Annotated in this window: 188 protein-coding genes, 2 pseudogenes and 1 riboswitch (2 of these 191 cut by a window edge); of the genes and pseudogenes, 93 read left to right on the forward strand and 97 right to left on the reverse strand. The window is 67.6% G+C overall.

The window, feature by feature from the left end:
- Positions 1 to 1357, forward strand: partial view of a CYTH and CHAD domain-containing protein gene (locus NED98_RS01385; protein WP_265311591.1) — the 3' portion only. 125 nt of this gene lie to the left of the window's left edge; only the last 1357 of its 1482 coding nucleotides appear in the window; its start codon lies off the left edge, out of view; it ends in the stop codon at positions 1355 to 1357.
- Here NED98_RS01385 and NED98_RS01390 read toward each other — a convergent pair.
- The 5 genes from NED98_RS01390 to NED98_RS01410 form a co-directional block, all read right to left on the reverse strand.
- Positions 1339 to 1935: an FMN-dependent NADH-azoreductase gene (locus NED98_RS01390; protein WP_265311592.1), complete on the reverse strand. Its 597-nt coding sequence runs from the start codon at positions 1933 to 1935 to the stop codon at positions 1339 to 1341. The genes NED98_RS01385 and NED98_RS01390 overlap by 19 nt on opposite strands.
- Positions 1936 to 2027: 92 nt before the next feature.
- On the reverse strand, positions 2028 to 3578 hold the full coding sequence (locus tag NED98_RS01395; RefSeq protein WP_265311593.1) for an ArnT family glycosyltransferase: 1551 nt from the start codon (positions 3576 to 3578) through the stop codon (positions 2028 to 2030).
- Entirely contained in the window at positions 3575 to 4213 is a 639-nt protein-coding gene (locus NED98_RS01400; protein ID WP_265311594.1) for a class I SAM-dependent methyltransferase, read from the reverse strand. The genes NED98_RS01395 and NED98_RS01400 overlap by 4 nt, the downstream gene beginning before the upstream one ends.
- The gene (locus NED98_RS01405) at positions 4210 to 5250 is read right to left on the reverse strand and encodes a glycosyltransferase (protein ID WP_209547768.1); all 1041 of its coding nucleotides are present in this window, start codon (positions 5248 to 5250) and stop codon (positions 4210 to 4212) included. Before NED98_RS01405 ends, NED98_RS01400 begins: the two co-directional genes overlap by 4 nt.
- A 90-nt stretch (positions 5251 to 5340) precedes the next feature.
- Positions 5341 to 6138, reverse strand: coding sequence for a class I SAM-dependent methyltransferase (locus tag NED98_RS01410; protein WP_265311595.1), 798 nt, complete (start codon positions 6136 to 6138; stop codon positions 5341 to 5343).
- A gap of 138 nt (positions 6139 to 6276) precedes the next feature.
- Between NED98_RS01410 and NED98_RS01415 the strand changes: the two genes are divergently transcribed.
- The 9 genes from NED98_RS01415 to NED98_RS01455 all read left to right on the forward strand — a co-directional run bounded on the left by NED98_RS01415 (position 6277) and on the right by NED98_RS01455 (position 17143).
- Entirely contained in the window at positions 6277 to 6483 is a 207-nt protein-coding gene (locus tag NED98_RS01415; protein ID WP_265311596.1) for a ParD-like family protein, read from the forward strand.
- A gap of 1 nt (position 6484) precedes the next feature.
- A complete protein-coding gene (gene map / locus NED98_RS01420; RefSeq protein WP_265311597.1) occupies positions 6485 to 7267 on the forward strand; it encodes a type I methionyl aminopeptidase in 783 nt (260 codons plus the stop codon).
- 40 nt (positions 7268 to 7307) lie between these two features.
- Positions 7308 to 8312 carry a DNA topoisomerase IB gene (locus NED98_RS01425; protein ID WP_265311598.1) on the forward strand — a complete coding sequence of 335 codons (1005 nt, stop codon included), beginning with the start codon at positions 7308 to 7310 and terminating at the stop codon, positions 8310 to 8312.
- A 175-nt stretch (positions 8313 to 8487) separates the two neighbouring features.
- Positions 8488 to 9651, forward strand: a complete 1164-nt coding sequence (locus tag NED98_RS01430; protein WP_432423280.1) for an aminotransferase — start codon at positions 8488 to 8490, stop codon at positions 9649 to 9651.
- 118 nt (positions 9652 to 9769) lie between these two features.
- Positions 9770 to 10378, forward strand: coding sequence for a TetR/AcrR family transcriptional regulator (locus NED98_RS01435; protein ID WP_265267243.1), 609 nt, complete (start codon positions 9770 to 9772; stop codon positions 10376 to 10378).
- Between the two features lie 355 nt (positions 10379 to 10733).
- Entirely contained in the window at positions 10734 to 11144 is a 411-nt protein-coding gene (locus NED98_RS01440; protein WP_179514497.1) for a hypothetical protein, read from the forward strand.
- Position 11145: 1 nt separating this feature from the next.
- The gene (locus NED98_RS01445; RefSeq protein WP_265311600.1) at positions 11146 to 12420 is read left to right on the forward strand and encodes an efflux RND transporter periplasmic adaptor subunit; all 1275 of its coding nucleotides are present in this window, start codon (positions 11146 to 11148) and stop codon (positions 12418 to 12420) included.
- 98 nt (positions 12421 to 12518) lie between these two features.
- Complete coding sequence (locus tag NED98_RS01450; protein WP_265311601.1) at positions 12519 to 15695, forward strand: efflux RND transporter permease subunit; 3177 nt, start codon at positions 12519 to 12521, stop codon at positions 15693 to 15695.
- Positions 15696 to 15709: 14 nt separating this feature from the next.
- Positions 15710 to 17143, forward strand: coding sequence for an efflux transporter outer membrane subunit (locus NED98_RS01455; RefSeq protein ID WP_265311602.1), 1434 nt, complete (start codon positions 15710 to 15712; stop codon positions 17141 to 17143).
- 64 nt (positions 17144 to 17207) lie between these two features.
- On the opposite strand, the gene NED98_RS01460 is transcribed toward NED98_RS01455, so the two are convergent.
- On the reverse strand, positions 17208 to 17357 hold the full coding sequence (locus tag NED98_RS01460) for a hypothetical protein (protein WP_179514493.1): 150 nt from the start codon (positions 17355 to 17357) through the stop codon (positions 17208 to 17210).
- Positions 17358 to 17408: 51 nt separating this feature from the next.
- Between NED98_RS01460 and NED98_RS01465 the strand changes: the two genes are divergently transcribed.
- Positions 17409 to 18011, forward strand: coding sequence for a HutD/Ves family protein (locus NED98_RS01465; protein ID WP_265311603.1), 603 nt, complete (start codon positions 17409 to 17411; stop codon positions 18009 to 18011).
- Between the two features lie 28 nt (positions 18012 to 18039).
- Complete coding sequence (locus NED98_RS01470) at positions 18040 to 18492, forward strand: hypothetical protein (protein ID WP_265311604.1); 453 nt, start codon at positions 18040 to 18042, stop codon at positions 18490 to 18492.
- Positions 18493 to 18606: 114 nt separating this feature from the next.
- On the opposite strand, the gene NED98_RS01475 is transcribed toward NED98_RS01470, so the two are convergent.
- Positions 18607 to 19431, reverse strand: coding sequence for an aldo/keto reductase (locus tag NED98_RS01475; RefSeq protein WP_265311605.1), 825 nt, complete (start codon positions 19429 to 19431; stop codon positions 18607 to 18609).
- A gap of 115 nt (positions 19432 to 19546) precedes the next feature.
- Between NED98_RS01475 and NED98_RS01480 the strand changes: the two genes are divergently transcribed.
- Positions 19547 to 20467, forward strand: coding sequence for a LysR family transcriptional regulator (locus tag NED98_RS01480; RefSeq protein WP_265311606.1), 921 nt, complete (start codon positions 19547 to 19549; stop codon positions 20465 to 20467).
- 94 nt (positions 20468 to 20561) lie between these two features.
- Here NED98_RS01480 and NED98_RS01485 read toward each other — a convergent pair whose 3' ends face one another.
- Positions 20562 to 21221: a hypothetical protein gene (locus NED98_RS01485; protein ID WP_265311607.1), complete on the reverse strand. Its 660-nt coding sequence runs from the start codon at positions 21219 to 21221 to the stop codon at positions 20562 to 20564.
- 562 nt (positions 21222 to 21783) lie between these two features.
- Between NED98_RS01485 and NED98_RS01490 the strand changes: the two genes are divergently transcribed.
- From NED98_RS01490 to NED98_RS01505, 4 genes are all read left to right on the forward strand, one after another.
- The gene (locus NED98_RS01490) at positions 21784 to 22407 is read left to right on the forward strand and encodes a PEPxxWA-CTERM sorting domain-containing protein (RefSeq protein WP_265311608.1); all 624 of its coding nucleotides are present in this window, start codon (positions 21784 to 21786) and stop codon (positions 22405 to 22407) included.
- A gap of 127 nt (positions 22408 to 22534) precedes the next feature.
- Positions 22535 to 23041, forward strand: a complete 507-nt coding sequence (locus NED98_RS01495) for a helix-turn-helix domain-containing protein (RefSeq protein ID WP_265311609.1) — start codon at positions 22535 to 22537, stop codon at positions 23039 to 23041.
- Complete coding sequence (locus NED98_RS01500; protein ID WP_265311610.1) at positions 23038 to 23442, forward strand: VOC family protein; 405 nt, start codon at positions 23038 to 23040, stop codon at positions 23440 to 23442. Before NED98_RS01495 ends, NED98_RS01500 begins: the two co-directional genes overlap by 4 nt.
- 51 nt (positions 23443 to 23493) lie before the next feature.
- Entirely contained in the window at positions 23494 to 23700 is a 207-nt protein-coding gene (locus tag NED98_RS01505) for a hypothetical protein (RefSeq protein ID WP_265311611.1), read from the forward strand.
- Between the two features lie 42 nt (positions 23701 to 23742).
- Here NED98_RS01505 and NED98_RS01510 read toward each other — a convergent pair whose 3' ends face one another.
- Positions 23743 to 25572 (reverse strand): DUF885 domain-containing protein, encoded by a 1830-nt coding sequence (locus tag NED98_RS01510; protein ID WP_265311612.1) that lies wholly within the window; start codon positions 25570 to 25572, stop codon positions 23743 to 23745.
- 154 nt (positions 25573 to 25726) lie between these two features.
- Here NED98_RS01510 and NED98_RS01515 point away from each other — a divergent pair, with 154 nt between their 5' ends.
- The 6 genes from NED98_RS01515 (at position 25727) to NED98_RS01540 (ending at position 31122) form a co-directional block, all read left to right on the forward strand.
- Positions 25727 to 26116 carry a four-helix bundle copper-binding protein gene (locus NED98_RS01515; RefSeq protein WP_179514483.1) on the forward strand — a complete coding sequence of 130 codons (390 nt, stop codon included), beginning with the start codon at positions 25727 to 25729 and terminating at the stop codon, positions 26114 to 26116.
- 171 nt (positions 26117 to 26287) lie between these two features.
- Entirely contained in the window at positions 26288 to 26722 is a 435-nt protein-coding gene (locus tag NED98_RS01520; RefSeq protein WP_265311613.1) for a CBS domain-containing protein, read from the forward strand.
- 48 nt (positions 26723 to 26770) lie between these two features.
- Positions 26771 to 27376: a DUF4142 domain-containing protein gene (locus NED98_RS01525; protein WP_265311614.1), complete on the forward strand. Its 606-nt coding sequence runs from the start codon at positions 26771 to 26773 to the stop codon at positions 27374 to 27376.
- A gap of 187 nt (positions 27377 to 27563) precedes the next feature.
- Positions 27564 to 28514, forward strand: coding sequence for a PAS domain-containing protein (locus NED98_RS01530; protein WP_265311615.1), 951 nt, complete (start codon positions 27564 to 27566; stop codon positions 28512 to 28514).
- A gap of 97 nt (positions 28515 to 28611) precedes the next feature.
- Positions 28612 to 30594, forward strand: a complete 1983-nt coding sequence (locus NED98_RS01535) for a protein-L-isoaspartate(D-aspartate) O-methyltransferase (RefSeq protein ID WP_265311616.1) — start codon at positions 28612 to 28614, stop codon at positions 30592 to 30594.
- A 135-nt stretch (positions 30595 to 30729) separates the two neighbouring features.
- Positions 30730 to 31122, forward strand: coding sequence for a PRC-barrel domain-containing protein (locus tag NED98_RS01540; protein ID WP_265267262.1), 393 nt, complete (start codon positions 30730 to 30732; stop codon positions 31120 to 31122).
- Between the two features lie 3 nt (positions 31123 to 31125).
- Here the strand turns inward: NED98_RS01540 and NED98_RS01545 are convergent, their stop codons facing one another.
- Positions 31126 to 31872, reverse strand: coding sequence for a S8/S53 family peptidase (locus NED98_RS01545; RefSeq protein ID WP_265311617.1), 747 nt, complete (start codon positions 31870 to 31872; stop codon positions 31126 to 31128).
- A 131-nt stretch (positions 31873 to 32003) separates the two neighbouring features.
- On the opposite strand from NED98_RS01545, the gene NED98_RS01550 reads away from it, so the two are divergent.
- The 3 genes from NED98_RS01550 to NED98_RS01560 all read left to right on the forward strand — a co-directional run bounded on the left by NED98_RS01550 (position 32004) and on the right by NED98_RS01560 (position 34366).
- Positions 32004 to 32210, forward strand: coding sequence for a hypothetical protein (locus tag NED98_RS01550; protein ID WP_265311618.1), 207 nt, complete (start codon positions 32004 to 32006; stop codon positions 32208 to 32210).
- Positions 32211 to 32318: 108 nt separating this feature from the next.
- Complete coding sequence (locus tag NED98_RS01555) at positions 32319 to 33611, forward strand: L,D-transpeptidase scaffold domain-containing protein (protein ID WP_265311619.1); 1293 nt, start codon at positions 32319 to 32321, stop codon at positions 33609 to 33611.
- Positions 33608 to 34366 carry a DUF427 domain-containing protein gene (locus tag NED98_RS01560; RefSeq protein ID WP_265311620.1) on the forward strand — a complete coding sequence of 253 codons (759 nt, stop codon included), beginning with the start codon at positions 33608 to 33610 and terminating at the stop codon, positions 34364 to 34366. The genes NED98_RS01555 and NED98_RS01560 overlap by 4 nt, the downstream gene beginning before the upstream one ends.
- 12 nt (positions 34367 to 34378) lie before the next feature.
- Here NED98_RS01560 and NED98_RS01565 read toward each other — a convergent pair whose 3' ends face one another.
- Positions 34379 to 34606: a DUF2795 domain-containing protein gene (locus NED98_RS01565; RefSeq protein ID WP_265311621.1), complete on the reverse strand. Its 228-nt coding sequence runs from the start codon at positions 34604 to 34606 to the stop codon at positions 34379 to 34381.
- 54 nt (positions 34607 to 34660) lie between these two features.
- Entirely contained in the window at positions 34661 to 35326 is a 666-nt protein-coding gene (locus tag NED98_RS01570; protein WP_265311622.1) for a hypothetical protein, read from the reverse strand.
- Positions 35327 to 35715: 389 nt separating this feature from the next.
- Between NED98_RS01570 and NED98_RS01575 the strand changes: the two genes are divergently transcribed.
- Positions 35716 to 36516, forward strand: a complete 801-nt coding sequence (locus NED98_RS01575) for a Crp/Fnr family transcriptional regulator (RefSeq protein ID WP_265311623.1) — start codon at positions 35716 to 35718, stop codon at positions 36514 to 36516.
- Here the strand turns inward: NED98_RS01575 and NED98_RS01580 are convergent.
- Together NED98_RS01580 and NED98_RS01585 are read right to left on the reverse strand one after the other, a co-directional pair.
- Entirely contained in the window at positions 36513 to 37058 is a 546-nt protein-coding gene (locus NED98_RS01580) for a c-type cytochrome (RefSeq protein ID WP_265311624.1), read from the reverse strand. The genes NED98_RS01575 and NED98_RS01580 overlap by 4 nt on opposite strands.
- 7 nt (positions 37059 to 37065) lie before the next feature.
- Positions 37066 to 37458, reverse strand: a complete 393-nt coding sequence (locus tag NED98_RS01585; protein WP_265311625.1) for a c-type cytochrome — start codon at positions 37456 to 37458, stop codon at positions 37066 to 37068.
- 238 nt (positions 37459 to 37696) lie between these two features.
- On the opposite strand from NED98_RS01585, the gene NED98_RS01590 reads away from it, so the two are divergent.
- Complete coding sequence (locus NED98_RS01590; protein WP_265311626.1) at positions 37697 to 39481, forward strand: thiamine pyrophosphate-requiring protein; 1785 nt, start codon at positions 37697 to 37699, stop codon at positions 39479 to 39481.
- 4 nt (positions 39482 to 39485) lie between these two features.
- Here the strand turns inward: NED98_RS01590 and NED98_RS01595 are convergent, their stop codons facing one another.
- The 12 genes from NED98_RS01595 to NED98_RS01650 all read right to left on the reverse strand — a co-directional run bounded on the left by NED98_RS01595 (position 39486) and on the right by NED98_RS01650 (position 47388).
- The gene (locus tag NED98_RS01595; protein ID WP_265311627.1) at positions 39486 to 39611 is read right to left on the reverse strand and encodes a hypothetical protein; all 126 of its coding nucleotides are present in this window, start codon (positions 39609 to 39611) and stop codon (positions 39486 to 39488) included.
- Entirely contained in the window at positions 39608 to 40090 is a 483-nt protein-coding gene (locus tag NED98_RS01600; protein WP_265311628.1) for an aminoacyl-tRNA deacylase, read from the reverse strand. The genes NED98_RS01595 and NED98_RS01600 overlap by 4 nt, the downstream gene beginning before the upstream one ends.
- A 50-nt stretch (positions 40091 to 40140) precedes the next feature.
- Positions 40141 to 40335 (reverse strand): hypothetical protein, encoded by a 195-nt coding sequence (locus NED98_RS01605; RefSeq protein ID WP_265311629.1) that lies wholly within the window; start codon positions 40333 to 40335, stop codon positions 40141 to 40143.
- A 247-nt stretch (positions 40336 to 40582) separates the two neighbouring features.
- The gene (locus NED98_RS01610; RefSeq protein WP_265311630.1) at positions 40583 to 40921 is read right to left on the reverse strand and encodes a c-type cytochrome; all 339 of its coding nucleotides are present in this window, start codon (positions 40919 to 40921) and stop codon (positions 40583 to 40585) included.
- Positions 40909 to 41271 (reverse strand): hypothetical protein, encoded by a 363-nt coding sequence (locus tag NED98_RS01615; RefSeq protein WP_265311631.1) that lies wholly within the window; start codon positions 41269 to 41271, stop codon positions 40909 to 40911. Before NED98_RS01615 ends, NED98_RS01610 begins: the two co-directional genes overlap by 13 nt.
- A complete protein-coding gene (locus NED98_RS01620) occupies positions 41268 to 41879 on the reverse strand; it encodes a cytochrome c oxidase subunit 3 (protein ID WP_265311632.1) in 612 nt (203 codons plus the stop codon). The genes NED98_RS01615 and NED98_RS01620 overlap by 4 nt, the downstream gene beginning before the upstream one ends.
- Positions 41872 to 43812 (reverse strand): cytochrome c oxidase subunit I, encoded by a 1941-nt coding sequence (gene ctaD / locus NED98_RS01625; RefSeq protein ID WP_265311633.1) that lies wholly within the window; start codon positions 43810 to 43812, stop codon positions 41872 to 41874. Before ctaD ends, NED98_RS01620 begins: the two co-directional genes overlap by 8 nt.
- Positions 43809 to 44759: a cytochrome c oxidase subunit II gene (gene coxB / locus NED98_RS01630; protein ID WP_265311634.1), complete on the reverse strand. Its 951-nt coding sequence runs from the start codon at positions 44757 to 44759 to the stop codon at positions 43809 to 43811. The genes ctaD and coxB overlap by 4 nt, the downstream gene beginning before the upstream one ends.
- A complete protein-coding gene (locus tag NED98_RS01635; protein ID WP_265311635.1) occupies positions 44756 to 45490 on the reverse strand; it encodes a cytochrome c oxidase assembly protein in 735 nt (244 codons plus the stop codon). The genes coxB and NED98_RS01635 overlap by 4 nt, the downstream gene beginning before the upstream one ends.
- A 14-nt stretch (positions 45491 to 45504) precedes the next feature.
- Complete coding sequence (locus NED98_RS01640; protein ID WP_265311636.1) at positions 45505 to 45957, reverse strand: GlcG/HbpS family heme-binding protein; 453 nt, start codon at positions 45955 to 45957, stop codon at positions 45505 to 45507.
- Between the two features lie 200 nt (positions 45958 to 46157).
- Positions 46158 to 46772, reverse strand: a complete 615-nt coding sequence (locus NED98_RS01645; protein ID WP_265311637.1) for a DUF4142 domain-containing protein — start codon at positions 46770 to 46772, stop codon at positions 46158 to 46160.
- A 1-nt stretch (position 46773) separates the two neighbouring features.
- Positions 46774 to 47388 carry a CBS domain-containing protein gene (locus NED98_RS01650; RefSeq protein ID WP_265267265.1) on the reverse strand — a complete coding sequence of 205 codons (615 nt, stop codon included), beginning with the start codon at positions 47386 to 47388 and terminating at the stop codon, positions 46774 to 46776.
- A 186-nt stretch (positions 47389 to 47574) separates the two neighbouring features.
- Between NED98_RS01650 and NED98_RS01655 the strand changes: the two genes are divergently transcribed.
- The 3 genes from NED98_RS01655 (at position 47575) to ligD (ending at position 52172) form a co-directional block, all read left to right on the forward strand.
- Positions 47575 to 48801, forward strand: coding sequence for an NADH-quinone oxidoreductase subunit D (locus tag NED98_RS01655; RefSeq protein WP_265311638.1), 1227 nt, complete (start codon positions 47575 to 47577; stop codon positions 48799 to 48801).
- Between the two features lie 61 nt (positions 48802 to 48862).
- Positions 48863 to 49732, forward strand: a complete 870-nt coding sequence (ku, locus tag NED98_RS01660) for a non-homologous end joining protein Ku (RefSeq protein WP_265311639.1) — start codon at positions 48863 to 48865, stop codon at positions 49730 to 49732.
- Between the two features lies 1 nt (position 49733).
- Entirely contained in the window at positions 49734 to 52172 is a 2439-nt protein-coding gene (gene ligD / locus NED98_RS01665; protein WP_265311640.1) for a DNA ligase D, read from the forward strand.
- Positions 52173 to 52191: 19 nt separating this feature from the next.
- Here ligD and amaB read toward each other — a convergent pair whose 3' ends face one another.
- A complete protein-coding gene (gene amaB, locus NED98_RS01670; RefSeq protein ID WP_432423284.1) occupies positions 52192 to 54081 on the reverse strand; it encodes an L-piperidine-6-carboxylate dehydrogenase in 1890 nt (629 codons plus the stop codon).
- Between the two features lie 18 nt (positions 54082 to 54099).
- Here amaB and NED98_RS23360 point away from each other — a divergent pair.
- Together NED98_RS23360 and NED98_RS01675 are read left to right on the forward strand one after the other, a co-directional pair.
- Positions 54100 to 54237 (forward strand): annotated as a pseudogene (locus tag NED98_RS23360) (LysR family transcriptional regulator); the annotation flags it as partial.
- Between the two features lie 39 nt (positions 54238 to 54276).
- A complete protein-coding gene (locus NED98_RS01675) occupies positions 54277 to 54978 on the forward strand; it encodes a LysR substrate-binding domain-containing protein (protein ID WP_265311642.1) in 702 nt (233 codons plus the stop codon).
- A 37-nt stretch (positions 54979 to 55015) separates the two neighbouring features.
- Here NED98_RS01675 and NED98_RS01680 read toward each other — a convergent pair whose 3' ends face one another.
- The 3 genes from NED98_RS01680 to NED98_RS01690 are packed head-to-tail and all read right to left on the reverse strand — an operon-like array spanning position 55016 to position 56774.
- Positions 55016 to 55312, reverse strand: coding sequence for a plasmid stabilization protein (locus NED98_RS01680; protein WP_179514472.1), 297 nt, complete (start codon positions 55310 to 55312; stop codon positions 55016 to 55018).
- A 23-nt stretch (positions 55313 to 55335) separates the two neighbouring features.
- Positions 55336 to 56223: an SDR family oxidoreductase gene (locus tag NED98_RS01685; RefSeq protein WP_265311643.1), complete on the reverse strand. Its 888-nt coding sequence runs from the start codon at positions 56221 to 56223 to the stop codon at positions 55336 to 55338.
- A gap of 32 nt (positions 56224 to 56255) precedes the next feature.
- Positions 56256 to 56774, reverse strand: coding sequence for a YciE/YciF ferroxidase family protein (locus tag NED98_RS01690; RefSeq protein ID WP_265311644.1), 519 nt, complete (start codon positions 56772 to 56774; stop codon positions 56256 to 56258).
- Positions 56775 to 56941: 167 nt separating this feature from the next.
- Between NED98_RS01690 and NED98_RS01695 the strand changes: the two genes are divergently transcribed.
- Entirely contained in the window at positions 56942 to 57892 is a 951-nt protein-coding gene (locus NED98_RS01695; RefSeq protein WP_265311645.1) for a cation diffusion facilitator family transporter, read from the forward strand.
- Between the two features lie 6 nt (positions 57893 to 57898).
- On the opposite strand, the gene NED98_RS01700 is transcribed toward NED98_RS01695, so the two are convergent.
- Positions 57899 to 58705 carry a Crp/Fnr family transcriptional regulator gene (locus NED98_RS01700; protein WP_265311646.1) on the reverse strand — a complete coding sequence of 269 codons (807 nt, stop codon included), beginning with the start codon at positions 58703 to 58705 and terminating at the stop codon, positions 57899 to 57901.
- A 414-nt stretch (positions 58706 to 59119) separates the two neighbouring features.
- Here NED98_RS01700 and NED98_RS01705 point away from each other — a divergent pair, with 414 nt between their 5' ends.
- Positions 59120 to 60454, forward strand: a complete 1335-nt coding sequence (locus tag NED98_RS01705) for a hemerythrin domain-containing protein (protein WP_265311647.1) — start codon at positions 59120 to 59122, stop codon at positions 60452 to 60454.
- 151 nt (positions 60455 to 60605) lie between these two features.
- On the forward strand, positions 60606 to 61202 hold the full coding sequence (locus tag NED98_RS01710; RefSeq protein WP_265311648.1) for a UdgX family uracil-DNA binding protein: 597 nt from the start codon (positions 60606 to 60608) through the stop codon (positions 61200 to 61202).
- Positions 61203 to 61225: 23 nt separating this feature from the next.
- Here NED98_RS01710 and NED98_RS01715 read toward each other — a convergent pair whose 3' ends face one another.
- The 7 genes from NED98_RS01715 to NED98_RS01745 form a co-directional block, all read right to left on the reverse strand.
- Entirely contained in the window at positions 61226 to 61735 is a 510-nt protein-coding gene (locus tag NED98_RS01715) for a DUF421 domain-containing protein (RefSeq protein WP_265311649.1), read from the reverse strand.
- 4 nt (positions 61736 to 61739) lie between these two features.
- Positions 61740 to 62990, reverse strand: a complete 1251-nt coding sequence (locus NED98_RS01720; RefSeq protein ID WP_265311650.1) for an Nramp family divalent metal transporter — start codon at positions 62988 to 62990, stop codon at positions 61740 to 61742.
- A 153-nt stretch (positions 62991 to 63143) separates the two neighbouring features.
- On the reverse strand, positions 63144 to 65690 hold the full coding sequence (locus tag NED98_RS01725) for a TonB-dependent receptor (protein ID WP_265311651.1): 2547 nt from the start codon (positions 65688 to 65690) through the stop codon (positions 63144 to 63146).
- Positions 65691 to 65867: 177 nt separating this feature from the next.
- The gene (locus NED98_RS01730) at positions 65868 to 66350 is read right to left on the reverse strand and encodes a hypothetical protein (RefSeq protein WP_265267283.1); all 483 of its coding nucleotides are present in this window, start codon (positions 66348 to 66350) and stop codon (positions 65868 to 65870) included.
- A gap of 361 nt (positions 66351 to 66711) precedes the next feature.
- A complete protein-coding gene (locus tag NED98_RS01735) occupies positions 66712 to 69924 on the reverse strand; it encodes a TonB-dependent receptor (RefSeq protein ID WP_265311652.1) in 3213 nt (1070 codons plus the stop codon).
- Positions 69925 to 70020: 96 nt separating this feature from the next.
- On the reverse strand, positions 70021 to 71043 hold the full coding sequence (locus NED98_RS01740) for a FecR family protein (RefSeq protein WP_265311653.1): 1023 nt from the start codon (positions 71041 to 71043) through the stop codon (positions 70021 to 70023).
- The gene (locus NED98_RS01745) at positions 71040 to 71615 is read right to left on the reverse strand and encodes an RNA polymerase sigma factor (protein ID WP_265311654.1); all 576 of its coding nucleotides are present in this window, start codon (positions 71613 to 71615) and stop codon (positions 71040 to 71042) included. The genes NED98_RS01740 and NED98_RS01745 overlap by 4 nt, the downstream gene beginning before the upstream one ends.
- Before the next feature lie 141 nt (positions 71616 to 71756).
- Between NED98_RS01745 and NED98_RS01750 the strand changes: the two genes are divergently transcribed.
- Entirely contained in the window at positions 71757 to 72554 is a 798-nt protein-coding gene (locus NED98_RS01750; protein WP_265311655.1) for a crotonase/enoyl-CoA hydratase family protein, read from the forward strand.
- Positions 72547 to 73347: an enoyl-CoA hydratase-related protein gene (locus NED98_RS01755; RefSeq protein WP_265311656.1), complete on the forward strand. Its 801-nt coding sequence runs from the start codon at positions 72547 to 72549 to the stop codon at positions 73345 to 73347. Before NED98_RS01750 ends, NED98_RS01755 begins: the two co-directional genes overlap by 8 nt.
- A 116-nt stretch (positions 73348 to 73463) precedes the next feature.
- Here NED98_RS01755 and NED98_RS01760 read toward each other — a convergent pair whose 3' ends face one another.
- From NED98_RS01760 to NED98_RS01770, 3 genes are all read right to left on the reverse strand, one after another.
- Positions 73464 to 74321, reverse strand: coding sequence for an SMP-30/gluconolactonase/LRE family protein (locus NED98_RS01760; protein WP_265311657.1), 858 nt, complete (start codon positions 74319 to 74321; stop codon positions 73464 to 73466).
- Positions 74322 to 74480: 159 nt separating this feature from the next.
- The gene (locus NED98_RS01765; RefSeq protein WP_265311658.1) at positions 74481 to 76280 is read right to left on the reverse strand and encodes an IlvD/Edd family dehydratase; all 1800 of its coding nucleotides are present in this window, start codon (positions 76278 to 76280) and stop codon (positions 74481 to 74483) included.
- A gap of 16 nt (positions 76281 to 76296) precedes the next feature.
- Positions 76297 to 77442 (reverse strand): aldose epimerase family protein, encoded by a 1146-nt coding sequence (locus NED98_RS01770; RefSeq protein ID WP_265311659.1) that lies wholly within the window; start codon positions 77440 to 77442, stop codon positions 76297 to 76299.
- A gap of 117 nt (positions 77443 to 77559) precedes the next feature.
- On the opposite strand from NED98_RS01770, the gene NED98_RS01775 reads away from it, so the two are divergent.
- On the forward strand, positions 77560 to 78855 hold the full coding sequence (locus tag NED98_RS01775) for a sugar MFS transporter (protein ID WP_265311660.1): 1296 nt from the start codon (positions 77560 to 77562) through the stop codon (positions 78853 to 78855).
- Between the two features lie 50 nt (positions 78856 to 78905).
- Here the strand turns inward: NED98_RS01775 and NED98_RS01780 are convergent, their stop codons facing one another.
- Positions 78906 to 79688 (reverse strand): FadR/GntR family transcriptional regulator, encoded by a 783-nt coding sequence (locus tag NED98_RS01780; RefSeq protein ID WP_265311661.1) that lies wholly within the window; start codon positions 79686 to 79688, stop codon positions 78906 to 78908.
- 101 nt (positions 79689 to 79789) lie between these two features.
- Between NED98_RS01780 and NED98_RS01785 the strand changes: the two genes are divergently transcribed.
- The 7 genes and pseudogenes from NED98_RS01785 (at position 79790) to NED98_RS01815 (ending at position 89998) form a co-directional block, all read left to right on the forward strand.
- A complete protein-coding gene (locus NED98_RS01785) occupies positions 79790 to 81322 on the forward strand; it encodes an aldehyde dehydrogenase (NADP(+)) (protein ID WP_265311662.1) in 1533 nt (510 codons plus the stop codon).
- Between the two features lie 60 nt (positions 81323 to 81382).
- Positions 81383 to 82369 carry an AraD1 family protein gene (gene araD1, locus NED98_RS01790; RefSeq protein WP_265311663.1) on the forward strand — a complete coding sequence of 329 codons (987 nt, stop codon included), beginning with the start codon at positions 81383 to 81385 and terminating at the stop codon, positions 82367 to 82369.
- Positions 82370 to 82372: 3 nt separating this feature from the next.
- Positions 82373 to 83299: a Gfo/Idh/MocA family protein gene (locus NED98_RS01795; protein WP_265311664.1), complete on the forward strand. Its 927-nt coding sequence runs from the start codon at positions 82373 to 82375 to the stop codon at positions 83297 to 83299.
- A 13-nt stretch (positions 83300 to 83312) separates the two neighbouring features.
- Complete coding sequence (locus tag NED98_RS01800) at positions 83313 to 84866, forward strand: alpha-N-arabinofuranosidase (RefSeq protein ID WP_265311665.1); 1554 nt, start codon at positions 83313 to 83315, stop codon at positions 84864 to 84866.
- Positions 84863 to 85849, forward strand: coding sequence for an arabinan endo-1,5-alpha-L-arabinosidase (locus NED98_RS01805; RefSeq protein ID WP_265311666.1), 987 nt, complete (start codon positions 84863 to 84865; stop codon positions 85847 to 85849). Before NED98_RS01800 ends, NED98_RS01805 begins: the two co-directional genes overlap by 4 nt.
- A 4-nt stretch (positions 85850 to 85853) precedes the next feature.
- Positions 85854 to 86885 (forward strand): annotated as a pseudogene (locus NED98_RS01810) (glycoside hydrolase family 43 protein); the annotation flags it as partial.
- A gap of 302 nt (positions 86886 to 87187) precedes the next feature.
- Positions 87188 to 89998 carry a TonB-dependent receptor gene (locus tag NED98_RS01815; RefSeq protein ID WP_265311667.1) on the forward strand — a complete coding sequence of 937 codons (2811 nt, stop codon included), beginning with the start codon at positions 87188 to 87190 and terminating at the stop codon, positions 89996 to 89998.
- Positions 89999 to 90089: 91 nt separating this feature from the next.
- Here NED98_RS01815 and NED98_RS01820 read toward each other — a convergent pair whose 3' ends face one another.
- Positions 90090 to 90365 carry a hypothetical protein gene (locus NED98_RS01820; protein WP_265311668.1) on the reverse strand — a complete coding sequence of 92 codons (276 nt, stop codon included), beginning with the start codon at positions 90363 to 90365 and terminating at the stop codon, positions 90090 to 90092.
- A 257-nt stretch (positions 90366 to 90622) separates the two neighbouring features.
- Positions 90623 to 91528, reverse strand: a complete 906-nt coding sequence (locus NED98_RS01825; protein ID WP_265311669.1) for an AraC family transcriptional regulator — start codon at positions 91526 to 91528, stop codon at positions 90623 to 90625.
- 107 nt (positions 91529 to 91635) lie between these two features.
- Here NED98_RS01825 and NED98_RS01830 point away from each other — a divergent pair, with 107 nt between their 5' ends.
- Positions 91636 to 92526, forward strand: a complete 891-nt coding sequence (locus NED98_RS01830; protein WP_265311670.1) for an SDR family oxidoreductase — start codon at positions 91636 to 91638, stop codon at positions 92524 to 92526.
- Here NED98_RS01830 and NED98_RS01835 read toward each other — a convergent pair.
- The 3 genes from NED98_RS01835 to NED98_RS01845 all read right to left on the reverse strand — a co-directional run bounded on the left by NED98_RS01835 (position 92508) and on the right by NED98_RS01845 (position 94871).
- The gene (locus NED98_RS01835; protein ID WP_265311671.1) at positions 92508 to 93683 is read right to left on the reverse strand and encodes an MFS transporter; all 1176 of its coding nucleotides are present in this window, start codon (positions 93681 to 93683) and stop codon (positions 92508 to 92510) included. The two genes, NED98_RS01830 and NED98_RS01835, sit on opposite strands and share 19 nt — an antisense overlap.
- An 80-nt stretch (positions 93684 to 93763) precedes the next feature.
- A complete protein-coding gene (locus tag NED98_RS01840) occupies positions 93764 to 94279 on the reverse strand; it encodes a helix-turn-helix domain-containing protein (protein WP_265311672.1) in 516 nt (171 codons plus the stop codon).
- Positions 94280 to 94385: 106 nt separating this feature from the next.
- Positions 94386 to 94871 carry a MarR family winged helix-turn-helix transcriptional regulator gene (locus NED98_RS01845; protein WP_265311673.1) on the reverse strand — a complete coding sequence of 162 codons (486 nt, stop codon included), beginning with the start codon at positions 94869 to 94871 and terminating at the stop codon, positions 94386 to 94388.
- Positions 94872 to 94948: 77 nt separating this feature from the next.
- Between NED98_RS01845 and NED98_RS01850 the strand changes: the two genes are divergently transcribed.
- Positions 94949 to 96106 (forward strand): serine hydrolase domain-containing protein, encoded by a 1158-nt coding sequence (locus NED98_RS01850; RefSeq protein ID WP_265311674.1) that lies wholly within the window; start codon positions 94949 to 94951, stop codon positions 96104 to 96106.
- 7 nt (positions 96107 to 96113) lie between these two features.
- On the opposite strand, the gene mdoH is transcribed toward NED98_RS01850, so the two are convergent.
- From mdoH to NED98_RS01880, 6 genes are all read right to left on the reverse strand, one after another.
- Positions 96114 to 98378, reverse strand: coding sequence for a glucans biosynthesis glucosyltransferase MdoH (gene mdoH / locus NED98_RS01855; RefSeq protein WP_265311675.1), 2265 nt, complete (start codon positions 98376 to 98378; stop codon positions 96114 to 96116).
- Positions 98379 to 99491, reverse strand: coding sequence for a polysaccharide biosynthesis/export family protein (locus tag NED98_RS01860; protein WP_265311676.1), 1113 nt, complete (start codon positions 99489 to 99491; stop codon positions 98379 to 98381).
- On the reverse strand, positions 99488 to 100666 hold the full coding sequence (locus NED98_RS01865) for a KpsE/RkpR family capsule polysaccharide export protein (RefSeq protein ID WP_265311677.1): 1179 nt from the start codon (positions 100664 to 100666) through the stop codon (positions 99488 to 99490). Before NED98_RS01865 ends, NED98_RS01860 begins: the two co-directional genes overlap by 4 nt.
- A gap of 61 nt (positions 100667 to 100727) precedes the next feature.
- The gene (locus NED98_RS01870; RefSeq protein ID WP_265311678.1) at positions 100728 to 103118 is read right to left on the reverse strand and encodes a TonB-dependent receptor; all 2391 of its coding nucleotides are present in this window, start codon (positions 103116 to 103118) and stop codon (positions 100728 to 100730) included.
- Positions 103115 to 104074, reverse strand: a complete 960-nt coding sequence (locus tag NED98_RS01875; protein WP_265311679.1) for a FecR family protein — start codon at positions 104072 to 104074, stop codon at positions 103115 to 103117. The genes NED98_RS01870 and NED98_RS01875 overlap by 4 nt, the downstream gene beginning before the upstream one ends.
- A 30-nt stretch (positions 104075 to 104104) precedes the next feature.
- Positions 104105 to 104617 carry an RNA polymerase sigma factor gene (locus NED98_RS01880; protein WP_265311680.1) on the reverse strand — a complete coding sequence of 171 codons (513 nt, stop codon included), beginning with the start codon at positions 104615 to 104617 and terminating at the stop codon, positions 104105 to 104107.
- A gap of 218 nt (positions 104618 to 104835) precedes the next feature.
- Here NED98_RS01880 and NED98_RS01885 point away from each other — a divergent pair, with 218 nt between their 5' ends.
- Both NED98_RS01885 and NED98_RS01890 read left to right on the forward strand, forming a co-directional pair.
- Positions 104836 to 106440 (forward strand): inorganic phosphate transporter, encoded by a 1605-nt coding sequence (locus NED98_RS01885; RefSeq protein WP_265311681.1) that lies wholly within the window; start codon positions 104836 to 104838, stop codon positions 106438 to 106440.
- A gap of 3 nt (positions 106441 to 106443) precedes the next feature.
- Positions 106444 to 107463, forward strand: a complete 1020-nt coding sequence (locus NED98_RS01890) for a CorA family divalent cation transporter (protein ID WP_265311682.1) — start codon at positions 106444 to 106446, stop codon at positions 107461 to 107463.
- Positions 107464 to 107466: 3 nt separating this feature from the next.
- Here NED98_RS01890 and ppk2 read toward each other — a convergent pair whose 3' ends face one another.
- Complete coding sequence (gene ppk2, locus NED98_RS01895) at positions 107467 to 108390, reverse strand: polyphosphate kinase 2 (RefSeq protein ID WP_265311683.1); 924 nt, start codon at positions 108388 to 108390, stop codon at positions 107467 to 107469.
- Between the two features lie 169 nt (positions 108391 to 108559).
- Entirely contained in the window at positions 108560 to 109018 is a 459-nt protein-coding gene (soxR, locus tag NED98_RS01900) for a redox-sensitive transcriptional activator SoxR (protein WP_265311684.1), read from the reverse strand.
- 266 nt (positions 109019 to 109284) lie between these two features.
- Here soxR and NED98_RS01905 point away from each other — a divergent pair, with 266 nt between their 5' ends.
- From NED98_RS01905 to NED98_RS01925, 5 genes are all read left to right on the forward strand, one after another.
- Entirely contained in the window at positions 109285 to 110418 is a 1134-nt protein-coding gene (locus NED98_RS01905) for an efflux RND transporter periplasmic adaptor subunit (protein WP_265311685.1), read from the forward strand.
- 1 nt (position 110419) lies between these two features.
- Positions 110420 to 113497, forward strand: coding sequence for an efflux RND transporter permease subunit (locus tag NED98_RS01910; protein WP_265311686.1), 3078 nt, complete (start codon positions 110420 to 110422; stop codon positions 113495 to 113497).
- Entirely contained in the window at positions 113490 to 114884 is a 1395-nt protein-coding gene (locus NED98_RS01915) for an efflux transporter outer membrane subunit (RefSeq protein WP_265311687.1), read from the forward strand. The genes NED98_RS01910 and NED98_RS01915 overlap by 8 nt, the downstream gene beginning before the upstream one ends.
- 502 nt (positions 114885 to 115386) lie before the next feature.
- The gene (locus NED98_RS01920) at positions 115387 to 116100 is read left to right on the forward strand and encodes a hypothetical protein (protein WP_265311688.1); all 714 of its coding nucleotides are present in this window, start codon (positions 115387 to 115389) and stop codon (positions 116098 to 116100) included.
- A 95-nt stretch (positions 116101 to 116195) separates the two neighbouring features.
- Complete coding sequence (locus tag NED98_RS01925) at positions 116196 to 117500, forward strand: Hsp70 family protein (protein ID WP_265311689.1); 1305 nt, start codon at positions 116196 to 116198, stop codon at positions 117498 to 117500.
- Between the two features lie 4 nt (positions 117501 to 117504).
- Here the strand turns inward: NED98_RS01925 and NED98_RS01930 are convergent, their stop codons facing one another.
- Complete coding sequence (locus NED98_RS01930; RefSeq protein WP_265311690.1) at positions 117505 to 118632, reverse strand: dipeptidase; 1128 nt, start codon at positions 118630 to 118632, stop codon at positions 117505 to 117507.
- Positions 118633 to 118822: 190 nt separating this feature from the next.
- Between NED98_RS01930 and alkB the strand changes: the two genes are divergently transcribed.
- Positions 118823 to 119473 (forward strand): DNA oxidative demethylase AlkB, encoded by a 651-nt coding sequence (alkB, locus tag NED98_RS01935; protein ID WP_265311691.1) that lies wholly within the window; start codon positions 118823 to 118825, stop codon positions 119471 to 119473.
- Here the strand turns inward: alkB and NED98_RS01940 are convergent.
- From NED98_RS01940 to NED98_RS01950, 3 genes are all read right to left on the reverse strand, one after another.
- Positions 119450 to 119764, reverse strand: a complete 315-nt coding sequence (locus NED98_RS01940; protein WP_265311692.1) for a DUF805 domain-containing protein — start codon at positions 119762 to 119764, stop codon at positions 119450 to 119452. The genes alkB and NED98_RS01940 overlap by 24 nt on opposite strands.
- A complete protein-coding gene (locus NED98_RS01945) occupies positions 119761 to 120219 on the reverse strand; it encodes a hypothetical protein (protein ID WP_265311693.1) in 459 nt (152 codons plus the stop codon). Before NED98_RS01945 ends, NED98_RS01940 begins: the two co-directional genes overlap by 4 nt.
- A gap of 165 nt (positions 120220 to 120384) precedes the next feature.
- Positions 120385 to 121104, reverse strand: a complete 720-nt coding sequence (locus tag NED98_RS01950; RefSeq protein ID WP_265311694.1) for an outer membrane protein — start codon at positions 121102 to 121104, stop codon at positions 120385 to 120387.
- Positions 121105 to 121357: 253 nt separating this feature from the next.
- On the opposite strand from NED98_RS01950, the gene NED98_RS01955 reads away from it, so the two are divergent.
- From NED98_RS01955 to NED98_RS01965, 3 genes are all read left to right on the forward strand, one after another.
- Positions 121358 to 121876: an RNA polymerase sigma factor gene (locus NED98_RS01955; protein WP_265311695.1), complete on the forward strand. Its 519-nt coding sequence runs from the start codon at positions 121358 to 121360 to the stop codon at positions 121874 to 121876.
- An 88-nt stretch (positions 121877 to 121964) separates the two neighbouring features.
- Entirely contained in the window at positions 121965 to 122930 is a 966-nt protein-coding gene (locus tag NED98_RS01960) for a FecR family protein (protein WP_265311696.1), read from the forward strand.
- 99 nt (positions 122931 to 123029) lie between these two features.
- Positions 123030 to 125432, forward strand: a complete 2403-nt coding sequence (locus tag NED98_RS01965; protein WP_265311697.1) for a TonB-dependent receptor — start codon at positions 123030 to 123032, stop codon at positions 125430 to 125432.
- Between the two features lie 196 nt (positions 125433 to 125628).
- Here NED98_RS01965 and NED98_RS01970 read toward each other — a convergent pair whose 3' ends face one another.
- Positions 125629 to 126405: an AraC family transcriptional regulator gene (locus tag NED98_RS01970; protein WP_265311698.1), complete on the reverse strand. Its 777-nt coding sequence runs from the start codon at positions 126403 to 126405 to the stop codon at positions 125629 to 125631.
- Positions 126406 to 126498: 93 nt separating this feature from the next.
- On the opposite strand from NED98_RS01970, the gene NED98_RS01975 reads away from it, so the two are divergent.
- From NED98_RS01975 to NED98_RS01990, 4 genes are all read left to right on the forward strand, one after another.
- On the forward strand, positions 126499 to 127986 hold the full coding sequence (locus tag NED98_RS01975) for an efflux transporter outer membrane subunit (RefSeq protein ID WP_265311699.1): 1488 nt from the start codon (positions 126499 to 126501) through the stop codon (positions 127984 to 127986).
- Between the two features lie 7 nt (positions 127987 to 127993).
- Positions 127994 to 129103 (forward strand): HlyD family secretion protein, encoded by a 1110-nt coding sequence (locus NED98_RS01980; protein ID WP_265311700.1) that lies wholly within the window; start codon positions 127994 to 127996, stop codon positions 129101 to 129103.
- The gene (locus NED98_RS01985; protein ID WP_265311701.1) at positions 129100 to 130680 is read left to right on the forward strand and encodes a DHA2 family efflux MFS transporter permease subunit; all 1581 of its coding nucleotides are present in this window, start codon (positions 129100 to 129102) and stop codon (positions 130678 to 130680) included. Before NED98_RS01980 ends, NED98_RS01985 begins: the two co-directional genes overlap by 4 nt.
- Positions 130681 to 130787: 107 nt before the next feature.
- The gene (locus NED98_RS01990) at positions 130788 to 131648 is read left to right on the forward strand and encodes a DMT family transporter (RefSeq protein WP_179514419.1); all 861 of its coding nucleotides are present in this window, start codon (positions 130788 to 130790) and stop codon (positions 131646 to 131648) included.
- A 7-nt stretch (positions 131649 to 131655) separates the two neighbouring features.
- Here NED98_RS01990 and NED98_RS01995 read toward each other — a convergent pair whose 3' ends face one another.
- Complete coding sequence (locus NED98_RS01995; RefSeq protein ID WP_265311702.1) at positions 131656 to 132579, reverse strand: tetratricopeptide repeat protein; 924 nt, start codon at positions 132577 to 132579, stop codon at positions 131656 to 131658.
- A 141-nt stretch (positions 132580 to 132720) separates the two neighbouring features.
- Between NED98_RS01995 and NED98_RS02000 the strand changes: the two genes are divergently transcribed.
- The 4 genes from NED98_RS02000 to NED98_RS02015 are packed head-to-tail and all read left to right on the forward strand — an operon-like array spanning position 132721 to position 138808.
- Positions 132721 to 135246 (forward strand): cyclic nucleotide-binding domain-containing protein, encoded by a 2526-nt coding sequence (locus NED98_RS02000; protein ID WP_265311703.1) that lies wholly within the window; start codon positions 132721 to 132723, stop codon positions 135244 to 135246.
- The gene (locus NED98_RS02005) at positions 135246 to 136130 is read left to right on the forward strand and encodes a hypothetical protein (RefSeq protein WP_265311704.1); all 885 of its coding nucleotides are present in this window, start codon (positions 135246 to 135248) and stop codon (positions 136128 to 136130) included. The genes NED98_RS02000 and NED98_RS02005 overlap by 1 nt, the downstream gene beginning before the upstream one ends.
- Positions 136131 to 136134: 4 nt before the next feature.
- The gene (locus NED98_RS02010; protein WP_265311705.1) at positions 136135 to 137946 is read left to right on the forward strand and encodes a cytochrome c3 family protein; all 1812 of its coding nucleotides are present in this window, start codon (positions 136135 to 136137) and stop codon (positions 137944 to 137946) included.
- Between the two features lie 13 nt (positions 137947 to 137959).
- Entirely contained in the window at positions 137960 to 138808 is an 849-nt protein-coding gene (locus tag NED98_RS02015) for a phosphodiesterase (protein WP_265311706.1), read from the forward strand.
- A gap of 20 nt (positions 138809 to 138828) precedes the next feature.
- On the opposite strand, the gene NED98_RS02020 is transcribed toward NED98_RS02015, so the two are convergent.
- The 5 genes from NED98_RS02020 to leuC form a co-directional block, all read right to left on the reverse strand.
- Positions 138829 to 139191, reverse strand: a complete 363-nt coding sequence (locus NED98_RS02020) for a hypothetical protein (RefSeq protein ID WP_265311707.1) — start codon at positions 139189 to 139191, stop codon at positions 138829 to 138831.
- 194 nt (positions 139192 to 139385) lie between these two features.
- Complete coding sequence (gene dctA / locus NED98_RS02025; RefSeq protein ID WP_265311708.1) at positions 139386 to 140675, reverse strand: C4-dicarboxylate transporter DctA; 1290 nt, start codon at positions 140673 to 140675, stop codon at positions 139386 to 139388.
- 102 nt (positions 140676 to 140777) lie between these two features.
- Positions 140778 to 141689, reverse strand: a complete 912-nt coding sequence (locus NED98_RS02030) for an alpha/beta fold hydrolase (protein WP_265311709.1) — start codon at positions 141687 to 141689, stop codon at positions 140778 to 140780.
- Positions 141689 to 142297, reverse strand: coding sequence for a 3-isopropylmalate dehydratase small subunit (leuD, locus tag NED98_RS02035; RefSeq protein ID WP_265311710.1), 609 nt, complete (start codon positions 142295 to 142297; stop codon positions 141689 to 141691). The genes NED98_RS02030 and leuD overlap by 1 nt, the downstream gene beginning before the upstream one ends.
- Positions 142294 to 143724 carry a 3-isopropylmalate dehydratase large subunit gene (gene leuC / locus NED98_RS02040; protein WP_265311711.1) on the reverse strand — a complete coding sequence of 477 codons (1431 nt, stop codon included), beginning with the start codon at positions 143722 to 143724 and terminating at the stop codon, positions 142294 to 142296. The genes leuD and leuC overlap by 4 nt, the downstream gene beginning before the upstream one ends.
- 102 nt (positions 143725 to 143826) lie before the next feature.
- Here leuC and NED98_RS02045 point away from each other — a divergent pair, with 102 nt between their 5' ends.
- Complete coding sequence (locus NED98_RS02045) at positions 143827 to 144741, forward strand: LysR substrate-binding domain-containing protein (protein WP_265311712.1); 915 nt, start codon at positions 143827 to 143829, stop codon at positions 144739 to 144741.
- Between the two features lie 67 nt (positions 144742 to 144808).
- Here the strand turns inward: NED98_RS02045 and NED98_RS02050 are convergent, their stop codons facing one another.
- Positions 144809 to 146896, reverse strand: a complete 2088-nt coding sequence (locus NED98_RS02050) for a S9 family peptidase (RefSeq protein WP_265311713.1) — start codon at positions 146894 to 146896, stop codon at positions 144809 to 144811.
- Between the two features lie 477 nt (positions 146897 to 147373).
- Here NED98_RS02050 and NED98_RS02055 point away from each other — a divergent pair, with 477 nt between their 5' ends.
- From NED98_RS02055 to NED98_RS02070, 4 genes are all read left to right on the forward strand, one after another.
- Complete coding sequence (locus tag NED98_RS02055) at positions 147374 to 149641, forward strand: TonB-dependent receptor (protein ID WP_265311714.1); 2268 nt, start codon at positions 147374 to 147376, stop codon at positions 149639 to 149641.
- Between the two features lie 28 nt (positions 149642 to 149669).
- Positions 149670 to 152093, forward strand: a complete 2424-nt coding sequence (locus NED98_RS02060) for a penicillin acylase family protein (protein WP_265311715.1) — start codon at positions 149670 to 149672, stop codon at positions 152091 to 152093.
- A 67-nt stretch (positions 152094 to 152160) separates the two neighbouring features.
- Positions 152161 to 153051 (forward strand): LysR family transcriptional regulator, encoded by an 891-nt coding sequence (locus NED98_RS02065; protein ID WP_265311716.1) that lies wholly within the window; start codon positions 152161 to 152163, stop codon positions 153049 to 153051.
- A 187-nt stretch (positions 153052 to 153238) separates the two neighbouring features.
- Positions 153239 to 153838, forward strand: a complete 600-nt coding sequence (locus tag NED98_RS02070) for an HAD family hydrolase (RefSeq protein WP_265311717.1) — start codon at positions 153239 to 153241, stop codon at positions 153836 to 153838.
- Between the two features lie 28 nt (positions 153839 to 153866).
- Here the strand turns inward: NED98_RS02070 and NED98_RS02075 are convergent, their stop codons facing one another.
- The 9 genes from NED98_RS02075 to NED98_RS02115 all read right to left on the reverse strand — a co-directional run bounded on the left by NED98_RS02075 (position 153867) and on the right by NED98_RS02115 (position 177415).
- Positions 153867 to 157844, reverse strand: coding sequence for an LVIVD repeat-containing protein (locus tag NED98_RS02075; RefSeq protein ID WP_265311718.1), 3978 nt, complete (start codon positions 157842 to 157844; stop codon positions 153867 to 153869).
- Entirely contained in the window at positions 157844 to 159646 is a 1803-nt protein-coding gene (locus tag NED98_RS02080; protein WP_265311719.1) for a hypothetical protein, read from the reverse strand. Before NED98_RS02080 ends, NED98_RS02075 begins: the two co-directional genes overlap by 1 nt.
- 2 nt (positions 159647 to 159648) lie before the next feature.
- Positions 159649 to 161595, reverse strand: a complete 1947-nt coding sequence (locus tag NED98_RS02085) for a heme-binding protein (protein WP_265311720.1) — start codon at positions 161593 to 161595, stop codon at positions 159649 to 159651.
- Positions 161592 to 162983 carry a cytochrome c family protein gene (locus tag NED98_RS02090; RefSeq protein WP_265311721.1) on the reverse strand — a complete coding sequence of 464 codons (1392 nt, stop codon included), beginning with the start codon at positions 162981 to 162983 and terminating at the stop codon, positions 161592 to 161594. Before NED98_RS02090 ends, NED98_RS02085 begins: the two co-directional genes overlap by 4 nt.
- A 108-nt stretch (positions 162984 to 163091) precedes the next feature.
- Positions 163092 to 169553, reverse strand: a complete 6462-nt coding sequence (locus tag NED98_RS02095) for a histidine kinase (RefSeq protein ID WP_265311722.1) — start codon at positions 169551 to 169553, stop codon at positions 163092 to 163094.
- A complete protein-coding gene (locus tag NED98_RS02100) occupies positions 169550 to 171343 on the reverse strand; it encodes a ShlB/FhaC/HecB family hemolysin secretion/activation protein (protein ID WP_265311723.1) in 1794 nt (597 codons plus the stop codon). Before NED98_RS02100 ends, NED98_RS02095 begins: the two co-directional genes overlap by 4 nt.
- A gap of 185 nt (positions 171344 to 171528) precedes the next feature.
- Positions 171529 to 172266: a hypothetical protein gene (locus NED98_RS02105; protein ID WP_265311724.1), complete on the reverse strand. Its 738-nt coding sequence runs from the start codon at positions 172264 to 172266 to the stop codon at positions 171529 to 171531.
- Complete coding sequence (locus NED98_RS02110; RefSeq protein ID WP_265311725.1) at positions 172253 to 174283, reverse strand: adenylate/guanylate cyclase domain-containing protein; 2031 nt, start codon at positions 174281 to 174283, stop codon at positions 172253 to 172255. Before NED98_RS02110 ends, NED98_RS02105 begins: the two co-directional genes overlap by 14 nt.
- Positions 174284 to 174289: 6 nt before the next feature.
- Positions 174290 to 177415 carry a CHAT domain-containing protein gene (locus NED98_RS02115; protein WP_265311726.1) on the reverse strand — a complete coding sequence of 1042 codons (3126 nt, stop codon included), beginning with the start codon at positions 177413 to 177415 and terminating at the stop codon, positions 174290 to 174292.
- A gap of 477 nt (positions 177416 to 177892) precedes the next feature.
- On the opposite strand from NED98_RS02115, the gene NED98_RS02120 reads away from it, so the two are divergent.
- The 5 genes from NED98_RS02120 (at position 177893) to NED98_RS02140 (ending at position 184541) form a co-directional block, all read left to right on the forward strand.
- Positions 177893 to 178252, forward strand: a complete 360-nt coding sequence (locus tag NED98_RS02120; protein ID WP_265311727.1) for a hypothetical protein — start codon at positions 177893 to 177895, stop codon at positions 178250 to 178252.
- A gap of 88 nt (positions 178253 to 178340) precedes the next feature.
- Positions 178341 to 179582, forward strand: a complete 1242-nt coding sequence (locus NED98_RS02125; protein ID WP_265311728.1) for a TolC family protein — start codon at positions 178341 to 178343, stop codon at positions 179580 to 179582.
- Positions 179579 to 181036 carry an efflux RND transporter periplasmic adaptor subunit gene (locus NED98_RS02130; RefSeq protein ID WP_265311729.1) on the forward strand — a complete coding sequence of 486 codons (1458 nt, stop codon included), beginning with the start codon at positions 179579 to 179581 and terminating at the stop codon, positions 181034 to 181036. The genes NED98_RS02125 and NED98_RS02130 overlap by 4 nt, the downstream gene beginning before the upstream one ends.
- The gene (locus NED98_RS02135; protein WP_265311730.1) at positions 181033 to 184173 is read left to right on the forward strand and encodes an efflux RND transporter permease subunit; all 3141 of its coding nucleotides are present in this window, start codon (positions 181033 to 181035) and stop codon (positions 184171 to 184173) included. The genes NED98_RS02130 and NED98_RS02135 overlap by 4 nt, the downstream gene beginning before the upstream one ends.
- Entirely contained in the window at positions 184170 to 184541 is a 372-nt protein-coding gene (locus NED98_RS02140; protein ID WP_265311731.1) for a copper-binding protein, read from the forward strand. Before NED98_RS02135 ends, NED98_RS02140 begins: the two co-directional genes overlap by 4 nt.
- A 48-nt stretch (positions 184542 to 184589) precedes the next feature.
- Here the strand turns inward: NED98_RS02140 and NED98_RS02145 are convergent, their stop codons facing one another.
- Entirely contained in the window at positions 184590 to 186842 is a 2253-nt protein-coding gene (locus NED98_RS02145) for a transferrin receptor-like dimerization domain-containing protein (protein WP_265311732.1), read from the reverse strand.
- A gap of 253 nt (positions 186843 to 187095) precedes the next feature.
- Positions 187096 to 187659, reverse strand: a complete 564-nt coding sequence (locus tag NED98_RS02150) for a sugar O-acetyltransferase (protein WP_265311733.1) — start codon at positions 187657 to 187659, stop codon at positions 187096 to 187098.
- 303 nt (positions 187660 to 187962) lie between these two features.
- Between NED98_RS02150 and NED98_RS02155 the strand changes: the two genes are divergently transcribed.
- From NED98_RS02155 to NED98_RS02165, 3 genes are read left to right on the forward strand one after another with little or no spacing between them, the layout of a single operon-like run.
- Positions 187963 to 189177: a pilus assembly protein TadG-related protein gene (locus NED98_RS02155; protein WP_265311734.1), complete on the forward strand. Its 1215-nt coding sequence runs from the start codon at positions 187963 to 187965 to the stop codon at positions 189175 to 189177.
- On the forward strand, positions 189174 to 189632 hold the full coding sequence (locus NED98_RS02160; RefSeq protein ID WP_265311735.1) for a TadE/TadG family type IV pilus assembly protein: 459 nt from the start codon (positions 189174 to 189176) through the stop codon (positions 189630 to 189632). The genes NED98_RS02155 and NED98_RS02160 overlap by 4 nt, the downstream gene beginning before the upstream one ends.
- Positions 189629 to 190027: a TadE/TadG family type IV pilus assembly protein gene (locus NED98_RS02165; protein WP_265311736.1), complete on the forward strand. Its 399-nt coding sequence runs from the start codon at positions 189629 to 189631 to the stop codon at positions 190025 to 190027. The genes NED98_RS02160 and NED98_RS02165 overlap by 4 nt, the downstream gene beginning before the upstream one ends.
- 58 nt (positions 190028 to 190085) lie before the next feature.
- On the opposite strand, the gene NED98_RS02170 is transcribed toward NED98_RS02165, so the two are convergent.
- The 3 genes from NED98_RS02170 to NED98_RS02180 are packed head-to-tail and all read right to left on the reverse strand — an operon-like array spanning position 190086 to position 192887.
- Positions 190086 to 191033, reverse strand: a complete 948-nt coding sequence (locus NED98_RS02170) for an alpha/beta hydrolase (protein ID WP_265311737.1) — start codon at positions 191031 to 191033, stop codon at positions 190086 to 190088.
- 22 nt (positions 191034 to 191055) lie between these two features.
- Positions 191056 to 192462, reverse strand: coding sequence for an FAD-binding oxidoreductase (locus tag NED98_RS02175; RefSeq protein ID WP_265311738.1), 1407 nt, complete (start codon positions 192460 to 192462; stop codon positions 191056 to 191058).
- Positions 192462 to 192887, reverse strand: a complete 426-nt coding sequence (locus tag NED98_RS02180; RefSeq protein WP_265311739.1) for an SgcJ/EcaC family oxidoreductase — start codon at positions 192885 to 192887, stop codon at positions 192462 to 192464. The genes NED98_RS02175 and NED98_RS02180 overlap by 1 nt, the downstream gene beginning before the upstream one ends.
- A gap of 465 nt (positions 192888 to 193352) precedes the next feature.
- On the opposite strand from NED98_RS02180, the gene NED98_RS02185 reads away from it, so the two are divergent.
- The 3 genes from NED98_RS02185 to NED98_RS02195 all read left to right on the forward strand — a co-directional run bounded on the left by NED98_RS02185 (position 193353) and on the right by NED98_RS02195 (position 196889).
- The gene (locus NED98_RS02185; RefSeq protein WP_265311740.1) at positions 193353 to 194468 is read left to right on the forward strand and encodes a replication initiation protein; all 1116 of its coding nucleotides are present in this window, start codon (positions 193353 to 193355) and stop codon (positions 194466 to 194468) included.
- A 155-nt stretch (positions 194469 to 194623) separates the two neighbouring features.
- The gene (locus NED98_RS02190) at positions 194624 to 195826 is read left to right on the forward strand and encodes an AAA family ATPase (RefSeq protein WP_265311741.1); all 1203 of its coding nucleotides are present in this window, start codon (positions 194624 to 194626) and stop codon (positions 195824 to 195826) included.
- A gap of 46 nt (positions 195827 to 195872) precedes the next feature.
- On the forward strand, positions 195873 to 196889 hold the full coding sequence (locus tag NED98_RS02195; RefSeq protein WP_265311742.1) for a ParB/RepB/Spo0J family partition protein: 1017 nt from the start codon (positions 195873 to 195875) through the stop codon (positions 196887 to 196889).
- Positions 196890 to 196891: 2 nt separating this feature from the next.
- On the opposite strand, the gene NED98_RS02200 is transcribed toward NED98_RS02195, so the two are convergent.
- The 4 genes from NED98_RS02200 to NED98_RS02215 form a co-directional block, all read right to left on the reverse strand.
- On the reverse strand, positions 196892 to 197728 hold the full coding sequence (locus NED98_RS02200) for a hypothetical protein (protein WP_265311743.1): 837 nt from the start codon (positions 197726 to 197728) through the stop codon (positions 196892 to 196894).
- Positions 197729 to 197994: 266 nt separating this feature from the next.
- Positions 197995 to 199608 (reverse strand): ShlB/FhaC/HecB family hemolysin secretion/activation protein, encoded by a 1614-nt coding sequence (locus NED98_RS02205; protein ID WP_265311744.1) that lies wholly within the window; start codon positions 199606 to 199608, stop codon positions 197995 to 197997.
- Positions 199609 to 199693: 85 nt separating this feature from the next.
- Positions 199694 to 200896: a hypothetical protein gene (locus tag NED98_RS02210; protein WP_265311745.1), complete on the reverse strand. Its 1203-nt coding sequence runs from the start codon at positions 200894 to 200896 to the stop codon at positions 199694 to 199696.
- Between the two features lie 469 nt (positions 200897 to 201365).
- On the reverse strand, positions 201366 to 202577 hold the full coding sequence (locus NED98_RS02215; RefSeq protein WP_265311746.1) for an MFS transporter: 1212 nt from the start codon (positions 202575 to 202577) through the stop codon (positions 201366 to 201368).
- Between the two features lie 90 nt (positions 202578 to 202667).
- Between NED98_RS02215 and NED98_RS02220 the strand changes: the two genes are divergently transcribed.
- Positions 202668 to 203432 (forward strand): AraC family transcriptional regulator, encoded by a 765-nt coding sequence (locus tag NED98_RS02220; RefSeq protein WP_265311747.1) that lies wholly within the window; start codon positions 202668 to 202670, stop codon positions 203430 to 203432.
- A gap of 130 nt (positions 203433 to 203562) precedes the next feature.
- Here the strand turns inward: NED98_RS02220 and NED98_RS02225 are convergent, their stop codons facing one another.
- From NED98_RS02225 to NED98_RS02235, 3 genes are all read right to left on the reverse strand, one after another.
- The gene (locus NED98_RS02225; RefSeq protein ID WP_265311748.1) at positions 203563 to 205596 is read right to left on the reverse strand and encodes a TonB-dependent receptor plug domain-containing protein; all 2034 of its coding nucleotides are present in this window, start codon (positions 205594 to 205596) and stop codon (positions 203563 to 203565) included.
- Between the two features lie 187 nt (positions 205597 to 205783).
- Positions 205784 to 205986, reverse strand: a riboswitch (cobalamin riboswitch).
- A 58-nt stretch (positions 205987 to 206044) separates the two neighbouring features.
- Positions 206045 to 207187, reverse strand: a complete 1143-nt coding sequence (locus NED98_RS02230; protein WP_265311749.1) for a serine hydrolase domain-containing protein — start codon at positions 207185 to 207187, stop codon at positions 206045 to 206047.
- Positions 207188 to 207251: 64 nt separating this feature from the next.
- Positions 207252 to 208085 (reverse strand): isocitrate lyase/PEP mutase family protein, encoded by an 834-nt coding sequence (locus NED98_RS02235; protein WP_265311750.1) that lies wholly within the window; start codon positions 208083 to 208085, stop codon positions 207252 to 207254.
- A gap of 157 nt (positions 208086 to 208242) precedes the next feature.
- On the opposite strand from NED98_RS02235, the gene NED98_RS02240 reads away from it, so the two are divergent.
- Entirely contained in the window at positions 208243 to 210444 is a 2202-nt protein-coding gene (locus NED98_RS02240; RefSeq protein WP_265311751.1) for a TonB-dependent receptor, read from the forward strand.
- A gap of 9 nt (positions 210445 to 210453) precedes the next feature.
- Positions 210454 to 212262, forward strand: coding sequence for a CocE/NonD family hydrolase (locus tag NED98_RS02245; RefSeq protein WP_265311752.1), 1809 nt, complete (start codon positions 210454 to 210456; stop codon positions 212260 to 212262).
- A gap of 27 nt (positions 212263 to 212289) precedes the next feature.
- Here the strand turns inward: NED98_RS02245 and NED98_RS02250 are convergent, their stop codons facing one another.
- Genes NED98_RS02250 through NED98_RS02260 form a run of 3 tightly spaced genes read right to left on the reverse strand, consistent with a single transcriptional unit; the run spans position 212290 to position 215686 of the window.
- Positions 212290 to 213903, reverse strand: coding sequence for a class I adenylate-forming enzyme family protein (locus tag NED98_RS02250; RefSeq protein WP_265311753.1), 1614 nt, complete (start codon positions 213901 to 213903; stop codon positions 212290 to 212292).
- Positions 213900 to 215225 (reverse strand): MFS transporter, encoded by a 1326-nt coding sequence (locus tag NED98_RS02255; RefSeq protein WP_265311754.1) that lies wholly within the window; start codon positions 215223 to 215225, stop codon positions 213900 to 213902. Before NED98_RS02255 ends, NED98_RS02250 begins: the two co-directional genes overlap by 4 nt.
- Positions 215222 to 215686, reverse strand: a complete 465-nt coding sequence (locus NED98_RS02260) for a MaoC/PaaZ C-terminal domain-containing protein (RefSeq protein ID WP_265311755.1) — start codon at positions 215684 to 215686, stop codon at positions 215222 to 215224. The genes NED98_RS02255 and NED98_RS02260 overlap by 4 nt, the downstream gene beginning before the upstream one ends.
- 92 nt (positions 215687 to 215778) lie before the next feature.
- Between NED98_RS02260 and NED98_RS02265 the strand changes: the two genes are divergently transcribed.
- The gene (locus NED98_RS02265) at positions 215779 to 216567 is read left to right on the forward strand and encodes a TetR/AcrR family transcriptional regulator (protein ID WP_265311756.1); all 789 of its coding nucleotides are present in this window, start codon (positions 215779 to 215781) and stop codon (positions 216565 to 216567) included.
- A 14-nt stretch (positions 216568 to 216581) separates the two neighbouring features.
- Here NED98_RS02265 and NED98_RS02270 read toward each other — a convergent pair whose 3' ends face one another.
- Positions 216582 to 217022, reverse strand: a complete 441-nt coding sequence (locus tag NED98_RS02270; protein ID WP_265311757.1) for an MAPEG family protein — start codon at positions 217020 to 217022, stop codon at positions 216582 to 216584.
- A 404-nt stretch (positions 217023 to 217426) separates the two neighbouring features.
- On the opposite strand from NED98_RS02270, the gene NED98_RS02275 reads away from it, so the two are divergent.
- A complete protein-coding gene (locus NED98_RS02275) occupies positions 217427 to 219589 on the forward strand; it encodes a TonB-dependent receptor (RefSeq protein ID WP_265311758.1) in 2163 nt (720 codons plus the stop codon).
- A 5-nt stretch (positions 219590 to 219594) separates the two neighbouring features.
- Complete coding sequence (locus NED98_RS02280; RefSeq protein WP_265311934.1) at positions 219595 to 220653, forward strand: PepSY-associated TM helix domain-containing protein; 1059 nt, start codon at positions 219595 to 219597, stop codon at positions 220651 to 220653.
- Here NED98_RS02280 and NED98_RS02285 read toward each other — a convergent pair.
- From NED98_RS02285 to NED98_RS02300, 4 genes are all read right to left on the reverse strand, one after another.
- Positions 220640 to 222103 carry a cobyric acid synthase gene (locus NED98_RS02285; RefSeq protein WP_265311759.1) on the reverse strand — a complete coding sequence of 488 codons (1464 nt, stop codon included), beginning with the start codon at positions 222101 to 222103 and terminating at the stop codon, positions 220640 to 220642. The two genes, NED98_RS02280 and NED98_RS02285, sit on opposite strands and share 14 nt — an antisense overlap.
- Before the next feature lie 49 nt (positions 222104 to 222152).
- Positions 222153 to 223445 carry a spinster family MFS transporter gene (locus NED98_RS02290; RefSeq protein WP_265311760.1) on the reverse strand — a complete coding sequence of 431 codons (1293 nt, stop codon included), beginning with the start codon at positions 223443 to 223445 and terminating at the stop codon, positions 222153 to 222155.
- 105 nt (positions 223446 to 223550) lie between these two features.
- Positions 223551 to 224489 carry an adenosylcobinamide-phosphate synthase CbiB gene (gene cbiB, locus NED98_RS02295; RefSeq protein ID WP_265311761.1) on the reverse strand — a complete coding sequence of 313 codons (939 nt, stop codon included), beginning with the start codon at positions 224487 to 224489 and terminating at the stop codon, positions 223551 to 223553.
- The gene (locus NED98_RS02300; RefSeq protein ID WP_265311762.1) at positions 224482 to 225486 is read right to left on the reverse strand and encodes an aminotransferase class I/II-fold pyridoxal phosphate-dependent enzyme; all 1005 of its coding nucleotides are present in this window, start codon (positions 225484 to 225486) and stop codon (positions 224482 to 224484) included. The genes cbiB and NED98_RS02300 overlap by 8 nt, the downstream gene beginning before the upstream one ends.
- A gap of 30 nt (positions 225487 to 225516) precedes the next feature.
- Between NED98_RS02300 and cobU the strand changes: the two genes are divergently transcribed.
- Both cobU and NED98_RS02310 read left to right on the forward strand, forming a co-directional pair.
- Positions 225517 to 226041 (forward strand): bifunctional adenosylcobinamide kinase/adenosylcobinamide-phosphate guanylyltransferase, encoded by a 525-nt coding sequence (cobU, locus tag NED98_RS02305; RefSeq protein ID WP_265311763.1) that lies wholly within the window; start codon positions 225517 to 225519, stop codon positions 226039 to 226041.
- A 70-nt stretch (positions 226042 to 226111) separates the two neighbouring features.
- On the forward strand, positions 226112 to 227749 hold the full coding sequence (locus tag NED98_RS02310) for an FAD-dependent oxidoreductase (RefSeq protein WP_265311764.1): 1638 nt from the start codon (positions 226112 to 226114) through the stop codon (positions 227747 to 227749).
- An 83-nt stretch (positions 227750 to 227832) separates the two neighbouring features.
- Here NED98_RS02310 and NED98_RS02315 read toward each other — a convergent pair whose 3' ends face one another.
- Positions 227833 to 228750, reverse strand: coding sequence for a diacylglycerol/lipid kinase family protein (locus NED98_RS02315; protein WP_265311765.1), 918 nt, complete (start codon positions 228748 to 228750; stop codon positions 227833 to 227835).
- Between the two features lie 200 nt (positions 228751 to 228950).
- On the opposite strand from NED98_RS02315, the gene NED98_RS02320 reads away from it, so the two are divergent.
- Together NED98_RS02320 and NED98_RS02325 are read left to right on the forward strand one after the other, a co-directional pair.
- Positions 228951 to 230360: a circularly permuted type 2 ATP-grasp protein gene (locus NED98_RS02320; protein ID WP_265311766.1), complete on the forward strand. Its 1410-nt coding sequence runs from the start codon at positions 228951 to 228953 to the stop codon at positions 230358 to 230360.
- Between the two features lies 1 nt (position 230361).
- A protein-coding gene (locus tag NED98_RS02325; RefSeq protein ID WP_265311767.1) for an alpha-E domain-containing protein crosses the window boundary here: on the forward strand, positions 230362 to 230686 show its start. It continues 611 nt past the right edge of the window; 325 of the gene's 936 nt are visible here — the first part of the coding sequence; it begins with the start codon at positions 230362 to 230364; its stop codon lies beyond the right edge, outside the window.

A 230686-nucleotide genomic window follows, 5' to 3' on the forward strand; every position in this document is an offset into this window, starting at 1 on the left:
CACCCCCGGCGGCGACATGCGCAATGCGGGCTGCGCGCTGCGGATCCGGCAACAGGGCGAGGCGCGGGTTCAGACGATCAAGGCCGCGAAGGACAAGGCCACCGGGCTGTTCACCCGCACCGAATGGTCGCGCGCGGTGACGGGCGACCGGCCAGTGCTCGACGCGACGAGCGGCCCGTTCGGCCCTGCGCTGCGCGCGATCGGGGTCGATCGGCTGACGCCGCAGATCGTCAGCGATTTCCACCGCACCCACGGGCTGATCGGTCGCGACGGCGGCGAGATCGAATGGGCGGTCGACGACGGCGCGATCCGCGCCGGCGGCAGCGTCGCGCCGCTGTGCGAGATCGAGCTGGAGCTGCGGCGCGGACCGCCCGGGCTGCTGTTCGACCTTGCGCATCGCATCGCGGATCGCCTTCCGGTCCGCATCGCGGTGATCTCCAAGGCCGAGCGCGGCTATCGGTTGCTCGATCAGACCGCCGGCTCTCCGGCGCGTGCCGAGCCGGTCGCGCTCGATCGCGGTGCGACGGTCGCGGCGGCGTTTCCAGCAATCGCGCATGCCTGCCTGCGCCAGTTCCGGCTCAACGAACCGTTGGTGCTGGCGGCAGGCGAGGCCGAGCCGGTGCATCAGGCACGCGTCGCTTTGCGGCGGCTGCGCACCGCCTTGTGGCTGCACAGGCCGCTGTTCGCTGGCGATCCGCAGGCCGCGTCGCTCGATACCGAGCTGCGCTGGCTGACCGCGCGGCTCGGCGAGGTGCGCAATCTCGACGCCTTGATCCCGCGCGCCGATCCCGATCTCGGCGAACGGCTGCGCGCGGCGCGCGAGCAGGCGCTCGCGGCACTGCAGGCCGATCTCGCGTCAGCGCGCGCGCGGCTGGCGATGATCCAGGTCGTCGAGTGGCTCACCGTCGGCGCCTGGCGAACCCAGCCGCAAGACCCCGCGCTTCTCGCGGAGACGATCGTGCCGTTCGCCGCCGACGCGCTCGATGCGCTGCGCAAGCGGCTCAAGCGGCGCGGGAAGAGGCTGGCCGGGCTCGGGTCGAAGAAGCGCCACAAGGTGCGGATCACCGCGAAGAAGCTGCGCTACGCGTCCGAATTCTTCGCCATGCTCTTTCCCTCGCCAAAGGCCGCGCGGCGGCAGGCGGCGTTCCGCGACGCGGTGTCGGCGCTGCAGGATTGCCTGGGCGAGCTCAACGACCTCGACCTCGAACGGCGGGTGCTGGAACGCGTCGGCATTGATCCCGGCAAACGGCACCTGCATCGGAAGCGCCGCGCCAAGCTGCTGCGGCATGCGGAACATGCTTATGACGAGCTGATCGCGGCGAAACGCTTCTGGCGCGGTCAGGCGATCTCGGCATAGGCCGCGGCGAGCGCACGGCGGCGCGGTTCCTCGCCGGTCGCGAGCCCCTCGGCGCGGACGAAACGCACGTCGGTGATGCCGAAAAGGTTGAAGATCGCGCGGAGGTAATGCTCCTGGTGATCGAATGGCGCGAGCGCGGAAGCGCCGGTGTAGATCCCGCCGCGCGACGAGGCGACGATGATGCGCTTGCCCCCCGCCAATCCTTGCGGGCCGTGTTCGGTAAAGCGAAAGGTCCGGCCCACCACCGCCAGCCGGTCGATCCACGCCTTGAGCTGGCTCGGGATGCCGAAGTTATACATCGGCGCGCCGATTACGACGATATCGGCGGCGAGAAACGCATCGAGCGCGGCATCGCCCACCGCCGCATCTTCGGCAAGCGCGGCGCTTTCGGCAATCCCGCCCTGCCATAAGGCGACATGCGCGCCGGTGAGATGGCCGATCGGATCGGCCGCAAGATCGAGACGGGCGACCTCGAGACCGGGAAAAGCCGCACGCTCCGCGGCGACGATCGCTTCGGAAAGCTGGCGGCTCACCGAGGCCGGTCCGAGGATACTTGAGTCGACATGCAGAAGGTTCATCGCCCGGCTCCGTTGAGGGTTCCGGCGACATGACGAGCGGGCGCCGCTGTTTGTGACAATCGCGCGCGGTTTATTTGGGCGCGAGCGGCGCGTCACCGCGCCGGCAGGTGCATGACGAGATTGCCGACCATTTCCTTGCGCGGATAAGCGGCGTCGATCGCATCGGCGACGCGGCGGTTGTAGCGCGTGTCGTAGAGGGCCGAACCGCGATCACCGCGCGTCAGGAAGAAGCCGAAATCGCCGCGCCGCACCATCCGGGCGAATCCCGCCTCGTCATAGAGGTTGCCGTGCGCGAGTTCGGCCGCGATGGCCGGCTCATATTCCACCGGACGTCCGGCGCGGATCAGCAGCACCATATCGTCGCTGATCACCGGCCGGGGCGAAGCCGCAATCCGGGCGACCACCGCCGCCAGGCGTTGCTTCTCGCCCGGATCGATGTCGCGCGGCGACGGGACATAAGTGGCCATCAACGGCGCGAGGACCAGCAAGGCGAGCAGCAGCGGCGACGGCGGCGCGACGCCGCGCTCCGCAGCGCGCACGATCGGCAACGCTCCCAGCCCCACGAATATCGCGATCCCGCATGACCAGATGATCAGATAATTGTCGCTCGCGCCCGATTTCAGCGTCAGCGGCAGCAGCGCGGCGTTCACCGCCGCGAACAGCATCAGCATCAGCAATGCGGCGAGGCTGTCGTCCTGCGCCACCCGGGCGCGGAGCGTCTCCGCCTGCGCGTCGGTCAGGCGCCGCCAGGCGTGGACCATCGCGACCGCGGCGATCGCCAGCAGCAGCGCCTGCAACAGCAGCGCGCCGACCAGCCACCGCCACTGCGACAGATCGAGCCGGTTGATATTGTACAGGAGGATATGACGCAGGAACCCGCCGTCGCTCGCCACGAAGAGCATCGCCAGCGCGCTCAGCCCCAGCGCGGCGCAGCAGCCGAGCAGCACAAAGGCCGATTTCGGCCGGACGAACCATAGCCCGACCAGCGCCGCGAGCGGCGCGGCGATATTGGTCTGCTTGGTATAGATCGCCAGCACGAAGACTAGCGCGGCGGCGGGCACCAGCGCCGGCCGGGTGATCGCACGGACGCTCAGCGCCAGCCCGGCCAGCGTCAGCGCGCAGCCCAGCATGTCGACGCGCATCACCATCGACCATGTGATGATCGCCGGGAAGGCCGGGAGCGACAATGCGCCGATCGCCGCCGCCGCGGCGCGGGCGAAGCGGGTCTCGCTCCTGGAAATGGCCGATCGTATCAGCAGCGCGATGAGCGCCATCGACGCGACGGTCGACAGCAGCGACACCAGACGGCCGGCGATCAGCTGGTCCAGCCCGAACAACCCGGCCATTGCGGCCGTCGTCAGATGATAGACCGGCGGGTAATGATAGACGATCGCGGGATAGGTGCCGAGCGGGCCATAGCCCGTGCCCGCGACGATATTCCGCATCTGTTGCCAGACGATGCCCTCGCCATAATCGAGATCATAGGCATAATGCAGCGCGGACCACGCCATCGCCAGCCATCTGCCCGTATCGACCAGCAGCAGGAGGGCGACGAGCACCAGCCCGCCCCTCAGGACCAGGCCGAAGCCGCCCGCGCCGCGCTGCGCCACCGGCGCGGCGGCGCCGTCGGACGCCGCGTTCATGCCGCCGGCCTTGCGACGACCAGCATCTGCTTGCCCATCGGCTTGATCGGCGATCGGAGATAGGCCGCGACGAGAATGGGCCAGGTCGGCAGCCGCGACTTGACCGTCAGCGGCAGAAAGCGCGGCCGGACCTCGACGATCTCCCAGCCGTGCGCGCGCAGCAGATCGGCGAGGCTGATGTGCGAATAGACCGCAACATGCGTGTAATCGTCGAAATATTCGCGATAGGCGTAGCGATAATTGGGCTGGAGGATCGTCAGCGTCCCGCCGGGGGCGAGCGTGCGCGCGATTTCCGCCAGCGTCGCGACGAACACGTCCTGCGGAAGATGTTCGAACAGATTGGAGGCGAAGGCGAAATCGACCGCACCGTCGGCGATCGCGCGCAGATCGCTGACCGGGCCGACGATCGCCTCAACGCCGGTGTCGACATGATCGGCGATGCCGGGCCATTGATCGACCACGATGCGCCGGCGCGCGACGACATTGTTGATGAAATCGCCATAGCCCGCGCCGAGATCGAGCACGCAGGCGTCGGCGGCGATGCGCCGGCGAAAGAAATACCGCCACAACGCCGCCCAGACACCGCCGCGGCGCGCGTCGAGCGCGAGGCGCGAGCCGTGATAGTCGCCGCTCATGCGTAGCGTTTCCAATCCGACACCAATCCGACGATCATCCGCCAGCCGACCACCAGCCCGCGCCAATTGTCGACATTGCCGCCCTTGCTGAATCCGATCCGCGGATGGAAGGTGATCGGGCATTCGAGCAGCACGAGATCCTGATACAGAGCGGTATCGAGCAGATGCGCGTTGAACTCCAGATTCACCGCGGGGTTGAGATGCGGCAGCAACCGGATCAGCGCGTCGCGGCGACACAATTTATAGGTCGTCCCCATATCGGTGATCGTGCCGCGCCCGAGATGCTTCGCCTCGAGCAGCTTGCCGACGAAGATATTGCCGTAATACATGAAGACGCTGAGCTGGGTCAGATATTGGCGCAGCGGCTCGACCGTCCGCGTGCCGTTGACGATATCGGCGTGCGGGGCATAAGCGAGCAGCTTCTCAATATCATAGGCGCGGAACGTGCTGTCGCCTTCGCACAGAACGACGAATTCGGTATCCTCGAACCGCACCGCCTCGCTCAGGCAGCGGAACACGCAGCGGCCGTAGCCGGGCGCGGTTTCGTTGAAGGTGATCGCGCCCGCCGCCTCGGCGCGCTCGAACGTCCGGTCGCTGCTGTTGTTGCTGACCACGATAACGCGCTCGACCAGCGGATGGAGCAGGAAATCCTCGACCGCGCCGGCGATGCTTTCCTCGTCATTATACGCCGTCAAGGCGACGGTGACGCGCCGGCGCTGCACCGGCGTGAAGCGAACCGGCACGTTCGGCTTCTTGTGCTTGTGCATGTACAGCAGATCGAACAGCGACAGCGTGATGCCGATCATGATCGGGACGCCGCTATACCAGACCAGCGCCTCGGCCACCGGATCGAGCAGCTTGTGCAGGTTGAGCAGGTAGCGCGGGAAGACCAGCAACACGCCGGTCAGGTACATGGCCAGCCCGAGGACGAAGCACAGCACGCCGTAGAGCAGCAACGGTTTCTGGAACGGGTGCTGGTCTGAACCCAATGCCGGAAATCGTTTCGCCATCGTCGTCGTCCCCCGCGCGCCGGCCATCGCCCGAGCCCGCACCTGCGCGATACGGCGGAATGGTTAACGCTTTACTCAAGGGGCTGCCCGGATCCGGCCGGATCCGGGCGCATCGCCTCAGCGCGGCTTGACGAATTTGAGCGTCATGCGATCGCTCTCGCCGATCGCCGCATAGCGCGCGCGATCCTTGTCCTTTTCGGCATAGGTCGGCGGCAGGGTCCAGACCCCGCCCGGATAATCGTGCGTGTCCTTCGGATTGGCGTTGACCTTGCTTTCGCCGACCAGCTTGAAGCCCGCCTTGGTGGCATAAGCGACCACCGAGGATTGCTTCATATAGCCGCTCTTGCCCTCTTCGACCCCCGTCTGATCCTCGGGCAGACGGTGCTCCTCGACTCCGAGCACCCCGCCCGGCTTGAGCATCGCGAACATCTGGTCGAACGCCGCCTGGGTCTGATCGGTCGCGCCGAACCGCCAATTGTGGACGTTGCGGAAGGTGAGGACGACATCGGCGCTGCCGTCCGGTACGCGCGGCTGCCCGTCGACGGCGGGGAAGATCGCGTGGCGCAGCCCCTTATAGGCCGCCGGATGCGCCGCGGCGAGCGAGCGCACCCCGGCAAGCCCCTTGTCGCTCGCGGCGGCGGCGTAAAGCACGCCTTGCTTGAGCACATAAGGCGCGAGCACCTCGGTATACCAGCCGCCCGACGGCCAGATCTCGACCACGGTATCGGTCGGCTTCACCCCGAAGAACGCCAGCGTTTCGGCCGGGTGGCGATAGCGATCGCGCGCGACATTGGCGGGCGTGCGGCTCGGCGCCTTCACCGCCGCGAGCAGCGCGGGCGACGGCGCAGGATCGCGCGCGATCGTCGCGGCGGGCAGCAGCGCCAGTGCAATCGGAGCAAAAACAAGCGCACGCATAGATCGTCTCTCCCGGGTGTTTGCGCAGGCTTAGCCGGTCCGCGCGCCGCCCGTCCAGATGCGCGCATCCGATTGACGGGTGAGCATACGAATCATATACGTTACGTATATCAATCATATCCCCCTGAAGGAGTCCCGATGGGCATCGTGAAAATCGACGACGAACTGCACGAGGAAGCGCGGCGCGCCAGCACCGTGATGTGCCGATCGATCAACGCCCAGGCCGAATTCTGGATGAAGATCGGCATGCTGGCCGAAGCCAATCCCACGCTGTCGTTCAACCGGATCGTCGAGATGCAATTCGCCGCGGCCGATGTGCGGCTGACCCGGGCGGTGGCCGCCTGACATGATCAAGACCGCCGACGAGCTGGCGCTGATGCGCATATCGGGCAAATTGCTCGCCTCGGTGTTCGAGATGCTCGACCGGCAGCAGTTCGCGGGCATGTCGACGCTGGCGGTCAACGATCTGGTCGATCGCTTCATCACCGACGATCTCGGCGCGCGGCCGGCGAGCAAGGGGCAATATGGCTTCGAATATGTGCTGAACTGCTCGATCAACAACGTCGTCTGCCACGGCGTGCCCGACGCGCGGCAGATCATCCGCGACGGCGATATCATCAACCTCGACATCACGCTCGAGAAGAACGGCTTCATCGCGGATTCGAGCAAGACCTATATCGTCGGCAATGCCCCGCCCGCGGCGCGACGGCTGGTGCAGATCGCGCAGGAGGCGATGTGGAAGGGGATCGCGCAGGTCCGCCCCGGCGCGCGGCTGGGCGATATCGGCGCCGCGATCGAGCGCCACGCCAAGAAGAACGGCTATTCGATCGTCCGCGATTATTGCGGCCACGGCATCGGCCGCGAGATGCACGAGGAGCCGCAGGTGCTCAATTTCGGCCGCCCCGGCACCGGCGCCGAACTGCGCGAGGGGATGGTCTTCACGATCGAGCCGATGGTCAACCAGGGGACGCGCAAGGTTTCGACCGAGGATGACGGCTGGACGGTGGTGACCGACGACGGCAAGCTTTCCGCGCAATTCGAACATACCGTCGCGGTCACGCGAACCGGGGTCGAGGTCCTGACGCTGCGCCGCGACGAAGCCCCGACAAGCCGGCGTCGGCCGCGCTAGGCCGGAACCCGCGCCGGGCCCCGCGCATTGGGCCGCCGCGATGACTGCGCGAAAAATCGTCTTCAGCGATGACGCTGCACCCGGGATCACCCGGCGAAAGGTCGGCCGGCACTGGGACTATTGGGACGCCGACGGCCAGCGCATCACCGATCGCGACGAGATCGACCGGCTCAATGCGATCGCGTTGCCCCCCGCTTATACGCGCGCCTGGTTCTGCCCGCACCCCGGCGGACATATCCAGGCGGTCGGCTGGGATGCGAAGGGCCGCAAGCAATATCGTTACCACCCCGATTTCCGCGCCGCGCAGGAGATCGCCAAATACGATCGCTGCGCCGAATTCGGCGCCGCGCTGCCGCTGATCCGGAAGCGCGTCGCCACGGATCTTGCGAAACGCTCGATGACCCGCGAGCGCGCGGTGGCGGCGGTGGTGCGGCTGCTCGACCAGACGCATATCCGCGTCGGCAACGAGGCTTATGCCAAGGCCAATCGCAGCTTCGGCGCGACCACCTTGCGCAAGCGCCACGCGCGCACCTCGGGCGCGACCGTCCGGCTGCGCTTTCGCGGCAAGGGCGGGGTCGAGCGCGAATGCGCGCTGACCGATCGCGCGCTGGCGCGATTCGTCCGCGCGTGCCACGATCTCGACGACCAGCATCTGTTCGCGTGGCTCGACGATGCGGGCGATGCGCACCCCGTCACCTCGACCGACGTCAACGATTATATCCGCGCCGCGACCGGCGAGGATTTCACCGCCAAGCATTTCCGCACCTGGGCGGCGAGCGTCGTCGCGTTCGAGGCGCTGGCCACCGCCGACCACGATCTGAGCCTCAGGGCGATGCTCGAACCGGTGACGCAGCAACTGGGCAATACTCCCGCGATCGCCCGCAAATCCTATGTCCACCCCGCGCTGATCGAGCTGACCCGCAACGGGCAGGCGGCATTTCGCAAGACGGTGCGGATGCCGCGCAAGACGCGCTGGCTGAGCCGGGTCGAGCGCGGGCTGATCGCGTTTCTGGAGCGCGGCGCGTCATCGATGAGCTGCGCCTGATCATTTTTCGTCATGCCGGACTTGATCCGGCATCCAGAGCCATAGGCGACCGCTCTTTGCGGTTCTGAATGCCAGGTTGAGCCCGGCGTGACGGGGAAAGCACGGAATCGGAAATCACCTTGGGCGAAACGCAATAGGCCGATAAGCACCAACCTCCCCAATGAGGATCAACCGCGTGAACCCTGTCTATGCCGCGATGGCGACGACCATTTTCGAGGAGATGTCGGGGCTGGCGCGCGAGACCGGGGCGATCAATCTCGGCCAGGGTTTTCCAGACAGCATCGGGCCGGAGGAAGTGCTGCGCGCGGCGGCGGAGGCGGTGCTGGCGGGGCCGAACCAATATCCTCCGTCCGCCGGGATGCCCGTGCTGCGCGCGGCGGTGGCGGATTATTACCGGCGGTTCCAGTCGCTCGACATCGCGGCCAGCGACGTGCTCGTCACCTCGGGCGCGACCGAGGCGATCGCCGCCTCGCTGCTCGCGGTGATCTCCCCCGGCGACGAGGTTATCCTGATCGAGCCGATGTACGATGCCTATCGCCCGCTGGTCGAGCGCGCCGGGGGCGTGGCGCGCGCGGTGACCCTGCGCCCGCCCGAATGGCGGCTGCCGATCGACGAGCTCGCCGCGGCGATCGGCCCGCGCACCCGCGCGATCGTGCTCAACAACCCCAACAACCCCACCGGGCGCGTCTTCGCGCGCGATGAGCTCGCCGCGCTCGCCGCATTGTGCGTCGCGCACGATCTGGTGGTGATCTCGGACGAGGTGTGGGAGGCGGTGGTGTTCGACGACGCGGCGCACGTGCCGATGATCGCACTTCCCGGGATGGCCGACCGCGCGGTCAAGATCGGGTCGGCGGGCAAGATTTTCGGCCTCACCGGGTGGAAAGTGGGGTTCGTCATCGCCGGCCCGCGGCTGCTCCAGCCGATTTCGCGCGCGCATCAGTTCCTTACCTTCACTACCCCGCCCAATCTGCAGATCGCGGTCGCGCACGGCCTCGGCCTCAACGACGCCTTCTTCAGCGACGCGCGCGCGGCGCTCGAACGCTCGCGCGACCATCTCGCCACCCGGCTGGCGGCGGCGGGGTTCACCGTGTTGCCGAGCCAGGGGACCTATTTCCTGACCGTCGATCTCGCGGCGTCGGGGGTGAACGGCGACGATACGACCCTCGCGCGCCGCATGTTGCACGAAGCCGGGGTCGCGAGCATCCCGCTTTCGTCTTTCTATATGAACCCGGCCCCGGCAGGGCTGATCCGCTTGTGCTTCGCCAAGCCCGACGAAATGCTCGACGAAGCCGCCACACGACTCGGAAAATGGCTTGCCGATCAGCGGCCTGGCGATTGAGGTCCGGATCGCCTCCGCGGCGACGGGCGGATGCTTGTAAACTTTCTGCAACATAACCGCCGCATATCGCGCGCAACCACTGGACTCCTGCGGCCCCAAGCATTACGTACCGGTCGTTATGGAAACGCTTGCCGCTCCGCCCAAAGGCCGTCCGCGCGAATTTTGCGTCGACGAGGCCTTGGCTGCTGCGCTCCGGGTCTTCTGGAGCAAGGGTTATGAAGGCGCGTCGCTCAGCGATCTGACCGAGGCGATGGGGATCACCCGCCCCAGCCTTTACGCCGCCTTCGGCAACAAGGAGGCGTTGTTCCGCAAGGCGCTCGATCTCTATGAGGCCGAGAAGCTCGATTATATCGGCAAGTCGCTCGCCGAGCCGACCGCGCGCAAGGTCGCCGAACATCTGCTGCGCGGCAGCCTCGCCAATCAATGCAGCAGCTGCGAACCGCACGGCTGCCTCGGCGTGATCAGCTCGGTCGCGTGCGGGCAGGATGCCGAATGCATCAGGCTCGAGGTGCTCGAGCGCGGCAAGGTCGCCAAGCGCGCGCTGGTCGAACGGATGGAACGCGCCAAGGCCGAAGGCGATCTTCCCGCCGATACCGATATCGAAGGGCTCACCAGCCTGTTGCTCGCGATCAATCAGGGCATGGCGGTGCAGGCGGGCGCCGGCGCGACGCGCGCCGAGCTTGAGCGGATGATCGAGACCGGGCTTGCGCTATGGCCGTCCAAGTGAAGCTATCGGCCTGACAGAATTAATTTTATCGGTCGGTACAGAAAGCGGTTGACGACCCCCGGCCCGATTTCTATACTGCGTGGTATAGAAGATGGAAGACTCTCCTTCAGGGGAGCCCTCTCTCCCAGCGAAGGGGAAGCATCATGTGTCGCCGAAATCATAAAGAGGGGGTTGGCGCGGAGCGCTAAGCGCCTGCAGCCACCCATATAATTCATAACAGAACAACACCGGCGGGCATTTGCCCGCCGAGTGGGGGCGTTCGCGCCCGTTCGCCATCGCCAGAAACCGCCGCCGCGCCGCCCGCGCGGTGAGCGACGGCGCTCGCCCGCCGTCATCAGCACAAGGGAGACAGATCATGGCCTATGTCGCTTTCGCCGAAACCCCCGATGCCCTCGGCACGACGGTCGGCCTGTATCGCGCTGCGCCGCCGGCGGCGGCCCCCACCCCCGCCTTTTCCGCGCTGGAATGGTCGGTGGTGGCGATCGCCGAACGCGACGGGCTGGCCTCGCTGCGCGAGCCGGGCCGCATCGCGGTCGCGCTCGGCACCCTGTTCGGCGAGCCGCGCCCCAAGCCGCGGCTCGCCGACCCCCGGCTCGAAGCGCTGCGCCGGATGGCCGTGCTGAGCTGGCATTTCGGCTACACCGTGCCGGGCGAGGACGTCCGCGATTTCCTCGCCGCCGGTTTCTCCAATGATCATTACGAGCTGCTCGTCGACAGCATCAGCGTCGCCCAGGCCCGCGCTCGTCGTAATCGAAAGCATCAGTAACATGACCAAATTCACCCCGATCTCGGCGGACGATATCCGCCGCGCCACCCCGCTTCGCGTCGGTGGCCGCCCGCTGTGGCAAAAGCTGAGCCTCGCCGCGCTGCCCGTCGTCATCATCGGCGCGGGCGTCGGCTATCTCAATCGCGAGACCCCTGCCGCCGCGGCGCTGCCCACCCCCACCGTGACCGTCGCCACCCCGCTGGCCCGCGAGGTCAACGAATGGGACGATTATGTCGGTCGGTTCGAACCGAGCCGCAGCGTCGAGGTGCGCCCGCGCGTCTCGGGCGCGGTCACCGCGATCCATTTCACCGATGGCGCGATCGTCCAGAAGGGCCAGTTGCTCTTCACGATCGATCCGCGCCCGTTCACCGCGTCGCTCGCCGAGGCGCGCGCGGGGGTCGCGTCGGCGGCCAGCGATCTGGCGCTGGCGGAGGCCGATCTCGGCCGCGCCAACCGCCTGCTCGCCGACGATGCGGTGTCGAAGAGCGACATCGATCGGCTCACCGCACGGGTCCGCGCGGCGAAGGCCGCGCTCGCCGCAGCGCAGGCGCGGGTCCACAGCCGCGCGCTCGATGTCGAGTTCACCCAGGTCCGCGCGCCGATCACCGGGCGGATTTCCGATCGCAAGGTCGATCCGGGCAATATCGTCTCGGCGGCCGACGGCGGCGGCACGTTGCTCACCTCGATCAACGCGCTCGACCCGATCTATTTCACCTTCGACAGCTCGGAAGCCCTGTACCTCAAGGGCAAGCGCGACCGGCAGGCGAACCAGGGCCAGCCGCAGCAGGTCGAGATCAAGCTGCAGGACGAGGCGGCCTATAAGTGGAAGGGCCACGTCGATTTCATCGACAACGGCCTCAACGCGCATTCGGGAACGATCCGCGGCCGCGCGGTGATCGCCAATCCCGATTACTTCCTCGCCCCCGGCATGTTCGGCAACATGCGGCTGACCGACGGCGGCACGACACGTGCGCTGCTGATCCCCGATGCCGCGGTGCGCACCGATCAGGCGCGCAAGGTGGTGATGGTGGTCGGCAAGGACGGCGTGGTCGTCGAACGACAGATCGAGGCCGGTCCGCTGGTCGCCGGGCTCCGCACCGTCCGCGGGGGGATCGCCCCGACCGACCGCGTGATCGTCCAGGGCCTGCAGTTCGCCAGGGCCGGTGCCAAGGTCAACGTCCGGCCGACGGTGATCAGGCCCGATGCCGCGCCCGCCACTGCGGTGCCGGAGATCGACAAGCCGGCCGCCTCGCAAGCGACCTTCGCCGCGCAATAACATCAGGGCAACCGTCGCGCCCCCTCGCGACTCCCCCCGCTCCCGGCACCCATGCCGGGGGCGAACGGGGCGGGCTTGCCCGAACAAGGCACAGAACCATGCGTTTCAGCCATTTCTTCATCAACCGCCCGATCTTCGCGGGCGTGATCGCGATCATCATCACGATCGTCGGCGCCTTCGCCTATTTCGGGCTGGCCGTGTCGCAATATCCCGATGTCGTCCCGCCGACCGTCACCGTCAGCGCCAATTACCCCGGCGCCTCGGCGGAGACCGTCGCGGATACTGTCGCCGCACCGATCGAACAGCAGATCAACGGCGTCGACAACATGCTCTACCAGTCGTCGCAATCGACCGGCGACGGTCGGCTGACGATCACCGTCACCTTCAAGCTCGGCACCAACCTCGATACCGCGCAGGTGCTGGTGCAGAACCGCGTCGCGCTCGCCGAGCCGAGCCTGCCGGAAGAGGTGCGCCGTCAGGGCGTCGTCGTCCGCAAGACATCGCCGTCGTGGCTGATGGCGGTCAACGTACTGTCGCCGGACAATTCGCTGAGCCGCAGCTATGTCTCCAATTACGCGCTGACCCAGCTCAAGGACCGGCTGACCCGAGTCGACGGGATCGGTGATGTCCAGGTGTTCGGCGCGCGCGATTTCGCGATGCGGGTGTGGATCGATCCCGGCCGCGCCGCCGGGCTCGGGCTCACCGCCGGCGAGATCGTCGATGCGCTGCGCCAGCAGAATGTGCAGGTCGCGGCGGGCACCGTGGGCCAGCCGCCGTTCAACACCGGCGCCGCGCAGCAGCTCAACGTCGAGACGCAGGGCCGCTTCAAGACCGCCGACGAATTCGCCAATATCATCATCCGCACCGACAAGTCCGGGGCGATCACCCGCCTGCGCGACGTCGCCCGCGTCGAGCTCGGCGCCGAGGATTATGGCGTTAACGCCTATCTCTCGGGGCAGGATTCGATCATCATGGGGATCACCCAGCGGCCGGGCACCAACGCGCTCGCCGCCGCGGAGGGGATCAAGGCGCAGCTCAAGGATGCCGCGAAGAGCTTCCCCAAGGGGCTCGAATATCGGATCATCTGGAACCCGACCGAGTTCATCAGCGAATCGATGCACGCGGTGCAGGAGACACTGCTCGAAGCGATCGTGCTCGTCGTGATCGTCATCCTCGTCTTCCTGCAGAGCTGGCGCGCGGCGATCATTCCGGTGATCGCGATCCCCGTCTCGCTGATCGGCACCTTCGCGGTGCTCGCGGCGCTCGGCTATTCGCTCAACGCCTTGTCGATGTTCGGGCTGGTGCTCGCGATCGGCATCGTCGTCGACGACGCGATCGTCGTGGTCGAGAATGTCGAGCGCAACCTCGAACACGGTCTCAGCCCCAAGGAAGCGGCGCACCGCTCGATGGACGAAGTGTCCGCCGCGCTGGTCGCGATCGTGCTGGTGTTGTGCGCGGTGTTCGTGCCGACCACCTTCCTCACCGGGATCACCGGGGAATTCTATCGCCAGTTCGCGGTGACGATCGCCACCGCAACGGTGATCTCGCTGCTGATGTCGCTCACTCTGTCGCCCGCGCTCGCCGCTCGGCTGCTCCGCCCGCGTGCGGCGGAAGCCCCTGCGTCGGGGTGGCGCCGGCCGCTCTATCTGGCGGGCGAGCGCTTCAACCGCGGGTTCGACCGGCTGAGCGAATGGTATGGCCGCATCACCGCGGCGATCGCGGGCGCGCCGAAAAAGGCGCTCGCGACCTATGCCGCGCTGATCGTCGCCACCGGCGCGATCTTCTGGGCGACCCCCGCCGGGTTCGTGCCGGCGCAGGACCAGGGCTATGCGCTCGCCGCGATCCAATTGCCCCCGGGCAGCTCGCTCGCGCGGACCGACGCCACGCTCAAGAAGATGGTCAAGAAGTTGCTCGAAGTGCCGGGCACGCAGGCGGCGGTGATGTTCGCCGGGTTCGACGGCGCATCGGGAACGCAGGCATCGAATGCCGGCGCGGCCTATATCACCTTCAAGCCGTTCGAGGAGCGTTCGCGCACCGGGCGGACCGAACAGGCGATCGAGAACGACATGCGCAAGGCGGTCGCCGATATCGACGAGGCCTTGGTGTTCGTGATCCCGCCGCCCGTCATCCAGGGCATCGGCAACGGCGGCGGCTATCGCGTGATCGTCCAGGATCGCAGCGCCGCGGGTTATCAGGCGCTGGAGCAAGCCGCCGGGCAGTTGATCGGCGACGCGCAGAAGCAGAAGGATCTCGCCAACGTCTTCACGCTCTACAATACCGCGACCCCCCGCGTGTATGCCGATATCGATCGCGCCAAGGCCGATATGCTCGGCGTGCCGCCGTCGCGAGTGTTCGAGGCGCTGCAGGTTTATCTCGGCTCGTCCTACGTCAACGACTTCAACCTGCTCGGGCGCACTTTCCGCGTCACCGCGCAGGCCGAGGCCGATGCGCGCAGCGATCCGAGCGACATCGCGCAGCTCAAGACGCGCTCGAACACCGGCGAGATGGTACCGATCGGCGCGGTCGCGACCTTCTCCGATCGCACCGGCCCGTATCGCGTGACCCGCTATAACCTGTTCCCCGCGGTCGAGATCGACGGGGAGACCTCGCCGGGCCATTCGACCGGGCAGGCGATCTCGACGATCGAGAAGATCGCGAGCACGCTGCCGGGCGGCTTCGCAACCGAATGGACCGGGATCGCCTATCAGCAGAAGGCCGCGGGCAATATCGCCGCGCTGATCTTCGCGCTGTCGGTGGTGTTCGTGTTCCTCGTGCTCGCGGCGCAGTTCGAAAGCCTGATCCTGCCGCTGGCGATCATCCTGATCGTGCCGATGACGCTCCTCGCCGCGATGGCGGGGGTCAACGTCCGCGGAATGGACAATAATATCCTGACGCAGATCGGCCTTATCGTGCTCATCGCGCTCGCCGCGAAGAATGCGATCCTGATCGTCGAATTCGCCAAACAGGCCGAGGACCGCGGGGCGACCGCGCTCCACGCGGCGATCGAGGCGGCACGGGCGCGGCTCCGGCCGATCCTGATGACCAGCTTCGCGTTCATCCTCGGCGTGCTGCCGCTGGTGATCGCCTCCGGCCCCGGCTGGGAGCTGCGTCAGGCGCTCGGCACCGCGGTGTTCTTCGGGATGATCGGCGTCACCGGCTTCGGGCTGATCTTCACCCCCACCTTCTATGTCGTCAGCCGCGCGCTCGGCGACCGGCTGGGGCGGCATCGTCCGCGCCCGTCGGCCTTCGACGCCGCGCAGCAGCCGGCCGAATAAGAAAGGAGCAAATCATGCTTCGCACATTACTCGCCGCCGCTTCGGCGCTGACCCTCGCCGCCTGCGCCACCGGCCCCGATTACAAGCCGCCGGTCGAATCGGCGGCGGCGGCCGGCGGGTTCGTCGCCGTGCATTCGCCCGCGATCGAGGCCAATGCCCCGGTCGCGGGGAAATGGTGGCGGCTCTATGACGATCCGGTGCTCGACGGCCTGATCGCCGACGCGCTCAGCGCCAATACCGACGTGCGCGTCGCAGTCGCGCGGCTTGCCAGGGCGCGCGCGTCGCTACGTGAGGTAAAGACCGATCGGCTGCCCAATGTCGGGGTGAGCGCGGGGGCGACCTATGGCCGGCTTCCCGCCACCCAACGCGCGCCAGGCGCGCAGCGCGAGGATTGGTCGATCGATACCGGCGCGAGCCTGTCCTATGAGGTCGATCTGTTCGGCCGGGTAAGCCGTGGGGTCGAGGCGGCACGCGGCGACGTGGATGCCGCGCGCTTCGATGCCGATGCGGTGCGCGTCTCGGTCGCCGCCGAGACCGCGCGCGCCTATGCCGATGCGGCGAGCGCGGCTGAGCGGCTCGACGTCGCCAATCGCATCGTCGCATTGCTCGATCGCTCGCTCAGGGTGACCGGGCGCCGCGCCGAGGTGGGGCTGACCACCCGGCTCGATACCGCGCGGATCGCGGCGCTGCGCAACCAGCGCCAGGCCGAGGTGCCGGCGATCGCCGCCGAGCGCGATGCGGCGCTGTTCCGCCTCGCCACCCTCACCGGCCGCGCGCCCGCCGATCTTCCCCCGGCGGCGGGGATGCGCACCGCGACCTTGCGGCTCTCAACCCCGATCCCGGTCGGCGACGGCGCGCAATTGCTCGCGCGGCGTCCCGACGTGCGCGCCGCCGAGCGCCGGCTCGCCGCCGCCACCGCACGGATCGGGGTCGCGACCGCCGATCTCTATCCGCGCATCCAGCTCGGCGCGTCGATCGGCTCTACGGGTCCGAATATCGCCGATCTGTTCGGCGCGGCGCCGCTACGCTGGCTGCTCGGGCCGCTGATCAGCTGGTCGCTGACCGGGCATGAGCGCGCCCGCGCGCGGGTCGCCGGGGCGGAGGCGGATACGCAAGCCGCGCTCGCGACGTTCGACGGCACAGTGCTGACCTCGCTGCGCGAAACCGAGACCGCGCTCTCGACCTATGCGCATGCGCTCGACCGCCGCACCGCGCTGCAGGCCGCGCGCGACGAGGCAGAGGTCGCGGCACGCATCACCCGCGCGCAGCAGCGCGAAGGACAGATCGACAGCCTCGCCTTACTCGACGCCGAACGCACCGCGGCCGAGACCCAGGCGGAACTGGCGCTGATCGACGCGCAGATTGCCGATGCGCAGATCGACCTGTTCAAGGCGCTCGGCGGCGGCTGGGAGGATGCGCCGAAGGTGCAGACGGCCTCGAAGAACTAGCAACGACGTCACCCCGGCCTTGTGCCGGGGTGACCGAGTGGTGGGCGCTACCTGCCCACCCTCCTCAATGACGTTTGAAATATTGCACCTCGCGCTCGTGCTTTTCCGCCGCGGCGCGGGTGTCGAACGTGCCGAGGTTGCGGCGTTTGCCGGTTTTCTCGTCCAGCTTTCGCGAATAGAGCCGGTATTCGCCCGATTTGAGCTTGCGGATCATGGCATCACCTCAAATGTGATAGGACGATCCCGTTCCGAAAAGGTTGCCTTGATGATCGAAGCCCAGTTCCTGCCCGCCGCGCAACGCGCGGCGACGCCGTGGAAGAACGGCGGCGGCAGCACCGCGGAGGTGGTCGCCTTTCCGCCCGGCGCCGATTTCACGTCCTTCCTGTGGCGGCTCAGCATCGCCGAAGTGGCAACCGCCGGGCCGTTTTCGCATTTCGCGGGGATCGATCGCACGCTTGCGGTGATCTCGGGCGAGCTGGCGCTGACGATCGACGGCGCCGCGCCGGTCACGCTCGACGCGCGATCGGCACCACTCCCTTTCGCGGGCGAGGCGCCGGTGGTCGGCACCCCGCTTGGCGGCGCGGTGATGGACCTCAACGCAATGGTCCGGCGCGGCGATTATGCGGCGGAGATGCGCGGGCTGTCGGGCGACGAGATGCTCGAAAGCGCGGGCGATACGCTCGTCGTCGTCGCGCTGGGGCCGCTGACCTTGTCGCACGGCGGCGAGACGCGGCAGCTCGAACGGCTCGACGCTTTCGCCTGCGCGACGGGGGCGATCCGGATCGATGCGCCGGGCGCGGCGCGCTGCGGGCTGGCGGTGCGCTTTATCCGCCAAAAAGAGGAACCCGGCGCACGCACAAGCGGTTGAATCGCATCAAGATGCAAGGAGGCATCCGATGCGTATCCTTCCGATGCTGATCGCCGGGGCGATGCTCGCCGGCGCTGCGCCGGTTATCGCGCAGGACACCCAGTCACAGGACCCCAACGCCCCGCATACCCCGCTTCCCTATGATCGCGGCTATGACAAGGACAGCCCGCGCACCGAAGCGATCGACGCGCAGAGCCGCCCGGCGGTCCAGGCCGCCAATCGCGCGGCGCTCGCCGGCGCCGCCGCGCAATCCGCGGTGCACGAAGCGGATTCGGCGCAATATCAGGCCGATCTCGCCGCCTATCGCCAGGCGATGATCGCGCATCACCGCGAAGTGGTGCGCGACCGGATACGCTATGCGCGGCAGGAGCGTGCCTATGCCGATGCGATGGCCGACTGGCGGCTGCAGGTGATCGCCTGCAAGCAGGGCAAGACCGCGGCGTGCAACGCGCCGACGCCCAATCCCGAGGATTATCGCTAGGCGCCGCACACCGCAGGCCGCCGGGCGGTCTCGGTCGCGTTGCGGAAGTTGAACGCGCTGACGTTGATCGACGAGGCGATATGTTGAGCGTCGACGTTCACGATCGCCGCTCCCTCAGACGTCCCACGCCGGCGCGAGGCCGCTCGGGTTGACGATCCGGCCGTCGGGACGCGCAAGCCCGGCGATCAGCGCCATGTCCTTGGCATCGAGCGCGAAATCGAAGATCGCGATATTCTCCTTCACGCGCGCCGGGTTGGCGGTCTTGGACAAAGCGATATGGCCCTGCTCGATCAGCCAGCGCAGCCCGACCTGCGCGGCGGTCTTGCCATATTTGCTGCCGATCGCGTGCAGCACCGCATCCTGCGGCACCGCGCCGTCGGCCATGCCGTAATAAGCCGTCAGCGCGACGCCCTGCGCCTTGGCGGCAGCGGCGAGCGCATGTTGCGGCAGATAGGGGTGGAGCTCGACCTGATCGGTGACGATCGGCGCGGTGGAGCGCGCGATAGATTCGTGGAGCTGCGCGATATTCTGGTTGCTGACGCCGACGAAGCGCGTTTTGCCCGCGGCCTGCACCGCATCGAGCAGCTCGATCTGCGCCGCGATCGGCACCTTGTTGCCCGGCCAGTGGAGCAGCAGCAGATCGACGCGATCGACCCGCAGCTTGTCGAGGCTTTCGCCGACCGAGGCGGCGAAACGATCCGCGCTGTAATTGTCGACCCACACTTTGGTGGTGAGGAACAGCTCGTCGCGCCGCGCCCCGGCAGCGGCGAGCGCGGTGCCGAGCGCGGCTTCATTGTCGTAGATTTGCGCGGTATCGAAATGGCGGAACCCCGCCTCCAGCGCCGCGGGGATGACGCGCGCAACCTCTTCGTCCGACATGCGGAACACCCCGAAACCGAGCGCGGGGATCGCCGCGCCGTGAGCGGAAACCGTCTGCATCGTAAAACTCCTTGGCACTATCCAGATCTTGCCGGTGAAATAATTCCCCCGAAGGCGCTTGATAATCGCACCGATCGTCGCTTCATCTGTGAACCGAAATCACAGGCGAACGGCGATGGACAACCGTGCAGGCGAAATGCAGGTGTTCCTGCGCGTGGTGGAAGCGGGCAGTTTCTCCGAAGCCGCGCGGCTGTTGCGCATGACCCCTTCGACCGTCAGCAAATTGGTCTCGCGGATCGAGGCGCGCCTGGGCGTGCGGCTGGTCGAACGCTCGACCCGCCGGCTGTCGCTCACCGCCGAAGGGCAGGTCTATTACGAACGCAGCCAGGCTTTGCTCCACGAACTCGACGAGGTCGAACGCGAATTGTCGCACGGCGCCGCGACGACCGGCGGGACGGTGCGGGTCAATATCTCGGTCGCCTTGGGAACGCTCGGGCTCGAACCCTTGCTGCCGGGTTTCTGGCGTGAATATCCCAATATCGTCGTCGATCTGTCGCTGTCGGACGAGATCGTCGATCTCTATCTCGATCGTACCGACATCGCCTTCCGCGTCGGGCCGCTGCCGGATTCGGGGATGATCGCGCGGCGGCTGGGCACCGCCTATCGCAAGATCGTCGCTGCGCCCGCCTATCTCGAACGCTACGGCGTGCCGCGCACGGTCGACGATCTCGCGCAGCACAATTGCCTCGGGTTCAACTTTCGCCGCGCCGCGCCGGTATGGCCGGTCAGCGTGAGCGGGCGGATCGTCGATCGCGCGGTGAAGGGCGCGCTGCTCGCCAATAACGGCGAGACGGTGCGGCGGATGGCGCTGGCCGGGGTCGGGCTGGCGCGCATGGGGGATTATCACGTCCGCGCCGATCTCGCCGCGGGCCGGCTGGTCGAGGTGCTCGCCGGGGTGATCGAGCCCGATCAGGAAGAGGTTCACGCGGTCTTCCTCGGCGGGATGCATATGCCGCAACGCGTGCGGGTGTTCCTCGATCATGTCGCGCCGCGGCTCCAGCGCTTTCTCGGCGGCGAGGCCGGAACGATCGAATGAACGCAGCCAGGCATCACTGTGCCTGGCTGCGTCGTTCGTTCGGGCGGGACGGCGGCCCTGCCTGGCCCTCAGGCCGGCCGCCGCCTCGTCGCGATCAGCGATTGATCGTCGTCGTGGTCTTTTCGGTGACGACCGCCGGGCGGGCGCGATGCACGGTGCGATGAACCGTCCGGTGGACGACCCGCGGCGCGACCGCTGCGGTGCGCGTCGTCTCGGTCGTTACCGATGTCGCCGGCTGCTGCGCCGAGGCGCGCGCCGCCGCCGCATCGGCCGCCGCCGCAGAAGCCGCCTGTTCGGCGCTCGCCGCGCGCGCATTGGCGGCATCGGCGCGTTGCTGTGCATCGGCCGCCTGATCCTGCGCGGCCGCGGCCTGATCGCGCGCGCCGGCGACCTGCGCCTGCGCAGCCATCGCGGCATCCGCCTGCGCCGCGGCATTGCTCTCGCGCCGCTCGCGCTGCGCCACGCCGATCGCGGTATCGGCGATATGCGACGCGCTATGCGCCGCCTCGATCGCCGCATCCTTGTGGCCGGCGCGCAACTGGTCCTGCGCGGACCGCAGCGCGGCCATCGCGTCCGCGCTCATCCGCGGCACCTCGCCGCGTGCATCCATCGCATTGAGCGCGTCAATCTTGCCTTGCGCCTCCGCGACGGCCGCTTTCGCACGATCACCCTTGCCTTCGGCAGCCGCCGGGCTGGCCGAAAGCATCGAAAGCGCCGCCAGCGTGGCGGCGTGGATCATCAATACGTTACGCATGATCAACTCCTCCAACGCCCCCTGGGGCCATACGATTCAACGAACGCTCGATTTGCGTTGTTCCGGCGATCATGCCCGCGAACCGGCGCTCCGCACGGCTCGTCGCATGCTGGCACCGTCGGCGGGACGAGCCGAATGCGCGACGAATTATTTTTACCAGCGGGCGGAACATTGGGCGATGAGGACCGTTGATTGTACCTGCTCGATCGAAAGATCCGCAGATTGAAGGTCTCGATCACACCGAAAGGTGCCGAAAGAACCTTCATGGAGCCCCGCCGCTGAAAAGCGACGGGGCTTATTGCTGGCGGCGCTGCGTCGCGAGCCCTGTTATCCTTTCCAGACTATATCCCGCGGCTACAGGATTTTCCGTAGACACGATATCGAATAATGTCGCGACTATTGGCGATAAAAGGCGACTTATCCTAGATCAGCCCGAAAATCGGGCCATCGCGCCCTCGCGTTATTCCATCGAATAGGCGGTGGACCGACTCCATCTTCCCCCTCTACCCCCGCGACATCGAACGAGAACCGAGCCTTCTCTAGGATCGCAGGGAGACTTTCGATGAGTAAATTGCTTTTTTCCGTAGCGGCGCTCGCCGCGATCGGCGTAGCGGCGCCGGCATCGGCGGCGGTGACCGTTTGCAGCGGTGGCGGATGTGCCCCGCAGCCGCATTCGAACGTACAGGTGACCGGCGGCCAGACCGGGTCGACCGTCAGCGGGACGCTCAACAACGCGCCCGGCACGGTCGAATTCACGTCCGCCCAGTCGCTCGCCACCCAGGGCCAGCGTGTCGCGGCGGCGACGGGCGGCCTCACCGATCCGCTCGACATCAGCTTCACCGGCGGGCTGATCAACGCGCTCGAGTTCAATCTCAACGCGCTGACCGGCGGCACCGTGTCATTCTCGTTCAGCGGCGGCGACAGCAACGGCGTCACCACCGGTCCGCTCGCGCTGCGTGCGAACGGATCGAATTTCTTCAACGTCGGCGGCGGTTCGTTCGACCGGATTTCGATTTCATTCGGTGACAATGCCTCGCTGCAGGATATTCGTCAGGTCCGGCTTGCGATCGCCGGCGCGGTCGGCGACGTCCCCGAGCCCGCGACCTGGGCGCTGATGATCCTCGGTTTCGGCGCGGTCGCCGGGACGATGCGGCGCCGCCGCACCAGGATCGCCTTCGCCGCATAATCCCGAAATACCGACCCGCGAGGCAAACTCATTTCTGCCGGGGCAACGACCCTTGCCCCGGCAGAAACTTTGTCGTTTGCGACGCGCTTGCGGACCACCGGCACGCCGGGCATCATCCGCCCGCGTCATGTGCTCCGCCCGATCCAAGCCCGATACCGTCGATCGCGAAGTCAAGCTGCTTCGTCGCCTGCTGCGGGCGAAGGACCGGATCGACGCCGCCCCGCACGAGGAATGGCCGGTCGCGCGACTGGCGCAGGTGAGCGGCACCTCGCCGGCGCATTTCGCGCGATCGTTCCGCGACGCCTTCGGGATTCCGCCGCACCGCTATCTGCTCGCCCGCCGCGTCGAACGCGCCGCGGCGCTGCTGCGCGATACCGATCTGCCGATCACCGACATCGCCTTCCAGACCGGCTGGACCAGCCTGGGCACCTTCGGCCGCACTTTTCGCGATATCACCGGCGAGAGCCCCGGCGCGTTGCGCCAGCGGACGAAGGCCGCGCCCGGCGATCTGGCGCAAGTGCCGCATTGCTTCGTCAGCGCGGCGCATCGGCCCGACCTCAAAATGGCAGTTTCGGAGAAGCGCCGGCGCGAGAACGGCGATACGACCCCCGCGACCGAAACGGAGGTTCCATGACACAAAGTGTTCAAGTCGCTGGCATTTACGTCCACGATCAGGACGAGGCGCTGCAATTCTACGTCGATCGGCTCGGCTTTCGCGTCCATACCGACGCGCGCAACGGCGATTATCGCTGGCTGACGGTTCAGCGCCCCGATCAGCCCGATTTTCAGCTCGGGCTGTTCCGCCCGCAGCCGCCGACGGTCGACGATGCGACCGCGCAGGAATTGCTCAAGGCGGTCGCCAAGGGCGCGATGCCACCGCTCGTGCTGGTCGTTGCCGATTGCCGGGCGGCCTATGCGGCGATGCAGGCGCGCGGAGTCGAGTTCACCCAGGAACCGATCGCGCGCTACGGCTCGGTCGATGCGAGCTTCCGCGATCCTTCCGGCAACGGCTGGAAGCTGGTCCAGTCGCGCTGACGCGCGCGATGTGCCGCATCCCATCCTGGCTGCTCTTGACCGGAGGCCGTTATGACCCTGCACCATTGGATCCGCCAGACGCACCGCTGGCTGGGGATCTTCTTCACGCTGACCGTGCTCGCCAATTTCGTCGCGATGCCGTTCGGCCCGACACCGCCGGCGATCACTTATGCGCCGTTGGCCCCGCTCGCGCTGCTGCTGGCGAGCGGGCTGTACATGTTCTTCCGCCCCTATCTGCGAAAGGCTGAACGATCGTGAAGCGACGGCCGGGCGCGGATCGTGCGCCCGGCCGTCACCGCGTCATTTACGCGCGGCGATCCACGCGTCGACCTTGCGCTCGAGGATCGACAGCGGGAGCGAGCCCGAGCCGATCAGCAGATCGTGGAACGACTTGATGTCGAACTTCGCGCCCAGCTCGCTTTCGGCCTTGCGGCGCAATTCCATGATCTTGAGCATGCCGATCTTATAGCCGGTGGCCTGCGCCGGCAGCGTGATATAGCGCCGCACCTCCGACCGCGCCTGATCGGGCGAGGCGCGCCCCGACGCGACCATATAGGCAACCGCCTGATCCTCGGTCCAACCCTTGGCGTGGATCCCGGTATCGACCACCAGCCGCGCCGCGCGGAACAATTCCGCCTCGAGCCGCATGAAATCGCTCGCGACATCGGGGTAAGCGCCCATTTCCTTGCACAGGGCCTCGGCATAAAGCGCCCACCCCTCGCCGAACGCGACATAGCGCGTCGACTGGCGGAATTTCGGCCCGGCAGTCTGGCGGACCTGGATATCGCCCTGCATGACATGGCCGGGAACGCCCTCGTGGCACATCAGGTCGATCGTGGCATCGGGGGCGGGATCGCCGGTGTCGCCGAGCAGATGGACATAGACTCGCCCCGGCCGCGCGCCGTCGCGGCTCGGCCCGGCGGCATGCGCCGCGCCGCCCGCGACCTCGCTGAACGACGGCTCGCGCACCACCTCCATGCGGTATTCGGGCAGCGTGCCGAAATATTTGGGCAGCAAGGTGCGGTTGCGCGCGATCGCCGCATTGGCGTTGCGCAGATAGTCGGCGCGCAGCGCGTCGGTCCACGGCTGCGGCGGGTTACGCTTCTCGCGATCGGCATAATAAGCCACGCGGTCCGCGAAACCCGCCTGCCGCGCGAGCGCGTCCTGCTCGCCCTCGATCCTTTTGACCTCGCTCAGCCCGATCTGATGGATTTGCTCGGCGGTGAGATCGGTGGTGGTGTTGAGCTTGAGCGCCGCGGCATACCAATCCGCCCCGCCCGGCAGCGATCCGGCGCCGACGCGGCCGCTCGGCGCGGTCGGCAGGTCGCTCTCGGCCCAGGCGATGACGCGTTCATAGGCAGGCTTGATCGACAGCAAGGCCGCGCGCGCATCGGCGAGCAACGCCTCGGCCTCGGCCGCGCTGACCTTCCCCGCCTTCTGGAGTTTGCCGACCTTGGCCTCGGCATCCGCCCACAAGGGCGACGCGGGGCCATTGTCGAACGGCGCGCCGGTGACGATCGCGCGGCTGCCCGCGATCACGCGCTCGATCTGGAATTTGGGCGCGCGAATGCCCTTGCCGTCGGACACGCGGCTCTGCGCGATCGCTTCGTCGAGCACCGCCGGCATCGCGCGCAGCCGCGCCGCATAGCCGCGCATATCGGCGGCATCCTGCACATTATGCGTGTTGATCAGGAAATCGGGCAGTCGCGAATGGACCGAATAAAGGAACGAATAGAAGGGCGGCGCATAATTGCGGAAACGATAGCCGAGCTCGGCGCGATCGAGTTCGAGCGCCCAGATATCGTAATTGGTCTGCGCATCGGGCGACAGCTTGGCGCGATCGAACCGCGCCTTCATCCGCGCGACGCTGGCGCGACGCCATTCGAGCCGGCGCAGCGCCGCGGCGTCGCTGATATCGTCGAGCCGGTCGATCCCGTCCTTCATGCCGAGCTGGGTCGCGAGCTGCGGTCGATCGCGGAACTCTTCGGCGAATTCGCCGTCGAGGAAAGCGTAGAGCCGCGCGTCCTCGCTTGCGCTCGTCGCCGCCGGTGTGGCGGGCTGGGTGGCGGCGGGCAAAGGTGCGGCGAGCGCAAGCGCCGCCGCGGCGGACAGCCAGAGTGATTTGAGCATGTATATCCTCCCTTTCCCAAGGCCTTACCTTCCTAACCTGGGTGTGGAAAGGCCCACGTGCCGCGGGTGGACCCTGCGCTTCGGATAATCGTTGAGACAGGTGCCGGGGCAGCAGCGGGCGGGCAATCGATCCGTCATTGAGAAGGAACCGGACATGTCGATCCACCGCATGATCGCGCTGCATCCGCAGGTCGGCGACGATTTCAACGAAACCCTCGCCACCGCCGCGCGACACGCGATGTTCTGCGCGGAGATGTGCGCGAGCTGCGCCGACGCCTGTATCGCCGAGCCGATGGACATGTCGCAATGCATCCGCTCGTGCCTCGACTGTTCCGACGTCTGCACCGCCACCGCGCAGCTCGCGGTGCGGCGCACCGGGCACAATCCCGAGGCGTTGCGCGCATTGCTCGATACATGCGCGCGGGTGTGCGAGCTTTGCGCCGAGGAATGCGAACGGCACGAACATGGCCATTGCCAGCTATGCGCCGAAATGTGCCGCGAATGCATGCAGGATTGCCGCGCAGCAATACCGACGGTGAATTGAAGCAGCACCGGCCCCGAGTTACGGCAGATTAGCACTTCGGCTATTCTAACCTATTAACCTAGGTTTGTTATCGCCGGATATTTCATATTTGCGCAGCATTTCTCGCCGGCGAAGGAACTCTGCCGCCCGCCGAGAGTCTCGATTCCACCTTTAACCAAGGGAGAGCGAGCGATGCGGGTCCGCGAATGCATGACCACCGACGTCCAGGTAATCACGCCAGACAATACGCTGCAATCGGCGGCGCAGATCATGGCCGATATCGATGCGGGCTTTCTGCCGGTTGCCGATCACGACCGCCTCGTCGGCGTCATCACCGACCGCGACATCGCGATCCGCGGGGTCGCCGCCGGGCACCCGCCCGATTCCAGCATTCGCGACGTGATGAGCGACAGCGTGAAATATTGCTTCGACGATGACGATCTGGACGACGTGCTCGAGAATATGGGCGATATCCAGCTTCATCGTCTCGCGGTGATCAATCGCGACAAGCGGCTCGTCGGCGTGATCACGATCGGCGATTGCGCAGGCGGGGGCGAGACGGCCCGCGCCGGCGAGGCGCTCGGCGATATCGTGCGGCCCGGCGCCCGCACTTCCCAAATGGTCTGACGGGGGGCGCGACCCAACGCGTTCTCCTCCCAATTCAGGATATTTCCCATGAAAACGATGCACAAACCCCTTGTCGCCGCCTTGCTGATCGTCGGCCTCGCCGGCTGCAACAAGAACAATGCGAACGAACCCGCCGGGGCCGCCAACGAAACGGGCAGCGCGCTGTCCGATTTCGGCAATAGCGCGGCCAATGCGGCCGGCGCGGCGGCCGATATCGTCACCCCGACCCCGAACGGGCAGGAATTCGCCGACAAGGCGGCGAAGAGCGACGCGTTCGAAATCGCCGCAGGAAAGCTTGCCGCGACCAACGGCGCCTCCCCCAAGGTCAAGGCATTCGCCGCCGAGATGATCAAGGCGCACACCGCATCGACCGACAAGATCAAGGCCGCGGCGCACAAGGCGACCGCCGCGATCACCCCCGATCCGACCTTGACCGAGGATCAGAAGGAAAAGCTCGACAAGCTGGGCAAGCTCACCGGTGCCGAGTTCGACCGCGAATATCTGTCGGGCCAGGTCGAGGCGCATGAAGACGCGCTGTCGCTGATGCGCGATTACGCCAAGCATGGCGATGTCCCCTCGCTCAAGGCGGCGGCGGGCGAGATCGCGCCGATCGTCCAGAAGCATCTCGACGAGGTCAAGGCATTGAAAGGCTAACCGCGCGCCGCGAGCGCCCGATCGAGGCAGGTTGGTTCACCTGCCTCGAAATCGCGGTAGACAAAGGACAATAGAGCGATGATCCGCTGCAATCGGATCGACAGCCGGGGCAACGCCGGTTAACATAGCGCAATTGTCCCATATCGAGACGATCCATATATGCCATCTCCGACAAGGGGAACGACAGGTGGCTGATCCGATTGGAGCGTTTGCCGATGGGCATGACGCGCTGCTTTCCGCGCTGCTCGATCAATCGCACGAATGCATCCAGTTTCTCGACGGCGACGGCCGGATCCTGTTCGTCAACCGCGAAGGCGCGCGCGCGATGGAATTGAGCGCGCCGCACGATCTGATCGGCGCATCCTGGATCGATCGCTGGCCCGAGGAAGCACGGGGGGCGGCGCACGATGCTCTGCAATCGGTGCGCCGCGGCACTGCGGCGCGCTTCTCGGCAACGCGCCCCGGCCCGCACGGCGAACAGCGCTGGTGGGAAGTCACCGCGACCCCGATCGACGGCAACCACGCCGCCGCCTGCCTGATCATCGCGCGCGACATCACCGCTGAATCGATCGAGCGCCAGCGCGTCGCGACGATCAGCGCCGAAATGCGCCACCGATTGCGCAACGCGATGACCACCGCGGCGGGGATCGTGACGATCGCGGCGCGATCGCATCCCGAATGCCAGTCGTTCGCGCGCGATATCAACGAGCGGCTGGCGATGGTCGCCGCGGTGCAGGACCTGCTGCTCGATCCCGCGCGCGACAAGAGCTTCGCCGAGATCGTCCCGCTGCTGACCAGCGCCTACGGCGGCGCCAAGGTGATCCGGTTCGGCACGCTCCCCGATGTGCTGCTCGGCGACGGCGCGATGCAGGCGCTTGCGCTGACCTTCGGCGAACTGGCCACCAACAGCCTCAAATATGGCGCGTTGAAGAACGGACGCTCGGTCGAGGTGAACGGCGCGGTCGAGGGCGATCTGCTGCGCCTCATCTGGCGCGAACCCACCGTGTTCGGCACGCCGCGCGAGGGCGGCCAGGGGCTCGAGCTGATCGATCGGCTGATCCGGGCGTCAGGCGGCAATGTCGTGCGCGAGACGGACGATGGCCATTTCACGCTCCATCTCGTGCTGCCGTGCAAATGACCCGCGGCGCCTGATCCGGTCGCCGGCGGAAGGCGCGCGCGGCGCAGCGAATTGCCGCCTGATGCGTTGATCGAGCATCGTCCCGTGGAGGGAAGCGATGCCCACGACAGCCACCAGCCGAAACTTCATGGTCGACAGCCAGATCGCCGCGCGCGGCATCGCGGACGAGGCAGTGCTCGACGCGATGCGCGAGGTGCCGCGCGAACGCTTCGTCCCCGCCCCGCTCGCCGAATTCGCTTATGAGGATACGCCGCTGCCGATCGAGGCGGGGCAGACCATTTCGCAGCCCTATATCGTCGCGCGTATGATCGAGGCCGCGCAGATCGGCGCCGGCGATCATGTGCTCGAGATCGGCGCGGGCTCGGGCTATGCCGCGGCGATCCTCAGCCGGATCGCGGGGCAGGTCCATGCGATCGAGCGCCACGCCGAACTCGCCGCGCTCGCGCGTGAACGAATGACGGCGCTGGATTATCGCAATGTCGAGATCCGCGTCGGCGACGGCACCGCGGGCTGGCCCGAACAAGCGCCGTTCGATGCGATCCTCGTCGCCGCCGGCGGCCCGACGCTTCCCCCGCCGCTGTGCCGCCAGCTCAAGATCGGCGGACGGCTGGTCATGCCGGTCGGCGATTCCGCGCGCCAGCGGCTGATCCGCGTGACGCGGTGCGGCGCCGATGATTTCGCCGAGGAGGATCTGGGCGACGTCCAGTTCGTGCCGCTGATCGGCGCTTATGGCTGGGCGCTCGACAAGGGCAGCGACGCCTTGGTCGAGCAACCTGCGAAACCCGCGCTCGCCGACCTCATCCGCGATGCGGCCGAGCCGCTGCCCGAGATCGACGATCCCGCATTCGGCGCGGCATTCGATCGCTATGCCGACGCGCGCATCGTGCTGATCGGCGAGGCGAGCCACGGCACCTCCGAATTCTATCGCGCCCGCGCCGCGATCACCAAATGGCTGATCGAGCGGCACGGCTTCACGATCGTCGCGGTGGAGGCCGATTGGCCCGACGCAGCCGCACTCGATCGTCATGTCCGCCACAAGCCGGCGCAGCCCGCGGCGGGCCCGGCGTTCCGGCGTTTCCCGACCTGGATGTGGCGCAACACCGATGTCGACGCCTTCATCGCCTGGCTCCGCGCGTATAACGCCGGGCTGCCGACCGAGCGAATGGCGGGATTCTACGGGCTCGATCTCTACAATATGAGCGGGTCGATCCGCGCGGTGATCGACTATCTCGATCGCGTCGATCCGGCTTCGGCGGCGATCGCGCGCGAACGTTACGGCTGCCTCACGCCGTGGGGCGCCGACCCGGCGGCATATGGTCGGATGGCGCTCGACGAAGGCTTTGCGCGGTGCGAGGAAGCGGTGGTGACGATGCTGCGCGATCTGTTCGCCAAGCAAGACGCCTATCTGGCCGGCGATCCCGACGCTTTCCTCGACGCGGCGCAAAATGCGCGGCTGATCGCCAATGCCGAAAATTACTATCGCGTGATGTATCACGGCGCGGCGGAGAGCTGGAACCTGCGCGACACGCATATGTTCGACACGCTCGAACTGCTGCTCGCCGCCAAGGGGCCTGACGCCAAGGCAGTGGTCTGGGCGCACAACAGCCATATCGGCGATGCGCGCTTCACCGAAATGGGGCAGGCGCGCGGCGAGCTCAACATCGGCCAATTGTGCCGCGAGCATCACGGCGAGGCGGCGCGGCTGATCGGGCTCGGCACGCATCGCGGCACCGTCGCCGCGGCGCGCGACTGGGACGCGCCGATGGAGATCAAGACGGTCAATCCGTCGCGCCCCGACAGCTATGAGCGGCAATGCCACGACAGCGGGGTCGCGCGCTTCCTGCTCGATCTGCGCGAGGGCACGCATCCCGCGCTCGACGAGCAACTGACGACGCCGCGGCTCGAACGCTTCATCGGGGTAATCTACCGCCCGGATACCGAGCGCTGGAGCCATTATTCGTCCGCGATCCTGCCGCGCCAGTTCGATGCCTGGCTGTGGTTCGACACCACCAGCGCGGTGACCCCGCTGCCCACGACACCGCGCCCCGGCGCCGAGGAAACCTATCCCTTCGGTGTCTGATCGGCTTTGCGCCCCCCTGCACCGCGCGCGCGACGAACCGCGGCACGGGAAATGCGACGATCCCGGAACGGCGCCCCGCTCCCATTGGTTGAATAGACCTGAGCTTTTCATTGCGAACATCTGGGAGATGCGATCATGAACCTGTCGACCCCCGCCAGCACCCTCGATCAGCCCGCGCACCCGCTGGTCCTGTCGAGCCGCGTGCTCAAGGAACCGGTCTATAACCTCGCGGGCACCAAGATCGGGCATGTCAGCGACCTGTCGATCGAGAAGACCAGCGGCCGGGTGATCTATGCGATCATGTCGTTCGGCGGCTTCCTCGGCATCGGCGAGAAATTCCATCCGGTGCCGTGGTCGGTGCTGCAATATGATATCGAGCGCGACGGCTTCGTCGTCCCGCTCGACGAGGCGGTGCTCAAGGATGCGCCAAGCTACAGCGCCGAAGAGCTGCGGTCGCTGGGCGGCGAAGATTATCGCGAGGCGCTGCTCGGCTATTACAGCCGTTACGGCATGGGGCCTTATTGGTAAGCCTCACGTCGCCGAACGGGCGAGCCCGGCAATCCGCGCGCTTTCGCGCGGTGCCGCGAACGACGTGCCGGTGCCGCGGGTGGATCGGCCGTCAGCGGCGGCCGTCGGCACGTCGACCCCGCGCTGCCAGGTGTAGCGATAGCCCGCGATCTGCCGATCGGGGCGGTTGCTATGCTGCCACACCTTCCCGCGTCCGTCGGTCGCGCCGACCAGCACCGCCATCGGATAGCCCGCGCGCGCAGCGTCGAGATTGCCGGGGTGATCGCGGCCGTCGTTGCCCGCGGCGAGGACGATCGGGATCCGCTTCGCCGCGGCCTCGCGGATCGCCGCCGCGATCGCCGGGTCCGACGGCATCGCGAGCGAAATATTGATTACATCGACCCCCAGCCGCGTCGCGGTGCGGATCGCCTCGGCGATCGGCGCCGATTGCGGCTGGCACGGCGGACTGATCCCGGGCGGGCAGCCGCGCGGGTCATCGATCCGCAGCGAGATCAGCCGCACCTCGCGATGCGCAGCGCGCGACAGGATCGTCGCAACCATCGTGCCGTGATCGTACCGCGGCGCGAACGACGGCCGCGCCGGCACAGTCGCGAGATCATATTCCGCCTCGAGCAGCGGCCCGAGCTCGGGTGTTCGCGCGATGCCGCTGTCGATGACGGCAATTCTGGGAACGCCCGACTCATGAGGAATCGAGGCCGCGCGATCGGCTGGACTGCAGAGAAGCGACGCCGCCAGCGATATCGGCAGCATCAATCCATATTTGTTCTTCAGCAATTCTTGTAACGTAGCTCAATTTCGCTGAAGAACGCGCGCATCTCGCGGAACGCCGGTTACGAACGCCCGTTCTATGCCCTCCCCAGCGGACCTAAGGAGGCTGATATATGTTGTCGAAAATCGTAATTGCCAGTGGCTTGGGCTTGCTCGCCCTCGGCGGCATCGCCATGGCGCAGGACGTCGCGAACAATTCGTCGCAGGCGAACAACACCAGCATGGACAATGGCTATAGCACGAGCAACAGCTCGAGCTACAACGGCACCAGCGGATCATCCTATTCGAACACGAACACCCGTACCGGGGAACGAGGCTGATCCGTGAAAGGTGGCGCGTCCGCGGCCCGACCGTTGGGCGGACGCGCCATACTTCGCAATTGGGGGGCACCCGCCGCGGCTTTCTGCGTCTCCGCGGCGGCGATGGGGGTGACGACGCACCAGATCGACCCCGCCGCGATCGCAGCGCGCGGTGCGGTCCTGCTTCCAGGACCTAAACGCGCGCTGAAACAGGCGCTTGCGCAGTCCGACGATACGGCGGTCGCGGACATTTACCGACAGCGCGGCTACCAACCTTTATGGACCGACGCTCAAGGGATTGACGCGACGGGAAAGGCGCTGCTCGTCATCCTGCGCGGCGCGGCAGCGGATGGGCTCGATCCGCGCCGTTATGCGGTTCCGGCGCGATTGGAGGGCGGAGAGGACGCCGCCGCGTCGCGGGCACGGCTCGATCTCGCGCTCACCCACGCCTTTCTCGCTTATGTCCGCGACCTGCATCGCCCCGCCGCAGCCGATGCGATGGCCTATACCGATCCGGCGCTGTCCCCCGATCGCGAATGGCATCGCGTCGCCGGGCTGCTCGGATCACGACCGAGCCCGATCCCCGCGCTCGGCGAGGCGTTGCGCATGCACCCGCTCTACCGCACGCTGCGCGCTTCGCTCGCCGCGACCAGAAGCGCGGCAGCGCCCGACGCGAAACGTGAAGCGCTGCTCCTCGCCAATATGGATCGCCTCCGCGCGCTCCCCGCCGATCCGGGCGTACGATATATTCTGGTCGACACCGCCTCGGCGCAATTATGGATGATCGACCACGGCCGCCCCGCGGGCAGCATGCGCGTGGTGGTCGGCAAGCAAAGATTGCCGACGCCGGCGCTTGCCGGGGTGATGCGGTATGCGGTGCGCAACCCTTATTGGAACGTTCCGCCCGATCTGGTGCGTGAGCGCGGCCGGCGCGCGCTCGCCCAAGGCCCGGGGTTTCTCGCCGCCGAGCGGATCGAATTGCTCTCGTCCTGGGCGGAAAGCGCGCAGGTCCTGCCCCCTGCCGAGGTCGATTGGCGCGCGGTCGCCGACGGGCAGCAGGATCTGCGGATGCGGCAATTGCCCGGCGCAGGGAATATGATGGGATCGATCAAATTCGCGCTTCCCAACCCGCTCGGCATCTACCTCCATGATACGCCCGACAAGGATCTGTTCCGCGGCAGCGATCGTCGCCGCAGCTCGGGTTGCGTCAGGGTCGAAGATGCCGACCGGCTGGCGCGCTGGCTGTTCGACGGGCGGGTGCCGCCCGCGAGCGGCGCAAGCGAGCAGCGGATCGAGCTTCCCACGGCGGTGCCGGTCTTCATCATCTATCTGACCGCGCTTCCCGTCGATGGCACAATCGCCATCTATCCCGACAGCTATCGCCGCGACCCCGCCGTCCCCGTCCGAAGGAGAACCGTATGACCGATCCGCATTTTACGATCGAGCCCAGCGCCAAACGGGTCCGCGCGACGATCGGCGACATCGTGCTGGCGGATTCGATTGCGACCTGGCTGCTGATCGAAGGCTATGCCCCGGTCTATTATTTTCCGCGCGATGACGTGCGCACCGATCTGCTCCGCTCGAGCGGCAGGCGCACCGACAGCGCGGGGCGCGGGACCGCCGATTGGTGGTCGGTCGAAACGCCGGCCAGCGTGCGCGACGACGTGGCGTGGTGTTTCGCGCAGCCCGAACCCGATGCCGAACTGCTCGCCGATCATATCGCGTTCGATTGGGACAAGATCGATCATTGGTTCGAGGAAGACGAGGAAATCTTCGGCCATCCGCGCGATCCGCATCATCGCGTCGACGTTCGCGCGAGCAGCCGGCGGGTCGATGTCTCGCTTGCCGGCGAAACGATCGCCAGCACGACGCATGGGCTGTTCCTGTTCGAAACCGGGTTGCCGCCACGGTGCTACATCCCACCCGAAGACGTGCGATCGGATCTGCTCAGCCCCTCGCCGACCACCAGCATCTGCCCTTACAAGGGCAATGCCTCCTATTGGCACCTGCGCATCGGCCAACATGTGATCGAGGATGCCGTCTGGTCGTATCGCGATCCATTACCCGAATGCCCGCGGATCAGGAATTATTACTGCTTCTACGACGAGAAGGTCGACCGGATCGAGGTCGAGCGGCCGACACCGCTCACGCCCGGACCGGCGGCCGGGCGTCATTGACGAACCTTCGGGTCAATCGCCGCCGCGCGCCGTGCGCGCCGCTTCGCCATAGGCCGCCATGACATCGGCCATCGATTCATAATCGTCGTCGGGCAGGCTGAGAATCACGTCCATCACATCGGGGTCCGCGCCATTGTCCTCGGCCTGCAGCCTGAGATCGCGGCGTGTCGCGGGGAAGTCGATCCCCTTGAGATATTTGCTCACATTGGCGGGCGAATGGCCGCCCAATCCTCTCGTCATGACGAAAGCTCCCAAAAGAAACGGAGCGCCCCGAGGGAGCGCTCCGTCATCCTGTCAGTCGTAGCGACCCCGGCCCGAGCGGCCTTCGTAGCGGCGGCCGTCGCCACGCCCGCGCTCGTCGGGTTCGTCGAGATCGTGCCGCGCGCGCATCGCGCGCTCATGGCGGATCTCGCCGCCGCGACGCCCGATCTCGGAGTGACCCTCATAGTCGCCAAAATAGCCGCCCTGGCCGACATTTTCGGCATGGCCATATTCGTCGCGCGGCGCGTTCATCGCGCGCTCGTGACGGACCTGCCCGCCGCGGCGCCCGATCTCCGAATGACCTTCATAGTCGCCGAAATAGCCGCCCTGACCGACATCTTCCGAATGACCATATTCGTCGCGCGGCGCGCGCATCGCGCGCTCGTGACGGATCTGTCCACCGCGACGCCCGATCTCCGAGTGGCCTTCATAGTCGCCGAAATAGCCGCCCTGACCGACGTCCTCCGACCGGCCATATTCGTCACGCGGTGCGCGCATCGCGCGTTCGTGGCGGATCTGGCCACCGCGACGCCCGATGTCGGCATGGCCTTCGTAGTCGCCGAAATAGCCACCTTGCCCGACATTTTCCGCATAGCGGCCGCGTCCATCCCGACCGCGTTCGTAACGATCATCGTCTTCGTAGCGGCTCGGACGGCCGCGATATTCGCTTCGACTTTCCCGATACATTTCACGTTGCATAGCTGCCTCCTGCGACTGCCTTAATCCAACATTTTCAGGGACTGTATCGAACGTGCCTCGATAACAATTGATCCGGCAGATTCAGCGGTATCTAATCCGGTTTATGGCATTCGCATCCGAACAAGCTGATATTCAATTCTTGACATTACCTATGATACCAAACCCAAGAATCCATATAATATTTACACGAAATAGTTGATTACCGATACTGACCGACCTTTTCCTCATTACTTCCCCGGCACGAGGTGGGGGCGGATCGTGCGGGGGTGCACCGCCGGGCGTGAAAAGCGAACCCTTCGTCGGTTTCGCCGGCGGGTTGCGACGAACCGATGCGGCGCAAGCTGCGCGCTGCCCGTTGTCGCGCTTTCCCCCACGTGCAGGAGCACATCATGCACGACACCTTCGGCCTCATCGCCGAGCCTGCTGCCGCCAAAGCCGATCCGCGCGGCGCGGTCGCGCTGGCCGGCGTCGCCCTCGATCATCGCCGCGCCAACAGCTATCTCGCCCGCCCCGGCGATCGCATGAAGCATATCTTCCTGCTGATCGACGGCTGGGCGGCGCGCTATCGCCTGCTCAGCGACGGGCGCCGCCAGATCACCGCGCTGTTCCTTCCCGGCGACCTGTGCGATCTCGCCTGGCGCGACGGCGGCAAGGACGGCGGCAGGGCGGTGCAGCATGTCATCGCGATCACCGCGATCCGCGCGCTACGCATCGAGCTCGGCACCTTCGAGCGCCAGATCGAATGCGATCCCGGCGCGCGCACGATCGTCGACCATGAGGCGCATCTGCTCGCCGAGGCGCAATGCGAATGGCTCGTCTCATTGGGGCGGCGCAGCGCGGTCGAGCGGCTCGCGCATCTGTTCTGCGAACTGGTCGAGCGGATCGGCGCGGTCAATGCCGGGGGCATCGGGCGGTGCGAGATGCCGCTCACCCAGACCGACATGGCCGATATCACCGGGCTCACCCCGGTCCATGTCAACCGCACCCTCCAGCAGATGCGCCGCTCCGGGCTGATCGAGCTCAAGTCACGCCAGCTCAAGCTGCGCGATTTCGCCAGGATCAAGAAGATCGCCTTCTTCCGGTCCAGCGCCGACAACCCGCCGCTCAAGAACAATCTCTCCGGCGCGCTGCGGTTGTTCCAGGGATTCCCCGCGGCGCAATCGCGGCTCGCCCAGGTGATGTCGGGCTAGCGCCGGCGAGCAGCCGCGGCGCGGCGGAGTTGCGCGAATTGATCGGGGGTCATCATCGGCATCGCCTCGATCAGCGCGACGATCTGCGCGATCTCGCGATCGGACGATATCTCGCCCCAGGCAGGCATGCCGGTCATCTTCACCCCGTCGTGGATCAGCGCGTAGAGCTCGGCGTGCGACCAGCGCGCCGAGGCGTCGACCAGATAGGGCGGGGTCGGCAGCATCGCGCTCACCCAATATGCCCGCGCGATCCCCGGGCCGCCGTGGCAGGCGATACACCGTTGCTCGTAAAGCGCCGCGCCCGCGAGCAATGTCGCGCGATCGAGCGGCAAGCGCGGCACCTCGCGGCGCGCATGGCGGCGCACCGAGCTCAGCATCGTGCGGTGGATCGCCCAGGCGAGCAGCTTGGAATGCGGCTGATCGGCGCCGACGCGAAAGGCGATGCCCGAAAGGAACAAGGCGGCGACCAGCAGCGCGACCACGCCACAGGTCATCACCCCCAGAAACCACCCGGCCACGATCGGTCGGAGAGGCGGCCGCATCACCGGCTCAATGCCGCCCGAGATAGGCGACGATGCCCTGGATCTCGCGATCGCCGAGCGCCTCCTGGGGCATCATATTGCCCGGCACCACCGTGCGTGGTGCCTTGAGATAGCGCGCAAGATTTACAGGAGTATTTGGCAGCACCCCTGCGATCATCCGCCGGCGCGCATAATCGACCAACGGCGGCCCGACCCTGCCGTCGGCGCCCTGGATCCCCGAAATCCGGTGACACGATCCGCACGCATGCTGGGTCAGCGCGATCTGCCCGAGACGCACGAAGGAGACCGCGCGATCCTGTTCGCGCGACGGATGGCAGGCAGCGACCGGAATCGCCAGCGCGACGAGCCACGCCGCGCCGCCGCGGCGATGCGCGGTCCCAAGGGCCGGTCTTTCCGTCATCGTCCTGACGGTGCGGCGGCCGCCGGGGCGTCTTGGCGCGCACGCATATCTGCCTCCTGCATCGGTCAACGCAGGAGCGAGGGCGCGGGTTTCTCGGCACCGTCGCTTCGTCCGCGCGATGCCGACGCCCGCCGCAAATCGCCACGTGGCGGGGATAGCCGCGCGCGCCGGTTCGTTCTGACCGATGACAAGGCGGCGCGACGCGCGCGCCGCGCTACCCGAAACGCGGAGGAACGATATGGCGCGGATGACCAGCGACTTTTTCGTCGAGCGGCTCAAAAGCTGGGGCGTCCGCCGAATCTACGGCTATCCCGGCGACGGCATCAACGGCGTGCTCGGCGCGCTCCAGCGGGTGGAGAAGGACGGCGCCGGAATCGAATTCATCCAGGTGCGGCACGAGGAGATGGCCGCATTCATGGCCGCGGCGCATGCCAAATTCACCGGCGAACTCGGTGTCTGCCTTTCGACCGGCGGGCCGGGCGCGACGCATCTCGTCACCGGGCTCTACGACGCGAGGCTCGATCACGTGCCGGTGCTCGCGATCGCCGGACAGGCGGAGACGACCGTGCGCGGTGCGAGCTATCAGCAGGAACTCAACCTCGACCGGCTGTTCGCCGACGTCGCGGGCTATGTCCAGGAAGTCGCCGCCCCGGCGCAGGCGCGCCACGTGACCGATCGCGCGATCCGCATCGCGATCGCGCGCAACCAGGTGTGCGCGATCATCCTGCCGAAGGACGTGCAGGATTCGCCCTATGAGGAACCGCGGCAACAACATGGCTTCACCCGCTCCGGGCCGGGCTATGCCAAACCTTCGGTCGTGCCGCAGCCGGCCGACCTGCAGCGCGCCGCCGACATCCTCAACGCCGGCGAAAAGGTCGCGATCCTGATCGGCGCCGGCGCGCGCGGCGCCGCCGGCGAGGTGATCGAGATCGCCGACCGCGTCGGCGCCGGGGTCGCCAAGGCCTTGCTCGGCAAGGACGTGCTGCCCGACGATCTGCCGTTCGTCACCGGCGCGATCGGGCTGATCGGCACCAAGCCCTCGTCCGACATGATGCGCGATTGCGATACATTGCTGCTGATCGGCACCGGTTTTCCCTGGGCGGAGTTTCTGCCCAAGGACGGGCAGGCGCGCGCGGTGCAGATCGATATCGACCCGGCGATGCTCGGATTGCGCTATCCGGTCGAGGTCAATCTTCATGGCGACGCAGCCGAGACGCTGCGCGCCTTGCTGCCGCTGATCGAGCGCAAGGCGGACACCGCGTGGCGCGAGACGATCGAGCAGGGCGTCGGCAAATGGTGGGAAACGCTCAGGGAGCGCGCGATGGCCGAGGCGCATCCGGTCAACCCGCAACGCGTGGTGTGGGAAATGTCGCCGCATCTGCCCGCCGATGCGATCGTCACCTCGGATTCGGGTTCATGCGCCAATTGGTATGCGCGCGACTATCGCGTGAAGGCGGGGCAACGCGCGTCGCTGTCGGGCGGGCTGGCCTCGATGGGGGCGGCGGTGCCCTATGCGATCGCGGCGAAATTCGCTTTCCCCGATCGCCCGGTGGTGGCGCTGGTCGGCGATGGCGCGATGCAGATGAACAATATGGCCGAGCTGATCACGGTGCAGAAATATTGGCGCCAGTGGCGCGACCCGCGCTTCATCGTCTGCGTGTTCAACAACGGCGATCTCAACGAAGTGACGTGGGAACAGCGCGTGATGGAGGGAAATCCGCGCTTTGCCGCCAGCCAGGCGCTGCCCAACGTGCCCTATGCCGAATTCGCCGAGCTGATCGGGCTGGCCGGGCTCCACGTCGATCGCCCCGCGGCGCTTGACACCGCATGGCGTACCGCGCTCGAGGCGGAGCGGCCGACAGTGATCGAGGTGATGACCGATCCCAATGTCGCGCCCTTCCCGCCCCATCTGACGCTGGCGCAGGCCAAGGCGTTCATGAGCTCGCTCGCCAAGGGCGATCGCAGCACGGGGCAGATCCTTGCCGATACCGCCCGCCAATTGGTGATGGAAATCACCGGATAGGTGGTCAGCGCGAGCGCGCGAAACCGATGACGACCGCGAGCAGCATGAACGCGATCAGTTCCGCCGCGAGCGTGAGGCGCTGGCGGCGGTTTCGCGAGACGATCTTCCGTCGCGCCTGATCGGGGGTCATTCCATATCCGCCCAGCGTTCGCTGAACCGGCCGTGCAGCGCCGATCGGGTCAGCCGGGCGAATTCGCCGCGGTCGACATGGATCAGCGACCGATGATCGCCGGCCTCGAAATAGACGTCGGGCTGGTCCCACAAGCTGTCGTCGATGATCATCGGGATGCCGTAACCGACCCCCAGCGGCGGCACCGCGCCGACCGCGCAATCATAGAATACCTCCGCCAGTTCCTGCTCGTCCGCCAGCCGCGGCTTGCCGCCCGGCTCGTGGCGAAATTCTTCCAAGTCCACGCGGCGGTCGGACGGGAGGACCGCGAGCAGATATTCGTCGGGCGTATCGAGCAATACCGCCTTGGCGACCTGCTGCGGCGGGATCCGGCACAGCGTGGCGCTCTGCATCGCCGAAACGCTCGGGGGATGTTCCACCAGCGTATAATCGACGTCGAATATATCGAGATATTGGCGGAGCTTGGGTGCAATCGTCATCGAAACGTCTCCTTCGAGCACGTCCCCCTTTCGGGCGTTACCTTAGCCGATCACACCCCTTGCTTTAAATAATATAGATTGAATCCAACGAAGATCATCAAGGCGATCATCGCAATGATGACGAAGGCGGCGGTAAAGCCCCGCCTCATTCGACGCCTTCTGCGATTGTCATGCTGAATCATCGTTGCACCTCGATCGCGGAATAACGCGTCGATCGCCGAACTTCTCCAGCCAATATATTTCATAAACATATATTTACTTTGGATCGCCGCGCGGAACGGAGCGCGCGCGGCGGCAGTTGCCGGGAAATCGTCGCGATCGGAGTTCGCAGATCATGCGCGGGTATCTGCTCGGCCTTGTCGGCATTGCCGCATTACTATCGGCCTGCAACCGGGCGGATCGCGCCGCGGAAATCGCGGGGCCGGGCAATCAGGCGGGAATGGAGTCGATCGGCGACAATAAGAGCGCCGCGACGCCGCAATCTCCGTCCGATCAAGGCTCGTCCAGCGTCGCGAGATAATCGGCGATCGCATCGGCCTGCGCCGGGGTGAGCCCCATATCGGGCATCGCGCCGCCCGGTTGGACCGCCTGCGGGTGAAGCAGGAAATGCCGCATATTGGCCGGGGTGTTGGGCAATCGCCCGGCCAGCGTCGTGCGCCGCGCGATCCCGGCGAGCGGCGGCCCGACCTGCCCGCGTGCGATCGCGACGCCGGGAACGGTGTGGCAAGCGGCGCATTGCGCGGCGATCAGCGCCCTGGGCGCGGCATGGCGGTCCGCGTGGCGGTCGCAGGCTACAAGCAGCGTCAGCGCCAGCAGGATCAGCCGAGGCATTGTGGCACCAGCAGAAAGGCGACCAGCGTGATCAATGTCGCCAGCGCGAAGCCGGCGCCGAGGCACGTTCCCCACAATCCCATGAAGCGGGTGCGTTCCTCCGTCGCATCGCCACGCGCCGCGGCAAATCGGCGCCACGACATGACGCCGGCGAGCGCGGCGGCGAGCGCACACGTCACCAGCAGCGCGATCGCCGCGGCGTAGGTCCAGCGATAGCCGGGGAGCGGCGCGAGGCGCCGTTCGGTCTCGGGAAAGCACGGCCAGCTCGTCATCATCGCGCCGACGCACAATTGCACCAGCCAGGCGATCGGCCCCGTACAGAGCAATAGCGACGCGCGCAGCCCGCTCATCGCGCGAAGCCGAGATAGGGGGTGAGGTAATAAGTCGCGAAGACCAACAGCCACACCGCATCGACGAAATGCCAGTAGAGCACCCCCGCCGACACGACGATCCGTCGCCGCGGCGAGAAGAAATCGAGTGCGACCCACAAGGCGAGCATCGCAAGGATCACCAGCCCCGCGACGACATGCGCCATATGGAATCCGGTGGTGGTGAAATAGAGCGCGGCATAGCTCGACGTGCCGAGGCGATAGGGTTTGATCGACCATTCATAGACCTGCACCGCCGCAAATCCCGCGCCCATCACGAACGCGCCGATCAGCCCGGTCAGCGCCTCCGCGCGACGGCCGCGCTCGACGCCCTTCTCGCCGATCCACGCCACGAGGCTGGAACTCAACAACAGCAAGGTGTTGGGAAGCGCGGGCCACAGCTTCGGCGCCGGTTCGAGCAGCCAACCGGGGCGAGCGCTCGCTGCGGCATAGAAATAGGCAAACAGCAGATAGGCGAACAGCGCCGCTTCGCTCGCGATCAGCGCTCCGACCCCCCATTGCCCCAGCCCGCGGCGCCCGACCGGACCGACCGGCAGCGGACCGGGCGCGGCGGGCATCGCGTCAGCCATGCGCCGGCTCGCGTTCGAGCAATCGGCGTTGCGGCCATAGCCACAGGATCAGCGCGCCGAGCACGAGCAGCGCCCCCAGCGCGATCGCGAGCCACAGCTTGAGCAGCAGCGCGACGAACAATATCCCCAGCGCCACCGCGAGCAGCAGCGGCGCCCAGCTGTCGCACGGCATCTCGACGATCCGATCGGGGATCGCGTCGAGCGGGGTGGTGGTGACCGTCTCCTTCCCGGTATCGAGCATCATGCCGCGCGTGATCGTGCTCCGCGGGGTGTTTTCGTCGAGCGCCTCCTCCCACAAGGGATGACGCGACGCGATCGTCGGGATCACCGCGAAATTATACGGCGCCGGCGGCGACGGCAGCGCCCATTCGAGCGTCGACCCACCCCACGGATCGGCCGGCGCGAGCGCCCCCGCGCGCCAGCTTTTGGCGACATTGACGAAGAACAAAAGCACCCCGATTGCGAAGGCGAAGCTGCCGATCGTCGTGATCATGTTGAGCGCCGACCAGCCCATCTCCGCGGGATAGGTCCACACTCGGCGCGGCATCCCGAACAGCCCGATCAGATGCATCGGCAGGAAACCGAGGTTGAAGCCGAGGAACATCGTCCAGAAGTTCCAGCGCCCGAGCCGCTCGTCCATCATCCGGCCGGTCAATTTGGGAAACCAGAAATAGGTCGCGCCGACGACGGGGAAGACGTTGATCCCGATCAGCACATAATGGAGATGCGCGACGACGAAATACGTGTCGGTGAGCTGCCAGTCGACCGGGACGCTCGCGGTCATGAACCCCGAAACCCCACCGATCACGAACAGCAGGATCATCGCGGCGAAGAACAGGAAGGCGGTCGATCTCACCGGCCGCCCGGTCCAGATCGTCGCCAGCCAGGCGAAGACCGCGACCGCGCTGGGCACCGTGATGACGATCGACGCGCCCGAAAAGAAGCTCAGCGACAGCCCCGGCAGCCCGGTCGCGAACATATGATGCACCCACACCCCGAAGCCGAGGATCATCGTCGCGACGGTGGAAAGCGCGACCAGCGAATAGCCGACCAGCGGGCGGCGGCAGAATACCGGCAGCCCGTCCGATACCATCCCCATCGCCGGAAGGACGATCGCATAGACCCAGGGGTGACCGAACAGCCAGAACAGATGCTGCCACAGCAACGGCTGCCCGCCCCCCGCCGGCCGGAAGAAGCTGGTGCCGAATTGCCGATCGAGCCACAACAGGAAGAAAGCGAGGCTCACCGCGGGCACCACGACCAGATTGGCGACGCTTGCGGTCAGCGTCCCCCAGATCAGGATCGGCAACCGGTCGATCGACATGCCGGGCGCGCGCATCTTGAACGCGGTGACGACGAAATTGGCGGCGCCGACCGCAGTGGAGATGCCGAGCAGCACCATCCCCAAAGCATAGAAATCCTGGTTGAGCCCGGGATTATACTGGCGTTCTGCATAAGGGACGTAGTTGAACCAGCCGTCATTGGGGCCGTTGCCGGTGAGAAAGCCGGTGTAGAGGAACAGAGCGGCGGCGAGATAGACCCAGTAACTGAACGCGTTGAGCCGCGGAAAAGCCATGTCGCGCGCGCCGAGCAGCAGCGGCCAGAGATAGTTGGAGAAGCCCGACAGGACGGGGGACGAATAAAGGAAGATCATCGTCATCCCGTGCATCGAGAAGAAGATGTTGAACTGCTCGGGGGTCATCAGCCTGAGGTCGGGGCCGGCGAGCTGGAGCCGGATCGCCAGCGCCTCGACCCCGCCCAGCGCGAGTAGGACGAAGGCGGTAACGATGTAGCGGATGCCAATCTCCTTGTGGTCGACGGTGGTGAACCAGCCCTTCCACCCCGGCGTGGTCGCCCAGATCGCGTGAAGCCGCGCGCGCAATTCGGGGGTGTCGTCGTCGATCGCGGGGACACGCAGCGCCGCGGGGGTCATTTGAGTGTGACCAGATAGGCGAGCATATCGCCGAGCTGCTGCCCGGTGAGCTGCTGATCGGGCATCAACGCGCCGGGCTTGCTCGTCTGCGGCGCCCGCACCCAGCCGGCGAGGCTGCCGCGCGTATTGGGCAGCGTGCCAGCGGCGATCAGCCGGCGGCTCATCAGATGCGTGAGATCGGGGGCGGTCGACCCCGCCGCCCTGGCGCCGCGCACCGCGTGGCACGAGGCGCAGTGGGATTGGAAAACGCGCGCGCCGCGCTGCGCAGCGTCGCTCGACGGGGGCGGCGCGGTCTGCAGCTGCGCGCGGCGCCATCGTTCGAACGCCGCGGGTGGCTCGGCGACCACCTCGAACGCCATCTTGGCATGTTCGAGCCCGCAGAATTCGGCGCATTGCCCGCGGTAGCGGCCGGGCACGTCGGCCGCGAGCCAGGTGAGGTTGGTCTGGCCGGGGATCGCGTCGGTCTTACCCGAGAGCTGCGGTACCCAGAAACTGTGGATCACGTCGCCGCCGTGGAGCCGCACCAGCACCCGCGCGCCGGTGGCGATATGGATTTCGTTGGCGGTGACGAAACGGTCGGCAGGATCGCGCGCGTCATAGCGCACTTCCCACCAATATTGCCGCGGGGTCACGTCGAGCACCAGCGCCGGCGATCGCGGTGGCCCGGCGACGCGGCCGAGCGCGGCCATCGTCCACACCAAGGTGACGATAAGCGGCAGCGCGCTCAGCACGAGTCCCCATTTGATCCACGCCAGTCCGTGATCGTCGCCCGCGACGATCGCCGTCGGAAGCGCGCGGCCACGCGGGTGCACGATCGCCGCGAGCAGCAACACCGCGACCACCATGCCGACGATCACCGACACCGCGAGCACGAACCAGGTGAGCGGGACGATCGCCGCCGCGCGCTCGCCCGCGCTGGTGAGATAGCCGAGCGGCGGCGCGCTCATGCCGCGGCGCGGTCCATCGCGCGCCACGTCGCGGCGAGCGAGCGCAGCGCCACCCACAGGAACAACAGGCACCCCGGCACCCACATCACCACCCCGCCGAGCTGCTGGTCGGCGAGCGGGGTCAGCCCCCAGGCCGTGGTGGTGAGATAATGCGGGCGGTACATCGGCCATGATGCGAGCGCGATCACCGCGCCGAGTAGCCCCATCTGCATCGACGCCACGACCCCGGCGGCCAGCGCCGACGGGCCGTGCTGGCGCAGCAACGCGGCCCATAACCAGATTCCGGTGCCGAACAGCGAGAGATGCATCAGCCAATAAGTCACCGGCGAGGCAAAGGTCGCCGCATAAGGCGCGGGCATGTGCCAGAACCACAAGGTGAGGAAGAATGTGACGCTCGCGCCCCACAAGCTCGCCGGGCGCCGCAACGCCGGCCGATCGGGCAAGGCGCCGGCGATCAGCGGCGCGGCGGCGAGCAGCAGGATCATATGCTGTGCGACCCGCGCCGAGAACAGCGCCACCGAGAGCGCGCACAGTGGCGAGACCAAAGCGGCGGCGGCGATGGCCCAGCCAGCAGCGGCCGGCGCGACCGGGCGCGCGGCGCGGCGGTTAGCGACGATATGGAACGCGGCCAGCGCGAACAGCGCAGCGATCAGGACCGGATCGAGGTTGAACCGCCCGATCAGCGCGCCGGGAAGCGGCGGGGCGCCGCAATAGGACAGGCCCGGTGGCACGGCGCGGCCCGCGCTCAGGCCGGCACGTAATCGGCGTGGCGCGACCGCTCCTCCTCGAACGCCGCGAGCGCGGCATCGACCACCGCCTGATCCTGATCGGCCGTGCCGCCACTCGATCCGATCGCCCCGACCACCGCGTCGCCGAGCTTCACCGGCGCGCCGCCGCCGAGGATGACGATGCGGCCGTCATGGGTGTTCTGCACCCCGAACAGCGGCTTGCCCGGCGCGGCGAGCCGCGCGAGATCCTGCGTCGGCATGTCGAAGGCGCGCGCGGCGAATGCCTTGTGGATCGCGATATCGATCGCGCCGATCCACGCCCCGTCCATCCGCGCAAAAACGAGCAGATTGCCGCCGGCGTCGACCACCGCGATGGCCGACGGCACCTGAATCTGCGCTGCCTTGGCCTCCGCGGCCATCACCAGCCGGCGCGCGTCGCCGAGCGAAAGCGTATCGATGGTCATCACCATAGGGGCTCTCCTGTCAGCCCCCACCAACGCTTTGTCGCTGGCGCCAGATCCGCAGGGGTTGCGGGATTCTGGCGGTTTTAATTTAGGTTAGGACATCGCTGGCGCTGGCATCCCCCCTCCTTGTGCTCCCGCCTTCGCGGGGACACAAAGGGGCTCCACCGTCGCCCACGTTATGGCAAATAGCCGAGCGTCGATCCGACCTAACGGATCGCCGCGCGGCGCGCCGCGTCGAGCGCCTTGGCGTGCTGGAGATGTCGGCGGACCACCGGCGCGATCGCCGCCGCCGCGGCCTTGAGCGGCGCGACATCGCCGTGCCGCGCATAATCCTTCATCAGCGACAGCGCGCGCTCATGCGCATCGATTTGCCCCGTCAGATAATCGCGATCGAAGTCCGCGCCCCTGCGCCGCCCGAGCTCGGCGAGCTTTTCCATCTGCTCGTTGGTCAGCTTCGGATCGGGGCTAATCGCTGGGGTCGCGCGCGCCGCGGCCGCCTTGATCGTCGCGGCCGAGCGGGTGTGCGCCGCGATCATCTCGCGCGCGAACGCCTTGAGCCTGGCCGACGCGGCATTGGCCCCGGCCAGCTTCGCCGCGGCGATTTCGAAGGCGTCGCTGCGCGCGGCGGTATCGGCGAAATCCTGCCCGTTGGGGGTCCGCGCCAGCGCGTCCTTCATCGAATCCGCCGCATTGACCGCGCTGTTGCCGATGCTGGCGAGCACCGCCGCGGTGGCGTTGCTGGTGTCGTCGGTATTTTCCGCGACGCGCTGGTGGCAACCGACGAGCGCGAGCAGCGCGACCGGCAAAAGCGCCGCCCGCATGCTATACGGCCTGCGAATGAAGCGCGCTCGGCCGCGCGATCTCGCACAATACCTTGCCGGCGCGCGCCATATCGCCGTTGCCGGCAACGTCACTGAGCGAAAGGATGCCGACCAGCCTTTTGTCACGATCGACCACCGGCAGACGGCGGATCTGCATATCGGCCATATTGGCGAGCACGTCGCCGATATCGTCATCCTCGAAGCAATAGAGCACTTCGCTGCTCATCACCGCGCGGACCTTGGCATTGGGCTGAAGGCTCATGCCCACGCCGCGGATCGCGATGTCGCGATCGGTGACCATCCCGACCAGCCGGTCGTCGAGCGCCACCGGCAGAACCCCGGCATCGATCGTCGCCATCAGCACCGCGGCTTCCTCGATCGTTTCGTCGGGATCGATCAGCCGCACCTCGCGGGTCATGCAATCGCGCACCTGCATCTCGATACTCCTCGCCGGTTCGCCCTCGGTCTCATGCGCGCGCGCGGCGTAGCGCCGCGCCAGATCGCGGTGCGCGGCATGCGCCTCGTCGCCGTCGGCATGCGCCGCGGCCGCGCGCTCGTCCGCCTCGCGCCGCTGCAGATAGGCGTGCTCGCCTTCGCGATTGCGATCGATAGTCATGGGTCACCTGTCTCCCCGTGACGCATTGGCCTGCAGCAACGCTACGAATGACCGCCGACGGCGGTTTCAACGCCCCGCGCGGCGATGTGACGAGCCGAGCCCTCCGCCCGACCGGACGCATCTCGCCACCGAACCAACCCGCGCGCCACGGGTTGGTTGTCGATCGGGCCGCGGAGCGAGGATGCGATGGCCGACGACATCACGATCGATGCGATTCACGCCGCCGAGACGCCGGGCGATATCGCGATCCACAATTACACGCTCAATTTCGGGCCGCAGCACCCTTCGGCGCACGGCGTGCTGCGGCTGGTGATGGAGCTCGACGGCGAGGTGATCGAGCGGATCGATCCGCATATCGGGCTGCTCCACCGCGGCACCGAGAAACTGATCGAGTACAAGACCTATCTTCAGGCGCTGCCCTATCTCGACCGGCTCGATTACGTCTCCCCGCTCAACCAGGAGCACAGCTTCGTCCTCGCGATCGAGAAACTGCTCGACTTGGCGGTGCCGCCGCGCGGGCAATATCTGCGCGTGCTTTTCGCCGAACTGGCGCGAATTTCCAATCACCTGCTCGCGGTGGGCAGCCATATCTTCGACGTCGGCGCGATGACCCCCAATCTGTGGATGTTCGACCTGCGCGAGGATTGCGTCAATTTCCAGGAGCGCGTGTCGGGTGCCCGGATGCACGCCAATTGGTTCCGCCCCGGCGGGGTGCGTTATGACGCGCCGCCGAAATTGCTCGACGATATCGGCGTCTGGCTCGACACGCGGCTGCCGCGCTTGTTCGAGGATGCGTTGGCGCTGGTCGCGGACAATCGCATCTTCAAGGAACGCAATGTCGATATCGGCGTGGTCGGGCGCGACGATGCGATCGCCTGGGGCTTTTCGGGACCGATGCTGCGTGCCTCCGGCGTGCCGTGGGATTTGCGCAAGGCGCAGCCCTATGACGTCTATGCCGCGATGGAATTCGACGAGCCGGTGGGGAGCCGGGGCGATTGCTATGACCGGATGATGGTGCGCGCCGAGGAAATCCGCCAATCGGCGCGGATCGTGCGGCAATGCCTCGACGCGCTGCCCGGCGGCCCGATCGCGAGCGACGACCGCAAGGTCGTCCCGCCGCGGCGCCTCACGATGAAAAGCTCGATGGAGGCGCTGATCCATCATTTCAAACTCTATACCGAGGGATTTCACGTCCCCGCCGGCGAGGTCTATGTCGCGACCGAGAGCCCGAAGGGCGAGTTCGGCGTTTATCTGATCGCCGACGGCTCGAACCAGCCGTATCGCTGCAAGATCCGCCCCACCGGGTTCAGCCATCTGCAGGCGGTGGATTTCATGTCACGCGGGCATATGCTGGCCGACATCACCGCGATCCTCGGCTCGCTCGATATCGTGTTCGGCGAGATCGATCGCTGAGGGAACCGTTCGGCCCCGCGCGGGATTGATCATCGATCCTTCACCAAGCGGAGGCAAGCCGATGCCCGCGCGCGCTTATTGGCAGGGCCAGATCCGTCTGGCGCTCGTTTCGATCCCGGTGGAAATCTATTCCGCCACCAAGAGCGGCGCGGCGATCTCGTTCCGCCAGATCCACGAGCCCTCGGGCAAGCGCATCCATTATGAGAAAGTGGTCGACGGCATCGGCCCGGTCGACCCCGACGAGATCATGAAGGGGTTCGAGATCGCCAAGGGCGATTATGTCCTGCTCGACGAGGAGGAAATCGCCGGGGTCAAGCTGGAGAGCAAGCGCACGCTCGAGCTGACCCAGTTCGTCGATCTCGCCGATGTCGACGCGATCTATTACGACCGGCCTTATTATGTCGTCCCCGCCGACGATCTGGCCGACGAGGCGTTCATCGTGCTGCGCGAGGCGCTGCGCCGCGCGAAGAAGGTCGGGCTTGGCCAGCTCGCGCTGCGCGGGCGCGAATATGTCGTCGCGCTGAAGCCGTGCGGGCGCGGGATGGTGCTGGAAACGCTGCGCTATGCCGACGAGGTCAACAAGGCCGCGGGCTATTTCCGCGACATTCCCGATGCCAAGCCCGACGAGGATCTGCTCGATCTCGCCACCACGTTGATCGAGAAGAAATCGGGCAAGTTCGATGCGTCCGAATTCCACGATCGCTATGTCGACGCGCTGCGCGAGCTGATCGACCGCAAGCTCAAGTCGAAGACCGGCAAGGTCAGCCTCGACCTGGAGGAGGAACGCGCCCCGGCGCGTGGATCGAACGTGATCGATCTGATGGCGGCGCTCAAGAAGTCGCTCGACCGCCCCGCCGCGCCCGCCGCCAAATCCGCAACCTCGGCCGCCAAGACGAAGAAGCCGGCCGCACCGCGCCGCAAGCGAGCATGACATGGCCAAGGCCGATCCGCTCGAAACCTATAACCGCAAACGCGATTTCTCGAAGACACGCGAACCCAAGGGGACGCGCGCCGCCGAAAGCGGTAATCTGTTCGTCGTCCAGAAGCATGACGCGACCCGGCTGCACTGGGATTTCCGGCTCGAAATGGACGGCGTGCTCAAAAGCTGGGCGGTAACGCGCGGGCCGAGCCTCGATCCCGAGGACAAGCGCCTCGCGGTGCGCACCGAGGATCACCCGATGTCCTATGCGCGGTTCGAAGGGACGATCCCCAAGGGCCAATATGGCGGCGGCACCGTGATGCTGTGGGACGAAGGGACATGGGAGCCGGTCGGCGGCAAGGATCCGTCGAAGACGATCGAGCAAGGCCATCTCCACTTCACCCTCCACGGCGCGCGGATGAAGGGCGAGTGGCTGCTGGTGCGGATGAAGCCGCGGCCCGGCGAGAAGGGCGAAAACTGGCTGCTGCGCAAGGTCGAGGATCAATATGCCGGCGCGTCGGGCGAGCTGGTCGACCGCGCGCTGACCAGCGTATCGAGCGGGCGAACGATGCTGCAGATCGCCGACGGCGCGGCGCCGCGCAAGACAAGCGGCAAGTTGCGCAAAAAAGCCGCGCTCCCCGCGTTTCGCGATGTCCAGCTCGCCACCCTGGTCGATCATGTCCCGACCGGGGCGGGGTGGCTCCACGAGGTCAAATATGACGGCTATCGCGCACTGATCGCAGTCGCCGGGAAAGAGGCGCGCGCCTTTACCCGCCACGGGCTCGACTGGTCGGATCGCTTCGCGCCGATCGTGACGGCCTTCGCCGATCTCGGCCTCGCATCGGCGCTGATCGACGGCGAGGTGGTGGCGTTCGATCAAGACGGGCGGCCGAGCTTCTCCGCGCTGCAGGCCGCGCTCAAGGACGGCGGCGCGCTGCATTATTTCGCCTTCGACCTGCTCGAAGAAGCGGGCGAGGATCTGACGCCGCTCGGCAATGCCGCGCGCAAGGAACGGCTCGCCGCGCTGCTCGCGGGCGCCGAAGCGCCGATCCATTATGCCGAGCATCTCGCCGCGGGCGGGGAGAAGCTGTTCGCGCAATTATGTCGCGAGGGATATGAAGGCGTCGTCTCGAAACGCGCCGACGCGCGCTATCGCGGCACCCGCACGCACGATTGGCTCAAGACCAAATGCACCCGGCGGCAGGAATTCGTCATCATCGGCCATCTCGAGAGCGACCGGCCGGGGCGCGACCTGCGCAGCCTTGCGCTCGGGCTCTACGAGGGCGACACGCTGCGTTATGCAGGCCGGGTCGGCACCGGCTTCGACGCCGATACGCGCGACTTGCTGCTCGCCAAGCTCAAGCCGCTTGCGCGCAAGACCGCCCCGACCGAGGTGCCGCGCGCCGCATCGCGCGGGGTGCGCTGGGTCGAGCCGAAGCTCGTCGCCGAAGTGGCGTTCGCCGAATTCACCGCCGATCACGTCATCCGCCACGCAAGCTTCATCGGACTGCGTGAAGACAAGGAAGCGCAGGAGATCGTGCCCGAAACCCCCGCCAGCGCCCCCACCGATACGGTCCCCGACGCCGCGCCGTTCGGCATCACGATCACCCACCCCGATCGCGTGATCTATCCCAAGAGTGGCACCACCAAGGGCGAGCTCGCGGCTTATTATGCGCAGCTCGCCGAGCCGATGCTGCAATGGCTCGCGGACCGCCCGGTCAGCCTGGTGCGCTGCCCGCAAGGGCGCGGCAAGCAATGCTTTTTCCAGAAGCACGATTCAGGCGCGTTCGGCGACAAGGTCGATCATGTCGCGATCCGCGAGAAGAAGGGCGGGGTCGAGGATTATCTGGTCGTCAACGACGAGGTCGGGCTGCTCACCTGCGTCCAGATGAACACGATCGAATTCCACGGCTGGGGCGCGCGCGCCAGCGATGTCGAACACCCCGATCGGATGATCTTCGATCTCGATCCCGAGGAAGGGCTCGATTTCGCCGAGGTGCGCCGCGCCGCGGTGCAATTGCGCGACCTGCTTGGCGAAATGGGGCTGGCGAGCTTTGCGATGGCGAGCGGCGGCAAGGGGGTGCATGTCGTCGTCCCGCTCGACGCGACCGCCGACTGGCCGGCGGTGAAGGATTTCGCGAGCCGGTTCGCCCGTGCGGTCGCCGAGGCGCATCCCAAGCGCTTCACCGCCAATATGCGCAAGATCGAGCGGCGCAACCGCATCTTCCTCGATTGGCTGCGCAACGAGCGCGGCGCGACCGCGGTGCTGCCTTATTCGGCGCGCGCGCGCGATGCCGCGACGGTCGCCGCGCCGATTACCTGGGCCGAGCTCGACGTGCTGAGCGACGCGCGGCCGTTTACGATCGTCGATGCGGCGCGGCTGATCGACCGCGCCGGCAGCCGCGACCTGAGCGACTGGGGTATCGCCCGGCAGCAGCTTCCGGCGCTGTGAAGAGAGGCAGATGCCCGGGCTACAGGTCGAAACGTATCCCCTGCGCGAGCGGCAGGCTGCGCGAATAATTGATCGTCGAGGTCTGGCGCCGCATATAGCCCTTCCACGCATCCGAACCGGACTCGCGGCCACCCCCGGTTTCCTTCTCGCCGCCGAACGCCCCGCCGATCTCGGCACCCGACGGGCCGATGTTCACATTGGCGATTCCGCAATCCGATCCCGCCGCAGAGAGGAATTCCTCCGCCTCGCGGACGTCATTGGTGAAGATGCAGGACGAAAGCCCCTGGGGAACATCGTTCTGCAGCGCGATCGCCTCTTCGAACCGGTCGTAACGCATCGCGTAAAGGATCGGCGCAAAGGTCTCGCGGCACACGATCGCGGTCTGGCCGGGCATTTCGACCAGCGCCGGGCGGACGTAGAAAGCATCGGGATAGCGATCGCCCTCCACGCGCTCGCCGCCGTAGACGGTTCCGCCTTCCGCAACCGCCTGCGCCAGCGCGCCCTGCATGGCGTCGAACGACGCTTTTTCGAAGAGCGGCCCCATATAAGTCGCCTCGTCGAGCGGATCGCCGATCGCGACCGCGTCGATCACCGCCTTCAGCCGCGTGACGAGACGATCGTAAACCTCGCGGTGGGCGACCAGCCGGCGCAAGGTGGTGCAGCGCTGACCCGACGTACCGATCGCCGAGAAGGCGATCGCGCGAACCGCGAGTTCCAGATCCGCGCTCGGCGCGACGATCATCGCGGCATTGCCGCCGAGCTCCAGGATCGGCCGGGCAAACCGGCGCGCCAAACGCTCGCTGACCGCGCGTCCCATGCGCGTGGATCCTGTCGCGGACATGATCGCGACGCGTTCGTGGTCGCTCAGCACCTCGCCGATCGCCGCGCCGCCGATCACCACCTGGAGCAGGTCATCGGGCGCGTCACCGAAGCGCGCGAGCGCCCGGTCGCACAGGCGCTGCACCGCCAATGCGGTCAGCGGCGTCTTCTCCGAAGGCTTCCAGACCACCGAATTCCCGCAAACGAGCGCCAGCGCCGCGTTCCACGCCCAGACGGCAACGGGAAAATTGAACGCGCTGATGACGGCGCAGACGCCCATCGGATGCCATGTCTCGCGCATCGCATGGCCCGGCCGCTCCGATGCGATAGTCAGGCCGTAGAGCTGGCGCGAAAGCCCGACCGCAAAGTCGCAGATGTCGATCATCTCCTGGACTTCGCCGAGCGCCTCCTGGCGGATCTTGCCCATTTCGAGCGAGACGAGCGCGCCGAGATCGGCCTTCGCGGCGCGCAGCTCCTCCCCGAGCAGACGCACGAGCTCGCCGCGGCGTGGCGCCGGCACATTGCGCCAGGCCAGAAAAGCGCGGTGCGCGCCGTCGACCGCGGCCGCCGCCTGCACGCCCGTATGCGCTTCGACCGAGGCGATGCGGTCCCCGGTGATCGGCGTGAAAACCGGCATGCCGCCGGGAACATTCGCGTGTTCGGAGAGATCGCATGCCGCGAGAATCCCCGCAAATCTCCGATCCCTCTCATTCGGCGGCAGATCGATCTCCCCCGTCAACGTCGACGCTTGAGGGTGCAGCGGGTCGGATATGGACATGGGTCGAGCTTTCCAGTGAGGGATTGCGTTATCGGTTTCGGATCGCGCGTGCGATATCCTGTGGCTCGGCCGTTGCCGGCAGCGGCGCGAGCGCGAAGGAATATTCGGTAATCGCGTGGGGACATCGGCGTACTCCGCCGACAATAGGCCGTGGCAGCGCGGAAGAAACTGATTTAAGCGCATCACCTCTTGAGAATTATCGATGAGGAACCGAGCAGCGATCGGAAGCACTTGCGCACTGCTGCGCTGAACGATCGGATGCAGCCGGCCGCTTGCCGCCGCGCCGGGCCGGGCCTGATCGCCGGGGGGCATAGGATCATGTTTCAAAGAATGGGGGTCCACCTCCCGTCGATCACGGCGCTTCTCGCGTTCGAATCGGTCGCGCGTCTCAAGAGCGTAACGGCCGCCGCGCGCGAACTCTGCCGGACGCAGAGCGCGATCAGCCGCCAGATATCGACGCTCGAGGAACAGCTCGGCGTCCGGCTCTTCAACCGCGTCAAGCAGCAGTTGCTGCTGACCGACCAGGGCGCGCGCTATCACCGCGATGTCTGCCGGATCCTGGAGGATCTTTACGAATGCACCGTCTCGCTGTCACCGCAGCGCAAGACGAGGCGCTCGCTCTGCCTCAGCGTCGGGGCGAGCTTCAGCGACCGCTGGCTGATCCAACGCTTGCCGGGATTCGGCGCGCTCCACCCGGACATCGACATCAGCATGTCGATCGCGCGGACCTTGAGTGATCTGGAGATGGAGCGGGTCGACATCCTGATCGGCACCCGCCTCGAATCCGGCATCGAGACCAGAAACGAGCCGTTGATCACCGAGCGGCTCGTCCTTGTCGGGCTGCCCGGGCGGTTCTCCGTGCTCGACGAGCATACCCCGATCGTGCAGCACGCGCTTCGCAAAGGCGATTGGCCGCGATATCTCGCGGCACGGCACGGCGGCAAAGCCCCGTTGTTCGGCAGCCTGGCGCTCGATCGTTTCAGTGCGATCATCCACGCGGTCGTGATGGGATCGGGGATAGCGCTCGTGCCCGATTTCATGGTCCGGACCGAGCTGGAGGATCGAACGCTGCAGCAACTCGATCCCGAGCCGTTTCTGACGGGCTTCACCTACGATCTTTCGTTCCCGACCAAGCGCAGTCGAAACAAGGCGGTGGATGATTTTGTCACATGGATTCGCGAGCAGGCCGCGCCTTTCGAGCCCGACTAACGGCGCAGTGAATCAATAACCGACGCGAAAAGGCCTGCTAACCGTTCCCGCGCCGCCGGCGGGTCTCCCACCCCTTCTTCGCGGCGGCGGAACGCGTGGCGTGCGACTGGCTGCTTCCGCCGATATGCCCGCCGCGCCGCGCGCTTTCGTGATTCTCCTTCTTGCCGCGCCCCGAGCCCGATTTCTTGCCGCCGCCGGTCTGTTTGTTGACCGTCGCCCAGGCGCGCCGCTCGGCTTCTTCGTGGCCGACGCCGCGATCCTCATAGCCTTCCTCGATATGCTCGGCCTGGCGCTTCTGCTTGCCGGTATAGCTGGATTTGTCGCCGCGGGGCATCGACCCTCTCCTCTGCTGAAATGCTATGCCACCCCGGTGCCGCCGTCGGCGCCGAAGATGCTGCCGGTGGTGAAGCTGTTGCCCGGCTCGGCCAGCGCCACATAGAGCCCGGCGAGTTCGGCGGGCTGGCCGGCGCGGCCGAGCGGGGTGTTCTGCCCAAACTTGCGCACCCCGCCTTCGAGCTGGCCGCCCGAAATCTGCAGCGCGGTCCACACCGGCCCTGGCGCGACCGCGTTGACGCGGATTCCGCGCTGCGCGAGCTGCTTCGCGAGCCCCTTGGTGAAGATCTCGATCGCGCCCTTGGACGCGGCGTAATCGAGCATCTCCCCGCTCGGGTTGAAGCTGTTGACGCTGGCGGTATTGATGATCGCCGATTCCCGCGGCATCGATCCAACCGCGCGTTTGGCGATCCAGAACATCGCATAGAGGTTGGTCTTCATCGTGCGATCGAATTGCTCGTGCGAGATGTCCTCGATCGTCTTCTGCGCTTGCTGATAGCCCGCGTTGAGGACGAGCAGATCGAGCCCGCCGAGCCGCTCGCGCGCATCGTCGACCAGTTGCGCGCAGAAATCGGGGTCGGTGAGATCGCCGGGCAGCAGCGTCAGATCGCGTCCCTCGCGCGCGAAAAGCGCGTGGAGATCGTCGGCATCGGGTTGTTCGCGCGGGTGGAAGTTGATCGCGACCTTCGCACCCTCGCGCGCAAAGGCGATCGCCGCCGCGCGGCCGATCCCGGAATCGCCCCCGGTCACCAGCGCGTGGCGGCCGGCGAGCCGGCCGGTGCCAACATAGCTCGCCTCGCCGCAATCCGGGACGGGCTCCATCTCGCGCTGGAGCCCGGGCCATTCCTGCCGCTGCTCGGCGAAGTCGCCGCTGCGATAGCGCCCGATCGGATCGATGAGTTTCTCGCTCACGGCGGCGACCTCCTTTGCTGCGCCGGCGGGCGTCAAATCGCCGCGACGCGATCGGCGCGCGCGTTGGCGAAGGTCTCGGCGAGATCGGACAATTTCTCGTCGGTCGAGCGCTCTTCCTCGAGCGTCGCCTCGAGCAGCGGGACCACCTCGTCGCGCCCGAGCTCGCGCGCCCAGGCGATCAGCGTGCCGTAGCGCGTGATCTCATAATGTTCGACCGCCTGCGCCGATGCGATCAGCGCGGCATCGAGCACGCTCTTGTCCTCGATATCCCCGGCGACCTCATTGGCCTCTTTGATGATGCCGTCGATCGCGGGGCAATCGACCGCCTTGGCCTTTTGATCGAGCAGCTCGAACGCGCGCTCCAGCCTTGCGATCTGCCCGCGGGTTTCCTCGAGATGCTGCTCGAACCCGGCACGCAGCGAATCATCGGTCGCCTTGTCGATCATCTTGGGCAGTGCCTTGGTGATCTGGTTCTCGGCGTAATAGATGTCCTGCAGCGTGTGGATGAAAAGATCATGCAACGTCTCGATGTCCTTGCTGAACAGTCCCACGTTCTTTCTCCTCGGGCTCGAAATATAGGGTTCTCGAAAAACCCGCGGCACGGGGATGCGCTGCATCGCGCGCAAGGATTTGATGGTAACATAGATTAGCGGCGAACCCGCCCGCCGCGCCGTGCGTTGAACCCGTTCGTCCGACGGTCAGACAAGGTGCCCCGCCGATGCCGCACGAACGCAGCGGAAATCTGGTTCTCTACGGCGCGCTCGGCGCCAATGTCGGGATCGCGGTCGCCAAGTTCGTCGCGTCGGCGATCACCGGCTCGTCGTCGATGCTGACCGAGGGGGTGCATTCGCTGGTCGACAGCGCCAATCAGATGCTGCTGCTCTACGGCCAAAAGCGCGCGCGGCGGCCGCCCGATGCGGCGCATCCCTTCGGCTATGGCCGCGAGCTCTATTTCTGGGCGTTCATCGTCGCGATCCTGATCTTCGCCGGGGGCGCGGGGCTGTCGGTCTACGAAGGGCTGGATCATGTGAGGCACCCGGAGCCGCTGCGCGATCCGACCGTCGCTTATGTCGTGCTGGTGGTCGGCGCGGCGTTGGAGGGCGCCTCCTGGGCGATTGCGGTGCGCGCGTTCGACAGCGGTCGCCGCGGCCGGCGCTGGTGGGAATCGATCCGCCAGTCGAAGGATCCGGCGAATTTCATCGTGCTGTTCGAAGACAGCGCCGCGCTGATCGGGCTGGCGCTGGCGGGCGCGGGGATCTGGGCGAGCCACCATTATGGCGATCCGCGGCTCGACGGCATCGCCTCGATCGCGATCGGGCTGGTGCTGGCGGGGGTGGCGATGCTGCTCGCGCGCGAGGCGAAGGGGCTGCTGATCGGCGAAAGCGCCGACGCGACGATCATCGCTACGGTGTGGCGCCTGCTCGACGCGCAACCCGGGATCACCGCGGTCAATCATGTGCGAACGGTGCACACGTCGCCCGACGCGGTGTTCGTCGCGATCAGCGCCGATTTCGCCGACGATCTGCCGATGGGCAAAGCGGAATTGCTGATCGAGGCGCTCGAGACGAAGATGAAGGCCGCGCTTCCCGAACTGACCTCGATCTATATCCGCCCCGAACGACGCCAGGACGCGCTGATCCAGCGCCGTCCGGTCGAGGCGGAGGGATAGCTGGGCTCAGGCGTGCGCCAGCCTGCCGTGCGTCGGCACCGCACCGGCGCCGGGGATGTTCTGGAAGACCTTGAGCGCCTCCGGGAGATTGTTCTTGAGCGGCGGGTTGTCGGCACTGGACCGGAAGAAGGCGATCTTCTTGATCCTGGCGAAATCGCGCAGCTTGAGCTGGCGTGACTTGAGCTCGATCAGCCCGGAGCGGCGCATCTGCTGGAGGGTGCGGTTGACATGGACCGGGGTGAGCCCGGTGATATCGGCCATGTCGGTCTGGGTGAGCGGCATCTCGCAGCGCCCGATGCCCCCGGCATTGACCGCGCCGATGCGCTCGACCAGTTCGCAGAACAGATGCGCGAGCCGCTCGACCGCGCTGCGCCGCCCCAATGAGACGAGCCATTCGCATTGCGCCTCGGCGAGCAGATGCGCCTCATGGTCGACGATCGTGCGCGCGCCGGGATCGCATTCGATCTGGCGCTCGAAGGTGCCGAACTCGATGCGTAGCGCGCGGATCGCGGTGATTGCGATGACATGCTGCACCGCCCTGCCGCCGTCCTTGCCGCCGTCGCGCCAGGCGAGATCGCACAGGTCGCCGGGAAGGAACAGCGCGGTGATCTGGCGGCGCCCGTCGCTGAGCAGGCGATAGCGCGCCGCCCAGCCGTCGATCAGCAGGAAGATATGCTTCATGCGATCGCCGGGGCGGGCGAGATAGCTGTTGGCGCGGCGATGATCGAGGGCGACGCCGGCCAGCGCGACCGCGCCGCGCGGATCGGCTTTGGCGGCAGCAGGCTCGGCGATGAGGCCGAAGGTGTCGTGCATGATGTGCTCCTGCACGTGGGGGAAAGCGCGACAACGGGCAGCGCGCAGCTTGCGCCGCATCGGTTCGTCGCAACCCGCCGGCGAAACCGACGAAGGGTTCGCTTTTCGCGCCCGGCGGTGCACCCCCGCACGATCCGCCCCCACCTCGTGCCGGGGAAGTAATGAGACAAATATCGACAAATGAATCGTCACATCATGATTTGAGTGACGCCATATTATTCCTGATGTTAATATATCAAGTTACTCCGATCATATGCACACAACTTCCAAATGTTCAAAATCGCTATACGAGATTAGTTATTACGGAATAACAGCGTCGCATCGAAGAATAGTGGCGGAACACACCCCCGTTCATCTCATTTTAGAAGGCGTGACCGCGTGGCCACGCTTTTCGGAATGCGATGGAGAACGATAATGGCCGATGAAACCGCCAAAGGCGGCGACGAGACCCCGCCGGAGAATCAAGGCGGCAAGACGACCGGAGAGGATAAGGCGAAGGGCCGCGCCGCGCAGACGGCCCCGCAGGCGGCGGCGAAACAGGGCAAGGCCGGCACCAAGACCGATGCGGTCGAACTGCTCAAGCAGGATCATCGCAAGGTCCAGGCGTTGTTCGACAAATTCGACAAGGCACGCAATGCCAACGAGAAAAAGCGCCTGGTCGCCCAGATCATTTCCGAGTTTCTGACGCATTCGCTGCTCGAGGAGCGGATCTTCTATCCCGCCTGCCGCGAGCGGATCGATGACGACGAGCTCGACGAGGCGCAGGTCGAGCATGACGGCGCCAAACAATTGATCGAGGAGCTGCGCGGCGCATCGCCCAGCGACCCTTATTACGACGCCAAGGTGACGGTGCTCGGCGAATATATCCGCCACCACGTCGCCGAAGAGGAGCGACCCAAGGACGGCATTTTCGCCGCCGCGGTCGCCGCAGGCGTCGATACCGAAACACTCGGCGAAGAGATCGAGGCGCGTCGGGAGGAGTTCCGTCAGCAGGCCGAGCGATATCCGCCCGACATGCCGTCGGTGGGGAAAACCTACAAGGAGCAGACTATGCCACAGCGTGAATATAGCCGATCCTCGAGCCGTTATGCCGATGACGACGACGATCGGCGCGGGAGCAACGCCCGCTATCAGGAGCGCGACCAATATGGCCGCTTCACCAGCGACGACGATCGCGGCGGATCGCGAGGCGGCGGCGGATCGCGCGGCAATGATCGCGATCGCGACGAGGAAGGCCGCTTCACCTCGTCACGCGGCGGCGATGGCCGGAGCGGCGGCTATCGCGCGAGCGGTGGCGGCGGACGCTATCGCGACGACGACGACGATCGCCGCGGCGGCGGTCACGGCGGCTGGTTCGGCGACTCGCGCGGCCATGCCGAGGCGGCGCGGCGCGGCTGGGACGAACGCGAAGGCCGGGGACGCGACGATGACGACCGGCGCTATGCCAGTTCGTCGCGCTCGGGCGGCGGCGCGCGCTATCGTGACGACGACGATGGCCGCGGGCGCGGCCACGGCGGTTGGTTCGGCGATCCCGAAGGCCATTCCGAAGCGTCGCGGCGCGGCTGGGACGAACGCGAAGGCCGCGGGCGTTATCGCGACGACGATGACGACGATCGCTATTCCGGCCGTTCGAGCGCGCGCTATCGCGACGACGACGACGATCGCCGCGGCTCGCGCGGGCACGGCGGCTGGTTCGGCGACTCGCGCGGCCATTCGGAAGCGGCGCGGCGCGGCTGGGAGAATCGCTGAGCCGATCGAGCGGCGGCACACACCGCGATCGCCGCGTCGGTGAAGGGCGCGGCGGGGTCGAACCGACCCCGCCGCGTTTCGCGCGAGACCCTTCCGCCGGATCGATGCGTTTTTTCCGCAAGCCTATCGTTCAACGCCCGTGGACCTTGGCATGACCGAGCGACATTTCGCCTCGCTGCCCGCGCTCTATCGCAGCGAGGAAGCCGATGAAGCGTTGCGCGCGCCGGGTTTCAGCGCGGTCTTCGTTCGCGGCGAGGGAAAGGTCGGTGCCCCGCTGATGCTGATCGGCGAACAGCCCGGCAATCAGGAGGACCTCAGCGGGCGCCCGTTCGTCGGCCCCGCCGGGCGCCTGCTCGATCAGTGCCTGGCGGGGATCGGCGTCGATCGCGCGACCACCTTCGTCACCAATGCGGTCAAACGCTTCAAATTCACGTTGCGCGGCAAGCGCCGGCTCCACCAGACGCCCAATGCGGGCGATATCGCGCGCTATCGCTGGTGGCTGAAGGAAGAGGTGCGGCTGGTGCATCCGACGGTGGTGGTGGCGCTCGGCCGCACCGCGCTGCGCGCGCTCGACGGCGCCTCGCTCAAATCCGATCGCGGCACGCTACTCTCATGGGAGGAGCGGACGTTGCTGCCGACGATCCACCCGAGCTATCTGCTGCGGCTGCGCGACCAGCGCGACGACGAAGAGGCCCGTTTCCGCGAGGATCTGCGCACCGCGGCGCGCGCCGCCGGCCTGGTGGACTAGCCACACCCCGTCCGGCCCCGGCGCTACGCCGGCGGGCGGGTCGGATGCGTTTTGCGGATGATGCTGATCTTCCCGCCGCGCTCCATCGTGGCGAGCGCGACCTCGTTGAGATGCGCGACCTGTTCCATCCGCATCCCTTCGATCAGATCCTCCTTGCTGATGCCGTGCCGCAACATGGTCTTGCCGTCGATCTCGCCGTCGCGGACCAGCACCGCCGGGCGCCCCTTGACGAACAGCGCCAACCAGTTCGACCGTACCGTCGCCAGCGCCACCAGCCGGTGGAGGATGACCAGCACGAGCGTCGCCGCGAGCGTTCCCTCGAAGGGGGCCTTGCCGGTCATCGCGCGGCTGATGTTCGATCCCACGACGAGCGCGACGATCAGGTCGAGCGCGCTGAGGTTCGAGAAGGTGCGCCGCCCCGCGATGCGGATGCACAATATGCCGTAGAGAAACAGGATCACCGCGCGCGCGCAGAATTGCGCGATCGTCGCCGATCCGTCGTCGGGACCGATGATATGATGCAGCCAGGTCATCCGATCACCCCGGCATCGCGATCATCGCGATCGCCGCGACCCCCATCACCGCCGTCGCCAGCCAGCCGAAGAATTTGAGCGAACGCGGGGCCGTGAAATGCCCCATGATGCGCCGCTCCGAAACCACCAGCATCAGCCCGACGAGGATCGGCACCGCCGCGACGCCATTGATCACCGCGCTCCAGAACAGCGCCTTCATCGGGCTGATCGGCGACCAGTCGATCGCGACGCCGAGCAACATGCCGAGCGTGATCACCGAATAGAAAGCGATCGCGCGGCTCGGCTTGCGCTCGAGGCTCGCGCGCCACCCGCCGACCTCGCACACCGCATAGCCCGACGATCCGGCGAGCACCGGGACGGCGAGCAGCCCGGTGCCGACGATCCCCAGGCTGAACGTGACGAAGGCGAGGCTGCCGGCGAGCGGCTTGAGCGCCTGTGCCGCATCCGCCGCGCTCTGGATGTCGGTCTTGCCCGCGGCATGCAATGTCGTCGCGGTGCCGAGGATGATCGCGAGCGCGACGATATTCGACACCGCCATCCCCACGATCGTGTCCCAGCGGATCCGCTTGAGCGCATCGCGCGCCTGCGACGCTTCCTCGGTCAGCGGCTCGCGCTCCTCGTCCTGCTCCAGCTCCTCCACTTCCTGCGCCGCCTGCCAGAAGAAGAGATAGGGGCTGATCGTGGTGCCGAAGATCGCGACGATCGCAATCAGCGCGCCGTGCCCCGCGATCGTCGGAACGACCAGCCCGCGCACCGCCGCCGCCCAATCGACCTTCACCACCAGCAGCAGCGCGACATAAGCAAGCAGCACGAGGGTAAGCCATTTCAGATAATGCGAATAACGGTGATACGGCACGTAGAGCTGGAGCAGCAGCGACAGCAGCGCGAGCCCCACGGTAAAGGCGTGTTTGCCGCCGCCGACCACGAGCGCGGAGGCTTCGCCCATTGCGGCGAGATCGGCGCCGATGTTGATCGTATTGGCGACGAACAGCAATGCGACGAGCGCGATCACCAACCAGCGCGGCATCACCTCCTTGAGGCTGCGCGCCAGCCCGTCGCCGGTGACCCGCCCGACGCGCGCGCTCGCCAGCTGCACCGCCACCATCAGCGGATAAGCGAGCGTCATCGTCCACATCAGCCCGGTGCCGAATTGCGCGCCGGCCTGCGAATAAGTGGCGATACCGCTCGGATCATCGTCAGCGGCGCCGGTGACCAAGCCGGGGCCAATCCATTTGAGACGATCCGCCAGACTCATCCGCTCTCCTTTCGCGCGATGCCGCTGCCAGCAGCCCAATCGGGCGGCGGGCCGGGCTAACAACGCCCAAGATCGGATTTGGTCGATTCCGTCCGCTTGCTTTAGAATTAATCCTTCTGTTTCTATAGCTTATGAATCGCCGCGAGCGCCAAGTCAGAACCGCTTGCGCACCGTCACCTGCATGACTCGGCCGAGCGGATCGACCTCGTCGCGGCTAAACCCCGGCAGCGGCCCGCCGTCGGCCGATCGGACGCGGCGATAGCTGTTGAGCAGGTTCGACACGCTCAGCGAGGCCTTCACGCCCTTGGCGAGCGCATTGTCCTTGAGACCCGGAAAAAGCGCATCGGGATCGATGAAGGCTGAGACGCTCACCACGATCGGCGGGGTCACGCGATAGGCGCCGTTCGTATCGTCCACGCCTTGGTTGATTCGTGTCGGGCTGCTCCACGCCACCCCGAAATCCGCGCCGGCCCCGCGCAGCCCGGCCGAGAATTGTACGTTCACCTCGTGGCGGGACGCGCCGGTGCCGCCGCCCAGCCGGTCGATGACGGGGATGCCCGGGCGGATCAGCATCTCGCTTTTCAAATGCCAATTGTGATTGAGCGAGACGGTGAATTGCAACGGATTGGCGGCGGCCGCGGCGGCCTGGCCCGCGGGGGGGTGACCGCCGCCCGAAAAACGCACGACGATGCTCGAGAAAAGGCTGGAATCGGTATCGTGCGCGATATTGATCGCACGCGCATCGACCGCGATCAGCCGCCCCGCCGCATCGCGCGTCACCCTCTCGGGAAACGCCGCCTCGATCGCCGGCGACAGTTCGGGAAATCCGGCATTGCCGCCTTTCGCCACCGTCTGCCGATAATTGACGTTGAGCATCAGCAGCTGCTGCCCGAGCGGCTGGACCATTGCCGACAAGGTAAGCGTGCGTCGGCTGCCGCGTTGTAGCGCCGGATTCCCCCCGGTGACCCAGATCGGCTCCGCCACCTCCTGTCGCGCATAATCGAAGACGCGCATGATCGTCCGCGTCAGCGGCGCATCGAGCTGGTCGAACGACGGCGCGGTCCCGGCATATTCATAGACCGCGCCGAACTGGGCCGCCTGTATCGGCGACCAGTTCACCCCCCCGCCGAGGCGCGCTTGCGAACTGGTCCGCGTCATCATCTGCCCGCCGAGCCACATATTGACGCTCAGATCGCCGAGCGGCGGCAGCGTCGAACCGCCGCGACGCAAGAGCGGCGCGTTAAGCGACATCTGGCCGTTGACCTGCCTGAACGAAACGTCGGTGGGCGCGATCGCGCTGCCGCTATTGTCGCTCTGTCGCGCATGCGTCCGCGCCTGACTCGCGTCGGCAGCGAGGCTCCAGCTGAGCGGTCCGGCCGGCAGATCGACGATATTCTTCTGGAGGTTGAGCCGGGCGCTCAGCGTGTCGCCGCTCGATCGGCTGCGCGTGGCGAGCAACAGGCTCTTGTCCCACGGGCCGTAGGGGTTGAACCGCGGATCGCGTGCGTCGATCAATTGCCCGATCTTCGCAAGGTCGACCCCGCCTTCAAGCAGATTGTCCATCCAGTTGCGCAGATAGGACAGCGCGACGGTGGCCTGCCACCCGCTCACCGCCCCTGTCACGGTCAAAGAACCGCTGAGCGACTTCGCGTCGTTGAAGGTGCGCAGCGCACGCGCCCCGTCGAACGGGCGAGTGAGCAGCACATCGTCGGCGAATGGCGACCAGCGGCTGCCGGCCGGAATGACGAACGCGGCCATCGGAAGCCCGCGAAGCCCCTCCATCTTGCTGCTATTGGCGCTGATCCCCAGCGTGACGGAAAAATCGCCGACCGGGCGGGTAACGCCGGCGTCGAGCGCGATCGTGCGGCGCGACGGCTGCAGCGTATCGAAGGCATTGGGATCGAGCGGAGTCATCCGGCCCGCCGTGCCGACGAAATCGCCGATCGCGGGCGTGCCCGATCGCGCCTGAGGGGGGATCGCCGCGACGGTGACGATCTTTCCCGCGGCATCGCTAAGCCGTGGGTCGATTTCGCCGCCGTCGACGCCGGCGACATAACCGTCGCCGTCGAAGCTGCCCGCAGGGCGCGATATCCTTCTGGCATTTTTGAACAAGGCGCTGTCATGGCCGAACCGCGCCTGGACGTTCCAGCGCGTATCCCCCGCGATCGCCACCCGCCCCACCGCGACAGTGCCGCCATATTGGCCGCCGGCCGTCGCCCAATTGACCCCGGTATCGATAGTCAGGCTGGAAAACTTCGGCTTGAGGACAAGGTTGACCACCCGTTTGCCGGCCGGCGCGGCATAGACCGCCGACGCCTGCGGCTTCAGCACCTCGAGCCGCGACAGGGCTTCGGCCGGATAGGCGAGAACCGAGCGATCGAACCCCGCGGGATGACCGTTGATCAGGATGACCGGATCGCCACCGCCGTTGCCGATCACCGGCGCGAGGCGGGTCAGCAGATCCTCGATACTATCGGCGCCGCGCGCGCCGATCTGATTTTCGTCGAATTCGGTTTCCGCACCGACCTTCGCTTCGCCGCGCCGCCGCGCGGTGACGACGACATCAGGCGGCTCGCCCGATCGGGTCGCCGGCGTTTCGACCGGAAGCTCGGCGCCCGCGCCGATCCGGGCGCCAGCATCGCGCGGGTGGCAGAGCACACCCAGCAAAGGCAGCGTCAATAATGCCCTGAGCGCACGCACGTTGCGATATCCGGCTGACAATCCTACCCTGATCTTCCGGAGATGAGCCGTGATTCACGGCTTGAGCACCGCGCCGCTGCCACGACGCGGTGCAAAAGATCCGGACGGGAGCGGATGTTCCGACCGGCAGACCGCCGGTCGGAGCATCCGCCAAGCCGCCGGCTGGCGGCGTTACGATCAGGACGTCACATGGACGGTCGCGCTCGTCAGATTCGCCGCGACATTGCACGCGCCGATCGCGCCGCTCACCGCCAGCGTCGCCCCGCCCGGCGGCGTAGCGCGGTTGGTGATCGTAACGGTGATCGGCGCGCTCTGCGTGCAGGTAACGACGCCGCCGACGCGGACGACGAGGCCGGTCAGCTCCGCAGTCCCGCTGCCGTTGCCCGCCGGGTTATAGGTCTTCATCGTATAGACCGCGCCGCTGTCGATCGTGATCAGCGGGCAGATCCCGGCACCGGTATTGCTGCCGCCGGTGATCGTCCCGCCGGTTCCGCCGGCATTGGTATTGGCGTTGAGCGTCAGCGTACACGGCGCGCCGTTCAGCGACGCCGGGCCGGAGGCGACGAACGCGACGCCGGCCGGCGCGACATGTTGCGCAAAGGCCGGGGCCGAAGCACCCAGCGCGAGCGCAACCGCAGAGATTGTTGCGAGCAGTTTCACAGCATTTTCTCCTAATTAACGGTGGAATACCCACCTTCGTTGAGCGTCCGTCGATCATCTGTCGGCGAGCGCTATCACTCCATTTCACCGGAGAGATTCCGTAAGCGAGAAAAGCGATTCGTCTTTAGGAGATATTATGAACTTAAATCGGGAATTACAATATCTTGAGCCTGATAATGAGCGTCAATACCGAATTAATACTCATTACCCCTCGGAGATTTCTCGCCATTTCGGACGATATACTGGATCATGATCTCAGATATACTTGCCAATACTTCAAGCACGAAAACCGTCAGCCGACGAGCGGCTGACGGTCCAGTTTCAGCCCGGGAGGGTGGGGCTGGTTCGTGCGGGAGAAATCTCAGAATCTCTTCATTGCACTGAACCCGAAAATACGTGGATCTAGCGTAAAGACGTTGGTGGTCAGCCCACTGTCGTCGCTATTGACGAAGGCGTCGGTGATCGGCGTGTTGTTGAACAGATTCTTGATATAGAATTGAAAGGTCACCCCGTCGGCCGGGCGATCGAGCGTGATCGTGAGATTGGCATTGTCCCATGCCTTCAGCCGATCAATCGCGGTGTTGTACACGCGCGCCCAGCTCTTCCCCTGGCGATAATAGTCGCCGCGGAACGTCAGCGCCCAGCCGTTGATCGGCACCGTATATTGCGCGCCGAGATTGACCGTCCAATGCGGCGAATTGGGCAATTCCTTGCCGCCGAGATCGGCGTAGAAGCCGCGGCCCTGATTGGGCGCGTCGGTCGCCGGATCGTAATTGACCCCGAACAGGAGCGGCAGGATTCCGTTTGAATAACTCCCGACATAAGAGCCGCCGCACAACGGGCTGAGATAGGCGAGCGCATTGGCGTCGCTGTAGAAGGGGCTGTTGACGATCGTGCTCACCACCGCCTTGGGCGCGATGCAACTCGATGCCAATTGGATCCACGGCTTGACCACCTCCCAATCAGCATTGCCCTGGGTGCGGTTCATCACGTCGATCGACTTCATGCCATTGGCGATCCGCGTGCCGAGATAGCCAAGGTTGCCGTTGAGGCGCAGTCGCGAGGTCGGGCGCCACGCCAGTTCGAGCTCCGCCCCCCAGGCCTTGGCATTGAAATTCTCGTTAAGCGCCATTCGATCGACGATCTGCGAGACCTGATAGTCGGTATAGTCGTAGAGAAAGGCATCGGCGTTGAGCGTCAGCCTGCCGCCGGCGAAAGTATTCTTCATGCCGATCTCAAAGGCGTTGACGCTTTCCGGGCGGAATGTCGACGCCTGGGGAAAGAATTGGAGATATTGCGGATTAGCGTCGATCCCCGGCGGATTGGCACCACCGCCCTTATAGCCGCGCGCATAGGAGGCATAGATCAACGTATCGTCGGTAAAGCTCAGCCGCGGCGTCCAGTCGATCACGAACCGGCCGGTGACCCGCCCCCATTTCTGCACGATATCGGGCGAGACCCGATAGCCCCGGTTGATGAAGCCGCCGCCCAGCACGCCCGGCGCCAGCAGGAGCTGGCTGTTGATCGGGGTCGCGGTCTTCTTGTCGTCGGTATAGCGCAGCCCGGCGGTGATCTTCAGCGTATCGCTCAGCTTCAGGTAAAGCTCCCCGAAAGCGGCGAGCGACCGCGTCGTGGCGAGGTTGCGCGAGCGGAAATAATTGTGCCCGTCGCCGTTGATCCGATTGAGCGGATTGGGATCGACATAGACGCAATTGTCCGGCACCGGCGCGGCCGAGCAATCGACGAAGCCGGTATTGAGCGGCCCCCTGGCGATCGCGCTGAACAGATTGTTGAAGACGAAATAGTCTTCGTCGACCTTGAAATACAGGTAATTGGCGCCGACGCTGAAATTGACCGGCCCGGAAAAGGACGATTGCAGGCGGAATTCCTGATACCATTGGTGGCTGCGCGACCGCACCTGATCCACCGCCAGCGCGCCGGTCGACGGGCCGAGCTGCGGGTCGGTCAGCACGCCGCCCGGGGTGATCCCGTTGGTCACAGGCTCGCCGAATATATCGACGACCCCATTTGAATCGTTGAATATCGCACCGGTGCTGAAGCGATTGTAATCCTGGGTCGAATTATAATAATCGCGCGAGAACGCGGTCTGCGAATAGAATTTGAGCGACGGATTGATCTCGAATTCGGCGTTCAACTGCACGACATCGTTCTTCGCGCGAAAGGTCGGATCATATTGCGTCGCGATCTCGCGAAGATTGCGCGACTGGACGATATTGCCATAGGGATCGCGCGCGGGATTGATCAGCGGCACGGTCGAGAAATCGACCGGATTGAAGCCGAGGTTCACCAGCGACGCGACGGCGTTCACATAAGGCAGCGAAAAGCCGTTGGGCGCGCCATAAGCGCCGGCATCGTAGAGCGAGCCGGCCTTGCACCCCTGGCTGAGCTGGCCGCGCGTCAGCAGCAGGTTGCTGATATCGGTGCCGCCGATCGTGCTCGGCCCGGGATCGGTGTGGCATAGCTGCTTGCCGGTGCGCGAGCGATCGTCGTCTTCGCTGAAATGCTCCCAGGCGGCGGTCACGCGAAATCGGCTGCTCGGTTCCCAAGTCGCGGTCACGCGCGTCGACCACAGGTCGCGCCCATTAACGCTCCGATTGGTCACGGTGTTGAAATCATAACCGTTGCGGCTGGTCCACGCACCCGCCACGCGCACCGCCAGCGTATCGGAGAGCGGCGCGTTGAGCATCCCGCTCGCGCGCATGCTGCCGTAATTGCCCGATTCGAGCTTGACGTTGCCGGCGAATTTGTCGGTCTTAGCGAAGACCGGGATCATGTTGACGACCCCAGCGGTGGCGTTGCGGCCATAGAGCGTGCCCTGCGGCCCGCGCAGCACCTCGACCCGCTCGACGTCGAAATATTCCTGCTCGAACAGCCGGTTGCGGATCAACGGCGTGTTGTTGAAGCTGATCGCCACCGCGGGATCGGAGGTGACCGACAGCGCCTTGGTGCCGATGCCGCGGATCGAGAAATTGTAGCTCGCGAAATTGGTCTTGGAGAAAGTGACGTTGGGCACCGCCCGCATCAGTTCGGACCCGCCCTCGATCTTATATTCGTCGAGCGACTTATTGGTGAAGGCGGACACCGCGACCGGGACGGTCTGGATCGATTCCTCGCGCTTCTGCGCGGTGACGATGATGTCGTTCGAAAAATCCTGCGCCGGGCGCGCCTCGCCGCCTTCCGGCGCATTGATCGGGCGAGCGCCGGCGTCGGGCGCCGGCGCCGCCTGGCTGGTGGCGCGCGCGGGGCGGATGATCAACACGCCGGACTGGCCGGTCACCACCGCGAGCCCCGAATTGCCGAGCAGCCGCGACAGCGCTTCGCTGGGGCGGAAGGTGCCGATCAGCGCGGCGTTGCGCTTGCCCTTGAGCGTCGCGCGATCGAAGACGATCTGGCGGCGCGAGATCTCTGCAAAGGCCTGCAGCGCGCTGGCGAGATCCTGCGCGGGAATATTGAAATGGACGCTTTGCTCCTCCGCGAACGCCGTGCCCGGATGCGCGGTAATCGCGACTGTGGCGGTCGCCAGCAACAGGCAGACGCGCAGCGACTTCTGCATCCCCATTCCTCCCCTCGTTATCGCGGCCAGGCATTTCCTGCTGGCCTGCGAGGTAATACGGATGAGGGAGCAAACCTCTCACTTCATGAACGAAATTTATTTGGCGGCGGCTTTGAAGCGCAGAATGATCTGCCCCTGCTCCTCGCGCGCGACGATCGGATAGAGCGCGGTGACGCCCTCGATGAACGCCGCCGTATCGCGGCTGTTGAACACCCCGCTGACGGTCAGATCGGCGAGCCGCGGGTCGTCGACAACGATCGTCCGCTGCGCGTCGCGGTTCATCCGCTCGACCGCAAGCGAAAGCGGCTGGCCGTCGAAATGCACCATCCCGGTTTCCCACGACAGCGATTGCGGCGCGTTCAGTGCGGCGATCTGGATCGCGTCGCGCGTCGTCGGCGCGACCAGCTCGCGCCCCGGGACGAGACCGCTGTTGCCGGTCGAGCGCGGCACGAGCACCGCGGGGGGGCCGCTGTCGGGCTGCGCCATCACCTCGACCCGCCCCTCGTAAAGCACCACGCGGACCTGCCGCGACAGCAGTTCGACGCTGAACGACGTTCCGGTCGCGACCGTCAGGCGATTGCGCGCAAGCACGCTGAACGGCCGCAACGCGTCATGCGCGACATCGAATTTCGCGCGTCCGGCCAGAAGCTTGAGCCGCCGGCTTTTGCGATCCATTTCGACATCGACACGGGTCGAGCCGTCGAGCGTCAGCCGCGATCCGTCCTCGAGCTGGACGATGCGGCGTTCCCCTGCCCCGGTGCTGTACGACGCCGGCCGATCGCGCAGGAAATAGCCGACCAGCCCCAGGGCCAGCACCAGACACGCGGCCATCGCCGCCCATCGCCGCCAATCGAAGGTTCGCGACCAGCGGCGCGCATTGGCCTGGCGCAGTTCCTCCACCGCTTCCGCGCGATAGCGGATCATTTCCGGGCTGTCGGCGACTTCGCCCGCGCCGTGCCAGATGATCGCCGCCTCTTCGAGCAATGTGATATGCGCGGGATCCTCCGCCAGCCACGCCTCGAACGCCGCCTGGTCGCCGAGGTCCATCGTGCCCGCGAGCCGCTGGCACCAGATCGCCGCCTGTTCGTGGGCGCTGATCGGGGGCACCGGCCGGGTCATTGCGCCAGCCCCCGCGCGCGCGTCATCAAATGCGACATCGCGCGCGCGACATGTTTCTCGACCGCGCTGGGGGAAATCCCGAAACTCTCGGCAATCACCTTCTTCTCGATATTTTCGATGCGATAGAGGATGAAGATCGCGCGCGTCCGGGTCGGCAGGTCGCCGAGCGATCGCAGCAGCTGCGTCATGATGCTCTTCCCGGCGGCGATGCGCTCGGGATCGAGAAAGTCGACGCTCTGGCCGTAGAGCTGCCGCACCGCATCGGCCTGATCGGATCGCACCTTGCCGTGGCGCGCGCGATCGCGCAGCAGATTGGCGGCGACCTGGAAGATATAGCCGGAATGGAGGCCGGTCTGGCGCGCATCGCCGCCGAACAGGCGCGCGAACGTCTCCTGCGTCAGATCCTCGGCTTCGGCGCGGTCGTGGACACGCTTGAGGAAGAACGAAAGCAGCGCCGGCCGCCAGCGCCGGACCTCAACGTCAACCTCCAGGCTCCGTTCACTCAGCAGGACCCGATACCCCGATTTCCAGCATTTCGTAACGTAATACGTATGACGCGGGCCAGCGCACACTTTTCGACCGACGAATTCTCACCGCGCGCGCCAGTGCGGCCGGACTCGCCCCGCAGCGAATTTAGGTCGATTGACAGATTTGCTCTCGCTCGCCCATGCTTCCCGCGCCGCCGGAGGCTGAAGGACAGGAGCGAAAAGCGCATGAGCGACGGGGCGACGATGCTCGAATTCATGAAGGCCGAGCGCGACGGTGAGGTGCTGATCGTCACGCTCAACCGCCCGGACAAGCGCAACGCGCTGTCGGCGGCGTTCATCGAGGAAATCTACGATCTTTTCGAATGGATCCGGCGCAGCGACGAGGTTCGCGCGGTGGTGGTCCGTGCCGAGGGAGGGCATTTCTGCGCCGGGCTCGACCTGATCGAGCATCATCTCGAACGGCGCAGCGCGAGCGACTTCATGGCGATCTGCCGCCGCTGGCACGCCGCCTTCGACGCGATCCAGCATTGCGGCAAGCCGGTGATCGGCGCGCTCAACGGCGCGGTGGTCGGCGGCGGGCTCGAACTGGCGGGCGCCTTTCATATCCGCGTCGCCGATGCGACGACCTATTTCGCGCTCCCCGAGGGGCAGCGCGGCATCTTCACCGGCGGCGGGGCGACGGTGCGCGTCGCGCGGCTGGTCGGCGAGGCGCGGATGATCGACATGATGCTCACCGGGCGCACCTATGCCGGCGACGAAGCGGTCGCGGTCGGGCTGTGCCAATATCATGTCGCGGGAAGCAGCGTCGACAAGGCGATCGAGATCGCGCGCAAGGCGGCGCAGAACCCGCCCTTATCGAACTTTGCCATCACCTCGGGGATCGCGCATATCGGCAATATGCCGTCCGCCGATGCCTATTTCGCCGAGGCGTTCATCGCCGGGATCACCAATACCCAGCCGGCGTCGAAGGATCGGCTCGAAGCCTTCATGAACAAGACCGCCGCGCGGGTGCGGCATGAGTGACGCCGACACGCCGCCGGTGCTGCTCGACGAACGCGGCGCGGTCGCGCGCGTCACACTCAACCGGCCGCGTGCGGGCAACGCCCTCGCACTGCCGCTGATCGAGGCGCTGACCGCCGCCTTCGCCGCGCTCGCGCCGCGCGAGGATATCAAGGTGATCGTGGTCGCCGGCGCGGGCGGGCGGATCTTCTGCGCCGGGCATGATCTGGGCGAGTTACGCAGGGCGCTCGACCGCGAAACGCCCGACGAAACCTATCTCGCGCGCGATTTCGCCGCGCTCACCGCGCTGATGCAGGCGATCATGGCGCAGCCGCAGATCGTCATCGCCGAGATCGAAGGAGTCGCCACCGCGGCGGGGTGCGAGCTGGCCGCGGCCTGCGATCTCGCGCTTGCCGCGAGCAATGCGCGGTTCGCGGTGCCGGGGGTCAATATCGGCTTCTGGTGCCATACCCCGCAGGTCCAGCTGGTCCGCGCAGTTGGCGCCAAACAGGCGATGATGATGCTGGCGACCGGGCGGCTGTTCCCCGCGACGCATGCGCTGGAGATCGGGCTGGTCAACGCGCTTTATCCGCCGGAGGAGCTGGCGGGGGCAGTCGAAGCGCTCGCCGGCGAGATCGCGGCCAAGCCGGCATCGGTGCTGCGGCAGGGCAAGGCTTCGTTCAACCGCATCGCCGGGCGCGGCATCGCCGAGGCCTATGCGATCGCGCGCGAGGCGGCGCAGGCGCATATCCTCCACCCCGATGCGAAGGAGGGGATCACCGCCTTCACCGAAAAGCGCGACCCGCGCTGGATTTAGCCTCCCACCGTTCGCCCTGAGCTTGTCGAAGGGCTGCCCTCCTTGCGTGGAAGAAAAGTGCAGGGCTTCGACAAGCTCAGCCCGAACGGGGAGAGGGTATCAGCGCCTTCTACGCCTCAGTCGCAATAGAGGCCCGGGCTCACCCCGCGCACGCCGGGAAACACCTCGAACAGCGCCCCGTCGGCCTCCCTGGCATCGAGCCCGATCGTCGCCGAGGTGACGAACATGCGATCGAGCCCCGCGCCCGCGAAGGCGATGTTGGTGATCTGCCGCGCAGGCAAGGCGATCGTCCGATCGAGCGTGCCGTCCGGCGCGAAGCGGCTGATCCGCCCGCCGCCCCAATGCGCGATCCACAGATAGCCCTCGGCGTCGACCGTCATCCCGTCCGGATAGCCGTCCGCCTCGGCGAAGCGGATGAAGGGATGCTTTCCTTCCAACGCCCCGCCCTCGCCGAGCGCGAAGCGGAAGACCGTCCGCCGCGCGGTATCGCTATGATAGACCCACGCACCGCCGGGCGCGAAGGCCGGGCCGTTGGGCACACGATACCCCGCGTCCATCCGCTCGCAGCGAAAGCCGGGGCCGAGCCGGTAGAGCGCGCCGCAATCCTGCTCCTCCGCCATGTCCATCGTGCCGCACCAGATATTGCCCGCGGCATCGGCCTTGCCGTCGTTCATCCGGCTGCCGGGGAGATGCGGCTCGGGATCGTGGATCGGGCGGATCGCGAAGGGATCGAGCGTCAGCTCGGCGAAACCGCTCTGGACGCCGACGATGAATCCGCCGCGCTCGCGCTCGACGATCCACCCGGTCGGCTCGGGCATCGCCCAGCGCTCGATCCGCCCGTCGGCGAGCGACAGGCGGTTGAGCGCGGGCGCGAGAATATCGACCCAGAAGACCGCATTCTCGCGCGCCGACCATAAGGTGCCTTCGCCGAGGACATCGCGCGTCTCGCGCGGCACGATCCGCCAGTCGCTCATCGCCGATTCCTGGTCCGGGCCATGTAATCTCTCTCCCGTCACCCCGGCCTTGAGCCGGGGTCCATTGTGTCTCAGGCCCCGCAGCCAGAGCCCCTTGCCCTGCGCTTGCCGCCCGATGGACCCCGGCTCAAGGCCGGGGTGACGGGGTAAGCGCCTGCCTCAGTGATTATCCCGCGGTAGCCCGGCGGTCTGCGCGATCCGCTGGTATTTTTCCGCGCCTTCGAGGATCGCGCCCGTCTCCATCTGGCCGACGATGCCGCGCTGGATCTCCTGCCACGGGGTCTGCGAGGCGGGATAGGCATAGCCGCCCGCCGCCGCCAGGGCACGCCGCCGCTCGGCGAGCTCCGCGTCGGAGATCAGCACGTCGGCGGTCCCCTTCGCCAGATCGATCCGCACGCGATCGCCGGTGCGGATCAGCGCGAGCCCACCCATCGCCGCCGCCTCGGGCGAGGCGTTGAGGATCGACGGGCTGCCCGACGTGCCCGACTGGCGGCCGTCACCGATGCACGGCAGCGCGTGGATGCCCTCGCGGATCAGATAGGCCGGCGGGCGCATGTTGACGACTTCCGCCGCCCCCGGATAGCCGATCGGCCCCGCGCCGCGCATGAACATCAGCGTCTCGGCGGTGATGCCGAGCGCGGGATCGTCGATGCGATGGTGATAATCCTCCGGCCCGTCGAAGACGACCGCGGGGCCCTCGAACGCATCGGGATCGTCGGGGTTGGAGAGGTAACGCGCGCGGAATTCGTCGGAGATCACGCTGGTCTTCATGATCGCGGAATCGAACAGATTGCCGCGCAGCACGATGAACCCGGCGTCCTCCTTGATCGGCCGTTCGAACGGGCGGATGACCTTTTCGTCCTCGATCGCCACGTCGCGGCAATTCTCGCCGATCGTCCGGCCGTTGGCGGTGACCGCATGTTCGTGGATCAGCCCCTGCCGGATGAGCTGCGCCACCACCGCGGGGACGCCGCCGGCGCGATAATAATCCTCGCCGAGATACTCGCCCGCCGGCTGGAGATTGACCAGCAGCGGCACCTTATGCCCCTTCTCCTGCCAGGTATCGATCGGCAGATCGACCCCGACATGCCGCGCGATCGCGGCGAGGTGGATCGGCGCGTTGGTCGAGCCGCCGATCGCCGAATTGACGACGATCGCATTCTCGAACGCCTCGCGCGTCAGGATGTCGGACGGCTTCAGATCCTCCGCCACCATCTCCACGATGCGTTTGCCGGTGTGATAGGCGACCTCCTGCCGATCGCGATACGGCGCCGGGATCGCCGCCTGGCCGGGCAGCGACATGCCGAGCGCCTCGGCGAGCGAATTCATCGTCGTCGCGGTGCCCATCGTGTTGCAATAGCCGGTCGAGGGCGCCGAGCTGGCGACGAGGCGGATGAATTCCTTATCGTCGATCTGCCCCGCGGCGAGCATCTCGCGCGCCTTCCACACGATCGTCCCCGATCCGGTGCGCTCGCCCTTGTGCCAGCCGTTGAGCATCGGGCCGACCGACAAGGCGATCGCCGGGATGTTCACGGTCGCGGCGGCCATCAGGCACGCCGGCGTGGTCTTGTCGCAGCCGACCGTCAGCACCGCCGCGTCGAGCGGATAGCCGTAGAGCAATTCGACCAGCCCGAGATAGGAAAGGTTGCGATCGAGCCCCGCGGTCGGGCGCTTCCCCGTCTCCTGGATCGGATGGACCGGAAATTCGATCGCGATCCCGCCCGCTTCGCGAATGCCCTCGCGCACGCGCTCGGCGAGCACCAGATGATGCCGGTTGCACGGGCTGAGATCGCTCCCGGTCTGCGCGATGCCGATGATCGGCTTGCCCGAGCGCAATTCCTCGAGGCTGAGACCGAAGTTCAGATAGCGCTCCAGATAGAGCGCGGTCATGTCGATATTGGCAGGATTGTCGAACCAGGCGCGCGAGCGCAGCTTATCGGTCGGCTTAGGCGTGGTCATATCTGGTCCTTGGGGATCAGCCGATCGTCGACAGACGGAAGATCATGCGGTGGTGATAGGGATGCGCGGGGTCGACCCGCGCCGATCCGAACGCCTGCTGGTTGGGCGTATCGGGGAACTTCTGCGGTTCGAGCGCGATGCCGTCACCCATGCGATAGAGATGGCCCGATTTGCCGATCAGCGTGCCGTCGAGGAAGTTGCCGGTATAGACCTGCACCCCGGGCTGATCGCTCCACACCTCCAGCGCGCGGCCAGAGGCGGGGTCTTCGAGCCGCGCGGCAAGCTTGGGCTCCTTGGTCGCGCCGGCATCGAGCACGAAATTGTGATCGAACCCGCGCCCCGCGACGATCTGCGCGTCGCGGCCATCGCGCAGCCCGTCCTCGATGATCTTGCCGCGGGTGAAATCGAACACCGTGCCCGCGACCGGCTTCAGCTCGCCGGTCGGGATCAACGCGGCGTTGACCGGGGTATAGCGGCTCGCCGGGATCGTCAGGCGATGCCCGTTGATGCCGCCCGGCGCGCCCTCGCCCGCAAGGTTGAAGATCGCATGATTGGTGAGGTTGACGATCGTCGGCGCGTCGGTGGTCGCGTCATAATCGATCGTCAGGTCGCCGGCATCGTCGAGCATATAGGTCGCGGTGACCTTGAGCGTGCCGGGATAGCCCTGATCGCCCGCCGGGCTGGTCAGCGCGAAGGTGACGCTCGCCTTGGCGCCGCTCTTCACCGCGACGACGCGCCAGTTGAGCTTGTCGAACCCCTTGGTCCCGCCGTGGAGCGAATTGGCCTTGTCGTTCTGCGCGAGCTGATAGCTTTTGCCGTCGAGCGTAAAGCGGCCGCCGGCGATGCGATTGGCATAGCGACCGACGCTCGCCCCCCAATAATTGGGGTGATCGGCATAGCGCTGGATATCGTCATAGCCGAGCTCGACATCGGCGAGCTTGCCCGCGCGATCGGGCATCATCAATTGCTGCAAGGTCGCGCCGAAGCTGATGATCCGCGCCGAGATGCCGCGCGCATTCGACAGCGTCACCGCCTCGACAATCGTCCCGTCGGCCAGCTTGCCCGCCGTCTCGCGTTTCGCCTCCGCCGCCTGGGCCGAGGTGCCCGCCAGCAGCATCGCGATCGCCAGCGCCATCGCGCCCCCGCGCATCACTCCCCGCATCAACCCGTTCCTTCTATAGCGCACGCGCCCGTTGACGCCTGCTCGCGGTTTATATAGTCCGACAAATGAAAGCGGAGCAAGCCACTGTTTGATGGCCTTGCGCTCAGGGAGAGTGAGATGGCCGTAGCGCCCAGCACGACAGTGATCCCCAGCGAGGCGCCGGCATCGGCGCGGACCAATTACGCCCCGGCGCTGACCCTGCTCGCCAGCCTGTTCTTCATGTGGGGCTTCATCACCGTCATCAACAACACCTTGCTGCCGCATCTGCGCGCGGTGTTCGACCTGAGCTACACCCAGACGACGCTGATCGAATCGGTGTGGTTCATCGCCTATTTCGTCGCCTCGATCCCTTCGGCGAAGCTGATCGAGCGGATCGGCTATCAGAAGTCACTCGTCACCGGATTGCTGATCATGGCGGCGGGGTCGCTCGGGATGATGCTCGCCGCGAGCATTCCGAGCTATGGCGTCACGCTCGTCATGCTGTTCGTCATCGCCAGCGGCATCACCTTGCTGCAGGTCGCGGCCAACCCCTATGTCGCGGTGGTCGGCAAGCCCGAGACCGCCTCGTCGCGGCTCAATCTGGTGCAGGCGATGAATTCGGCCGGGACGATGCTCGCGCCGATGTTCGGCGCCTATCTCATCCTCGGCCGGTCGAAGAGCGGCACCGCCGAGGCGGGCGCGGTGATCAGCCAGGCCGATCGCCTCGCCGACGCGCATTCGGTGATCCTGCCTTATGGCCTTGTCGCGGCGGTGCTGGTGGTGCTGGCGATCGTCATCGCGCGCTTCCCGTTGCCGGCGATGGGCAATGCCACCAGCCGCGTCGCCAAGGAGGAGCGCCGCCAGCATTCGCTGTGGAAGCACCGCAACCTCGTGTTCGGCGTGCCGGCGATCTTCATCTATCTGATCGCCGAGATCGGCGTCGCCAATCTGTTCGTCAATTTCGTCAGCCAGCCGCAGATCGCCAACCTCACGCATGAGGCGGCGGGGCGTTACCTCACCTTCCTGTGGGGCGGGATGATGGTCGGGCGATTCGTCGGCTCGGCGATCATGCAGCGGGTGCGCGCCGAGACGGTGCTCGCCGCGGTATCGGTCGGCGCGTTCGTGGTGATGATGATCACCGTCTTCGCGCACGGCCCGGTCGCGATGTGGTCGCTGATCCTCGTCGGGCTGTTCCATTCGATCATGTTCCCGACGATCTTCACGCTCGGGATCAAGGGATTGGGCCCGCTGACCGAGGAAGGCTCGGGGCTGCTGATCATGGCGATCGCGGGCGGGGCGTTGGTGATCGTCCAGGGGTGGCTGGCCGACCGCTTCGGCCTGCAATGGTCGTTCCTGCTCACCGCCGCATGCGAGCTCTATATCCTGTTCTATGCGCTGTGGGGGGCGAAACCGACGGGTCAGGTGGAGGGATAACGCCTCTTCTTCCTCCCCTCCCTGGTGAAGGGAGGGGAGGAGCGTTCGCCTCAGGCGCCCTCCCCGCTTTCCGCCCCCGGCATCACGCTGCGCGTATCCTCGAGCGCGAGATCGACCAGCACGCGCATCGCCGCGCTCGCCGCATCGCCGTCACCCGCGAGGATCGCGTCATAGACCTTGGCGTGATCGGGAATCGGGTTACGCGGCAAAGCGCGGGCGCGTTGCTTATATTGCGTCGTCCAATGCACCGCCGCGCCGATGCTCGCGCTGAGCATCTTGATCGCGTCGTTGCGCGTCGCCTGGAGGATCGCGTCGTGGAAATCGCGGTCGGCGGCACGCCCGGCGTCGGTCGCCAGCGTATGCCGGCGCATTCCGGCGAGCGCCTCCTTCATCTTGCGCAGATCCTCGCGATCGCGCCGCTCCGCCGCGAAGCGCGCCGCGGCGGGCTCGACCACTGCGCGCAACTCGAACAGGTCGCGGATCAACTGCATGTCGGGCTCGCCGGCAAAGGCCCAGGCGAGCACATCGGGATCGAGCAGCCGCCAGCGTTCGCGCGGCAGCACCTTGGTCCCCGCCTTGGGCCGGCTTTCGACCAGCCCCTTCGCCGCCAGCACCTGCACCGCCTCGCGATAGGCGCCGCGCGACACGTCGAGCGCCTCGGAAAATTCGACCTCGCTCGACAGCACGTCGCCCGGCGCATATTCGCCCGAGAGGATCGCGACCCCGAGCTTATAGGCGATCGCGCCGTGCAGCCGCCGCCCCGTCCCGCGTGGCTGGCGCTGCGCCCCCGGCTCGGCGGCGCCGTCGTGATGTGCGTCCGGTAAGTCTTTCATCAGCCCTCTCATTCTCAGCCGTAGCGTCCATCGCGGGCAAGTGGAACACCGATTGCGTTTCTCCCGACACCGTAATAAGTAGGAGTAATAAGGAGAAGCCCATGAATGCGCAAATCGCCCAATTCCATTCGATCGACGCGCGGACGGGCGAAGCGTCGCAAGCGTTCGACGCGCATGGCATCGACGATGTCGCCGCCGCCTGCGCCGCCGCCGACGCCGCATTCGAGGCCTATCGCCACACCGGGCGCGAGGAGCGCGCGGCCTTTCTCGAACGGATCGGCGCCGAGATCATCGCGATCGGCGACACGTTGATCGAGACCGCGATGCGCGAAAGCGGGCTGCCGCGCGCGCGACTCGAGGGCGAGCGCGGGCGCACCGTCGGCCAGCTCAAGATGTTCGCCGATGTCGTGCGGCGCGGCGAGTGGCTGGGGGTGCGCATCGACCCCGCGCTGCCCGATCGCCAGCCGCTGCCGCGCCCGGACCTGCGCTTGCGGATGATCCCGCTCGGCCCGGTCGCGGTGTTCGGCGCGTCGAATTTTCCGCTCGCTTTCTCGACCGCCGGCGGCGACACCGCCGCCGCGCTCGCCGCCGGTTGCCCGGTGGTGGTGAAGGGTCATCCCGCCCATCCGGCGACCGGCGCGCTGGTCGCCGATGCGATCCGCCGCGCGGTCGAAGCGTCGGGGCTGCCGGCGGGGGTGTTCCAGCATCTCGTCGGGCCGGGCAACGAACTCGGCAGCGCCCTGGTGCAGGACCCGCGGATCACGGCGGTCGGCTTCACCGGCTCGCGCGTCGGCGGGCTCGCACTGCTGCGGCTGGCGCAGAACCGCCCGGTGCCGATCCCGGTCTATGCCGAAATGTCGAGCGTCAACCCGGTCGTGCTGCTGCCGCATGCGCTGGCGTCCCATGGCGCGGCCTTGGGCAGCGCGTTCGTCGCCTCGCTGACGATGGGCGCGGGGCAATTCTGCACCAACCCCGGGCTCGTGCTGGCGATCGAGGGCGACGGACTCGACGCCTTCGTCGCGGCAGCAGCGGGCGCGGTGCAGGAGAGCGCGGCGAGCACGATGCTCACCCCTGCGATCCACGCCGCCTATGACAAGGGCGTCGCGGCGCTCGCGCAGCACGATCGCGTCGAAACGGTCGCGCGCGGCTGCGCCGCAACCGCGCCCCATGACGGCGCCGCCGCCCTCTTCGCCACCACCGCCGACGCCTATCTCGCCGATGCGGCGCTGGGGCACGAGGTGTTCGGCGCCGCATCGGTGCTGGTGCGCTGCCGCGACGAGGCTGAACTGGCGCGCGTGCTCGCCGCCGCCGAAGGCCAGCTTACCGCGACGCTCCAGATGGATGCCGAGGACGAAGCGCTCGCCGCGCGGCTGCTGCCGATCCTCGAGCGCAAGGCCGGGCGGATCCTCGCCAACGGCTGGCCCACCGGCGTGGAAGTGACGCATGCGATGGTCCACGGCGGCCCCTATCCCGCGACGTCGGACAGCCGCACCACCTCTGTCGGCAGCCTTGCGATCGACCGCTTCCTGCGGCCGGTTTCCTATCAGAACCTCAGCCAGTCGGTGCTTCCCGCCGACCTGCGCGATGCCGGCGCCGCGGACCTGCCGCGGTTGATCGACGGCAAGCGCGCCTGACCTTGCCATGACATGCGCCGCCCCGGTGAGGGCGGCGCGCGCGATTAGGAGAGTGATTTCGTGACCCTACGCTTGTTGCAGCATCGCGACGCCAGCGGCGCGCGCGCGGTGATCGCCGCGACCGATGACCGTGCCGCCTTCGTCAACAATGTCGAGACGATCCGCGCGCTGGCGCTGCAGGCGATCGCCGCCGGCACCGATCTCGCCGGCGCGATCGCCGCCAACGGCACCGGCGCCGCGGTCGATATCGCCACCGAATATGCCGCGGGGCATATCATCGCGCCGATCGATCATGCCGATCCCGCTCATCTGATCCTCGCCGGCACCGGGCTCACCCATCTCGGCTCGGCCGAGGGGCGCGACAAGATGCACCGCGACGCAGCAGCCGCGCAGACCGATTCGATGCGGATGTTCCTCGAAGGGGTCGAGGGCGGCAAGCCCGCGGCAGGCGCGATCGGGCAGCAGCCCGAATGGTTCTACAAGGGCGACGGCTCGCAGCTCGTCGCGCCGGGCGAGGCGCTGACGATGCCGAGCTTCGCGCAGGACGGCGGCGAGGAACCCGAGCTCGCCGGCATCTATATCATCGGGCCGGACGGCACCCCGTTCCGCCTCGGCCTGGCGCTCGCCAACGAGTTCAGCGATCATGTGACCGAGCGGCACAATTATCTGTGGCTCGCGCATTCCAAGCTGCGCCAAGCCGCGCTCGGCCCCGAGCTTCTGGTCGGCGATCTTCCCGATCATGTCGAGGGCAGCTGCCGCATCCGCCGCGACGGCGCGATCCTGTGGGAGAAGCCGTTCCTGTCGGGCGAGGCGAACATGTCGCACAGTTTCGCCAATCTCGAACATCATCATTTCAAATACGATCTGTTCCGCCGTCCGGGCGATATCCACGTCCATTTCTTCGGCACCGCCACCCTCTCCTTCACCGACATGATCCGCACGCGCGAAGGCGATGTGTTCGAGATCGAGGCGCGGCCCTTCACCCTGCCGCTGCGCAACCCCCTCGCCCGCGCCGCGGAACGGCCGGTCGCGGTCAAGGCGCTCTGAGCGATGGAGCCGACCCGCATCGCCCTTGTCGGGATGGGCAAGATCGCGCGCGACCAGCATCTCCCGGCGATCGCCGGCGATGCCGGTTTCAGCCTCGCCGCCACCGTCAGCCCGCACGATCGCGGGATCGACGGCATCCCGCATCTCGACAGCCTTGACGATCTGCTCGCCAACGGGCCGGCGGTCGATGCGGTCGCGCTCTGTACCCCGCCGCAGGTCCGCTACGATCTCGCCACGCTGGCGCTGAAGCGCGGCATCCACGTCTTCCTCGAGAAACCCCCCGGCGCGACGCTGGCCGAGGTCGATGTGCTGCAGGAGCGCGCGCGCAAGACCGGATCGACGCTGTTCGCCGCCTGGCATTCGCGCTTCGCCGCCGGGGTCGCCCCGGCGCGCGCCTGGCTCGCCGACCGGCATGTCAGCAAGGTCGAGATCGTGTGGCGCGAGGATGTCCGCGTATGGCATCCGGGGCAGGCGTGGATCTGGGAACCGGGCGGGCTCGGGGTGTTCGATCCGGGGATCAACGCTTTGTCGATCGCGACGCATATCCTGCCGCGCCCGTTCTTCCTCCGCTCGGGGACGCTCGAACTGCCCGCGAACCGCGCCGCGCCGATCGCCGCGCAATTGCTATTCTGTGACGCCGCGGGCGCGCCGATCTCGATGGACCTCGATTGGCGCCAGACCGGCCCGCAAAGCTGGGACATCACGATCGAGACCGACGCGGGCACCTGCAAGCTGACCCGCGGCGGATCGGTGCTGACGCTGCCGAGCGGCACCGAGCATAGCGAGGATCGCGAATATGCCGGGCTCTACGCGCGCTTCGCGACGCTGATCCGCACCGGGCGCAGCGATGTCGATACCGGGCCGCTCAAGCTCGTCGCCGACGCCTTCCTCCGCGCGCGGCGCGAGACCGTCGAAGCATTCGTCGAATAAAAGGGAAAAACCAATGAAGGTCTGGAAGGCGATCGCCGCCACCTTGCTGCTGTCGACCGCCGCGATCGGCACCGCGCAGACGACCCCCGATGCCCCGGCGCGCGCGACGCTCCACGCCGATACGCCGGGCGCGACCTATGATCGCCGCATCTTCACCCAGTTCGCCGAGCATCTCGGCCACGGCATTTACGGCGGGCTGTGGGTCGGGCCGAAGTCGAAGATCCCCAATACGCGCGGCTTCCGCAACGATGTCGTCGCAGCGCTGAAGGAGATCGGCGTGCCGGTGGTGCGCTGGCCCGGCGGGTGTTTCGCCGACGAATATCACTGGCGCGAAGGGATCGGGCCGCAGGCCAAGCGCCCGGTCAAGATCAACACCCATTGGGGCGGCGTCACCGAGCCCAACAGCGTCGGCACGCATGAGTTCATGGAGCTGATGAGCCAGCTCGGCGCCGAGCCCTATATCGCGGGCAATGTCGGCGACGGCACCCCGCGCGAAATGGCCGAGTGGGTCGAATATATGACCGCGCCCGCCGGCAGCCTCGCCGACGAGCGCGCCGCGAACGGCCACAAGGCGCCGTGGGCGGTGCCCTATTTCGGGGTGGGCAACGAATTATGGGGCTGCGGCGGCAATATGCGCGCCGAATTCGCCGCCGACGAGACGCGGCGTTATGCGACCTTCATCAAGGCGCCGGCGGGAACCAAGATCCTCAAGATCGCCTCGGGCGCCAATGTCGACGATTACACCTGGACCGAGACGATGATGCGCGTCGCGGGCGAGCAGGTCGACGGGCTGTCGCTGCATTATTACACGATCCCGGGGGGCTGGCCGCCCAAGGCCTCGGCGGTCGATTTCGACGAGACGGGCTGGGCCGAGACGCTCTCCGAAGCCAATCGGATGGACGAGCTGATCAAGCGCCACAGCGCGATCATGGACCGTTACGACCCCAAGAAGCGCGTGTTCCTCGCGGTCGACGAATGGGGCACCTGGTATGCCGGCGATCCGGGGACCAACCCCGGCTTCCTGCGCCAGCAGAACAGCCTGCGCGACGCGTTGGTCGCGGCGATCCACCTCAACATCTTCGCCCGCCACGCCGATCGCGTGCGGATGAGCGCGATCGCGCAGATGGTCAACGTACTCCAGGCGATGATCCTGACCGACGACGCGAAGATGGTCCGCACCCCGACCTATTGGGTGTTCGCGATGTACAAGCCCTATATGGACGCGACGGTGCTGCCGATCGACATCGCCTCGCCCGGCTATGGCGCAGGCAAATGGTCGATGCCGGCGGTGAGCGGCTCGGCGGTGCGCGACAAGGCGGGGAAGGTGCATGTCGGGCTCGCCAATGCCGATCCGCACCGCGCGATCACCGTCGAGATCAAGCTCGACGGGGTCAATGCCGCGACGGCGAGCGGCCGCGTGCTGACCGCGGCGCAGATGAATGCGCACAATGATTTCGCCGCGCCCGATGCGGTGAAGCCGGCGGCATTCGGTGACGCGCGCATCGCCGGCGACACGCTCACCGTCACGCTGCCGGCCAAGTCGGTGGTGATGCTCGATCTGCAATGAAACGCGGGCTGGTCCTGTCGGCCGCGCTGGCGCTCGCCGCGCCCGCCGCCGCGCAATCGCTTAACGCGCGGCTGGCGGGCGATCTCGTGCCGACCCACGATCCGGTGATCGCGCGCGAGGGCGACACCTATTACGTGTTCGGCACCGGGCTCGATTCACGCAGCTCGACCGATCTCGTCCATTGGCAGGCGGGGCCGAAGCTGATCGAGCATCTCCCCGATTGGGCGACCAAATTGATCCCCGGCGCGCAGGGCGCCTGGGCACCTGACATCAGCCGGGTCGACGGGCGCTGGCGGCTCTATTATTCGGTCTCGACCTTCGGCTCGAACCGTTCGGCGATCGGCCTCGCCACCAGCCCCACGCTCGATCCCAGGGCGCCCGGCTATGGCTGGCGCGACGAGGGGCTGGTGCTGCAATCGACCCCCGCGAGCGATTACAATGCGATCGACCCCAATTTCGTGATCGATGCCGAGGGGCGCCACTGGCTGACCTTTGGCAGCTTCTGGAGCGGGATCAAGCTCGTCCGGCTGAACTCCGCGACCGGCAAGCCGCTCGACCCCGCCGCCGCCCCGATCGGCATCGCGCGGCGGCCGGCCCCGGCCGGTGCGCCCGCCCCGATCGAGGCGCCGTTCATTCTGCGCCACGGCGGCTGGTATTGGCTGTTCGCCTCTTACGATTATTGCTGCAAGGGCGCGAACAGCACTTATTACACCGTGGTGAGCCGCGCCAAGGCGATCACCGGCCCTTATCTCGGCAAGGACGGCAGCGCGATGCTGCAGGGCGGCGGCACGATCTTCCTGCGCGCCGATCTGACCGAGAAACAGCGCTTCCGCGGCCCCGGCCATCCCGGCTTCCTGCATGACAAGGACGGCGCCGATTATGTCGTCTACCACGCCTATGACCGTGAGAACAAAGGCGCCCCGACGCTGAGGATCGCCCCGATCCGCTGGGGTGCGGACGGCTGGCCCGTAGCAGAGGATTGATCGCATGATGTCGCTTACCCGCCGTGGTTTCATCGGCGCCACCGCCGCGCTTGCCGCTTTGCCCGCCGCCGCCGCGCGGCGCCCGGCCGCCCCTGCGATCGTCAATCCCTTGGTCCGCCAGCGCGCCGATGCGCAGGTGTTCCGCCACAGCGACGGCGATTATTACATGACCGGCTCGGTCCCGGAATATGACCGGCTGGTGCTGCGCCGTTCGCCCACCCTCGCCGGGCTCGCCACCGCCGAGGAGCGCGTGCTGTGGCGGCATCTTTCGAGTGGGCCGATGTCGGGGTTCATCTGGGCGCCCGAGCTGCATTTGGTCGACGGTCGCTGGACGATGTATTTCGCCGCGGGGCCGAGCGGCGGCGGCGAGGATGTGTTCCGCATCCGCACCTTCGCGCTTCAGTGCGACGGCGCCGATGCGATGACGGGCCAATGGTCGGTGCTCGGCCAGCTCCAGACCGAATGGGATACGTTCACGCTCGATTCGACCTCGTTCGTCCACCGCGGCCGGCGCTATCTCGCCTGGGCGCAGCGCGAACCGGGGATCGAGACCAATTCCAACCTCTATCTCGCCCCGCTCGCCACCCCGCTGACGCTCGCCGCCAAGCCGGCGCGGCTCTCGGTGCCGACGCTCGACTGGGAGATTCAGGGCTTCAAGGTCAATGAGGCGCCCGCGCTGCTGGCGCGCAACGGCCGGCTGTTCATGACCTATTCGGCGAGCGCGACCGACGCGCGTTACTGCATGGGGATGCTCACCTGCCGCGACGATGCCGACATCATGGACCCGGCCAATTGGGCCAAATCGCCGGTGCCGGTGTTCAAATCCTCGCCCGAGCACAAGGTGTGGGGGCCGGGGCACAACAGCTTCACCACCGACGAGCGCGGGCGCGACATTCTGGTCTATCACGCGCGCGATTACGAGAAGATCGAGGGCGATCCGCTGTTCGACCCCAATCGCCACACCCGCGCCCAGCCGATCGATTATCGCGCCGACGGGACGCCCGATTTCGGCGCGCCGGTGGCGAACGGGGTGCTGCGCTGGTAGTGATCGCCCGCGTTCCTTCCCGCCGTTCGGGCTGAGCTTGTCGAAGCCCTGCCGCTTTCTTCCGGCGAAGAAAGACAGCCCTTCGACAAGCTCAGGGCGAACGGAGCGTGGGCGAGCCCGATCAGCCCGCATCTCACCTGTGGCCGTGCAGCCACGCTTCTCTCCTACTCCGAGTTATTTATCGCGATTCCACGCTGGAGTCGCTTGACCTCCCTCGTCCGCGGTGCCAATGCGCGATTCCAATTTGTCGGACTAATAGCCGCGAACGAACGGCATTCTCTGGGGAGGTCTCCATGAATCGCAAGCCCATTATCCTCGGGTCGGTTTCCCTGCTCTCGCTGCTGCTGGCGGGCCCGGCGCTGGCGCAGACCGCCGCGGCGGACACCGATACGACGGCCGGCGACGATATCGTCGTCACCGGGGTGCGCGCCTCGATTGTCGGCGCGCTCAATGTCCGCAAGCAGTCGACCCAGATCGTCGATTCGATCGTCGCCGAAGACGTCGGCAAGCTGCCCGACAACAATGTCGTCGAGGCGCTGCAGCGCGTCACCGGTGTCCAGGTGACCGATCGCGGCAATGGCGAGGCGGGGACGATCTCGATCCGCGGGCTGCCCGATCCCGTGACGACCCTGAACGGGCGCAACATCTTCACCGCGGCGGGCCAGTCCTTCGCGCTGCAGGACGTTTCGGCGAACCTGATCAAGTCGGTCGACATCTACAAGACCCGCGCCGCCGACCAGCTCGAGACCGGGCTCGCCGGCCAGGTCGACATCAAGACGCGCCGTCCGTTCGATTTCAACGGCTTCGCCATCTCGGCGCTGGCGCGTGGCGTCTATAACGAACAGTCCGACAAGATCGACCCCAACGCCGCATTGCTGATCAGCGATCGCTGGACCACCGGGATCGGCGACATCGGCCTGCTCGTCAACGGCAGCTACAACAAGAGCCGCTACCGCACACAGAGCGTGACCGCGGGCGCATTCGTGCCGTTCGCGACCGAAAACCCGCCCGCCGGCTCGGGCTTCACCCCGCTGCAGCGGATCTTCGGCGGTTGGCCGGTCGGCACCAATGCCGGCCTGCCCACCGCGCCGGGTTCGACGCTCAATATCAACGGCGTCGACGTGCCTTATTATCTGTCGCGCGACGCGGTGTTCAGCACCGACCTGTACGGCGAACGCGAGCGGCCGTCGGTCAATGTCGCGCTGCAATGGGCGCCGAACAGCAGCTCGGTCTATACCGCCGAATTCTATTATTCGGGCTTCCGCGGCAAGACCTACAACGATCTGATGTTCAGCTTCGTCGACTGGTGGGGCAATCTCGGCAACAATCCCGGATCGACGATCCAGCTCTATCCGGGCACCAATATCGTCAAGTCACGCCAGGTCGGCAATGTCGCGGGCTTCAACAGCGGCGATTACGCGACCAATCGCACCGACAGCTTCGTCTATGCCTTGAACGGCAAATGGGACGTGGGCGACGGGCGCGGCAAGATCGTCGCCGATCTCGCCTATCAGACGAGCAAGAACCGCCAGACCTTCTTCGCGATGCGCACCTATCGCCCCGGGCTCGACGTCGATGTCGATTTCAACGCCGGCGGCGGCATCCCGTCGTACAAATTCGCCAACAGCGGCGTGCTCACCGATCCGGGCCAATGGACGCTCGGCGAATTGTACGACAACGCCAATCGCGACACCGGCAGCGCCGCGACCTTCACGCTCGACGGCGACTATAATTGGGACAGCGGCTTCCTGCGCCGCATCAAGGCGGGGATCCGCTACGATGCGCGCAAGGCCGACAGCTGGGTGCGCACGCAGGATGCCGGCATTCCGCTGAGCAACGGCGCGCCGATCCCGCTCACCGCGCTCGGCGCGTCGGGCGCCTTCACCAACAGCGGCTTCTTCGACGGGCTCGCCAGCGTCCCGACGAGCTGGGTCACCGCCAACACCCGCAACCTGTGGGGCGAGGCGGATACGATCCGCTCGCAATACGGGCTCGCCACCTCGAACGATCTGTTCCTCACCCACGTCTTCGCGGTCGATGAGAATACCATGTCGGCCTATATCATGGCCGACGGCGAGCTGACCGTGTTCGGCCGCCCGCTCAAGCTTGAGGCCGGGGTGCGCTATACCACCGTCTCGACGCATTTCTCGTTCACCGACCGCTATGCCGAAAACCCCACCCCGACCGCATCGGCCAATCATTCGGACCGGTTCCTGCCGAGCTTCACCGCGCGCTACGATTTGACCGACCGGCTCCATCTGCGGTTCAATTACGGCGAGACATTGCGTCGCCCGAACTTCAGCGACCTCAACCCCAATTACAATCTGACCGGCGATCTCACCGGCACCGGCAACGGCAGCGGGTCGGCGGGCAACCCCAATCTGCGCCCGACCGTCTCGCGCAATTACGACCTCGCGCTCGAATGGTATTTCGATCGCAGCAGCGCGATCTATGCCACCGGCTTCATCCGCGACGTCGACGGGCTGGTCGTGACACTGCCGTCGCGGCGCTATATCCCGAACAACGGGATTACCGCCGGCCCGACCGACTATTTCATCATCAACAGCCCGGTGAATGCGTCGAAGGGCGTGCTCAAGGGCGTCGAGCTCGGGCTCACCTATTTCCCGACCTATCTGCCGGGGCCGCTCAACGGGCTGGGCTTCGTCGGCAGCCTCACCCTGCTCGATTCGCATCAGAATATCCCCGAAGCGGATTCGGCCACCGGGCAGATCGTCGGCGAGAGCACCGCGCCCTTCTTCGGGGTATCGAACGTCTCGTACAATGCGACCTTGGCTTATGATCACGGCCCGATCGGCGCGCGGCTGTCGTACATCTGGCGCAAGGGCTTCATCCAGAGCAAGGAAGCCGCGCTGTTCGCCAATCCGATCGACATCTGGCGCAAGGCCGAGCGGAGCCTGGATTTCCAGCTGACCTATTCGGTCACCAAGGATCTCGGCGTGACCTTCGACGCGGTGAACCTCACCAAATCGAAGCAGCAGAATTATTATCGCTACGAGAATGTCGGCAATGCGACCGAATATAATCTCGGCACCACCTTGCTCCCGCGGACCTTCGCAGTCGGGGTGCGCTACACCTTCAAATGATCCCCGTCGGCCCGGTCGCTTTCCCCTCCCCGAGACCGGGTCGCTTCGGCGGACGCCGCACGCCACATTCCACGCCTGGCGGCGGCGTCCGCTAATTTTTGTCGGACGACGCGGGCATCGTGCGCGGTTTCGGCTTGATGCGGATCGCGAGCCGCAGCGGGAGCAGCATCTTCTCGGGCGGCGATTGCGCCAAGGTCAGCCCGACCAGCAGCGTCTGGAGGTCGTCATTGGCCGGATGCTGCGCGAAAGGCGCGTGCTCGATCCGCGTGATACGGCCGTTGGCGTCGATCCAGAAAGCGACCTTGAGCGTGATGCCCTCTTGGGGATTCGCGCCGGGCAATCGCGCGATATCGTTGGTCAGCCGCATCGCGGCGGGGGTCGTCGCCGATCAGCCGCGCGCGCACCGCCTCCGACACGATCCCGGCATAGGCGATCCACGCCGGCGGCGCGGCATCGGGCGAAATCGATTGCGGCGACACCGCGCCGGCCGGGCCGGACGCTACACCCAGCGCGGCGGCGAGCCCGGAAACGAAGCGGCGGAACGAACGGCGGCGATGCGGATCGGTCATGACGCGGCCCCTGGATGACCAATGACGCTATCGTGACACTCCCCGACGCGCCGCCTTATTCCGCCGCGGATCGCGCCGCATGCCGCCGTGGCGTTGCGCCCATCACGCGCTTGAAGGCGGTGTTGAACGCGCTCTCCGATTCATACCCCAGCGCGCGCGCGACCGCGCCAACGCGTTCGCCGCGCGACAGGCTGCGCCCGGCGAGCAGCATCCGCCACCGCGTGAGATAGTCGATCGGCCCGTCGCCGACCAATTGCCGGAAGCGCGCCGCGAAACTGGAGCGCGACATCCCGACCTCGGCCGCCAGCATCGCCACCGTCCAGCGCCGCGCCGGCTCGCGGTGGATCGCCGCGATCGCCGCCCCGATATGACGATCGCCCAGCGCGAACAGCCACCCCACCCCCTTGCCGGTATCGAGGTGAAGCCGCAGCGCCTGGACGAGGATCATATAGGCAAGCTGCTGGACGATCAGGAAACTGCCCGGCCGCGGGTCGCTCAGTTCCTGCCGCATCCGTTCGAACGCCCAGCGCAGCGTGGCGCGATCGGTTTCGCTTTGCAGATGAACGATCGGCGGCAGCATCCCGAGCAGCATCGCCGCCTGTTGCCCGGCGAGCGTGAAATGCCCGCCGATGATCGTCGCCCCGCCGCCGCCGTTGATCGTCGCCAGCGTGCCGTCGCCGCGCCCCGGCAGATGGCGCCGCCAGTCATCGGGCGGCAAGGCGAGGTCGCTGGCGACGCGGAACGGCAACCCGCGCGGCAGCAGGAAGCAATCGCCGGCTTTGAGGAACACGGGGTCACCCCCGCCCTCTACCGCGAGCCACGCCTCGCCCGCGGTCACCGCATAGCATTTGATCCCGTCATGCGCGCCGAAACGGATCGACCAGTCGCCACCGACATCGAACCCGCCGACGCGATAGCTTTGCGGCTCAAGCAGCGAAATGACGTCGGACAAAGGGTCCATTCCGGACGATCTCCAAGAAAGTGTGGACGATAGCGCATGGATCGTCCGGATACCATTTCCCATCTCCGGCGCGGGGCCGACCGGCCTCGCGCAATCAGGAGCATCATATGCGTATCTTCGTAACGGGGGCGAGCGGCTATGTCGGATCGGCGGCGGTGAAGGACATGGTGGCCGCGGGGCATGAGGTGATCGGCCTCGCGCGATCCGATGCCAGCGCGGCGGCGGTGCGCGCGCTGGGCGCCGAGCCGCTCCGCGGCGATCTGACCGATCTGGACAGCCTGCGCCGCGGCGCCGAACGCGCCGATGCAGTGGCGCATCTCGCCTTCAATCACGATTTCAGCACCTTCGCCGAGAACGGCCGGGTCGATGCGGCGGCGATCGCTGCAATGGGCGAGGCGCTGACCGGGACCGACAAGCCGATCGTGACGACATCGGGCACCGGCATGGTGGCGCAGGGCCAGCTCGCCACCGAGGATATGGTGCGCCCCGACACCGCGGATATGCCGCGTGTGTCCGAACAAGCGACGCGCAAGCTGCTCGACAAGGGCATCCGCGCGATGGTCGTACGGCTGCCGCAGGTCAACGGCCCGCACAATCACGGTTTCGTCCCGATCCTGATCCAGATCGCGCGCGCCAAAGGCTATGCCGCCTACGTCGGCGACGGCGCGAACCGCTGGCCGGCGTGCCATCGCGACGATGCCGCGCGCGTCTATCGGCTGGCGATCGAGAAAGGGCGCGCCGGGCGCAATTATCATGCGGTGGCCGAGGAAGGATTGGCGATGCGCGACCTGATGGAGGTGATCGCGCAGGGACTGGGGGTGCCGCTGCGCGCGATCGCACCCGACGAAGCGGCGGACTATTTCGGCTGGTTCGCGATGTTCGCGCAGATGGACAATCCCTCGTCGAGCGCGATCACCCGCGCCGAACTCGGCTGGCACCCGACCGGGCCGACCACCTTCGAGGATATGCGCAACGAAGATTATTTCGGCGCGGCATAACCGATCGGCAGGCGCGCCGCGCCCGCCCCGATCGTCTCGGCGAGGACGAACGCCGCGAGCATCGCGATCAGCAACAGGCTCGCGGCGACGCCCAGCCCGCTCCACCCCGACCAGCCGACGATCAGCCCGCCGAGCGGCGGCCCGATCAGCGCGCCGCCGGCGCCGAATTGCGTGATCAGGCCGTTGGCGGTGGCGATCCGCGGGTCGTCCGGCATGGTGGCGCCGGCCAGTTGCGGCAGCCGGGCGAAGACGATCGGCGGGACGAGGCCGCTCACCGTCACCGCAAGCACCGCAAGCGCCGCGCGGGTCAGGAGAGCGAGACCGTCGATCCGGTAAAGCGCCAGAACGAACGGCACCGTCGCGAGCAGCGAGACCGCGGCGATCGTCGCGCTGCGGCGCGCGCTCATGCGGTCGTTCCGCATCACCAGCATCGCGACCCCGGTGGCGGGCAGCACGCCGAGCGAGGCGCAGGCGGCGGACAGCGCGGACTGGCTCATCGTCGCCCCGGCCCGCTCGATCAGGAAGCTCGGCAAAAGCATCGTCAGCGCGCTGATGAAGATCGTGTAGAGCCCGAAGCCGAAGGTCGATGCCCAGGCGGCGGGCGCGGGCAATCTGATCGCGTGGATCGCCGAGTCGGCAATGCGGAAGCGCGCGACCAGCACGCCGCTCGCGACGATGAGCGAAACCCAGACCAGCGCGGTCCCCCGGATGCTGGTCACGGTCAAAAGGAATCCGCTGACCGCCGCCCCCGCCGCGATCCCGACCGGAACGAACGTGCTCCACAGCGCCAGCGCGCGCGGGCGGATCGCGTCGCTGGCGGTCGCAGCGATCGCGGTCGGCGCGGCGATCACCACGAAGAGATAACCGATGCCCTCCGCCGCGCGCGCGACGAACAATGTGGTCGCGCCCGTCGCGATTGCCTCGACCAGGCCGGTGCCCGCCAGAATGGCGAGCCCGAGCAGCAGGAAGCGATGAACGCTGACCCGAGCGAGCGCGAGGCCGGCGACGAAGCCGAACAAGGCTCCACCCACTTCGAGCAGCGAGATGAGCCAGCCGGCCTGCGAAAGCGTGAGCCCCAGCGTCGTCCGCATCAGCGGCGCGACGACCGCCATCCGCGCGAATTGCGCCGCCGCGAGAACGCCGATCAGCCAGAGCATGATGATAGAGGGCCATTGTCGGGTCACGCGCCGCGGCTAGCGGCGATGCCGCGCGCGGGCCACGAATAAAAGATACGCGCTCAGGCGAGCGTCGTCGTGATCCGGCCGATCAGCCCGTCCGCCAGCGGCACGGTCTCCCATTGCATCAGGCTGGGCAGGACCGGCACCTCGTCGCTGCCGTTATGCCCGGTCGAAAAGCGCAGTCGCTGGAAGGGCCGCTCATACCAGCCGCGGCGCGCGAGGCTTTCCTCCGCCGCGATGATCTCCGCGCTGGCGAACCGCCAGAGCGATCGGCCCAGCAACGCATCCCCTGCCCCGCCCCATTGCGCTTTGCGCGCCGGCGACGCCGCAAGCAGGCGATGCGTGGTATCGCACACCAGATGGACGGGGAGCGTCGAGGTTTCGATGAGCCGCCTGAGCGCGGCGTCGCCGTCATTGTCGGCGCGCGCCGCGATCATCGCGACGATCCGGTCGCGATGCGCCGCCTCCGGCTCGTGCGCGCCGCTTTCCCAGCGCGAGACGGTCGCCTGCGTGACCTCGAGCAGGTCGGCGACATGGCTTTGCTTCACCCCGTTCAGCCGCCGGTAGCGGCGCAAGGCTCTTCCCACGGGCAGGTCGTGAATCACCGTCCAACCATAGGATGTTTCATCCTTCGGCGCCAAGCGCGGAACGATGCGGTCGTCGGCACCGGCACAGCGGAGATTACGTCATCGCGTCGTAGATCCGCTCGCGCAGCGAGCGGCGGGAGAGCGCCTCGTCCAATCGATCGAGCGCGGCCGTGACGCCGCCGGCCTCCTGATCGAGCGCCGACGCCGCATCGTCGAACGCGCGCCAGAGCGAACCCAGTCGATCGACGAGCGCCTGGCCTTGCGGCGATAAGGCAAGAACACGGCGGCGGCCGTCGCTGCCGTCGGTGACGACATGGATATGCCCGGCCGCCTCGAGCGAGCGGCGGGTTTCGCTGACCGAGGCGTGGCTGATGCCCAGCGCATCGGCGAGCGCGCCGACCGCCATCGGGCCGTTTCGCGCAAGCTGATCGACCACGCCGAACCAGCGCTGCTCGAATGCGACGCCCGCCGCGGCATAGACCCGTGCCGCATCGGCATCGATCGCGGCGCTCAGCCGCCTCAGCCGGGCGCCGAGCGCGGCGCCGCCCATTTTCGCGGGATAGTCATTCGCTTCCTTCATTCACTTCTCCTGTTCTCATCCGCCGCGAATTAATGTAGGCGCCTACACATATTCAAGAATCGGTGGAGAATGCCAGCATGACCGTCGATCGTCTCCTGCTTTCCCGGCGCCGGGCGCTGATCGGCGGCGGCGCGCTGACGGCAGCGGCGATGCTCGCGCGACCGGCGTTAGCGGCGAGCCGCCTCGACGACCTCGTGGCCGCGCAAATGGCGAAAGCCTCGATCCCCGGGCTCGCGCTCGGCATCACGCAGAACGGCCGGGTGACCGCCACGCGCGTCTACGGGCTCGCCGATGTCGCGCACCGCCGCCCCGTCACGCGGGACAGCATGTTCCATATCGCCTCGGTGACGAAGACGGTGATCGCGCTCGCCTTCATGCGCCTTGTCGATCAGCGCCGCATCGCGCTCGACGATGCCATTGCGCCCCATCTCGATTTCACGATCCTCGGCAAGGGCGCTTCGGCGATCACCTTCCGTCACCTGCTGATGCACGTCTCGGGCATTTCGGACGCGCGTTATTACGACATCGACCTTCGCGAGCGCGGGCATGACGCGCGCCTCCCGCTCGAGGAACTGCTCAAGGCCTATCTGACGAAAGGCGGGCGCTATGCCGGCAACGGCAACCTGAAATCCGCGCCGGGCACCACATGGGACTATAGCAATATCGGCTACGGCCTGCTCGGCCATCTCGGCTCTCGCATCGCCGGCCGCGATCTGCGCCGGGAGATCGACGAGCATATCTTCCGGCCGATGGGGCTGCGCCGGATCGCGTGGACGATCGCGGACACGCCTGCGACGTTGCGCGTCACCCCCTATGACGTCGTCGACGGCAAGGTCGCCGCGACCGATCCGGTGGGGTTTCCGGACTGGCCTGCCGGCATGATCCGGGCGTCGATCGGCGACCTGACCCGGCTCGTCGCGATCGCCGCCAATCGCGGCATGGCGGCGGAACAACGGATCGTCAGCGCGCCGTCAGTCGCCGCGATGCTCGACATGCAGCGCCCGGCCGGGCTCCCGGCGTGGCTCAGCGGGCAAGGCCTCGCATGGCAACAATCCGCGCTCGGCGACAGGCCGCTCGCCAATCATTGGGGTGGCGATCCGGGCGTGTTCACGATGGCCTATGTCGATCCCGCACGCCGGACGGGGATTGCCTTGCTGTCGAACCTGTCCGCCACCGAGGAGAGCCGTGCCGCGATGAAGACCATCGCCGCGGCGGCGATGGGGTTGCCCGGATAGCGCGTGATCAGCGCCGCTCGCGCCCCGCGACCGCCGCGGCGTGGAGTTCGTCGAAGCAGCGCCGCTCCGACAGCGCGGCCATCAGCTCGTCGCGGCTGAGTTTTTCGACCGCGTCGATCTTGCCCAGCAACGCCTCGGCGACCTGCGGCCGCGCGCGCGTCTCGCGGCGGTGGAGGACATAGAAGCGCGGATCGCGCAGCGCATCGGCGATCACCGTATCGGGGGCGGTGACGTCGGGCAGCAGCCCGCGGAAGCGCGCCTCCCAATGCAGCACCGCACGCACCACCGGCGGGGTCTCGATCTCCTCGGGGATCGCGAACAGCCGCCGCGCCGCCACCCCGTCGAACGTCCGGCTGGTGATCGCCGCGATCCAGATCGCGAAGGTGAAGCCGAGCAGCACCGGCGAGAACCAGATCAGCAGGTCGATCGGCTCGACCAGCCCGCCCGACATTGCCGAGAGCAGCATCGTCTGGGTCCAGGGCACATGGCTGATCGAATAGATCATCGCCGCGAGGCAGGCCGTGCCGAGCGCGCTGATCCAGCCGAAATGGCGCACGCACATCTCCATCGTCAGCGGCTCGTCACCGCGCGCCTGCGTCCCCCAGGCGATGCTCCGCCGCTTCACGAACATCCACAGGAAGCGCGTGATGCAGATCATGATCAGCGGCGAGAAGAAGAAGGAGAACAAGGTTTCCAGCAGCACCGACAGGACGAGCTTGTCCTTGCCGCCGAACAGGCGCGCGCGATGCTGCGCGATATGGATGCCGACCGCGATCAGCCGCGGCATGAACAGGAAGACGAGCGAGGAGATCAGCAGCATCAGCATCGGCATCTGGATCATCTTCAGGCTGCCGAGCCCGAGCAGCCCGTAATGCAGGAAGTTGAGCATTCCGAATACCGAGATCACCAGGAATGACGCCCATAAGGGCGCGGAGAGATAGCCCATCGATCCGTTGATGAAGGTCTCGCGGTGGATCGAGCGCAACCCGCGCAGGAAGACGAAGCGCAAATGCTGGAGATTGCCCTGCATCCAGCGCCGCTCGCGGATGATGAAGGCGAGGATATTGGCGGGCATCTCCTCATAGCTGCCCTTGGTATCGGCGAGAAACCACACTTCGTAGCCGGCGCGCGCGACCAAAGCGGATTCGATGATGTCGTGGCTCATCGGCTTGCCGCCCCACGGCTTGGGGCCAGAAAGCGTGGGGAGCATCGCGTGGCGGACGAACGGGGCCATGCGGATCATCGCATTATGCCCGATATAGCTCGCATTCCCCATATACATGGCCTGCAGCCCGTAAGAGAAAACCGAGCCGTAGAGCCGCGCGCCGAATTGCTGCATCCGCCCGAACAGGCTGGTGCGCAGGATCGGAGTGGGATTGGTCTGGAGGATACCGATGCGATCGTTGCCGGCCATCATCCGCAACAGATCGACGACCGCGTCGCCGTCCATCACGCTATCGGCGTCCATCACCAGCATATAATCGTAATCGCCGCCCCAGCGCCGGCAGAAATCACTGATATTGCCCATTTTCGCATTGGCGTTGCTGAGCCGCCAGCGATAGAAGAACCGCCCCTCGGGCAGCGCCTCGCGCAGCCGCTGCACCGCCTCCTCCTCGACGATACGATATGCCGGATCGCGGCTGTCGGAGAGCAGGTAATTGTCGAAATGATGCGCGAAGCCGGGATGCTTGGTCGCAATCGATTCCCAGGTCGCGGCGATCCCGGCGGCGACGCGGTCGACATCCTCGTGATAGACTGGATAGACGATCGCGACCCGCACGGTCGGCAGCGGATCGCGCGCGCGATGCGCCGGATGCCACGGATTCCCCTTCGGCCCGCGCAGCATATACCAGGTGCCGAGCATCATCTTGTAGAAGTTCGCGCACAGGAAGAAGGTCATCGTCCCGTAGACGAGCAGATAGAGCCAGAAGGCGGCTTCCGGCATCTGCTGCGCGCGCAGCATGATCGCGGAGAGATAGAGGATCGCCCCCGTCGTCGCGATCGTCAGCGCGAGGCTGACCCGCTGGCGATATTCGACCACGCGCTGCCAGCCGCGCTGTTCGCCGCGCGCGAAGGGCTTGCTGCGCAAATTGCCCTTGAGCGACAGATCGAGCTGCGGAGTCGCGATCGGGCGGCGGCGCGGCGGCGGCTGGAGCGGCGGCGTCCCGTCGTCGTCGAGCCGGCGGCGCAGCTCCGCCCAATTCCCCACGCCGCCGTCGGGCTGCGCATGAAAGCACAGATGGCGCAGATAGAGTTCGAACGGCGCGCTCATCTAGCGCAGCACCTGCACCGGGAGCGTCACCTGGAACAGCAGCCCGACGACCTTCTGGATCGAGACAATCGGCGCCTCCGCGACATAGACGACATCGCCGGTTTCGAGCGGGAATTGATCCGCCGCGATCAGCCCGTCGCCACGCTTCCATGCGAATTCGTACAGCACCGGCTTCGCCGCCGCGCGCCGCCGCAGCACGAACACCGCGTGATCATTGGCGAGATTATTGTCGAGCCCGTTGGCCTCCGCCACCGCCTCGGCCAGCACCGGTTGCCGCGCGAAGCCGAGCACGCCGTTCTTGCGCGTGCTGCCGAGCACGGTCACCTCGACCATCGGCGCCTTGCGCACGATCACCCGGTCGCCCGGCCGAAGCGCGATGCGCTGCTCGAACGCCGCGGCGATCGGCACCTCGACCGGCGCGGCATCGCCGCGCACCACCGAGACGCGCACCGCAGCACGCGTCGCGGAAAGATCGCCCGCGCCGAGCGTCGCATTGCCGTCGCCGAGCGATTGGGTGATCGCCTGCGCCAGCGTCAGCCCGCCCGGGCTCCACGCGACGCGGCTGGGATGCCCGATCGCGCCGGTCACGAGGATGTCGTTCTGCGGCGAGGCGGCAAGCCGCACCGTCGCGCTCGGCTTTTGCAGCACGCGCTGGCTGGCATAGCGTTGCGCGATCGCGTGCTGCGCCTGTTCCAGCGTATAGCCCGCCAGCGCCAGCCGCCCGGCATAAGGCAGCAGCACCGCGCCGTCGTCGGCGACGGTGAAGCTGCCGAGCGGGGTCGCCCCCGGCCCGCCGCCGAACGGCGCACCGCCGCCCGGGAGCGCGGCATAGCTCCACATCGTCACGTCGATCACGTCGCCCGGCGCGAAGCGGAACGGCGCACGCTCGGGCGCCGCGCTCAGGCGGCCGAGCGCCTCCGCCAGCGCACGCTCGCGATCCGCAGCGGCGGCGGCCTGCGCCGCGGCGGCCTGCTCTGGGGTGACCGCGACGATCTCGACCTCGGGGGTCTTGCGGATCGTATGGGCCGACGGCCCGCCGCCAGCGAGCGTGCTGCAGGCGGCGAGGCTGAGCGACAGCGCGGCGAGCCCCGCGGTGCGGAACGGCGCGCTCATCGCAGCAAGGCCCACAGCAGGAGGCTGGCGAGCAACGTCCCCGCGATCCACGCCAGCCGATACGGCTTCTCCGGCGTGCGCGGCTCGGACGGGTTGCTGATGACGTTGAGATAATAACGGTTCTGCTCGGCGCTCGCCTGCGCCTGCTGCAGCGCCTGATTGGCCTGCCCGAGCAAGGTGATGTTGGTATCGCGGCTGACCAGCAGTTTTTCGTAGCGCGACGAGCTGCGCGCCATTTCCGGGAAGCTGCGCGCGGTCGACGCGAGATCGCCGCGCACCGATTGCGTCGCGGTGTCGAGATTGTCCGCCTGCGGGTTGTTGGGGGTCGCGCGCGCGATCGCGTCGCGCTGCGACTTGAGCTCGGCCGCCTTGAGCGCGAGGCTGTTCATCAGCTCGAGGTTGGATTGATAGAGCTGCTTGGGATCATAGGTCCCCGTCTGGTTGCGGAATTGCGCGAGCGCGGCGAGATCGCGCTGGAGCGCGGCTTCGATCGCCTGTTTGCGCTGCGCCGCGCTGCGCACGACATCGCCTTGCTGCTGCGCGTTCATCGCGTCCATATGCGCGATCGCCTGGGCGAGCAATTGCCGCGCGAGGCCGTTGGCATAGCCGGGGTCATAGGCATTGACGTTGACGGTGACGATGCCGCTCTTCTGCTCGATATCGACATCGACCTGCTTCTGGAAATAGCGCCACAAAGCAAGATCGCTCGTCCGGAACATCGTCGCGACCCCGCCGAAGCGGCTCACCGGATCGGCGAGGCTGAAATTGTCGGCGAGCTTCATCGATTTCTCGACGCGGCGAAACGCATCCCACGACCGGAAATATTCGCGCAGGATATAGCCGCCCTGTTCGGAGCTGTCGCCCGACGCGCCCGACAGGAGCGACGACAGGCTCGGCCCGTTCTGCTTCGGGTTGAGCACGATCAGCGTCGCGGTGGAGGTATAGACCGGCGTGGCGATCAGCCCGAAATAGACCAGCGCCAGGATATTGGGCACCAGCACCACCGCGATGAACAGGGGCCGGCGCAGCAGCCGCGCGAGCCACGACGGCGCCTTGGGCGCCTCGGGCTCGGCCGCGGCCTCGGCGCTGGCGCGTCGGTTCGGAAAGGGCAGCGGCTCGCGCTCGGCGGGCGCGCGCTCTTCTCGCATCCGTTTCACGTCGACTTGGGAATTCACGGGGCGGTTTCTCCTGATCGTCCGCCCTCAAGACGGAGCCGATCCGAAGCCGCCTTGATCGTCAGAACGAAAAATCGACCCCCAGCCGGAAGGTGCGCGGGCGCAGCGGGGTGATCTGCGACCGCCCGGTGACGAACGGCGTGCCCAATGCGAAGCGATTGCCGATGCTGTCCGACAGGTTGGTCGCGCCCAGCACCAATCCGAGCCGCGGCGTCCCGACGCGCATCGTCAGCGCGCTATCGGCATAATCGCCCTGTTCGCCGCCGAGCACCGGGCCGACCCCGATCCGCGACGGCCCGATATAACGCGCCCAGCCCGCGATGCGCAGCGTCAGATCGTCGCGCAGCGGATGCTGCCAGTCGAACCCGGCACGCGCGGTGAAGCGTGCGACATTGGGGATGCGATCGATCCCGTCCATATCGGGCCGCGGGGCCGCCGCGGCGAGGAAGGCGCGATAGGCGACGCTCGGCTGCGTGACCCTGCCGTCGTTGAACGCGAACGAGGCATCGAGCCGAAGCGCGCGGACCGGGCGCCAGCCGGCCGAGGCCGCGACCGACCAGATCCGCCCGTCGCCGATATTGTCGGTCGAGGGGAGCCCGGCGCTGTCGAGAAAATCCGCCTGAATGTCGTGCCAGTCGGTATGCGACACGCCCAGCGAGACATCGAATGCGTCGTGCCGCGGATCGCCGTAGCGCAACCCGCCCTCGACCGTCTCGACCCGATCGCCCGCGAAGCGGCGGACGAAATCGCCGTCGAGCGTCAGCCCGCCCGGGCGCATCCCCTGCTGATAGCGGGCATAGAAAGACAGTTTCGCCGTCGCCTTGGCGAGCAGCGAGAAGGACGGCAGCATCTTGGTCTCGTCATGATCCGCGACGATCGCGGCACGCGCCAGAAGATCCACCGCATTGAAGACGGGGACCGGGTCGTGCGCCTCGCCCGACAGCATGGCGCGCGACACCCGCGCGCCCGCGGTGGCGATCAGCCACGGCACCGGGCGATAGCTCGCCTCGCCGTAGAAGGTGAATTCGCTGACGCGATTCTCCACCCCGGTCACCGGCTCGAGCCGGTCGGGCGCGCCGAGCGACCGCGTCAGCAACGTGCGGTTATGGACATAGCTCGCCCCGATCAGCCAGCCGAACCGGTCGTCCAGCGGCTGCCACAGCCGCGTCTCGTTGCTGATCAGCTCGGTATGATTATGCTGGCGGAAAACCGTCGCGGCGCCCCCCGGCGGGGTCGCGTCGTAACGCTCGTCGAGCGTCTGCGCGATCCCCGCGGTGGTCGAGCGGAAGCGTACTTCGCCGAAATCGCGCGACAGGATGAATTCGCCCATCGCATAGCTCGCGTCGAACCCCTCGGCGACCGCGCTGTTGCGCACCAGCCGCGGCGCGCCGGCATCGGTATATTGGCTGTCGTCGCCCTCGGTGCGCTGATAGACCCCGCCGAGTTCCGCGCGCCAGCCGCCGCCGAGATCGACGCGCAGCACGCCGCGCCCGCCGGCGGTGGTGGTGCGGTTGATGTCCTCGCGCCGGCGCAGCGGATTATCGATATAGCCGCCGTCGCTGATGCCATAGCCGACGAGGCGCAGCGCGGCGCGATCGCCGAGCACGGGAAGGTTGAGCGTCCCCGCGATATCGCCGCTCGGCGCGCCGTGCTGGGTCGCCGAAACCCCCGCGGCGACCGACCCCGAGGTCGCGCCGAATGCGGGCTCGTTAGGAACGATGCGGATGATCCCGCCGAGCGACCCCGCGCCGTAGAGCGTGCCCTGCGGCCCCTCCAGCACCTCCACCGATTGCACGTCGTAGAGTTTGAGATCGGGATCGGGCGCATTGTAGGTCAGCCGGATGTCGCCGAAATACTGGCCGACCGTCGCCTGGGTCGGGCCGGTGAAGCTCGAATCCGCGATCCCGCGGATGAACAATTTGTTGCGCCCGTCGCCGAGATAGGTCGACGAAATGCTGGCCAGCCGGGAAAGCACCGCATCGGTGCCCCCCACCCCGCCGAAATTGATATCACTGCCCTCGACCACCGACACGCTGCCGGCATAATCGCCGAGCCGCATGTCGCGCTTGGAGGCGACGACGACGACCGTATCGCCCTCGCCGGGCTGGTCGACGGGCGGCGGCGCTGGGCGTGGCCTCGGCCGCGGCGCTGGTCTGGCGCGCGCCGGACGGATGCGCCAGACGCCGGGCTCGATCGCCACCGCTTCCACCTTGTCCCCCAGCATGTGCCGCACCGCTTCGGGCACCGAATAGACGCCCTTCACCGCGCGGACGCGGCGCTGCCAGATGCTCGCGTCATCGACGCTGACGCTGACCTTCGCCTGCCGCCCGAGCACGCCCAGCACCTCACCCAGCCGCCCGGCGGGAAGGTCGAGCGGATAGCCTTGCCCCGCCAGCGCCGGGGACGCGGGGACGAGCGCGAGCAACAGCAAGGGCGCGACGCGACGGATCACGGCGATGCGGCAAGCCTCCAGCCCGCGCCGTCGCGGATCGCGCGCAACCCGGTCAGCGCGGCGAAGCGCGGCATGACCCGCGCCGCGCCACCGTCGAGCCGCACCGTCGCGCGCACCGGCCGATGCGCCAGCGCGGCGTCGACCGCGACCGCGGTGCCCAGGGTCCGCGACAGGTCCGCCGCCGCCTCGGCGAGCGACACGCCGTCGAACGAAAGCTGCCCCTGCGCCCAGCCGCCGACCGTATCGGGCGCGACATCCGCCAGCTCGACCTGCGACGATCCGTCGGCGACGCGCAGCGACCGCCCGGCGTTCAGGCGGACCGAATTGCCGTCGCGCTGCCAGTCGACCGCGCCCTCCGATACCGCGATCCGCGTTTCGCGCGCGTCGCGCACGATATCGAAGCGCGTGCCGACATCGACCACGCTCGCCCCGCCGACCGCGACGCGAAACGGATGCGCCTCGTCGTGTCGGACGGTGAAGGTCGCCTGACCGTGGACCAGGGTGAGGCTGCGCGCATCGTCGCCGCTCGCTTCGAGCCGGGTGGCGCCGTTGAGGATCGCGCTGCTGCCGTCCGCCAGCGCGACCGTGCGATGCGCGCCCGCCGCGGTTTCGTACACCAGCGGCGCCGACGGCCGCATCTGCCGCTCGACCGCGACGGTGCCGACCACCGCCGCCGCCAGCGCCGCCGCGGCGGGGATCGTCCAGCGACGCCACGCCGGGCGCGCAACCGGCGCCGGGGCCGGATCGGGCAACGGGCGGGCCTTCGGCTCGGCGGCGAGCAGCGCGACCATCTCGGCCTCCGCCGCGCTCGCCGCATGATAGGCCGCGGCATGCGCCGGATCGGCCGACAGCCAGCGTTCGAACCCTTCCCAGTCGTCGAACGCAGGGTCGCCGACGCGCACTGCCCAGGCAATCGCTTCGTCCGTCATCGGATCGGGTTCAATCGGGTTCGTCATGTTTCCGCCCCTAAGACGGAGACTATCGCCTCAACCCTCATCCCATGTGCTCCTGAGCTTCACCAGCGCGCTCGTCGCCTTGCGCAGGTCGCTTTCGACGGTGCTGATGCTCACCCCCAGTTCCTCCGCGATCTGTCGCTGCGGCACCCCGTCGAGCCGGTGGCGGCGGAAGGTCTGCTCGACGCGCGGGCCAAGCGCGGCGAGCGTCGCCTGCACCTGCGTCAGCGTCTCGCGCGCGATCAGCACGCGCTCCCCCGCCGGCTCGTCCGAGCGGCCGGGCGCGGTCGCGCCGGTGGCATCGCTCCAGTCGCGCTCGCGGATCGCCGCCTGCCGCTGCGACCGGTGGCGATCGAGCATCAGATTGTTGGCGACGCGATACAGATAGGCCAGCGGCTGCGCGATCGGCCCCGCCTGCGCGCGCGCCGCGCGCAGCCACACTTCCTGCAGCAGATCCTCCGCCGCTTCGCCGGCGCCGTGGCTCTGGAGAAAGCGGAGCAATTGCGCGCGATGCTGGAGGAAGACACCTTCGAGGCCCGTCGCCATCCTGTCAGTCCTGCGTGCTCGTTGATGGCCTGAGAAGCGGGGTGGATAGTGTTCGCGAGGCTCGTCGCATAGGCATCCTCGCGGTGGCCCGCAAGCGGCGCGCACCGTATCAGCCTGGGACAGAAGGCCAATCCGCGCCCGCGCGAAATGCACGCACCGTCACATCATTGTCATGCCCCACGCCTAGCTGGGACGGCGAATTAGTTGGAGCAGCGGTGATGAGCGCGACTCTCGCAACGCATGAGCAACCTCTCCGGCCCGATCTCGATCAGGGGCTCGGCCGCGCCGGGCGCGTCGGTTTCGCCGCGATCGTCGCGGCGGCGATCGGCTATGTCGGCTACAGCATCTATCTCGACGCGAGCGCGGCCGGGGTGCAGACGCTGGCGATCCTGCCCTTCATCCTGCTCTTCATCGCGCTGATGATCGCCTTGGGCTTCGAATTCGTAAACGGCTTTCACGATACCGCCAATGCCGTCGCGACGGTCATCTATACCAATGCGATGCCCGCGCATGTCGCGGTGGTGTGGTCGGGGTTCTTCAATTTCCTCGGCGTGCTGCTGTCGACCGGGGTGGTCGCGTTCAGCATCGTCTCGCTGCTCCCGGTCGAGCTGATCCTCCAGGTCGGATCCACCGCAGGCTTCGCGATGGTCTTCGCCTTGCTCATCGCCGCGATCATCTGGAACCTCGCGACCTGGTGGCTCGGCATCCCCTCCTCCAGTTCGCACACCTTGATCGGGTCGATCATCGGGGTCGGCGTCGCCAATGCGATCATGCACGGCAAGAGCGGCACCGCCGGGGTCGACTGGTCGAAGGCGGCGGAGATCGGCCAGGCGCTGCTCTTCTCGCCACTGATCGGGTTCGGGCTCGCCGCCCTGCTGTTCCTCGCGGCCAAGCTGCTGATCCGCAACAAGGCGCTCTATCAGGAGCCCAAGGATGGGCTGCCCCCGCCCTTGTGGATCCGCGCGCTCCTGATCTTCACCTGCACCGGGGTGAGCTTCGCGCACGGCTCGAACGACGGGCAGAAGGGCATGGGGCTGATCATGCTGATCCTGATCGGCACCGTGCCGACCGCTTATGCGCTCAACCGCGCGGTGCCGGCGCGATACGCCGCCGAATTCCACGCCAATGCGCAAAGAGCGAGCGCCGCGCTGCACGATGCGCCGGGCAACGCGCTCAGCGTGGTCGACGCGCGCAAGGCAGTCACCGCCTATATCGCCGACAAGAATTATCAGCCCACGACCAAGCCCGCGATGGCGGTGCTGGTCCGCGATATCGACCGCCAGGTCGCCGGCTACGGCTCGCTCGCCAAGGTTCCCGCCGCCGCGGTGGAGAACGTCCGCAACGATATGTATCTCGCCTCGGAAGGGCTGAAGCGGCTCGGCAAGGAAAAGGCCGCCGGCCTCAGCGACGGCGAAAAGGCCGCGATCGGCACCTATAAGGCGTCGCTCGACGCGGGAACGCGCTTCATCCCCACCTGGGTGAAGGTCGCGGTGGCGATCGCGCTCGGACTCGGCACGATGGTCGGCTGGAAACGGATCGTCGTCACCGTCGGCGAGAAGATCGGCAAGTCGCATCTCACTTATGCGCAGGGCGCCTCGGCCGAGCTGGTCGCGATGGGGACGATCTTCGCCGCCGACCAATTGGGGCTGCCGGTCTCCACCACGCATGTGCTGTCCTCGGGCGTCGCGGGGACGATGGCGGCCAACCGCTCGGGGCTGCAGATGAGCACGATCCGCAATCTCGTGATGGCCTGGGTGCTGACGCTGCCGGTGTCAATCGTCCTCGCCGGCGCGCTCTATATGATATTCTCCGCCCTGATCTGATCGATGGACGGGCCGGCGAATGAAGACGTTGCCGCGCCCGCCCTCGATTCGATGCTGCCGTCCGGGGTCCGCCCGGGCCTGATCTGGGGCTATGATTTCACCCCCCACGGCCCGGTCGAGGTCGCGCGCTGCGACGCCCCGCACACCGGCGGGCTGCGCTGGCTCCACCTCAGCCTGTCGGACAACGGGACACGCCACTGGATCGAACAGGCGCCGCTGCCCCCGGCGATCCGCGACATGCTGCTCAGCCGCGACACCTATCAGAGCGCGGTGATCGAGGGCGGCGTGGTCGGCTGCGTGCTGCAGGATTTCGAGCAGGATTTCGACAAGGAGGATAGCGGCCGGATCGGCGCGCTGCGCATCGCGCTGGCCGGCGACCTCATCGTCACCACCCGCCCCCGCCCGCTGCGCTCGCTCGACATCGCGCGGCAGCGCATCGCGCGCGGGCTGCATCTCGCCTCGTCCGCCGCGGTGCTCGATCTGGTGGTCGGCGCGATCGCCGAGAGCATCGGCCGGATCGGCCGCACGCTCGGCAGCGACATGGAGCAGGCCGAGGACGCGTTGCTCGACGACCGCCGGCCGCCGACCAGCCGCGACCTGATCGGAATCCGCCGCCGCCTCGCGCAGATCCACCGCCTGCTCGGCGGGATGTGGGACGTGTTCAAGCGGCTCGAGGAGGATGAGGAACTGCCCGAGCCGCTGCGCCCGACGGTCGAGAAACTGTCGCAGCGGTTGCAGTCGCTCGACGGCGATATCCTGGGGGTGATCGCGCAATTGCGGCTGCTGCGCGAGGAGCTCGATATCCGCGAGGCGCAGCGGACCAACCAGAATCTCTACATCCTGTCGATCATGACCGCGCTGATGCTGCCGGCGACCTTCGTCACCGGGCTGTTCGGGATGAACACCGGCGGGATGCCGTTGCAGACCGGGCTGTCGGGCACCTTCTTCGCGACGATGCTCGCCGCGGGCGCCGCGCTCGCCACCTATATGCTGCTGCGCTACCTCGGCTTCATGCGCCGGTAGCGCTCAATAGACTTCGGGCACGTACATGTCCCGCGGGATCGGGTGCCGGGTATAGTCGCTGTGCCGCACCCGATCGGGCAGCACCACCGACGCCTTGGGCACGTCCTCATAGGGAATCTGCGCCAGCAGGTGCGAGATGCAGTTGAGCCGCGCGCGCTTCTTGTCGACCGCCTCGACCACCCACCACGGCGCCTCGGGGATATGCGTGCGTTCGAGCATCAGCTCCTTGGCGCGGGTATAATCCTCCCAGCGGCGGCGCGATTCGACGTCCATCGGCGACAATTTCCACTGTTTGAGCGGATCGTGGATCCGCACGTTGAAGCGGAACTGCTGCTCGTCGTCGGTGATCGAGAACCAATATTTGAGCAGGATGATCCCCGAGCGGACCAGCATCCGCTCGAATTCGGGGGCGGAGCGGAAGAATTCCTCCACCTCGTCCTCGCTGCAGAAGCCCATCACCCGCTCGACCCCGGCGCGATTGTACCAGCTGCGGTCGAACAGCACGATCTCCCCCGCGGCGGGCAGGTGCGGCACGTAGCGCTGGAAATACCATTGGGTGCGCTCGCGCTCGTTGGGCGCGGGGAGCGCCACGACGCGGCACACCCGCGGGTTGAGCCGCTGGGTGATCCGCTTGATCGCGCCGCCCTTCCCGGCCGAATCGCGTCCCTCGAAGATCGCCAGCACCTTGAGCCCCTTGTGCTGGACCCAATCCTGCAGCCGGACCAGTTCGTGCTGGAGGCGGAACAGCTCGCGGAAATAGACGCGGCGGTCGAGCTGCTCATGCTCGGGATGATCGGAAAGATCGCGGAACATGGTTTCGAGCCGGCTTTCGTCGATCTCCATTTCCAGCTCCTCGTCGAAGCTGTCGGCGATCTCGCGCTTGATGCGGTCCATTTCGAAGGTCGGCTGGTCGGCGGATGAGGTCATGGCGCGCTTCCCGTTCTTCCCGTCGCGAAAAGGAGCGCGGCCGGACCGGGGAGGGGTGCACGGCCGCGCTCCCGGAGCGGCGGGCCGGCGGCGCGGGTGGGGTACGCCGCCGGCCCGCATCCCCGAAGTCCCGGTCATAATCGGCAGTGATGACAGATATTTGACGGCGTCAGGGATCGAGCAGCCGGGGGCCAGGGCCGGTCTCGGCCAATTTGTCCTCGGGATTGCGCAACGGGCACTCGGTGGTCGAGAGGCAGCCGCAACCGATGCATGAGGTCATCTGATCGCGGAGCCGGCTGAGCCGCGCGATGCGATCGTCGAGGTCGGCGCGCCATTCGGTCGACAATCGCTCCCAATCGTCGCGCGTCGGCGCTTCGCCGCGCGGCAATGCCGCCAGGCGCTCGGCAATCGTCGCCAGCGGAATCCCCGCGCGCTGCGCCACCCGGATGATCGCGATCGTCCGTAGCACACCGCGCCCGTAGCGGCGCTGGTTGCCCGCGCTGCGCACGCTCCACAGCAATCCCTTGGCTTCGTAGAAATGCAGCGTCGAGACCGCGACGCCGGCACGCGCGGCGATTTCCCCCACCGATAGCGACGGAGTCACACGATTGGAAACGCTAGGTTTCATTTTTTGAACCTTTTCCTCAATCTAGCTTGAGGTTCTATAGCGCCGCTTCCTCTTGCACAAGGAAGCAGCTTTGCCCCGCTCTCCCACCGCTTTGTCGGTCATCCGCTCTCGCGGCGCGGCGCCCCGCTCCTTCCTGCTCGAATGACGCGGGTCGCTGGGGCCCTTCCCCCCCTGCCCCCCACCCAAGCCCCCGCGTCCGTCGCGACCCGGCCGCCCATGCCGGGTCGCGACCTTCGTTCACCAGTTGCTTGCTTCGCCGGGACATCATGACTGAAACAGATATTTCGCTATCGCCCGGTGCGCATCCGCCGCGCGCGACGATCCGCACCGCCCTCATCGCGCTCGCGCTGGTGGTCGCGATCTTCGGCGCGATCTTCCTGTGGCGCGCGTGGCGCAACGCCGCCCCGCCCCCGGGCGCCCCGCCGCCGACCCGGGTGGTGGCGACCGTGGTGACCCCGGCCGACACGCCCGCCTCGCTCGACGCGGTCGGCTCGCTGCGCGCGGTGCGCGAGGTGATGCTCGCGCCCGAAACCGCGGGGCGCGTCACCGCGATCAACTTCACCGCGGGCCAGTCGATCGCGAACGGTGCGGTGCTCGTCCAGCTCTACGACGCGCCCGAACGCGCCGATCGCCGCCAGGCCGCCGCGCGCGCCGCGCTCGCCGCCGCGCAATTCGCGCGCTCCGCCAAGCTCGCCCCGCTCGGCGCGGATTCGGCCGAATTGCTCGAACAGCGCCGCGCCGAGCGCGACCAGGCCGCGGCCGCGGTGCAACAGCTCGACGCGCGGATCGCGCAGAAGCAGATCCGCGCGCCGTTCGCCGGCAGCCTCGGGCTGCGCAAGATCAACCTCGGCCAATATCTCAACCCCGGCGACGCGATCGCGACGCTCACCGCGCTCGACACGCTCTATGTCGATTTCACCGTCCCGCAGCAGGATCTCCCCGCCTTGCGCGTCGGCAACGATGTGCAGGTGGTGAGCGACGCCTGGCCTGGCCGCACCTTCACCGCACGGGTCAACGCGATCGAGCCGCGGATCGGCGAGGATACCCGCAACGTCTCGGTTCAGGCGGTGCTCGCCAATTCCGATCGCCGGCTCAGGCCCGGCATGTATGTGACGGCCTCGCTCGATCTTCCCGCCGAGCGCGGGGTGCTGACGCTGCCGGCCACCGCGATCATCACCACGCCCTCGGGCGACAGCGTGCTCGTCGTGCGCGGCGCCAACCCCCGCACGGCGGGCAAGGCGGCGCCGGTGCTGGTGACGACCGGCCGGCGCTTCGGCGATCGCATCGTCGTCACGTCGGGGCTCAAACCCGGCGATGTCGTCGTCACCGAAGGGCAATTGCGCGTCCAGCCCGGCGCCGCGGTGCGCATCGTTCCCGCCGCGGCGAAGGGAGCGCGCTGAGATGAACGTGACCGATCTGTTCATCCGCCGTCCGATCCTGTCGATCGTCGTCAGCACATTGATCCTGCTGGTTGGCGCGAGCGCGATGTTCCTGCTGCCGGTGCGGCAATATCCCAATATGGAAAGCGCGACGATCGTCGTCGCGACGCAATATCCCGGCGCGACGCAGGAGGTGATGCAGGGCTTCGTCACCACCCCGATCGCACAGGCGATCGCGACCGCCAACGGCATCGAATATCTCACCTCGACCACCGTGCAGGGCAAGAGCGAGATCAAGGCGAAACTGGTGCTCAACGCCAACGCCGATCGCTCGATGACCGAGATTCTGGCGAAGGTGCAACAGGTCAAATACCGGCTTCCGGCCGGCGCGTTCGATCCCGTCATCACCAAAATCACCGACGGCGCGGCGGCGGTGCAATATGTCGCCTTCGTCGGCAAGCATCTCACCACCCCGCAGCTCACCGATTTCGCCACCCGCGTCGCCCAGCCGCTGATCACCGCCGTGCCCGGCGTCGCCTCCGCCGATATCCAGGGCGGGCAGACGCTGGCGATGCGCGTGTGGGTCGATCCGGTGCGGCTCGCCGGCCGCGGCCTCACCGCGAGCGATGTCGCCGCCGCGCTGCGCTCCAACAATGTCCAGGCGGCGCCCGGCCAGGTGAAGGGCCGCGACACCGCGATCAACATCACCGCCGCGACCGACCTCACCAATGTCGATCAGTTCCGCCAGATGGTCGTGAAGAATGCGCCCGGCGGGCTGGTGCGGCTGGCCGACATCGCCACGATCGAGATCGGCGGCGCCAATTACGACAGCAGCGCGGCGACCGATGGCGAACGATCGGTGACGATCGCGATCTCCCCCACCCCCGACGGCAACCCGCTGGAAATCGTCAAGCGCGTCCAGGCGCTGATCCCCGCGATCCAGCGCGTCGCGCCGCCGGGGCTAAAGGTGGTCAACCAGTTCGACGTCGCGCATTTCGTCAATGCCTCGATCGAGGAAGTCACGCATACATTGGTCGAAGCGATCATCATCGTGATCGTCGTGATCTTCCTGTTCCTCGGGTCGCTCCGCGCGGTGATCATCCCGGTGGTCACCATCCCGCTCTCGCTGGTCGGGACCGCGGCGCTGATGCTGCTGTTCGGCTTTTCGCTCAACCTGCTCACCTTGCTCGCAATGGTGCTGGCGATCGGACTGGTTGTCGACGACGCGATCGTCGTGGTGGAGAATATCCACCGCCATATCGAAGAGGGGCTGCCGCCGCTCCAGGCCGCGTTGGTCGGCGCGCGCGAAATCGTCGCGCCAGTGATCGCGATGACGATCACGCTCGCCGCGGTCTATACCCCGATCGGGCTGATGGGTGGGCTCACCGGCGCATTGTTCCGCGAATTCGCCTTCACCCTTGCCGGATCGGTCGTCGTCTCGGGAGTCATCGCGCTGACCCTGTCGCCGATGATGAGCTCGTGGCTGCTCGACAGCCGGCTCACCGAAGGCCGGCTGGCGCAGGCGATAGAGCATCGCATGGAGCGGATCACCGCGGGCTACAGCCGGTTGCTCGCCGCGACGCTGGCGATGCGGCCTGCGGTATTGCTGGTCGGCGTCGCGGTGCTCGGGGCGATCGTCGTACTGTTCAGCGGCGCGCGCCAGGAACTCGCGCCGCAGGAGGATCAGGGCTATGTCTTCGCCCAGACCAAAGCGCCGCAATATGCCAATCTCGATTATGCCGAACGCTACAGCGCGCAGGTCGAGGGCATTTTCCGCAGTTTCCCCGAATATGTCAGCAGCTGGATGACCAACGGCACCGATGGCCCCAACAACGGCTTCGGGGGGGTCATCCTCAAGGAGTGGGCGGATCGCAGGGTCACCGCCGATCAGGTACAGGCCGGGATCAACGCCAAAGGCGGGGGGATCACCGGCGCCTATATCGCTGCCTTCCAGCCCGCCGCGCTGCCCGCCGCGACCGGCGGCCTGCCGGTGCAAATGGTGATCCGCTCGTCGGACGACTTTCTCGAGGTCTATCAGGTGATGGACAAGCTCAAGCAAGCCGCGTGGCGGAGCGGGCTGTTCGCTTATGTCGACAGCGATCTCGCCTTCGACAGCCCCGAGGCGCATCTGACGATCGATCGCGCCAAGGCCGGCGAGATCGGCGTGACGATGAGCGCGATCGCCGATACGCTCGCGGTGCTGGTGGGCGAGAATTACATCAACCGCTTCAACTGGCACGACCGATCGTATGACGTCGTGACGCAGGTGCCGCGCACCGACCGGCTGACCCCGGAAAATCTCGGCCATTATTATGTCCGCGCCGAGAGCGGAAAGCTCGTGCCGCTGTCGACCGTGATTAAGCTCGACATGCGCCACCAGCCCAACCGGCTGCCGCAATTCAACCAGATGAACTCGGCCACTTTGTCGGCGGTGCTCGCCCCCGGGGTGACGATGGGCGAGGCGGTCGGTTTCCTTCAGCGGCAGGACATGCCGGCCGGGATGACGGTCGACTGGCTCTCAGACAGCCGCCAATATGTCACCGAGGGCAACCGGCTGACGATCTCGTTCGTCTTCGCGCTGATCGTCATCTTCCTCGTGCTGGCGGCGCAGTTCGAAAGCTTCCGCGATCCGCTGGTGATCCTCGTCACCGTGCCGCTCGCGGTGTGCGGCGCGCTGATCCCGCTCTACCTCGGGTTCACGACGATCAACATCTACACCCAGATCGGCCTCGTCACCCTGATCGGGCTGATTTCCAAGCATGGCATCCTGATGGTCTCGTTCGCCAACGAGATGCAGCATCGCGAGGGAATGGATCGCGTCGCGGCGATCGAGCATGCCGCCGCGATCCGCATGCGTCCCGTGCTGATGACCACCGCGGCGATGATCGCCGGGCTCATCCCGCTGATCTTCGCCAGCGGCGCCGGTGCCGCCAGCCGCTTCGCGATCGGCATCGTCGTGGTGATGGGGATGATGATCGGCACCCTGTTCACCCTGTTCGTGCTCCCGACGATCTATTCGCTCGTCGCACGCGACCATCGCGCCGCGGCCGAAAGCGACCGCGCCCGCGACCTTTCCTCCGCCGGAGTTTCCCATGCTTAAGCCCGGCCTCGCGCTGTCGATCGCATTGCTCGCCGCCGGCTGCACCGTCGGGCCGGATTATCGCCCCCGCGCCGCCCCGCCGGCTGCCGAGGGCCGTTTCGTCACCCCGGTCGCCGGGGCCGACGCGGCGGCGGCGCTGCCCGACGATTGGTGGCGGCTCTATCGCGATCCCGTGCTCGACCGGCTGGTCGCGCGTGCGCTGACCGCCAACACCGATCTGCGCGTCGCCGCCGCCAATCTGGCGCGCGCGCAGGCGGTGTTGAGCGAATATCGCGCCAATCGCTTGCCGACCACCAATGTCTCGGCCGGCACCAGCTATGGCGACGCGCAACCGGGCATGGCGGCGCGCGATACACCGCAGGGCGCAGTCAACGCGGGGTTCGCCGCGGCGTGGGAGGTCGATCTGTTCGGCCGGGTGCGCCGCGCGATCGAGGCGGCGCGCGCCGATGCCGATGCGGTGGCCGCGGCGCGCGACGCGGTGCGGGTGGCGGTCGCCGCCGAAACCGCGCGCTCCTATGTCGATGCCTGCGCTTATGCCGATGCCGCGGCGGTGGCGCGACAGTCCCTCGGCATCGCCGAGGACAATCTGCGCCTCGTCACGCTCCGCCAGCAGGCCGGATCGGCCGCGCGGCTCAATGTCGAGCAGGCCGCCGCCGACGTCGCCTCTGCCAAAGCGCAGGTCGCGCCGCTCAATGGCCGGCGCGAGGCGGCGCTGTTCGAGCTTGCCGCGCTGATCGGCGAAACCCCGGCCGGGGTGCCGCACGAGGCGGCGGCGTGCCAAGCGGCCCCCGCCCCGATCGCGATGCTGCCGATCGGCGACGGTGCCGGGCTGCTGCGTCGTCGCCCCGACCTGCGCGAAGCCGAGCGCCGGCTCGCCGCCGATAATGCGCGGATCGGAGTGGCGACCGCCGATCTCTATCCGCGGATCAGCCTCGGCGGATCGGCGGGTTTCCTCCACAATCAGGATGTCTCGGGCGGCCAGTCCTTCTCCTTCTCGTTCGGGCCGTTGCTCTCCTGGTCCTTCCCCAACATCAGCGTCGCGCGCGCGCGCATCCGCCAGGCCAGGGCGCAAGGCGACGCGTCGCTCGCCACGTTCGACGGCAAGGTGCTGACCGCGCTCAAGGAGGTCGAACAGGCGCTCGCCGCCTATCGCGCCGAGGGGGTGCGGCGCGCGGCGCTGCTCGACGGCGTGGGCCGCGCGCAGGCCGCGTTCGACCTAGCCGATGCGCGCTATCGTGCCGGATCGAGCTCATATCTCGATCTGCTGGTCGCGCAGCGCACGCTGATCGGCGCCCGCGCGACGCTGGCGGATTCGACCCAGAAGCTGGGGTCGACCCGGATCGATCTGTTCAAGGCATTGGGCGGCGGGTGGCAGACCGCGCAATGACAGATCGATCCGGGCCGCGCCGCTGGAGCGATGTCGCGGCAGGCGGAGCCCCCTGCCGACTCGGCAATCGGATCGATGACTGCGCTAGAGGCGCTTCGTTGCCAGCGTCGCGATGAAGGTCGGCAGGAACCGGTCCATCACGAAGCGGGCGACGGGCTGGTCGTGAGAAAGCCGTCGATGCCGAACCCGGCCTCGATCTGCCCGCCGATCTGGTCGGCGAGGCTGTGGCCGAACACCAATGCCTCCCCGCGCGCGATCTTCGCGGCGCGATATGGCAAACGATGGACGTGGATAATCCTGTGCCGCCGGCGCGGCAAGCGCGGCGCGATGGAATCCGCAATCGCCGGACGGGCAATCGATAGATTCGGCGCGATTACAGGACCATGTGCAGGTCACTCCGCGACTGACGGCGCGATTACCGGTCCGCGCCGGGGATAGCAAGAAGCGCTGGCCTCGACGCCGCAACGGGAGGATAAACGCAGCGAACCGAGGGAGAGGATCGATGACCCGCCTGCTCGCGCTGCTCTGCGCCCTGCTCGCCGCGTCGCCCGCCGCCGCCGGCACCCGCGCGACCTATAGTGGCCACGCCGACCCCAAGGAGCTGGTGGTCGAGATCGCCGACGACGGGGCGGCGGCGCGCGTCTCGGCGCCGGGGCGCGACGATTACGGGCTGATGCTCGGCGATCAATTCTATCTGGTGAAGCCGCGCGACGGAAAGCCGCAGGTCGCCCGCGTCGCCGATGTCGCGGCGGCGCTCGATCGGGTGATGCCGCCGATCTTCAAGAATCTGTTCGGCGCGATGGGCGGCGCGATCAAGGCCAGCCCGCTCGACGCGGTGCGCGGCGGATCGAAAACCGTCGCGGGGGTGCCGGGCGAAATCTGGCTGGTCAAGGGACTCGACGACGAAAAGCCCGATGCCGCGACCGAGGTGGTCGTTTCGCACGATCCCGCGCTGGCGCCGGTCGGCCGCGCGCTGGCGGCGTTCCTCGAAAGCGGCATGGTGATGATGCGCCCGCTGATCGGCAACGGCGCGGCGGAAATGGTGCAGCAGAACCGGCAATTGTTCGCGCTGGGGACGCCGATCGCCTCGGCCGATCGCTTCACGCTCACCAAAATGGAGACCGTCGACGAGCCCGCCGCGCGCTTCGTCCTCCCCGCCCGACCCGCGACGGTCGATGCTTTGGTCGCCGAGATGAAGGTCACCCCGGCAAAATGACGCGAGCCGGCGGCGATTGAACTGCCGCGCGCCGCATGCCATAGCCCCGCGCCCTTCGGCCGGGCGGCCGTCCACCCAAGCGCCGGGAGCACGACATGGCAGGCAAAGACACGCCCACCGCGCTCGGGCTCGATTTCGGCACGACCAACACCGTCGTCGCGCTGGCCGACGGCAATGGCAGCTCGGACCTCGTCGAATTTTCGAGTCCCGGCGGTGGCGCCGACGCGGTGTTCCGCTCCGCCTTATGCTTCTGGGAAGACGAGAAGGGCTGGAACGGCATCGCGCATGAGGCAGGGCCATGGGCGATCGAGGAATATCTGCAATCCTCGCTCGACAGCCGCTTCGTCCAATCGTTCAAGAGCGTCGCGGCCAGCCCGTTGTTCGAGCGCGCGTTGATCTTCAACCGCCCGTTCCGCTTCGAGGATCTCGGGCGATTGTTCCTCCAGAAACTGGTCAAACACGCCGGCGGGCGGCTCGACCAACGCCCGCGCCGCGTGATCGTCGGGCGCCCGGTCGAATATGCCGGCGCGCGTCCCGACGCCGCGCTCGCCCGGCAGCGCTACGACCTGATGCTCGAGGCGTTCGGCGTCGAGCTGCACTATGTCTATGAGCCGCTCGGCGCGGCGCACAGCTATGCGACCCGGCTGACCCGCCCGGCGACGATCCTGGTCGCCGATTTCGGCGGCGGGACGACCGATTTCTCGATCGTGCGCGTCGCGGCGGCGGGCGCCGCGCAACGCTGCGTCCCGCTCGCCTCGGCCGGGGTCGGCATCGCGGGCGACCGGTTCGACCAGCGCATCGTCAGCCAGCTTATCCTGCCGCTGCTCGGCAAGGGCGGCAGCTATCGCTCGTTCGGCAAGTTGCTCGAAATCCCCGGCGGCTATTTCGCCGACTTCGCCGACTGGTCGCGGCTCGCGATGATGCGCAACCGCCGCACGCTCGACGAGCTGCGCCGGTTGCAGCGCGACGCGGTCGATCCCGCGCCGATCGGGCGGATGATCGCGCTGATCGAGCATGAACAGGGCTTCCCGCTGTACGATGCGGTCGGCCGGCTCAAGCGCGAGCTGTCGAGCGCGCCGCACGCCGAATTCCGCTTCAGCAGCGAGGGCGTGGAGATCGCCGCCGAGGTGCGCCGCGACGCGTTCGAACAATGGATCGCCGCCGATCTGCGCCGGATCGAGGCGGCGATGGACCAGGCGCTCGCCCGCGCCGCGCTGCCGGCGGACAGGATCGACCGCGTCTTCCTGACCGGCGGTTCGTCGCTGATCCCCGCGATCCGCGCGATCTTCACCCGCCGCTTCGGCGACGAACGTATCGCCTCCGGCGGCGAGCTGACCTCGATCGCGCACGGCCTCGCGCTGATCGGCGAGGCGGAGAATCTCGATCAATGGGTGGTGTGACGCCTCACGCCCCCCACGCTTCGCGATAGAGCCGCATCAGATTGCCGCCGAGCAGCTTTTCGATGCGTGCCGCCGGCCAGCCGCGCGCCGCCAGATCGTCCGCGAGCATACGGAACCGCATGTTGCTGTCATAATCGGCGACGATGTTGAAAACGTCAGGCCCCTCGCCCGGCGCGGCGATGCCCTTGCGCACGCGTTCCTCGTAGAATTTGCGCTGCGCGGCGCGCGCGGCATCATCGATCACGGTCTTGAAGATCATCCCGTCGGTGCCGATCGCGATATGGTCCTCGCCGCATACCTGGAGCGCATGCTCGAAATGCCGGAGCAGATCCTCGCGGGTCGGTTTGCTGTTCGCCGCGAGGAACGGCATGTAATAGATTCCGAACACCCCGCCCTTGTCGGCAAGCGCCTTCATCTCCGCGTCCGGGATGTTGCGCGGATTGTCGTTGAGCGCGCGACACCCCGAATGGCTGATGATCGGCGGACGCTTGGCATGCGCGATCGCTTCCGCGACGGTGCGTTGCCCGCCGTGCGACAGATCGAGCAGGATCCTGTGCGCCTCGATCGCCTCGATCGTCCGCCGGCCGAGATCCGAAAGCCCCGCATTGGCGGCCTCCAGCGACCCGTCGCCGGACAGGTTGCGCTTGTTATAGGTAAGCTGGATGATCCGCACCCCGAGCCCGTGATAGAGCTCGATCCGGCTGAGATCGGCGCCGATCGCGCTGGTATCCTGAAAGCCGTAGAACAATGCGACCTTGCCCGCCGCCTTGGCGGCGCGAATGTCCGCTGCGCTGGTCGCGCGGCAGAACATGTCGGTATTGTCGGTGATCGCCTGCTCGAGCGAGGAGATATTGCGCAGCGTCTTCTCGGCGACATCGGGATCGTTGCCGACCTCGTTGACGGTGCAATGGATCGCGGTGACCCCCGATTGTTTCAACTCCGCCCAGGCGCGCGGGCTGAACCGCGGGTCGCCTTCCTTGCCATAGGGATCGGCAAGCCCGCCGAGCCCGTCGATGACGATCGCCTTGTCATAGTCGCGATCGGCATATCGCCCCGGCACCGCGGCCGCGAGGCGGGAAAGCGCCGGAAGCGCAAGCATGCCGCCCATCAATGCGCGCTTCGACAGATGCATGTGACTTTTCCTCCCGTTGAACGCCCGAACGCTAGACCAATTGCGGGTTGCGAACATCCGCAAACTATCTCGCGGTTACATCGCAAGAATCGGGGTGGATCGTGCGGCCGCTGGCGGCAGGATCGCGGCATGCCCACATCCGTCGTCATGACCCCGATGCCGCGCCTTCGTTCGATCGGATCGCCCCACCGTGGCTGATCTGTTCGACGCCTTGCCCCCGGTCGAGCCGTCGCGCGTCGCGATGGCCGAGGGCGCGATGCTGCTGCGCGGCTTCGCGCTGCCGTTCGAGGCCGAATTGCTCCCCGCGATCGAGGCGATCGCCGCTGCCGCGCCCTTCCGCCATCTGGTGACCCCGGGCGGTCATCGCATGTCGGTCGCGACGACCAGTTGCGGCGCGACGGGCTGGGTGACCGATCGATCGGGCTATCGTTACGACGCGTTCGATCCGGCGACGGGCCGGCGCTGGCCGGCGATGCCCGCATCCTTCGCCGACCTCGCGGCGCAGGCGGCCGCGGCGGCGGGTTATCCGGCTTTCCGCCCCGACGCCTGCCTGATCAACCTGTATCTGCCCGGCGCGCGGCTGTCGCTCCACCAGGATCGCAACGAGCGCGATTTCGCGCAGCCGATCGTCTCGGTCTCGCTCGGGCTCCCCGCGGTGTTCCAGTTCGGCGGCGAGCAGCGCGGCGATCCCGCGCAACGCTTCGCGCTGCGCCACGGCGACGTCGCGGTGTGGGGCGGCGCGGCGCGGCTGCGCTTCCACGGCGTCCTGCCGTTGAAGGACGGCGATCACCCGCGGCTCGGCGGGCGGCGGATCAACCTAACCTTTCGGAAAGCGCGGTGACGTCGGCGACGTCGCCGCAATGTCGCGCAGCCGCCGCACGGTGACCGCGAGCGTCGGCGGCGCCAGCAAAGCGAAACTCGCCAGCCGGAAGAAATCGGGCTTCGTCCACGCCGACGATCCGAGGATCAGCCAGTCGAGCGCATAGCCCGCCGCGAGCACCAGTAGCGCGGCCAGCAGGAACCAGTGGAATTCGTCGCGCGAGGCGCGCCCGGCAAAGCGCGCATAGCGAAAGAACGGCCGCGTCGCATGCGCGACGATCGCCAGCCAGCGCTCCTCCGCTTCGGCGGTCATTCGCACGGATACCAGCGGCCATCGCTCGCGCGATAGCTGTCGCTGCGCTCGTCGTAATTGCCGTAGCGCGCGACGCAGTAACGCTGGCGTTCGCGCTTTTCCTTGTCCTTCTTGCCGCTGCTGGTGAGCGCCGCGACCAGCCCGCCGACGACGAGCACCCCGACCGCGCCCGCCACCGCGCCCTTGGCGACATCGTTCTTATGCCGGTCATGCTCGCGCCGGGCGCGCTCTTCGTCACGGCGACGGCGCTCGTCGTCGCGCTCGTGGCGCTCGTGGCGGCACCAGCGCGAATCGCGATTCTCGTAGCGGCTGCAGTCGCGCGACCAGCCGTCGTCGCCCCAGCCGCGCCGATCCTGCGCATAAGCGGCGCCGTCGACGACGATCACGCCCGACAGATAGGCCATTATCGAAACCGAAAGGCACATCTTGCGGAATCCGGGAACGACCATGTTCATCGATCTCACCATCCGATGCTGTGAAAGACCCACTCGTCCGCCGGCGCTGTCCCCCGGCGATCATGAGCAAAGACGGAGCCGGCGATCGATCACCTCAATCGCCGGCAAGTTTGATGCGTCCCGCCGCTGGAGTTGTCTGGGGGGGCGGCGGGACGCATCGGGCACTCAGAACTTCTGCCTGAGGCCAACCAGGAAAGAGGTCGATGTCGCGCGCGGCTTGTAATCGTGATCGAGCGACTTGCCCGCGATATTGGGCATCGTGCCGTCGATGGTCAGCCCGGTGACCTTCGAATAGCGCGCGCCGACTTCGAGCACGGTCGCCGGCGACACCGCGAAACCGACGCCCGCATCGAGATGCCAGCGGAAGCCCCAGTCGCTGCCCTTCATCGTGCTGCCGATCCCCGCGGTCGGCGTCTCGGCGCTGATCCGCGCGAGCCGCGCCGTGGTGCGCGCCGCGCCGATGCCGCCGCCGACATAAGGCGAGAACCCGCCGCCCATATTGAGGTCGTAATAAGCCGCCACGCCGAGGTTCAGCGTCTTGAGACGCCCGCTCGCTGCCATCTGCTTGCTGGCGAGCCGATCGAGATTGGCGCCCGCGCTGTCGTAGCCGACGGTGCCTTCGACGCGAAGCCCGCCGAGCTGATAGCCGAGCCCGATCTCGCCGACGAGGCCGGTCTTGAAATCGGCATCCTTGGGGAAGGTCGACGGCGCGGTGGCGTCCCCGCCCTTCATGTGCAGATCCGCATCGAGCTGCGGCCCGGCACGGAGCACGGCATAAGTGCCCCCCGCAGCCTGCGCCGCCGCAGCGGTGGGAAGCGCCGCGGCAAAGGCGCAGGCCAGGACGGCGGCCGCGCCGGTGATGCCGGGAATCGAGCGAGAAAACATAATCTTGTCCTTGCAATGCGATTGGCGCAGCCCGTTCGTTGCCGGTCTGCGAGGCTTGAGACGGCGCCGCGACGAAACCACCTCAAAGAAAATTTTGCGTGCCGGCGACCCGGGCGCCGCGGCGCGCAAGCTGGGGTCAAAAAGATGTGAGGCGCGCGCGCGTCCGCTCCGTCTTTCCTCGAAGCCGTGCGGAATCGACAGCCGCACGGCGGCGCCGTACGGCTGGCTTTGCGAGGGACATCAGCTTGATCCGATGAACGAATCCAATCTGCTATTGTCCACGTTCATGCAGCGCAGAGCGAGCCTGTTACGCTATTTCGCGGCGCGCGTCGGCGAGGCTGAGGCCGAGGATCTGGTGCAGGAAACCTGGCTTCGCGTGGCATCCCAGCCCGTCGTCGGCGAGGTCCGCAATCCCGCCGCCTATCTCTATCGGCTGTGCGGCAACGTCATGCTCGATCGGCTGCGACAGGAGCGCAGCCGCGCCGCGCGCGATGCCGAATGGCGCCGGGTGAACCGCACCCTCGTCGCCAACGGCGAGGAGGTGTGCGAGGACGTGCCCGCCGACAACGCGCTGATCGCGCGCGATCGGCTGCGCCGCATCCGCGCCGCGCTCGACGATCTGCCCGCGCCGGTGCGGCAGACGTTTCGCCTGCACAAATTCGAGGGGCTCTCGCACAGCGAGGTCGCCGCCGAGCTCGGCGTTTCGCGCAGCCTCGTCGAGAAACATATGATGCGCGCGCTCAAGCATCTGATCGCGAGGGTCGGGCGATGAGCGCGGGCCGTGTCGATTTTCATTGCGGTGGGGGCCGCCGGGCTTCGTCATCGGGGCTGGCTGGGTCGTCCTTCGGAAAGCAACTATCATGACCCCAACGGTTTATAGCGACGCGATGCGTGACGAGGCGGTCGCCTGGTTCGTCCGGCTGCAGGAATGCGACGACGAGACGGTGTGGCTCGAACATCAGGACTGGCTGGAGGCGGATCCAGCGCATGCGGCGGCTTATTCGGCGGTCGAGCGCCTCTGGATCGAGAGCGACGATCTGCCGCAGCTCGAGGCGGCCGAGCCCGCCGCCGAGGTGATCGAGCTAAGCGCGCGGCGCGCGGCGCGGTTCGGCCGATATCGCTATTGGCTGCCGGCCGCGGCCGCCGCGGCGATGGTCGGCGCGGTCTCGCTGCAGTTCGAGCGCGGATCGGGCGAAACCTATCGCACCGGGGCGGACGCGACGCGGGTCGTCGCGCTGGCGGACGGGTCGCGGATCGTGCTCAACCGTAATACCGAGGTCACCGTCCATCTCGCGCGCAACCGCCGCGCGGCCGAGCTCGCGTCGGGCGAGGCGGCGTTCGATATCCGGCACGAGGCGGATCGCCCGTTCGTCGTCGCCGCCGGCGGGCGCGAGATCCGCGTGCTGGGCACCGAATTCGACGTGCTGAACGACGCCGGCGCCTTCGGCGTCACGGTGCGCCGCGGGCTCGTCGCGGTATCCGGCACGGGCGGCACCGCGGCGGCGCGGCTCCCCGCCGGCACCGCGCTGCTCCGCCCGCCGGGCGCGAGATCGGACACCGTCTCGCGCGCCAACCCCGACGACGCCTTCGCCTGGACCCACGGGCAGCTCGTCTACGCCGATCGACCGCTCGACGCGGTTGCCCGCGATCTGGCGCGCTACGGCGGCGGGACGGTCAGCGTCGACCCCGCGCTGCGTGACATCCGCGTCACCGGGGTGATCCGCATCGGCGATCCCGCGACGCTCGATCGCCAGCTCGAACAATTGCTCCCGATCCGGATCGAGCGGCACAACGGCCAGCGCGCGATCGTACCGGCACGCCATTAGCCCCCGGGCGGGCGCCGCGCGCTTTTCGGCTCGACCCGCGCAGAATGTCACGCCACCTGTCGCTATCCGCCTCACTTTTTTGGGAATGAACGAATCCACGTGTCACGGCTTGTCGCGGGCCCCCTTCTCCTCGCTGCCGTTTCGGGCGTCGCGACGCCGGCCGGGGCTGCCGAGCGCGGCGGCGTCGCGCTGAACATTCCCGCGGGCCGACTGGTCGACGCGATCGTCGCGATCGGGCGGCAGGGCGGGGTGAATGTCGCGACGACGGTCTCCGGGCTCGGCGCGATGCGCACCAAGGGCGTCAAGGGCCGGCTGACGATCGAGGCCGCATTCGCGCGGCTGCTCGCCGACACCGGGCTGGTCGCGGTGCGGATCGGGCCCGATGCGTTCAGGATCGAGCGCGCCGCGCCGCCGCGCCCGCGCCAGCCGCCGCCCGCCCCCAGCCGGCCCGTCCCCCCGCCGCTCGTATCGCCCTCGCTCGTCGCCGAGCCGGCGCCCGATGTCATCGTCACCGCGGGCAAGCAGCGCAGCCCGCTCGAGCTCTATCCCGGCGCGGCGGCGGTGGTGTGGTTCGATACCCCCGCGCTGCGCAACGCCGGCGCGCGCGGCACCGCCGCGCTGGTCGACGAGCTGCCGGTGCTGACCTCGACCAGCCTCGGCCCCGGCCGCGAGAAGCTGTTTCTGCGCGGGATCGCCGACAGCAGCTTCTCGGGCTCCAGCCAGGCGACGGTGGGGCAATATCTCGGCGAGGTGCAGCTCAACTATAACGCCCCCGATCCCGATCTCAGCCTCTACGATATGGAGCGGGTCGAGATCCTCGAAGGGCCGCAGGGCACGCTCTACGGCGCGGGGTCGCTCGGCGGGGTGGCGCGGCTCATCCCGCATCAGCCCAAGCCCGGCGTCTGGGAAGGCAGCGTCCAGGCCGCGCTCGGCGCGACGTGGCACGGCGGGGTAGGCAGCGACGTCGCGGGGGTGCTCAACATCCCGCTGTGGCAGGGGGCGGCGGTGCGCCTGCTCGGCTATGGCAGCCGCTCGCCCGGCTATATCGACGACGTCCAGCGCGGGCTCAACGACGTCAACGACACGCGCAAGTTCGGCGCGCGCGGCGCGTTCCGGTTCGAGCCGGGGGATCATTGGTCGGTCGAGGTCGGCGGCGCCTTCCAGTCGATCCGCAACAACGACGCGCAATATACCGAGGCGACCGGCCGCCCGCTGTCGCGCGCCACCCCAATCGCCGAGCCGTCCGAAAGCCGCTTCTATCTCGCCCATATCACCGTCCGCAAATTGTGGGACGACGGCAAGGAACTGGTCAGCTCGGTCGCGCTGGTGCACAACCAACAGGCGACGATCTACGACGCGAGCAAGCCGACCGGGATTCCCGCCACCGCGGCTTATTCGCTCAACGACGCGCTGCTGCTGACGAGCGAGACGCGGCTCTCGCGGCTGCTGCCCGACGGGACCGGCTGGGTGGTGGGCGCGCATGTCACCGCGAGCGACGATCAGATGCTCTATCTGATCGGCGACGACGATACGCTGGCGTTCCTGCGCGGGGTGCGCAGCTATGTGCTCGATTCCGCCTTGTTCGGGCAGACCACCGTCGAGATCGCGCCGCGGCTGCAGCTCACGGTCGGTGGGCGGCTGTCGGCGATCCGGCTGCGCGGGTTTCAGATCCTGCCGACCCGCGACGAGCTCAAGCTCGATTTCGTGACCAACGATCGCGATACCGTCGTCTTCGCCCCCGGCGCGGCGATGACGTGGCGGGCGAACGACGCGTTTATCGGCTACATCCGCTACCAACGCGGCTACCGCGTCGGCGGCTATGCCGTGGTGCCGTTCGGCGAGGGGGGCAATGTGGGGGTGACCGCGTTCCGCCCCGATACGCTCGACGTGATCGAGGGGGGCGTGCGGTTCGGCACCCAGACCAGCAAATTGACCGGCAGCATCGGCGTGTCGACCGCGCGGTGGCGCAACATCCAGGCCGATCTTACCGGCCCGGACGGCCCGTTCACCGCCAATGTCGGCGACGGGCATGTCAACGGGCTCGAGCTGACCGCGAACTGGCAGGCGCGCGCCGGCATCAATCTTTCCGGCAGCATGTTCCTCGCCGACAGCGACCTCGACCGGCCGGCGCGCGACACCGTGATGCGATGCCGGCAGAGTCTGCCCAACGTCCCCGCGGTCACCGCACGGATCGGCGCCGATTATCGCAAGGTCTTCCCTTCGGGGCGGACGCTGACGCTCGGCCTCGGCGCGCGCTACGTCGGTCGGTCCTGGGTCGGCGTGGGGCCGCGGCTCCGCGTGCCGCAGGGCAATTACGTCCAGACCAACGCGCTCGCCGAATATCGCTTCGGGCGCTACAAAGTGTTCGTCGACATGCGGAATCTGTTCGACAGCAAGGGCAACCGTTTTTCGGTCGGCAATTTGCTCCAGACCGGCAATCTCGGCCAGCGCACCCCGCTCGAGCCGCGCAGCGTGCGGATCGGCATCGCCGCCGGTTTCTGATCCCTCGATGCGCCGCCACTGTCGCATAAGTCCTTAATCTGTAAGGAATGCAGGTTGCATTCGCCTCATGTCGAAATCATCGTTGCGACGGCTTGACCGATAGCGCTTTTCCGGCGCTGGCCCCCCTCGGTCCTGCCGGTAAAGAGACCGGCCGGGTGGACCCTTCCCGGCCGGCTCATTACCGGGGTCTCGCCGATCAGTTCGCCCGCCGGCCACGATCGAAATAGGTGGTCGGGGATACCCCCAATGCGCGGCGGAACATCGCGGCAAAGGCGCTCGGGCTGTCATAGCCATGTTCGATCGCCACCTCGAGCACCGAGGCGCCCGCCGCCAGCCGCGGCAGGCTGAGCAGCAGCCGCATCCGCCGCAGCCACTCGCCGACGCTCATCCCCAGCTCGCGATGGAACATCCGCGCGAGCGTCCGCCCGCTGACGTGGCATTCCGCCCCGAGTTGCTCGAGCGTCGCGGGCGCCCCCGGATCCGCGATCAGCCGCGCGCACAGCCGCGCGAGCCGCGGATCGCGCGGCATCGGCACGTGCAGATGGAGGCGCGGCGCCGCCGCGATCTCGTCGAGGATCAGCGCCATCACCCGCGCGTCGCGGCCGTCCGGCGCATAATCGAGCGGGATCGACGTCGCCGCGACGATCGCCTCGCGCAGAAACGGCGAGACCTCCATCACCTCGCACCCGCGCGGCAGCCCGGCGCGCGCGTCGTCGCGCACGAACACCGTGCGCATACTGACATGACCGGCGATGCGGATCGCATGTTCCTCGTCGGGCGGCATCCACACCGCGCGACCGGGCGGCACCACCCAGCTTCCCACGCCGCTGCTCACCGTCATCACCCCTGAGACCGTGTGGATGAGCTGCGCGCGCGGATGGCGATGCGGCGCGATATAGTCGCCGTCGGGATGATCGCTCGCCAGCGCCGCCACCGGGCGCGGCGCGCGCTCGCAATCTTCATAGCTGCGCATTTTGTCCATCTTGCGACGATGATTGTCATTCCTGAGCGAGAAGGACAAGCGATCGCGCTCTAAGGCTCACGGCCCCGCCAGCCAGGAAGCGCCGTGAACCGATCGTTCCGCACCCTTTGTCCGCCCCTTCTCGCCGCCTCGGCGCTCGCCGGCTGCGCCGCGGCGCCGTCGCAGCCGCCCCGCCCGACGATCGCGGCGTCGCCGACGCTGACCGACGCGGCCGTGACGACCCCCGCGGCGACGGCGGCGCAATGGTGGAAATTGTTCGACGAACCGGCGCTCGACGCGCTGGTCGAGGAGGCTTTGACCAGCAATCGCGACCTGCGTGTCGCCGCCGCGCGGCTGTTGCAGGCGCGCGCAAGCCTGAGCGAAGCGCGCGGCGCGCGGATACCGGCGAGCAATGTGTCGGCCGACGCCGGCGCGGGCAGCAAGCTGGAGGACCAGATCGCCGCGGTCGCGGCGGGAAGCGATCATATCCGAACCGGATCGCGCTTCGGGCTCGGCGCCGAGGTCAGCTGGGAGGTCGATCTGTTCGGGCGGATCGGCGCGACGATCGGCGCCGCGCGCGCCGATATGCGCGCGACCGCCGCGACGCAGGACGGGGTGCGCGTCGCGATCGCGGCGGGCGTGGCGGAAAGCTGGGTGACGGCCTGCGGCGTCGCGCGCCAGGCCGATATCGCGCGCCGGTCGCTCGCGCTCGCGCGGCGGGACCGCGATCTCGCCGAGCGGCTGCGCGCGGCGGGCCTCGGCACCGCCGCCGACGTGCTGCAGGCCGAGGCGCTCGCCGCGCAGGCCGAGGCGGCGCTTCCCCCGCTGGACGACGCGCGCCACCGCGCGCTGACCGATCTCGCGGTGCTCACCGGGCATGTGCCGACCGAGCTGCCGGCCGCCGCCGCCGAGTGTCGCGCGATCCCCCGGCTCACCGCGCCGATCCCGGTCGGCGACCCGGCCGCACTGCTGCGGCGGCGCCCCGATCTGCGCGCCGCCGAACAGGCGCTGGCCGCGAGCACCGCGCGGATTGGGATCGCGGTCGCCGATCTCTATCCGCGCATTTCGCTCGGCGCGATGGCGGGTTCCTCCTCCCCTTCGGTCGAGGGGCTCGGCGCGCGGCAGAATTTCGTCTGGCGCGCGGGGCCGCTGCTGTCGTGGAGCTTTCCCAATCTGAGCGCCGCCCGCGCGCGGATCCGCCGCGCGCGCGCCGGCGAGGTCGCCGCGCTGGCGGCGTTCGACGCCGCGATCCTCACCGCGCTCAAGGAGGTGAACCAGGCCGCCGCCGGCTATGCCGCGCTGCTCGATCGCACCGCACGGCTGCGCATCGCCGCCGATCGCACCGCGCGCGCCGCGATGCTCGTCCGCGCGCGGCGCAAGGCAGGGAGCGCCACCGCGCTCGAGGTGCTCGACGCCGACCGTTCGGAGATCGCCGCGCAGGCGACGCTGGCCGAGGCCGATACGCAGGTCGCGGTCGCGCAGGTCGCGTTGTTCAAGACGCTGGGCGGCGGCTGGGAACAGGCCCCCGCCGTCACCCTCCCCCATCCCGAAAGACCCAGCAGCGCCGCCGCCGCGGTGCCCCCTGCCGAGTAATCCCGCCATGACCGCTACCCTTGTTTCCGACACCCGATCCCCGCGCGCGCGACGCCGGATGCTGCTCGCGGGCGGCGCATTGCTGCTGCTCGCCGCGCTCGGGTTCGCGCTTCGCTGGTGGACCAGCGGGCGCTTCATGATCGAGACCGACAATGCCTATGTCCGCGCCGATGTCGTCGCGGTCGCGCCGCGCGTCGCGGGCACGATCGTCGCCGTGGCGGTCGCCGACAATCAGCGGGTGCGCGCGGGCGACCTGCTCGCGCGGATCGACGATCGCGACTATCGCATCCGGGTCGCCGACGCCGAGGGCGCGGTCGCGGCGGCGCGCGCCGATCTCGCCGCGGCGGCCGCACGCGTCGCCAATCTCGATGCGCGATCGGCGCAGCAGCGCAGCGCGATCGCGCAGGATGCGGCGGCGGTGTCGGCGCGCGCGGCGGACGCCGACCTCGCGACGCTCGCCTATCGCCGCCAGGCCGATCTCGCGCGCCAGCAGATCACCAGCGACCAGATGCTCGAAACCGCCGCGGCCGATGCGCACCGGACGCGCGCGGGCCTGACCGAGGCGCGCGCCAAGCTCGCCACGTCGCGCGACGCGCTGCCCGTGCTGGCGAGCGAACGGCGCGGCGCCACCGCCGATCTCGACAAGGCACAAGCTGCGCTGCGCCGCGCCGAGGCCGCGCTCGCCGCCGCGCGGCTCGATCTCGATCGCACCGCGATCCGCGCGCCGATCGCCGGACTCGTCGGGCAGCGCAGCGTGCGCGCCGGCCAATATGCCGATGTGGGCACCCCGCTGATGGCATTGGTGCCGGGCACCTCTTACGTCGTCGCCAATTACAAGGAGACCCAGATCGCGCGCGTCCGCCCCGGCCAGCCGGTCCGGATCGTCGTCGATGCGTTCGGCGGCGCAGAGATCGCCGGGCATGTCGACAGTTTCGCCCCCGCCTCGGGCGCGCAATTCGCCTTGCTGCCGCCCGACAATGCCACCGGCAATTTCACCAAGATCGTCCAGCGCATGCCGTTGCGCATCCGCGTCGATCCCGGCCAGCCGCAAGCGAGCGCGCTGCGCCCCGGCATGTCGGTGGAGGCGATCGTCGACACGCGCGGTGCGCGCCGATGACCGCGCAGGCGGCGACCGGGGCCGACCCCGATCACGTCTCGCTCCGCGCCTGGGTCGCGGTGCTGGGGGGCGTGGTCGGCTGTTTCATGGCCGGGATGAACGTCCATGTCACCAATGCCTCGCTGCCCGATGTCCGCGGGTCGCTCGGCGCGTCGTTCGAGGAAGGATCGTGGATCACCACCGCCTATCTGGTGGCGGAGATCATCATCATCCCGATGACCGGCTGGCTGGTATCGGTCTTTTCCACCCGGCGGGTGCTGATGGTCGGCACCGGCGGGTTCGTGCTCTTCTCGATCGCCTGCTCGCTCGCCCCCGATATCAACACGATGATCGTCGCGCGCGCGCTGCAGGGGGCGTTCGGCGGGGTGCTGATCCCCTTGTCGTTCCAGATCATCGTCACCGAATTGCCGCCGTCGAAACACCCGTTCGGGATGGCGCTGTTCGCGGTCGCCAACAATGTCGCGCAGGCCGCCGGCCCGTCACTCGGCGGCTGGCTGACCGACGCCTATAGCTGGCGCTGGATCTTCTATCTCCAGGTGCCGCCCGGGCTGCTGCTGCTCGCCGCGATCGGCTGGGCGACCCCGCGCAGCCCCTTGTCGCTCGACAAATTGCGCGGCGGCGACTGGGGCGGGATCGTCGCGATGGCGGTCGGGCTTTCGGCGTTGCAGATCGTGCTCGAGGAGGGCGGGCGCAAGGATTGGTTCGCCTCCGGCTATATCGTCGCGATGAGCGCGGTCGCGGCGCTGTTCCTGATCGCCTTCACCGCGATCGAGCTGCGCCGCCGCGACCCGCTGATCAACCTGAGGCTGCTCGCGCGCTACAATTTCGGGCTCGCCAGCCTGATGCAATTCACCTTCGGCGCGATCGTCTTCGGGGTGGTCTTTCTGGTGCCCAATTATTTCGCCGAGGCGCACGGCTATAGCGCCGCGCAGATCGGCGTGACGATGATCCCCTACGGGCTGATCCAGCTCGTCATGTCCTTCGCCACGCCGCGGCTGATGAAATGGACCAGCGTCAGGACGATCATCATCCTCGGTTTCGTCATCATGGCGGCGGGATGCATGATGAACATCCACCTCGACGGCGACGCCGCGGCCAACGTCATCGTCCCCTCGCTGGTGGTGCGCGGCATCGGCCAGTCGTTCATCGTCGTCGCGCTCGGGGTGATGGCGGTCGACGGGCTGGAGAAATCGGAGGTCGGCTCGGCCTCCGGATTGTTCTCGACCGTCCGCAACGTCGGCGGTGCGATCGGCATCGCCGGGGCGGGGCAGTTCGTCGTCGAGCGCGAAAAGCTCCACGCCGCGCGGATCGGCGAGGCAGTGAGCCCCTATTCGCCCGAATTCCACGAACGCATGATCGCATTGGTCCGCAGCTTCGCACATCAGCAGATCGATCGCGTCAGCGCGCTTCACGCCTTCCAGACCGCGGGATTGCGCCAGCGCGCTTTGGGGCTGATCGACCGTATCGTCCACCACGAGGCGCTGCTGCTCGCCTATAGCGACGCCTTCCTCGTCGCAGGGGTGGCGATGCTGGCCTGCGCGAGCGGCGGCTTCCTCCTCAAGCGCAAGGCGGGATAGCGACCGTATCGGTCTATCGGCCAATACAGTCGGACGATTTCGTACCGATCTGTTCCTGTTTCCCGCCTCGCCGCCGCTTTATCCGCCGCCGACGAAAGCGAGGATCTATGGAAAGAACCACCGCCGGTTGGGGCAGCGGGCTGCTGGGCGTGATCATCTTCAGCGGGTCGCTGCCGGCGACGCGCGTCGCGGTGCTGGATTTCACGCCGTTGTTCGTCACCTCGGCGCGCGCGGTGATCGCCGCATTGCTCGGCGCGACCTTCCTCCTCGCGCTGCGCCAGCGCCGCCCGGCGCGCGGCGACCTGATCCCGCTCGCGATCGTCGCGATCGGGGTGGTCGTCGGCTTTCCGCTGCTCACCGGCGTCGCGCTCCGCCATATCACCGCGGCGCATTCGGTCGTCTTCGTCGGGCTGCTCCCGCTCGCCACCGCGATCTTCGCGGTGCTGCGCGGCGGCGAGCGACCCAAACCCGCCTTCTGGATCTTCTCGATCGCGGGCGCCGCGGCGGTGACGGGGTTCGCGCTCTACAATGGCGGCGGCGGATCGCTGACCGGCGACCTGCTGATGGTCGCGGCGATCCTGTTGTGCGGACTCGGCTACGCCGAAGGCGCGACGCTCTCGCGGCGGCTCGGCGGGTGGCAGGTGATCAGCTGGGCGCTGCTCGTCTCGCTACCGGTCATGGCGGTGATCGCGCTCGCCACCCTCCCCGCGCATTGGCACGGGATCGGCTGGCACGCCTATGCCGGGCTCGCCTATGTCTCGCTCTTCTCGATGATGCTCGGCTTCGTCTTCTGGTATCGCGGGCTCGCGCTCGGCGGGATCGCCGGGGTCGGCCAGCTCCAGCTGCTCCAGCCGTTCTTCGGGCTGCTGCTCGCCGGCGTGGTGCTCGGCGAGCCGGTGGCGTGGAGCATGATCGCCTCGACCGCGATCGTCATCCTGTGCGTCGCGGGCGCCAAACGCTTCACCTGACGCGCGATTATGCCCCCGGCACCCCCAGCGCCCGCGCCGCCTCGGCCAGCTGCGCCGATTGCGCGGGATTGGCGGCGCGCGCGGCGGCATAGGCCGCCTTGGCCTTGTCGCGCTCGCCCAGCGTCATCCGGCTGCGCATCAGCATGATCCAGCCGTCGACATTGCCGGGATTGGCATCGAGCTTCGCCTCGAGGCTCGCGACCATCCCCGCGACCATCGAATCCTGCTGATCCTTGGGCAGCCCCGCCGCCGCGCGCATCTGCGCGGGGGTCGGGCCGGGGATCGCCGCGCCAGCCGACACCGGGAGGTCCATCGCGTGCGGCGCGACCGGCTTCACCGCCGCCAGCCGCGCCGCGACATCGATATGGTTGATCCGCCCGACCTGCTCGATCGTGCGGCGCAGATCGGCCTCCCACGGCGCCCCCGGCGGGGTATCGGCGAGCAGCGCCAGCCAGTCACGGATCGCGCCCGCATGATCCTTGGCGAGATCCTTGCGTACCGCAAGGAAATAGCGCGCGCGCGGCTCCTTCGCGTCGATCGCGACCGCTTTGTCGAACGCCGCCGACGCCTCGGGCGGCATCGGGTCGTGCGCGCTCGCCATCACCACCGCCTCGCCCAGCGACGACCACAAGGTCGCATTGCCCGGCGCAAGGCTGGTCGCGCGGCGATAGGCATCGGCCGCCTCGCCATAACGCCCCGCCTCGAAATGGCTCCAGCCGAGCTTCTGCCACGCCTCGACATCGCCGGGGTTGGCGGCGACCCGCGCCTTGAGCTGGCGCAGCGCCTCCTCGGGATCCGCCGCGGCCGGGGTGGTGGCCGGAATCGCCTCGACCGGCGCTGGGCGGTTGCGCAGCGCATTATAGCCGATCGACCCGAGCGCCGCCCCGATCCCGCAGGCCAGCGCGACGCGCCCGAAGCTCCAGCCCGCCATCTCCCCGATCCCCCAAAGGCAACGCAACGTTAAGACAATCCGTATCTAGCCTAGCGCGATCAAAATGATAGACCGACGCACGGGGCCGCATTCGATCGGGAAACTACCCGAAGCATGTGAACGGATCGGGGGGATAGACCGTTGGGTGAGCGCGTGCGCATCGCGATCGTCGGATCGGGGCCGGCCGGGCTGAGCGCGGCCGCGCGGGCGGCGCAATTGGGGCTGTCGCACCTGCTGCTCGAAAAGACCGATCACCTTTCCGATACGATCTACAAATATCAGAAGGGCAAGCATGTGATGGCCACCCCGAGCCAGCTCGTGCTGCGCTCGGACATGGATTTCGGCGCGGGCAAGCGCGAGGCGATCCTCGGCCGGTGGAACGATCAGGCCGCCGAACGAGGCATCGACGTCGCCTACAACGCCGAGGTGAAGGCGATCGCCGGCACCGGAGACGCGATCCCCGGCAGCATCCACAAGATCGTCGAGCGCAAACGCGACGGCACCAGCGAGACGCGCGAGATCCAGCGGCACGCCCCGCCTTATCGCCTGACCCTGACCGACGGGCGCGAGATCGTCGCCGATGCCGTGATCCTCGCGATTGGCACGCAGGGCAATCCCAATCTGATGCGCTGCGACGGCGCCGATCTGCCCCACGTCCAATATCAGCTCGACGATCCCGCCGCTTATAATGACGAGCATATCTTCGTGATCGGCGGGGGCGATGCGGGGATCGAGAATGCGCTGGGGCTCGCTGCCGACGAGGCGCAGGGCAATGTCGTTACGCTCGTCAATCGCTCGGCCGAATTCGCCACCGCCAAGGGCGCCAACGTCAAGGCGCTGATCGCCGCGAGCGAGGCGGGGCGCGTCACGATCCTCACCGAAAGCACCACCTCGAAGATCGAGCCGGGGCAGATCACGCTCGATACGCGCGACGGCGAGGTGAAGCTGAAATGCGACCGCGTGATCGCGCGGATGGGATCGGCGCCGCCGCGCGGCTTCGTCGAATCGTGCGGGATCGAATTCACCAGCGGCGACCGGCTCGCCTTCCCGCGGCTCTCCCCGATGTTCGAAAGCACCGCGCCGGGGATTTTCGTGATCGGCGCGCTCGCCGGCTATCCGCTGATCAAACATTGCATGAACCAGGGCTATGATGTCGTCGAGTTCATCAACGGCAACACCGAGCTGAAGCCCGCCGACGAGCCGATCCTCGCCGCCAAATTCGCCAGCCTGCCCGAGAAGCGCAGCGTTTCCGAATGGCTCGAATTCCTCCGCAGCAATGTCTCGATCCTCGAAGGGCTATCGCCGCTGCAGATGCGCGAGTTCATGCTCGACAGCGAGGTGCGCGCCTATCGCGCGGGCGAGGTGATCTTCGAGAAGCACGCGCCCGGCTCGTCCTTGTTCGGGGTGGCACGCGGGCAGGCGTTGGTCGAGGTCGCGCCCGGCGTCGAGGTGCCGATCGACCAGGGGTCGATCTTCGGCGAGGTCGGGCTGATCTCCGGGCGGCGGCGCGGCGCGACGATCCGCGCCGGCGAGGCGTCGATCATGGTCGAGGTGTCGCGCACCGCGGCGCTGAAACTCATGTCGTCCAACCCGCCGGCCAAGCGCGCGATCACGCGCATCTCGACCGAGCGGCAATTGCTCCAGATGTTCGGCGCGGGGCTCAATCCGGCCGATGTCGCCGAAGTGCTCGATACCGCCGAGATCCTGACGGTGAAGGCGGGCGAGACGATCCTCAACGAAGGCGATGCCGGCAACGACATCTATGTCATCCGCGTCGGATCGATGATCGTCGAGAAGAAGATCGGGGGGAAGAATGTCTTCCTCTCCTATCTCCCCGCGGGCAGCTATGTCGGGGAAATGGCGCTGATCGCGGGGACGCCGCGCACCGCCACCGTTCGCGCGACGGTCCGGTCGGAGGTGATCCGGCTCAACGGCGATGCCTTCGCGCGGCTGATGGCGGCCAAGCCCGCTCTGCTCGAACGCGCGCGGCGCGACATGGCCGCGCGGCAGGACGTCAACGCCTTCGTCGAGAGCCGCAAGCATAGTTTCTCGACCGTCGTCGACATGTATTCGGAAACCGCCAAATTCCTCGTCGACAACGGCATCGGCGAAGCGACCGACGTGCTGCTGATCGACGAGAATCTGTGCGTCGGCTGCGACAATTGCGAAAAGGCGTGCGCCGACAGCCACGAAGGGCTCTCCCGGCTCGATCGCGAGGCGGGGCGCACCTATGCGCATCTCCACGTCCCCACCTCGTGCCGGCATTGCGAACATCCGCACTGCATGGCCGATTGCCCGCCCAATGCGATCCACCGCGGCCCCGATGGCGAGGTATTCATCGACGAGACCTGCATCGGCTGCGGCAATTGCCAGCGCAACTGCCCCTATGGCGTGATCCGCATGGACAGCGTGCCGCCCGAAAAGCCCGGGCTGCTGCAATGGCTGCTGTTCGGCCGGGGGCCGGGGCCGGGCGAGCCCTCCAAGAAATGGCGCTACAAGCACGCCGAGCCGGGGGTCGAAAAGCCCAAGAAGGCGATCAAATGCGACATGTGCTCGGGGATCGACGGCGGCCCGGCCTGCGTCCGCGCCTGCCCGACCGGCGCGGCGATCCGCGTTGCGCCGGAGGATTTCCTCACCGTCGCGCGGCTCGGACGGGAGGCAAAATAGTGGCGACCGCCGCCCCCACCCGCGTTCCCGCGCGCCGCGATCGCGGCGCCGCGCTCCACGACGGTTTCCTGCGTCACGCGCGCTTCCGCTGGCTCAAGATCGCGCTGCTGCTATGCCTCGCCTGTATCGCCAGCTATCTGCTGATCGACGTCACCCCGCATCACAATGGCGGGAGCTGGTATGGCTATACGCTCGGCACGATCGGCGCGCTGCTGATCCTGTGGCTGACCCTGCTGGGGGTGCGCAAGCGCGCGATGACCGCGGGGCGCTGGTCACTCAAGGCCTGGACCTCGGCGCACGTCTATCTCGGGCTCAGTCTGATCGTCGTCGCGACCTTGCACACCGGTTTCCAGCTCGGCTGGAACGTTCATACGCTCGCTTATGCGCTGATGTTGCTGGTGATCGCCTCGGGGATCGTCGGCATCATCTTTTATGCCGCGCTCCCCGCCGCGCTGAGCAACAACCGCGCCGAGATGACGCAGGGGCAGATGCTCGACGCGATCCGCGCGATCGATCGCCAGCTCCACGATGCCGCGCAGCCGCTGCCGCACGATCAGGCGGCCCTGGTGCGGCTGTCGCTCGACGACGATCCGTTCGGCGGCGGCATCGTCGCGCGGCTTTCGGGCAATTATCCGCGCTGCGGCACCGCGCGCGCGCAGGCCGCGCTGCGCCGCTGGACCGGGGACCGGCCCGATACTGGGAACGACCCGCTCGAACGGATCGACGCCCTGCTCGAACGCAAGCGCGCGATGCTGGCGCGGCTGCGCCGCCACCTGAAGCTCAAGGCGTTGCTGGAGATCTGGCTCTACGTCCATGTCCCGGCGACCTTCGCGCTGCTCGCCGCGCTCACCGCGCATATCGTCAGCGTCTTTTTCTACTGGTGAGCGCGTGAGCTTCATCGTCCGCCAGATCAGCCTTACCGCCGACGGCCGCGAGATCGTGCGCAGCACGACGATCGCCAGGCCGCAGCTCTCGCTCGGCCGCGCGGCGGAGAGCGACATCCACCTCCCCGACCTCGCGCTCGATGCCGATCACGCGCGGATCGAACAGGTCGACGCGCGGACGATCCGCGTCCGCGCGACCGGAACATTGGGGTTCGATGTCGACGGCCGCACGACGCTGCGTGCCGAGATTGACCCCGCGACCGGCGCCGAACTGCGCTTCGGCGGACATCGCATCGCGGTCTCGGCCGACGAAGACGGCGCAACGGTCCTCACGATCCGCCGCGTCGATGCGCTGTCCGAGGCATCGGCCGATCGCGAGGAGGCGACCGCTTTCTCGCTCCGCGGGCTGATCCCCGGCAAAAGGCTGACCGCGTGGAGCGCGGCGCTCGCGATCCTGATCGGCTTCCTCGTCGTGCCGATCTGGAGCGTCGCGACCCGCCCCGCCCATGCCCCGCCCGGCGCAGACCGCATCATCGGCGACAAGGCGTGGACCCCCGGTCCGCTGAGCAAGGCGCATCACGCGCTGGAGAGGCAATGCGAGGCGTGCCACCGGGAAGCGTTCGTCTCGGTGCGCGACAATGCCTGTATCGCCTGCCACAAGGATGCGCACGATCATGCCCCGGCCGGCCGCCTCGCGCTGGCGCGCGAAACCCCGGGGCTGGGCGGGCAGTTGCTCGCCAAGGTCGCGCATGCCTTCAACAAGCCCCCCGCCGGCGCCTGCGTCGATTGCCACCGCGAGCATGAGGGCGCCGGGCCGATGCAGCCGACCCCGCAGGCGTTCTGCACCGATTGCCACGGCTCGCTCAAGGATCGGCTGAAGGACACCAGCCTCGCCGATGCGCGCGATTTCGGCACCGCGCACCCGCAATTCCGCCCGCTGGTCGAGACCGTCCCCGGCAAGCACCCGACCTTCGAGCGCAAATCGCTCGACCAGCCGATCACGAGCGACGACGGGCTCAAATTCCCGCACGACATCCACCTTTCCGCCACCGGCGGGGTGGCGAAGATGGCGCGGACGATGCGGGCCGAGCACGGTTTCGGCGATGCGCTCGCCTGCCAGGATTGCCACAAGCCGACCGCCGACGGCACGCGCTTTCTGCCGGTCGACATGGAGCGCGATTGCAAGATGTGTCACAGCCTCTCCTTCGAGACGATCAGCGGAACGATGCGGACGTTGCGCCACGGCCAGCCCGACCAGGTGATCGCCGATCTGCGCGCTTATTACCGCTCGACTGCCCCCGCCCGCCCGATCGAACTCGGCGGGATGGCCCGGCGGCGGCCGGGCGATTATGCCGAGGGGCGGATCTATCATGCCTATTTCGGCGCGGCGGCGACACGGCCGGGCAACGCCGACGCCGCGATCCGCGCGGTCTTTTCCAAGGGCGGCGCCTGTTACGATTGCCATGTCGTGACCCCGCCGGGCAGCAATGGCGCGACGACGTGGCGGATCACCCCGGTCAACCAGCCGATGCGCTATATGATGAACGGCTGGTTCGATCACGCCGCGCACCGCACCGAAAAATGCGAAAGCTGCCACGCCGCACCCAAATCCAGCGCGGCGACCGATCTGCTGCTCCCGGGCATCGCCACCTGCCGCACCTGCCACGGCGGCGAGCAGTCGAAGGCCGCGGTGCCGTCGAGCTGCGCGATGTGCCACAGCTATCACGCCGGCGACGGCGCCCCCTGGGTGCCCGCGACGCTGCGCACGAAACGCGAAGATGCGGACCGGCCGAAAAGGAGCCGCCACGCGACATGAGGGGCACGGGATCATGCTGATTGCGCAGGTGAGCGATATCCATCTCGGGTTCGATCCCGGCAACGCGGACGAGCTCAACCGCATCCGGCTCGATCGCGTACTCGACGCCCTCACCACCGGTCCCAACCGCCCCGACCTGCTGCTGCTATCCGGCGACCTCACCGATAACGGCGATGCGGCCAGCTATGCCCGGCTCGCCGATGCGCTGGCGCGGTGCGATTTTCCGGTGTGGCCGTGCGTCGGCAACCACGACGACCGCGCCAGTCTCGCCGCGCATTTCCCGCAGGTGTCGACCGAGGACGGTTTCATCCAATATGTCGTCCCGCTCGCGGGACGCCGCATCGTGGTGATCGATACGCTCGAACCGGGGCGCCACGGCGGCGCCTTTTGCGCGCGTCGCGCCGCGTGGCTCGCGGCGACGCTTGACGCAGATCGTGCCACCCCGACGCTGATCATGATGCACCACCCCCCGGTCGAGGTCGGCATCGACTGGATGAATACCCACCCCGAGGAACCGTGGGTCGCGCGCTTCGCCGCGGCGATCGCGGGGCGCGACAATGTCGCGGGGATCGTGTGCGGCCATATCCACCGCGCGATCGTCGCGCCGTGGCGCGGGACGACGATCGCGGTCTGCTCGTCGAGCGCGCCGCAACTCGCGCTCGATCTGCGCCCGATGGACCCGGAAGCCCCCGACGATCGCGCGATGGTGATCGCCGATGCGCCGGGCTATGCGCTCCACCGCTGGGGCGAGGGGGGGATCGTCACCCATTTCGCGACCGCCGACGCACCGCCGACGCTCGCCCGGTTCGACGACCGGATGCAGGGGCTGGTGCGGATGACGATGAGCGAGCGGCCGGCTTAGACGCTAAAATTGTCGTCCGCTTATCGGCCGCCCCGCGCGCGGGCGCGGAGGCAAGCGGCGGTGAGCGCGAGCGCCGGCGTCGTCGCAGTGCAGATGATGCTATCGTCGCCCAATATCGCGCGCGCCGGCGCCGCGCCCTGATAATCCGTCACCGTCCAATGCCAGCCGCCCGGCACGAGTTTCATCGCGGCGTCGAGCGACGCGGTATAGTCCGGAATGCCGAAGGACGCCGTCAGCCACCATGGAATCGTGCCCGCGGCCTCGCAGACGCCGGAGGGCCGCCACAGGATCGCAACCGCGATTTCCTCGTCCAGATTACGATCCGGCGCGCCCGCTGCTTCGACACGCTCCGCCAGCGCGAGCAGCGTATCTGCACCCGCCACGCACTCCTCTCCAAGCTCCTCACAATACACGAGAATCGCTCCTTTTACGGATGCGTTACCTTGCAGATGCTGAGACGGAATGCCAGCCGGCTATCCTTGATCCAGATCGACAAGATTCGTGCGCTCGATGCAAAACGTCAGCGGCAGCGGCCACGTTGCGGCCGCTGACGTCTTCTTCCGCTACAATTGCGCTGTTATCGCGTCGATGCGTCGAGATCGCCGCCGTGAAGCATCGATCGCATCCGCTGCTGGTCGACGGCGCCCTCCCACCGCGCAACGGCAAGGCAGGCCACCGCATTGCCGATCATGTTGGTGATCGCGCGGGCTTCGGACATGAAGCGATCGATGCCGAGGAGCAAGGCGAGGCCGGCGACCGGCAAGGTATGCGTCGATGACAAGGTCGCGGCCAGGGTGATGAACCCGCCGCCGGTCACCGCCGCCGCCCCCTTCGAGGTCAACAGCAGCACCAGCAGCAGGCCGATCTGCTCGCCGATCGAGAGCGGGACGTTGAGCGCCTGCGCGATGAACAGCGACGCCATCGTGAGATAGATGGCGATCCCGTCGAGATTGAACGAATAACCGGTCGGCACCACCAGCCGGACGACCGGCGGCGCGACGCCCAATCGTTCGAGCTTCTCCATCAATCGCGGCAGCGCGCTTTCCGAGGTCGAGGTGCCGAGCACGAGGACGATCTCGTCCTTGAGATAGACGAGCAGCCGCCACAGGCTGAAGCCGCTCGCCCGGGCGATCAGCCCGAGCACGCCGACGATGAAGATCAGCGCGGTCGCGTAGAAGCAGACGATCAGCATCCCGAGCTGCTGCAACGCCCCCACGCCATATTTGCCGACGGTGAAGGCCAGGGCGCCAAAGGCGCCGACCGGCGCGAGATACATGATCGCGCCGATCATCCCGAACAATGCCTCGCCGGCTTCCTCGAGCAACCGAACGATCGCGCCGTCGCCTTGCCCCGATCCGGCGAGGACCGCACCGAGCAGGATAGCGACCAACAGCACCTGCAGGATCTCGCCGGAAGCGAGCGCGCCGAGCAGGCTGTCGGGCACGATATGGAACAGAAAGCCGACCGAGCTCATCTGCTCGCCGGCACGCACGAAGCTCGCCACCGCATTGCTGTCGAGCGAGCGCGGATCGATGTTCAATCCGTGACCGGGCTGGACGAGATTGCCAACAATCAGCCCGATCACCAGCGCGAGGGTCGAGACCAATTCAAAATAGAGGATCGCCTTAAGCCCGAGTCGCCCCGCCTCGCGCAAATTACCGAGCCCTGCGATCCCGGTGACGACCGTCACGAAGACGATCGGCGCGATCATCATCCGGACCAATTTGATGAAAAGCTCGCCCAGCGGGCGCAGGGCGGCGCCCGTGTCCGGCGCGAAATGGCCGAGCGCGACGCCCAGCACCGCGGCGACCAATACCTGGAAATAGAGCCGCGCGTAGAGCGGCCGCCGCTTCCGGAAATCCGCCAACGGCGCCACTGCGTGCAAAAGCCCCACTCCCCTAATTCGCCGGTGCGCGATCATGGCCTGCCGCGCGGCGGGGGCGATTGCCAATGCGATTAGCGGATCAAATCATGCCTCGCCCGAATCCCGGCCGAGAAAGCCGCGCAGCGCCGCGATCAGGGCATCGGGACATTCCTCTTGCGGCGAATGGCCGCAGTCGAGCGCGAAGCCGCGAACGTCGCGCGCCTTTTCGCGCCATGTGGCGACGACGTCGAACAGCGCGCCGACGGTTCCCCGCGCCCCCCAGAGCGCGAGCACCGGCGCCTCGATCCGGCGATCGGCGTCCGCCGCATCATGGCTGAGATCGATGCCGAACGCCGCGCGATAATCCTCGCAAATCGCGTGGCGGGTGGCGGGATCGGCATAGCAGCGTCGGTATTCGGCCATGACGCGCGGATCGACCGCGCCCTCAACCTTGATCTGCCCGGCGATATGCCGGTCGAGGAAATAATCGGGATCGGCGGCGATCAGCCGTTCGGGCAAATCGTACGGCTGGATCAGGAAGAACCACCAGAAATAGCGGCTGGCGAATGCCTTGTCGGTCGCATCGTACATCGTCGCGGTCGGCGCGATATCGATCAGCACCAGCCGCGCGACGGCATCGGGATGATCGAGCGCCAGCCGATGCGCGGCGCGGCCGCCACGATCATGGCCGACGAGATCAAAGCGTTCGAACCCGAGGGCGCGCATCACCGCGACCTGATCCGCCGCCATCATGCGCTTGGAATAGCCGATATGATCGACGCCGCCCGCGGGCTTGGCGCTGTCGCCATAGCCGCGCAGATCGGTCGCGACGACGGTGAAGTCGCGCGCCAGCGCGGGCGCGACCTTGTGCCACGTCAAATGCGTCTGCGGATGCCCGTGGAGCAGCAGCAAGGGCGGCCCCGAACCGCCGATGCAGGCGCGGATCCGCACGCCATCGGCATCGACATCGTACCAGGCGAACCCCGGCATGATCTCGGGGTGACCCGTGACCTTCATCATCTCTCTGCCAGCCATGGGCGCTCCCCCAGATAATCGCGCTCGAACGCGCGTATGCGCTCGGCATGGGTCAGGGTCTCGCCGATCCGGTCGAGACCCGACATCAGGCTATGGCGCAACCGCTCGTCGACCTCGAAATGCAAGTCGCCGCCCGGATAGCGGATATGCTGGTCGGTCAGATCGATTTCGAGCGACAGCGGCCCGGCCTCGGCTGCCGCCATCAACGGCATCAGCCGATCGGGCGCCAGCGACACGAGCAGGAGGCCGTTGTTCGCGGCATTGTCCGCGAATATCCCGGCAAAGCTGGTGCCGATCAATGCCCTGATGCCAAATTGCCGCAATCCCCAGACGGCATGTTCGCGCGACGAGCCGCAACCGAAATTGGGCCCGACCAGAAGAAAGCGCGCACCCGCATGATCGGGCCGGTTGAGCACGAAATCGGGGCGCGGCCGCCCCTGATCGTCGAACCGCAAATCGTGGAACAGGCCGGCGGCGAGACCGCTGCGATCGATGCCCTTGAGGAAGACCTTGGGCATGATGACGTCGGTATCGATATTGGCCGCGGGCATCGCCGCCGCGATCCCGTCTACGACCTCGAAGACGGTCATCGAACGGCGCCGAAGTCGCGAACGTCGGCCAGCCGACCGCGGACCGCCGCCGCCGCGACCATCGCCGGGCTCATCAGATGGGTGCGACCGCCGCTCCCCTGCCGGCCTTCGAAATTGCGGTTGGTGCTCGATGCGCAGCGTTCGCCCGGCGCCAGCACGTCGTCGTTCATCGCCAGGCACATCGAGCAGCCCGACTGGCGCCACTCGAAGCCCGCCGCGATGAAGATCCGGTCGAGCCCCTCCGCCTCGGCCTCCCGCCTGACGGTCGAGCTGCCCGGCGATACGATCGCGCGCACGCCATCGGCGACTTTCCGCCCCTTCAGCACCCGCGCCGCGTCGCGAAGATCGGACAATCGCGCATTGGTACACGAGCCGATAAACGCCCGGTCGACGCGAATGTCCGCCAGCGCCATGCCCGGCACAAGCCCCATATAATCGATCGCCTGCCGCGCGGCGCTGGCCTCGGCGCCGCGCAGCGAGCCGGGATCGGGAACATGCCCGTCGATCGTCGCGGCCTGATCGGGGCTGGTGCCCCATGTCACCATCGGCGCGACCGTGGCGGCGTCCAGCCGGACCTCGGCGTCGAAGCGCGCATCGGCATCGCTGCGGAGATCCGCCCATAGCGCCGCCGCGCGATCGAGATGATGCGGGGCGATCGAGCGCGGGCGTCCGGCCATATAGGTGCGAACTTTCGCATCGGGCTCGACCAGCGCGACACGGGCGCCGCATTCCACCGCCATGTTGCAGATCGTCATCCGCTCTTCGACCCCCATCGCCGATATCGCCTCGCCGGTGAATTCCAGCGCATGGCCGCTCGCGCCGCTCGCGCCGATCCGGCGGATCAGCGCCATGATCAGGTCCTTGGCGGTGACGCCCGGCGCGAGCAGCCCGTCGACGCCGGCGCGCATCGTCTTCAACCGATGATAGACCAGGCATTGCGTCGCGAGCAGATGCTCGATGTCCGAGGTGCCGATCCCGAAGCCGACCGAGCCGAACGCGCCATAAGTGGTGGTGTGGCTGTCCCCCGCCGCGATCACCAGCCCGGGCGTCACCCAGCCGATATCGGGCAGCACGACATGCTCGATCCCCTGCAACGGGTGCAGCACGTCATAAATCTCGATCCCGAATTCCCGGCCATTCTCGATGAAATAGGCCATCTGCCGTGCGGCGCCGCGGTCCGCGCTGCGATTGTCGCGAACCGGTGCGGTCGAATTGACATGGTCGATGACGCCGAGCGCGGTTTCGGGCCGCCACACTCCGCGCCCCGCGCCGCGCAGCCCGCTGAACGCCTGCGGGCTGGTATATTCGTTGAGCACGGTGCGATCGACATAGAGCAACAGCGATTCACCCGGGCCGCGGACATGGTTGATGCTCATGACCTTGTGACGATCGATTATCTTGTCGTACAATGTCCGCCTGCCGGCCATAGCCCGATGTCTCCCGATCCTCGTCCGCGGCGAGCTCTTAGGATGCGTTGAAGCGATGCGGCCAATGCTGCATTTCGATCAATTCATGCGGGGCGTGCAGAGATGGACCTGTTGTGGTTGGAAGACTTTCTCGCGCTCGCGAGCGAAAGCAATTTTTCGCGTGCCGCCGCGGCGCGCAATCTCAGTCAACCCGCCTTCAGCCGTCGCATCCGATCATTGGAGGACTGGGTCGGCGTAACCTTGGTCGATCGCGACACCCATAGGATCGCGCTGACCGAAGCCGGCAACGCGTTCCGGCTCGTCGCCGAGGAGGTTTCCCGGCGGCTGGCGATCGGCCGCGACGAGGCGAAGGAGATCGGCAACGCGCGGATCAGCGAATTGCGCTTCGCGGCGACGCACGCGCTGTCGGTGACCTTCTTTCCGGCGTGGCTGCAGTCGCTCGAGGACGAAGCCGGATTCGGCACGATCACGTTGATCGCCGATCATATGGTCGCCTGCGAGCGCTATATGCTCGAGGGGCGGGCCGATTTCCTGCTTTGCCACGATCATCCTGCGGCGACCAACCGCCTCGATCCGAGCGGCTTTTCCTCGATCCATATCGGGCAGGATCTGCTGCTGCCGGTCACCGGCGCCGACGCCGATGGCAAGCCGCTCAATCAACTGCCGGGCAGTCACGAAGCACCGCTGCCCTATCTGGAATTCGAAAGCCGGTCGGGGATGGGGCGGATCCTCCAGGCGTCGCAGACGCTGATCTCGGGCGGTGCGATCCTCAAGCCGGTGTTCCGATCGCATCTCGCCAATGGGTTGCTGACGATGGCGCGCGACGGCCGCGGGGTTACCTGGGCCCCGCTCAGCCTTGCCGGCCCCGATCTGGAGAGCGGCCGGCTCGTCCGCGCCGGGGGCGAACAATGGGACGTCCCGATCGAGATCCGGCTCTATCGCCCGCGCGCGCGGCGATCGCCCTCGGTCGAGCGTTTCTGGAACATGATCCGCGCGGGATCGAAGCGAGCGGACTAGGCGCAGGAACCGGCTTGACGGCAAGGTCGCTTGGGGAGGCGCCGAGACTTCCCCAAGCGTTGCGGCGTCAATGCCCGATCGGGCGATCGAACCGCGCGAACCAGCCAAGGACCGCCTCGGCCTTGGCGGCGGCATGGCTCGGCCGCGCGGCGAGCTCGTGGAAGGCCCCCGGCACCGTCACCAACCCGGTCGGCACCCCGCGAAATTGCAGCGCGCCATAATATTGCGCGGCCTCGCCAAGAGGGGTGCGGATATCGTTCTCGCCCGCGATCAGCAGCGTCGGGGTCTTGACGTTGCCGACCAGCGACAGCGGCGAATGGCGCCAGAAGGCCTCGGGATTTTCCCACGGCGTCGTCCCGATCCAATTGCTCATCATCTTGGATCCGCTGTCGGACATCAGCGCCAGGCTGGTCCAGTTCATCACCGGTCGTTGCGACACCGCGGCGCGGAAACGATCGGTCTTGCCCACCATCCAGGCGGTCATCACCCCGCCCGCCGATCCGCCGGTGACGAACAGGCGGTCGGGATCGACAAAGCCCCGGGCGATCGCGGCATCGACGACGCGCATCTGATCATCGTAATCGACGCCCGGATAATCGCGGTCGATCGCATTGGCGAACGCAGCGCCATAGGTCGCCGATCCGCGTGCATTGGCGTAGACGACGACATAGCCGGCCGCCGCATATAATTGGTCGTCGGTCGAGAAATAGGGGCCGTAGCTCAGCGTCGGTCCGCCGTGGATCTCGAGGATCAGCGGATATTTGCGCGAGGGATCGAAATGCGGCGGGGTCATCAGCCACGCATCGATCGGCGTGCCGTCATTGGCCTTCACCGCGAGCGGCGAAAGCGCGCCGAGCACGCGGGTCTTGAGAAGCGCGTCGTTGAGCGCGGTCAGCCGCGTCGTCTTGCCGCCGGCAGCGATCGCCACCTCGCCAGGATGACCGGGATCGCCTTGCGGAAAAGCGATCGTCCCGTCACGCGAAACCGTGAAGGACCCACCGCAATAGGGCAGATCGAGCCCGCTGTCGGCGACGCCTTCGCCGAGCGTCGTGACGGTGCCGTCGAGCGCGATCCGGGCGACCTTGCGGACGCCGCGGTCGTCCAGAAGCGCGTAAAGCGCGCGCCCGTCTGCCGCCCATATCGGCTCGTCGAAGCTGCGATCGATCGCACCGGTCAGCGCGCGCGCTTCGCCGCCCTCGGCGGGCATGAGATAGATATGGCGATCCTCATAGGTGCGGCGCTTGCGATCGTCGAAACCGGTGAAGGCGATCGTCCGTCCGTCGGGCGAATAGGCCGCAGCGTGGAGCGGCCCGTCCAATGACGTGAGACGTTCCGGCGCGCCGCCGTCGACCCCGACACGATAGATTGCGCTGCGGTAAATCGCGCGATCGGCATCAGCTTCGCGGAGCGAGGTGAACAATAAGGAGCGGCCGTCGGGGGACCAGGACAGCGCGCCGGCATCGTCATAATCGCCGCTCGTCACCTGGCGCACGGCACCGCCGGTGCTCGGCACGACGAAGATATGATCGTAACCCGGCGGGGTCAGCCCCTTGCCATCCTTATGATAGGTCGCGCGCGTAATCACGCGCAGCGGCGGCGCCCAATCGGCACCGGCGGGCTTGTTCAACGGCGTGCCCAATGTCGGCGCCGGCGCATAAGCGTGCATGACAAAGGCGATGCGCGTGCAATCGGGCGACCAGCTGATCGCCGACGCCGCGCTCGGCAGCGTCGCGATGCGTCGCGTTCGCGCCGATGCCGGCTCGTGGACGAATATGCCGCGCTCCTCGCCTTTTGGCCGGGCGGTGAAGGCGAGCCGCCGCCCGTCGCCACACCAGCGCGGCTGCGCCGCGTCGATCGCGGTCGTCGCGACCTGGCGCTGGTTGCCGGATCGGCGATCGAGCAGCCATATCGTCTGCTTCGCGTCATCAATGGTGATGTCGTTCGTCATGCGGACATAAGCGATCGTCGCCCCGTCGGGCGCGATCTGCGGCTCGGCGGCTTGCGCGAGCCGGAAGATATCCATCGGCTGGAACAGTGCCCCGGCCGTTGTCGGCGCCTGCTGCGCGCCGGCGATGGCCGGGCTGGCGGCGATCAAGATACCCGCTATCAGCCCGCCGCGCAGGCGTCGGGATGCGCCGAATGAAGGTCCGCTCATCGATTTCCCCTCTCTCTATTTTCCGATGGAACGACGCAGCGCTTGCGCTCAACGGGCGCACAAACTGCGATCTCAGTAATGCTAATCTGCCCTGCGCCCCAGGACAAGGCCCCCACGGGCGCGCGTCCGGTCAACAGCGGTGGCGGCACGAAAGCCATCCGTGTTCGGACGCGGGGTCACGGCGCCCTAAACGACGGAGCCGGTCGGTCACGGCCGTTCAATATTGCTATATAAATCACGCACTTGATGAGATTCATCGCGATTTTACATCTGCCGAAAGGCGCCGTCCCCGGTCGAACCGCTCGGCTCACCGACTATGTCGTTGGTTATGCGGACCGCTTATAGTTTGATCCGAAGTCGACATTGGCTTGCTCGCCTCCCGATCATTAAGGCGTCGGGTCAAAGGTGCGGTCACAGACGCGCTCGAAATCAAAGACCGGGATCCGATAACGGAACCGGGAAAAGGGAGGGTAAGCGATGGACGATGATCGGGATATCGGCGCACGCGCGCGCTTGGCGGCGCGGGTAGCCATCGTCGCACTTTGCACCGTCTCGGGCACGCCGCTGGTCGCGCAGACCAGCGGCGCGACGGCGGATTCGAGCCCGGCGCAGGATGCGCCCGAGGTGACCGTGATCGGCAAGCGCCTGCAGAATCTTCGCGACGTCGCCGGCACGGTCAATGTGCTCGGCGCGAAGGAACTGACCGATATCGGCGCCAAGGATGCGGAGGATATCTTCAAGCTCGCGCCCGGCGTCCAGTTCAACAAGGGCTCCGCCGACGGCGCGATGCTGACGATCCGCGGCATCGGCACCAATACCTCGTCCGACAATACCAGCACCGGCCAGTTGCCGACCGGCATCTATATCGAGGACATCCCGTTCACCGATCCGTTCCAATATATCTCGACCCCCGATCTCGCCGCTTTCGACCTCGACAGCGTCAAGGTGATGCGCGGCCCGCAGGGCGCGCTTTATGGTTCCGGCTCGCTCGGCGGCGCGGTGAACTATACGTTCAAGAAGCCCGAGCTCGATCGCGTCGGCGGGTCGATCCTCGGAACGCTCGATTCGGCGAACGGCGGCAATACCCGCGCATCCGGCTATGCCGCGCTGAACCTGCCGATCGTTCGCGACGTGCTGGCGATCCGCGTCGACGGGCAATATCAATCGGACCCTGCCTATATCGACAATATCGGCACCGGAAAGACCAACGTCAACGGTCGCACGGTGAAGGGCGGGCGCGCGCTCATCCTGTTCAAACCGACCGATAACCTGACGATCGACGGGCTCTATATTTATCAGGAATCGCATCAGGGTGATACGTCTGCCTCGATCGGCCCCGATGTCTATCATTATTCCTCGCCTCGCCCGAGTTCGTACAGGTCGAAGTTCGGCCTGGCGAAGCTCGAGATCAATTACATCCTCGGTCCGATCAAGCTGACGTCGCTGACCGCGCATCAGACCAAGGAACGCAATCTCGATGGCGACCTCACCCGATTGCTGGTGCCCGACGCGACGATCGGTATCGACGTGTCGTCGGTCGTGGGGTTCGGGGTCGGGCCGTTTCCGAACGTCAAGGAGGCACGCAACGTCGAGTTCCGGCGCTCGAACGGCATATCGCAGGAGTTCCGGATCGCGTCGGCCGAAAAGGGCGTGTTCAACTGGCTGGTCGGCGCATTCGGCCAGAACGTCAATTTCCATCGCATCCAGGATGTGACGCTGACCGGCGCGAACGACCCTGTCTTCGGCGATTTGTTCTTCGACGTCCACCGCGACGGCAAGGCGGAAGAGCGGGCTTTGTTCGGTGAAGTCAATCTCGATTTCGGGAATCTGGAACTTGGCGCCGGCGGGCGCTGGTTCAATACCAGCGTCGACTATCGGACGACCAACGCCCAGGCGATGATCTCTGCCGCGAAGTCGAAGAATTACCATTATTCCGAAAGCGGGTTCACGCCCAAGTTCCAGGTACGCTACCATCTGAGCCGCGAAGCGATCTTCTATGCTTCCGCCTCGAAAGGCTATCGCTTCGGCGGTATCAGTTCGACGCCGGGCAATCCGACATACAAATCGGACAATCTGTGGAATTACGAAGCCGGGGTGCGGCTCGAACCCGCCCGGAACTTCACCTTCGATCTCGCCGGTTTCTATATCGACTGGAAGAACCCGCAGGTCACGACCGCCGATCAGAACGGCTTCCTGATCGTCTCGAACGTCGGCAGCGCAACATCGAAGGGCGTCGAGATCAGCAGCCAATGGCGGCCGGTCGCCGGGCTGAGGCTCAACGGCACCTTCACCTATATCGACGCCAAGACCGGCGCGGATCTGCAGAGCACGCGCAATTTCGCCACCGACGTCGCCGGCGGCTTCACCGGCAATTTCATCGTCCCGGCCGGCACGCGCCTGCCCGGTACCGCAAGGATACAGGCGAATTTCGAACCGCAGTTCGAGATGGCCGGGCCGCTTGATTCGAGACTTACCTGGTCGGCGCTGGTCAATTATACCGGGTCGCGACGCGCGCAGATCGACAACGACCTGATGCTTCCCGCTTATACGACCGTCGATCTACGCGTGAAGGCAGCGCGTGACGGCTGGGAAATCGGCCTCGCGGCGAGCAATATCTTTAACAGCAAGGGAATCTCTTCGGCCGCTTATTCCTATTTCACCACCGGTACCGGGGCGGCTGGCTACGCCGATTATTATCTGATCCGGCCGCGGATCATCAGCCTTTCGATCCGCAAGGATTTCTAAAATGGGGGCGGCCCGCCGAGGCGGATCGATGCGGCGCAAGATGCTCTCGGCGCTGGTGCTGAGCGCGGTCGCGATCGGCACGCCGGCCGGCGCGGTCAGCGAGGCCGCGCCGAAACCCGTCCGGATCGATCGCGACGCGATGGGCGTGCCGCATGTCTTTGCCGCGACATCCGAAGCGGTGCTGTTCGGCGCAGGCTATGCCCTCGCGCAGGATCGCCTGGCCGACATGGAACTGGCACGCCGCCGCGCGCTGGGGCGGACCGCCGAAGTGCTCGGGCCATCGGCGGTGCAATCCGACGTCATCTCGCGCGATCGACTGCTCGACGCCGCCGAATTGCTTCGCATGTATCGCGCGGCGCCCGGCGAATATCGGCGGATGATGCAGGCCTATGTTGATGGCATCAATCACGCGATCGCCGAGATCGAGCGCGATCCTGCGCACAAGACGCCCTATCAGTTCATCCAATGGGCGGTGAAACCGGCGCGCTGGTCGTTGCTCGATTTCCTCGCGATGATCGCCGCTTTTCCGCGCAGCCGCGAGGGCAATGAGGTCACCAACCTCACCTTCCTGACCGCGATGATCCAGCAGCACGGGGTGACGGCAGGCCGCGACATCTTCGACGATGTCGTCCCGGTGAGCGATCCGGAATCGCCGACCGCGATCCCGGCGGGAGAGGATCGCGCGCCCGCCCGGCCGTTGCCTGTCGCCACCTATCTCAGCCTGTTGCCCGACGGCACCGCCGGGCCGGTGTCGATTCCCGCCGCACCCAGCCGCGATCACAGCCGCTGCCTCGTCATCGGCCCGCAAAAATCGGCCAGCGGCAAGGTGCTGATGATGGAGGCGACCGCCGACGGCCCGGAAATCCATCTGCACGGCGGCGGGTTCGATAGCGCGGGCTTCACCACGCCGGCATGGGGCGTGCCGATCATGGGGCGCGGCCCGCGCCACGGCTGGCTGGTGACCTCGGGCGTTTCCGACAGCACCGATACGTTCGCCGAGAAGCTCGACCCGAAAAATCCCTATCGTTACTGGTATCGGGGGCAATGGCGCACGATGCAGCGCCGTCGGGAGCGTATCGCGGTAAAGGGCGCCGCGCCGGTGATCCACGAAGTGGCGCGGACGATTCACGGCCCGGTCGTCGCCTGGGACAAACCGCATCACGTCGCCTACACGCAAAGCTATGCCGAGCGCGGGCATGAGATCGACAATTGGGTCGGCCTGGTCGACATGCAACGCGCGAGATCGCTCGGCGAATTCGACCAGGCGGTGGCGCGGCTGTCGACCGATTTCGGAATTTGCTACGGCGACGAGGACGGCCGGATCGGCTTTTGGGAAACCGGCCTCCAGCCCAAGCGCGCCCCCGGCACCGATCCCCGCCTGCCGACCCCCGGCACCGGCGATTATGACTGGCAGGGCTTTCTCGCGGTTGCCGAGCGGCCGCATATGCTCGATCCCAAGCAGGGCTATATCCACAGCTGGAACAGCAAGCCGACAATCTGGTCACGCGAAGGCGACGAGGCGCGGATCGGCGCCACCTTCCGGACATGGCTGGGCAATCACCTCGGCACCGCGGCGCGCGCGGCGACCCTGCTCGACATGGCCGAGTATAACCGCCAGATTTGGAACGCGATGAGCGCGCGCGATCGCACCCAGACGTCGCCCGACTTCTTCGCGCCGGCACTGCGCGCCGCGGCGGCACACGATCCGACGATCGCCGAGGCGGTCGGCCTGATGCTGTCGTGGAACGGGCGCTACGAGGATCGCGACGGGGACGGCCGCTACGACAATCCGGGGCTTACGCTGTTCCGCGCCTGGCTGGAGATCGCGCCGGCGATGCTGTTCGATCGCGACATGGGCGATTGGTGGAAGAAGATCGATGCCGATCGCTATCTCAAATATCAGACCGGCCTGCTGTATCGGACGCTGAAGGGCGCGGCGGCCGGCGCGCCGGTCAAATTCGACTATTTCCACGGCCGCCCCCGCGACGAGGTCGTCGCGGAGACGGTGCGACGGACGATCGCCGAGGTCGCGTCACGCTTTCCGGCGCAACCGATGACGGCGTGGCGGATGCCGGTTTTCTGGAAATATTTCACCGATCAGGCCGAGGACCCCGAACGGCCGCCGCTGCCGAACGACGATGAGCGGAGCAACGCGCTCTGGGCGGAACTCGGGCTCGGGCCGAAGATGGTGACATTGAACGGCGGCGAGGAATGGGTCGGCATGATGGAATTGGCGCCGACGCATCCCGCGCTCTATTCGATCACCGAGGCGGGCGGGCAAAATCAGTTCATCGACCCCGCAAGACATGGGACAATCCACCTGACGGACCAGGTTCAGATGCACGAACGCAATCAATTCAAACGGATCGACATGGCGGCGGACGATGTCCTCGCCGGCCGAGTTACGAGCGTCACGATCGACTATTCCGAGGCGGTCGCCGGCGAGCGATAACCGACGACAATGACGGAAACGATGAAGAACGCTAGGGTCATCATGGGCACGCTTATAGGGTAGATTCGTGGAATTTGCGTGGCTGGGAGACTTTATCGCGCTCACGCGCCTTGGGAATTTCTCAAGGGCGGCGGCCTCGCGCAATGTCACGCAACCAGCGTTCAGTCGTCGTATTCGCGCGCTTGAAGAATGGCTGTCGGTGGAGCTCGTCGATCGGCGCACGCACCAGATCACGATGACGCCGGCCGGCAAGCGCTTCGCGGTGATCGCCGAGGCCGTTCTGCGCGATATTGAGCATGGGCGGCAGGAAGTGCAGGAAATCGCCGGTACATCGGCCTCGACGGTCAAGATTCTCGTCACGCATGCGTTAGCTTTGTCGTTTTTTCCGCAATGGCTCGCGTCGCTACAGGCGCGGACCGACACGCCTTTGCTGATTCAGATGACGGCGGACAATATGGACGCATCGGAAAAGATGATGCTCGATGGAAAGGCCCAATTCTGCCTTTGTCATCATCATCCTGATGCTCGATCCGCGCTCGATGGCACCGGCTTTCAGTTCGCATCCCTCGGCGATGACAGGCTCGTACCAGTCAGCGCCCCACACAAGACGGAAATGACGGCGCTTCATCCGCTGGCGGATGGCGCGGTCAACCTGCTGGCATATGGGCCGACCTCGGGCATGGGTCGCATTGTATCGGCGATGACGGCGAAGAGCCCGGAAGCCATTACCTACAACAACGTGTTCACCTCGCACACGTTGGTCCTCGCTCGCATGGTGAAGGAAGGGACCGGCATGGCCTGGCTTCCCCTCAGCATCGTTGGGGATGAGCTGGAACGAGGGATATTGGTTCGGGCGGGTGGCGAGCAGTGGGATATTCCGGTCGATTTGCGACTATATCGGCCGCGCGCGCGTCAATCGCCCGCAGCGGAGTCTTTTTGGACTCTTGCCGTCGATTGATCACGCCGCAATGCAGTCGGGCGCTCTCGACACGATCTCGATGCGCCAGCGCGCGGGCTAGCATAGAATCTCTCGCTATCGGCATTAGCCTGCCGGCGGCAGTCGCTGATACCGATCAGCCGTCCAATCTATTGGTGCCGAGAAAGTGTCAGATAAGCAAATGTCGCAAGAGCCCGTCGAGGCCGTCATGTTCGATCTCCTCACCGCGCTGCTGGATTCATGGTCGCTTTGGAATCGCGCTGCGGGCCGCGCGGATGACGGGATGCGCTGGCGGCGCGCCTATCTTGCGCTGACTTATGGATGCGGCGCGTATCGGCCCTATGAGGATCTTGTGCGCGAGGCCGCGCTCGAGACGGGTGTCGCGGCAAAGGCCGCCGAGAATCTCGTCACCTCCTGGGATAGTCTTCAACCCTGGCCGGAAGCGCCGGGGTTGTTGCGAGGTTTGCGAGATCGCGCGATCCCGATTGCCGTCGTCACAAACTGCTCGATCGCTTTGGGGCGGCGAGCGGCGCAGCGGGTTCGCGTCCCTTTTGAGATCGTCGTGACGGCGGAAGAAGCGGGATTCTACAAGCCACGCCCGGAGCCATACCGCATGGCGCTGAATCGGCTTGGCACGGATCCGGCGCGGACGCTCTTCGTCGCCGGCTCGCCTGCCGATATTCCCGGCGCAGCGGGGGTCGGCATGCCTGTCTTCTGGCACAATCGAGCAAGGCTCACCTTCGTCGCCGATACGGCGCGCCCGTTGCTCAATGCGGATAGGCTCGATCCGCTCGAGCAATTGGTGTGATATATTGGTTAGCTTGGACGCGCCGCTTTCATTGCCCCGCGGCCACCTTGAGCGGCGGGCGCCACGCCTTCATATCGACCTCGTCGCTCACTTTATAAGGCGCGCCGTGCCGCGTCAGGAACAGCCGTTCCATTTCGGGGCGGGTGAACGGGCGCGAGCCGAGCCGGCCGAATACCGCGATCTGCCCCCCGGTCTCGTCGACCGCGCGATCGCGATCGAGTCCCTTCGACAGCGCCAGCGCGGGCGACCGCGTCCGCGCCCAGGCGATCAGCTCGGGCTTGGGCGCAGGCGAGAAGCCGTAGAAATTGGGCTGGCTCGCCGGGCTGGTGAGCTGGATCACCTTGAGCCCATTGCGCCCGTCCGCAACATAAGCAAACAGCGAGGCATTGGTGCTGCCGACGATCACATCCTCGACATCGTTCATTCGCCCGCCGAACGTCTCCCTGGCATAGATCGCGGGCCTGAGCGGGTTGGTGATATCGACGATCGCCAGCCCCTCGCCCTTCGCCGCGACATAGGCATAGGTCCGCGCGAGATAGACGCGCCGCGCATTGGCGAAGCGGACCGTCGCCGCGGGGATCGCGACCGGATCGGTCAGCCGCGTCACGTCGAACAGCTTCAGCCCCTCGACATCGGTCACCCATAGATAGCGGAACTGGATCGCGCTCGCCCGCGCCTCCCTCAGCGGGCGCACCGCGGCGAGCCGCGGGTGGAGCGGGTCGGCGAGATCGACCACCACCAGCCCGGCATCGGCGGTGATGTACGCGATCTGCCCGGCAAGCTGGACATGCCGCGCGCCGTTGAGCACGCCATTGGGGTTCCACGTCACCGCGCGCTTGAGGAAATTGTTGCGGAACTCGCCGTCGGCCAGCGTTTCGATATTGACGAGGATCAGCCCTTCGACGCTGTCGGTCACCGCGGCATAGCTGTAGATTGGCAGGAATGGCTGTTCCTGATTGATCTTGCGGCGTTCGGCGGTGTTGCGCAGCGGATTGATCGGCTGATTGGTCGGCAGCGCGACGCAGGTGGCATTCTTCGACGCCACATTGGTATTCTGGCCAAGCTTCGAGAAGGGCGCGCTCAGGATCGGCGCCGACACGCCCTTGTTGGCGATCGACGCCACGTCATAGACGCGGAAGCCGCCCTTCCCTTCGGCGACATACATATATTCGCCGCGTAGTTGCAGGCAGCCGACGCGATCGGCGGTGCCCTTCATGACGTTGCGGAATTCCTCCAGCGGATGCGTCTCGCCCGAGGCCTTGCGATCGAAGGTCTTGCCGCGCACCCAATCCTTGAGCTCGCGGCCGTTGCGCTCGACATGCATCCGCCAATAATCGGGATAGGCATATTTCTGCAGATAGCTGCCGATCACCGCCTGCGGCTCGCTCCATTCGGTGACACGCACCGCCTCGAACCCGTTCTCGAGCCCGGTCCACGCGTTCAGCCCGACGAAATTGGCGGTATTGGTGCCGAGCAGCAGCAATTGCGCCATGATCGCATTATTGTCGTCCTTCGCCGACAGATGGCAATCGGAGCAGGTCTTGGTTTCGGTGCGGCGCACCGTATGCGGGAAATGCGGCGCGAACGCCTGCGAGGAAAAACCGATCCCCGAAACCGGGGGCTGCTGGATATAGATGCGCTCACGGTTGATGTTGGTCGAGGAGAGCACCAGCGCGGATGTCGATCGGACCGGGGCGGTTTCATTGCCCTTGGTCGTCATATGCTTGCCGAGCTGGAACATGTCGTCGCGCGCGACCTGCGGATTGTAGGTCGCGAAGTTGCGCGTCTCCTCGCCTTCATAATGGTGGCTGGTCGTCTTCCAGTTCGCCTCGATCGGCAGGTGACACCCGCCGCAGCTCGTCGTCCAGCTGAGGTGACAGGTGAAGCAGGCGACATCCTCGTCATTATGCGCGCGATCGCTTTTGGCCACGCCGAGCCCGAAGGCGAAGCTGCCGTCCTCCGCGCCCGATCGGCTCATCAATTTGGCGCGCGCCGCCTTGGCGTTGAAATGCGGATTGGCCGGATCGACCGAATCCTTGACCAGGCTGACTTCCCATTCGAGCTTGGGATCGACGATCGAGCGCTGCACCAGTCGGCGCCGCCCGCCCGCATCATAAAACCATTCGAAGCGGCGCTGGCCGTCGGGATTGCGCAGCAGCGCAAGGTTGGTGCCCTTGGGTGGCGCGGCCGGGCCCGAGGTCAGCAATGTCGGATAAGCGTCCGCGGTGCCGTGGCAATCCTTGCACCCGATCTCGATCGCATTCTCCACCTCGCCATAGATGAAGCCGTTGCCGTGGCTGTCCTGCGCGAAATGGCAATCGGCGCATTGCATCCCCTTTTCGGCGTGAATGTCCATCAGATGGACCGCCTTGCCGGGATTGACCCCGACGGGGACGAACTTGCCCTCGCCCTTGCGGCGGAATTTCTCGGGATCGTCGGGCCAGACGATCTTGCCCTCGGCATCGAGCAGATTGCCCGCGCGATCGCGCTTGAACACCGCGCGGAAATTCCAGCCGTGGCCGTGATAATCGGCGAATTGCGTGTCCTTCGCCCTGGCGTTCAGATCATAGACGTTGCGCAGGAAATCCGGGTCCGACCAATTGCCGCGCGGGTTCGCGCCCTCGGGGTTGCGCTCCAATGCGGCATGGGTTTCGGCGGCGGTGGGATATTTCTGCTGCGCGGGCCACATCAGCGGCGCATCCGCCTCATAATCCCACATCGTATAGCCGAGATAGCTGTTCAGGAAGATGTTGGGCTGGTGCATGTGGCAGGTCATGCACTGTGACGTGGGGATCGCGCGGGTGAAGCTGTGGCGGATCGGGTGGCCGCTTTCCTTCGCCACCGACGCCGGATCGATCGGCTCGCCCGCCGGCCCCTTCAACGCGCCGTGCGCGGTCTTCGCCGCGATCGTCGGGTCGACCGTCGCGCTCTGCCCGTCGCGGCCATAGGGGGCATAGATCAGGCTGTGGCGCGGCTCGCGATCATTGGCATAGACGACATGGCACCCCGAACAGCCCGAATGGCGATAATCGCCCGGCTGATCGTTGGTCCCGATGAACCACATGTACGGATCGTTGAGCCGCGTCTTCTGCAGGTTGAGCACCGGGATCGCGACGCGCAGCCCGGTGCCGGGGCCGCGGCTCGATTGCTTGAGATCGGGGCGCCCGGGCTCCTCGAGCCGCTGGATCGAGCCGGTCGGATTGGGGAGGCCGATCTCGGGAAATTGCGTGCCGATATTGCGCCCGCCGCGCTCGAACACGCGGAACACGTCACCCGGCGGGGTCACCTGCCAGGTCGGCAAGGGATAGAGCGCAGCAAGCGCGCCGCGCGCCTGCTGCTCGGGCGTCAGCGTCCCCGGCGGATCGCCGGGCGAGACGATCTTCGCCGCCTGGCCGTCGCGGGTATAGGCCTCGCCGAAAATGTAATTCTTATAGGGGACGACGCCGTTGTTATATGCCGCTCCGCCCCACAACATCGCGCCGGTCGCCATCAGCGACCGCTCGGCGGCCTCGATCACCTGCAGATGGCAGGCGCCGCACGCCTCGCGCGCGACGCGATAGTCGCTCGGATTGACGAAGCGGACGAATTCGGGCGCCTCGCGGTTGAGCAAGGCATAACTGCGCTGCGGATTGGCCGAAGAGGGATAATGCCACGCCTCGGGAAAACGCGGCAGGACATGCGCCCGCTCGCGCGCGGCGACATAATCGGGGTCGTCGAACCCGCGCGCGGGATCGCCGCGCACCGCGGCATTGCCGCCGTGGCAATCGACGCAGCCCAGCATCACCGCCGGCGTCGCGTGCATCGAAGGTTCGTCGGTTCTGGTGTGGCAGCTGTAACACCCGTCCGATTTGGCGGCGACCTGCGCCGCGGTCTGGCTCATCGGGGCGGGCGGCGAAGCGATATAGACGCGCGCCACCGGCTTTTCGCCGCCCGACGCGTGCAGCATCGCGACCGGCAGCGCCAGCGCGGAAAGGACGAGCAGCAGGAAGGGGAGAAAGCGGCGCATCAATAGGACAGGATCAAGTTCGCCAGCACCGAATAATAATTCCGGTGCCGGTCGCTATTGGTGAACAGATCGCGGAAGCCCGCGCCGGGCAGCAACACCGCGCCCGACAGGCGGAAGACGATATTCTGCGTCGCCTTGGGCCGCCAGATCGCGGCGGTGGAGAGATCCCAGCCGATCGACTTGTCGATCCCGCCCTGGTTGCGCAGCGCCTCGAGCGTCGCGGTATTCTCGAACCACAGGTGATTGGCGTTGCCCGACAGGCGCAACTGCGGGGTCAGATCGAAATCGGCGCCCGCGCCCGCCAGCATCGTCCCGGGGTTGTTGAAATTGGACTGGCCCTGCTCCTTCGACGAGCGCAGCGAATTGAGGATGCCGTTGCGCCCGTTGATCGCGATCGCGCGCCCGCCGCCGGCGAAGGGGATGCTCTGCCGGATCCAATAGCTCGTGTCCGCCCCGGCGAAGACCGGATTTTCGAAGATCGCGTCGAACCCGGTCTCGACCTTGTCATATGGCTTGCCGTCGCCGGTGGCGTAGAGCCCCGACAGGCGGAAGCGCATCCAATCCTTGTCGTAACTGATCTCGGTCGCTGCGAAGCCGGCGCGGATCCGCGCGGGGTGCGAGGTGAAGATGCTGTTCCGATCCTCGCCGAACGCGCCGTAGAGCGAGGCGGTGAGGTTGATCCGCCCGATTCGCCCGTCGGCATTATAGCCGAGATAGACCACGTCATAATCGCGCCCGCGCCCGTCGCCGATCAGCGCGGGGCGCACCGGAAAGCCGTTGTCGTCGATCTCGATCCGATTCTTCTCGCGGTTCATATTATAGACCGCGGTGATCTGGCTGGTGAGGCCAGGGATCAGGAAATCCTGCCGGTAAAGATTGGCGACGAACACCCAGTCGCGGCGCGGCGTGTGCGTCACCGAATTGAGCCCGCTGTTGGTATCCTTCTCCAGCCGCCAGAAAGCCGCGAGGTTGAACTGGAAGCGATTGTCGTCGCGATTGCCGAACAGCCGGATACCGAGCTGCTGGTCGTTGAACAGAAAGCCGCGGAAATCGGACTGGAACGGCTGGATGCCGATCCGGATCGAGCGGAAATCGTAGCGATCCGACGTATTGGTCAGGTGGACATCGACGAACGCTTCCTGCACGCCGAGGAACTGATCGGTGCGGTGGGTCGGCTTCGACGGCTCGACGAACAAGACGCGCCGCTCGGGCACCTGCGCGTAATTGATATTATACGCCAGGGTCAGGCGATATTCGATCTCGGGCGGCTTGAACGCGGTGGCGCCCTTCACCAGCGAGACGCCGGCGATGAAGGTCTGGCTCAGCACGAGGCTGGTGTCCCTGCCGAACACGTCGTTGCTGCCGGGGCGCTGCGTCGTCTGCACCCCGACCGGGATCGGGAAGGTGCGCGGCTCGATCACCGTGTCGCTCACCGCATTGGCGACGAAGAACCAGTCGTCGCCCTTGATCGGCAGCCATTTCACCTTGTCGCGGTCGATCGGCCGGTCGCCCTTCAGCCTATTCTGCCGATAGGGATCGAACCAGCGTTCCTTGACCAGTCCGAGCGATTCGATCAGCCGCCAGCGATCGGGCACCGGCACCTGATCGACCGGGAACGCCTCGGGCGGCGGCGCGCGCACCGCGCCGCGATTGTCCTGCGTCACCGCCTCGGGCAGCGGCGCCTCATAGCCGGGGCGGCGGCGGCCGGGGATCGACTGATCGTCGGGCGACGGATCGGCCTGCGGCGCGGCATCGGTCGCCTGCGCCAGCAGAGCCAGGGGAAGGAGCGCGAGCGGGCCCATCGCTACAACCCCGAACAGACGTCTTGCGTCGACGTATCGAGGAACGGCGCGACCGGGCAGTTCACATAACGCAGCCGCACGCTCTCATTGCCGAGATTGACGACGATTTGATCCGCGCGGATTGCGGCCGGCGCATTGCCCAGGCTGCCGACGCGCTTGCCCGCATTGTTGAGCCCGAGGAAACCGATCATATCGTCCTGATCGATCCCGTCGCCCGACACGCCGACCCCGCCGATCAGCACGTTGCCGCGATAGACCGGCACCGACCCGGGGAAAATCTGCACCCCGTTCGGCGCCCGCGTCTGCCCCGCCGCCGCGCCGCAGCGCTGCGGCGTATCGGCGGCATTCACCCCGGTGACATAAGCGAGATGCGCGGCGAGATCGCCGACGATCAGCGCCGATTGCAGCCCTGTCGAGAAGGGGTTGAACTGCGCGATCGGGCGCGAGAACGGGCCGTTGGGGCGCCCGACCTCGCCGTCCGGGAAATAGGGGCGGGAGAGATTGCCGTTGGCGCGATCGGTGAAGGCATAACGCCCGGTCAGCGCATTGGGATCGTTTAGGAAAGCGCGCGCGCGCCCGACGAACCCGGCAACATCGGCGCTGGGACTAGCGAGAAGATCGCTCCCCGCATGACTCCCCGAGAAGAACGCCGCCGTCCGCGCTTTCTGCAAGCTGACGTCGGTGCCGAAGATCGGCGCATCGGGAGAGCGCACCACGCCGAGCACCTGCCCGCGGGTATCGACCACGCTGATCGAAACCTGCGCGCGGCTGTTGAGCGGCGCGCGGATCTGCGCGCGCGCGCGGCTCATCACCGTAAAGGCCTCTTCGAGGATCGCGGTCACTTCGCCCGCAGAGAGCGGCTGCGCGACATCGCCCGCATCGGTTCCGCCACGGATCGGGAAGCGGTTCGCGCCGCTGCCGTCGGTCAGCACGAAGGCGTCGCGGTTGGAGAATTCGCCGGCGGTCGCGGCGCGCACCCCCGATGCCTCGGTGCCATAGGCCGCGCCGGGGAGGACCACCGGGGCCGGATCGCCATAGTAACCGCGCACCGCGACGAGCGCGCCGATGCTGCCGTTGATCGTGGCGAAGCCCGGCGCGCTGGTCGCGATCAGCCCCGCATAGCTCGCGTCGGAATAGCGCAGCAACGTGCCGTCGACCGGCACGCGATCGGCGCGGATCGTATCGGGCGCCTCGAACCCGAGCGTCCCGGCGAGCGCGATATATTCCTCGGGATCATTGTCGACATTGCTGACATCGGGGTCGAAGCCATAGACGCCGTCAGCCATCACCCCGATTCCGCCGACCACCACGCCATTCTTGTAGAGCGGGAAGCCCCCCGGATCGGCGGCGAGCCCGAGCGGCGAACGCTTCGGCCCGATCAGCGCCCCCGTTCCCGCGCCGCCCGCCATGAAACGCGCGGCAAGGTCCGAACAGGGCAATTGGCTGAACTGCACCCCGAACAATGGCCCGCTCTCCAGCCCCGTCGTCGCGGGCGAAGGCGGGAATTGCTGCTGGACGATCTCGCTCGCGGTGCGGGTCGAAAAGGCGTTGCCCGCGCTCGACAGATAGGCGCCGGTGATCGCCTTGGCGATCGCCGCGACCTCCGCCGGGACGGTGAGATTCTGTGCGTCGATATTGACGCCATTGGGCGCCGCGCTGGTCGTCGCGGTGGCGCGCGCGCCGGTCATGCGGAACACCGCGAGGACATTGCCGACGCGATCGGTCACCGCGATCACCGCGGGCAGGTTGCGCGCCTGCGCCTCGGCGGCGGCGTGGGCGATGACGGCCTGGACGTCACTGACGGAGAGCGACTCCTGCGCCGGGACCGCATAAACCGTCGTCGCGGCCGTCGTGCTCGGCGTCGGGGTCGGCGAGCTGCCGCTCGCGCCGCCGTCGCCGCACGACGACAGCAACAGGGACGCGATGCACAGGAGCGCACGCAGTCTCATCGCAGCGCCCCGATGCTGCGTGCGGCGCTCGCCAGCGCGGCGCGGAAGTCGGCCGGGCGATAGGCATTGGGCTCGTGTACCGCGGCATAGGCCCGGTTGACGTCGGCGCGGATGCCGGCCGCCGCGCCGATCGTGATCCGCCCCGATTTGACGAGGCTGTTGAGCAAGGTATCGACCGCCATCACCGCCTGCACCGATCCTTCGTAATCGGTGAAGCGCGGCGCGATCGCCCCGCCGGCGACCTCGGCGACCAAGGTGAAGGCCATATCGCCATTGATCGCCGCCGCGCCAAACGCATCGGCCAAGGCACGCGCGCTCGCCGCCAGCCGCGTCCCCGCCGCGATCGCCGCGGGGCGATCCCTGGCGAGTGCGGCATGGAAGGCGCGGCTGTCGGCATCGAACCGCCCCGCCAGCCCGGGCGCGATCACCCGCGCCGCGGCCGAGAGCATGATCATATTCTCGTCGTTGAACGGCGGCATCCCGGCGGGGATCGGGCGGCCGGGATTGGCCTCCCACGTCTTGCTGCGCTCGGCCTGATCATAGATGCGGCGGTGGCAGCTCTGGCAATCGAAGAAGTAGAATTCGGGGAAGGCGCCTTCGCTGCCCTTCGCGCTCGAATAGAGCGTCAGCGCGCGCTCGACCGCGCTCGCCTGCCCCACCGCCCATAATTTAAGGCTATCGGTGCGGCCTTTGCGTCGCGCGTAATCGGCGTCCTCATTGTGGTGCGCCTGCATCGTCGAGAACAGGTCGAGCTCGAACGAGACGCGCGGATGCCCCGCCGCCATCATGCGATGATCGATGAACTGGCCCGGCCGCGCGCTGCCGAAATGGCAATCGAGGCAGACGCCCGCGCGCACCTGCGGCCGATCGAGCGCGGTCATGCCGTTCACGACATTGGCGGCATGCGTCGCGCCGACCGCATAATGCGTGGCGATCCAGCCGCTCGCCGCGCCGTGGCAGCCCTCGCACCCGACGCCGTCCTGGGCGAGGAAGCGCGGGCCGCGCGCACCGGCCGGGATGGAATGGCACCCGAGACAGGCGGGCGCGGCAGTCGCCTCGCCCAGCCCGAGCGTCGCCGCGATCTGCCGCCCGCGCGTCCCGCCGAGCACCGCAAAGGCACGGCTATGCGCCCCGCCCGGTGTCGAGGGCTCCTGCCACAATTTGAGTTCGTCCTGGCGGACGACCTTGCCATCCGCCTCCATCCGCCCGTGGCAGGTCGATCCGGCACAGGAGGCGACGCCGACATAGGTGCGTCCCGCGGCCTGCGCGCCGGCGGCGTCGGCCGAACGCGCGAGATCGGGCAGGCCGAGCAACAATGCGAGCAGCAATGCGACCAGCACCCCGCCGAGCGCGGACCTGCCGATGATCGCCTGACCCCCGCCCCGCATCCTATGCCCCCCTGCCGTCCGCGCCCCACCGCGTCCGACCGTGCCATCCCTGCCCGATATCGGCCGGTCGTTTCAATCCCGTTTCGGTCGCGATTCCGGGATCCTGGCTCATGGCTTGCGCTGCCACAGATCGTCGTTGCCCGCCCCGGTCACCGGCTCGTCGATCAGCGGCGGGAAGCCCTGTGTGGCGGCGTCCCACAATTCGATCAGCGACAGGCTCAGCGCGCGCGGCACCGCGGCGATCGGATCGAGCTGGCCTTCGATCGTGCCGTGCGGTTCGAGCACGGTGTTGAGATCGACGCAGCTACCCGCGGTGCCGATCAGGCAGCCGTTGATCTTCGATCCGATGACATAGCCGCCCGCCCGGCCGTCGAGCGCGCCGTTGATCGACACCTGCGGCCCCGTGTGCCGGCCGGTGACGAAGCTGCTGCCCGTGCCGGTCAGCCGGCCGTTGATCGCGATCTGCGCCGCGCCGGTGGTGGTGATCGCGACATTGTTGGCGGTGAAGCCGCGACGCGAATCGAAATCGGTGGCGCTCCCGGTATTCTGGATGAACAGCCCGTCCGACACATTGGCGTTGATTGTCGCGGCGCGCAGGATACCGGCGTCGCTCAGCACCCCGTCATTCTGCGCGAGCCGCCGATCGCGCGCATCGACCGTCGGCATCGCCGCGACATCGCCGATCGCCGCCTGCGTTGCGGCGATGATCGTGCGGCCGCGCAATGTCAGCATTCCGGCGAGGCCGCCATTGCCGTCGTTGATGTCGATCGCGCCGAGACCGGCGATCACCGCCAGCGTTTCACCCGCCGACAGCGCCAGCCCGCCGGTCGCGGTGCGCCCGGTGAGCTGGACCGTGCCCTCGACCTGCATCGAGCCCGGCGTGGTGATCGACAGCGTCCCGCCGCCCGGCAAGGTCGCGGTGCCGAGCGTCAGCGCGCGCACGAAGACCGACGGCGTATTGGCCGAGCCCAGCGCGGGTGCGACGATCGCGATATCGTTCGCGAAGACCCGCGCCAGTTCGGCCGCCGACAGGCTGTAGGCGCCCGCCACGTCGCCGCCGCCGATATAGGCCGGGGCGCTCGTGCCCGCCGCCGTGGTACCGCCGACCGAGGTGAAGGTGGCGTTGCGCGTCACCCCCGGGGTCCCGATCGTCGCGCCGAGGGCAATCGCGATATCCCGCGAGGTGACCGCGATCGAGGTCCCCCCGACCCCGCCGGCGAAGCTCGCCAGCCCGCTGGCATTGATCGTGACGCCGGTGCCCGACTGCACGTCGCCGAAGCTCGCGTTACCGGTGGCGGTCGCACCGATCGGGCCCACCGCGGCGAGCGTCGTCGCATTGATCGCGCCTGCGCTGATCGTGATACCACCGGCGGTCGATTGCACGTTGCCGAATTGCGCGTTGCCCACAGCGGTCGCGCTGATCGGTCCGCCGGCGACGAGGCTCGTCGCGTTGATCGTCCCCGCGCTGAGCGTCAGCGCGCCGGTGCCGGCATTGGCGGTGGCGATCGTCATCGCGCCCGGACCGGCGAGGTTGATCCCCACACCCGTTGCGGTGATCGACCCGACGACCGCCAGATTGCTCGCGAACAGGCTCCCCGTCCCGGCGTCAAGCAAGGCCTGGCCGCCCGCGGAGAGGCCCGCCGCGTTAATGCCCTGCCCGGTCAGCGTCACGTCGGTGCCGGCGTTGATCGCGCTGCCCGTCGCGAAGCCGATCGCGCCGCCGCTGGTGATCGTCAGCGCATTGACCGCGCGCAGCGAGCCGGGACCCGTCATCGTGACATTGCCCGGCGCGGTCAGCGTGATCGTGTTGCCGGTCAGGCTGTCGACCCCGGCCGGCTGGCCGGTGTAGCTCATGTCGATCGTGCTGCCCGAGCTTCCCGTCAGCGCCCCCGCGGCGGTGACGCCGCCCCCGCCGGCAAAGGCGAAGGACAGCGGACCGCTGGTGTCGAAGGTCGCGTCGCCGCCCACCTGCACCTGGTTGGCCGTCGCCGAGACGGCGATCGCCGAGAAGCCCGCAACCGGCGCGCCGAGGCTGGCCAGCGACAGCGCGCCGGTGACGGTCAGCCCGCCGTTCGGCGCCGATGAGGTATCGGCGAACAGCACCCGCCCCGCGCTATCGCCATTGGCGTGGAGCGAGAGCGTATCGATCAACCGCTGCGCACCCGGCGCGAGCAGGCCGGCATCGCCGTTGGCGAAGCGCGCGGCCCCGCCGCTGCCGGTGCCTGCCACGCCCGCGCTCGGGCCGGCACCGGCCGCGCCGCCGATCCCGTCGGCGATGATGTCGAGCGTGCCGAGCGCATAATCGCCGTTGCTGGCGTCGAAGGCGGCGGTGCCGCCCGCGCCATTGCCGCCGTTTCCGCCGGCGCCGCTCGCCGCGCTGCCCGCCGCCCCAGCGCCGCCCTGTCCGATCGCGGTAATGCGATAGCTCGCGCGGGTGTCGCCCGATACGAGGCGGCCGCCGGCGATCTGCAGCGTCGCGGTGCCGGCGGTCGCGTTGCCGCCATTGCCACCCGTACCGCCCGTCGCGCCGGCCGTGCCGGGCATCCCGGCGCCGCCGGTCGCATCGGCGCTGACGAGCAGCACGCCGGTCGACGCGGCGCCGCCGTTGCCGATCGCGAACAGGGCCGTGCCGCCGGCCGCATTGCCGCCGCTCGCTCCCGGCACATCGGGAAGCCCCTGCAATCCGCCGAGGCCGCCCGCGCCGCCCTGCGCCTGCGCCAGCACCGCGCTGTCGCCGGCATTGAGCACCGCCGACGCGCCCGCGACGTTCAGCGTTGCGGTGCCGCCCGCGGCATCCCCGCCGCGCCCGCCCGCGCCATAATAGCCGTCGCCCCCGGCACCGCCCTGCCCAGCGGCGGTGACGCGCAACGCGTTGCTCACCGTCGTCGTCCCGAACGCGATATCGAGCGTCGCATTGCCGCCGACGCCCGCGCCGCCCGCGCCCCCGGTGCCGCCATTGGCACCGATGCTGCCGATACCGTCGGCGCTGATCGTGAGACTGGCGTAGGTGGGATCGACATCGACCAGCGCATTGACCGTCCCGCCGGTGCCGCGACCGCCCTGCCCGCCCGCACCGGTGCCATAAGCGTAGATCGGCTTGCCGGTCGCATCGAAGCCGGTGATGCTGCGCGCCTGGCCGGCCTGCCCGCCCTGCCCGCTGGCGTCGACCACCGCCGCGCCGATCGCATGCCCCTCGTTGCGATAGGCGAAGTTCGCGGTGCCGCCGGTGCCGCTGCCCCCCGCGCCGCCGGCGCCGTCGCTGCCATTGTCGCCGCCCGTGCCGCCGATCCCCCGCGCCGAGAGCGTGAGCGACGGCAGCGTCAGCGTGCCGCCCGCGAGCACCACCTCGGCGACGCCGCCGGTTCCCGCCCCGCCGTTCCCCGCGCGATAAAGCCCCGGGGTGCTGACCGCGATCGTCGATCCCGCGCCGCCGATGCCGTCTGCGCCGAGTGTGATGCCGTTGGCGATCGTGACCAGCCCGGTGCCGCCCGCGGTCATCTGCACCCGCGCGGTGCCGCCGAATCCGGCGCCGCCGTCCGCGCCGTCGCTGTCGAAAAAGCCGCTGCCGCTGCCCCCGAACCCGCCGGCGTCGAGCGTCAGCATATCGAGCTGGAGCGTGCCATCGCGCGATTCGAGCATCGCCGTGCCGCCGCGCCCGACGCCGGCGAGCGCGGCGGTTTGCGGCGGCGAACCCTCGCTGCCCGATTGGCCGCCGAAACCCTGCGCGCGAAGCGTCACCCCGGCGATCGTCGCGGTGCCGCCGGTGACGAGCAGATTGCCGGTGCCGCCCTGCCCCGTACCGGCCTGGAACGGCGTCGTGCCCCCACCCGGACAGGTCGGGCAATTGACCGCCGAGGACCCGCCGGTCCCCGAAATATCGGCCGTCACCTGGCCCGCGGTGAAATTGCCCGCGGCGAGGTTGATGCTCGCGGTGCCGCCGGTGCCGTTGCCGCCGTCGCCCTGGTTGAAGAACACGCCTTCGCCGGTCGCGGCGGAGGTGCCGCTCGCGATCAGATCGAGATTGTCGAACGCCAGCGTCGCGTCATTGGTGGCGCCGGTGCGGCTCTCCACCGTCACGCGGCCGCCGAGCCCGTCGCCGCTGCGCCCGCCCGCGCTGCTGAACCCCGGCGCGCCGCCGTCGCCGGTCGCCGACAGAGTCATGCGGCCCGGCGCGGAGAAATCCGCGTCGACGGCATAGAGCAGGATCGTCCCGCCGGTGCCGTTGGACCCCGCCGGCCCAACCCCGCCACCGCCGTTCGCCGAGGCAAAACAGCCGAAAGACGCGCAATTGCTGAGCGTGAGATTGCCGCGCGCGCCGCCCGACGCGCTCGCGAACAGCGTAACGTCGCCCCCGGTCGCATTGCCCGACTGCGCCGGATTGCCGAACCCGCCCTGCGGCGCATAGGCCGAGGCGTCGACCTGCAGCCCCGGTGTGGTGAACGTCCCCCCGGCCGCGCCGATGCTGATCGTCCCGCCGAAAAGATCGGGCGAGCGCAGCCCGGTGGTCGTGCCGAAATCCGGCGCAAAGGCACGCGCGATCGCGCTGACCGACAGATTGCTGCCGATCGCCAGTGTGCCGCCGTCATGCGCCAGCAGCGAGATCCGCCCGGCGCGCGACGCCGCCCCCGCCGCGCCGACGCCGGTCATCGTCGCATCGGCGGAAAGCGAGACGAAGCCGTCGAGCGTCAGGCTGCCGGGGCCGCCGACATCGATCGCGATCCCGTTCGCCCCGGGGACCGCCGCGCCGAAATTGCCGCCGTTGCTGGAATAGCCCGGATTGGCCCCGACATCGGCGGTGAACCCGCTCCATTGATGCGTGCCCGCGGATATCGCGACGCTGATATTCCCGCCGGTCGCATTGCCCGCGCTGCCGGTGCCGGCATTGCCGCCGGTCGCCTGCGCGGTCGCGCTGACCGAGCCGAGATCAAGCACCCCGCCCGCGCCGGTCAGCGCGATGCTGCCGCCGAACCCCGAACCGCCGTTGGTCGGCGCGGCGGCGAATTGCGTCGGCGTACTGGCGGACGCGTCGAGCGTCGTCGCGGCGAACTGCAGCAATCCCCCCGGTTTTCCGGCCGGCGGCGGCGCGCTAAGCGCGGAAAGCGCAATGCTGCCCCCGGTCGCATTGCCCGAGCGATCGGTGCCATAGCCGCCGTTCGCGGTGGCATTGGCGAAAAGCGTCGATGCGCTGATCGTCCCGCCATTGGCGATGAGCGCGATCGTCCCGCCGAACGCATCGGCGCCGGTCGTCGGCGTCCCGCTCACCCCCGCCGACCCGTCGCCGAAGGCGTTGAGCGTCAGCCCGCCGGCGATGCCGATACTGCCGTCGAGGTCGACCGAGCCGGTGCCCCCGATGCTCGTCAGGCTGATCGCCCCGCCGGTGGCGCCGACGCCCGCGGTCAGCGTCATGTTGCCCGCAACGCTGATCCCGCCGGACTGGCCCGCGAGCAAGGCGATGCTGCGTTCGGCCGAGAGCGTCACGTCCGCGCCGAAACCGGCGCGCGCGCCGCCGCCGGTGTTGATCGCGATATCGCCGGTCGCGGCGCCGTTGAGCACCGATTGCCAGAAGCTCGCGCCGATCGTGAACCCGGCGTCCGCGGTCGCGGTCGCGTTGCGCGGGGTGGCGACCGCGCCGCCCGCGAGATCATAGCCCGCCGAGAGCACCACGCCGTTATCGTCGGGGATCGCAGCGCCCGCGGGCACATAACCGATATTGCCCGACAGCAGCATGGTCAGCGCATTGTTCTTGGGAACGGCGACCATATAGATGCGCCGCGCCTCGCCGCCGCCCGAGGCGATCTGGCCGTTGGTGTCGCCGGTGTGGACGATGCCGTTGGCGTCAGTGGTGCCGGCGTTGACCGTGATATCGAACAGCCCGGCGTTGATCCGGATATCCGCGCTCTCCGCCGCGACATAGGCTGCCGATCCGCCGACGTTGATCGTCCCGCCCTGCGCGACGCGCGGCGCGACGAGCGCGACATAGGTGCCCGGCGTCAGCGCGTTGATCGTCGCCCCCGGGGCGATCTGCACCGCCGCATTGCTGCCCGCCGCGCCGCGGAAGCGGATCTCGCCGGTGGCGCCGTACAGCCCCCCGGTGGTGTCGATATCGTTGGCGGTCAGCACCAGCGACCCGACGTTGAACACGCTCGTCGCCCCGGCGATGATCCCGCCCGGCGAATAGAACCAGATCGATCCGAGCGAATCGCTCTGCACCGTGCCGTTGAGCGCGATCGCCTGCGCGACCGTCCCGCCCGGCACCACCCGGTTGAGGACGGTATAAGGCGCGAACGAGCTGACCGGTCCGCTGAAGTTCATCGCATGGCCGGCGGGGAGGAAGTCGATCGTCCCGCTGCTCGGCGGCGGCGTCCAGTTGATCACCGCCTGCGCACTGTTGACGGTGATATTATCGACATTCGATCCCGACGAGATGCTCACCTTGGCGGGATCGTAGCTGGGGGTCGCCTGCGCCCCGCCGGGGAAGGTCTGCGCGCCGGCGGGCGACACCGCCCACGCCACCGCGAGCGCCAAGGCGCTGGCGCGCGCGCCGAGCAGCATCCGGGTCGAACGGGTCATTGGTGCCTCCACGGCAGGAGTTGCGTGCTGAGCGAGAACAACACCCGCGCCGCGCCGCGCTCGGTCTGGAAACCGGCGGTGCGCAACGGGGTGGCGACGGTGAGGTCGAGCCGCGCGTGGCCCGCCCAGGTGGCGCGCACGCCCCCGCCGGCGGAAACCAGCCGCTGCGGATCGAACCCGGCATAGCTGGCGCCGTGGTGCCACACCCAGGCGCTATCCATGAACACGAACGGCTGGAACGCGAACGGCTTCGCCCCGCGCGGCACGAGCCGGCCGTAGCGCAATTCGGTCGAGACGCCGAAGCCGCTGTCGCCGGTCAGCGTCCCCGGATCATAGCCGCGCCCGACGGTGTAATTGCCCGCGCTGATCTGCTCATAGGAGAGCAGCACGTCCGGGCTATATTGCGCGCGCGGCGCGAGCGCGATCGTGAACATCGGGGTCGGGCGGAATTCGGCCTGCGCGCTCGCCCGTACGATGAAGGCGGAGGCGTCGCCGCCCTCGCGGCTCACCGGCGTGCCGCAGCCGACGAGCGCGCGGCATGCCTTGCTCGCGCCGAGCCCGGCGAGCCCCTGACGCAATTCGAGCGAACCACCGAGATGCCAACGCGGCTCGAGCGCCGAATAGCCATTGGCGCTGACGACGCTCTCCGGGTCGATCAGATCGCCATCGAGCCGCGCGAACAGCACGCGCAGCCGATCGCGCGACAAGGGCACCCGCGCCGCGCCGCTACCGAAGCGCAGATCCTGATCGATCACGTCGATCCCGCTGGTCGCCATCAGCGTGCGGACCTGTCGCCGAATCAGCGGATAACTCAACGCGCCGGTCGCGATCATCGTGGTCGACGAAAGCTGCCCGCCGACGACATCGGGCTTGCTCCACGCATAAGTGAAATCGCCCGACAGCCTGAGCCCGTTGCTGCCCAGCGCCATATTGTGCCCGACCTCGAGCACGGTCTGCTCGCTCGGCTGCGCGGTGTTAAAGACGCTGAACGTCGTGCTGTCGCCCAGCCCGGTGAGATCGTTGATCCGCAACCGCGCAAGCCCGCCGACCGGCCCCACCGCGCTGCTGCCCAGATTCTGCACGTTGATATCGACTTCGATACGTCGGCGCGTCACCGTCACCTCGCCGATCACCTCGCCCGGCGCGGTGCCCGCGGGGCGGAGCGCGAGCCGGACGTCATAACCGGGCAGATCGCGCGCGAGCAGCAGATGACGTTCGGCCTCGTGGACGTTGAACACCGGCTCGTCCTTCAGCGCCTCCATATGCGCCGCTATCAGCCGCTCGCTGTTGCCCGCCTCGCCGCGCACCTCGATCGCAACCAGCCTCGCCATGAACACGTCGAGCCGGACGACACCACCCTTGTCGATGCGCTGCGGCGGCACCTGCACCGCGGCGAGATAGCCCATCTGGCGCAATGCGGTGGCGATACGGTCGCGCACCTCGCACAGGCTGGCGATCGGCACATCGTGGCCGGCAAGGTCGCTCCACGTGTCGCGCAGCGCCCCGGGGTCGACGACGCGCAGCCCTTCGAGCCGGACGTCGCTGAAATTGACCGTGACATTGGCGTAGCGCGGATCGGCGAGCGGGCACGGCGCGCGCTCGACCCCGCCGACCACCGTCAGCCGCCCGCCCGGCGCCGCCGGCTCGCCGGTAAGCGCGCCGCGCGACAATTCCTCGCGGGTCGGCGGGCGCGCGGTAACCTGCGCTGCAACCGGCGCCGGGGCCAATGCCGTAAGGCCCAGCGCAAAGCGCCACAGCGCCGCACGCCCGAAACCCTGATGAACCCGCATTCCCTGTCCCCCGAACCGTCGGGCGGCCTGTGGCAGGCCGCCCGTCCTGAACCCTGTGCGCGCGCTGGCGTTGTGCCGTGGCGCCGCCCTTTTTGCGGCCCGGGTGGGATGGCGCCTGATCCGGCGCGATCCACCCCGAGGCTATCAGTCCGCCCGTCTCGCGACAAGCAGGCTTTCCTGTAGTTTCAATCCTTTGCCGCCGTGTCGGCAGGTGCGGCGGCATCGACCAGCAGGTCGAGCTGCGCGGTGCAGCCGTGCGCGATCAGCGTCGACGCGATCGTGTCCATCCCCGCCGTCCCGGCATCGATCAGCGCAACGCGGATCTCGGCGGGATGGCCGTCCGCGCTCACGCGATAGCTGGCGCCGTCGCGCACCGGCAGCGCGGCGGGCCAGGCGGCGATCGCCTCGCCGGCGGCGAAGCTCGCGGTCGCCTGTGCGCCCCCGCCCGCGATCTGGACGGTCGCCGCCCTGGTCGTGTCGGCGCGCCACAATTTGAGGGTCGCCGGATCGGCGACGCAGAGCGCGCCCGGCGTCGCGACATCGGCGAGCCACAGATTGGGGCGACGCGGCGTGCCCGGCTGGCCGACACCGCCGCGCACCGCCCCGGTGCGCGCACGGCGCACGCGCTTGGTATCGAGCAGGGCGGCGAGCGCGACCCCGCCGGCGGGCGCGGCATTGGCGGCGGCGACGTTGAAATTGCCCGGCCCGCGCAAGGTGCGCGTGCCCTTCGCGTCGAGCAGCGTCACGACGTCGCCGGGCTGGAGCGCGAGCGCCCCGCTTTCGGCGAGCTTGCGGCCCGGCGGATAGTTTTTCGCCGACGGCCCCGACGCGCGCACGACGATCGTGTCGGCGATCGCCGCGGACCCCAGCGCGAGCGCCAGTCCGGCGACTGCGCCGCGCAGCGCGATCCTATCCCAGGTCATAGGCACCTCCCTCGATATGCTCGTAACGGTTGAGAAGATTGGCGAGCGCGGCGTCGCGCGGGTGGCGTGCGATCATCGCGCGCAGGTCCGCCAGCGCCGCGTCGCGGCAGGCGCCCGCGTCGAGCGCCGTGACGATATGGCCGAGCGCGGCGCGCTCCTCCGCCGGAAAATCGGGCGCCGGCTCGAAGATATCGACCGGGGTCTGCCGGCCGCGCAGCCGCACCCGCCCCATCGCGCGCCACCAGTCGAGCCCCGACAGGATCATCGCCTCGCGGCTCGCCAGCACATTTGTGTCGAGCTTCTTATTGGCGGATTCGAGCCGCGAGGCGGTGTTCATGCTGTCGCCCAGCGCGGTATATTGGATGCGCCCCTCGCCGCCGAAATTGCCGACGATCGCGTCGCCGTGATGCAGCCCGACACGGGTGCGCCCGATCGGCGGCACCCCGGCGGGCAGATCGCGACGAAACGCCTCCCCCGCCTGCCACATCGCATAGGCCGCCTGCGCGGCGTTGCACGCATCGTCATCGCGCGCGATCGGCGCGCCCCAGAAGGCGACCACCGCATCGCCGACGAATTTGTCGATCGTCCCGCCGTGCGCGAGCACCACGTCGCTCAGCATATCGAGATAGCGGTTGAGCAATTGCGCGACCATTTCCGGCGCGATCGCGTGGCTGAGCTTGGTGAAGCCTTCGAGATCGGTGAACAGCGTGAAGATCGCGCGCTTCTCGCCGTGGAGCGCGAGCTTTTCGGGCTCCTGCAGGATCTGCGTGGCGATATCGCGCGGCAGATATTTGCCGAGCGCCGATTGCGCGAAGCGGCGCTGCTGCGAGGTCACCGCGCGCGCCGCGACGCCCACCGCGGTGAAGGCGAAGATCCACGCGATCGCCCAGCCCGCCGCCGGCAGCCCCTTGGTATCCCAGCCATTGGCCTGGAGCACCAGCGGCAGCCCGCCGATCGCCCCGGCCTGCACCACCAGCGCCGGGCCGAGCCACAGCCAGCGCAATTCGGCGAGGCTGGTCGCCGCCGCGGCGAGCACGACCAGCGCCGCCGCCAGCCAGCGCACGCCGACCGGCACCGTGCGCAGCCGCGCCCCGTCGAGCACTTGCGCCAGCATCGTCGCATGTACCTCCAGCCCGATCATCGTCGAATGCGCGCCGCGCCCCGAGAGCGGGGTTTCGAACTGGTCGATATCGACGATGTCGCCGCCGATCAGCACGTCGCGCCCGCGCACCATCGGCGCGAGCGCGGCGCTCATCGCGGGATCGGCGATCAGGTCGATCTGCAGGCTCGGGTTCACCGGCTCCTCCGACCGGTCGGGCTGCGGCTGGGGCAGGCGATAGCGGATCGCGCCGCGATAATCGGCGAAGGCGGCGGCGGGCCGCATCGCCAGCGCGAGCAGCGGCGGCTGGCCCGGCTGCGGGGTCGGCCAGCTGCGCGCGACATTGTCCGAATCGGTTTCGAGCCGGATGCTCGCCGGGCGCACGCGACCGGTGCGCGCGGCGCGGATGAAGCGATCGAGATATTGCTGCTGCTCGAAGATGATCTGTTCGCGGTTGTCGCCAAGATTGGCATAGCCGAGCCACACCGGGGTGCGCATCGCGCGCAGCGCGGCGAGCAGCGCATTATCCTCGTCCTGCGGCTGATCGAACAGGATGTCGACCCCAATCGAATGCGCCCCCATCGCGTCGAGATTGCGCAACGCGCGCGCCAGCAGCCCGCGATCGAGCGGCGAGCGCTTGCGCGTCGCGATCAGGGTCTGGTCGTCATAGACGATCATCACGAGGCGCTTGTCCTGCGCGACGCGCGGCGCGAAGGTCGCCGCGCGCCAGTCATAGAGCCCGCGTTCGGCGTCGGCGGTCGGGATCTCGCGCGCGTGCGTGCCCGCGCCGAGCGGGCGCCCCCAGTCCCACCCCGCGACGAACAGCGCGAGCGCGAGCACCAGCACCGCCGCGGCCAGCCGACCGCGCCCGGCGTCGCGCACGACGCGCATCGCTCGAGGGACGAGGCCGCGCGTCATCGCCGCTCAGCGCGCCGCGATCAGCGGGCGCGCACCGTCTCCGACGATCGCAAAGCCCGCCCAATAGAAGGGGTGCGAGGTATCGGCATCGTCCATCAGCCGCACCTGCGCCGCGCGCAGCGCCTCGCCGATCGGGCGCTCCCCGCCGGTATCGAACATCCCCGCGATCAGCCGCTCGGTCGCATGATAGGCTTCGGGCGCGGGCCAGTGGCTTGCGATCACCGAGCGGCTGCCCGCGCCGATGAACGCGCGCACCAGCCCGTCGAACGTCCCGCCGCCGCCGGTCAGCCCGGTCTCGCGCGTCGCCTCGGCCCCCGCCACCCCCGCGGTGTCGCAGGCGGAGAGGATGACGAGATCGGCGTTGAGCCGGAGGTCGAAGATCTCGCCGAACTGGAGCAAGCCGTGCGAGGTCGGCGTGTCGGCGAAGCTGGTGACGAGCGCCGGGCGCGCCGGGCATCCCGCGCGCGGCGGGGTGACCAGCCCGTGGGTCGCGAAATGCAGGATGCGGAACTGGTTGAGATCGGCCCGCGTGCGCACCGCATCGTCGGTGAAGGCCGCGCCGGTCATCAGCGCATTGCCCGTGCCGCCGATCGCCCGCGCGGCTTCACGCAATTCGGTCGCCGGGATCGGGCTGTTCCACTGCGCCGCCGGCCAGCTGCAATCGGGGCTCGCGCCGCCCGTCACCGTCCCGCGGGTCAGCGCCGCCTTGATCATCCCGCCGACCGGGGCATTGTCGCCGAAGCCGATATAGCGATGCTGCGCGGTCGAGGGCGCCGCCGCGCGCGCATCGCGGAAGGCGCGCGCCGAGAGCGCGGTGCTCACCGCATGATCGCGCCCGAGCCAGGCGATGCCGCGGAAATCGAATTCGTCGGCCCCCTGCGCGACGCGGCGCTCATAGGTATCGACCCCCGCCTGATCGGCGACCAGCAAGGTCACCGGCAATTGCAGCATCGCGCCGTCGGGCTCGAAGATCAGGTGGCGCACCTTCGCCAGCCGCGGCGCGATCGGCGCGAACAGATCGGTATAGAGCGTGCGCGCGGTCGGCACGTCGAGCGCATAAGTGGTCTGGGCGTTGTTGACCTCGGTCGAGATCGTCTCGCGCAGCGCCGCGACCCTGGCGGCGACATCGCCCGCACTCGCGGCGAGCTGATAGCCCGTCGCGCCCGCGTCATCGATCCAGATCGCATAGAAAGCGTCGCCAAGCTGGGCGAGCTTGAAATAGCCCTCGCCGGGCTTGAGCGTCGCCTGCATCTCGGCGAGCGAGACGATCCGCGGGCTCACTGCGCGGAATTGCGGATAGGGTTCGAGCGCGGCGAGCGTCGCGGTCTGCGATGCGGCGAGCGCATCGACATCGGCCTGCTGCTGCGCGATGCGCGGGCGCAGCGACGCATCTTGCTGCGCGTCCTGGATCAATTGCGCCAGCACGATGCGTTGCCGCTCGATATCACGCGACAGGGAAACCGACTGGCGGAACAGCCGCGCCGCCTCGTCGTCGCCCGCCGAGAGTTCGCGCGCCAGCAGCTCCAGCGTATCCGCTGCCCCCGGCCGGACGAGCATCTGCGACGCGGTGAACAGATCGCCGGCCAGCGCCGGCCGCTGCGGAATCTCCCGCGCGAGCAGCGAGAAATAGGGCTGGAGCTGGTTCGCCATCCCGGTGAGCGCGGCGTGGTTGGCGGCGGTCGAGGCGAAGATCGCGCCATAGGTCGCCAGCGCATCGTCGGTCCGCCCGCGCCGCACGAGGAACGCGCCGAGCCGCGCCCGCGCGCCGTTCACCGCGGCGGTTTCGGGATATTGCGCCGCGAGCAGCGCCAGCGCCTGCCGCAGCAATGCCTCGGCCTGGCCGTAATCCTTCTGCGCCTCCCACGTCAGCGCGATCTCGCCGAGCAATTGCGCGCGCAGCCGCGTGATCGAGGTGACGCGCCCGTCGCGGATCGCCACCGCATCGGCCTGCGCGCGCGTCAGCGCCGCGCGCGCATCGGCCGGCTTGCCCTCGAGCCGCAGGATCGTCCCGCGCAATTGCCCGGCCTGCGCATCGATGATCGCGGCGCGTTCGCGCGGGGTGAGCTTGGTATCCTGCCGCACGCCGAGCGCCTTCATCTCGGGCACCCCGCTGTTCATCTCCGCCGCCGCCTCGGGGGTCAGCGCGACCGATCCGGCATCCGCCTCGGCCAGCGCCGCGCCGTCCGACAAGGGCCGATCGAGGATCGCCAGCGCGCCCGCCAGATCCTGCCCGTTGATATGATGCATCGCCTCGAAATTGCGGCGCAGGCGAAGCTGCACCGCATCGGCGGTGACGATCGCCTGCGCGCGGGCGAAGGCGGCATCGGCCTGATCGCGCAACCCCAGATTGGAAAGCTGCAACGCGCGGTTGATGAGATATTCGTGCGCGCGATTGGCGCGCTCCACCGGGGTCAGCCCCGCCGCCTCGGGCGATTGCGCGAAGCGATCGAAGAGGCTGTCGAAGAATTCCGCCGCCTCGGCATAATTGCCCGCGGCGTTGCGGCGATAGCCTTCCGCCAGCGCCGATTGCGCATCGAGCGTCGTCGCCTGCAGCCGCGCGAAGGCGGCGCTGTTCCCCGCCCCCGTCGTCACGATATCGATCTTGCCCGGGACCGGCCGGCCCGCGATCACCGTGCGCAGCGCGAGATCGAGCGCGCTCGCATAGATCGCCTGCCCCTGCGCGACATAGAGCCGCCCGTTGCGCCGCGCGCTGACGATGCGATAGCCGCTGCCGCTCGCGGTGCAGTTGCGCACCGAAACCGCACCGAGGCCGGGAAGCGCGGCATCGCGCGCCGCATCGCAAGTGACCGTCGCCTTGCGCGAGGCGGCCAGCCGATCGAGCAGCACCGCCGCGTCGTCGCCGCCGCTCGATCGCAGCATATAGACCTGCCCGATCGGCCGGGCGGCGTCGCGGCACACCAGCATCCACGCGCGATCGAACATCGTACGGGCGGCGGGATCGGCGCTGCTGTTTTGCGCCTGGCACAGCGCGCCGCCGTCGCCGCCGATGCGAAAACTGTCTTCGAGCAGCGCGCGCTTGTTTCCCGATTGTGCGAAACCCACCCCGCAGACGCCCGGCGCGACCAGCCCGAGCATCGCGAATGTGGCGCATAAACCGCGCAAGCCGCTCATCCCCCGTCCCCTTTTTCGCACCCGATCACGCTCGTCGATCGCGATCGTGATGATGCGTTGCTGCTGCTCCGCTATGCCGCCAGGGGAAACGAACGGTTAAGAATTGCGCGAATGTTATCAGAACCGGTCGTCGCCTGGCGAAATCGCCCTTCCCGAAAAGAAGTTTACTGACTACGCGACCAGTTATCGAACTTATCGGCATGCTCCATACGGCGCTTTTCGTCGTCGCACAACGGCAATTGTCGAGCATTTCCTTTAGGTTGCAATTGAAATCCTAATATTCGCCCCGCTCGCGGGCGCAAATGCGCGGATCATGTCTGTCGTGACCGCCCGAAGGCGCGGCCGCGCGGGACTTTTACCCGGCGTTAAGCAAGAATTGTCGATGAACGGGAAGACGATAAGCATCGGTCGGCGCCGTTCCCACCGCCAGGCCGGCCCCGGTTGCCGCCGTTCCTCATCTCGCCTAATGTAATGGCCATGACGCGGATGCTCGCCTTGCTGTTGCTCTTCGGCGCGGTGATCGGACTGCTCGGCGAGCAGACCGCGGCATCCGCTGCCGTCGTGCCGATGGCGATGACCGCGCCGGCGCAGACGATGGATGCCGATTGCATGGCGCTGATGGGCGCGCACCCCGCCACGCCCGACAAGAAGCCGTGCCAGGGCCTGACGCTCGATTGTATCGCCGCGACCGCCTGCGCGGTGCCGCTGATGCCGGCGCCCGACGCGCCGTTCGCGCCGGCGGCCGTCACGGCATCCCAATTGTTCGGCATCGCCGCGCGCGAGCTCGCCGGCACCGACCGCCCGCCCGAAACGCCTCCGCCCTCACCCCTCGGCTGATCGCCGGCCGCACCGCGTCCGCAACGCCCGTTTGCTGTCGGGCGCGCGGACCCGCGGCCATCGACCGATCGAGCTGAGGATTCCTCCCATGTCATTGTTCAAGGCCGCTGCCGCGCTGAGCGCGGCGCTAGCGGCATTGCCCGGCGCGGTATCCGCCGGATCGCTGACCTTCGATGCGGCGCTGGCACAAGCGGCACGCAATGCGCCGTCGTTGCGCGCGCGCGGGCTGGCTATCGACACGCGCCGCTCGGCGGCGGTCGCCGCGGGACAATTGCCCGATCCCAAACTCGGCCTGCGCATCGAGAATTTCCCGGTCTCCGGCCCGCCCGCCTTCACCTTCGACGGCGAGCCGATGACGATGACCCGGCTCGGCGTTACGCAGGACGTGCCCAATCTTGCCAAGCGCCGCGCCGCGCGCGGACGCGCGGCGGCGGACGTCGCGATCGGCGAGGCGCAGGCGGCGGTGGAAGACCGCCGCGTGCGGATCGCCACCGCGGTCGCCTGGATCGACCTCGCCTTCGCCGGCCAACGCGGCGCGGCGATCGACGATGTGCTGGCGCGATTGACCCGCATCGCCGCGGCAGCCGCATCGGGCGTCGCCGCGGGCAGTGTCCGCCCGGCGCAGGCGCTCGACATCCGCCAGGCGATCGCGGCGCTGGAAGACAAGCGCAGCGAAATCGCCGCCGAAACGGCGCGCGCGCGGGCGGCGCTGGCGCGCTGGACCGGCGATCCCGCGCCCGAGCCCGAAGGCGCGGTGCCGGCATTCGCGATCGACCCGGCGGCGTTGCGCGCGGCGGTCGACCGCCACCCCGACCTTGCCGCAACGATCGCGCGGACCGGGCGGGCCGAGGCGGATATCGTCGCGGCGCGCGCCGAGAAACGCCCCGACTGGAGCTTCGATATCGGCTATGGCCGGCGCGCCGAGCGGTACGGCGATATGATCTCGGCCGGGGTCACCGCGAGCCTGCCGCTGTTCGCCAAGCGGCGTCAGGACCCGATGATCGCCGCGGCGGTCGCCGAAAAGGGGACCGCGCTCGCCGAGCAGGAGGATATGCGCCGCGCGCTTTTCGCCGATCTCGAAGCCGGGCTTGCCGATCATGTCATGCATCACGAGCAATGGATGCGCGCCGAGCGGACATTGTTGCCGCTCGCCCGCCAGCGCGCCGATCTCGAGACCGCCAGCTATGCCGCGGGTCGCGCGTCGCTGACCGAGCTGATCGCCGCGCAGACCGCGCTGGCGCAGGCGTCGCTCGATACGCTCGATCGCGCGGCGATCGTGGCGCGCGACGCCGCACGGCTTGTCCTCACTTACGGGAGCGACGATCGATGACCGCTCATCTCTCTATGCGCGCGCGTCTCGGCGTCGCCGCCGCGATCCTTGCGCTGGTTGCCGGCGCCGCCGGTTACGGCATCGCCTCTTTCGGGCAGCGCGGGGCATCGCCCGCCGCCGCCGAAAACGGCCGCAAGATCCTCTATTGGTACGATCCGATGGTGCCGTCGCAGCATTTCGACAAGCCCGGCAAATCCCCGTTCATGGATATGGCGCTGGTTCCGAAATATGCCGACGAGGCGCCCGGCGCGGCCGGCGCGGCGATCGACCCGGCGCGCCTCCAGCGGCTCGGCGCGCGGATCGCCGCCGCCGAGCGCGGCACGCTCGACGGCGCGCTCACCGCCGCCGGGACGATCGATTTCAACGAGCGCGACGTCGCGGTGGTGCAGGCGCGCAGCGGCGGTTTCGTCACGCGCGTCTATGCGCGCGTGCCGGGCGACGTGATCGGCGCCGGCGCGGCGCTCGCCGATCTGCTCGTCCCCGAATGGGGCGGCGCGCAGCGGGAATATCTCGCGGTGCGCCGTACCGGCGACGCGGCGCTCGCGCGCGCCGCGCGCCAGCGGCTCGTGCTGCTCGGCATGCCCGCGGCGACGATCGCGGCGGTCGAGGCCGGCGGGCGCCCGCGCGACACGCTCACCGTTTCGACCCCGATCGGCGGCATGATCAAGACGCTCGGCGTCCGCGCCGGGATGACTTTGGCCGCCGGCCAGACATTGGCCGAAATCAACGGCATCGGCACCGTATGGCTCAATGCCGCGGTGCCCGAGGCGCTGGCCGCGCAGCTGCGGTCCGGGCAAAGCGCCGGCGCGACGCTGACCGCTTTTCCAGGCGAGCGGTTCGCCGGCCGCGTCTCGGCGATCCTGCCCAATGTGCAGGCCGACACGCGAACGCTCACGGTGCGGATCGAATTGCCGAACCGCGGCGGGCGGCTCCGGCCCGGGATGTTCGCGCGCGTCGATTTCGGCGCGCACGGGCGCGATGCGCTGCTCGTCCCGACCGAGGCGGTGATCCGGACCGGCCGGCGCAATCTGGTGATGCTCGCGCTTCCCGGCGGGCGCTATCAGCCCGCCGAGGTGCGCGTCGGCGCCGAAAGCGGCGGCCGCAGCGAAATCCTCGCGGGTCTCGCCGCGGGTGAGAAGGTCGTCGCGTCGGGCCAGTTCCTGATCGATTCCGAGGCGAGCCTCGCGGCGATTCCGGCACGACCGATCGCTGCGGCGCAACCCGCCGGTGCCTATGAAACCGTCGGGCGCATCGACCGGATCACGACCGAGGCGATCACGCTGAGCCACCAGCCGGTCCCGGCGCTAAGCTGGCCGGCGATGACGATGACCTTCCGCGTCGGCACCCCGGCGCTGGCGCGCGACTTCAAGGTCGGCGATCGGGTACGGTTCGGCTTCGATCAGGCGCGCGAAGGCCCGACGATCCGGACGATCGCGCGCGAGGCGGGCCGATGATCGCGCGCGTCATCCAGGGCTCGGTGCGCAACCGGCTGTTCGTCGTGCTTGGCGCGCTGGCGCTGCTCGTTGCCGGGCTGCTGGCGGTCCGCGCGACCCCGCTCGACGCGCTGCCCGATCTGTCGGACACGCAGGTGATCATCGGCACCACCTGGCCCGGCCAGGCGCCGCAGATCGTCGAGAACCAGGTCACCTATCCGCTCGCCACCACGATGCTGTCGGTGCCGGGCGCGAAGACGGTGCGCGGCTACAGTTTCTTCGGCTACTCCTTCGTCTATGTGATCTTCGCCGAAGGCACAGACCTTTACTGGGCGCGCAGCCGCGTGCTCGAATATCTTAATCAGGTGCAGGGCCGGCTGCCGGAGACCGCAAAAAGCGCGATCGGCCCCGATGCGACCGGGGTCGGCTGGGTCTATGAATATGCGCTGGTCGATCGCACCGGCGCGCACGATCTGTCGCAGCTCCGCTCGTTGCAGGATTGGTTCCTGCGCTATGAGCTGAAAAGCCTGCCCGGCATCGCCGAGGTCGCGAGCATCGGGGGGATGGTCAAACAATATCAGGTCCTGCTCGATCCGGTGAAGCTCGCCGCCTTCGGGGTGACGCACACCCAGGCGGTCGCGGCGATCCGGCAGGCCAATCAGGAGGCTGGAGGCTCGGTGCTCGAACTGGCCGAGGCCGATTATATGGTCCGCGCCTCGGGCTATCTCACATCGCTCGACGATTTCCGCGCGATCCCGCTCCGCGTCGGCGCGGGCGGCGTGCCGGTCACGCTCGGCGACGTCGCGACGATCCAGACCGGCCCCGAAATGCGCCGCGGGATCGCCGAGCTCGACGGCGACGGCGAGGTCGCGGGCGGGGTCGTGATCCTGCGTCAGCGCGCCGACGCGCGCGGCACGATCGCGGCGGTCAAAGCCAAATTGGCGGCGCTGAGGAAGAGCCTCCCCGCGGGGGTCGCGATCGTCCCCACTTACGATCGCTCGCAACTGATCGATGCCGCGATCGACAATCTCACCCACAAGCTCGTCGAGGAGTTCGTCGTCGTCGGGCTCGTCTGCGCCTTGTTCCTCTGGCACGTGCGATCGGCGCTGGTGGCGATCGTGACGTTGCCGCTCGGCGTGCTCGCGGCGTTCGTCGTGATGCGCCTGCAGGGCGTCAACGCCAATATCATGTCGCTCGGCGGGATCGCGATCGCGATCGGGGCGATGGTCGACGCGGCGATCGTGATGATCGAGAATGCGCATAAGAAGCTTGAGGCCTGGGCGGCGGCGCATCCCGACACGGCGCTGGACAATCCCCAACGTTGGCGGCTGATCACCGCCGCCGCGGCCGAAGTCGGCCCGGCGCTGTTCTTCAGCCTGCTCATCGTCACCTTGTCGTTCGTGCCGGTGTTCACGCTGCAAGCGCAGGAGGGGCGGCTGTTCGCCCCGCTCGCCTTCACCAAGACCTATACGATGGCCGCCGCGGCGATCCTGTCGGTGACGCTGGTGCCGGTGCTGATGGGCTGGCTGATCCGTGGCCGCATCCCCGCTGAACACACCAACCCGATCAACCGCCTGCTCACCGCCGGCTATCGCCCCGCGATCGACTGGGCGCTGCGGCGCCCGAAGACCACGCTGGTCATCACCGCGCTCGTCTTCGCGACGACCGCCTGGCCTGCCACGCGGCTCGGCGGCGAATTCCTGCCACCGATGAACGAGGGCGATCTGCTCTACATGCCCTCGGCGCTGCCCGGGCTGTCGGCGGCCAAGGCGTCCGAATTGCTCCAGCAGACCGATCGGATGATCAAATCGGTGCCCGAGGTGCAGAGCGTGTTCGGCAAGGCCGGGCGCGCCGACAGCGCGACCGATCCCGCCCCGCTCGAAATGTTCGAGACGACGATCCGTTTCAAGCCGCGCGATCAATGGCGCCCCGGGATGACGCCCGACGGACTGGTCGAAGCGCTCGATCGCGCGGTCAAGGTGCCGGGGCTCGCCAACATCTGGGTGCCGCCGATCCGCAACCGCATCGACATGCTCGCGACCGGGATCAAGAGCCCGATCGGGGTCAAGGTCTCGGGCGCCGACCTGACCGAGATCGATCGTGTCGCGCGCGCGGTCGAAACCGTCGCGAAACGCGTGCCGGGGGTCGCCTCGGCGCTGGCCGAGCGGCTGACCGGGGGGCGCTATGTCGATGTCGACATCGATCGCACCGCCGCCGCGCGTTACGGGCTCAATATCGCCGACGTGCAGGCGATCGTCTCCGGCGCGGTCGGCGGCGAGAATATCGGCCAGACGGTCGACGGGCTCGCGCGCTACCCGATCAGCGTCCGCTACCCGCGCGAGCTGCGCGATACGCCCGCCGCACTCGCCGCGCTGCCGATCCTCACGCCTTCGGGGCAGCAGATCACGCTCGGCAGCGTCGCGCGCGTGCGGGTCGCCGATGGCCCGCCGATGCTCAAGACCGAAAACGGACGTCCCTCGACCTGGGTCTATGTCGACGCGCGCGGTCGCGATCTCGCGTCGGTGGTCGGCGATCTGCGCCGCGCGGTCGCCGCGGATGTCCGCCTCTCGCCGGGGGTCAGCATCGCTTATGCGGGGCAGTTCGAATATCTCCAGCGCGCGGTCGAGCGGCTCAAGATCGTCGTGCCGGCGACGCTGGCGATCATCTTCCTGCTGCTGTTCCTGATCTTCCGGCGGCTCGACGAAGCCGCGCTGATCATGGGGACGCTGCCGTTCGCGCTGACCGGCGGGTTCTGGCTGCTCTACCTGTTCGACTATCACCAATCGGTCGCGACCGCGGTCGGCTTCATCGCGCTCGCCGGGGTCGCGGCCGAGTTCGGCGTGGTGATGCTGATCTATCTCAAACACGCACTCGCCGAGCGCGGCGACCGGCCGACACCGGATCAGGTGGAGGAGGCGGTCCGCGAAGGCGCGCTGTTGCGCGTCCGGCCCAAGGCGATGACGGTGGCGGTGATCATCGCCGGGCTGCTGCCGATCCTGATCGGCACCGGGGCCGGATCCGAAGTGATGAGCCGCATCGCCGCGCCGATGATCGGCGGGATGCTCACCGCGCCGCTCCTGTCGATGTTCGTCATTCCCGCCGCCTATCTGCTGATGCGGCGGCGTTGCCGTTCACTCAACCAGGGAGACATATCGTGAAACCGATCAACGCCGGCGCTTTGCTCGCCGTATCCGCCCTGCTCGCCGCCTGCGGCCAACAAGATGAGCACGCCGCATCCGCCGTCGCCAATCGCCCCGAAATGCCGGCGGCGATGGGGAATAGGGCAATGCCCGCCGAGGCCGCGAAAACCGCCAGCGGCATCGGCACGGTCACCGCGATCGACAAGACCGCGGGCACGATCACGCTCGACCACGGCCCGATCGCCGAGGCCGGCTGGCCCGCGATGACGATGGCGTTCAAGGCCCAGCCCGCGCTGCTCGACAAGGTCAAGACCGGCGACCAGGTGACGTTCGCGCTGAAGCTCGAAGGCGGTTCGGGCGAGGTCACCGCGATCGACAGGCAATGATGAGCCGGTCGATGCCCGCCGACAATGCCTCGGCGGGCGCCGCCGCGTCTATTTCCCCTCCACCGTCGCACGCGCCTGATCGAGCCGCGCGGCATAGGCGCGCAACACCTTGGCGGTGCGCCCGACATAATCCCTGGCGTCGTCGAACCGCCGCTCCTCGATCGCCTCGCGCACCCCGGGCAATGTCTTGGCGCCATAGCCGGTGAACCGGCCGGGGGCGTAGATCAGATGCTTGTACCACGGCCGCCCCGGCAGCCCGCGCTCGTCGAGCAACAGCTGGTCGATGTCGCGAAGCTGGAGATCGAGCCGGTCGCGCTGCGCCTGCGACAGCGACGCGCCGCGCGCGGCGAGCGCGGTGTCGAACGCCGCCGCGGCATGTTTGAGCGTATCGACCGCGCCGTCCAGCGCGGCGAAATCGAATTGCGGGGTCATCGCCTCGGGCGCCGGGGCGCCGACCGGCTTGAGCGGATCGCTGGCGAGGCGGAACGCGCCGTCGCGGATCAGCCTGTCGCGCTTCTCGTCCTCGGTGCGGCGGTCGGCGGCGAGCTTCTTCACCTCGCCGAGATAGACCCCGACCGTATCGGCGAAATCGCCATAGCGCTGCACCGGCAGATCGGCGTCGGCGACCCGCAGCACGAGCCGCCCGACGACCTTCGACAACGCGGCGCCATATTTGAGCCCGGGATCGTCGAACGTCGTCATATGGTGGAAGCTGTCGTAGATCGAATGATAGACGCCGCCCGATTCATCCTCGCCGCCGAAACCGATATTGAGCGCCGGCAGGCCGAGATGCTGGATATAGGCGGAATAGTCCGATCCCGATCCGAGCGCGCCGAGCGGCAGGTCGGCCCCCTTCTCCGCCGCCGCCAACGCGGTTGGATCGGGATGGTCGGTGGCATGATCGAACGCCCCTGCCAGCACGTCCGCGCGGGCGCGCGCCGCCACCGTCGCCCCGGTCTCGGGATCGGTCACGTCGGCGGCGACGGCATTGACCAGCCGCTGATAGGGGTGGCTGCCCTGCACTTGGAGCGTCCCGCGGCCGTTGCCGTCGGTGTTGATATAGATGACGCCCTTCTGCTTGAGCTCGTCGGCATGTTGCTCGGCCCATTCGGTCGAGCCGAGCAGCATCGGCTCCTCCGCGTCCCAGCTGGTATAGACGATCGTCCGCGCCGGGCGCCAACCGGTGCGATACAATTCGCCCAGCGCCTTCGCCTCCGACAGCATCGCGACATTGCCCGACAGCGGATCGGACGCGCCGAACACCCAGCCGTCGTGGTGGTTGCCGCGGATCACCCATTGATCGGGATAGCGCGCGCCTTTCAGCATCGCGATCACGTCATAGACCGGGGTCAGCTTCCAGTTCGACTTGACCGCGAGATGGACCGAAACCCCGCCGTTGCCGCCCACATGATAGGTCAGCGGCAACGCGCCGCGCCACCGTGGCGGCGCGACCGGCCCGCCGAGCCGCGCGAGCAGTTTCTGCGCATCGCCATAAGACATCGGCAGCACGGGGATCTTGAGGATCGTCGGGGCTTCCTCGCGCGTCAGCCGCTTGGCCTCGGGCGTCGCGCCGATACCGGGGGTCAAGGGATCGCCGGGATAGAGCGGCATATCCGCTACCGAGCCGCGCTGGACGCTTCCCGCGGGGCGCGCGCCGCCGGCCGGATAGGCGGCGCTCTGCGCATAGCCGTCGTCCGCCGGATCGGAATAGATGATGCAGCCGATCGCGCCGTGATCCTGCGCCAGTTTGGGCTTCAGCCCGCGCCAGCCGACGCCGTAGCGTGCGATGACGATCTTGCCCTTCACGTCGATCCCGCGCCGCGCGAGCGCCTGATAATCCTCGGGCATCCCGTAATTGACATAGACGAGGTCGGCGGTGACATCGCCGTCGCCCTGGAAGGCGACATAGGGCGGCAGCGCATCGGCCGTCCTGGACGACGTGTCGTCGCCGGGGATCGGCGGCTCCTGCCCGCCGAGCACGATCTTCTCCGGCGCGACCATCTCTACCTTGGTCGAGATCGGGGTAGGATAGAGGACGTGGAACGTCTCGATATGCGCGTCCCAGCCCCATTGTTTGAACTTGGCGAGCGTTGCTTCGGCATTGGCCTTGTCGTGCGGCGACCCGACATGGTTGGGCTCGGACGACATGTCCTTGAGCCAGGCGAGCTGGTCGGCGGAACTGATATGCCGATCGAAGGCGGCTTCGATCGCCTTGCGATCGGCCGGCGCGGTTTGCGCGACGCCCGCCGCCGCCAGCGCCGTAAAGGCGACGCCCGCCAGAATCCCTGCCGCAATGCGCATTCCCCGCTCCCCGTTCGCTCGTTTCGGTTGCGCGCAACATGAAACGGTTCATCGCGCCAACGCAAGCCGCGATCGGGTGCGCGGCGAGCGGCAGGCGGCAAGCGCCAAATCCACGAATTGTACGGAAAGTTGGTTGCGCCGTTGCGGCGACAGGCTCATTGAATCGTCAATTCTCCCTTGGGGGCGGCCGGCACAACCGGTCGCCCCTTTCGCTTTGTCGCCGGCAGCGGCGTCGCTCGACGTTGAAGCCTGCTTATGCACCGCTCACGATCGGGCGGATGATTGTCGCGGGGTTACCAGCGACCACCACATCGGCCGGCACGTCCTTGGTCACCACCGCGCCGGCAGCGACAACCGAATTGTCGCCGATCGTCACCCCGCCGAGGATGGTCGCGCCGGTCGCGATCCACGCCCCCTTCCCGATCGAAATCGGCTTGCCGATCGTCACCGATCGACGCTCGCGCGGATCGAGCGGGTGCCCCGAGGTGATGATGCTGACGTTCGGCGCAATCATCACCTCGTCCGCAATGTCGAGCCCGCCGAGATCGTAGAAAGTGCAATTCTGGTTGATGAAGACATTGCGGCCGACCCGGATCTCATTGCCGCCCGAGGTGTAGAAGGGCGGGATGAGCAAGAAGCCTTCGTCGACCTGCCGGCCGATCAGCTCGCTGAACAGCGCGCGAACCGCCGCGGCGTCGTTAAAGGTCAGCCGGTTGAGGCGCGCCGTGATCGACGCCGCCCGCCGCGTCGCTGCGACCATTGCGGCGGACTCGGGGGTTCGTCCGCGGACGATCGTGATACGGTCTTCATGCGCCATGCCGACCGGGTTGGCGCATTTGTGCGTTCCCGGGAAGCATTTATCCCAAAGACCGGATGGGGCGGCCCTGGCGCGCCGCATACGCCGTACAAAAATTCTCCACTCCTACACCAATCCTCAAGCTTACTTGCATATATCTGTTTTGAACCGGGTTTAATCGTTGGATCATCTTGACCGACCGATTGAATAACCGGCCGTTAACTGAAGTGATTAGTTGCATTTTCTCTTTCTCATGATGGATCGTCGGCGAGAGGAAGGTGCTTTGAAATGACCGGCCTTGTGGGGGATAGACGCGGGAACGTGATGATCTTGGCCGCCGCCGGGCTCGCGGTTCTCGTCGGCGCGACGGGGCTTGCCACCGATACGGTGCAATGGTCGCTGTGGCGCCACCAGCTCCAGCGTCAGGCCGATTCCGCGGCGCTCGCCGGGGCCTATGCCGATGCGCAGGGCAAGAATGTCGCTGCCAGCGCGACCGCCGATCTCACGCGCAACAACAAGCTGACGTTCAGCAGCGCGCCGGTGATCGAGAATGCGCCGACGGTCGGCGCCTATGCGGGCAATATGAACGCGGTGCGGGTCGTGCTGCAGACCAGCACCCGCCTGCCCTTTTCCGGGCTGTTCATGGCCGCGACCCCGGTCATCTCGACCGAGGCGACCGCCGCGGTGGTCCAGAACGGCGATTATTGCGTCATCGCGCTCGCCCGCACCAACAGCACCGGCATCACCATGAGCGGCAATGCCACGGTCAACATGGGCTGCGGCATGGCGAGCAACACGACGTCGAACAATGCGGTCTATGCCGGCGGCAGCAGCAATATCTATGCGACGCCGATCGCCGCGGTCGGCGGGCTGGCGTGGAGCAGCAATTATCAGAACGGAACGACGCTCCAGCCTTATTCGCTGCCCCAGCCCGATCCGTATAGCGGGCTGCCCCAGCCCGATATCTCCGGGATGAAATGCAACGCCAAGCTGGACGTGTCGCCCAATACGGTTGCGCCAGCGGCGAGCGCCGGCTGCTATGGCAGCGCGAAGATCCAGGGCACGATCACGCTCAACCCCGGCGTCTATTATATCGACAGCGCGAACTTCAGCGTCGGATCGCAAGCCACCATCACCGGCACCGGCGTCACCATCATCCTGACCAGCGCCAATGCGGCCACCCAGCCGAGCCAGATCGGGTCCGTCAGCATCAACGGCGGCGCGACGCTCAACCTTAGCGCACCGAGCGACGGCACCTATGCCGGGGTGCTTTTCTATCAGGATCGCCGCGCGGTGGACTCGGGCAATGCCAATTCGATCAATACGATCAACGGCAACGCCGCGTCGGCCTTCACCGGTGCCTTCTATTTCCCGTCGCAGGAACTCGATTTCAGCGGCACCGCGGGCATGAACACCAAATGCGTGAAGATGGTGTCGAAAAGGGTCACCTTCATCGGCAACAGCACGATCGCCAACGACTGCTCGGATCACCCCGATTGGACGAAGATCCGCGCCGTGCAGGTACGGCTGGTCGGATGACCGATCCGCACCTCAACACCCGGTCGCGTCGGCTGTCGCGCTGCACAAGGGGAACCTCGGTCGTCGAGCTGGGGATCGTGCTGCCGCTGTTCGCGCTGCTCGTGCTCGGCCTGGTCTGCGTGGCGATCACGGTGGGGCAAAAGCTCCGGTTGCAGCAGGCGGTCGCGCGGTCGCTGGAAATGGCGACCGCGGGCGGGATCGACAATGCCGATCCCACCGGGATTCAGCAGGAGGCGGCCACCGCCGCGGGCGTGCCGGTGAGCCAGGTGACGGTCGACGAATGGCTCGAATGCGACGGCGTCCGCCAGACCAGCGCGACGACCTGCGACGCCAGCCAGCAGGTCGGGCGCTATGTGTCGGTGCAGATCAGCGCCACCTACGCCCTGCCCTTCTCATTGCCCTTCGGGCAGGGCAGCATCCCGCTCAGTACCTTTTCGTCGGTGCGGCTCCAGTGACGCGCCGGCGGCAGGCGCTTGCGGACGACCGCCGCGGCACCGCGATCATCGAATTCGCGGTCGCCGCGCCGATTTTCCTGATGCTGGCGTTCATCATCATCCAGCTCGGGCTGCTGTTCGGCGCCAAGGCCGGCCTCGAAAGCTCGATCGACGAGGGTGCGCGTTATGCCACCATCTACCCCACCCCGAGCGACGCGGCGATCATCGGCCGGATCCAGGCGACGCAATTCCTGCTCGGCCGTGCCACGGTTACCGGGCCGACGATCACCCACGGCACCAATGCCGGCAGCGCCTATATCGACATTCAGGCGAGCGCGAGCGTGCCGCTGAACTTCGTTCTCTTCCAGGCCACCCCGGTGACGCTCAACTATACGCGCCGCGCCTATCAGCATTAGGCGCTGGTTGGGGGTGTCGGGGCCGGTGCGAAGGCGTCGGCCCCGGCTGCCGCGATGGTCATGCCGTGGCCGGCGCCAAAGCGCGGCGCAGCGCCGCCAGCCGGTCGGCCCGCGCCTGCTGCGCCACCGCCGCGTCGGGCGCGAGATCGAAGCCGTGGAACGCGCCGGGATAGAGATGGAATTCGGTCGGCACTCCGGCCGCGATCAGCCGCCGCGCATAATCGATATTCTCGTCGACGAAGAGATCGAGCGCGCCGGTCATCAGATAGGTCGGCGGCAGATCGGCGAGATCGGTCGCGCGCGCCGCCGCGGCATAAGGCGATACATCGTCGCGCCCCGGCGCGTGCCCCAATAAGGCGGACCAGCCGAAATGATTGCTGGCGGGCGGCCAGATGAACTCCCCGGCGTGGCGATGCGGCGGGCGAATGCAGGTGCGATCGTCGAGCATCGGATAGGTGAGATGCTGGAAGGCAAGGCGATACTCGCCGCGATCGCGCGCGAGCAGCGCCAGCGCCGCCGCGAGCCCGCCGCCAGCGCTTTCCCCGATCACCCCGATCCGCGCGGGATCGACCCCGAGCCGCGTGCTATTGGCGAACAGCCATGCCAGCCCGGCGTAGCAATCCTCGATCGGCCCGGGATGCGGGGTCTCCGGCGCGAGCCGGTAATCGACCGACACGATCACGCAATCGAGCGCCTCGGCGAGCGGGCGGTGGAAGAATTCGAGGTCGCCCGCCTTGCCGACCACATAGCCGCCGCCGTGGATATGATAGAGGCACCCGCGCGGCCCGGCGGGTTTGGCCGGGCGATAGATCGACAAGGTGATCTCGGGCGCGCCGGCCGGGCCGGGCACGGTCACCCGCTCGGCCAATGTGTCGGTGTCGGGCACCGGCGGCGCCGGCAATATCCGCTCGCGCATCGCCCCCAGCATCTCGGCGGTGACCGGAACCGTCGGCCAGGCATCGAGCAAAGCGCGCAATTCGGGATCGACGAGCGGCAGCGTGGTCATAGGCACTCCTTCGCGGGCGAAACTACAAGGTGAAGATCTTCCCCGGATTCATCAGATCGTGCGGATCGAGCGCGCGCTTCACCAGCCGCATCACATCGACCGCATCGCCCAGTTCGGCCTCGAGCCAAGGCTGTTTGCCGATCCCGATGCCGTGTTCGCCGGTGCAGGTGCCGTCCATCGCCAGCGCGCGTTCGATCAGCCGCGCGTTGATCGCCGAGACCTCGGCGAATTCGTCCGGCGCGGCGGGATCGAGCGCGAAGATCACATGGAAATTGCCGTCGCCGACATGCCCGAGGATCGTCGCCGGCACCGAGCAGCTTTCGAGATCGCGCTTGGTCTCCAGGATGCACGCGGGCAGCCGGCTGATCGGCACGCACACGTCGGTCGACCAGCCGATCGCGCCGGGCCGCTGGTTGAGCGCGGCATAATAAGCCTCGTGCCGCGCCTTCCACAGCCGCGCGCGCTCCTCCGGGCGATTCGAAAAGGCGAAATCGCCCCCGCCATTCGCCGCGGCAAGCGCTGCTACCGTTGCGATCTGCTCCTCGACCCCGGCGGGCGAGCCGTGGAATTCGAAGAACAAGGTCGTCACTTCAAGCAGATCGAGCTTCGACCAGGCATTGACCGCCGCGATCTGCTGGTCGTCGAGAATCTCGATGCGCGCCAGCGGGACGCCCGATTGGATCGCCTGCACGACGGTATCGACCGCGCCCTGCAGCGAGGCGAAGCCGCAGACCGCCGCGCTGATCGTTTCGGGAATCGGGTGGAGCCGCAGCGTCACCTCGGTGATCACGCCCAGCGTGCCCTCCGCGCCGACGAACAGCCGGGTGAGATCATAGCCGGCGGCCGATTTGCGCGCGCGGCGCGCGGTGCGGATCACCTCGCCGTTCGCGGTCACGACGGTGAGCGCGAGCACCGCCTCACGCATCGTGCCGTAGCGCACCGCATTGGTCCCGCTCGCGCGGGTCGCGGCCATCCCGCCGATCGTCGCATTGGCGCCGGGGTCGATCGGGAAGAACAGCCCGGTATCGCGCAGATAGGCGTTGAGCTCCTCCCGGCGGACCCCGGCCTCGACCGCGCAGTCGAAATCCGCGGCATTGATCGCAAGGATGCGGTCCATCTTCGACAGATCGACACTCACCCCGCCACGCACCGGGAGCGCATTGCCCTCGATCGACGTCCCTGCGCCATAAGGCACAACCGGCACGCGATGCGCCACGCAGAGCGGGACGAGGTCGACGACGTCGGCGGTCGACCGCGCGAACACCACCGCATCGGGCAATGTTGGGGGGAAATGCGTTTCGCTTTGCCCGTGCTGGCGGCAAATCGCCTCCGCGAACGAACATTCGGCGCCGAATCGCTGCGCGAGCGCTGCGGCGAAGCCCGGATCGAGCGGCACGCGCGATGGCGCGACGATCGCCTGTTCGGCCATCATCTATCCTGCCGGAGCATGGGCTCGCCGGTTCGCGGATTCGTCAGGGTGACATTCTCCGCCGCGCGGATCAGCCAGCCCCCCTCCCCGCGCGCCAGCACCGCCTGCAATAAGGTATCGACCAGATGCGGTCCGGCGGGATGCGCGGCGCCGGCTGCAAGTCGGCTCCAGAAATGGACGAGCGCATGCCCCTCGCCGATCGGCACGACATCGATCAGCTCGTTGGTCAGCGTCGAATCGCGGTAGATCGTGTCATGGATCGGCCGATGCAGCGCGATGATCGCATCGACGCCGCGGACATAATGGCCGAATCGGTTCACGAAGGTCGCGTCTTCGTGGAACAGTGCGGCGAGCATCGCCATGTCGTGCGCGTTCCAGGCAGCGGCGAATGCATCCGGTACGGCTTCGGGTCGATCGGTCGGCATGGCTTTTTCTCCGCCCTCTCCCGCTATCCCTCTTTCAATATCTCAAGCAATTTACAACGCCGCTGCGCAAGCAGCGGTCGATTCAGGATTCAAGTGATTCAGATTCGGGGACAGCCAACCCCCCGTGAATCCGCGATTCGCGCGGGCCCTTCCTGACTCCGTGGGGGAGGTATCCTGACCTGCTGGGGGCGGGGTCCTGACGATTCGGGGGCATCGGCCTGACCGGATGGGGCTATCCTGACTTCTTGGGGGCGTTGCACGAGCGGTGCCGATCAACCGGTTCTATCCTGACCTCCTGGGGGAGATCGGGCGCCTCCTTTCCTGTCCTGACTTGACTTCACAGGTCAGGTCAGGCAGCCAGACCGCCGAATAGGTGGGATAATGGCCGAATCCGTGCAACCGATCGACCGTGATCCTGGTCTTGATCCCGAAGAGGTCGTGGATCAAGGCTCGGCGGGTCGCGCGATGCGCGTTGCCTCGGCGCTTGCCGCGCGCCGCACCGAAGAATTCGTCAAGCCCGGCAAGCTGGTCGAAGTGCGCTTCGTCCGCGGCCAGTCGCTCAGCCTTACCGCGTCGCGCTTGCTTGCGCTGATGATCCTTGCGGCGGGCGGTGACGCGTGGCGCGAGATGCCGCATCGCATGCGCAAGGCCGATATCCGCCGTGGCCACAAGGGCAATGAGCGGATCGTCGACATGCTCGAGGAGCTTCACCGCACGCTGTTCGCCGAGGACGACCGTAGCTGGCGCGGCAAGAAAGCGACCAAGCGCTTCCCGCTGATCCAGATGTCGCGCGAGGAGGTCGAGGACGAGGAAGGCGTCGAGGCGGGCTGGATCGAGTGGGAATTCACCCCCGACGCGCGCCGGCTGATCCAGGAATCGGAAACCTATGCGGTGCTCAACCGTCAGGCGGTGCTCGGTTTCCGATCGAGCTATGCGCTCAAGCTTTACGAGGTCGGGGCGCTCCGCATCCACCGCCGGCTGAAAGTGTGGCGCTGCGATATGGCGGCGTTGCGCGCCGCGCTGGGGATCGCGCCCGACGTCTACAAGGATTTCGCGCAATTGCGCCGCAAGGTGTTGCAGACCGCCAAGGCCGAGATCGACCAGCTTGCGCATTTCCGCGTCGAGTGGAAGGAGGTCCGCCAGGGCAGGGCGGTGGTCGAGCTCGAATTCCGCTTCGAGGCCAAGGATGCGCCGGCACAGGTCGGCACGGTCGAGGAACTCGAGCGCCATTCGGCCGGGCGCCGCGCACGTCGCGCGGAAACGGTCGAGGAAGTGGCGGTCGCGGCGTCGCCGGCGGCGGTGAAGGCGCTCGTCTCGCGTACCGCCGAGCGGCTGGCCCCGTCACGTCCACGCGACGAGGTGAAGGTGACGAGCTTTCCCACCGGCTCGCTGCATTATGGCGAGGCGGAGTTGCTCGAGATCGGGCGCCGGTCGGGCGGGGGCTGGGATGTTGATGTGATCGCCGATGCCTATCGCCAGTCGATGGGCGACCGGCTCGCGCGGCTGAGCGGATCGAAACTGGTGCAGAGCTGGCGCGGCTTCTGCGAAAGCTATGCCGCGCGCCGCGGCCCCGCGAGCTGAATTGCACCGGTGCAATTTGCACCGAAGCCGCCCCCGAAAAGACAGGTTGCTTGCGGTCAGGATCATAGCGACCGGCGATTTGCACAAATCGATCTTGCGTTGACGAAAAAGTGCAAATCGGGCATCCACAGCGCGACTAGTGAAAAGGGAGCGCTATGGCGACCGTACTCCGCAGGGCCGGACATGCCGATCGCACGCAGGTGAGTGCACTCGCCGAGCGTTGCTCGTCAATTCTCGAACGATTGCGTGACGGCGCGCAGTCGAAGCGCGCCGACGACCGGCGCGAACCGTTGTTCACGATCAGTCGCGCGGCCGATCTCGTCGGGCGCTCCTCCGCGGCGATCCGCGAGGCGGAGAAAGACGGCCGGCTGCCGATCGCCGACCGCACCGAAACCAACCGCCGCATTGGCTACACCCTGGCGCAGCTCAACGACATGCGCGGGGTGTTCGGGACGCGGCCGTGGCGCAGCCCCGACGATCCGTGCGCGGTGGTCGCGGTGCAGAATTTCAAGGGCGGGGTTGGCAAGTCGACGGTATCGGTGCATCTCGCACAATATCTCGCGATCCGTGGCTATCGCGTGCTGCTGATCGATTGCGACAGCCAGGCTTCGGCGACGACCTTGTTCGGCTATGTCCCCGATCTCGATCTCGACGAATCGGAGACGCTTTATCCCTTTCTCCGCGAGGATGAGCGGCGCAGCCTCGAATATGCGATCCGACGGACGCATTTCGACGGGCTCGATCTGATCCCGGCCAATCTCCGGCTGTTCCAGTCCGAATATGAGATTGCGGCGCGGATGGCGCGCGGGCAGGGGGCGTTGCTCGATCGGCTCCAGCAGGGCATCGCCTCGGTGTCCGAGCGCTATGACGTGGTGGTGATCGATCCGCCGCCCGCGCTCGGCGCGATCTCGCTGTCGGTGCTGCGTGCCGCCAACGCGCTCGTCGTCCCGGTGCCGCCGACGGTGATGGATTTCTCCTCCACCGCGGCGTTCCTCGCGATGCTCGACGAGACGATGCAGGTGCTCCAGGAGCACGGGCTCGAAACCGATCTCGCCTTCCTGCGCTTCGTCGCGTCGAAGGTCGACGAGAACAAGTCGATGCAGCGCGAATTGATGGGGCTGATGGGCCAGCTTTACGGCCACGCGCTGGTGCGCACCCCGCTCAAGGATTCGGCCGAGATCGACAATGCCAGCGCGCGGCTGATGACGGTCTACGAGCTTGACGGGCCGACCACCAGCCGCTCGGTGCGCGAGCGCTGCCTGACCTATCTCGACGGCGTAAATGCCGAGATTGAAATAGATATTCGCTCGATGTGGCCAAGCCACGACGCGCGTTTGCGGCGTGAGGGGCTGGCATGAACAATCCTAATTGCACCGGTGCAATTTTCGCTGGGAGAGGCAGGCGATGAGCAGGAACAACAGCAGGTTCGCGGCGGATCTCGCCGGCGCGATCGACGGCGCGCCCGAGCAGCCGAAACGACCGACGCGGCTCGGCATGGGGGTGCTCGCCGGGCGCGAGAACCGGCTTGCCGAGCTCGCGACCGGCTCGGTGGTCAACCGCGTCGTCGAGCTGGTCGATCCGGCGAAATGCCGCATGTGGGAAGGCCATAATCGCGATTATGCCGCGCTCAGCGAAGAGCGTTGCCGCGATCTGATCGAAAGCCTCAAGGCGCAGGGCAAGCAGGAGGTACCCGCGCTGGTCCGCCGGGTGCATGACGATCCCGATTATCAATTCGAGGTGATTTCGGGCGCGCGGCGGCATTGGTCGATCAGCTGGCTGCGCAACAACAATTATCCCGAATTCCGCCTGCTGGTCGAGATCCGCGATCTCACCGACGAGGAGGCGTTCCGCCTCTCGGACATCGAGAATCGCGCGCGCGAGGATATTTCGGATTACGAGCGCGCGCGCGACTATCTCCGCGCGCTCGGCAGCTATTACGGCGGCCGGCAGCAGGATATGGCCGAGCGGCTGCACGTCACGCCGAGCTGGCTCAGCCGTTATCTCGATCTCGCGCGACTGCCCGATGTGATCATCGGTGCGTTCGTCTCGCCGCACGATCTGCGCATCAAGCATGTCACGCAGCTCAAGCCCTTGTTCAAGCCGGCGGAGCGGATGGCGCGAGTCGTTGCCGAGGCCGATCGCCTCGGCGCGGCACGTGCGGCGGGCGATGCGGTGCCGAGCGCGGCGAGCGACGTGGTCCGCCAGCTGACCAAGGCGGCGGACGCCCCCAAGAAGTCAGGATCCCCCAAGAAGTCAGGATCGGACGCCTTGCTGGGCGCGACCAGCGGTCGCCCGGTGCTGCGCATCGATCGCCGCACGCGCAAGGCGCTGACGCTGACCTTGCTCCCGCAGGACGGCGCGTCGCGCGCCGAGGCGGAGGCCGAATTGGGGCGGCTGCTCGACCAACATTGGCCGGCGTGACGTCAATCGGCCGGCGCGGTGACCCCGAGCCGCGCCAGTTGGGCGTCGAGCGCCGCTATTTCGGCGTCGAATCGCGCGAGCGCGTCGTCGATCGGCGGCGTTGACGCGGCAGGAGCGGGCGGACGGCCGCGTCTGGCGGCGACGAAGCCGTAACGCGTCGCGAGATCGCGCGCGAGATAGACCCGCCAGCTCTGCCGCGCGCTCACCTCAACGACGAGATCGAGCGCCGCGGCGCGGGCGAGCAACTTGCCTGCGCCGGACAAGGTGAGATCGAGCGCGTGCGCGATCTCGCGCGGGGTGGTCAGCGGGGCGATCATCAGCCGCGCGAGCAACGTGCCGAGCGCGCCTGGGCGTCGCTCGGCGGCGATGGCGCGGGCAGCGGCCTGGCGGCTCGCTTCGATCGCGGAAAGCTGCTCCAGCGCATCTTCCGCGAGCCGGGTCAGCGACTTGAGATAGCGCGGAACGATCGCCGCGCGATCGCGCGGGGCGAGGCGCCACGCTTTGTCGGCGGGGACCAGACACGGCAACACGTTGCGGGTGACGCCGAGCGCGCCGAGCAGCGCGGGAAAAGCCAGCCACGGGGCGCTGCTACGCTCGGCGCGCGCATAACGCGCCCCCAGTTCGAGCGCGCGCAGCAGGAGCGGGCGATCACTCCAATCCCCCGGGAGGTCGAGCGAGAGCGGAATCAGCTCCCGCCAGTGTTGCTGCCGCGCCTGCCGCAGCTCGTCACGCCACGATTCCAGCCCGCTCAGCTCGTTGTAGAGTGTCGCGATCGGGCGGCGACCGGGCAACGGAAGGTCATATTCCCGGCTAAAAATATCGATTTCGTCGATTTCCACCCCTTGTGCCCGAAGCGCGGCGGCATAGCCGGACCAGCAGGCACGCAACCGCCACGCCGCACCGGCGGAAGTGGCAGAAATACGTGTATCCAAGCGGCTTATTGCCAGCGCGGCCTGCTCAAGCGCGCTGACTAGCGACAGGGTCCAGTCGGGCGCAGAGAGGTCGGGGAGGGGAGATGCCATCCACGAATAGTAGACTGAAGCATGCCTTTCAGTCCAGTTACTCGGAGGAGTCGTGGAGCGTTCTTTCGGCCTAGGGGGGGCGGCTATTGCCGGTGTAGCGAGAGGCGCCAGCTCACATTCACGCGCCAGTCGCTGCGATCGGCGGGATAGGGGTGATCTATCACCTTTGCTCCCTCGATCTCCAGCCATGCTTTGCTGTTCCAGGACAAGCGGACTCCGCCGCCGGCCGAGCCGAGGCTGTAGTCGCTCGCCGCATACCATAAGCGCGGCTCGACATAGATGTGCGCGTGATCGACGAAGCCGTAGATCTCGCTCCCCTTGAACCGTGCGGGCAGCCCGGGCCGGAAGGCGAGTTCGGCCGACCCGCCGAACCCGCTGTCGCCGGTGAGCACGGCGGCGTCGAACGCGCGCCCGATCTCGGTTCCGCCGACCGCATAGCGTTCGCTCGCGGTGAGCCGGTCGGGGCTGTACTGCCCCGTCGCGCGCAGTCGGCCGACGAACTTCTTGCCCAGGGCGCGATCAAGCGTGGCCCGCGCGTTGATTTTGGTGAAAACCGTATCGGTAATCCCGGGCGTGCCGCGCGCGCCGAGAATGTCGAGCCCGCGGCTCACCGTCAGCCCGCCGGTCAGGGACATTTTCTCGTTGACCGAGGAATAGCCGATCGCGCTGCGGATCGCGCGGGTATGATCGGTCGAGATCAGCGCGCCGAACGCCGCGGCGTCGCTGTTAATCCCGTCGAGCCCGAGGCTGACCGATAGGTTGCGGCGATAGCCGCGGATCACCGGATAGGCGAGCGAGACCCCCGCGGTCGCCGCCTTGCCGCGGACCGGCTGATCGCTCGGGCGGGTTTCGAGATAGCCCCCCGACGCGCCGAGCGTCAGCCCGTCGCTGCCGATCGGGGTGGCGTGGCTCAGCGCGGCATAGCGGAAACGCTTCAGATCGGTCGAGGCGAGCAGCATCAGATCGGTGCGATCGCCGTCGCGCAACAGGCTATAGCCGTGTGCCTCGGCGCGGAACTGCCCGCTGCCCAGCCCCTGGGTGGCGCGATTGTCGACCCCGAATGCGAAATCGCTGTGCCGGCGATGCGGGGTGAGGACGATGACGACCCCGCCGGCCTGCTTGCCGCGCTGCAGATCGGCGTCGAGCTTGGCGCCGGGGATATCGCGCATCAGCGAGAGCAGGCGTTCCAGCGTCCGCCGCGACAGCGGGCGCTCATGCCGCAGCCGCTCGCCATAAGCGCGAACCAGCGGGCTCGCGCCTTTGGGATAGACGACATCCTCGACGAAGCCCTCGGCGACCTGCACCTTGATTTGCCCGGTGGACAAATCCTGCTGCGGGATCGCGACGGTGTAGAGCGCGATCCCGGTATGCGCATAGGCGGCGGAAAGCTTCGCCGCGAGCGCCTCGAGCGTCGCGCCTGTCGCGGGTTTGCCGAGGAATGCGGTGGCGGCATCGGCCACCGCGGCGGGCACTTTCACCCCCTCGAACGAAATGCCCTTGATCGGCGCGCCATTGCCCTGCGCCTCGACCCGCGAGGCGACCGCCGGCGGGCTGACCGCTTCGTCGGGCAGCGGCTGCGCGGGCTGGACGCGATCGGCGCGGCCCTGGTCGATGATCAGCGGCGCCCCTTGCGCCTCCGGTGGCAATGTGTTGCCTTGCGCGGCCGCCAGCAGCAGCACGCCCGTCGCTACGGACATGAATCCCCCTGGAATGAGGATCAACGCGGCTCGGGACCGAGCCGGTGGCGCCGCCGCATCGATCGGATGCGGCGGCTCACCTGCGTCAGTGCCCGATCTTCCCGCCGAGCAGCCCCGAGACGAGCCCGGTCTGCCCGTTGGTCGTGCCGCTGGCCGAGGCGCCCGCGCTCACCGCCGGCAGCGCGGAGACCACGCCGTTGACGATCGTCCCGACCGGGGCGAGCAAGCCGCCGGTGGCGCCCGTCGCGCCGGCACCGCCGGTCGCCGCGGTGACGGTGCTGAGGACCGGCGCTGCTGCGCCCGTCGCCGAGGTGGCGGTATTCACCACCTGCGACACGACATTGCCCGCGGTGCCCACGGTATTGGCGACCGCGCCGACCACGCCCGCGGCGACCGGCCCGGCGACGGGCACCCCGCCGACCGCCCCGGTCACGGTGCTGGCGACATTGGTGATGCCGCCGGTCGTCGGCACGCCGCCGGGGAGCAGGTTGGCGTTGACGAGCGCGGGTTGCCCGTTGCCGATCACATTGGTGTTGTTGAGCGCCAGATTGACCAGATTGGCCGAGGCGCCCCCGGTCGGCGCGGTGACGTTGGCCACGCTGACATTGGCGACGCCGTTGACCGTGGCGGACACCACATTGCCCGCGTTGAGCACGCCCGCGGTGGCGAGCGTCCCGGCCGGCGCGGCGGTGCCGAGCGCCGCGACCCCGATCGCGCCGGGCGCGCCATTCGCCGCGGTGAGCACCGGATTGTTGCCGACCGCGATCGTCAGCGCATCACCCACCACGCCCTTGACGCCGTTGACCAGCAGGGTGCGGCCCTGGCCGACATCGACCAGCGCGGTGCCGGTATCGTTCAATATCCGGGTGATCGTGCCGGTGATCGGCTGGGCGAGCGGCACCGCGGTGGCGATCGGGGTGGTGACCGCCCCGGCGCCGTTGGCGACGCCGAGCACTGCATTGCCGGCGGTGGCGAGCACCGGGGAGACCTGGGTGATCGTGTCGGTCAGCAGCCCGCTGCCATTCGCGCCGTTTGCACCGTTCGATCCATTAGAGCCGTTGGAACCGTTGCTGCCATTGCTCCCGTTGGAGCCGTTGCCGTTCGATCCGTTGGTCCCGCCCGAGCCATCGCCGCCGTTGCTGCCGTTCGAGCCGCCATTGCCCGCGGAGGGCGCGCCGACGCTGGCGACGCGATAACCGCCAGCGCTGTCACAGGCGCTCACCAGCAAAAGCGCGACGACCGACCCGGCGCCGAGGAGTAGCTTAGCATTCGAAGAATGGTGGGACATGTTTTCCTCCTGAATCCTTCTGTTGCAATGATCGGCGACTCGTGAGCGTAAACCGGACAAGACTTTAGGGACGTGTCCGTAACGATCGACATGAAGGGACAGAGAAGAGGAGCGTGGACGCGGTGGGGGCGGCCATGTACAATACTCCTGCGACAAACCCATCCATTCGCCGGACCGGGCCTAAAGCATCGCAAAAGCCCTGTCCGACAGCTCGAGCTGCCGAAGTTTAGATAGAAACACTTTGTTTCCGTTTGTTAATATCCGCCCATGAATATTAACAAACTTCTAATTTTTACCCCAGTGTCAACTAATCGATGCCGAGCGCGATGCGGCAGCATCTAGTTGATAAATATGATGAAACCCGAGGACGTGAGCGGCGCGGGTCGATTGCATCGAGAAATTTCCCCGCCGATCGGCGCGCCGCGCGGCGATCGTGCGGGTTCATCCCGATATCATTGAGACTCGGGGCTTATCGCCGTCGTTCTGCGTCAGGCAGCAGCGCGGTGAGCAGCCCGATCGCGGGCAGGAAGGCGCAGAGCTGATAGACCGCGTCGATCCCCGCGCGATCGGCGAGCCAGCCGAGCACCGCGGCGCCGAGCCCGCCCATCCCGAACGAGAAGCCGAAGAACAGCCCCGAGATCATCCCGACCTTGCCCGGCACCAGCTCCTGCGCGAACACCACGATCGCGGGGAAGGCGGAGGCGAGGATCAGCCCGATCACGATCGTCAGCGGCCCGGTCCAGACCAGCCCGACATGCGGCAGCAGCAAGGTGAAGGGCAGCGCGCCGAGGATCGAGAACCAGATGATATATTTGCGCCCGAAGCGGTCGCCGAGCGGCCCGCCGAGCACCGTGCCGACCGCCACCGCGGCGAGGAAGGCGAACAGATGCAATTGCGCATTCTGCACCGACACGCCGAAACGGTGGATCAGATAGAAAGTGTAATAGCTCGTCAGGCTGGCGAGATAGACATATTTGGAGAAGATCAGCGCGAGCAGGATCAGGATCCCCCGCGTCGCGTGACCGCGCGGCAGCGGGATCGCGGCCGCCGCCTTGCGCCCGGCGTGAAGCCGTTCGAGCCCGTGGTGGCGATACCAGGTCGCGACATTCCACAGCACCGTGCCCGACAGCAAGGCGAGCAGCGCGAAGAAGGCGAGGCTCGATTGCCCCCAGCGCACCACGACGATCGCGGCCGCGAGCGGGCCGAGCGCCTGCCCGGCATTGCCGCCGACCTGGAACAGGGATTGCGCAAGCCCGTGCCGCGCGCCCGCCGCCATTCGCGCGACGCGCGAGGATTCGGGGTGGAAGACCGAGGAGCCGACCCCGAGCAGCGACGCGCCGACCAGGACCAGCGGATAATTGTGCGCGATCGACAGCACCGAAAGCCCGGCGAGCGAAAAGAGCGTGCCGCCGGGCAGCGCGAGCGGGGTCGGCCGTTTGTCGGCATAGAGCCCGACGAGCGGCTGGAGGATCGAGGCGGTGAGCTGATAGGCGAGCGTCACCAGCCCGATCTGGCCGAAGCTGAGCCCCAGATCGGTCTTCAGCCCGGGATAGATCGCCGGCAGCAGCGACTGCATCATATCGTTGAGCAGGTGGCAGAAGCTGATCGCGGCGATCACGCCGAACACCGTGCCATTCGCTGCCGCATCGCTCTTGCCGCCGGCCGTCATCGTGTCGCGCATCGTCGATCCTTGAACCCGACGGGCGATCTAGACCCTCGCGCGGCGTCCCGCATCCATATATGGGTCAATCAATTTCGCGAGTGGGACAAAGTGACGCATCGCCACGCCAACGATTACGAGCATGTCCCGCGCCCCGTGGTCGGCATCGGCGGTGACTACCCGGCGTCGTTCGAACTGGCCGAGCACAGCCACCAGCGCGGGCAATTCCTTTACGCGGCGCGCGGGGTGGTGGCGGTGAGCACCCCGGAGGGTGCGTGGGTCGCGCCGCCCGAGCGCGGGGTGTGGATTCCCGCAGGGACGCCGCATGCCGTGCGGATGGTCGGCGCGGTCACGACGCGCAGCGTGCTGGTCGAGCCGGCGGCGTGCCCGACGCTGGGGCGGCATTGCCGCGTCGTCTCGGTCTCGCCGTTGTTGCGGCAATTGCTCGTCGCCGCCGCCGAAATCCCGGCCGAATATGACGAGACCGGGCGCGATGCGCTGGTGATGCGGCTGCTCGCGACCGAGATCGATCGCGCGCCGGTGATCCCGCTCGCGGTGCCGTTCCCGCGGCACGCGGCGCTTGCCGGGCGCTGCCACGCCTTTCTCGAGCGCCCGCGCGCGACGGCGACGATCGACCAATGGGCCGATGCGCTGGCGATGAACCGCCGTCGCTTCACCCGGCTGTTCCGCCGCGAGACCGGGATGAGCTTCGCCGAATGGCGGCGGCAGGCGTGCCTCTCGGTCGCGCTGCCGCGGCTCGCGGCGGGGGAGCCGGTCACCGCGATCGCGCTCGATCTCGGCTATGACGGCCCGGCGAGCTTCTCGACGATGTTCCGGCGCGTGCTGGGCGTTCCGCCGAGCCGCTACCGGAATTAGGGCGTCGTGTCTTGAACCCGGAGCAACCTCCCCCGTTCGCCCTGAGCCTGTCGAAGGGCTGCCCTTCTTCCTTGCGAAGAAAAGGGCAGGGCTTCGACAAGCTCAGCCCGAACGGGGAGGGGACGCCTTGTTACAGCTTGATCCGCACCCCGCCATAAGCGGTGGTGCCCGGCGCGCGATAGGTGAAGACCTCCTGATATTTCTCGTTGAGCAGATTCTCGACCCGGCCGAAGATCTGCACGCGCTTGGTCAGGTCGTAGCTCGCATTCAAGTTGACCAGCACATAATCGTGCAGGTCGACGAGCAACGTCTGATAGCTGCTGCTGAACGCATAATCGCGCATCGCGCCATTGTAGCGAAGCGTCGCGGTGACGCTGAGCGGCAGCGCGTCGGGGATATAGCTCACATTGAGGCTGGCGCTGTTCTTGGGCCGGCGCACCGCCTGGGTGATCACCGGCACCGGCGCCTGATAGCTGCCGTCGGCGGGCGCCGGGCTCGTCACCGCGAGTACCGATTGCGGCGCATCGAGATAGGTATAGGCCGCGTCGACCCGCCAGTTCTTCAGCTTGATATTGGCATAGAGCTCGACGCCCTTCTGCGACGTGGAAGTGGCGCTGTTGGCGCTCGAGGTGACATATTGGCCGTTGGCGAAGACATAGACCGTCTGGATCTCGTCCTCGAAGCGATTGTCGAAATAGGTCGCGCCGATCTTGGCGTTGCCGCCGGCGAAAATCTGTTCGACCCCGGCTTCCCACCCCTTCGATCGCTCGGGCTGCAGGTTGGGGTTGCCGATATATTGGCCGGTGGAATAGCCGAACAATTCGGTCAGCGTCGGCGCCTTGATCCCCGTGCCGTAAGCGGCGTGGAGCCGGGTGCCGGTCGGCAGCAGATAGCTCGCCGTCGCGCGATAGGTCTCCGCGCCCTTGAAGCGCGAATATTGGTCGATCCGGGCGGAGGCGCCGAGCGACAGCCGCTGGTCGACGGTCAGCTCATATTCGGCGACGAAGCCGGTGGTGTCCGACCGGTTGGTGCCGGTGAAGGCATAGCCCGAGGGATCGATCACCCGTGCCTGTTCGCGCTCGAAATCGACCGCATAAGTGAAGCGGTTGCGGACATGCTCGTTGCCGAAGCGGACGGTGCTGTTGAACGCCGCGCGATAGCGCCGGCCGCGATCGCCATAGCTGTAGCCCGCGCTGGTATAGCCGTCGCGCGCCGCATCGGTGATCTGCCCCGACAGCATGTTGCTCCACGCGCCGTCGAACAGATTGAGCTCGGCGCTGACGAGGCCGTAATAAGCGCTGTTCTTGTAATAGCTCCCCGGCGTGTCGACGAGCGTGATCACCGGATAGCCCAGCACCATCGGCGAATTGGGCGCGATCGCCTGATCGTCGGTATCGGCGCGGGTATAGTTATAGCGCCCGACCGCGGTGAGCTTGAACACGGGGGAGGGGGTCCAGTTGGTCTTGACCGATACCCCGAGATTGTCGGCGCCGAGATCGCGCGATCCACCGGGCGCCGCCGGATAGCCTTTGGTGGTGAGGTAGGCGGCGGACACGGCGTAATCCACATTGTCCCCGGCGACCCCGCCGGCGCGCGCCGCGGTGGCGAAGGTACCCTGCGACCCGCCCTCGGCGCGCGCGGTGATGCCCGGCGCCTCCCGGCCGGTGAGGGTGGCGTAGCTGATCACCCCGCCGATCGCATCCGATCCGTAGAGCGCGCTCTGCTGGCCGCGCAGCACCTCGATCCGCGCATTCTCGTCGGCGACGAGCCCGGCGAAGTCGAACTCGCTGTAATAAGGATCGCTCGCCTTGATCCCGTCGACGAAGACGAGGACGTGGTTGCTCTCCGACCCGCGGATGCGCACCTGCGTCGTCCCGCCGATCGCCCCCGAGCGGCTGACCGCCATGCCCGGCACGTCGCGCAGGATATCGGAAACCATCCGCGTCTGGCGCTGCGCGAGCGCGTCGCTGTCGAGCACCGTCACCGAGGAGCCGATCAGATTGGCCGGGATCGCATCGCCCGAGCGCGAGGCGGTGACGACGACGTCGCCGGCGGGCGGTGCCGCGGCCTCGGCGGTATCGGCGGGGGCGGGAGGCTGGTCGCTCAGCGCGAGCGCCGGGGTGGCGGCGACAAGCGCAAGCAGGGAAACAAACATTCTGGTCATCATTCATTCCACGTCGCGTCGGTTCGTTCGGCGTGGGCGGGGCTGTCCGGTCGGACGCGCGGCGCAGGCGGGAAGGGGCGAACGCGGGTGCCCCGGCCAGCTCGCGCCGCGTGCGGCCCCGGGCCGCGCGGCTGCGCGTCGCTCGACGGAAGAACCCCCGTGCCGCGGCCGACCCCTGGACCGAAGCATTGAGCGACCCGCGCCGGCAGGTCTCCTGGCTCGCGGGTCGTCGCTCGATCCACGCCTTCCCGGTCGCCCAGTGGCCGCGCGGGGGCAACGCGCCCCGCGCTGGTGGATCTCGCTCGCCGCTCACAGTTGCAGGGGCAGCCGGGGTTTCGAACCCCGTTCCCTTTGAATCCCCTTGCGGGGAACCGGCGCGATCTTCGCCCGCCGGGCAGGCCCGGCCGGCGTCGGCGCCCTTATCGCAAAGTCGGCGCCGCGCAAATCCTCAAGATTTGGGCGGCGCGCTCGCGAATTCCTGGCTGACGATCCGGCCCCAGATCGCCGCGAACTCATTGCCGTATTTGGCCAGTGCCTTGTCCCCGCCGAGATTGCTCAGCATGATCCGGCCGATGTTGGTGCGGGGATCGATCGTCATGAAGGTCGTCACGCCCGGATCGCCGCCATAATGACCGACCGAGCCGTCGCGGCGATATTGCCAGAACAGGCCCGCGTTCGGCTCCTTTGCCGGCAGCCCCGGAATCGGGTCTACGAACTGCGGCTTGAGCATCATCGCGACCTCCGCTTTCGAGAACAGGCCCGGTTCGCCCGCCCGCCCCTTCAGCACGGCGGCGACGAATTTCGACAGATCCCGGCACGATGTCCGCAGCCCGCCGTCGGGATAGGTGGTGATCGTATAGGCGGGCAACGGCTTGAGCTTCTCATCATAAAGCACCGCGCGCTGCGGCCCGGAAGCCGCATCCGTCCACCCCGATTGGGTCATGCCCAGCGGCGCGAGGATCTCCCTGCGGGTCACCTCCGCGTAGGAATGCTGCGCCTTCACCTCGACGGCATAAGCGGCGAGCGTCGCGCCGATATTGCTATAGGCATAAGCCGCGCCCGGCGCGGTGTGCGCGAAGTTGCGCCGATCCCACGTCGCGCCGCCCGGCGTGAAATAGCTGCGCAGGAAGGGCGCGATATCGAGATCGTTCGCGGGCCCGGGTCGGTAGCCCGCCGAATAGACCGATTCGCGGTCGACGATTCCGGCGCTGTGCGTGGCGAGCTGCCGGAGCGTGATCGGCAGGTCGGGAAAGCCGGGGTTGCGCACCGGGAAGGGAAGGAATGTCGCGATATCCTCGTCGAGCGTGAACCACCCGCGATCGACCCCTTTGACGAGCATCGCGCCGATCAGCGTCTTGCTGATCGACCCGATCGGCTGGACGGTCTGCGGCGTATAGGGGGTATGCGTCGCGACATCGGCGTAACCGAAGCCCTTTTCGTAGAGCGTGCGGTTCGCGTCGAAGACGATGACGCAGAAACCGGGGACATGCGATGTGGCATGAAGCGCCGCCAGATCCCGATCGAGCTCAGCCGGGGGCGGCGTCTCCGCCGTCGCCCCGGACAGGCTCGCCGCCGCGAACAGCGCAGCCACAGAAAATCGCAAGCGTCGGATCATAACATACCCTTTCGGTTGAAGGCGGAAATGGCGTGCGGCGTCAGCTGGCATAATCGGCGGCGCGTGCGCGGAACGCGGGGCCGCCGATCGCGTCGTCGAGTTCCGCGCGGCTCATCGCAACGGTCGCCGCGCCGGTGCGCGCGAGCGTCTCGAATACATGCGCGATCGACGCGGCCGCGGCGCGCGGCGCAAGGTCCGGGACCAGCGCCAGCGCATATCCCGCGGCCTGCCGCTGCAACAGGACGCCGGGATCGGGCGCGAGGACATTGCAGATCAGCGGGCGCTCGTGTCCGAGCGCCTCGACCAGCATCGCGTGCTGATCCGCGCCGGTGACGCCTTCGACGAACAGCAGGTCCACGCCGGCCCGGGCATAAGCTTCCGCGCGGCGCAGCGCTTCGTCGAAGCCGAGGCTCGACGCCGCATCGGTGCGCGCGCTGATCAACGTATCATCGAAGCGCCGCGCATCCTGTGCAGCGTGCAGCTTGCCGATCATGACCGGAAGCGGGACGAGCGGACGCGCGACCAGCCGATCGGGCGGCTTCACCTCGAGCTGATCTTCGATCTGGATCGCCGCCGCGCCGGCCGCCTCGAGCATTCGCACGATACGCGCGACCTGCAGCGCATTGCCGAACCCGCTATCCGCATCGACCAGCAGCGGAAGTGCGCAGCGCTCCGCAATATGTGACAACACGTCGACCAGCTCGACGCCGCCGAGCAGACCGACATCGGGTCGGCCGAGCCGCGACCAGGCGAGCGCCGACCCGGAAAGGAACGCCGCCTCGAAGCCGGCACGCTCGGCAAGGAGCGTCGACAGCGTATCGAACACGCCCGGCGCGCAGAGGATCGAGCCCCGGCCGGTGAGGCTGCGCCGCAACCGTGCGCCGGTGGATTCGGTGCTCCCGTCTCCTCCTGCAGGGGTCGGTCCGCATGATTCCGCATATCGCGCCACCGCTTTTCGCATCCCCGATCTATACCCCATTGACAGTAATTATTGAAGATGATCTCATATTTAATAATCAAAGGGAGGATGCATGTCACGCTTCAAATCGGCCACCCGCCTGGGCGCGCTGCTCACGCTCGGGTTGACGGCGCCCGCGCTGGCGCAAACCGACGCGCCGTCGCCGCCCCAAGCGGACAATGCGATCGGGGACATTCTGGTGACCGCGCGCAAACGGTCGGAGCGTCTGCAGGACACGCCGATCTCGATCAGCGCCGAGACCGCGGAGAGCATGGCACGCAAGGGCATCGCCAATATCGCGGACATCGCGCGCCAGACCCCCGGTCTCCAATATGGCGATTTCGGCGACATGAAGCTCTCGCCCACGTCGTTGCGCGGGGTGACCGGCTCGTCGGGATCGGCCGGCGCGGACCCGGCAATCGGCTATTATGTCGACGAAATCTATCAGGCGCAGGGCCCCGGCGCCGATCTCGATCTCTACGACATTGCCCGGGTCGAGGTGCTGCGCGGGCCGCAGGGCACCTTGTTCGGGCGGAATACGATCGGTGGCGTGATCAGCATCACCACCGAGCGGCCGTCCGACACGTTCGCCGCATCGGTCACCGCCGATATCGGAAACTATGACGCGCGCCGGATCGGCGCCTCGATATCCGGCCCGATCGTGCCCGGCGCGATCGCCGGCAAGCTCGCCTTCGTCAAGGATCAGCGCGGCGGATTCGAGCGCAACGTCTGGCTCAATCGCGACGTCAACAACCACGATTCCTGGGCGCTACGCGGCCAATTGCTGTTCGATTTGGGCACGACCACCAGCCTGTTGTTGACCGGCAGCTATCGCGCGGCCGATCAGGAACAGCTCGTATTCGAAACGCGACGCTACAATTTGGATGCCGATCTGCCCAAGGCGCTGGTGGCGCTCGGCCTGCCGCTGAACACCGATCCGTTCGATCGCAAGGTCTATTCGGACAGCCCCAACAAGGAACGCCTGCGCGCGTGGGACGTCGCCGCGACCTTCAAGACGCGGATCGGCGATGTCGGCGTGACCAATGTCGCCGCCTATCACTGGCACGATTATTTCAGCCGCGCCGACACGGATCGCTCGCCGCTGAAGATGCTCTACGACGGCGATCCCGAGCGGGTCTGGCGCTGGTCGGAAGAGCTGCGTTTCGATCTGTCGACCGGGCCGATCGACTGGCTCGCCGGCCTCTACTATTTCCGCCAGAAGAGCCGCAATCAGAGTTTCGTCGAGATCGGCGCCGATCTCGCCGCGAACCTCGGCGCGCCGGAACTCGCCGGTTTCCGCTCGGGCTCGAACGGCGAACTCGACACGACGAGCAAGGCCGCCTTCCTCAGCGCGACATGGAAGATCGCGCCACGCCTCGATCTCACCTTGGGCGGGCGCTACACGCGCGACGAAAAGACCATCCATTATGTCCAGGTCGACGCGATCGACCTGCTCGGCGGCAATACCGACGTCCGCGCGAGCGGCGCGTGGAGCCAGTTCACGCCGAACGCCAATCTCCGGTTCCGCATCACCCCGACGGTGATGGCCTATGCGACGGCGAGCAAGGGCTTCAAGAGCGGCGGATTCAACGACGCGCTCGGCAGCGCGGACGGCATCGCCTTCGGCCCCGAATCCCTGTGGAATTACGAGCTCGGGCTGAAGACCGAGAGCTTCAACCGCCGCCTCGTGATCAACGCCGCACTCTATTATATGAAGTGGGACAAGATCCAGCTGTCGGAGGACAATCCGGCGACCCCGGTCTATGATCCGATCATCCTCAACGGCGGCAGGGCGCATAGCAAGGGCATCGAGGTGGAGATGACCGCGCGCCCCACCGATCGCCTGACGCTGGGCGGCAATGTCTCGCTGCAGGATGCGAAATACGAAAATGGGCATCTGCCGACCGGCGAGCCGCTGAACCATATTCCTTATGCGCCCGGCTATACCGGCGGCGCCAACGCCGAATATCGCCTTCCCGTCGCGCAATGGGGAACGCTGGCTTTCTACGGCGAATATCTGCTGCGCGGCCGGACCTATCTCACCAACGATGCCGATCCCGACGGGGTGGTACACCCTTACGGGCTGCTCAACCTGCGCCTTTCGCTGCAATCGCCCGACGAACGCTGGCGCGTGACCTTGTGGGCGAAGAACCTCACCAACCGCATCTATGAAGAGCGGGTGTTCGATCTCAGCGGTCAGACGCTGATCGGCCAGAAGTTCATCATCCTCGGCGATCCGCGCACCGTCGGTGTCGAGTTCAAGCTGAAATATTGAGAGGCCGTCATGCCGCGCAATCTCCCCTTGCTGGCGCTCGTCGCGCTTTTCACCGGCGGACTGGCCGACCCCGCGCCCTCCCGCGAACCCAGACCGGCCGGGTGGAGCGACCGCTCCTATTATCTGGCGATGCGCGACGGCGTTGAACTGGCGGTCAGCCTCTATTTCCCCCATGGCGCGCCTCCCGCGACGCCCGCCCCCGTCCTGCTGATCCAGACCCGGTACGGCCGCGCCGGCGAGGCGGGGTTCGGCGCGCCGTGGCGTCGCGCGGGCTATGTCGTGGCGATCGTCGATACGCGCGGGTCGACCGCCTCGTTCGGCGCCCGCGACGTCGACATCGGCGCGGACGAGCAGCGCGACATGGACGAGATCATCGCCCATCTCGCCAAACAGCCGTGGTCGAACGGGCAGGTGATCGCGTCGGGCGTGTCCTATATGGCCGACACCGCCGACATGGCGACCAGCCGCCCCGCGCCGGCGTTGCTGGCGGCGATCCCGCGGCAGACCGATTTCGACACTTATGCGCATCTGTTCAGCCCGGGCGGGGTTTCCAACGACTGGATGCTGCAGACCTGGGGCAGCGCGGTGCGCGACATGGATCTCGGCCGCGATCCCGAGGGGGGTGATGCCGATTGCGTTGCGCGCGCTGCCGATTGCGCGAAATTGTTCCCGATCCTGCAGCCCGTGGACGGCGACGAAAGCTATACGAAGCTCCGCCGTGCGCTCGCCGCGCGCGGTCGCCACTGGGGGCCGGAGGATTATGCGCAGGTGATCTTCCGCGATCAGCCCGGGAGCAACGGGCATACCCTGTTCGCCTCGTCGCCGGCGGCGCATCTCGCCGCGATCCGTCGCGAGCGCAAGCCGGTGCAATATTGGGGCTCGTGGCTCGATGCCGGGATGGCCGAGGCGGCGCTCGCGCGTTACCGCTCCGCGCCCGAGGTTCCGGCCGAGGTCTGGATCACCGCCAACAATCATGCGCAGAACACCGGCGCCGATCCGTTCTTTCCGGAGGAGAAATCACCCACGCCGGCGGCATCGGCGATCTTCGCCAAGAACATCGCCTTCGCCGATCGCGTCAGGACCGGTGGCCGGATTGCGCGGCAGATCCATTATTATGTGATGGGCGCCAAAAGCTTCCGCACCACGCTGCGCTGGCCGCCGGCGGATGCGGCGCCCTCCAGCCTTTATCTGTCCGCCGGGCAGCGATTGTCCCCGCGCGCGCCGGCGCGGCGCGGTGCGGACCGCTACGCCGTCGACTTCGCCGCGACCACCGGCAAGGCGACGCGATGGTCGACGCAATTCGGCACGCCGCCCGCCTATCGCGATCGCCGCGCGCAAGACGCGCAGCTGCTGACATATGACGGCGCGCCGGTGGCGGCCGATACCGAATTGGTCGGGACCCCGGTGGTCACCCTGCACATGGCGGCGCAGACCAGCGACCCGGCGATCTTCGTCTACCTCGAAGACGTCGGCCCCGACGGCCGTTCGACCTATCTCACCGAGGGGCAGTTCCGCGCGATCCACCGCAAGATCGCCGATCCGGCGGCCTTGCCCTATGACCAGGGTCCCGCGCCGCACAGCTTCGCGCGTGCCGATGCGCTGCCGGTCGCGCCGGGCAAGCCGATGACATTGCGCTTTGCGCTTTTCCCGACCGCCGCGCTCATCCAGCGCGGGCACCGGTTGCGGGTGGCGATAGGGGGCGCCGATGCCGACACCTTCCGGCGCTATTCGGAGGGCAAGACGGACGTCTTCACCGTCGGTCGCGGCGGGCGCGATGCCAGCCGGATCGAGATCACGACGCGACCCTGGCGACGATGACGGCCGCGCCGGAACAGGGTTTGACGGCTAGCGGTTGTCCGTCTCGCGGGTATCGGCCGCGATCCGTTTGAGCGCGGGTTTGTCGATCTTGCCGATCGGCAGCAGCGGCAAGTCGGCCACGAACACGAAGCGTTTGGGAATCTTGTAATTCGCCAGCCGCCCGCGACACCAGGCCTCGATCGCGGCCGTCGACAATGACGGCCGCGCGACGATGAACGCCACCCCGATCTCCTGCCAGGTCGGATCCTCGGTCGAGACGATTGCGACCTGCTCGACATCGGGATGCGCCTCGATCGCCGCCTCGACCTCGCGCGGATAGACATTGTAGCCGCCCGACTTGAACATCTCCTTCAGCCGCCCGACGATGCGATAGCGGCCATCGGCGCGGTGTACGGCGAGATCGCCGGTCCTGAACCACCCGTCGGGCGTCAGCGCCGCGGCGGTTTCCGCCGGGCGGTTCCAGTATCGCAGCAGATTGTACGGCGATCGCGCCCAGACCTCGCCGCTCTCTCCTGCCGAAACGTCGTTTCCGCCGGCGTCGACCAGCCGGATCTCGACTCCCGGAAACGCGGTGCCGACCGAATTGGCGAGCACCTCCAGATCGCCGGTCGGCTCGGTCGCGGTGATGCCGCTGGTGGTTTCCGTCATGCCGTAATTGGTCGCCAGCCGTGGGTGAATGGCGTGCAGCCGCCGCAGAAGATCGACCGGCATCGCTGCGCCCTCCCACAATATCAGCTGGACCGCCGACAGGTCGAACGTGTCGAAATCGGGCACATCGAGTTGCATCTGAAAGCAGGTCGGCACCGATCCCCAGAGCGTCGCCCGCTCGGCGGCCATCAATGCCAGTGATGCGGGCGGGTCGAATTGTTCCAGAAACAGGATCGTTCCGCCCGCCAGCAAGGTCGGCAGGCTGACGTCGACGACGCAACCGACGTGGTTGATCGGGAAATAATTGACCGCGCGCAGCGGCGAGACCGGCCACAGTCGGTTCTGCGCGAGGCTAAACGCGGCCAGCCCGTGATGATGCAGCACCGCGCCCTTGGGCCGCCCGGTGGAGCCAGAGGTATAGACGATCAGACACGGGTCGAACCCGCCACATCCGGCACGCGCCGCGCGAAGCTGCGCATCGCCGCACCCTTCGCCCGCGGACATAAACGCCTCCCAGCGCGAGAAACCCGCGACCAGCGGTTCGCCGGCAAAGGCGACGGCCGTCTCCAGCGCGGGGCTGCATGCGCGCAGCCGGGTCAGCAGGTCGCGATAGTCCCGCCCGCCGATATGCGTCCGCGCCAGCAGCACCTTGGGCGCGGCGTCCGCGACGACATAGGCCAGTTCCTCGAACTGATAGCGCGGATTGAGCCCGACCCAGATCGCCCCGATCGACGCGCTGGCCAAGAAGCTGACGAGATAATCGGGGTGCGGCGTCTGCAGCGTCGCCACCCGATCGCCCTTGCCGACGCCCGCGACGATCAACGCGCGCGCCAGCGCGTCGACCGCACGCGCCAACGCGGCATAGCTCCACCGCCGGTCGTCCAGCACCATCGCTTCGTCATCGGGACGATGCGCCGCCATCCAGTCGGCATAGTCGCTGATACGCGGCAGCAGCGGCGGGGCGCCCGTGTGGGCCGAGCCAGGGACGATCATATCGCCGGTTCCAGACGGGTGCCGGCGCGATCTCGGATCGACAAAACGCCAATGGACAGCAGGGCAAGCGCCGGTGGCACCACGGCGACGAAGCCGGCGATCGCTGCGGCGCCCCTGCCCGTCGCCGACAGCACGAGCGCGGCGAAGGCGGGGCCGAGCGCCAGCCCCAGTTTCTCGATCGAGGTCCAGACACCGGTGAAGGCGCCCTCGACGCCGGCGCTTCCTTCGGCGTGGCGGATTGCGCTTTGCGCATGGGCGGTATGCGCGGCGATCGTGAAGGGAAGCACCTGTATCCCCGCGAAGGGGATTCCGGCGACGGCGAAGCAGATCACCGCCGTCGGCCATGAAGAATGGAGCAGCGCCGCCAAGCCTAGCGCGATCGCCGCCCCCGCATAGCCGACCGCCGCCAACATCAGCATCGCACGATCGCCGCGCCGCCGCCCGAGCCACGACCAGACCGGCGCGCTGAGGATCGTCGCAACAAGAAGCGCCCCCATCGCCGCCCCGACCTCGCCTTCCGCTCGCCCCCATGTGCCGACGACGAGATAGGGCACGGTCGCCGAAACCGCGCCGACCGCGGTGAGCTGCAGCAGGAAGGTGATCGCCAGCCACCGAAAGCCGGGATCCGCAAAGGCGAGGCGGAGCTGGTCGATCAGTCGCGGGCGCCGCTCACCCGCCGCGGACGGTCGCGCAGCCGCATCATGATCGGCGAGCATCGCGATCGGCGGGATCATTGCGACGAAACAGCCGGCTGCGATGCATCCGCCCATCGCCGCATAGCCGACGCGACCGCCACCGAAATGCTCCACCAGCACCGGCGCGACCGCCGCGCCGACGAGCACCCCGATCATCGACGCGGTCATCCGCCACCCGACCAGCCGCGCGCGCACCTCCGGATTGGCGGAAATCTCCGCCGGCACCGCGCTATAGGGCACCGCAAAGAGCGAATAGAAACCGGCGAGCGCGAAATAGCTCACCGCTACCCAGGCGAAGCGCGCCGTCGCGCCGGTCACCGGTGCCCAGAATAGCGCAGCGAACGCGATCGGCACGCCGATCGCCCCGATCATCATGAACGGCCGGCGGCGGCCGAAGCGGGAGCGCGTGCGATCGGACCATGTGCCGACGAAGGGATCCCAGACGACCGCCCAGGCCTTGGGGATGAATACGGCCAGCCCCGCCCAGGCCGCGGGCATGCGCAATATCTCGGTGCAGAAATAGAGCAGCAGGATCGTCGGGACGGTCGAGAAAACGCCGTTCGCGAGCGAGCCCATCGCATAGGCACCCACGCCTGCGGGCGCGATCGCGCGGTGTTTCGGGGTCATTGCGCGGGCGGGACCCAGACGGTGAGCCACCGCGCGACAAGCGCCGGGCGCGGGGCATTCTCGATCTCCACCTCGCAATCGACCGACAGGATGCGCCGGCCCTTCTTGTCCCAGCGCTCGCCGGCGGCGGCGAAGCGGCCGCGCACCCGGCACCCGACGGGAACCGGTGCGACCAGCCGCACCCGATCGAACCCGTAATTGAGATTATAGCCCACCTTGGCCGGATCGGCGCCCCAGCCCTCGCCGATCGCGGCGTGGAACATGCGCGTCAGCAGCCCGATGGTCAGGAAACCGAAGGCGATCGTTCCGTCGAACGGGCCGTGATCGACCGCCCATCGCGGGTCGACGTGCATCGGATCGGGGTCCAGCGTCGCCGCGCTGAACTGGTCGATCATTTCCTGGGTGACGCATATCCAGTCCGACACGCCGATCTCGCTTCCAGGCGCGAAATCTGACAGCATTCGAACGGCATTGGGAATGGGGTAGGGGTTGGACACGGCCTCTCCGAATATTTACTAGTGAAGCGAATAAATATGAGGTTGAGCTCAATTTTATGAATGCGTCAATAGCTTCCGCATCGGTCGGCACCACCCCCGCTACCGGTTCGGCTGATACCGGATTGTCGTTCATCGAATTTCTCGAGACGCGGCTCGTCGCCTCGCCGCCGCCCACCAAGGGGCAGCGGACGCGTGAACGATTGAAGATCGCTGCGGCTAAGGTGCTGGAACAGAAAGGATATCACGGCCTCCGCATCGTCGACGTCACCGAGGCGGCGGGGGTCGCGGAAGGATCCTTTTACGTCTATTTCCGCGACAAGACCGATGTGACGCTGGCGGTGCTCACGACGCTTCTCGAAGATTTCTTCAGCGTCAATCTGAGCAGCGAAGGCAGTGACGGCCCCTTCGACACGATTCGTCGCGCCAATCGCCGCTGGCTGGCGATCTGCCGCAGCAACTCGGGCCTGATGCGCTGTATGCTGCAAGTCGGCGATGAGGATGCAACATTCGCGCAGCTGACGCGCAGCATCAACCAGCGCTGGTATCAGCGGATCGCCGCCAGCGTACTGCGCCGCTTTCCCAAGGGCGCGGTCGACGAAAAGTCGGTGCTTCTCGTCGCTTATATGCTCGGTGCGATGATGGACGATATCGCGCGCAAGCTGTTCATCTATCCCGACGAGGGACTGCTCGATCTGCTGAAATCGGCCGGGGCCGACGATGTCGCGGTCGCGGATGTCGCAAGCGTCTTGTGGATGCGGCAGCTTTACCCGGGCCTGCCGATCGATCGGGACTTGCCTGAAATCGCCAACGCGATCGTGAACTGGCCGAGGAACGCCGCCGCTTGAGCGCCCGCTGCCGATCAACCGATGCCCTGGTGACCGAGGTGGAAAAGACTGAGCGCGAATAGCAGCCACATCGCGATCAGCACGAAGTTGCTGGCGGCGAACGGCACCACGCGGTGCGTCACCCTGTTGTAGGTCAGATGGATAAAGCTGTGGAGGCTCCGCAATAAGACATAAGCCCAGGCCAGCGACACGAAGACGATATCGACCCTGTGGGCCGCGTAGAGAGCGACCAGCAGGACGTGAAACAACAGCGGCACTTCGAGCGTGTTCATATTATTGCGATTGGGAAGCGCGACGTCGGTCGGGACCCGTGCGGATTCGCCGAACCTATAATCGTCGGGCGTGGTGTCGCCGCGAACCGCGGACCGGATGCGCTTGATCGGCATCATCGCCAGCGGGACGAAGGTGAGCAGCGCCATCACGATCATCGGCCAGAAGATAAGTTCCTGCGCCATGCCCCCTCCGCCGGTGTAATGCCCGGAGCCTATTGTGCTTTCTCGCAGGTGTCATCCGCGGGCTTATGCAGGAGGCGCGTCGCAATTCGCCCCTGCGTCACCCGCCTTGTGCCGGGGTCCACCGGGAGGCAAAGGCTGGACAAAAGGCTCTTGCGATAAAGCTCGCGGCACAGTGGACCCCGGCACAAGGCCGGGGTGACGCAAGAAGATGCCAATGCGGTTGCCGGGGAGCGACCGGCGCCCCTTCCGGAGTAGGCAAAAGGCGCGCGATCCCGCGCCGGTCCGCCGCGCCGCGTGTAAATTCTCTTCTCGCCGTTCCGGCTCTACCGCATAATATTCTTGCGAGTGCGTTGCATTAGCCGGAAATGATTTCTAGGAACCCCCTCGCAACCCGGGGGGAATCTATGCACGCGAATTACCTGCTGCGTCTCGCGATCGGCGCGACCGCTCTTGCGGCGCCGGCCGTCCCGGCGTTCGCGGCGGATGACGACGCCGCAGGAAGCCAGCGCGCGTCCGGCAGCGATATCGTGGTCACCGCGGCGCGCAGCGCGCTCCCGCCCAGCGCCCTGCCCCTGACGATCGATCTCATCGACAAGAAGTCGCTCGACCAGCAGATCGCCATCTCGGGCTCGGTCACCGATGCGGTGGCGACGCTCACCCCCTCCTTCTCGCCGACCCGGCAGAAACTTTCGGGCGCGGGCGAAACCCTGCGCGGCCGCTCGCCCTTGTTCGCGATCAACGGCATCCCGCAATCCACCCCGCTGCGCGACGGGAGCCGCGACGGCTTCACCATCGACGGCTTCTTCGTCGATCGCGTCGAGCTCATCTATGGTTCGAACGCGCTCCAGGGAATCGGCGGCACCGGGGGCATCGTCAATCAGGTCACCGTCGGCGCGCCGACGACGGAAGGGATCGGCGGCCGGATGCTGCTGCAGGGATCGGCCGACAATGATTTCAGCGGCGACGGTCTCGGCGGCAAGGCCGCCGGGCTGATCCAGTACAAGACGGGCCGGTTCGACGCCACGCTGGGGGCGGCCTATGAGAAGCGCGGCACATTCTACGACGGCGCCGGCCGGCGGGTCGGCCTCAATCTGACACAGGGCGAAACGCAGGATTCGCGCACGCTCTCGTTGTTCGGCCGCTTCGGCTATGCGCTGGGCGATACCGCGCGGCTCGACCTGATCGTGAGCCACTTCCGCCTGCGCGGCGCGGGCCGATATGTCGCCGTCGCGGGCGATCGCCTCACCGGCGTGCCGACCAGCGCGGTGCGCGGCACCCCGCCGGGAGAGGCCGCGACCAGCCAGACCGACAGCGTCGCGCTCTCGCTGACCGATCCCCATCTGTGGGGCGGCAATTTCGTCAGCCAGATCTTCTGGAACCGGACCCGCGACACCTTCGGCGCCGAGATCAACCCGATCGCGACGTTTCAGGACGCGCAGCTCGCGCCGATCGGCACGTTGCTTGATCAATCGCAGAACCGTTCGCGCAAGATCGGCGCGAAGATCAGCTACGAACGCGCGATTCCCGGCTTCGAGGCGCTCACCGCGACGCTCGGCTTCGACGCGCTGTGGGACAAGACCGAACAGCGGCTCATCATGACCAACCGCGTCTGGGTGCCGCCGACCGACTTTCGCAGCTTCGCGCCGTTCGGCCAGCTCAATCTCGCCCTGTTCGACCGAAAACTCCGCCTCGCCGGCGGGGTGCGCTGGGAAAACGATCAGATCCGCATCGACGATTATACCACGCTCGCCAGCGCCGGCCGGACCTTCGTGTCGGGGGGCAAGCCGTCGTTTCAGGATGCGTTGTTCAACGGCGGGGTGATCGTCGAACCGATGACCGGATTCCGGCTCTATGCGAGCTATGCCGAGGGCTTCACCGTCCCCGATGTCGGCCGCATCACCCGCGCGATCAATCGTCCGGGCGTCGATCTCGACAATTATCTCGATATCAGCCCGATCGTTTCGAACAACCGCGAAATCGGCGTCGAGCTGAAGCGCGGGCCGCTCGACGCCAGCATCGCCTATTTCTGGTCGTCGAGCGACAAGGGGCAATTGCTGATCGCCAATCCCGGCGGAATCTTCGACGTCCAGCGGCTGCGCACCGAGATCCAGGGGCTGGAGATCAATCTCGGGGTGGCGCTGCCGATCGAGGGCGCGCGGGTCCAGGTCGGCTATGCGCATCTCAAGGGGCGCTACGATAGCGACAAGGTGCCCGACGGGAAGGTCGATACCGACCTCGACGGCACCAACATCTCGCCCGATCGCCTCAATCTCGCCGCGAGCTATGACCGCGGACGTGTTTCGGCGCGGGTGCAATCGCAATTCTATCTGTCGCGCACCTTCAAGGGCCCCAACCGCGATCCGCGCAACGACTTCGGCGGGTATAATGTCACCGACGCCTCGATCCGATATGACACCGGCTATGGCGGGTTGAGCCTCAGCGTGCAGAATCTGTTCGACACTTTCTACATCGATTATTCGAGCGACACGCGATTGCCGACCGACAATTTGAGCTTCTTCGCCGGGCGCGGGCGCACCTTCACGCTCGGCTGGGATTATCGGTTCTGATGCCGATGCGCGCGATCGACCTCTTGCATCGCTGGACCGGCGGCATCATCGGGGTGGTGCTGGCGATCCTCGGGCTGACCGGCGCGATCCTGGTCCACAAAGACACGTGGGTGATGCTGCCGCACGCCGGCGACGCGCTGGTCCGCGATCCCGGCGCGGTGACACGCGCGACCGAGCGGATGGTCGCCGCGAGCGGCGACATCGACAGCATCATCTATGCGAGCGACTCCTTCGGGTTGAACCAGCTCCGCCTGCGCGACGGCGCCGGTGCTTATGCCGATCAGGCGGGGGCGATCGTCACCCGTTGGGACAGCCAATGGGCGCGGCCCGAATTGTGGTTGTTCGACCTCCATCATCATCTCTTCGCGGGCGACGTCGGCGAGACGGTGATCGGCGTTGCGGGGCTGGCGGCCCTGGGGTTCGTCGTCACCGGGCTGATCCTGTGGTGGCGGACGCGGCGGACCTTCCGGCCGCGGCTGCTGCCGAAACGGCTGAGCCGCCCGGCGATCGTGATGCATCACCGCGATCTCGGGGTGATCGTCGCCCCGCTGCTCATCCTCTCGGCGTTGACCGGGGCGATGATGGTCTTCCGGCCGCTCGCGGGGGTCGTCCTCGCGCCGTTCGGCCCCCCCGCGCAATTGAGCAAGGCGCTTGCCGGGCCGAAGCTCGAGAGCGGCCCACTGAATCCGCGGCTCGATTGGGGCACAGTCATCGGCGCCGCGCATCGCCGGTTCCCGGATGCGACGATCCGCATCCTCACGCTGCCGAAAAAACCCGGCGCGCCGATCGCGATCCGCATGAAGCGCGCCGACGAATGGCTTCCCAACGGTCGCACGACGCTGTGGTTCGACGCCGCCGACGGGCATTTGCTTGCCGCGCGCGACGCGCTGGCGATGCCGGCTAACGTGCGGCTGTTCAACGCGGCTTATCCGCTACATGCCGCCAAGGTGGGCGGGCTGATGTGGCGTCTGGTGACGACCGCCGGCGGCCTCGCGCTGTTCCTCCTCGGCAGCCTCGCGGTGTGGAGTTTCTGGTTCAAGCGACCGCGGGCTAGACCGGTGTGATCGCGTTCCGCGCAATGGCGAGGACCGCGTCGAGATCGACATGCGTCTCGAGCGTCGCGGCGATTTCGTCGAGCGCGGCATCGACATCGCTTGCGTGATCCGGCCCGCGCGCCGCGACGCCGACGCGCGCCAGCCACGCCGCGCGCTGCGCCGCGAGGCCGAGCAACCCGTGGACATAGCTTCCCGCGACCAGCCCGTCGGCGCTCGCCGCCCCTTCGGCGCGGCCGTCCGCCAGCCGCCCGACCGGTCGCGCGGTGTCCGCCCCGCTCGTCCGGCCGAGGTGGATTTCATAACCGGCAAAGGGCGCGCCGAGCGCTTCGCCACGCACCTCGACCAGCGTCTTGTCGCCGTCCAGCACGGTCTCGACATCGAGCAGCCCGAGCCCGGCGACCGTTCCCGGCGGCCCCTCGATGCCGTGCGGATCGGCGATGCTGCGCCCGAGCATCTGATAGCCCCCGCATAGCCCGAGCACCGGCCGGCCGCGGCGGTGGTGCGCCAGGATATCCACGTCCCACCCCTCCGCACGCAGGAAGCCGAGATCGGCGATCGTCGCCTTCGATCCCGCGAGCACGATCAGCGCCGCATCGGGGATCGGCTGGCCGGGAGGGACCATGACCAGGTCCACCCCCGGTTCGAGCCGCAGCGGATCGAGATCGTCGAAATTGGCGATCCGCGGGGTGATCGGGCAGGCGACGACCACCCGCCCGGTGCCTGCCGCCGCCGGGCGTTCGAGCACCACCGCATCCTCGCTCGGCAGGCGCCGCGCCGGGGCCAGCCACGGCACGATGCCCAGCCCGCGCCAGCCGGTGTGCGCGGCGATCGTCGTCATCCCGGCCGCGAACAATGCGGGATCGCCGCGGAACTTGTTGATCAGGAAGCCCTGGATCATCGCCGCATCCTCGGCATCGATCACCGCATGCGTGCCGACCAGCGCCGCGATCACCCCGCCGCGATCGATGTCCCCCGCCAGGATCACCGGTACCCCCGCCGCGCGCGCAAAGCCCATGTTGGCGATGTCGCCGGCGCGCAAATTGGTCTCGGCGGGCGACCCCGCGCCCTCGACGACGACGATATCCGCGTCGGCGGCGAGGCGGCGATAGCTTTCCAGCACCTCGCCAAGCAGCCCTTCGCGCCCCTCCCGCCAGCGCGCCGCGCTGAGCGTGCCGCGCACCTGCCCGCGCACCACCAGTTGCGAGATGCGGTCGCCCTGCGGCTTCAGCAGCACCGGGTTCATATCGACGCTGGCCGCGACGCGGCACGCCATCGCCTGCGTCGCCTGCGCGCGGCCGATCTCCCCGCCGTCGGCGGTGACCGCGGCATTGTTGCTCATATTCTGCGGCTTGAACGGACGGACGCGCAGCCCGCGATTGGCAAAGGCGCGGCACAACCCGGCGACGAGCACCGATTTGCCGACATCGGAGCCGGTCCCCTGGATCATCACTGCCGCCATCCGCCACCCTTTGCGGGCAATCGCGCGCGCGGCAAGCCTTGGAATATCCTTATCCGCCGCGATCGAGTTCCGCGTCGAGCCGCAGGCTGCACCGCCAGAAGAAGAAGGCCGGGACCAGCCCGAGGAACGCGGCGCCATAAAGCACGTAGCGCACGCTATTCCCGCCATGCGCCGGGTGAAGCCAGTCGGACAACATGCCGAAGAACAACGGCCCCAGCCCCAGCCCGATCAGATTCTGGAAGAACAGCATCACCGCCGCGGCGATGGCGCGCACGCGGAGCGGCGCCAGCCCCTGCGCGGTCGAATAGGTCGGGCCGTAATAGAGCGAATTGCACAAGGTGGGGATCGCCAGCAAGGTCAGCGCGACCGGCCAGTCGGTCGCCTGATAGGCGAGCAGCGCGAGCGGCACCGCGACGATCATGCCGACGACCGGCGCGGTCATCACATGGCGGCGATTGGCGCTGCCGAAACGATCCGCGAGATAGCCGCCCAGCCAGGTGCCGCCGATCCCCGCGACGCCGCCGATGATGCCATACCAGAAGCCGACCTCGCCCGGCGACATCGCATGCGTGCGCTGGAAGAAGATCGTCGTCCAGGTGGCCTTGCCATAGGAAAGGAAAGCGGCGGACGATCCTGCGACGAGCAGCAGGATATAGGCGCGCGACCCCATCACCGCGCGCAGCGCCGCCCACAGCGGCAATTCGGGGTGCGGCGCCGCGCCTGCGGTCGCGGCGCCCGACGATGCCTGCCGCGGATCGCGCAGCAGGCGAAACACCAGCAGCGCCATCGCGACGCCGGGCAGCCCGACGATCACGAAGGCATGCCGCCACCCGACCTGATCGGCAAGCAAGCCGCCGATCATCATCCCCAGCAACGTGCCGATCGGGATGCCCAGTGCGTAGAAGGCCAGCGCCGAGCTGCGCTTCTCCGGGGGGACGATATCGCTGATCAGCGAATGCGCCGGCGGGGAGCAGCCTGCCTCGCCGACCCCGACCCCGATCCTCAGCAGCAACAGCTGGACGAAATTCTGCGCCATCCCGCACAAGGCGGTCATCGCCGACCAGATCGTCAGCGCGACGCCGATCATCTTCGCCCGGTTGGTCGCCGGCCGATCGGCGTAACGCGCGATCGGCAGGCCCAGGGCGGTGTAGAACAAGGCGAAGGCGAGCCCGGTCATCAGCCCGATCTGCGTGTCGGACAGCTTCAGATCGCGGGCGATCGATTCCGCCAGGATGTTGACGATCTGCCGATCGATGAAATTGAAAATGTAGACGAACAACAGGATCCACAAGGTCGCCCGAACCGACCGGCCGGCCAGAGCCGTTCCCTGCATAGTCGCCATTCGTCCTCTCCGTGCCGGGCGGTTTGCCGCCGGCTACCGCGAAGCTCGCTTACCGACGGCAAAGGGTCAACTAGTGTCGGTATCCACTTCCCCCGTCACCGCGCGTCACCACAGCAGCGCAACGCCCCCGGCGATCAGCCCCAGTAACGCACACGCCCGGCAATAGATCGCCAGCGCACGGCGCAGATCGCCCGCCCCCGCGGCGCGGCCGCTCGCGCCGATCCACGGCTTGTCGTGGATCACCCCGTCATAAGCGACCGGCCCGGCGAGCGTGACGCCGAGCGCGCCGGCGATCGCGGCTTCGGGCCAGCCGGCATTGGGCGAGGCGTGACGCCGGCAGTCGCGCCACATCACCCGCCAGCCGCCGCCAGCGGCGAGGCACAGCAATATCCCGGCGAGCCGCGCCGGGATTGCATTCGCCACATCGTCGACCCGCGCCGCCGCCCAGCCGAACGCGCGCCAGCGCGGCTCGCGATGCCCGATCAGACTGTCCGCGGTGTTGATCGCCTTATACGCCCAGACCCCGGGCAACCCGAACAGGAGCAGCCAGAACAGCGGCGCCACCACCCCGTCGCAGAAGCTTTCGGCGAGGCTTTCGATGCCCGCGCGCGCCACCCCGGCCTCGTCCAGCGCCGCGGTATCGCGGCCGACGATCATCGCCACCGCGCGCCGCGCCGCGGAAAGATCGCGCGCCGCGAGCGCATCGGCAACCGGTCGGACATGATCGTAGAGGCTGCGCGCCGCGAGCGCCGGCCAGGCGAGCAGCGCCGCGACGAGCCACCACCAATCGCCCGCGATCGCGCGTGCGGCCTGTTCGACCGCCAGCGCGCCACCGATCGTCACCGCGAGCAACAGCGCGAGCGTCGCCACGCCCGACAGCCGCCGCCGCGCCTCGGGGATAGCAGGGCGGTTCCAGCGCACCTCGCACGCCGCGATCAGCCGCGCGAACCCGCCGACCGGATGCCCGACGCGCGCGTAGAGCCACGTCGGCCAGCCGACCAGCGCGTCGATCGCCAGCGCGGCGAAGGCGGTGGGGTCAGCCACCCGCCAAAGCGCGGTCGACCCGGTCGAACGCGGCATCGTCGCCGGGCAGCCCGAAGCGCAGCCAGTCGGCACGCTCGCCGAACGGGCGGGTCAGGATACCGGCATGTGCCAGCCGCTCGAACAAGGCAGGCGCGTCGACCTGCACGACCAGCCGGAACAGCGGACAGGCGCCGCGCACCGTCAACGCATGTCGCGCGAGCAATGCATCGAGCCGCGCGGCTCCGGCGTCGAGCGCCCGCCGCGTCGCCGCGATCCACACGCTGTCGGCATAAGCGGCGCCTCCCCAGGCGATCGCCTGCGCGCTTACCGGCCAGTCGCCGAACAGCCGCCGCACGCGATCGATCACCGCGGGCGGCGCGACGACGAAGCCGAGCCGCACACCCGCCAGCCCGAAGAATTTGCCGAACGAGCGCAGCACCACCACCGGCGCCGCGTCATCGACGAGCGGGAGGATGCTCGCCTCGGGCATCGTATCGACGAACGCCTCGTCGATCACCAACCAGCCGCCGCCCGCTGCCTGGCGCGTCGCCAGCACGTGCAGCGCCGCGCGGTCGAGCAGGCGCCCGTCGGGATTGTTCGGGTTGGCGAACAGGATCGTGCCCGGCCGAGCGTCGATCGTCGCGACGCTCGCCTCGGCGATCTCGCTATGGGTGCCGTAACCGGGGCGCGCGGCGACGATCGGCCCCGGCAGCCCGAGCATCGGCAACAGCCGCAGCGCCACCTCGCTTCCCGGCACCGCCGCCACCCGCGACGGCGCGCACCCGAAATAATGCGCCGCGGCGGCCTCCAGCGCGCGCAATGCGGTGATCGCGGGGAGCGGCGCGGAATCGACGGCGAGCCCCGCCGGGGGCGACCAGGCCAGCGGATTGATCCCGGTCGACAGATCGAGCCACGGGCGCGGCGCGCGCGGAAAGGCGCGCATCGCGTCGTCGATTCGGCCGCCGTGTCGCCCGAAGCCGTGCAATTCCGCTTGCGTCATCCCCACCGCCATCGCCATTCATCCGCCAAACGGCAAGTCGGAAGGGTGATGACGGGCGATCCACGGACGATATTGGTGCTCGGCGGCGCGCGATCGGGCAAGAGCCGCCACGCGCAGGCGCTCGCCGAGGCACGGTCGCCGGCGCGGGTGTTCATTGCCACCGCCGAGGCTGCCGACGCCGAGATGCAGGCGCGGATCGCGCAGCATCGCGCCGATCGCGACGCGACCTGGCGGACGGTCGAGGCCGCGATCGCGCTCCCCGAGGCGATCCGCGCGCACGGCGCCGGCGGTGATGTCGTGCTGGTCGATTGCCTGACCCTGTGGCTCTCCAACCTGCTGCTCGCCGAGATGGATCTGGAGGCGGCGGGCGCGGCGCTGCTCGACGCGACCGCGGCGGCGACCGCGCCGATCATCTTCGTCAGCAACGAGGTCGGCTTCGGCATCGTCCCCGACAATGCGCTCGCACGACGCTTCCGCGATGCGGCCGGGCGGCTCAACCAGCGGCTCGCGGCGTGCTGCGATGCGACCGATCTTGTCGTCGCCGGCATCCCGCTCCGGATCTCGCCGCGCTGATGCCTGACCGGCCGGGTTGCGCCGGCGAGCCTGCGGCCTCATGCAGGGCCGACGCCACGCGGGAGGACCCATGACCACGCTCGGCACGCGCCGACATCAGATGTTTCCTGCGCTCGACGGCGCGCAGATCGCGACCGCCCGCCGCTTCAGCAGCGGCCCGGAACGCCGGTTCGCGCCCGGCGAGGAGATATATGCGATCGGTGCCGTGGATGTGCCGGCGTGGCTGGTGCTCCAGGGGGCGATCCACGTCCTGCGCCGCGACGGTCTCAGTCACGAGGCGCCGATCACCACCCACGGCGTCGGCCAGTTTTCGGGCGAAGTGAACCAGTTGGCGGGGCGCCCCTCGATCGCCGGCGGTCGCGCGGGGCCGGAGGGCTGCACGGCACTGCCCTTCGACGCCGCGCATCTGCGCGCGCTCATGGTCGGCTCGGCCGAGCTGGGTGAGCTGGTGATGCGCGCCTTCATCCTGCGGCGGGTGGAGCTCATCGCCGAGGGTGGCGCCGGCACGATCCTGATCGGCGCGCCCGACAGCCCGGACATCGTTCGCCTGCAGAATTTCCTGACCCGCAGCGGCTATCCCAACCTGACGCTGAACGCGGCATCCGATGCGGAGGGCAAGGCGCTGGTGGAACGGATCGGCGTGCTGCCCGAGGAACTGCCGCTGGTCGTCTGCCCCAACGGCCATATGCTGCGCCGGCCGAGCAATGGCGAGGTCGCGACCTGCCTCGGCATGATGCCCGCGCTCGATCCGGCGACGCTCTACGACGTGGCGATCGTCGGCGCCGGCCCCGCCGGTCTGGCGGCGGCGGTATATGCCGCGTCGGAGGGGCTGTCGGTGGTCGTCCTCGACGAGCGCGCGATGGGCGGGCAGGCCGGCGCCTCGGCGCGGATCGAAAATTACCTCGGTTTCCCCACCGGCATCTCGGGGCAGGCGCTCGCCGGCCGCGCGTTCAACCAGGCGCTGAAATTCGGGGCCGAGATCGCCGTCCCGCTCAGCGTACGGAAGCTGCACTGCGATGGCGCCACGCCGGCGCTCGAACTGACCGACGGACGCCGGTTGAAGGCACGCACCCTCGTCATTGCCTCGGGCGCGCGATACCGCCGCCCCGCCATTCGCGATCTTCCGCATTACGAAGGACGCGGCGTGTCCTATTGGGCCTCACCGATCGAGGCGCGGCTTTGCGCCGGCGAGGAAGTGGCGCTGGTCGGCGGGGGCAATTCGGCCGGGCAGGCGATCGTGTTCCTCGCGCCGCAGGTCGCGCGGCTCAACCTGTTCGTCAGGCGCGACCTGTCCGAAACCATGTCGCGCTACCTGATCGATCGCATCGCGGCGCTGCCCAATGTCGAGATCCACGTCGGCAGCGACATCGTGGCGCTCGACGGCGATGCCGACGGCCTGACCTCGGCGACGTTCCGCAAGCGCGCCGACGGATCGTCGCACCGGCTGGATATCCGGCACCTGTTCCTGTTCATCGGCGCCGATCCGAATTCGGACTGGCTCGAAGGCTGTGTCGCGACCGACCCGCAAGGCTTTGTCGAAACGGGCGGCGGCGCGCTGCCGCTCGAGACGAACGTGCCCGGCGTGTTCGCGATTGGCGACGTCCGCAAAGGCTCGACCAAGCGCGTCGCGGCGGCGGTCGGCGAAGGGGCCGCCGTCGTCGCGCAGATCCACGCCAAACTTGCCGAACGCAATGGAGGACAGGCATGACCGGATGCACCCACACCGGCGGGATCAGGCAGGTCACCCCGAGCACGCGGGGCTTCGATTATCGTTGCGGCTAAGTCGGGTACTCATGGCTGTGCGCCGTCATGCCGCGGCACAACGACGCGAAGCGCCCCCGGCAAAATGCTGAACGAAAGGGGAAGCGACAGGTGGGTGACTTCGCCGTCCAGCGCTATTTCGATGCGACGTTCGGAGGAATGAACGGTAAAACCAGCGCTGTCGCCCAGCGCGGCAAAGTCGCGTTCGCGATCCGCCCGGCCGAGCAGCGCGCGGATGCCGAACCATAAGAGCGCTGCGCGTGTCGAGCGGCTGACGGCGTAAACGGCAAGCTTGCCCTCGGTCAGCGAGTCGCGGGTGCCGAACGATCCGCTGTCCAGCGAGTAGCGATTATTGCCCACGAAGAGCAGCGGCGTCACCACCGGCTGTTTTCCCTGGTCCAGTTCGATGTGAAGCCGATGATGGCGAAGCCGGGACAATGCGTCCCAGCTCGCGGGGAGCGTCGCGAGCCACTTCGGCCAGCCGCGCCGCTCGCGGATATCGTCGCGGCCGCGCACCATGAACGGATACAGCCCGACCGAGACATTGTTGATGAAGCGTCGATCGTTGACCTCCCCGACATCGATCGCCTGCGACCGGCCGTGAACCGCAAGCGCCGCCGCCGCTTCGAGCTGGAGCGGGATGTCGAGATCCCTCGCGAAATGATTGAGCGTGCCGAGCGGGAGGATGGCGACTTCGGTCTCGGCTTTTGCCAACGCCTGTGCGGCAGCCGCGACGGTGCCGTCGCCCCCGGCGACCACGATCCGCGTTTCGCCTTTGGCCGCGGTTCGCAACGCGCGGTCCATCTCGTCCGCCTTGAGCATCCGCACATCGGCATTGCCGCCAGCCTTGTCGAAGGCGGCCTCGACCTGATCGGGCAGCTTGTCGCCGGCGGCGCTGGCGGCGCCACCTTCGCGGTTGATCAGCACGAGGAGGCGCCTGTTCGTCATGACGGCGTAACGAAGCCGCCCCGCGATGGTTCAGCGGCGCGCGCGCTGAGTCGCGCGGGTCATCCATGCGCGCCGCCCGCGCCCGCCTGGGCGAAACATCACTAAATTCATAAAGTTGATCGGGAAATTTCCTGAGCGGATTTCGCGCTTGCAAATAATTTTGTGCAACGCATCATGGCGAGACGAGCGAAGGAGAGCGGATGGCCTTTTTCGAGATGACCGATCAGTCTGCGGTGGTTCGGCCCTGTTATGCCGAAGTTCAGCGCTGGATCGACGAAGTCGGCATCGAAAGGCTCAACGCGCGGCTCAAGGAAGCCGAAACGATCTTCCGCCGGATCGGCATCACCTTCGCCGTCTATGGCGAGGGGGGTGATCCGGAAAGGCTCATCCCGTTCGATCTTCTGCCGCGGGTTTTCTCGGGCGCGGAGTGGCGCACGCTCGATCGCGGCATCCGGCAGCGCGCGCAGGCGCTCAACGCCTTCATCTACGATGTCTATCACCGCGGCGAGATCATCCGCGCCGGGATCGTGCCGGGGGAGCTGGTCTACCGCAACCGCGCGTTCCTTCCCGAAATGATCGGCTTCGATCCGCCGGGCGGGGTTTACAGCCATATCGTCGGGATCGACATCATCCGCACCGGCGAGGGCGGCTTCCAGGTGCTCGAGGACAATTGCCGCACCCCCTCGGGCGTCAGCTATATGCTCGAGAACCGGGAGATCATGCAGCGCATGTTCCCCGAATTGTTCGGATCGACCCGCGTCGCGCCGGTCGATTCCTATCCCAACGATCTGCTCGCGACGCTGAAGGAGGTGGCGCCGCCCGGCGCGCGAAGCGACCCGACCGTGGTGGTGCTGACCCCCGGCCCGTTCAACTCGGCCTATTACGAGCACAGCTTCCTCGCCGATCTGATGGGGGTCGAACTCGTCGAGCCGATGGATCTCTATGTCGACGAGGACAAGGTGTGGATGAAGACCACCCACGGCCCCAAGCGCGTCGACGTAATCTATCGCCGGATCGACGACGATTTCATCGATCCCTTGACCTTCCGCCCGGATTCGATGCTCGGCGTGCCGGGATTGTTCGGCGCCTATCGCGCCGGCGGGGTGACCTTGTGCTCGGCCCCCGGCGCGGGGATCGCCGACGACAAGGCGATCTATCTTTTCGTGCCGGAGATGATCCGTTTCTATCTCTCCGAAACGCCGATCCTCGAAAATGTCCCCACCTGGCGCTGCGCGCTGCCCGACGAATGCGCGCATGTGCTGGAAAATCTCGACCAGCTGGTCGCGAAGGAGGTGCACGGCTCGGGCGGCTACGGGATGTTGATCGGCCCCAAGGCGACGCGCGCCGAGGTCGCGGCCTATGCCGATCGCATCCGCGCCGATCCGGCCGACTTCATCGCGCAGCCGACGCTCGATCTCTCCACCGCGCCAGTGCTGGGCCAGAAGGAGATCGTCGGACGCCACGTCGATTTCCGCCCCTATTGCCTTGTCGGCAAGCGGATGCGGCTGGTCCCCGGCGGCCTTACGCGGGTGGCGCTGACCGAAGGCTCGCTGGTGGTGAATTCCTCGCAGGGCGGCGGCGTCAAGGACACCTGGGTGCTGGACGATTGATATGCTGAGCCGCACCGCCGAGAATATCTTCTGGATGGCCCGCTACATCGAGCGCGCCGAAAGCACCGCGCGGCTGATCCAGATGGGGCAGCGCATGACGATCCTGCCCGGCCCGATTCATCGCGAGGAATGGCGCTCGGTCCTGCGCGTCACCGGCTGCGACGGGCTGATCGACGGCGATCGCGCGGTCGCCGAGGCCGATATCGTCCAGCTGCTGCTGCTCGACGAGACGAATCCCTCCTCGATCCGCTCGTGCATGCTGCGCGCCCGCGCCAACGGCCGCGCGGTGCGCACCGCGCTGACGCAGGATATGTGGGAAGCGCTCA

This window comes from Sphingomonas lycopersici, assembly GCF_026130605.1.
GTDB classification, from domain to species: Bacteria; Pseudomonadota; Alphaproteobacteria; order Sphingomonadales; family Sphingomonadaceae; genus Sphingomonas; species Sphingomonas lycopersici.

What these genes read in the sequence shown, in the direction of transcription:
- NED98_RS01390 (WP_265311592.1), bottom strand. Translation starts at nt 1,935, where the DNA reads ATGAACCTTCTGCATGTCGACTCAAGTATCCTCGGACCGGCCTCGGTG.
- NED98_RS01395 (WP_265311593.1), bottom strand. Translation starts at nt 3,578, where the DNA reads ATGAACGCGGCGTCCGACGGCGCCGCCGCGCCGGTGGCGCAGCGCGGC.
- NED98_RS01400 (WP_265311594.1), bottom strand. Translation starts at nt 4,213, where the DNA reads ATGAGCGGCGACTATCACGGCTCGCGCCTCGCGCTCGACGCGCGCCGC.
- NED98_RS01405 (WP_209547768.1), bottom strand. Translation starts at nt 5,250, where the DNA reads ATGGCCGGCGCGCGGGGGACGACGACGATGGCGAAACGATTTCCGGCA.
- NED98_RS01410 (WP_265311595.1), bottom strand. Translation starts at nt 6,138, where the DNA reads ATGCGTGCGCTTGTTTTTGCTCCGATTGCACTGGCGCTGCTGCCCGCC.
- NED98_RS01415 (WP_265311596.1), top strand. Translation starts at nt 6,277, where the DNA reads ATGGGCATCGTGAAAATCGACGACGAACTGCACGAGGAAGCGCGGCGC.
- map (WP_265311597.1), top strand. Translation starts at nt 6,485, where the DNA reads ATGATCAAGACCGCCGACGAGCTGGCGCTGATGCGCATATCGGGCAAA.
- NED98_RS01425 (WP_265311598.1), top strand. Translation starts at nt 7,308, where the DNA reads ATGACTGCGCGAAAAATCGTCTTCAGCGATGACGCTGCACCCGGGATC.
- NED98_RS01435 (WP_265267243.1), top strand. Translation starts at nt 9,770, where the DNA reads ATGGAAACGCTTGCCGCTCCGCCCAAAGGCCGTCCGCGCGAATTTTGC.
- NED98_RS01440 (WP_179514497.1), top strand. Translation starts at nt 10,734, where the DNA reads ATGGCCTATGTCGCTTTCGCCGAAACCCCCGATGCCCTCGGCACGACG.
- NED98_RS01445 (WP_265311600.1), top strand. Translation starts at nt 11,146, where the DNA reads ATGACCAAATTCACCCCGATCTCGGCGGACGATATCCGCCGCGCCACC.
- NED98_RS01450 (WP_265311601.1), top strand. Translation starts at nt 12,519, where the DNA reads ATGCGTTTCAGCCATTTCTTCATCAACCGCCCGATCTTCGCGGGCGTG.
- NED98_RS01455 (WP_265311602.1), top strand. Translation starts at nt 15,710, where the DNA reads ATGCTTCGCACATTACTCGCCGCCGCTTCGGCGCTGACCCTCGCCGCC.
- NED98_RS01460 (WP_179514493.1), bottom strand. Translation starts at nt 17,357, where the DNA reads ATGATCCGCAAGCTCAAATCGGGCGAATACCGGCTCTATTCGCGAAAG.
- NED98_RS01465 (WP_265311603.1), top strand. Translation starts at nt 17,409, where the DNA reads ATGATCGAAGCCCAGTTCCTGCCCGCCGCGCAACGCGCGGCGACGCCG.
- NED98_RS01470 (WP_265311604.1), top strand. Translation starts at nt 18,040, where the DNA reads ATGCGTATCCTTCCGATGCTGATCGCCGGGGCGATGCTCGCCGGCGCT.
- NED98_RS01475 (WP_265311605.1), bottom strand. Translation starts at nt 19,431, where the DNA reads ATGCAGACGGTTTCCGCTCACGGCGCGGCGATCCCCGCGCTCGGTTTC.
- NED98_RS01480 (WP_265311606.1), top strand. Translation starts at nt 19,547, where the DNA reads ATGGACAACCGTGCAGGCGAAATGCAGGTGTTCCTGCGCGTGGTGGAA.
- NED98_RS01485 (WP_265311607.1), bottom strand. Translation starts at nt 21,221, where the DNA reads ATGCGTAACGTATTGATGATCCACGCCGCCACGCTGGCGGCGCTTTCG.
- NED98_RS01490 (WP_265311608.1), top strand. Translation starts at nt 21,784, where the DNA reads ATGAGTAAATTGCTTTTTTCCGTAGCGGCGCTCGCCGCGATCGGCGTA.
- NED98_RS01495 (WP_265311609.1), top strand. Translation starts at nt 22,535, where the DNA reads ATGTGCTCCGCCCGATCCAAGCCCGATACCGTCGATCGCGAAGTCAAG.
- NED98_RS01500 (WP_265311610.1), top strand. Translation starts at nt 23,038, where the DNA reads ATGACACAAAGTGTTCAAGTCGCTGGCATTTACGTCCACGATCAGGAC.
- NED98_RS01505 (WP_265311611.1), top strand. Translation starts at nt 23,494, where the DNA reads ATGACCCTGCACCATTGGATCCGCCAGACGCACCGCTGGCTGGGGATC.
- NED98_RS01510 (WP_265311612.1), bottom strand. Translation starts at nt 25,572, where the DNA reads ATGCTCAAATCACTCTGGCTGTCCGCCGCGGCGGCGCTTGCGCTCGCC.
- NED98_RS01515 (WP_179514483.1), top strand. Translation starts at nt 25,727, where the DNA reads ATGTCGATCCACCGCATGATCGCGCTGCATCCGCAGGTCGGCGACGAT.
- NED98_RS01520 (WP_265311613.1), top strand. Translation starts at nt 26,288, where the DNA reads ATGCGGGTCCGCGAATGCATGACCACCGACGTCCAGGTAATCACGCCA.
- NED98_RS01525 (WP_265311614.1), top strand. Translation starts at nt 26,771, where the DNA reads ATGAAAACGATGCACAAACCCCTTGTCGCCGCCTTGCTGATCGTCGGC.
- NED98_RS01535 (WP_265311616.1), top strand. Translation starts at nt 28,612, where the DNA reads ATGCCCACGACAGCCACCAGCCGAAACTTCATGGTCGACAGCCAGATC.
- NED98_RS01540 (WP_265267262.1), top strand. Translation starts at nt 30,730, where the DNA reads ATGAACCTGTCGACCCCCGCCAGCACCCTCGATCAGCCCGCGCACCCG.
- NED98_RS01545 (WP_265311617.1), bottom strand. Translation starts at nt 31,872, where the DNA reads ATGCTGCCGATATCGCTGGCGGCGTCGCTTCTCTGCAGTCCAGCCGAT.
- NED98_RS01550 (WP_265311618.1), top strand. Translation starts at nt 32,004, where the DNA reads ATGTTGTCGAAAATCGTAATTGCCAGTGGCTTGGGCTTGCTCGCCCTC.
- NED98_RS01560 (WP_265311620.1), top strand. Translation starts at nt 33,608, where the DNA reads ATGACCGATCCGCATTTTACGATCGAGCCCAGCGCCAAACGGGTCCGC.
- NED98_RS01565 (WP_265311621.1), bottom strand. Translation starts at nt 34,606, where the DNA reads ATGACGAGAGGATTGGGCGGCCATTCGCCCGCCAATGTGAGCAAATAT.
- NED98_RS01570 (WP_265311622.1), bottom strand. Translation starts at nt 35,326, where the DNA reads ATGCAACGTGAAATGTATCGGGAAAGTCGAAGCGAATATCGCGGCCGT.
- NED98_RS01575 (WP_265311623.1), top strand. Translation starts at nt 35,716, where the DNA reads ATGCACGACACCTTCGGCCTCATCGCCGAGCCTGCTGCCGCCAAAGCC.
- NED98_RS01580 (WP_265311624.1), bottom strand. Translation starts at nt 37,058, where the DNA reads ATGCGGCCGCCTCTCCGACCGATCGTGGCCGGGTGGTTTCTGGGGGTG.
- NED98_RS01585 (WP_265311625.1), bottom strand. Translation starts at nt 37,458, where the DNA reads ATGACGGAAAGACCGGCCCTTGGGACCGCGCATCGCCGCGGCGGCGCG.
- NED98_RS01590 (WP_265311626.1), top strand. Translation starts at nt 37,697, where the DNA reads ATGGCGCGGATGACCAGCGACTTTTTCGTCGAGCGGCTCAAAAGCTGG.
- NED98_RS01595 (WP_265311627.1), bottom strand. Translation starts at nt 39,611, where the DNA reads ATGACCCCCGATCAGGCGCGACGGAAGATCGTCTCGCGAAACCGCCGC.
- NED98_RS01600 (WP_265311628.1), bottom strand. Translation starts at nt 40,090, where the DNA reads ATGACGATTGCACCCAAGCTCCGCCAATATCTCGATATATTCGACGTC.
- NED98_RS01605 (WP_265311629.1), bottom strand. Translation starts at nt 40,335, where the DNA reads ATGAAATATATTGGCTGGAGAAGTTCGGCGATCGACGCGTTATTCCGC.
- NED98_RS01610 (WP_265311630.1), bottom strand. Translation starts at nt 40,921, where the DNA reads ATGCCTCGGCTGATCCTGCTGGCGCTGACGCTGCTTGTAGCCTGCGAC.
- NED98_RS01615 (WP_265311631.1), bottom strand. Translation starts at nt 41,271, where the DNA reads ATGAGCGGGCTGCGCGCGTCGCTATTGCTCTGTACGGGGCCGATCGCC.
- NED98_RS01620 (WP_265311632.1), bottom strand. Translation starts at nt 41,879, where the DNA reads ATGGCTGACGCGATGCCCGCCGCGCCCGGTCCGCTGCCGGTCGGTCCG.
- ctaD (WP_265311633.1), bottom strand. Translation starts at nt 43,812, where the DNA reads ATGACCCCCGCGGCGCTGCGTGTCCCCGCGATCGACGACGACACCCCC.
- coxB (WP_265311634.1), bottom strand. Translation starts at nt 44,759, where the DNA reads ATGAGCGCGCCGCCGCTCGGCTATCTCACCAGCGCGGGCGAGCGCGCG.
- NED98_RS01640 (WP_265311636.1), bottom strand. Translation starts at nt 45,957, where the DNA reads ATGGTGATGACCATCGATACGCTTTCGCTCGGCGACGCGCGCCGGCTG.
- NED98_RS01645 (WP_265311637.1), bottom strand. Translation starts at nt 46,772, where the DNA reads ATGCGGGCGGCGCTTTTGCCGGTCGCGCTGCTCGCGCTCGTCGGTTGC.
- NED98_RS01650 (WP_265267265.1), bottom strand. Translation starts at nt 47,388, where the DNA reads ATGACTATCGATCGCAATCGCGAAGGCGAGCACGCCTATCTGCAGCGG.
- NED98_RS01655 (WP_265311638.1), top strand. Translation starts at nt 47,575, where the DNA reads ATGGCCGACGACATCACGATCGATGCGATTCACGCCGCCGAGACGCCG.
- ku (WP_265311639.1), top strand. Translation starts at nt 48,863, where the DNA reads ATGCCCGCGCGCGCTTATTGGCAGGGCCAGATCCGTCTGGCGCTCGTT.
- ligD (WP_265311640.1), top strand. Translation starts at nt 49,734, where the DNA reads ATGGCCAAGGCCGATCCGCTCGAAACCTATAACCGCAAACGCGATTTC.
- amaB (WP_432423284.1), bottom strand. Translation starts at nt 54,081, where the DNA reads ATGCCCCCCGGCGATCAGGCCCGGCCCGGCGCGGCGGCAAGCGGCCGG.
- NED98_RS01680 (WP_179514472.1), bottom strand. Translation starts at nt 55,312, where the DNA reads ATGCCCCGCGGCGACAAATCCAGCTATACCGGCAAGCAGAAGCGCCAG.
- NED98_RS01695 (WP_265311645.1), top strand. Translation starts at nt 56,942, where the DNA reads ATGCCGCACGAACGCAGCGGAAATCTGGTTCTCTACGGCGCGCTCGGC.
- NED98_RS01700 (WP_265311646.1), bottom strand. Translation starts at nt 58,705, where the DNA reads ATGCACGACACCTTCGGCCTCATCGCCGAGCCTGCTGCCGCCAAAGCC.
- NED98_RS01705 (WP_265311647.1), top strand. Translation starts at nt 59,120, where the DNA reads ATGGCCGATGAAACCGCCAAAGGCGGCGACGAGACCCCGCCGGAGAAT.
- NED98_RS01710 (WP_265311648.1), top strand. Translation starts at nt 60,606, where the DNA reads ATGACCGAGCGACATTTCGCCTCGCTGCCCGCGCTCTATCGCAGCGAG.
- NED98_RS01715 (WP_265311649.1), bottom strand. Translation starts at nt 61,735, where the DNA reads ATGACCTGGCTGCATCATATCATCGGTCCCGACGACGGATCGGCGACG.
- NED98_RS01720 (WP_265311650.1), bottom strand. Translation starts at nt 62,990, where the DNA reads ATGAGTCTGGCGGATCGTCTCAAATGGATTGGCCCCGGCTTGGTCACC.
- NED98_RS01735 (WP_265311652.1), bottom strand. Translation starts at nt 69,924, where the DNA reads ATGCAGAAGTCGCTGCGCGTCTGCCTGTTGCTGGCGACCGCCACAGTC.
- NED98_RS01740 (WP_265311653.1), bottom strand. Translation starts at nt 71,043, where the DNA reads ATGACCCGGCCGGTGCCCCCGATCAGCGCCCACGAACAGGCGGCGATC.
- NED98_RS01750 (WP_265311655.1), top strand. Translation starts at nt 71,757, where the DNA reads ATGAGCGACGGGGCGACGATGCTCGAATTCATGAAGGCCGAGCGCGAC.
- NED98_RS01755 (WP_265311656.1), top strand. Translation starts at nt 72,547, where the DNA reads ATGAGTGACGCCGACACGCCGCCGGTGCTGCTCGACGAACGCGGCGCG.
- NED98_RS01760 (WP_265311657.1), bottom strand. Translation starts at nt 74,321, where the DNA reads ATGAGCGACTGGCGGATCGTGCCGCGCGAGACGCGCGATGTCCTCGGC.
- NED98_RS01765 (WP_265311658.1), bottom strand. Translation starts at nt 76,280, where the DNA reads ATGACCACGCCTAAGCCGACCGATAAGCTGCGCTCGCGCGCCTGGTTC.
- NED98_RS01770 (WP_265311659.1), bottom strand. Translation starts at nt 77,442, where the DNA reads ATGCGGGGAGTGATGCGCGGGGGCGCGATGGCGCTGGCGATCGCGATG.
- NED98_RS01775 (WP_265311660.1), top strand. Translation starts at nt 77,560, where the DNA reads ATGGCCGTAGCGCCCAGCACGACAGTGATCCCCAGCGAGGCGCCGGCA.
- NED98_RS01780 (WP_265311661.1), bottom strand. Translation starts at nt 79,688, where the DNA reads ATGAAAGACTTACCGGACGCACATCACGACGGCGCCGCCGAGCCGGGG.
- NED98_RS01785 (WP_265311662.1), top strand. Translation starts at nt 79,790, where the DNA reads ATGAATGCGCAAATCGCCCAATTCCATTCGATCGACGCGCGGACGGGC.
- NED98_RS01795 (WP_265311664.1), top strand. Translation starts at nt 82,373, where the DNA reads ATGGAGCCGACCCGCATCGCCCTTGTCGGGATGGGCAAGATCGCGCGC.
- NED98_RS01800 (WP_265311665.1), top strand. Translation starts at nt 83,313, where the DNA reads ATGAAGGTCTGGAAGGCGATCGCCGCCACCTTGCTGCTGTCGACCGCC.
- NED98_RS01805 (WP_265311666.1), top strand. Translation starts at nt 84,863, where the DNA reads ATGAAACGCGGGCTGGTCCTGTCGGCCGCGCTGGCGCTCGCCGCGCCC.
- NED98_RS01815 (WP_265311667.1), top strand. Translation starts at nt 87,188, where the DNA reads ATGAATCGCAAGCCCATTATCCTCGGGTCGGTTTCCCTGCTCTCGCTG.
- NED98_RS01820 (WP_265311668.1), bottom strand. Translation starts at nt 90,365, where the DNA reads ATGCGGCTGACCAACGATATCGCGCGATTGCCCGGCGCGAATCCCCAA.
- NED98_RS01825 (WP_265311669.1), bottom strand. Translation starts at nt 91,528, where the DNA reads ATGGACCCTTTGTCCGACGTCATTTCGCTGCTTGAGCCGCAAAGCTAT.
- NED98_RS01830 (WP_265311670.1), top strand. Translation starts at nt 91,636, where the DNA reads ATGCGTATCTTCGTAACGGGGGCGAGCGGCTATGTCGGATCGGCGGCG.
- NED98_RS01835 (WP_265311671.1), bottom strand. Translation starts at nt 93,683, where the DNA reads ATGCTCTGGCTGATCGGCGTTCTCGCGGCGGCGCAATTCGCGCGGATG.
- NED98_RS01845 (WP_265311673.1), bottom strand. Translation starts at nt 94,871, where the DNA reads ATGAAGGAAGCGAATGACTATCCCGCGAAAATGGGCGGCGCCGCGCTC.
- NED98_RS01850 (WP_265311674.1), top strand. Translation starts at nt 94,949, where the DNA reads ATGACCGTCGATCGTCTCCTGCTTTCCCGGCGCCGGGCGCTGATCGGC.
- mdoH (WP_265311675.1), bottom strand. Translation starts at nt 98,378, where the DNA reads ATGAGCGCGCCGTTCGAACTCTATCTGCGCCATCTGTGCTTTCATGCG.
- NED98_RS01860 (WP_265311676.1), bottom strand. Translation starts at nt 99,491, where the DNA reads ATGAGCGCGCCGTTCCGCACCGCGGGGCTCGCCGCGCTGTCGCTCAGC.
- NED98_RS01875 (WP_265311679.1), bottom strand. Translation starts at nt 104,074, where the DNA reads ATGACGAACCCGATTGAACCCGATCCGATGACGGACGAAGCGATTGCC.
- NED98_RS01880 (WP_265311680.1), bottom strand. Translation starts at nt 104,617, where the DNA reads ATGGCGACGGGCCTCGAAGGTGTCTTCCTCCAGCATCGCGCGCAATTG.
- NED98_RS01885 (WP_265311681.1), top strand. Translation starts at nt 104,836, where the DNA reads ATGAGCGCGACTCTCGCAACGCATGAGCAACCTCTCCGGCCCGATCTC.
- NED98_RS01890 (WP_265311682.1), top strand. Translation starts at nt 106,444, where the DNA reads ATGGACGGGCCGGCGAATGAAGACGTTGCCGCGCCCGCCCTCGATTCG.
- ppk2 (WP_265311683.1), bottom strand. Translation starts at nt 108,390, where the DNA reads ATGACCTCATCCGCCGACCAGCCGACCTTCGAAATGGACCGCATCAAG.
- soxR (WP_265311684.1), bottom strand. Translation starts at nt 109,018, where the DNA reads ATGAAACCTAGCGTTTCCAATCGTGTGACTCCGTCGCTATCGGTGGGG.
- NED98_RS01905 (WP_265311685.1), top strand. Translation starts at nt 109,285, where the DNA reads ATGACTGAAACAGATATTTCGCTATCGCCCGGTGCGCATCCGCCGCGC.
- NED98_RS01910 (WP_265311686.1), top strand. Translation starts at nt 110,420, where the DNA reads ATGAACGTGACCGATCTGTTCATCCGCCGTCCGATCCTGTCGATCGTC.
- NED98_RS01915 (WP_265311687.1), top strand. Translation starts at nt 113,490, where the DNA reads ATGCTTAAGCCCGGCCTCGCGCTGTCGATCGCATTGCTCGCCGCCGGC.
- NED98_RS01920 (WP_265311688.1), top strand. Translation starts at nt 115,387, where the DNA reads ATGACCCGCCTGCTCGCGCTGCTCTGCGCCCTGCTCGCCGCGTCGCCC.
- NED98_RS01925 (WP_265311689.1), top strand. Translation starts at nt 116,196, where the DNA reads ATGGCAGGCAAAGACACGCCCACCGCGCTCGGGCTCGATTTCGGCACG.
- NED98_RS01930 (WP_265311690.1), bottom strand. Translation starts at nt 118,632, where the DNA reads ATGCATCTGTCGAAGCGCGCATTGATGGGCGGCATGCTTGCGCTTCCG.
- NED98_RS01940 (WP_265311692.1), bottom strand. Translation starts at nt 119,764, where the DNA reads ATGACCGCCGAAGCGGAGGAGCGCTGGCTGGCGATCGTCGCGCATGCG.
- NED98_RS01945 (WP_265311693.1), bottom strand. Translation starts at nt 120,219, where the DNA reads ATGAACATGGTCGTTCCCGGATTCCGCAAGATGTGCCTTTCGGTTTCG.
- NED98_RS01950 (WP_265311694.1), bottom strand. Translation starts at nt 121,104, where the DNA reads ATGTTTTCTCGCTCGATTCCCGGCATCACCGGCGCGGCCGCCGTCCTG.
- NED98_RS01955 (WP_265311695.1), top strand. Translation starts at nt 121,358, where the DNA reads ATGAACGAATCCAATCTGCTATTGTCCACGTTCATGCAGCGCAGAGCG.
- NED98_RS01960 (WP_265311696.1), top strand. Translation starts at nt 121,965, where the DNA reads ATGACCCCAACGGTTTATAGCGACGCGATGCGTGACGAGGCGGTCGCC.
- NED98_RS01970 (WP_265311698.1), bottom strand. Translation starts at nt 126,405, where the DNA reads ATGCGCAGCTATGAAGATTGCGAGCGCGCGCCGCGCCCGGTGGCGGCG.
- NED98_RS01980 (WP_265311700.1), top strand. Translation starts at nt 127,994, where the DNA reads ATGACCGCTACCCTTGTTTCCGACACCCGATCCCCGCGCGCGCGACGC.
- NED98_RS01985 (WP_265311701.1), top strand. Translation starts at nt 129,100, where the DNA reads ATGACCGCGCAGGCGGCGACCGGGGCCGACCCCGATCACGTCTCGCTC.
- NED98_RS01990 (WP_179514419.1), top strand. Translation starts at nt 130,788, where the DNA reads ATGGAAAGAACCACCGCCGGTTGGGGCAGCGGGCTGCTGGGCGTGATC.
- NED98_RS01995 (WP_265311702.1), bottom strand. Translation starts at nt 132,579, where the DNA reads ATGGCGGGCTGGAGCTTCGGGCGCGTCGCGCTGGCCTGCGGGATCGGG.
- NED98_RS02015 (WP_265311706.1), top strand. Translation starts at nt 137,960, where the DNA reads ATGCTGATTGCGCAGGTGAGCGATATCCATCTCGGGTTCGATCCCGGC.
- NED98_RS02030 (WP_265311709.1), bottom strand. Translation starts at nt 141,689, where the DNA reads ATGAAGGTCACGGGTCACCCCGAGATCATGCCGGGGTTCGCCTGGTAC.
- leuD (WP_265311710.1), bottom strand. Translation starts at nt 142,297, where the DNA reads ATGACCGTCTTCGAGGTCGTAGACGGGATCGCGGCGGCGATGCCCGCG.
- leuC (WP_265311711.1), bottom strand. Translation starts at nt 143,724, where the DNA reads ATGGCCGGCAGGCGGACATTGTACGACAAGATAATCGATCGTCACAAG.
- NED98_RS02045 (WP_265311712.1), top strand. Translation starts at nt 143,827, where the DNA reads ATGGACCTGTTGTGGTTGGAAGACTTTCTCGCGCTCGCGAGCGAAAGC.
- NED98_RS02050 (WP_265311713.1), bottom strand. Translation starts at nt 146,896, where the DNA reads ATGAGCGGACCTTCATTCGGCGCATCCCGACGCCTGCGCGGCGGGCTG.
- NED98_RS02055 (WP_265311714.1), top strand. Translation starts at nt 147,374, where the DNA reads ATGGACGATGATCGGGATATCGGCGCACGCGCGCGCTTGGCGGCGCGG.
- NED98_RS02060 (WP_265311715.1), top strand. Translation starts at nt 149,670, where the DNA reads ATGCGGCGCAAGATGCTCTCGGCGCTGGTGCTGAGCGCGGTCGCGATC.
- NED98_RS02070 (WP_265311717.1), top strand. Translation starts at nt 153,239, where the DNA reads ATGTTCGATCTCCTCACCGCGCTGCTGGATTCATGGTCGCTTTGGAAT.
- NED98_RS02075 (WP_265311718.1), bottom strand. Translation starts at nt 157,844, where the DNA reads ATGCGCCGCTTTCTCCCCTTCCTGCTGCTCGTCCTTTCCGCGCTGGCG.
- NED98_RS02080 (WP_265311719.1), bottom strand. Translation starts at nt 159,646, where the DNA reads ATGGGCCCGCTCGCGCTCCTTCCCCTGGCTCTGCTGGCGCAGGCGACC.
- NED98_RS02085 (WP_265311720.1), bottom strand. Translation starts at nt 161,595, where the DNA reads ATGAGACTGCGTGCGCTCCTGTGCATCGCGTCCCTGTTGCTGTCGTCG.
- NED98_RS02090 (WP_265311721.1), bottom strand. Translation starts at nt 162,983, where the DNA reads ATGCGGGGCGGGGGTCAGGCGATCATCGGCAGGTCCGCGCTCGGCGGG.
- NED98_RS02095 (WP_265311722.1), bottom strand. Translation starts at nt 169,553, where the DNA reads ATGACCCGTTCGACCCGGATGCTGCTCGGCGCGCGCGCCAGCGCCTTG.
- NED98_RS02100 (WP_265311723.1), bottom strand. Translation starts at nt 171,343, where the DNA reads ATGCGGGTTCATCAGGGTTTCGGGCGTGCGGCGCTGTGGCGCTTTGCG.
- NED98_RS02105 (WP_265311724.1), bottom strand. Translation starts at nt 172,266, where the DNA reads ATGACCTGGGATAGGATCGCGCTGCGCGGCGCAGTCGCCGGACTGGCG.
- NED98_RS02110 (WP_265311725.1), bottom strand. Translation starts at nt 174,283, where the DNA reads ATGACGCGCGGCCTCGTCCCTCGAGCGATGCGCGTCGTGCGCGACGCC.
- NED98_RS02115 (WP_265311726.1), bottom strand. Translation starts at nt 177,415, where the DNA reads ATGAGCGGCTTGCGCGGTTTATGCGCCACATTCGCGATGCTCGGGCTG.
- NED98_RS02120 (WP_265311727.1), top strand. Translation starts at nt 177,893, where the DNA reads ATGACGCGGATGCTCGCCTTGCTGTTGCTCTTCGGCGCGGTGATCGGA.
- NED98_RS02125 (WP_265311728.1), top strand. Translation starts at nt 178,341, where the DNA reads ATGTCATTGTTCAAGGCCGCTGCCGCGCTGAGCGCGGCGCTAGCGGCA.
- NED98_RS02130 (WP_265311729.1), top strand. Translation starts at nt 179,579, where the DNA reads ATGACCGCTCATCTCTCTATGCGCGCGCGTCTCGGCGTCGCCGCCGCG.
- NED98_RS02135 (WP_265311730.1), top strand. Translation starts at nt 181,033, where the DNA reads ATGATCGCGCGCGTCATCCAGGGCTCGGTGCGCAACCGGCTGTTCGTC.
- NED98_RS02145 (WP_265311732.1), bottom strand. Translation starts at nt 186,842, where the DNA reads ATGCGCATTGCGGCAGGGATTCTGGCGGGCGTCGCCTTTACGGCGCTG.
- NED98_RS02150 (WP_265311733.1), bottom strand. Translation starts at nt 187,659, where the DNA reads ATGGCGCATGAAGACCGTATCACGATCGTCCGCGGACGAACCCCCGAG.
- NED98_RS02155 (WP_265311734.1), top strand. Translation starts at nt 187,963, where the DNA reads ATGATCTTGGCCGCCGCCGGGCTCGCGGTTCTCGTCGGCGCGACGGGG.
- NED98_RS02160 (WP_265311735.1), top strand. Translation starts at nt 189,174, where the DNA reads ATGACCGATCCGCACCTCAACACCCGGTCGCGTCGGCTGTCGCGCTGC.
- NED98_RS02170 (WP_265311737.1), bottom strand. Translation starts at nt 191,033, where the DNA reads ATGACCACGCTGCCGCTCGTCGATCCCGAATTGCGCGCTTTGCTCGAT.
- NED98_RS02175 (WP_265311738.1), bottom strand. Translation starts at nt 192,462, where the DNA reads ATGGCCGAACAGGCGATCGTCGCGCCATCGCGCGTGCCGCTCGATCCG.
- NED98_RS02180 (WP_265311739.1), bottom strand. Translation starts at nt 192,887, where the DNA reads ATGCCGACCGATCGACCCGAAGCCGTACCGGATGCATTCGCCGCTGCC.
- NED98_RS02185 (WP_265311740.1), top strand. Translation starts at nt 193,353, where the DNA reads ATGCGCGTTGCCTCGGCGCTTGCCGCGCGCCGCACCGAAGAATTCGTC.
- NED98_RS02190 (WP_265311741.1), top strand. Translation starts at nt 194,624, where the DNA reads ATGGCGACCGTACTCCGCAGGGCCGGACATGCCGATCGCACGCAGGTG.
- NED98_RS02195 (WP_265311742.1), top strand. Translation starts at nt 195,873, where the DNA reads ATGAGCAGGAACAACAGCAGGTTCGCGGCGGATCTCGCCGGCGCGATC.
- NED98_RS02205 (WP_265311744.1), bottom strand. Translation starts at nt 199,608, where the DNA reads ATGTCCGTAGCGACGGGCGTGCTGCTGCTGGCGGCCGCGCAAGGCAAC.
- NED98_RS02210 (WP_265311745.1), bottom strand. Translation starts at nt 200,896, where the DNA reads ATGTCCCACCATTCTTCGAATGCTAAGCTACTCCTCGGCGCCGGGTCG.
- NED98_RS02215 (WP_265311746.1), bottom strand. Translation starts at nt 202,577, where the DNA reads ATGCGCGACACGATGACGGCCGGCGGCAAGAGCGATGCGGCAGCGAAT.
- NED98_RS02225 (WP_265311748.1), bottom strand. Translation starts at nt 205,596, where the DNA reads ATGACCAGAATGTTTGTTTCCCTGCTTGCGCTTGTCGCCGCCACCCCG.
- NED98_RS02240 (WP_265311751.1), top strand. Translation starts at nt 208,243, where the DNA reads ATGTCACGCTTCAAATCGGCCACCCGCCTGGGCGCGCTGCTCACGCTC.
- NED98_RS02245 (WP_265311752.1), top strand. Translation starts at nt 210,454, where the DNA reads ATGCCGCGCAATCTCCCCTTGCTGGCGCTCGTCGCGCTTTTCACCGGC.
- NED98_RS02250 (WP_265311753.1), bottom strand. Translation starts at nt 213,903, where the DNA reads ATGATCGTCCCTGGCTCGGCCCACACGGGCGCCCCGCCGCTGCTGCCG.
- NED98_RS02255 (WP_265311754.1), bottom strand. Translation starts at nt 215,225, where the DNA reads ATGACCCCGAAACACCGCGCGATCGCGCCCGCAGGCGTGGGTGCCTAT.
- NED98_RS02260 (WP_265311755.1), bottom strand. Translation starts at nt 215,686, where the DNA reads ATGCTGTCAGATTTCGCGCCTGGAAGCGAGATCGGCGTGTCGGACTGG.
- NED98_RS02265 (WP_265311756.1), top strand. Translation starts at nt 215,779, where the DNA reads ATGAATGCGTCAATAGCTTCCGCATCGGTCGGCACCACCCCCGCTACC.
- NED98_RS02270 (WP_265311757.1), bottom strand. Translation starts at nt 217,022, where the DNA reads ATGGCGCAGGAACTTATCTTCTGGCCGATGATCGTGATGGCGCTGCTC.
- NED98_RS02275 (WP_265311758.1), top strand. Translation starts at nt 217,427, where the DNA reads ATGCACGCGAATTACCTGCTGCGTCTCGCGATCGGCGCGACCGCTCTT.
- NED98_RS02280 (WP_265311934.1), top strand. Translation starts at nt 219,595, where the DNA reads ATGCGCGCGATCGACCTCTTGCATCGCTGGACCGGCGGCATCATCGGG.
- NED98_RS02285 (WP_265311759.1), bottom strand. Translation starts at nt 222,103, where the DNA reads ATGGCGGCAGTGATGATCCAGGGGACCGGCTCCGATGTCGGCAAATCG.
- NED98_RS02290 (WP_265311760.1), bottom strand. Translation starts at nt 223,445, where the DNA reads ATGGCGACTATGCAGGGAACGGCTCTGGCCGGCCGGTCGGTTCGGGCG.
- NED98_RS02300 (WP_265311762.1), bottom strand. Translation starts at nt 225,486, where the DNA reads ATGGCGATGGCGGTGGGGATGACGCAAGCGGAATTGCACGGCTTCGGG.
- cobU (WP_265311763.1), top strand. Translation starts at nt 225,517, where the DNA reads ATGACGGGCGATCCACGGACGATATTGGTGCTCGGCGGCGCGCGATCG.
- NED98_RS02310 (WP_265311764.1), top strand. Translation starts at nt 226,112, where the DNA reads ATGACCACGCTCGGCACGCGCCGACATCAGATGTTTCCTGCGCTCGAC.
- NED98_RS02315 (WP_265311765.1), bottom strand. Translation starts at nt 228,750, where the DNA reads ATGACGAACAGGCGCCTCCTCGTGCTGATCAACCGCGAAGGTGGCGCC.
- NED98_RS02320 (WP_265311766.1), top strand. Translation starts at nt 228,951, where the DNA reads ATGGCCTTTTTCGAGATGACCGATCAGTCTGCGGTGGTTCGGCCCTGT.